Annotated in this window: 212 protein-coding genes and 4 tRNA genes (2 of these 216 only partly in view); 117 read left to right on the top strand and 99 right to left on the bottom strand. The window is 29.7% G+C overall.

Annotation, left to right across the window (positions count from 1 at the left end; all coding sequences use genetic code 11):
* The 3 genes from I1A51_RS03710 to I1A51_RS03700 form a co-directional block, all read left to right on the top strand.
* On the top strand, positions 1–1,046 hold the end of the coding sequence (locus I1A51_RS03710; protein WP_196891233.1) for a DUF5686 family protein. 1,447 nt of this gene lie to the left of the window's left edge; 1,046 of the gene's 2,493 nt are visible here — the last part of the coding sequence; the start codon falls outside the window, past its left edge; its stop codon occupies positions 1,044–1,046.
* A gap of 95 nt (positions 1,047–1,141) precedes the next feature.
* Positions 1,142–2,599 carry an RNA polymerase factor sigma-54 gene (gene rpoN / locus I1A51_RS03705; RefSeq protein WP_196891231.1) on the top strand — a complete coding sequence of 486 codons (1,458 nt, stop codon included), beginning with the start codon at positions 1,142–1,144 and terminating at the stop codon, positions 2,597–2,599.
* A 19-nt stretch (positions 2,600–2,618) separates the two neighbouring features.
* Positions 2,619–3,245: a hypothetical protein gene (locus I1A51_RS03700; RefSeq protein ID WP_196891229.1), complete on the top strand. Its 627-nt coding sequence runs from the start codon at positions 2,619–2,621 to the stop codon at positions 3,243–3,245.
* A 3-nt stretch (positions 3,246–3,248) separates the two neighbouring features.
* On the opposite strand, the gene I1A51_RS03695 is transcribed toward I1A51_RS03700, so the two are convergent.
* Positions 3,249–3,923, bottom strand: a complete 675-nt coding sequence (locus tag I1A51_RS03695; protein ID WP_196891227.1) for a porin family protein — start codon at positions 3,921–3,923, stop codon at positions 3,249–3,251.
* 53 nt (positions 3,924–3,976) lie between these two features.
* Positions 3,977–4,828, bottom strand: a complete 852-nt coding sequence (locus I1A51_RS03690) for a DUF3078 domain-containing protein (protein WP_196891225.1) — start codon at positions 4,826–4,828, stop codon at positions 3,977–3,979.
* Positions 4,829–5,030: 202 nt separating this feature from the next.
* Here I1A51_RS03690 and speD point away from each other — a divergent pair, with 202 nt between their 5' ends.
* The 8 genes from speD (at position 5,031) to nadB (ending at position 13,007) form a co-directional block, all read left to right on the top strand.
* The gene (gene speD, locus I1A51_RS03685; RefSeq protein WP_196891223.1) at positions 5,031–5,414 is read left to right on the top strand and encodes an adenosylmethionine decarboxylase; all 384 of its coding nucleotides are present in this window, start codon (positions 5,031–5,033) and stop codon (positions 5,412–5,414) included.
* A 125-nt stretch (positions 5,415–5,539) separates the two neighbouring features.
* A complete protein-coding gene (locus I1A51_RS03680; RefSeq protein WP_196891222.1) occupies positions 5,540–6,085 on the top strand; it encodes a DUF4178 domain-containing protein in 546 nt (181 codons plus the stop codon).
* A gap of 6 nt (positions 6,086–6,091) precedes the next feature.
* Positions 6,092–6,913: a hypothetical protein gene (locus I1A51_RS03675; RefSeq protein ID WP_231373959.1), complete on the top strand. Its 822-nt coding sequence runs from the start codon at positions 6,092–6,094 to the stop codon at positions 6,911–6,913.
* Positions 6,914–6,944: 31 nt separating this feature from the next.
* Positions 6,945–7,814 carry a DUF350 domain-containing protein gene (locus tag I1A51_RS03670; RefSeq protein ID WP_231373958.1) on the top strand — a complete coding sequence of 290 codons (870 nt, stop codon included), beginning with the start codon at positions 6,945–6,947 and terminating at the stop codon, positions 7,812–7,814.
* The gene (locus I1A51_RS03665) at positions 7,802–9,358 is read left to right on the top strand and encodes a polyamine aminopropyltransferase (RefSeq protein WP_196891218.1); all 1,557 of its coding nucleotides are present in this window, start codon (positions 7,802–7,804) and stop codon (positions 9,356–9,358) included. Before I1A51_RS03670 ends, I1A51_RS03665 begins: the two co-directional genes overlap by 13 nt.
* A gap of 21 nt (positions 9,359–9,379) precedes the next feature.
* Positions 9,380–10,402 carry a potassium channel family protein gene (locus I1A51_RS03660; RefSeq protein WP_196891216.1) on the top strand — a complete coding sequence of 341 codons (1,023 nt, stop codon included), beginning with the start codon at positions 9,380–9,382 and terminating at the stop codon, positions 10,400–10,402.
* 97 nt (positions 10,403–10,499) lie between these two features.
* Complete coding sequence (nadA, locus tag I1A51_RS03655) at positions 10,500–11,426, top strand: quinolinate synthase NadA (RefSeq protein ID WP_196891215.1); 927 nt, start codon at positions 10,500–10,502, stop codon at positions 11,424–11,426.
* Between the two features lie 6 nt (positions 11,427–11,432).
* Positions 11,433–13,007: an L-aspartate oxidase gene (gene nadB / locus I1A51_RS03650; protein ID WP_196891213.1), complete on the top strand. Its 1,575-nt coding sequence runs from the start codon at positions 11,433–11,435 to the stop codon at positions 13,005–13,007.
* Positions 13,008–13,164: 157 nt separating this feature from the next.
* Here nadB and I1A51_RS03645 read toward each other — a convergent pair whose 3' ends face one another.
* The 7 genes from I1A51_RS03645 to pdxA all read right to left on the bottom strand — a co-directional run bounded on the left by I1A51_RS03645 (position 13,165) and on the right by pdxA (position 18,712).
* Positions 13,165–13,629, bottom strand: a complete 465-nt coding sequence (locus tag I1A51_RS03645; protein WP_196891211.1) for an Lrp/AsnC ligand binding domain-containing protein — start codon at positions 13,627–13,629, stop codon at positions 13,165–13,167.
* Positions 13,630–13,765: 136 nt separating this feature from the next.
* Positions 13,766–15,103, bottom strand: coding sequence for an acetyl-CoA carboxylase biotin carboxylase subunit (accC, locus tag I1A51_RS03640; protein WP_196891209.1), 1,338 nt, complete (start codon positions 15,101–15,103; stop codon positions 13,766–13,768).
* Positions 15,104–15,140: 37 nt separating this feature from the next.
* Entirely contained in the window at positions 15,141–15,656 is a 516-nt protein-coding gene (accB, locus tag I1A51_RS03635; RefSeq protein WP_196891208.1) for an acetyl-CoA carboxylase biotin carboxyl carrier protein, read from the bottom strand.
* A gap of 21 nt (positions 15,657–15,677) precedes the next feature.
* Positions 15,678–16,676 carry a beta-ketoacyl-ACP synthase III gene (locus tag I1A51_RS03630; protein WP_196891206.1) on the bottom strand — a complete coding sequence of 333 codons (999 nt, stop codon included), beginning with the start codon at positions 16,674–16,676 and terminating at the stop codon, positions 15,678–15,680.
* A 161-nt stretch (positions 16,677–16,837) separates the two neighbouring features.
* Positions 16,838–17,035, bottom strand: coding sequence for a 50S ribosomal protein L32 (gene rpmF, locus I1A51_RS03625; protein ID WP_196891205.1), 198 nt, complete (start codon positions 17,033–17,035; stop codon positions 16,838–16,840).
* 20 nt (positions 17,036–17,055) lie between these two features.
* Complete coding sequence (locus I1A51_RS03620; RefSeq protein ID WP_196891203.1) at positions 17,056–17,592, bottom strand: YceD family protein; 537 nt, start codon at positions 17,590–17,592, stop codon at positions 17,056–17,058.
* A gap of 76 nt (positions 17,593–17,668) precedes the next feature.
* Positions 17,669–18,712: a 4-hydroxythreonine-4-phosphate dehydrogenase PdxA gene (gene pdxA / locus I1A51_RS03615; RefSeq protein WP_196891201.1), complete on the bottom strand. Its 1,044-nt coding sequence runs from the start codon at positions 18,710–18,712 to the stop codon at positions 17,669–17,671.
* 284 nt (positions 18,713–18,996) lie between these two features.
* Between pdxA and I1A51_RS03610 the strand changes: the two genes are divergently transcribed.
* A complete protein-coding gene (locus tag I1A51_RS03610; protein ID WP_196891199.1) occupies positions 18,997–19,581 on the top strand; it encodes a riboflavin synthase in 585 nt (194 codons plus the stop codon).
* Here the strand turns inward: I1A51_RS03610 and I1A51_RS03605 are convergent.
* Entirely contained in the window at positions 19,567–19,779 is a 213-nt protein-coding gene (locus I1A51_RS03605) for a hypothetical protein (protein ID WP_196891197.1), read from the bottom strand. The two genes, I1A51_RS03610 and I1A51_RS03605, sit on opposite strands and share 15 nt — an antisense overlap.
* 237 nt (positions 19,780–20,016) lie before the next feature.
* Here I1A51_RS03605 and I1A51_RS03600 point away from each other — a divergent pair, with 237 nt between their 5' ends.
* Positions 20,017–20,337 (top strand): DMT family transporter, encoded by a 321-nt coding sequence (locus I1A51_RS03600; protein ID WP_196891195.1) that lies wholly within the window; start codon positions 20,017–20,019, stop codon positions 20,335–20,337.
* Between the two features lie 67 nt (positions 20,338–20,404).
* Here I1A51_RS03600 and I1A51_RS03595 read toward each other — a convergent pair whose 3' ends face one another.
* The 4 genes from I1A51_RS03595 to I1A51_RS03580 all read right to left on the bottom strand — a co-directional run bounded on the left by I1A51_RS03595 (position 20,405) and on the right by I1A51_RS03580 (position 23,385).
* Complete coding sequence (locus I1A51_RS03595; RefSeq protein WP_196891193.1) at positions 20,405–21,763, bottom strand: DUF4153 domain-containing protein; 1,359 nt, start codon at positions 21,761–21,763, stop codon at positions 20,405–20,407.
* Positions 21,764–21,814: 51 nt separating this feature from the next.
* The gene (locus I1A51_RS03590; RefSeq protein ID WP_196891191.1) at positions 21,815–22,117 is read right to left on the bottom strand and encodes a winged helix-turn-helix domain-containing protein; all 303 of its coding nucleotides are present in this window, start codon (positions 22,115–22,117) and stop codon (positions 21,815–21,817) included.
* A 96-nt stretch (positions 22,118–22,213) separates the two neighbouring features.
* Positions 22,214–22,759: a hypothetical protein gene (locus I1A51_RS03585; RefSeq protein ID WP_196891189.1), complete on the bottom strand. Its 546-nt coding sequence runs from the start codon at positions 22,757–22,759 to the stop codon at positions 22,214–22,216.
* A 5-nt stretch (positions 22,760–22,764) separates the two neighbouring features.
* Positions 22,765–23,385: a hypothetical protein gene (locus tag I1A51_RS03580; RefSeq protein WP_196891187.1), complete on the bottom strand. Its 621-nt coding sequence runs from the start codon at positions 23,383–23,385 to the stop codon at positions 22,765–22,767.
* A gap of 170 nt (positions 23,386–23,555) precedes the next feature.
* On the opposite strand from I1A51_RS03580, the gene I1A51_RS03575 reads away from it, so the two are divergent.
* Together I1A51_RS03575 and I1A51_RS03570 are read left to right on the top strand one after the other, a co-directional pair.
* Positions 23,556–25,691 (top strand): prolyl oligopeptidase family serine peptidase, encoded by a 2,136-nt coding sequence (locus I1A51_RS03575; RefSeq protein WP_196891186.1) that lies wholly within the window; start codon positions 23,556–23,558, stop codon positions 25,689–25,691.
* 72 nt (positions 25,692–25,763) lie between these two features.
* Entirely contained in the window at positions 25,764–25,895 is a 132-nt protein-coding gene (locus I1A51_RS03570; protein WP_196891184.1) for a FeoB-associated Cys-rich membrane protein, read from the top strand.
* Positions 25,896–25,924: 29 nt separating this feature from the next.
* Here the strand turns inward: I1A51_RS03570 and I1A51_RS03565 are convergent, their stop codons facing one another.
* Together I1A51_RS03565 and glpK are read right to left on the bottom strand one after the other, a co-directional pair.
* The gene (locus I1A51_RS03565; protein ID WP_196891182.1) at positions 25,925–27,574 is read right to left on the bottom strand and encodes a glycerol-3-phosphate dehydrogenase/oxidase; all 1,650 of its coding nucleotides are present in this window, start codon (positions 27,572–27,574) and stop codon (positions 25,925–25,927) included.
* Between the two features lie 4 nt (positions 27,575–27,578).
* Positions 27,579–29,063: a glycerol kinase GlpK gene (gene glpK / locus I1A51_RS03560; protein ID WP_231373956.1), complete on the bottom strand. Its 1,485-nt coding sequence runs from the start codon at positions 29,061–29,063 to the stop codon at positions 27,579–27,581.
* Positions 29,064–29,231: 168 nt separating this feature from the next.
* Here glpK and I1A51_RS03555 point away from each other — a divergent pair, with 168 nt between their 5' ends.
* Positions 29,232–30,497 (top strand): DUF7482 domain-containing protein, encoded by a 1,266-nt coding sequence (locus I1A51_RS03555; RefSeq protein ID WP_196891181.1) that lies wholly within the window; start codon positions 29,232–29,234, stop codon positions 30,495–30,497.
* A gap of 60 nt (positions 30,498–30,557) precedes the next feature.
* On the opposite strand, the gene I1A51_RS03550 is transcribed toward I1A51_RS03555, so the two are convergent.
* Together I1A51_RS03550 and pheS are read right to left on the bottom strand one after the other, a co-directional pair.
* A complete protein-coding gene (locus I1A51_RS03550; protein ID WP_196891179.1) occupies positions 30,558–30,959 on the bottom strand; it encodes a hypothetical protein in 402 nt (133 codons plus the stop codon).
* A 68-nt stretch (positions 30,960–31,027) separates the two neighbouring features.
* A complete protein-coding gene (gene pheS, locus I1A51_RS03545; RefSeq protein ID WP_196891177.1) occupies positions 31,028–32,047 on the bottom strand; it encodes a phenylalanine--tRNA ligase subunit alpha in 1,020 nt (339 codons plus the stop codon).
* A gap of 298 nt (positions 32,048–32,345) precedes the next feature.
* Here pheS and polA point away from each other — a divergent pair, with 298 nt between their 5' ends.
* Positions 32,346–35,159 (top strand): DNA polymerase I, encoded by a 2,814-nt coding sequence (polA, locus tag I1A51_RS03540; RefSeq protein ID WP_231373955.1) that lies wholly within the window; start codon positions 32,346–32,348, stop codon positions 35,157–35,159.
* A gap of 35 nt (positions 35,160–35,194) precedes the next feature.
* Here polA and I1A51_RS03535 read toward each other — a convergent pair whose 3' ends face one another.
* On the bottom strand, positions 35,195–35,641 hold the full coding sequence (locus I1A51_RS03535) for a hypothetical protein (RefSeq protein WP_196891176.1): 447 nt from the start codon (positions 35,639–35,641) through the stop codon (positions 35,195–35,197).
* Positions 35,642–35,727: 86 nt separating this feature from the next.
* Complete coding sequence (locus I1A51_RS03530) at positions 35,728–36,300, bottom strand: DNA-3-methyladenine glycosylase I (RefSeq protein ID WP_196891174.1); 573 nt, start codon at positions 36,298–36,300, stop codon at positions 35,728–35,730.
* Between the two features lie 120 nt (positions 36,301–36,420).
* Between I1A51_RS03530 and I1A51_RS03525 the strand changes: the two genes are divergently transcribed.
* The gene (locus I1A51_RS03525) at positions 36,421–36,867 is read left to right on the top strand and encodes a DUF6146 family protein (protein WP_196891173.1); all 447 of its coding nucleotides are present in this window, start codon (positions 36,421–36,423) and stop codon (positions 36,865–36,867) included.
* 95 nt (positions 36,868–36,962) lie between these two features.
* Here the strand turns inward: I1A51_RS03525 and pckA are convergent, their stop codons facing one another.
* Positions 36,963–38,564, bottom strand: a complete 1,602-nt coding sequence (gene pckA / locus I1A51_RS03520) for a phosphoenolpyruvate carboxykinase (ATP) (RefSeq protein ID WP_196891171.1) — start codon at positions 38,562–38,564, stop codon at positions 36,963–36,965.
* A gap of 39 nt (positions 38,565–38,603) precedes the next feature.
* On the bottom strand, positions 38,604–38,975 hold the full coding sequence (locus tag I1A51_RS03515) for a DUF423 domain-containing protein (RefSeq protein WP_196891169.1): 372 nt from the start codon (positions 38,973–38,975) through the stop codon (positions 38,604–38,606).
* Between the two features lie 211 nt (positions 38,976–39,186).
* On the opposite strand from I1A51_RS03515, the gene I1A51_RS03510 reads away from it, so the two are divergent.
* The 10 genes from I1A51_RS03510 to I1A51_RS03465 all read left to right on the top strand — a co-directional run bounded on the left by I1A51_RS03510 (position 39,187) and on the right by I1A51_RS03465 (position 48,597).
* Entirely contained in the window at positions 39,187–40,551 is a 1,365-nt protein-coding gene (locus I1A51_RS03510; RefSeq protein WP_196891167.1) for a saccharopine dehydrogenase family protein, read from the top strand.
* Positions 40,552–40,638: 87 nt separating this feature from the next.
* Positions 40,639–41,418, top strand: a complete 780-nt coding sequence (locus tag I1A51_RS03505; protein WP_196891166.1) for a DUF3050 domain-containing protein — start codon at positions 40,639–40,641, stop codon at positions 41,416–41,418.
* A 270-nt stretch (positions 41,419–41,688) separates the two neighbouring features.
* A complete protein-coding gene (locus I1A51_RS03500) occupies positions 41,689–43,323 on the top strand; it encodes a glutamate synthase-related protein (protein ID WP_196891164.1) in 1,635 nt (544 codons plus the stop codon).
* Positions 43,320–43,685, top strand: a complete 366-nt coding sequence (locus I1A51_RS03495) for a DUF1622 domain-containing protein (RefSeq protein WP_196891163.1) — start codon at positions 43,320–43,322, stop codon at positions 43,683–43,685. The genes I1A51_RS03500 and I1A51_RS03495 overlap by 4 nt, the downstream gene beginning before the upstream one ends.
* A 31-nt stretch (positions 43,686–43,716) precedes the next feature.
* Positions 43,717–45,663 (top strand): thiamine pyrophosphate-binding protein, encoded by a 1,947-nt coding sequence (locus tag I1A51_RS03490; RefSeq protein WP_196891162.1) that lies wholly within the window; start codon positions 43,717–43,719, stop codon positions 45,661–45,663.
* Positions 45,664–45,870 carry a hypothetical protein gene (locus I1A51_RS03485; protein WP_196891159.1) on the top strand — a complete coding sequence of 69 codons (207 nt, stop codon included), beginning with the start codon at positions 45,664–45,666 and terminating at the stop codon, positions 45,868–45,870.
* Positions 45,871–45,875: 5 nt separating this feature from the next.
* Complete coding sequence (locus I1A51_RS03480; protein WP_196891157.1) at positions 45,876–46,313, top strand: hypothetical protein; 438 nt, start codon at positions 45,876–45,878, stop codon at positions 46,311–46,313.
* Positions 46,304–47,338: a Rieske 2Fe-2S domain-containing protein gene (locus I1A51_RS03475; RefSeq protein ID WP_196891155.1), complete on the top strand. Its 1,035-nt coding sequence runs from the start codon at positions 46,304–46,306 to the stop codon at positions 47,336–47,338. The genes I1A51_RS03480 and I1A51_RS03475 overlap by 10 nt, the downstream gene beginning before the upstream one ends.
* Positions 47,335–48,132, top strand: a complete 798-nt coding sequence (locus I1A51_RS03470) for a hypothetical protein (RefSeq protein WP_196891150.1) — start codon at positions 47,335–47,337, stop codon at positions 48,130–48,132. The genes I1A51_RS03475 and I1A51_RS03470 overlap by 4 nt, the downstream gene beginning before the upstream one ends.
* Positions 48,133–48,144: 12 nt before the next feature.
* Complete coding sequence (locus I1A51_RS03465) at positions 48,145–48,597, top strand: YHS domain-containing (seleno)protein (RefSeq protein WP_196891149.1); 453 nt, start codon at positions 48,145–48,147, stop codon at positions 48,595–48,597.
* Between the two features lie 425 nt (positions 48,598–49,022).
* Here I1A51_RS03465 and pth read toward each other — a convergent pair whose 3' ends face one another.
* The 6 genes from pth to I1A51_RS03435 are packed head-to-tail and all read right to left on the bottom strand — an operon-like array spanning position 49,023 to position 54,031.
* Positions 49,023–49,589, bottom strand: coding sequence for an aminoacyl-tRNA hydrolase (gene pth, locus I1A51_RS03460; protein WP_196891148.1), 567 nt, complete (start codon positions 49,587–49,589; stop codon positions 49,023–49,025).
* A 25-nt stretch (positions 49,590–49,614) separates the two neighbouring features.
* The gene (locus I1A51_RS03455) at positions 49,615–51,114 is read right to left on the bottom strand and encodes a GH3 auxin-responsive promoter family protein (protein WP_196891147.1); all 1,500 of its coding nucleotides are present in this window, start codon (positions 51,112–51,114) and stop codon (positions 49,615–49,617) included.
* Positions 51,114–51,986, bottom strand: coding sequence for a M23 family metallopeptidase (locus I1A51_RS03450; RefSeq protein WP_196891146.1), 873 nt, complete (start codon positions 51,984–51,986; stop codon positions 51,114–51,116). Before I1A51_RS03450 ends, I1A51_RS03455 begins: the two co-directional genes overlap by 1 nt.
* A 44-nt stretch (positions 51,987–52,030) precedes the next feature.
* Entirely contained in the window at positions 52,031–52,609 is a 579-nt protein-coding gene (nadD, locus tag I1A51_RS03445; RefSeq protein ID WP_196891144.1) for a nicotinate (nicotinamide) nucleotide adenylyltransferase, read from the bottom strand.
* A gap of 6 nt (positions 52,610–52,615) precedes the next feature.
* Complete coding sequence (gmk, locus tag I1A51_RS03440) at positions 52,616–53,185, bottom strand: guanylate kinase (protein WP_196891142.1); 570 nt, start codon at positions 53,183–53,185, stop codon at positions 52,616–52,618.
* Positions 53,186–54,031, bottom strand: a complete 846-nt coding sequence (locus I1A51_RS03435; protein ID WP_231373954.1) for a YicC family protein — start codon at positions 54,029–54,031, stop codon at positions 53,186–53,188.
* 165 nt (positions 54,032–54,196) lie between these two features.
* On the opposite strand from I1A51_RS03435, the gene I1A51_RS03430 reads away from it, so the two are divergent.
* A complete protein-coding gene (locus I1A51_RS03430) occupies positions 54,197–54,616 on the top strand; it encodes a hypothetical protein (RefSeq protein WP_196891138.1) in 420 nt (139 codons plus the stop codon).
* On the opposite strand, the gene murI is transcribed toward I1A51_RS03430, so the two are convergent.
* The 8 genes from murI to I1A51_RS03390 form a co-directional block, all read right to left on the bottom strand.
* Positions 54,603–55,397, bottom strand: coding sequence for a glutamate racemase (gene murI / locus I1A51_RS03425; RefSeq protein ID WP_196891136.1), 795 nt, complete (start codon positions 55,395–55,397; stop codon positions 54,603–54,605). The two genes, I1A51_RS03430 and murI, sit on opposite strands and share 14 nt — an antisense overlap.
* 66 nt (positions 55,398–55,463) lie before the next feature.
* Positions 55,464–55,967, bottom strand: a complete 504-nt coding sequence (locus I1A51_RS03420) for an OmpH family outer membrane protein (protein WP_196891134.1) — start codon at positions 55,965–55,967, stop codon at positions 55,464–55,466.
* Positions 55,968–55,998: 31 nt separating this feature from the next.
* Positions 55,999–56,838, bottom strand: a complete 840-nt coding sequence (locus I1A51_RS03415) for an OmpH family outer membrane protein (RefSeq protein WP_196891133.1) — start codon at positions 56,836–56,838, stop codon at positions 55,999–56,001.
* Positions 56,839–56,907: 69 nt separating this feature from the next.
* Entirely contained in the window at positions 56,908–59,424 is a 2,517-nt protein-coding gene (gene bamA, locus I1A51_RS03410; protein WP_196891131.1) for an outer membrane protein assembly factor BamA, read from the bottom strand.
* Entirely contained in the window at positions 59,417–60,172 is a 756-nt protein-coding gene (locus I1A51_RS03405) for an isoprenyl transferase (RefSeq protein WP_196891129.1), read from the bottom strand. Before I1A51_RS03405 ends, bamA begins: the two co-directional genes overlap by 8 nt.
* Before the next feature lie 8 nt (positions 60,173–60,180).
* Positions 60,181–60,861, bottom strand: coding sequence for a type IX secretion system protein PorG (gene porG, locus I1A51_RS03400; RefSeq protein WP_196891127.1), 681 nt, complete (start codon positions 60,859–60,861; stop codon positions 60,181–60,183).
* Positions 60,862–60,994: 133 nt separating this feature from the next.
* On the bottom strand, positions 60,995–61,879 hold the full coding sequence (locus tag I1A51_RS03395; RefSeq protein WP_196891125.1) for an NAD kinase: 885 nt from the start codon (positions 61,877–61,879) through the stop codon (positions 60,995–60,997).
* 4 nt (positions 61,880–61,883) lie between these two features.
* Positions 61,884–62,543: a CBS domain-containing protein gene (locus I1A51_RS03390; protein WP_196891123.1), complete on the bottom strand. Its 660-nt coding sequence runs from the start codon at positions 62,541–62,543 to the stop codon at positions 61,884–61,886.
* A 193-nt stretch (positions 62,544–62,736) separates the two neighbouring features.
* On the opposite strand from I1A51_RS03390, the gene I1A51_RS03385 reads away from it, so the two are divergent.
* From I1A51_RS03385 to tig, 4 genes are all read left to right on the top strand, one after another.
* Positions 62,737–63,456, top strand: a complete 720-nt coding sequence (locus I1A51_RS03385; protein WP_196891116.1) for a pyridoxine 5'-phosphate synthase — start codon at positions 62,737–62,739, stop codon at positions 63,454–63,456.
* Positions 63,457–63,459: 3 nt separating this feature from the next.
* On the top strand, positions 63,460–64,233 hold the full coding sequence (locus tag I1A51_RS03380; protein WP_196891114.1) for an alpha/beta fold hydrolase: 774 nt from the start codon (positions 63,460–63,462) through the stop codon (positions 64,231–64,233).
* Between the two features lie 64 nt (positions 64,234–64,297).
* On the top strand, positions 64,298–64,642 hold the full coding sequence (locus I1A51_RS03375; RefSeq protein WP_196891112.1) for a phage holin family protein: 345 nt from the start codon (positions 64,298–64,300) through the stop codon (positions 64,640–64,642).
* A gap of 99 nt (positions 64,643–64,741) precedes the next feature.
* Complete coding sequence (gene tig / locus I1A51_RS03370; RefSeq protein ID WP_196891111.1) at positions 64,742–66,067, top strand: trigger factor; 1,326 nt, start codon at positions 64,742–64,744, stop codon at positions 66,065–66,067.
* Positions 66,068–66,141: 74 nt separating this feature from the next.
* On the opposite strand, the gene I1A51_RS03365 is transcribed toward tig, so the two are convergent.
* Positions 66,142–67,536, bottom strand: a complete 1,395-nt coding sequence (locus I1A51_RS03365) for a dipeptidase (RefSeq protein WP_196891109.1) — start codon at positions 67,534–67,536, stop codon at positions 66,142–66,144.
* A gap of 179 nt (positions 67,537–67,715) precedes the next feature.
* Between I1A51_RS03365 and I1A51_RS03360 the strand changes: the two genes are divergently transcribed.
* Together I1A51_RS03360 and upp are read left to right on the top strand one after the other, a co-directional pair.
* Positions 67,716–67,797 (top strand) — tRNA-Leu (locus I1A51_RS03360).
* Positions 67,798–67,901: 104 nt separating this feature from the next.
* A complete protein-coding gene (upp, locus tag I1A51_RS03355; RefSeq protein ID WP_196891107.1) occupies positions 67,902–68,555 on the top strand; it encodes a uracil phosphoribosyltransferase in 654 nt (217 codons plus the stop codon).
* Here the strand turns inward: upp and I1A51_RS03350 are convergent.
* Positions 68,552–69,490: a DUF6427 family protein gene (locus I1A51_RS03350; protein ID WP_231373953.1), complete on the bottom strand. Its 939-nt coding sequence runs from the start codon at positions 69,488–69,490 to the stop codon at positions 68,552–68,554. The two genes, upp and I1A51_RS03350, sit on opposite strands and share 4 nt — an antisense overlap.
* A gap of 41 nt (positions 69,491–69,531) precedes the next feature.
* Between I1A51_RS03350 and I1A51_RS03345 the strand changes: the two genes are divergently transcribed.
* Both I1A51_RS03345 and trmB read left to right on the top strand, forming a co-directional pair.
* Positions 69,532–69,726 (top strand): DUF6341 family protein, encoded by a 195-nt coding sequence (locus I1A51_RS03345; RefSeq protein ID WP_196891104.1) that lies wholly within the window; start codon positions 69,532–69,534, stop codon positions 69,724–69,726.
* A gap of 157 nt (positions 69,727–69,883) precedes the next feature.
* Complete coding sequence (gene trmB / locus I1A51_RS03340) at positions 69,884–70,555, top strand: tRNA (guanosine(46)-N7)-methyltransferase TrmB (RefSeq protein WP_196891103.1); 672 nt, start codon at positions 69,884–69,886, stop codon at positions 70,553–70,555.
* A gap of 23 nt (positions 70,556–70,578) precedes the next feature.
* On the opposite strand, the gene I1A51_RS03335 is transcribed toward trmB, so the two are convergent.
* Together I1A51_RS03335 and I1A51_RS03330 are read right to left on the bottom strand one after the other, a co-directional pair.
* A complete protein-coding gene (locus I1A51_RS03335; RefSeq protein WP_196891101.1) occupies positions 70,579–71,532 on the bottom strand; it encodes a geranylgeranylglycerol-phosphate geranylgeranyltransferase in 954 nt (317 codons plus the stop codon).
* 13 nt (positions 71,533–71,545) lie between these two features.
* The gene (locus tag I1A51_RS03330) at positions 71,546–72,484 is read right to left on the bottom strand and encodes a mevalonate kinase family protein (protein ID WP_196891099.1); all 939 of its coding nucleotides are present in this window, start codon (positions 72,482–72,484) and stop codon (positions 71,546–71,548) included.
* A 236-nt stretch (positions 72,485–72,720) separates the two neighbouring features.
* On the opposite strand from I1A51_RS03330, the gene I1A51_RS03325 reads away from it, so the two are divergent.
* Positions 72,721–73,881: a beta-ketoacyl synthase N-terminal-like domain-containing protein gene (locus I1A51_RS03325; RefSeq protein ID WP_196891098.1), complete on the top strand. Its 1,161-nt coding sequence runs from the start codon at positions 72,721–72,723 to the stop codon at positions 73,879–73,881.
* 47 nt (positions 73,882–73,928) lie between these two features.
* The gene (gene bioB / locus I1A51_RS03320) at positions 73,929–75,047 is read left to right on the top strand and encodes a biotin synthase BioB (protein WP_196891096.1); all 1,119 of its coding nucleotides are present in this window, start codon (positions 73,929–73,931) and stop codon (positions 75,045–75,047) included.
* 83 nt (positions 75,048–75,130) lie between these two features.
* On the opposite strand, the gene I1A51_RS03315 is transcribed toward bioB, so the two are convergent.
* Complete coding sequence (locus tag I1A51_RS03315; RefSeq protein ID WP_196891095.1) at positions 75,131–75,961, bottom strand: universal stress protein; 831 nt, start codon at positions 75,959–75,961, stop codon at positions 75,131–75,133.
* 169 nt (positions 75,962–76,130) lie between these two features.
* On the opposite strand from I1A51_RS03315, the gene rimP reads away from it, so the two are divergent.
* From rimP to infB, 3 genes are read left to right on the top strand one after another with little or no spacing between them, the layout of a single operon-like run.
* Complete coding sequence (gene rimP / locus I1A51_RS03310) at positions 76,131–76,601, top strand: ribosome assembly cofactor RimP (RefSeq protein WP_196891093.1); 471 nt, start codon at positions 76,131–76,133, stop codon at positions 76,599–76,601.
* Positions 76,602–76,610: 9 nt separating this feature from the next.
* Entirely contained in the window at positions 76,611–77,861 is a 1,251-nt protein-coding gene (gene nusA / locus I1A51_RS03305; protein WP_196891091.1) for a transcription termination factor NusA, read from the top strand.
* Positions 77,862–77,909: 48 nt separating this feature from the next.
* The gene (gene infB, locus I1A51_RS03300; RefSeq protein ID WP_231373952.1) at positions 77,910–80,981 is read left to right on the top strand and encodes a translation initiation factor IF-2; all 3,072 of its coding nucleotides are present in this window, start codon (positions 77,910–77,912) and stop codon (positions 80,979–80,981) included.
* A gap of 69 nt (positions 80,982–81,050) precedes the next feature.
* Here the strand turns inward: infB and I1A51_RS03295 are convergent, their stop codons facing one another.
* Positions 81,051–81,368 (bottom strand): SPOR domain-containing protein, encoded by a 318-nt coding sequence (locus tag I1A51_RS03295; protein ID WP_196891090.1) that lies wholly within the window; start codon positions 81,366–81,368, stop codon positions 81,051–81,053.
* Positions 81,369–82,178: 810 nt separating this feature from the next.
* On the opposite strand from I1A51_RS03295, the gene I1A51_RS03290 reads away from it, so the two are divergent.
* The 9 genes from I1A51_RS03290 to I1A51_RS03250 all read left to right on the top strand — a co-directional run bounded on the left by I1A51_RS03290 (position 82,179) and on the right by I1A51_RS03250 (position 94,075).
* Positions 82,179–83,699, top strand: coding sequence for a c-type cytochrome (locus I1A51_RS03290; RefSeq protein WP_231373951.1), 1,521 nt, complete (start codon positions 82,179–82,181; stop codon positions 83,697–83,699).
* Between the two features lie 30 nt (positions 83,700–83,729).
* The gene (locus I1A51_RS03285; protein WP_196891088.1) at positions 83,730–86,852 is read left to right on the top strand and encodes a TAT-variant-translocated molybdopterin oxidoreductase; all 3,123 of its coding nucleotides are present in this window, start codon (positions 83,730–83,732) and stop codon (positions 86,850–86,852) included.
* 34 nt (positions 86,853–86,886) lie between these two features.
* Positions 86,887–88,278 carry an NrfD/PsrC family molybdoenzyme membrane anchor subunit gene (nrfD, locus tag I1A51_RS03280; RefSeq protein ID WP_196891083.1) on the top strand — a complete coding sequence of 464 codons (1,392 nt, stop codon included), beginning with the start codon at positions 86,887–86,889 and terminating at the stop codon, positions 88,276–88,278.
* Complete coding sequence (locus tag I1A51_RS03275) at positions 88,271–88,795, top strand: DUF3341 domain-containing protein (RefSeq protein WP_196891081.1); 525 nt, start codon at positions 88,271–88,273, stop codon at positions 88,793–88,795. Before nrfD ends, I1A51_RS03275 begins: the two co-directional genes overlap by 8 nt.
* A gap of 5 nt (positions 88,796–88,800) precedes the next feature.
* Positions 88,801–89,358: a c-type cytochrome gene (locus I1A51_RS03270; protein ID WP_196891079.1), complete on the top strand. Its 558-nt coding sequence runs from the start codon at positions 88,801–88,803 to the stop codon at positions 89,356–89,358.
* Positions 89,359–89,385: 27 nt separating this feature from the next.
* Complete coding sequence (locus I1A51_RS03265; protein WP_196891078.1) at positions 89,386–90,744, top strand: quinol:cytochrome C oxidoreductase; 1,359 nt, start codon at positions 89,386–89,388, stop codon at positions 90,742–90,744.
* A 28-nt stretch (positions 90,745–90,772) separates the two neighbouring features.
* Complete coding sequence (locus I1A51_RS03260) at positions 90,773–91,780, top strand: cytochrome c oxidase subunit II (protein ID WP_196891077.1); 1,008 nt, start codon at positions 90,773–90,775, stop codon at positions 91,778–91,780.
* Positions 91,781–91,808: 28 nt separating this feature from the next.
* Complete coding sequence (locus I1A51_RS03255) at positions 91,809–93,557, top strand: cytochrome c oxidase subunit I (RefSeq protein ID WP_196891076.1); 1,749 nt, start codon at positions 91,809–91,811, stop codon at positions 93,555–93,557.
* 218 nt (positions 93,558–93,775) lie between these two features.
* Positions 93,776–94,075, top strand: a complete 300-nt coding sequence (locus tag I1A51_RS03250; RefSeq protein ID WP_196891073.1) for a hypothetical protein — start codon at positions 93,776–93,778, stop codon at positions 94,073–94,075.
* A 177-nt stretch (positions 94,076–94,252) separates the two neighbouring features.
* Here I1A51_RS03250 and I1A51_RS03245 read toward each other — a convergent pair whose 3' ends face one another.
* The 4 genes from I1A51_RS03245 to I1A51_RS03230 form a co-directional block, all read right to left on the bottom strand.
* A complete protein-coding gene (locus tag I1A51_RS03245; protein WP_196891072.1) occupies positions 94,253–95,281 on the bottom strand; it encodes a glycosyltransferase family protein in 1,029 nt (342 codons plus the stop codon).
* The gene (locus I1A51_RS03240; RefSeq protein ID WP_196891070.1) at positions 95,278–96,156 is read right to left on the bottom strand and encodes a UDP-2,3-diacylglucosamine diphosphatase; all 879 of its coding nucleotides are present in this window, start codon (positions 96,154–96,156) and stop codon (positions 95,278–95,280) included. Before I1A51_RS03240 ends, I1A51_RS03245 begins: the two co-directional genes overlap by 4 nt.
* 145 nt (positions 96,157–96,301) lie before the next feature.
* Complete coding sequence (locus I1A51_RS03235; RefSeq protein ID WP_196891068.1) at positions 96,302–96,772, bottom strand: ABC transporter ATPase; 471 nt, start codon at positions 96,770–96,772, stop codon at positions 96,302–96,304.
* A gap of 214 nt (positions 96,773–96,986) precedes the next feature.
* Positions 96,987–97,595 (bottom strand): thioredoxin family protein, encoded by a 609-nt coding sequence (locus tag I1A51_RS03230; protein WP_196891067.1) that lies wholly within the window; start codon positions 97,593–97,595, stop codon positions 96,987–96,989.
* A 219-nt stretch (positions 97,596–97,814) separates the two neighbouring features.
* Between I1A51_RS03230 and I1A51_RS03225 the strand changes: the two genes are divergently transcribed.
* The 5 genes from I1A51_RS03225 to fdhF all read left to right on the top strand — a co-directional run bounded on the left by I1A51_RS03225 (position 97,815) and on the right by fdhF (position 105,910).
* Complete coding sequence (locus I1A51_RS03225; protein ID WP_196891065.1) at positions 97,815–98,363, top strand: MOSC domain-containing protein; 549 nt, start codon at positions 97,815–97,817, stop codon at positions 98,361–98,363.
* A gap of 361 nt (positions 98,364–98,724) precedes the next feature.
* Positions 98,725–99,627, top strand: coding sequence for a PorP/SprF family type IX secretion system membrane protein (locus I1A51_RS03220; RefSeq protein WP_196891063.1), 903 nt, complete (start codon positions 98,725–98,727; stop codon positions 99,625–99,627).
* A 59-nt stretch (positions 99,628–99,686) separates the two neighbouring features.
* Positions 99,687–101,237, top strand: coding sequence for an OmpA family protein (locus I1A51_RS03215; protein ID WP_196891062.1), 1,551 nt, complete (start codon positions 99,687–99,689; stop codon positions 101,235–101,237).
* Positions 101,238–101,506: 269 nt separating this feature from the next.
* On the top strand, positions 101,507–103,153 hold the full coding sequence (locus I1A51_RS03210; RefSeq protein ID WP_196891060.1) for an NADH-ubiquinone oxidoreductase-F iron-sulfur binding region domain-containing protein: 1,647 nt from the start codon (positions 101,507–101,509) through the stop codon (positions 103,151–103,153).
* Between the two features lie 21 nt (positions 103,154–103,174).
* Positions 103,175–105,910 (top strand): formate dehydrogenase subunit alpha, encoded by a 2,736-nt coding sequence (gene fdhF, locus I1A51_RS03205; protein ID WP_196891058.1) that lies wholly within the window; start codon positions 103,175–103,177, stop codon positions 105,908–105,910.
* A gap of 60 nt (positions 105,911–105,970) precedes the next feature.
* Here the strand turns inward: fdhF and I1A51_RS03200 are convergent, their stop codons facing one another.
* Entirely contained in the window at positions 105,971–106,630 is a 660-nt protein-coding gene (locus tag I1A51_RS03200; protein ID WP_196891056.1) for an HD domain-containing protein, read from the bottom strand.
* A gap of 241 nt (positions 106,631–106,871) precedes the next feature.
* Here I1A51_RS03200 and trxA point away from each other — a divergent pair, with 241 nt between their 5' ends.
* Positions 106,872–107,189, top strand: a complete 318-nt coding sequence (gene trxA, locus I1A51_RS03195) for a thioredoxin (RefSeq protein ID WP_196891055.1) — start codon at positions 106,872–106,874, stop codon at positions 107,187–107,189.
* Between the two features lie 227 nt (positions 107,190–107,416).
* Positions 107,417–107,490: transfer RNA gene (locus tag I1A51_RS03190), tRNA-Asn, on the top strand.
* Positions 107,491–107,590: 100 nt separating this feature from the next.
* Here I1A51_RS03190 and I1A51_RS03185 read toward each other — a convergent pair.
* On the bottom strand, positions 107,591–109,315 hold the full coding sequence (locus I1A51_RS03185; RefSeq protein ID WP_196891053.1) for a DUF6029 family protein: 1,725 nt from the start codon (positions 109,313–109,315) through the stop codon (positions 107,591–107,593).
* A 5-nt stretch (positions 109,316–109,320) separates the two neighbouring features.
* Entirely contained in the window at positions 109,321–109,806 is a 486-nt protein-coding gene (locus I1A51_RS03180) for a TlpA family protein disulfide reductase (RefSeq protein WP_231373950.1), read from the bottom strand.
* A gap of 175 nt (positions 109,807–109,981) precedes the next feature.
* Between I1A51_RS03180 and I1A51_RS03175 the strand changes: the two genes are divergently transcribed.
* The gene (locus tag I1A51_RS03175) at positions 109,982–111,007 is read left to right on the top strand and encodes an Omp28-related outer membrane protein (RefSeq protein WP_196891051.1); all 1,026 of its coding nucleotides are present in this window, start codon (positions 109,982–109,984) and stop codon (positions 111,005–111,007) included.
* An 83-nt stretch (positions 111,008–111,090) separates the two neighbouring features.
* Here the strand turns inward: I1A51_RS03175 and pruA are convergent, their stop codons facing one another.
* Positions 111,091–112,716: an L-glutamate gamma-semialdehyde dehydrogenase gene (pruA, locus tag I1A51_RS03170; RefSeq protein ID WP_196891049.1), complete on the bottom strand. Its 1,626-nt coding sequence runs from the start codon at positions 112,714–112,716 to the stop codon at positions 111,091–111,093.
* A gap of 86 nt (positions 112,717–112,802) precedes the next feature.
* Between pruA and I1A51_RS03165 the strand changes: the two genes are divergently transcribed.
* From I1A51_RS03165 to I1A51_RS03155, 3 genes are all read left to right on the top strand, one after another.
* On the top strand, positions 112,803–113,507 hold the full coding sequence (locus tag I1A51_RS03165; protein WP_196891048.1) for an NRDE family protein: 705 nt from the start codon (positions 112,803–112,805) through the stop codon (positions 113,505–113,507).
* 203 nt (positions 113,508–113,710) lie between these two features.
* The gene (locus I1A51_RS03160; protein WP_196891043.1) at positions 113,711–116,791 is read left to right on the top strand and encodes a glycosyltransferase family 117 protein; all 3,081 of its coding nucleotides are present in this window, start codon (positions 113,711–113,713) and stop codon (positions 116,789–116,791) included.
* Positions 116,791–117,423, top strand: coding sequence for a polysaccharide deacetylase family protein (locus I1A51_RS03155; protein ID WP_196891041.1), 633 nt, complete (start codon positions 116,791–116,793; stop codon positions 117,421–117,423). Before I1A51_RS03160 ends, I1A51_RS03155 begins: the two co-directional genes overlap by 1 nt.
* On the opposite strand, the gene I1A51_RS03150 is transcribed toward I1A51_RS03155, so the two are convergent.
* From I1A51_RS03150 to I1A51_RS03090, 13 genes are all read right to left on the bottom strand, one after another.
* On the bottom strand, positions 117,420–118,814 hold the full coding sequence (locus I1A51_RS03150) for a cytochrome b N-terminal domain-containing protein (RefSeq protein ID WP_196891039.1): 1,395 nt from the start codon (positions 118,812–118,814) through the stop codon (positions 117,420–117,422). The two genes, I1A51_RS03155 and I1A51_RS03150, sit on opposite strands and share 4 nt — an antisense overlap.
* 10 nt (positions 118,815–118,824) lie before the next feature.
* On the bottom strand, positions 118,825–119,355 hold the full coding sequence (locus I1A51_RS03145) for a QcrA and Rieske domain-containing protein (protein WP_196891038.1): 531 nt from the start codon (positions 119,353–119,355) through the stop codon (positions 118,825–118,827).
* Positions 119,336–119,563, bottom strand: a complete 228-nt coding sequence (locus I1A51_RS03140; RefSeq protein WP_196891036.1) for a hypothetical protein — start codon at positions 119,561–119,563, stop codon at positions 119,336–119,338. Before I1A51_RS03140 ends, I1A51_RS03145 begins: the two co-directional genes overlap by 20 nt.
* Entirely contained in the window at positions 119,560–120,354 is a 795-nt protein-coding gene (locus tag I1A51_RS03135; RefSeq protein ID WP_196891035.1) for a cytochrome c oxidase assembly protein, read from the bottom strand. The genes I1A51_RS03140 and I1A51_RS03135 overlap by 4 nt, the downstream gene beginning before the upstream one ends.
* The gene (locus I1A51_RS03130) at positions 120,351–120,917 is read right to left on the bottom strand and encodes a cytochrome c oxidase subunit 3 (protein WP_196891033.1); all 567 of its coding nucleotides are present in this window, start codon (positions 120,915–120,917) and stop codon (positions 120,351–120,353) included. The genes I1A51_RS03135 and I1A51_RS03130 overlap by 4 nt, the downstream gene beginning before the upstream one ends.
* The gene (gene ctaD, locus I1A51_RS03125) at positions 120,914–122,566 is read right to left on the bottom strand and encodes a cytochrome c oxidase subunit I (protein WP_196891031.1); all 1,653 of its coding nucleotides are present in this window, start codon (positions 122,564–122,566) and stop codon (positions 120,914–120,916) included. Before ctaD ends, I1A51_RS03130 begins: the two co-directional genes overlap by 4 nt.
* Before the next feature lie 6 nt (positions 122,567–122,572).
* The gene (coxB, locus tag I1A51_RS03120) at positions 122,573–123,514 is read right to left on the bottom strand and encodes a cytochrome c oxidase subunit II (RefSeq protein WP_196891030.1); all 942 of its coding nucleotides are present in this window, start codon (positions 123,512–123,514) and stop codon (positions 122,573–122,575) included.
* Between the two features lie 177 nt (positions 123,515–123,691).
* On the bottom strand, positions 123,692–124,963 hold the full coding sequence (locus I1A51_RS03115) for a M56 family metallopeptidase (protein ID WP_196891028.1): 1,272 nt from the start codon (positions 124,961–124,963) through the stop codon (positions 123,692–123,694).
* 101 nt (positions 124,964–125,064) lie between these two features.
* The gene (locus I1A51_RS03110; protein ID WP_196891026.1) at positions 125,065–125,433 is read right to left on the bottom strand and encodes a BlaI/MecI/CopY family transcriptional regulator; all 369 of its coding nucleotides are present in this window, start codon (positions 125,431–125,433) and stop codon (positions 125,065–125,067) included.
* Positions 125,434–125,643: 210 nt separating this feature from the next.
* On the bottom strand, positions 125,644–126,252 hold the full coding sequence (locus I1A51_RS03105; RefSeq protein WP_196891396.1) for an FAD-dependent oxidoreductase: 609 nt from the start codon (positions 126,250–126,252) through the stop codon (positions 125,644–125,646).
* Between the two features lie 210 nt (positions 126,253–126,462).
* Positions 126,463–127,167: a tRNA1(Val) (adenine(37)-N6)-methyltransferase gene (locus I1A51_RS03100; RefSeq protein ID WP_196891025.1), complete on the bottom strand. Its 705-nt coding sequence runs from the start codon at positions 127,165–127,167 to the stop codon at positions 126,463–126,465.
* A 62-nt stretch (positions 127,168–127,229) separates the two neighbouring features.
* Positions 127,230–127,781 carry a ribosome maturation factor RimM gene (gene rimM, locus I1A51_RS03095; protein WP_196891394.1) on the bottom strand — a complete coding sequence of 184 codons (552 nt, stop codon included), beginning with the start codon at positions 127,779–127,781 and terminating at the stop codon, positions 127,230–127,232.
* A 25-nt stretch (positions 127,782–127,806) separates the two neighbouring features.
* On the bottom strand, positions 127,807–128,337 hold the full coding sequence (locus tag I1A51_RS03090) for a 30S ribosomal protein S16 (protein WP_196891023.1): 531 nt from the start codon (positions 128,335–128,337) through the stop codon (positions 127,807–127,809).
* A gap of 136 nt (positions 128,338–128,473) precedes the next feature.
* Between I1A51_RS03090 and I1A51_RS03085 the strand changes: the two genes are divergently transcribed.
* The gene (locus tag I1A51_RS03085; RefSeq protein ID WP_196891021.1) at positions 128,474–128,995 is read left to right on the top strand and encodes a DUF6252 family protein; all 522 of its coding nucleotides are present in this window, start codon (positions 128,474–128,476) and stop codon (positions 128,993–128,995) included.
* A gap of 173 nt (positions 128,996–129,168) precedes the next feature.
* On the top strand, positions 129,169–133,527 hold the full coding sequence (gene dnaE / locus I1A51_RS03080; protein WP_196891020.1) for a DNA polymerase III subunit alpha: 4,359 nt from the start codon (positions 129,169–129,171) through the stop codon (positions 133,525–133,527).
* Between the two features lie 67 nt (positions 133,528–133,594).
* Here the strand turns inward: dnaE and I1A51_RS03075 are convergent, their stop codons facing one another.
* Complete coding sequence (locus I1A51_RS03075; RefSeq protein ID WP_196891018.1) at positions 133,595–134,548, bottom strand: NAD-dependent epimerase/dehydratase family protein; 954 nt, start codon at positions 134,546–134,548, stop codon at positions 133,595–133,597.
* A gap of 124 nt (positions 134,549–134,672) precedes the next feature.
* On the opposite strand from I1A51_RS03075, the gene I1A51_RS03070 reads away from it, so the two are divergent.
* From I1A51_RS03070 to I1A51_RS03060, 3 genes are all read left to right on the top strand, one after another.
* The gene (locus tag I1A51_RS03070) at positions 134,673–135,695 is read left to right on the top strand and encodes a 2-oxoacid:ferredoxin oxidoreductase subunit beta (protein WP_196891017.1); all 1,023 of its coding nucleotides are present in this window, start codon (positions 134,673–134,675) and stop codon (positions 135,693–135,695) included.
* 132 nt (positions 135,696–135,827) lie between these two features.
* The gene (locus I1A51_RS03065; RefSeq protein WP_231373948.1) at positions 135,828–137,297 is read left to right on the top strand and encodes a sensor histidine kinase; all 1,470 of its coding nucleotides are present in this window, start codon (positions 135,828–135,830) and stop codon (positions 137,295–137,297) included.
* Positions 137,298–137,299: 2 nt separating this feature from the next.
* Positions 137,300–138,076: an enoyl-CoA hydratase/isomerase family protein gene (locus I1A51_RS03060; protein ID WP_196891015.1), complete on the top strand. Its 777-nt coding sequence runs from the start codon at positions 137,300–137,302 to the stop codon at positions 138,074–138,076.
* A 46-nt stretch (positions 138,077–138,122) separates the two neighbouring features.
* Here I1A51_RS03060 and I1A51_RS03055 read toward each other — a convergent pair whose 3' ends face one another.
* From I1A51_RS03055 to I1A51_RS03045, 3 genes are all read right to left on the bottom strand, one after another.
* Positions 138,123–138,653, bottom strand: coding sequence for a hypothetical protein (locus I1A51_RS03055; protein ID WP_196891013.1), 531 nt, complete (start codon positions 138,651–138,653; stop codon positions 138,123–138,125).
* 165 nt (positions 138,654–138,818) lie between these two features.
* Positions 138,819–139,301, bottom strand: coding sequence for a TIGR03792 family protein (locus I1A51_RS03050; protein ID WP_196891012.1), 483 nt, complete (start codon positions 139,299–139,301; stop codon positions 138,819–138,821).
* Positions 139,302–139,366: 65 nt separating this feature from the next.
* Entirely contained in the window at positions 139,367–139,756 is a 390-nt protein-coding gene (locus I1A51_RS03045; protein ID WP_196891010.1) for a cation transporter, read from the bottom strand.
* An 82-nt stretch (positions 139,757–139,838) separates the two neighbouring features.
* On the opposite strand from I1A51_RS03045, the gene I1A51_RS03040 reads away from it, so the two are divergent.
* Positions 139,839–140,723, top strand: coding sequence for a DMT family transporter (locus tag I1A51_RS03040; RefSeq protein WP_196891009.1), 885 nt, complete (start codon positions 139,839–139,841; stop codon positions 140,721–140,723).
* A 38-nt stretch (positions 140,724–140,761) separates the two neighbouring features.
* On the opposite strand, the gene I1A51_RS03035 is transcribed toward I1A51_RS03040, so the two are convergent.
* Both I1A51_RS03035 and I1A51_RS03030 read right to left on the bottom strand, forming a co-directional pair.
* Complete coding sequence (locus tag I1A51_RS03035) at positions 140,762–142,843, bottom strand: M16 family metallopeptidase (RefSeq protein WP_196891007.1); 2,082 nt, start codon at positions 142,841–142,843, stop codon at positions 140,762–140,764.
* A 21-nt stretch (positions 142,844–142,864) separates the two neighbouring features.
* Complete coding sequence (locus tag I1A51_RS03030; RefSeq protein ID WP_196891006.1) at positions 142,865–144,181, bottom strand: M16 family metallopeptidase; 1,317 nt, start codon at positions 144,179–144,181, stop codon at positions 142,865–142,867.
* Positions 144,182–144,742: 561 nt separating this feature from the next.
* On the opposite strand from I1A51_RS03030, the gene rplU reads away from it, so the two are divergent.
* The 3 genes from rplU to I1A51_RS03015 all read left to right on the top strand — a co-directional run bounded on the left by rplU (position 144,743) and on the right by I1A51_RS03015 (position 146,272).
* Positions 144,743–145,057, top strand: coding sequence for a 50S ribosomal protein L21 (gene rplU, locus I1A51_RS03025; protein ID WP_196891004.1), 315 nt, complete (start codon positions 144,743–144,745; stop codon positions 145,055–145,057).
* A gap of 45 nt (positions 145,058–145,102) precedes the next feature.
* On the top strand, positions 145,103–145,363 hold the full coding sequence (gene rpmA / locus I1A51_RS03020; protein ID WP_196891002.1) for a 50S ribosomal protein L27: 261 nt from the start codon (positions 145,103–145,105) through the stop codon (positions 145,361–145,363).
* 336 nt (positions 145,364–145,699) lie between these two features.
* Positions 145,700–146,272 (top strand): DUF6252 family protein, encoded by a 573-nt coding sequence (locus I1A51_RS03015; RefSeq protein ID WP_196891001.1) that lies wholly within the window; start codon positions 145,700–145,702, stop codon positions 146,270–146,272.
* 149 nt (positions 146,273–146,421) lie between these two features.
* Here I1A51_RS03015 and I1A51_RS03010 read toward each other — a convergent pair whose 3' ends face one another.
* Positions 146,422–147,669: a pyridoxal phosphate-dependent decarboxylase family protein gene (locus I1A51_RS03010; RefSeq protein ID WP_196890999.1), complete on the bottom strand. Its 1,248-nt coding sequence runs from the start codon at positions 147,667–147,669 to the stop codon at positions 146,422–146,424.
* Between the two features lie 99 nt (positions 147,670–147,768).
* Between I1A51_RS03010 and uvrC the strand changes: the two genes are divergently transcribed.
* From uvrC to I1A51_RS02985, 5 genes are all read left to right on the top strand, one after another.
* Entirely contained in the window at positions 147,769–149,568 is a 1,800-nt protein-coding gene (gene uvrC / locus I1A51_RS03005) for an excinuclease ABC subunit UvrC (protein WP_196890997.1), read from the top strand.
* 262 nt (positions 149,569–149,830) lie between these two features.
* Positions 149,831–150,979 (top strand): Kelch repeat-containing protein, encoded by a 1,149-nt coding sequence (locus I1A51_RS03000; RefSeq protein ID WP_196890996.1) that lies wholly within the window; start codon positions 149,831–149,833, stop codon positions 150,977–150,979.
* Between the two features lie 146 nt (positions 150,980–151,125).
* Entirely contained in the window at positions 151,126–153,333 is a 2,208-nt protein-coding gene (locus I1A51_RS02995; RefSeq protein ID WP_196890994.1) for a patatin-like phospholipase family protein, read from the top strand.
* Positions 153,334–153,524: 191 nt separating this feature from the next.
* The gene (locus I1A51_RS02990; protein ID WP_196890992.1) at positions 153,525–153,926 is read left to right on the top strand and encodes a hypothetical protein; all 402 of its coding nucleotides are present in this window, start codon (positions 153,525–153,527) and stop codon (positions 153,924–153,926) included.
* 54 nt (positions 153,927–153,980) lie between these two features.
* Entirely contained in the window at positions 153,981–154,421 is a 441-nt protein-coding gene (locus tag I1A51_RS02985; RefSeq protein WP_196890990.1) for a hypothetical protein, read from the top strand.
* 43 nt (positions 154,422–154,464) lie between these two features.
* On the opposite strand, the gene I1A51_RS02980 is transcribed toward I1A51_RS02985, so the two are convergent.
* Genes I1A51_RS02980 through ruvC form a run of 3 tightly spaced genes read right to left on the bottom strand, consistent with a single transcriptional unit; the run spans position 154,465 to position 156,805 of the window.
* On the bottom strand, positions 154,465–155,067 hold the full coding sequence (locus tag I1A51_RS02980; RefSeq protein WP_196890989.1) for a ribonuclease HII: 603 nt from the start codon (positions 155,065–155,067) through the stop codon (positions 154,465–154,467).
* An 11-nt stretch (positions 155,068–155,078) separates the two neighbouring features.
* On the bottom strand, positions 155,079–156,206 hold the full coding sequence (gene hemW / locus I1A51_RS02975; protein ID WP_196890987.1) for a radical SAM family heme chaperone HemW: 1,128 nt from the start codon (positions 156,204–156,206) through the stop codon (positions 155,079–155,081).
* 44 nt (positions 156,207–156,250) lie between these two features.
* Entirely contained in the window at positions 156,251–156,805 is a 555-nt protein-coding gene (gene ruvC / locus I1A51_RS02970) for a crossover junction endodeoxyribonuclease RuvC (RefSeq protein ID WP_196890981.1), read from the bottom strand.
* 123 nt (positions 156,806–156,928) lie between these two features.
* On the opposite strand from ruvC, the gene I1A51_RS02965 reads away from it, so the two are divergent.
* The 3 genes from I1A51_RS02965 (at position 156,929) to I1A51_RS02955 (ending at position 159,678) form a co-directional block, all read left to right on the top strand.
* On the top strand, positions 156,929–157,873 hold the full coding sequence (locus I1A51_RS02965; protein WP_196890979.1) for a lysylphosphatidylglycerol synthase transmembrane domain-containing protein: 945 nt from the start codon (positions 156,929–156,931) through the stop codon (positions 157,871–157,873).
* Positions 157,870–158,991 (top strand): glycosyltransferase family 2 protein, encoded by a 1,122-nt coding sequence (locus tag I1A51_RS02960; protein ID WP_231373947.1) that lies wholly within the window; start codon positions 157,870–157,872, stop codon positions 158,989–158,991. The genes I1A51_RS02965 and I1A51_RS02960 overlap by 4 nt, the downstream gene beginning before the upstream one ends.
* A gap of 75 nt (positions 158,992–159,066) precedes the next feature.
* Positions 159,067–159,678, top strand: a complete 612-nt coding sequence (locus I1A51_RS02955; RefSeq protein ID WP_231373946.1) for a DUF1684 domain-containing protein — start codon at positions 159,067–159,069, stop codon at positions 159,676–159,678.
* Between the two features lie 55 nt (positions 159,679–159,733).
* Here I1A51_RS02955 and I1A51_RS02950 read toward each other — a convergent pair whose 3' ends face one another.
* From I1A51_RS02950 to clpP, 4 genes are all read right to left on the bottom strand, one after another.
* Entirely contained in the window at positions 159,734–161,956 is a 2,223-nt protein-coding gene (locus I1A51_RS02950) for a M4 family metallopeptidase (protein WP_196890974.1), read from the bottom strand.
* Positions 161,957–162,240: 284 nt separating this feature from the next.
* A complete protein-coding gene (gene dnaG / locus I1A51_RS02945) occupies positions 162,241–164,211 on the bottom strand; it encodes a DNA primase (RefSeq protein WP_196890972.1) in 1,971 nt (656 codons plus the stop codon).
* A gap of 74 nt (positions 164,212–164,285) precedes the next feature.
* The gene (gene clpX / locus I1A51_RS02940) at positions 164,286–165,521 is read right to left on the bottom strand and encodes an ATP-dependent Clp protease ATP-binding subunit ClpX (protein ID WP_196890970.1); all 1,236 of its coding nucleotides are present in this window, start codon (positions 165,519–165,521) and stop codon (positions 164,286–164,288) included.
* A 24-nt stretch (positions 165,522–165,545) separates the two neighbouring features.
* Positions 165,546–166,205 (bottom strand): ATP-dependent Clp endopeptidase proteolytic subunit ClpP, encoded by a 660-nt coding sequence (gene clpP, locus I1A51_RS02935; RefSeq protein ID WP_196890969.1) that lies wholly within the window; start codon positions 166,203–166,205, stop codon positions 165,546–165,548.
* A gap of 294 nt (positions 166,206–166,499) precedes the next feature.
* Here clpP and I1A51_RS02930 point away from each other — a divergent pair, with 294 nt between their 5' ends.
* The gene (locus I1A51_RS02930; protein ID WP_196890967.1) at positions 166,500–167,942 is read left to right on the top strand and encodes an ATP-grasp domain-containing protein; all 1,443 of its coding nucleotides are present in this window, start codon (positions 166,500–166,502) and stop codon (positions 167,940–167,942) included.
* Between the two features lie 11 nt (positions 167,943–167,953).
* Positions 167,954–168,889 (top strand): DMT family transporter, encoded by a 936-nt coding sequence (locus I1A51_RS02925; RefSeq protein WP_196890965.1) that lies wholly within the window; start codon positions 167,954–167,956, stop codon positions 168,887–168,889.
* Between the two features lie 2 nt (positions 168,890–168,891).
* Here the strand turns inward: I1A51_RS02925 and I1A51_RS02920 are convergent, their stop codons facing one another.
* The 3 genes from I1A51_RS02920 to I1A51_RS02910 all read right to left on the bottom strand — a co-directional run bounded on the left by I1A51_RS02920 (position 168,892) and on the right by I1A51_RS02910 (position 172,096).
* A complete protein-coding gene (locus I1A51_RS02920) occupies positions 168,892–169,737 on the bottom strand; it encodes a hypothetical protein (RefSeq protein WP_196890964.1) in 846 nt (281 codons plus the stop codon).
* Between the two features lie 50 nt (positions 169,738–169,787).
* Positions 169,788–170,120: a hypothetical protein gene (locus I1A51_RS02915; protein WP_196890962.1), complete on the bottom strand. Its 333-nt coding sequence runs from the start codon at positions 170,118–170,120 to the stop codon at positions 169,788–169,790.
* An 83-nt stretch (positions 170,121–170,203) separates the two neighbouring features.
* Positions 170,204–172,096 (bottom strand): CocE/NonD family hydrolase, encoded by a 1,893-nt coding sequence (locus I1A51_RS02910; protein WP_196890961.1) that lies wholly within the window; start codon positions 172,094–172,096, stop codon positions 170,204–170,206.
* Positions 172,097–172,252: 156 nt separating this feature from the next.
* On the opposite strand from I1A51_RS02910, the gene I1A51_RS02905 reads away from it, so the two are divergent.
* Positions 172,253–173,254, top strand: coding sequence for an NADP-dependent oxidoreductase (locus tag I1A51_RS02905; RefSeq protein ID WP_196890959.1), 1,002 nt, complete (start codon positions 172,253–172,255; stop codon positions 173,252–173,254).
* A 55-nt stretch (positions 173,255–173,309) separates the two neighbouring features.
* On the opposite strand, the gene I1A51_RS02900 is transcribed toward I1A51_RS02905, so the two are convergent.
* Positions 173,310–173,382 (bottom strand) — tRNA-Phe (locus tag I1A51_RS02900).
* A gap of 105 nt (positions 173,383–173,487) precedes the next feature.
* On the opposite strand from I1A51_RS02900, the gene I1A51_RS02895 reads away from it, so the two are divergent.
* The 12 genes from I1A51_RS02895 (at position 173,488) to I1A51_RS02840 (ending at position 192,140) form a co-directional block, all read left to right on the top strand.
* A complete protein-coding gene (locus tag I1A51_RS02895; protein ID WP_196890957.1) occupies positions 173,488–174,210 on the top strand; it encodes a type III pantothenate kinase in 723 nt (240 codons plus the stop codon).
* A 2-nt stretch (positions 174,211–174,212) separates the two neighbouring features.
* Positions 174,213–175,496, top strand: a complete 1,284-nt coding sequence (locus I1A51_RS02890; protein ID WP_196890956.1) for a hypothetical protein — start codon at positions 174,213–174,215, stop codon at positions 175,494–175,496.
* Positions 175,497–175,523: 27 nt separating this feature from the next.
* Positions 175,524–176,882, top strand: coding sequence for a tetratricopeptide repeat protein (locus tag I1A51_RS02885; protein WP_196890954.1), 1,359 nt, complete (start codon positions 175,524–175,526; stop codon positions 176,880–176,882).
* Positions 176,883–176,884: 2 nt separating this feature from the next.
* Positions 176,885–177,454: an LPS export ABC transporter periplasmic protein LptC gene (gene lptC / locus I1A51_RS02880; protein ID WP_196890952.1), complete on the top strand. Its 570-nt coding sequence runs from the start codon at positions 176,885–176,887 to the stop codon at positions 177,452–177,454.
* A 221-nt stretch (positions 177,455–177,675) separates the two neighbouring features.
* Entirely contained in the window at positions 177,676–178,923 is a 1,248-nt protein-coding gene (locus I1A51_RS02875) for a hemolysin family protein (protein ID WP_196890950.1), read from the top strand.
* A gap of 113 nt (positions 178,924–179,036) precedes the next feature.
* Positions 179,037–181,130: a peptidylprolyl isomerase gene (locus I1A51_RS02870; RefSeq protein ID WP_196890948.1), complete on the top strand. Its 2,094-nt coding sequence runs from the start codon at positions 179,037–179,039 to the stop codon at positions 181,128–181,130.
* A 100-nt stretch (positions 181,131–181,230) separates the two neighbouring features.
* Entirely contained in the window at positions 181,231–182,532 is a 1,302-nt protein-coding gene (locus tag I1A51_RS02865) for a hydroxymethylglutaryl-CoA reductase, degradative (protein WP_262895805.1), read from the top strand.
* Positions 182,532–183,461 carry a GYDIA family GHMP kinase gene (locus I1A51_RS02860; protein WP_196890944.1) on the top strand — a complete coding sequence of 310 codons (930 nt, stop codon included), beginning with the start codon at positions 182,532–182,534 and terminating at the stop codon, positions 183,459–183,461. Before I1A51_RS02865 ends, I1A51_RS02860 begins: the two co-directional genes overlap by 1 nt.
* The gene (locus I1A51_RS02855; protein WP_196890942.1) at positions 183,458–184,666 is read left to right on the top strand and encodes a BaiN/RdsA family NAD(P)/FAD-dependent oxidoreductase; all 1,209 of its coding nucleotides are present in this window, start codon (positions 183,458–183,460) and stop codon (positions 184,664–184,666) included. The genes I1A51_RS02860 and I1A51_RS02855 overlap by 4 nt, the downstream gene beginning before the upstream one ends.
* A 579-nt stretch (positions 184,667–185,245) precedes the next feature.
* A complete protein-coding gene (locus I1A51_RS02850) occupies positions 185,246–187,090 on the top strand; it encodes an AraC family transcriptional regulator (RefSeq protein WP_196890940.1) in 1,845 nt (614 codons plus the stop codon).
* 585 nt (positions 187,091–187,675) lie between these two features.
* Positions 187,676–190,684 (top strand): SusC/RagA family TonB-linked outer membrane protein, encoded by a 3,009-nt coding sequence (locus I1A51_RS02845; protein WP_196890938.1) that lies wholly within the window; start codon positions 187,676–187,678, stop codon positions 190,682–190,684.
* Between the two features lie 19 nt (positions 190,685–190,703).
* Positions 190,704–192,140: a RagB/SusD family nutrient uptake outer membrane protein gene (locus I1A51_RS02840; protein ID WP_196890936.1), complete on the top strand. Its 1,437-nt coding sequence runs from the start codon at positions 190,704–190,706 to the stop codon at positions 192,138–192,140.
* A 70-nt stretch (positions 192,141–192,210) separates the two neighbouring features.
* Here I1A51_RS02840 and cdaA read toward each other — a convergent pair whose 3' ends face one another.
* Complete coding sequence (gene cdaA / locus I1A51_RS02835) at positions 192,211–192,984, bottom strand: diadenylate cyclase CdaA (protein WP_196891387.1); 774 nt, start codon at positions 192,982–192,984, stop codon at positions 192,211–192,213.
* Between the two features lie 153 nt (positions 192,985–193,137).
* Between cdaA and I1A51_RS02830 the strand changes: the two genes are divergently transcribed.
* Both I1A51_RS02830 and I1A51_RS02825 read left to right on the top strand, forming a co-directional pair.
* Entirely contained in the window at positions 193,138–193,380 is a 243-nt protein-coding gene (locus I1A51_RS02830) for a MoaD/ThiS family protein (protein ID WP_196890934.1), read from the top strand.
* A gap of 11 nt (positions 193,381–193,391) precedes the next feature.
* A complete protein-coding gene (locus tag I1A51_RS02825) occupies positions 193,392–193,817 on the top strand; it encodes a molybdenum cofactor biosynthesis protein MoaE (protein ID WP_196890932.1) in 426 nt (141 codons plus the stop codon).
* Positions 193,818–193,860: 43 nt separating this feature from the next.
* Here the strand turns inward: I1A51_RS02825 and I1A51_RS02820 are convergent, their stop codons facing one another.
* Positions 193,861–194,211 (bottom strand): CCC motif membrane protein, encoded by a 351-nt coding sequence (locus tag I1A51_RS02820; protein WP_231373944.1) that lies wholly within the window; start codon positions 194,209–194,211, stop codon positions 193,861–193,863.
* A gap of 180 nt (positions 194,212–194,391) precedes the next feature.
* On the opposite strand from I1A51_RS02820, the gene I1A51_RS02815 reads away from it, so the two are divergent.
* The 3 genes from I1A51_RS02815 to I1A51_RS02805 are packed head-to-tail and all read left to right on the top strand — an operon-like array spanning position 194,392 to position 195,604.
* Positions 194,392–194,730 carry a TM2 domain-containing protein gene (locus I1A51_RS02815; RefSeq protein ID WP_196890930.1) on the top strand — a complete coding sequence of 113 codons (339 nt, stop codon included), beginning with the start codon at positions 194,392–194,394 and terminating at the stop codon, positions 194,728–194,730.
* A gap of 5 nt (positions 194,731–194,735) precedes the next feature.
* Positions 194,736–195,146: a DUF2752 domain-containing protein gene (locus I1A51_RS02810; RefSeq protein ID WP_196890928.1), complete on the top strand. Its 411-nt coding sequence runs from the start codon at positions 194,736–194,738 to the stop codon at positions 195,144–195,146.
* Complete coding sequence (locus I1A51_RS02805; RefSeq protein WP_196890926.1) at positions 195,143–195,604, top strand: DUF4870 domain-containing protein; 462 nt, start codon at positions 195,143–195,145, stop codon at positions 195,602–195,604. The genes I1A51_RS02810 and I1A51_RS02805 overlap by 4 nt, the downstream gene beginning before the upstream one ends.
* Before the next feature lie 45 nt (positions 195,605–195,649).
* Here the strand turns inward: I1A51_RS02805 and I1A51_RS02800 are convergent, their stop codons facing one another.
* Positions 195,650–196,009 carry a CCC motif membrane protein gene (locus tag I1A51_RS02800; RefSeq protein WP_196890924.1) on the bottom strand — a complete coding sequence of 120 codons (360 nt, stop codon included), beginning with the start codon at positions 196,007–196,009 and terminating at the stop codon, positions 195,650–195,652.
* Between the two features lie 36 nt (positions 196,010–196,045).
* Complete coding sequence (locus I1A51_RS02795; RefSeq protein WP_196890923.1) at positions 196,046–196,342, bottom strand: DUF2752 domain-containing protein; 297 nt, start codon at positions 196,340–196,342, stop codon at positions 196,046–196,048.
* Between the two features lie 115 nt (positions 196,343–196,457).
* Here I1A51_RS02795 and I1A51_RS02790 point away from each other — a divergent pair, with 115 nt between their 5' ends.
* A complete protein-coding gene (locus I1A51_RS02790; RefSeq protein ID WP_196890921.1) occupies positions 196,458–196,772 on the top strand; it encodes a hypothetical protein in 315 nt (104 codons plus the stop codon).
* Between the two features lie 22 nt (positions 196,773–196,794).
* Here I1A51_RS02790 and I1A51_RS02785 read toward each other — a convergent pair whose 3' ends face one another.
* The 3 genes from I1A51_RS02785 to I1A51_RS02775 are packed head-to-tail and all read right to left on the bottom strand — an operon-like array spanning position 196,795 to position 200,889.
* Positions 196,795–198,570, bottom strand: coding sequence for a MutS-related protein (locus I1A51_RS02785; protein ID WP_196890919.1), 1,776 nt, complete (start codon positions 198,568–198,570; stop codon positions 196,795–196,797).
* A complete protein-coding gene (locus tag I1A51_RS02780; RefSeq protein WP_196890918.1) occupies positions 198,560–199,660 on the bottom strand; it encodes a HesA/MoeB/ThiF family protein in 1,101 nt (366 codons plus the stop codon). The genes I1A51_RS02785 and I1A51_RS02780 overlap by 11 nt, the downstream gene beginning before the upstream one ends.
* Positions 199,661–199,713: 53 nt before the next feature.
* A complete protein-coding gene (locus tag I1A51_RS02775) occupies positions 199,714–200,889 on the bottom strand; it encodes an NTP transferase domain-containing protein (protein WP_196890916.1) in 1,176 nt (391 codons plus the stop codon).
* 271 nt (positions 200,890–201,160) lie between these two features.
* Between I1A51_RS02775 and I1A51_RS02770 the strand changes: the two genes are divergently transcribed.
* The 7 genes from I1A51_RS02770 (at position 201,161) to I1A51_RS02740 (ending at position 207,809) form a co-directional block, all read left to right on the top strand.
* Positions 201,161–201,730: a thioredoxin family protein gene (locus tag I1A51_RS02770; RefSeq protein ID WP_196890914.1), complete on the top strand. Its 570-nt coding sequence runs from the start codon at positions 201,161–201,163 to the stop codon at positions 201,728–201,730.
* A 384-nt stretch (positions 201,731–202,114) separates the two neighbouring features.
* Positions 202,115–202,930, top strand: a complete 816-nt coding sequence (gene map / locus I1A51_RS02765; RefSeq protein ID WP_196890912.1) for a type I methionyl aminopeptidase — start codon at positions 202,115–202,117, stop codon at positions 202,928–202,930.
* A 2-nt stretch (positions 202,931–202,932) separates the two neighbouring features.
* Positions 202,933–203,496: an HNH endonuclease gene (locus I1A51_RS02760; RefSeq protein ID WP_196890910.1), complete on the top strand. Its 564-nt coding sequence runs from the start codon at positions 202,933–202,935 to the stop codon at positions 203,494–203,496.
* 99 nt (positions 203,497–203,595) lie between these two features.
* Positions 203,596–204,360 (top strand): class I SAM-dependent methyltransferase, encoded by a 765-nt coding sequence (locus I1A51_RS02755; protein ID WP_196890908.1) that lies wholly within the window; start codon positions 203,596–203,598, stop codon positions 204,358–204,360.
* 72 nt (positions 204,361–204,432) lie between these two features.
* Entirely contained in the window at positions 204,433–205,371 is a 939-nt protein-coding gene (gene rsgA, locus I1A51_RS02750; protein ID WP_196890906.1) for a ribosome small subunit-dependent GTPase A, read from the top strand.
* 3 nt (positions 205,372–205,374) lie between these two features.
* Positions 205,375–205,827, top strand: coding sequence for a D-aminoacyl-tRNA deacylase (gene dtd / locus I1A51_RS02745; RefSeq protein ID WP_196890904.1), 453 nt, complete (start codon positions 205,375–205,377; stop codon positions 205,825–205,827).
* A 56-nt stretch (positions 205,828–205,883) separates the two neighbouring features.
* The gene (locus I1A51_RS02740; protein ID WP_196890902.1) at positions 205,884–207,809 is read left to right on the top strand and encodes a hypothetical protein; all 1,926 of its coding nucleotides are present in this window, start codon (positions 205,884–205,886) and stop codon (positions 207,807–207,809) included.
* Positions 207,810–207,858: 49 nt separating this feature from the next.
* Here I1A51_RS02740 and I1A51_RS02735 read toward each other — a convergent pair whose 3' ends face one another.
* On the bottom strand, positions 207,859–208,938 hold the full coding sequence (locus tag I1A51_RS02735; protein WP_196890901.1) for a diphosphomevalonate/mevalonate 3,5-bisphosphate decarboxylase family protein: 1,080 nt from the start codon (positions 208,936–208,938) through the stop codon (positions 207,859–207,861).
* A gap of 72 nt (positions 208,939–209,010) precedes the next feature.
* Here I1A51_RS02735 and I1A51_RS17680 point away from each other — a divergent pair, with 72 nt between their 5' ends.
* Together I1A51_RS17680 and I1A51_RS17675 are read left to right on the top strand one after the other, a co-directional pair.
* Entirely contained in the window at positions 209,011–209,139 is a 129-nt protein-coding gene (locus tag I1A51_RS17680; protein ID WP_262895803.1) for a hypothetical protein, read from the top strand.
* A 381-nt stretch (positions 209,140–209,520) separates the two neighbouring features.
* Positions 209,521–209,655 carry a hypothetical protein gene (locus tag I1A51_RS17675; RefSeq protein WP_262895802.1) on the top strand — a complete coding sequence of 45 codons (135 nt, stop codon included), beginning with the start codon at positions 209,521–209,523 and terminating at the stop codon, positions 209,653–209,655.
* A gap of 6 nt (positions 209,656–209,661) precedes the next feature.
* On the opposite strand, the gene I1A51_RS02730 is transcribed toward I1A51_RS17675, so the two are convergent.
* Complete coding sequence (locus tag I1A51_RS02730; RefSeq protein ID WP_196890899.1) at positions 209,662–210,375, bottom strand: class I SAM-dependent methyltransferase; 714 nt, start codon at positions 210,373–210,375, stop codon at positions 209,662–209,664.
* A gap of 162 nt (positions 210,376–210,537) precedes the next feature.
* On the opposite strand from I1A51_RS02730, the gene prmA reads away from it, so the two are divergent.
* The 4 genes from prmA to I1A51_RS02710 all read left to right on the top strand — a co-directional run bounded on the left by prmA (position 210,538) and on the right by I1A51_RS02710 (position 212,772).
* Positions 210,538–211,371 carry a 50S ribosomal protein L11 methyltransferase gene (prmA, locus tag I1A51_RS02725; protein WP_196890897.1) on the top strand — a complete coding sequence of 278 codons (834 nt, stop codon included), beginning with the start codon at positions 210,538–210,540 and terminating at the stop codon, positions 211,369–211,371.
* A gap of 33 nt (positions 211,372–211,404) precedes the next feature.
* Positions 211,405–211,680 carry an ATP-dependent Clp protease adaptor ClpS gene (locus tag I1A51_RS02720; protein ID WP_196890895.1) on the top strand — a complete coding sequence of 92 codons (276 nt, stop codon included), beginning with the start codon at positions 211,405–211,407 and terminating at the stop codon, positions 211,678–211,680.
* Between the two features lie 80 nt (positions 211,681–211,760).
* Positions 211,761–212,036 carry a hypothetical protein gene (locus I1A51_RS02715; RefSeq protein WP_196890893.1) on the top strand — a complete coding sequence of 92 codons (276 nt, stop codon included), beginning with the start codon at positions 211,761–211,763 and terminating at the stop codon, positions 212,034–212,036.
* A gap of 154 nt (positions 212,037–212,190) precedes the next feature.
* Complete coding sequence (locus tag I1A51_RS02710; RefSeq protein WP_196890891.1) at positions 212,191–212,772, top strand: hypothetical protein; 582 nt, start codon at positions 212,191–212,193, stop codon at positions 212,770–212,772.
* Here I1A51_RS02710 and I1A51_RS02705 read toward each other — a convergent pair whose 3' ends face one another.
* The 5 genes from I1A51_RS02705 to I1A51_RS02685 form a co-directional block, all read right to left on the bottom strand.
* Complete coding sequence (locus I1A51_RS02705) at positions 212,773–213,879, bottom strand: nucleotidyltransferase family protein (RefSeq protein ID WP_196890889.1); 1,107 nt, start codon at positions 213,877–213,879, stop codon at positions 212,773–212,775.
* Complete coding sequence (locus tag I1A51_RS02700) at positions 213,869–214,996, bottom strand: phosphoenolpyruvate carboxykinase (ATP) (protein ID WP_196890887.1); 1,128 nt, start codon at positions 214,994–214,996, stop codon at positions 213,869–213,871. The genes I1A51_RS02705 and I1A51_RS02700 overlap by 11 nt, the downstream gene beginning before the upstream one ends.
* Before the next feature lie 81 nt (positions 214,997–215,077).
* On the bottom strand, positions 215,078–215,257 hold the full coding sequence (locus I1A51_RS02695; protein WP_196891407.1) for a hypothetical protein: 180 nt from the start codon (positions 215,255–215,257) through the stop codon (positions 215,078–215,080).
* Positions 215,258–215,264: 7 nt separating this feature from the next.
* On the bottom strand, positions 215,265–218,342 hold the full coding sequence (locus I1A51_RS02690; RefSeq protein ID WP_196890885.1) for a T9SS type A sorting domain-containing protein: 3,078 nt from the start codon (positions 218,340–218,342) through the stop codon (positions 215,265–215,267).
* Positions 218,343–218,665: 323 nt separating this feature from the next.
* Positions 218,666–219,097 carry a DUF4293 domain-containing protein gene (locus I1A51_RS02685; protein ID WP_196890883.1) on the bottom strand — a complete coding sequence of 144 codons (432 nt, stop codon included), beginning with the start codon at positions 219,095–219,097 and terminating at the stop codon, positions 218,666–218,668.
* Between the two features lie 218 nt (positions 219,098–219,315).
* On the opposite strand from I1A51_RS02685, the gene rho reads away from it, so the two are divergent.
* Positions 219,316–220,980, top strand: a complete 1,665-nt coding sequence (gene rho, locus I1A51_RS02680; protein WP_196890881.1) for a transcription termination factor Rho — start codon at positions 219,316–219,318, stop codon at positions 220,978–220,980.
* A 235-nt stretch (positions 220,981–221,215) separates the two neighbouring features.
* On the opposite strand, the gene gpmI is transcribed toward rho, so the two are convergent.
* The gene (gene gpmI / locus I1A51_RS02675) at positions 221,216–222,733 is read right to left on the bottom strand and encodes a 2,3-bisphosphoglycerate-independent phosphoglycerate mutase (protein ID WP_196890879.1); all 1,518 of its coding nucleotides are present in this window, start codon (positions 222,731–222,733) and stop codon (positions 221,216–221,218) included.
* 151 nt (positions 222,734–222,884) lie between these two features.
* On the opposite strand from gpmI, the gene I1A51_RS02670 reads away from it, so the two are divergent.
* The 3 genes from I1A51_RS02670 (at position 222,885) to I1A51_RS02660 (ending at position 225,179) form a co-directional block, all read left to right on the top strand.
* The gene (locus I1A51_RS02670; RefSeq protein ID WP_196890877.1) at positions 222,885–224,648 is read left to right on the top strand and encodes an aromatic amino acid hydroxylase; all 1,764 of its coding nucleotides are present in this window, start codon (positions 222,885–222,887) and stop codon (positions 224,646–224,648) included.
* A gap of 14 nt (positions 224,649–224,662) precedes the next feature.
* On the top strand, positions 224,663–224,980 hold the full coding sequence (locus I1A51_RS02665; RefSeq protein WP_196890876.1) for a rhodanese-like domain-containing protein: 318 nt from the start codon (positions 224,663–224,665) through the stop codon (positions 224,978–224,980).
* 125 nt (positions 224,981–225,105) lie between these two features.
* A tRNA-Asp gene (locus I1A51_RS02660) sits at positions 225,106–225,179 on the top strand.
* Positions 225,180–225,226: 47 nt separating this feature from the next.
* Here the strand turns inward: I1A51_RS02660 and I1A51_RS02655 are convergent.
* The 3 genes from I1A51_RS02655 to I1A51_RS02645 form a co-directional block, all read right to left on the bottom strand.
* Positions 225,227–227,614, bottom strand: coding sequence for a sodium-translocating pyrophosphatase (locus I1A51_RS02655; protein WP_196890874.1), 2,388 nt, complete (start codon positions 227,612–227,614; stop codon positions 225,227–225,229).
* Between the two features lie 316 nt (positions 227,615–227,930).
* On the bottom strand, positions 227,931–228,458 hold the full coding sequence (locus tag I1A51_RS02650) for an inorganic diphosphatase (protein WP_196890872.1): 528 nt from the start codon (positions 228,456–228,458) through the stop codon (positions 227,931–227,933).
* 65 nt (positions 228,459–228,523) lie between these two features.
* Positions 228,524–230,686, bottom strand: partial view of a DUF5686 family protein gene (locus I1A51_RS02645; RefSeq protein ID WP_196890871.1) — the 3' portion only. Its footprint extends 330 nt past the window's final position; only the last 2,163 of its 2,493 coding nucleotides appear in the window; its start codon lies beyond the right edge, outside the window; the stop codon is at positions 228,524–228,526.

The raw sequence follows: 230,686 nt of genomic DNA, 5'->3' as shown, positions 1-230,686 counted from the left end.
CAACAGAAGAAGTAAGTAAGAGTTTTCGATTGAATGCTTATTTTGCTTATGGAACAAAAGATAATAAGTTTAAATATCATTATGGAATTGAATTTCCAATCAAACGATTAACAAACACATGGATTGGCGTTGGATATACAAATGATTTGAAAGAAGCTGCTGCTTTGGATTTTATTCTTGAAAACAAATCGTTTTCACCTGTAAATCCGAGAAATTTAAATATTAGCAAGTTTTATAATTATAAAACAATTGAAGCGTATATTACACATGATATTCAGCCAAATTTAGAAGCGAAGATTAAAGTAAGCGGAGGAAGTTATGATCCGTTGTTTAATTATCATTTCATTTCTATTGATCGATTGTTTCATGAATATGATTTATCGCTTGGATCGATTGCAATAAATTATAATCCATTGGATGAATATATGTATACACCAATTGGAAAATTAAGAATTAAAAATGGTTATCCAAAAATGACATTCCAAGTGACAAAAAGTTTTCAAGATGTTGCAGGAAGTGATTTTGATTTTACACAGTTCAATTTCAGGGTTGTACAAGAATTAAAACAACTTCGCAAAGGAAAAACAACTATTTTAGTTCAAGGAGGTATAGTTTTTGGAGAAGCACCAATATCACATTTATATAATGCTACGCCGAACTATACTTTAAAAAATCCATGGTTTCGCAGAATAACATTTGCAGGAAAAAATGCTTTTGAAACGATGCGTTACAATGAATTTATTTCAGATAAATATGCTATGGTACAAATTTTTCATAAGTTCAAGCCGTTGGAAATTGTTGGAAAATTTCAACCACAAATTTCACTTATTACAAGAGCAGCAATTGGTGATATAGAATATCCATTAGTACAAAAAGGAATCAGTTTCAAATCCATGAACAGAGGATATTATGAGAGTGGATTTGAGTTAAATAATATTATAAAAGGATTAGGATTAAGTGCGTTTTATAGGTATGGTCCATATTCGAATCCAATTTGGAGCGATAATTTAGCTGTTAAAGCAACCTTACATATAAAAATCTTATAAAAATCGTAGAGAAATTTACCTTAAAATTGGTAATAATCATGAATCTTCTGCGTTTTTTAAAACACTAAATATTTATCTTTTCTTATCTTTGGGGTATGTTAAAACAAGGATTACATCAAAAATTATTACAAAAATTATCTCCTCAACAAATTCAGTTGATGAAGTTGATTCAATTGCCTACAATAGCATTTGAACAAAAATTGAAACAAGAGTTGGAGGAGAATCCTGCATTAGAAGTTGGGAAGGAACATGAAGAAGATGAATTTGATAGTTTTCAAGATGAATATGATGATTCTGGAAATGAAAAAATCGAAGCAGATGACATCGATATTGATGCTTATTTGAGCGATGATGAAATTCCTAGTTATAAATTAATGACAAATAATTACTCATCAGATGATGAGGAAAAATATACACCTTACGCTTCAGGAACAACTTTTCATCAGTTTTTAGAAGGACAATTAAGAACTTTATCTTTATCTGAGCAAGATCAGATTATTGCAGAGTTTTTAGTTGGAAGTATTGATGAAAGTGGTTATATCAGAAGAGAATTAATTGATATAATTGATGATTTAGCTTTTACACAAAACATTTTCACAACTGAAGAAGATATTGAGCGTTTGCTGAAAACGATTCAAAATTTCGATCCTGCAGGAGTTGGAGCAAGAGATTTAAGAGAATGTTTAATTCTTCAATTACAAAGAAAATCTATTACAGAAAGTAGAGAATTAGCGATCGAAATTTTAGATAAATCTTTTGATGCTTTTGTAAAAAAACATTATCAGAAATTATTGCAGAAATTTAGCATAAATGAAGAAGAACTAAAAGATGCAATCATCGAAATTGAAAAATTAAATCCAAAACCAGGAGGAGCTTATGCACAAGATAATAAAATTGCAGAGCAAATTATTCCTGATTTTACGATTCGAATTGTGGATGGTGAATTAGAATTAAGTTTAAATGGAAGAAATGCTCCAGAACTTAAAATTTCGAATGAATATACAAACCTTTTAAAAGGATATAAAGAATCAAAGGTGAAGACAAAATCACAAAAAGATGCAGTTTTGTTTATCAAACAAAAATTAGATGCAGCAAAGTGGTTTATCGATGCAATTCTTCAAAGACAACAAACTTTATTGTTGAATATGAATGCTATTATGGAATATCAAAAAGATTATTTCATGACAGGAGATGAGCGAAAATTAAAACCGATGATTTTAAAAGATATTGCAGATAAAATCAATATGGATATTTCTACAGTATCGAGAGTAGCAAATAGTAAATATGTTGCAACTCCTTATGGAACAAAATTGATTAAAGAGTTTTTCTCTGAATCGATGAAAAACACACAAGGAGAAGATGTTTCTACAACAGAAATTAAAACAATACTTTCAACAGTTATTGATGAAGAAGATAAAAATTCACCTTTAACAGATGAAAAATTAGCAGCAATTTTAAAAGAAAAAGGATATCCGATTGCAAGAAGAACTGTTGCGAAATATCGTGAACAATTAGATATTCCTGTAGCGAGATTGCGTAAGAAAATTGTTTAGTTTATAACATAAAAAATTAATGGAGAAAAAGTCAAAAAATCTAGATTGGATTATTGCGTATACATTGCATCCAATATTGTATCCTTTGGTTGCAACATTGTGCTATTTGATAATAACTCCATATTTTATCGAATTAAGACAGCAATATTTAATTATTTCAATTGTTTTTATTGCGACTTATATAATTCCGATTTTACTGCTTTTTATACTTAAAAAATTAAGATTAATCAGTTCTTATCATATTGAAAAACCAGAAGAGCGAAAATTTCCGCTGTTTTTGACATTTTTAATTTCTTTTTTCTTAGGTAGATTGATTTACCAAACAGGATTGACGTATTATTTATCGATGTTCTTTTTTGGATCGTCGATTACAGTAATAATTTGTTATTTATTTGTTTTAAGAGGAATAAAAATCAGTTTACATACAGCAGGAATTAGTAGTTTACTTGGGTTTTTAATTGGTATTAGTTATATTTTTTCTAAAAATTTATTAATTCCAATAGCAGTAACTTTTTTCTTAACAGGAGTTGTTGCTACAAATCGATTACGATTAAAAGCGCATTCTGAATTTGAAGTTTATATGGGAATATTTTTCGGTTTACTTTCCCAATTATTAGTCACAATTTACTTTTTCTATTTTTTATAAAATTTAGAAAATATAAAAACTCAATCCGATTCTTAAATCGTTCATATCAATTGATTTTCCTGCGATTTCAGTATTTTTAAAAAGAGGTTGTAAACCGTAATAAACATGTAAATTAAAGGAGCTATAACCAGCCGTGATATAAAATCCATATTGGAAATCCTCAAAATTGTCGATGTTTTTGATTTTAATACTTCCTCGATCAGAATCGTGAACATATTTTCTTGTAAATAAATAAGAAACTTTAAAACCAGTATAAATTCTCCAAAATTTCACTTTTTCAGCGGTAGAAGTTCGCCAACGATATTCGATTGGAAGTTCGATTCCATGTGTTGAATATCTATTTGTATTAAAAGAATTAATCGGCTCAAAATCTACTTCGTCATTTTGTTCGCTTTCTAAATATAAATTTTGAACATAAGTATTTAAAGTATATCCAATTCCAATTCCAATTGCTTTATTTCTTCTTTTATTAATCGGAATATCTCTGATGTAACCAAACCCAAACCCAAAAGATAAACCTCTCTGATAAGCACTAACAGGTTTATTTAAAAGTAAATTATAAGATACATTTAAATAGATTTGATCTTCGCGATATTTCGTGTCAATTGTGTCCAAATTTACTTGTGAAAAAGATAAAATCGGAATTAAAAAAAGGAGAATATAAAGTGTTTTTTTCATGAAAATAAAAGTACTTATTTAAACAGAATGCTTCAAAAATAATTGGAATAATTTTATAAACCAATATTTAAACCCAAACCAAAAATTTCTTTAGATTGAATTCGAGAAGAAGCGTTGCTATCTGAGACAATTTCAATATTCAAATTTGTAGAAAGATATTTATTTACTTTCATCGTGATATTCAATTGATAATCTAAAAGCATGTTGTTAAATTCTCGAAGATAATCTGCATATAAAGTGAAAATATTCTCAAAATATACATTTTGAATTAATTCAATTTTATAATAAAACATGGCATTAAAACCAAATTCATAATTAGTAGTTCTTCCTTCTTCCACACCAAAATTTCCTGATTGTTCTGGGTTTACAACTGTAACTCTTGAAGTAAGTGGAGATAAATTTAAATAAAGATTATCATTTTCTTTCCACAACATTCCTGGCCCGAAATAAAAATAACCTGGAGAGAGAAAATTAGAAATTTCTTCACGAGGATCTGCATTATAATCTTTATAACCTGGACTATATTGAGATTTAATATTTGCAAAAAAAGAATAACTCCATTTTCCACCTGCAACATATCCTAAAACCGAATTAATTTCAATTTTATCATCTGTTTTTTTAACAGCTTGCTCAGCAGTTTTTGATAAGCCATAAGCAGTCATTACTCTTGTATTCCAAGACCAAGAACCGTGCATATAGTTGAAATTATAATTTAAAGAAACATTTCCACCAATATTATTATCACCTCCAGCAACCCAATTTGAATAAGAAGATTGGTTAATTATAAACTTAAAACTTCCTGAATTTTGCCAAGCTTTTGTTGTCTTTAAAGTTGGAGAATTATCTTGTGCTTGAAAGTTGTAATAAATCAATAAAAATAAAATAAAACAGATAGTATTTTTCATCCAAATTTCATTCTAAGTTTATAAATAAAAGTAAGCACAAAAAATAGGATGAAAAGTTAATCGAACGTTAAAAACCTTATTAAAATATTTAGAATTTTCTAAAATTAATTTCTTCTTTCTTTAGAGGAAATTAATAATTGAAATTTGTTTAAAAATTTTGATTCTTAGAAGAATTAGTATATTTGAGCTTTATTAAAAAAAGATGCACAAAAATTTAGGATTTGAAACTGCAATTGAGTTTTATGGCTGTGATTCGGAGTTGATAGATAGTAAAGTATATATTACAGACGTTTTATTAGAAACTGCAAAAATATTAGATTTAACTGTTGTAAATACTACGATTCATAAGTTTGCGCCAATTGGAGTAAGTGGAGTTATTGTTATTGCAGAAAGTCATATTGCTGTTCATACTTGGCCAGAATATGGATATGTTGCAATTGATTTTTTCACATGTAATCAAAAGTATGATTTTGAAGAAGGAATTACATTTTTAAAGGAAGCTTTAAAAGCGCGTAATTTTGAGAAAAAAGAAATCACAAGAGGAAACATGGAAAAGATCAAAGAACACATGTCTGTCTTAAAATAATACTTCAAATTCGTTAAAAATTTCTAAATTAGGAATTCAGAAATCAAATGTAACAAAATCAGTATTTTGGTTACTTATTGTAAAAACTATTTATGAATAAAAATTATTTAAAAATAAGCTAAGAAATGGGATTATTTGATTTTTTTAAGAAGAAAGAAAAAGAACGTCATTACGATGCCTTAAATGTGAAAGTTGAAGATTTAGACAAAGGATTTATTTTCGATTTTAATATGAAATCATGGGAAGTTGTTGAAGTTTACGAATACGATTGGGGAAATAATTTTTTCACAAGAGAATTTAAAATTCAATCACATGATGAAGTTGCATATTTAGGAATTGAAATGGATGACGAATTATTAGTTACCGTATCTAAAAAAGTCCCTGTTCGTAAAATTCAAAATGATTTACCAGATTTTATTGAAAGACACGATACAGCGCCAAGACAATTATTCTTTGAAGGAAAAAGTTTTTTCCTAGACGAAATTAGTCCAGGATATTTTAGAAATGTTGAAAATGAGAATTGGTCTGAATTTAGAGAATGGTCTTATGAAGATGATTCAGAAGAATATGTTTTAAGCGTGGAACAATGGGGAGAACATGATTTTGAAGCTTCATACGGACATTATATTCATCCAAGAGAAATTAGTAATATTTTACCAAGCGAAGATTAAAAACGTATGAAACATATAAATAAATTTTTTGTGTTTGCTATTAGTTTAGTGATGCTTTCTTCACTGATTAGCTGTGGGGGCGATTCTAATAGAAATACAGCACAAACTACAAAATGGGAAAAAACACCCGTCGATAAGTTGATTGTAAAATACATGGATGTTCCAACATATTCTATCATTTTAGCTGATATGAATTCGGAAAAAGAAGAGTATTTTCACAAATATAAAATCATTTTAGAAAAAGCAACCGGGGTAAAAGATTCTCTTGATATTGAATCACAAACAACAGGTTGGGAAAAAGTTTCTCCTACTTTTTTTGAAAATAATATCAATAATTTAGGAATGGCTTTAGTAACTAAAACAGATGGAAAGTTAGATAAAATCGCTTCTCCTGCTGGATTTAATAATTATGTAGGAAATCCTAAATATGGAGAATGGAAAACAAATTCTTCTGGAGAATCTTTCTGGTCTTTCTATGGAAAATATGCTCTTTTAAGAGATATTTTAGGATTTAATTCTTATCCAGTTTATAGAACTTCATGGTATGATTATGACAGAAACTACCGTGGAAGAAGTTCTTATTATGGTTCAGGAAAATATTCTTATGGAACAAAATCTACAAGAAATACAAGTTCAACTTGGGCATCAAAACCTTCTTCATTTAAAAGCAAAGTTAGAAGTCAAGTAAAAAGAAGTGCAGCAGCATCTTCTTCAAGATCTTATAACGCAAATTCTAGATACTCAAAATCGAATAAAAGTACTAGAAGTAGTTCAAGATATAATTCTAGCAGCTCTTCAAGAAGTAGAGGTGGTGGATTTGGAAAATAAAATTTTAAAAAACTTAAACTAAAAAATGGAAATGTCAATAATAGAATCTTTAGAAAGTTATTACGCATCTTTCGCTTACATTGCAGTAGCGCTAATTTTATTTCTCTTAGGAAAAATTATTTATCAATTATCTCATAAATCTATTAGAGTAAATCATGAAATGGTAGAAGAAGATAATTTTGCTTTTAGTTTTTCTTATGTAGGGTATTTTATTGGATTGTTATTGATTATCGGTGCTTCTATTGTAGGAGAATCTAACGGATTGGTTCAAGATCTAACAGATATGATCGTATATAGCATTTTAGGAATGATTTTATTGAACATTTCCATTTGGTTAAATAATAAAATAATTCTAACAAAATTTGATATCAAAAAAGAAATCATCGAAGACAGAAATGAAGGAACTGGAATTATTGAAGCTGCAATTTCTATTGCAGTTGGATTGGTTCTTTTCGGAGCAATTTCTGGTGAAAGTGGTGGATATTTATTTGGATTTCAAACAGCAATCATTTATTGGTTAGTTGGAATTATTCTTCTTTTTATAACTTCAAAAGTTTATAATATGATGCTTTCCTATGATATCCATGAACACATCGAAAAAGATAATGTTGCTGTTGGAATCGGTTTTAGCGGTTCTCTTATCGCAATTGGAATTATTATTATGAACGCTCTTTTAGGTGATTTTTACGATTGGCCAACAATGGTTTTTGATGTAACTATTCAATTTGTAATTGGATTAATCTTGTTACCAATTTTACGATTTTTCGCTGATAAAATTCTTTTACCTGGAAGTAGTTTAACTTATGAAGTTGTTCATCAAGAGAAGGCAAATAATGGAGCCGCTTTAGTCGAAGCGTTCTCATATATAGGTGGTGCAATATTGATTTTATGGTGTATTTAAATTCTTTAAAAAAGAAATCAACTTTACTAAAAATGGCAATTTTTGCAACTGGTTTTGCAGGAATTGTTGCAGAATATACGTTATCAACTCTAGCTTCTTATTTCTTAGGAAATTCAGTTTTTCAATTTACAATGATTGTTTCTCTGATGCTTTTTTTCATGGGAATTGGAAGTCGGATTAGTAAAAAAATTAATGGAAATCTAATCAATAAGTTCCTTTATTTGGAACTTATTTTGTCTGTATTAGTTTCTATTTCTTCTGTTTTAGTTTATACAATTGCAGCTTTTACAGACTATTATGGAATTGTAATTTATCTTCTTTGTATTGCTGTCGGATTGCTTATCGGAATTGAAATTCCAATTGTTGTTCGTATCAATGAAGAATACGAAGAATTAAAATCTAATATTTCTTCAGTTTTAGAAAAAGATTATTATGGAAGTTTATTAGGTGGAGTATTTTTTGGATTTGTAGGTTTACCAATTTTAGGTCTAACTTATACACCGTATATTCTTGGTTTTGTAAATTTTGCTGTAGCACTTTTACTTTTCTTTTCGTTAAAAAACAACTTAGAAAAAAAGCGATTAATTCAAGTTTTATTTATTGGAGTTTTTGCTTTTATTGGTTTTGGAGCATATACAGCTTCACCGATTATTCAGTGGGGAGAACAGCAAAAATATGCAGATAAAATCATTTATTCTGAACAAACAAAATATCAAAAAATTGTCATGACGCAATGGCAAGATTATTATTGGCTTTATTTGAATAATAATCTTCAGTTTTCTTCACAAGATGAACCAATGTATCATGAACCTTTAGTGCATCCTGCAATGCAATTACACCCAAATCCAAAAAATATTTTAGTTCTTGGAGGAGGAGATGGTTGTGCTGCAAGAGAACTTTTAAAATATGATTCTGTAGAAACAATTGATTTGGTTGATTTAGATCCGAAAATGACGGAATTAGCAATGAATCATCCTGTTCTGACAAAGATTAATAATAATTCTTTTCATCATGAAAAGGTAAATGTTCAAAATACAGATGCATATCTTTATATAGAAAAGAATAAGGATAAATTTTATGATATCATAATCATCGATTTACCAGATCCACGTTCTGTTGATTTAGGTAGAATGTATTCTTATGAATTTTACTCAAATTGTTATCGAAAACTTCGTCCAAATGGTGTCATAATCACACAAGCAGGAAGTCCTTATTATGCGACGAAATCGTTTTTAAGTATCGAAAAAACCATGAAAGCTGCAAAATTTAAAGTTGCACCAATGCATAATCAAGTTTTAACAATGGGAGAATGGGGGTGGATTCTCGGAATAAAAACAAATGAAGACATTTCAGTTAAAAATACTTTACGTAATTTAACTTTTGAGAATGTGGAAACACGTTGGATTAATCATGATGCAATGCAATTAATGACATCTTTTGGGAAGAATTTCTTTATTTCAGAAAAAGATAGTATTGAAATAAATAAAGTGCACAATCCTGTTGTTCATCGCTATTACAACAAAGGAAATTGGGATATTTATTAATTTTAAAAAAAGAAAAAAGCAATGAAATATATATTTACTAAAAAGAATAATTGGATTTACTTAACAATTATAATTTACTATATTTTATTGCAACTTTTAGTATATTTTGAAAATGCTTCGGATAAATCAAATATTCATGATTTAAAAGATGCTTTTTGGTATTCTATCGTAACATTAACAACGGTCGGATACGGAGATTTCTATCCTGTAACTTTTGCAGGAAGAGCAGTAGGAATCTTATTTGTTGTTGGAAGTTTAGGAGTTTTGAGTTACATCATTAGTAAACTTACAGATAACATTAGAAGATATATGGATTATAAAAAACAAGGTTATTTCGGAACAAAAATGGAAGGACATTATATAATTATTGGTTGGAGTAGTTTTACAAATAAAATTGTAGAACAAATTATAAATGCAAATAAAAAAGTTGTTGTAATTACTAATAAACGTGAAGATGTTGATTTGATTAAATCTTCATATCCTACAAAAAATTGTTTTGTTCTTTATACAGAATTAAACGATTTTAAATCCTATGTAAAAGCAAATATCGATAAAGCAAAAAGAGTTTATTTGGAATTTGAAAGTGACACAGATACACTAGTTTTTGCCATTAATTTGAAGAAAAACTTTCCAAATGTAAAAGGTGTAATTGTTCTGAATAATGTAGAATTAAAAGAATCTTTTAAATACCTTGGTTTTGATTTTATTGTTTCTAAAGATGATTTGGTTTCAAAATTTGTTGCAAGTTATATTTTTGAACCTTTTGTAGCTCTTTATACAGAAGATTTAATTGCAACTTCTACAAATGAAGATCAAACTGACATTGTTCAATTACCTGTTGAAAAAGGAAATAAATGGATTGGAACTGACTATTATGATGCTTTTGTTTCGATGAAAAAAGAATCAAATTGTATTTTAATTGGTGTTACTAGAGACGGAACTATTTTTAAAAATCCAAAAGATTTTATCATTAAAGAAAATGACCTTTTACTGTTGATTGCAAATGTTTTAGAAAAGCAAAATTTAAAAACTTCGATGTATTAAATTTCTTTAAAAGATAATTTTATCTCTTATGATTAATATCATAAAAAATCAGCACTTTAAATGATAGATTTGTCCTCTAATTTAGATTGGACGAATAATGGATTTTAAAGAAGAGATATTAAGATTGAAGAAGGAAAAAAATGCAGTTATTTTAGCTCATTATTACCAATTTCCAGAAATTCAAGAAATAGCGGATTATGTTGGAGATAGTCTTGGACTTTCACAAAAAGCTGCCGAAACTGATGCAGATGTAATTGTTTTTGCTGGAGTTCATTTTATGGCAGAAACCGCTAAAATTTTAAACCCTTCCAAAAAAGTTGTTTTACCAGATTTAAATGCAGGTTGCTCTCTTGCAGATTCTTGTCCACCTGAAGCTTTTAGTGAATTTTTAAAACAACATCCAAATCACAAAGTTGTTACATACGTTAATTGCAGCGCTGAAGTAAAAGCAATGACAGATATTGTTTGTACTTCTTCAAATGCTTTGAAAATAATTGATTCTATTCCAGAAGATCAACCGATAATTTTTGCTCCTGATAGAAATTTAGGAAGTTATATCATGAAAGAAACGGGTAGGGATATGATTTTATGGGATGGAAGTTGTTTAGTTCATGAAGCTTTTTCAATTGACAAGCTAATTGAATTGCATAAAAAACATCCAGATGCGACTATCATTGCACACCCAGAATCAGAAGCACATATTTTAAAAACTGCTGCTTACATTGGTTCTACTGCTGGTATGATTAATTATGTAAAAGAAAATCCAGAGAAAAAATATATTGTTGCAACAGAAGTTGGAATTCTTCATGAAATGCAGAAAAGAATTCCTGAAGCAGTATTAATTCCTGCGCCAGCAAAAGAGGATAATACTTGTGCTTGTAGCGAATGTGGATATATGAAAATGAATACACTTGAAAAACTTTATAAGTGTATGTTAGAAGAAAGTCCAGAAGTAAATGTAGATGAAAAAATAGCTAAAAAAGCATTGTTACCAATTGAAAGAATGTTGGAACTTTCTAAATAAAATAAGATGAATTGTGATGTTTTAGTAATAGGTTCGGGAATTGCAGGATTAAGTTTTGCTATTAAAATGGCAGAAAATTGTCCTGAAAAAAAAGTAATAATTGTTACAAAATCAACAAAAGAAGAATCTAATACAAAATATGCGCAAGGAGGAATCGCTGTTGTTCACAATTTCGAAAAAGATTCTTTTCAAAAACATATTCAAGATACCATTATCGCTGGTGATTATGCTTGTGATGAAGATGTAGTGAAAATGGTTGTAGAGGAAGGAGTTTTACGTTTAAAAGATCTTTTAGAATGGAATGTTTCTTTTGATAAAGATAAAAATGGGGAAATAGATTTAGGAAAAGAGGGAGGACATTCAGAAAACAGAGTTTTACATCATAAGGACATAACAGGATTCGAGATAGGAAAAAAATTGCTATGGAAACTTAAAACACTCGAAAATGTTGAAATTTTAGCACATCATTTTGCGATTGATTTGATAACTGAACATCAATTATTAGGAACTGTTTATGAAAAAACAAGATGTTTTGGTGCTTATGTTTTGGATCAAGAAAAAGATGAAATTTTATCAATTCATGCAGAATCTACTATTTTAGCAACAGGTGGAATTGGAAAAGTTTTTGGACATACTACAAATCCTAATATTGCCACTGGAGATGGAATAGCAATGGCTTATCGAGCAAAAGCATTAATTTCTGATATGGAATTTATTCAGTTTCATCCAACTGCTTTATTTGAAGAGAAAAATGGTAAAGCTTTTTTAGTTTCAGAAGCTGTGAGAGGATTTGGTGCGTATTTAAGAAATGTTCATGGAGAACGTTTTATGAAAAAATATGATAACAGATTAGAATTAGCTTCTAGGGATATTGTTTCACAAAGTATCGAAAAAGAGATTAAAAATACAAATCATGAGTGTGTGTATTTAGATTGTACACATTTAAAAATTGATACTTTCAAAAATCATTTTCCAACTATTTATGAAAAATGTAAATCTTTAGGTATTTATATTGAAAAAGACTGGATTCCTGTAATTCCTGCTTCACATTATTCTTGTGGTGGAATTTTGGTTGATAAACATGGGAAAACTTCTATAACGAATTTGTTTGCTTGTGGTGAATGTTCTAAAACTGGTTTGCATGGAGCGAATCGATTAGCTTCAAATTCTTTATTGGAAGCTTTGGTTTACGCACATAATATTTTTGAATTTTTAAAAACAAAAAAAGTAATTAAACCAAAAATTGATTTACCAAAATGGAATTATTTACATAAAGATGAAATTGTAGATAAATTGGAAATTGATCAATTAACAAAAGAATTACAACAATTAATGCATCAAAATGTTGGAATTGAGAGAGCTAATAAAGATTTATTTATAGCAAAGAAAAAAATTGAAGATTTACACCAAGCAGTGGAGAGAAAATACAAAGCTACAAAGATTAATGTTCCGTTATGTGAATTAAGAAATATGCTAAATACGGCTTACCTAATTGTAGAGAATTCTATATCGCAAAACGATAATAAAGGATGTTTTTTTAAGAGAGATAATTGCTTGGATTTAAATAGATATGTACATTAAAAAGTGTACATGATAAATATTTTTTTCAGTTCTACTATTTAATAACTTATTAATTTCTTTTTGCTTTCAATTCTAAGAATAGTCTGGAATTTTCTGCCCCCTATTAATGCTATTTTCCAAAAGCCCCATTCAAATTTTTATCATGCACTTTTTCCAATTAAATGTCGATTTGTCTGTTAATTTGTTGGTCTAATGATAAGAAAGTTTCAGTTCTTGAAACTCCTTTAATTTTTTGAATTTCATTCGTGATTAATTCCATTAAATGTTCATTATCCCTACACATTACTTTTATAAAAATTGAATAACTTCCAGTTGTAAAGTGACTTTCTAATACTTCCTGAATTTTATTCAAACTTTTAAGAACAGAAGCATGATGATTCCCAGAATCTAAATAGATTCCAATGAAAGCCATTGTATTATATCCAAAATTTTTAGGGTCTATAATATATTTTGATCCCAAAATATATCCTGCAGATTCGATTTTCCTTAGTCTTTGATGTATAGCTGCTCCAGAAATTCCAATTTCTCTTGCAATTTTTAAGATTGGAATTCTTGCATCATCCATCAAATACTTTAGGATAGTTTTATCAATGCCATCTAAAGTATAGTTTTTTGTAGTCATTTATTAGTTGATTTACAGATTATTAATCCGAAATGTAAGGTATTTTTTTGAATTATTCAAGAAAATAAAAAAAAGGATGCAAAATTTTGCATCCTTTTCTTAATATTTTGAAAGATTTATATATTCTAAATCTTTATTATTTCATTTCGAAATCTTCCATGAACTTCGTAGTATAGTTTCCTGCTACATAGTCTGGGTGCTCCATTAATTGTCTATGGAATGGAATTGTTGTTTTAATTCCTTCAATTACGAACTCATCTAATGCTCTTTTCATTTTATTAATTGCTTCTTCTCTTGTTTGAGCAGTTACAATTAATTTAGCAATCATTGAATCGTAATTTGGTGGGATAACGTAATTAGCATACACATGTGTATCTAAACGTACTCCGTGTCCTCCTGGTGCGTGGAAAGTAGTAATTTTTCCTGGAGAAGGTCTGAAGTCATGGTGTGGATCTTCAGCATTGATACGACATTCGATTGAATGTAGTTTTGGAAGGTAATTTTTACCAGAAATTGGCACTCCAGCAGCAACTAAAATTTGCTCACGAATTAAATCAAAGTCAATTACTTGTTCTGTAATTGGGTGCTCAACCTGAATACGAGTATTCATCTCCATGAAGTAGAAATCTCCATGTTTATCTACTAAATACTCTACAGTTCCAGCTCCCTCATATTTGATATATTCAGCGGCTTTAATTGAAGCTTCTCCCATTTTATGACGTAATTCTTCTGTCATGAAAGGAGAAGGAGTTTCTTCTGTTAATTTTTGGTGACGTCTCTGAACAGAACAATCTCTTTCAGATAAATGACATGCTTTACCGTAAGAATCTCCAACAATTTGAATCTCAATGTGACGAGGCTCTTCGATTAATTTTTCCATGTACATTCCGTCATTACCAAAAGCAGCTCCTGCTTCTTGACGAGCAGAATCCCAAGCATCTCTTAGGCTTTCTTTTTCCCAAACAGCTCTCATTCCTTTTCCACCTCCTCCGGCAGTTGCTTTAAGCATTACAGGATAACCTACTTCTTCAGCTAATTTCTCAGCTTCTTCGTAACTATCTAATAATCCTTCAGAACCTGGAATTGTTGGTACTCCTGCAGCTTTCATTGTAGCTTTTGCAGAAGCTTTATCTCCCATTTTCTCAATCATTTCTGGAGAAGCTCCGATAAATTTAATATCGTGCTCTTCACAGATTTTAGAGAATTTTGCATTTTCAGATAAGAAACCATAACCTGGGTGAATTGCATCAGCATTTGTGATTTCAGCAGCTGCAATAATATTTGACATTTTTAGGTAAGACTCACTACTTGGTGCAGGTCCAATACATACAGCTTCGTCAGCAAATTTAACGTGTAAACTTTCTGCATCAGCAGTAGAATAAACTGCAACAGTTTTGATTCCCATCTCTTTACATGTTCTGATTACACGTAAAGCGATTTCACCTCTATTGGCAATTAATATTTTTTTAAACATAATTACTTCAGATTAGTTCAACAAATGTTGAAGTTTATTAAGATGGATCTACTAAGAACAATGGTTGTCCAAATTCAACTGGAGAAGAATCTTCAACTAAAACCTTTACGATTTTACCAGAAACTTCTGATTCGATTTCGTTGAATAATTTCATCGCCTCGATAATACAAACAATACTATCAGGTTTTACTTCATCACCTACTTCTGCGAATACAGGTTTGTCTGGAGATGGTTTTCTATAGAAAGTTCCAATGATTGGAGAAGTAATAGTCACATATTTAGACTCATCTTCTGAAGCAGCTGGCTTTGCTTCTTCGGCAGCTGGAGTTGCAGCAGGCGCTGCAGCTGGAGCAGCAGCTTGTTGTGGAGCGGCAGCAGGCATTGACATTTGTTGTGGCATTGCCATTGGCGTAGCTTGTTGTACGATTGTAGTCTCAGTTTTCTCTGGACCAGTTTTAATCGTAAGTTTTACGTCTTCCATTTCAAGTTTTACTTCACTTGCTCCTGATTTTGCTACAAATTTAATCAGATTTTGAATTTCTTTTAAATCCATATTCGTTTAGTTTTGATTTAATTATTTTGAATCATAAGCCCATTTTAAAAGGATTGATCCCCATGAGAATCCTCCTCCAAATGCAGCGAATATAATATTATCTCCTTTTTTTAATTGCTCTTCGTAATCTGCAATCAATAACGGTAAAGTTCCAGAAGTCGTATTTCCATACTTGTGAATATTTACCATAACTTTTGACATATCTAAGTCAATTCTGTTTGCAGTCGCTTCAATAATTCTCATATTAGCTTGATGTGGAGCTAACCAGTTGATATCTTCTTTAGTAAGATTATTTCTAGTTAACATTTTTTCACTAACATCCGCCATATTAGAAACAGCATGTTTAAATACTGTTCTTCCTTCTTGGTGTACAAAGTGCTTTTTATTTTTTACTGTTTCTTCTGAAGCAGGCATTACAGAACCTCCAGCTTCCACATGTAAAAATTCTCTTCCAGCACCATCAGTTCTTAAGAATTCATCTTGAACTCCATAACCATCTGTACTTGGTTCGAATAAAACAGCTCCAGCACCGTCTCCAAAAATAATACAAGTTGCTCTATCTGTATAATCGATGATTGAAGACATTTTATCTCCACCAATTAATAAAACTTTTTTGTATTTTCCTGATTCGATATAACTAGAAACTAAAGACATCCCATATAGAAAACTAGAACATGCAGATTCAATATCAAAAGCAAACGCATTTGATGCTCCGATTTTACTAGCTACATATGCCGCTGTAGATGCTGCAAACATATCAGGTGTCGCAGTTGCTACTACTACAAGATCAATTTCTTTAGGATCTAATTGCTTTTTTTCAATTAATTGTTCGGCGGCTTTGATAGCCATATAAGAAGTTCCTTCACCTTCTTTTTTAAGGATTCTTCTTTCTTTTATTCCGGTTCTAGTAACAATCCATTCGTCGTTTGTATCCACCATTGTTTCTAACTCTTTGTTAGTTAACACATATTCTGGCACATATTTTCCAACGGCAGTGATTGCTGCAGTTATTTTATTCATAATTTACAATCTTATTTCATCTAAAAATGAAAGCCAAAGTAATAAAATTTTATTCAAAAAATGACTTAAAAAATGTATTTTTTCGTTCTTTTTGGGCAAAAAAAAAGGAAAAACCCTCAAATCTGAGGGTTTTTCCAATGTTTTTCTTCTAATATGTTGTATTAAGCTTCAACACTTTCTTCAGTATCAATAACTACTTGTCCTCTGTAGTATAATTTTCCTTCATGCCAGTGAGCTCTGTGGTATAAGTGAGCTTCTCCAGTTGTTGGATCTACTGCGATTTGAGGAATAGAAGCTTTATAATGAGTTCTTCTCTTATTTCTTCTTTGTTTTGATATTTTTCTTTTAGGATGTGCCATTGCTAAATTTATTAATTATATTATTTTAACTTTCTTAATTTTTCCCATCTAGGATCAACATATTCTTCTTCTGTTGATTCTTCTTCTACTTCTTTTGGAGCATATGTTTCTAATCTATCAAAAACATCTGTCTCTAAAGTTCCATCTTCTATTCCTGGATGAATCCTTTTTTGTGGAATAGATAAAACGATCAATTCATAAATATACTGTGCAACATTTAATTGAAATTCTGCTCTTGGTAGAATTAAGATTTCTTCATTCTCATCATTAAATTCTTCCCCAAACTTTACAATTAATGGTAATTCTCCAGTAATTTCTTGATCAAATAATTCATTTGTTAAGTCACAATTCAGTCTAATAAATCCTGAAACCTTGAAAAAAAGCTCAAACATAGTGCTTTTTTTATTGAATTCTAAATCTACTTTTAAATTCACTAAATCAAAGTCTTCATCGAACTGAAAAAGCTTAAAGAACGTGTTATCAATTTGATATTCAAATTGGTGTTTTGTTTCCTTTAATCCAACAAATGGAATATTAAATGTTTTCAAATCTTTCATCTTAAACATCAATTTGAGCGTGCAAAGATATAAAATTATCATTAATTCCTATTATGGAATTAAAAAAATATCTATGCTACGAAGTTTTTTTAACTTTTAATACATTTTTTGTCAAGGTTTTATACTCTTCTCTAGTTCTATGAATATTAATTGCTTGAAATAATGCTTCTTTAAACGAACTTTCATCACCTAAACCTTTTCCTGCAATATTATAAGCAGTTCCATGGTCTGGAGATGTTCTGATTTCACTTAAACCAGCTGTATAATTTACACCATTTCCAAAAGCAATTGTTTTAAAAGGAGCTAAACCTTGATCATGATACATCGCTAAAACAGCATCAAATTCTTTATAAGTTCCCGAACCAAAAAAACTATCTGCTGCATATGGGCCGTAAACTAACTTCCCATCATTTAAGAATTCTTCCAAAGTTGGTCGAATAATTTCATCGTCTTCAGTTCCAATTACACCATGATCTCCACAATGTGGATTTAATCCTAAAACAGCGATTTTCGGTCTATCAATTCCAAAATCTTCTACTAAAGATTTATACATGATATTTACTTTTTTCTGAATTAATTCTGGAGTAATTGTCTCTGCAACCTTCGAAATAGGAATATGTCCCGTAATCAATCCTACTCGTAATTCATCTGTCATAAGGATCATTAATGATTCTCCTTCTAACTGTGATTCTAAATATTCTGTGTGTCCAGGAAAAGTAAATTCCTCCGATTGAATATTGTCCTTATTAATAGGAGCAGTTACTAAAACATCAATTTCTTTATTTTTTAAAGCCTCTGTTGCTTTTTCTAAAGATAAAAATGCATATTTTCCTGCTTCTTTTGAAGGTTTACCATAAGAAATAGTAACTTCTTCTTTCCAAATATTACAAACGTTGAACTTTCCATGTAATGCTTTACTTGGTTCATTAATTCCTTGTGTTTGAATATTTAATTTTAATGATTTTTTGTAAAAAGATATTACTTTGGATGAAGCAAATAGAATAGGTGTACAAATCTCTAACATTCGTTTGTCTAAAAATGTTTTTAGTACGATTTCAGAACCAATTCCATTCAAATCTCCAATAGATATACCTACTTTTATTTTTTCCTCTTTCTCCATTCACGAGATTATTTATGTACTAAACAATGTATTATAAAGATATTCATTTTCATCGGTAAATATTATTTTAATTTCTATTTATTTGGGCATTTCCTTTTCTAAGGAAAAGGTCGGGCTTTCCACTATATCTTTTGCTGCAAATATGCAGGCAGCAAAAGGATGCCGCTACAATCCCTAATGCATTTTAAACTTATTTCCGTTGATAATCGTTGAATAACTTTTATTTAGTACAATGATTATTATTACTTTTGAAGTACCAAAAATAAACAATAAAATTAATTATTATGTTTACGGGAATAATTGAAACTCTAGGTAGGGTTAAAAACATAGAAAAAGAAGGAACAAATGTTCACTATACAATCGAAAGTGAAATTACTTCTGAGTTAAAAATTGATCAAAGTGTTGCACATAATGGTGTTTGTCTTACTGTGGTTGCAATTAATAATAATGAATATACAGTTACAGCAATTCAAGAAACTTTAGAAAAGACAAATCTAGAAGATTTAGAAATCGGATCGATTGTGAATTTGGAAAGAGCGATGAAACTTGGTGATAGATTAGATGGTCATATCGTTCAAGGTCATGTGGATCAAACAGGTGTTTGTACAAATATTAAAAAGGAAGATGGAAGTTGGATTTTTACTTTTTCTTACAGTCCAAATAAAAACAATGTAACTATTGAAAAAGGTTCGATTACGATTAATGGAACTAGCTTAACAGTTGTAAATTCAAAAGAAAATGAATTTAGTGTTGCAATAATTCCTTATACTTACGAACATACAAACTTCCATACTTTTACGGTCAATACAAGAATAAATCTTGAGTTCGATGTGGTTGGGAAATATGTAGCTAGATTATTGAAGCTTTAATTTCTTTTTATAAATAGTATAAGCTCCTAATCCAACTGCTGCAATTACTAATATTAAAATATTAGAATCAATTGGAAGGTGAGGAGGCAAAACTATAGGTTCAGGGTAACCGTCCGGCGGTGTCGGAGGAGCCTGTTCTTGCGCTACGATGGTCGAAGAGGCGATTAATGCTATGATGAAATTAAAAATATTTTTCATGGGGCAACTACTAAATAAATTTTTACGCAATATTACATAAAAAACTTTAACAATTAAACTGTTAAAGTTTTTTTATATTATTTTTTTTAAAACACTAGGTCAATATAATAAAAACTTAGCAATGTTTAAAATAAACGATGAAAGCAAATAAAATATTTTAACATTTAAGCAATAATTATAATAATTAACGAATTGGAAAACTTATATTTAACTTGATGAAATTGTAATTTTTAGGTTATGAGTTGGATTTATCTGATTATCGCTGGATTATTTGAAATTGGTTGGCCTTTAGGATTGAAATTATCACAAACAAATTCACATTATAAAATTTCTGGAATTGTATTATCCGTTGCTGCGATGGCTTTCAGTGGTTATTTTCTATGGATGGCACAAAAACATATTCCAATTGGAACTGCTTATGCAGTGTGGACAGGAATTGGAGCTGTTGGAACTTTAATTATCGGAATTATTTTCTTTGGAGATTCCTCTAGTATTCTTCGCTTACTTTCAGCATCCCTTATTATTATTGGGATTGTCGGTCTGAAAATTGCAAATTAAAAAGGATGAACACAAATTTTGTATTCACCCTTTTTAAACTTTTCTTTTTCAATTTAATTTCTCCCAACTATTCTTCTACGAAATGATTAAAAGTGTATTCTTGCCATTTTTGATTTTCTCTTTCTGTTTGATTAAAACGATATTCAGAATCGATTTTAAGTTTTATTTGTTCTGATAAAGGATTTGTTTCACTATACTTTTTAAAAGTTTCTACATCATATTTAATACGCATTAAATATTCTAGATCTACAATTTTTGCTTGATATAAATTAAATTTTGTAAAAATAGCATTCCAATTAAAAAATGAAATAAGAAGTAGAAATGTTCCAATTATTTGCACATTTGTTTTTAATAAATACCAAAAAGTTTTTTTGTTTTGAATTTTAATAAAAGTCGTAAAAAGTCCAATTAAAGTGGATGTTAAAAATAAAATCACACCAAATCTTTTATACGTAAATCCGCTAAATTGAATGTATTGTGTATTTCTATAAATTGTAGTAAAAACCAGAATAATATTTAAAGTAATCCAGATATAACTTAAAATTTTTAAACTTTTATTCTTTTTGTAGAAATTGATATTTCCTCTAAAAAAATAAAGAATAATTCCAATTGCAAAAATGATGGAAATAATTAATGTGTTAACTCCTTGATGAACAGCTTCTGAAAGTGTAGTACTTTTTAACTCTGGACTTTCCATAAAAAAAGTAATGAAATAGAAAATCAAAATCGCATTTAACGTAATTAATAAACTATTTCCAATTTGAGTTTCTTGAATTTTTCTTTTCTGATTTTTTAAACTTTCTTTTTTCTTTAAAAGATGTAATGGAGACTTTAAATCTATTTTTGTCAGATTTTCAATTTTATTTGAAAACGAGATTTTATAAAGTATAATAAAAGCGGCTAATGTTGTAAAAATCCAATCAAATCGAATTGTAATATTGCTAAATATTTCTGCAAATTTTTCATTTGAACTGCTATAAAGAAGGATGAAAATAATCCCAATTATAAATGATATTCCGATTAAGATAAAATAGAAAATATATTTTTTGAGATTAAATTTATGACTAGTAGTTTCTTTTCGAATTTCTAAAAAAGCTACAGTATTGAAAATTCCATTAATGATTTTCGTGATATAACTATTTTGTGTGTTAATCAATGTTCCAACGAATAAAAAGAAGGAAAAAAATAAAGACCAAAAAACATAAGTTGATTGATGAAAAAATGGAACTATCGAAAGTCCTAAAAATAACATTCCAGAAAATAGAGCACTTTTATTTTTACTGTTTTCGGAATGTGTAATTAATAAATAAGGTGTGAAAAGAATACCGAAAATTGCCAGATTTAATCCGATATTTTGATTTAAAAATAATACTGTAAACAAGATTGCTAGTACAATATTATAACTAATAATGATTTTATTTTTCATATTTTTAATTTTAAAAGAACTTTGAAATTCAAAGTAAATGCATAAAAAAATTTAAAGTTGACTAGATTTAATAATTTGTTCTAAAGCTTCAATATGTTTTTTGAAAGCTTCTTTTCCTGTAGAAGTTGCAGAATATTTTGTGTTTGGTTTTCGTCCAATAAATTGTTTTTGAACTAAGATAAATTCCTCTTTTTCAAGTGCTTTTAAATGACTTGCCAAATTTCCATCTGTAACTCCTAATAATTCTTTTAAACTTTTAAAATCCACAGCATCATTCACAACTAAAGCACTCATTATGCCTAGTCGAATTCTGTGATCAAAAGTTTTATTTATATGTAAAAGAATATCTTTCATTTCAGATGTAATTTTAACAAGATGCAAATGTAATAGAACTATCTATTTTATTAGAAATATTTATCATGATTTTTATAATTATTTAATTTAAAGTTATTAATCTTTTTGATGTAAACCAACTCGATAAGAAAGCTGATGTCCCATATTTGGTCCAACTTTTTCCAAAATTTTTTCAGAATATGTTTTTCCTTCTAATTCATAATCGATGGAAATATTACAAATATTTTTTACTAAAATCCATTTCGTATTACTTTCACTTTCATTTAATTTTGAGATAAAAGCATCATCTTCACATCCGCTTATTTGTAAATTTGAAATTGTCGAATCCGTTGCATTTACCACTTCAATTCGAATAGTATCTTTTAATTTGGTTGAAAAAAATACATATAAAAGAACTACAGGAATATTGATAAATAATATAGCTGAACCTTTGTAATATTTATGTTTCATTTTCTGATTTGTCAATGATTTTAGCATCAACAAAACGAATATTGAAAAATTCACAATTCCTGCTATTAAAGTATAATAGTAACATGCAATTGCTATTCGAATTGTACTATTATAAAAAAAGATACACATAAAAAGTGTTCCTATCAAAAATGAAATAAATGCTGATAAATATGCTTTTCTATGAAGTTTCATTTTTGTCAATTTCTATCGTGTTGATAATAAAAAATGATTCCATATAAAATATGTAAGATTCCAAAACCAATTGCCCAGAATGTAATTCCATATCCGATAAAGAATAGAGAAATTAGACCTAAAATAATTTCAGAAATTCCTAAATATTTAATTGTTCCAAGTGTATATTTACTTGCACTAAAAAGAGCAACACCATAGAAAATCAAAGTTGCAGGAGCAATAATTCCATAGTATTTTTTAATCATTAAAATCACACAGAAAATCCCACCAGTAAAAAGCGGAACACAAAAATCAATCAATAATTTTTTAGTTAAAGAATTCCAAATCGCTTCCTTATTTTTTTTCGCTTTTTTATACGTTAAAATAAATCCAGTAGTAATACTTAAAACTAATACAGCCGCAGCAACCAGAATTAATTTAATCCTTAAAAGATATACATTTTCGTATCTATAAATAGAAAAATCACTTATATATTGTTTAATTAAAGCATTTCCAGCGAAAGCTCCAATTAGAGCATAAATTCCTGCTAGAATTCCTGACATTCCACTAAGCGATAAAAATTTAGTAGAACGATTCATAATTGATTTAATTTCAGTGATATCTTTTAAGTAATTTTCTGTATTCATGATTAAAGTACTTTGAAATACAAAGTAAAGTAATATTTGGCAATTATTCAAATAAAAAAATCAGGAAAATCAGAAACTTTTTATAAAAACAGAAGTTAACAGTTTTCTAAAAAATCATTCGTTTATTTTATTTACATTTGTTAAAATCAAATTATAAATTCAATAACAAAATGAGAAACATTGTTATAGCAACAATAATTGGAGCTATGGGAATATCATGTTCTTCACCAAATAAAGAGGATAAAAAAGATACTGCTCAAGGTCTTACATATCCAGTTACAAAACAAGTAAATCAAGTGGATAAATATTTCGGTACAGAAGTTAAAGATCCATATCGTTGGTTAGAAGATGATCGTTCCCCTGAAACGGAAGCATGGGTAAAGGAAGAGAATAAAGTAACTTTCGATTATCTAAATAAAATTCCATACAAAAATGAAATCAAAGAACGATTAGAAAAATTATGGAATTACGAAAAAGTAAGTGCTCCTTTTGTAGAAGGTGATTATACTTACTTTTATAAGAATGATGGATTACAAAATCAATCTGTTTTATATAGACAAAAAGGAGAGGGAGAACCAGAAATTTTCTTAGATCCAAATAAATTCGCTGCTGATGGAACAACTTCTTTAGGACAAGTTTCTTTTTCTGAAAGTGGAAAAATTGTTGCTTATTCTATTTCTGAAGGAGGTTCAGATTGGAGAAAAATTATCATTTTAAATGCAGAAGATAAAAAGGTAATTGGAGATACATTAGTTGATGTAAAATTCTCTGGAATTTCTTGGAAAGGAGACGAAGGTTTCTATTATTCAAGTTATGATAAGCCAAAAGGAAGTGAGCTTTCTGCTAAAACAGATCAACATAAATTATACTACCATAAACTTGGAACTCCACAAAGCGAAGATAAAGTTATCTTTGGTTTAGATCAAAAAAGAAGATATGTAGGAGGAAACGTTACTTCTGATAATAAATTCTTAGTAATTACTGCTGCAACTTCGACTTCTGGAAATGAATTATATCTTCAAGATATTTCAAAACCAAATTCTAAAATTGTTCCTGTTGTTACAAACTTTGATTCGGATAGTTATGTTATCGATAATAAAGGAGATAAACTTTATATCGTTACGAATTTAGACGCTCCAAACAAAAGAATTGTTACTGTAGATGCTAAAAACCCAACTCCAGAAAATTGGAAAGATTTTATCGCAGAAACTGAAAATGTTTTAGAGCCAACAAAAGGTGCTGGATATTTCTTCGCAGAATATATGGTGCACGCTGTTTCTCAAGTAAAACAATATAATTATGATGGAAAATTAGTTCGTGAAATCGAATTACCAGGAATTGGAACAATTAATGGTTTTGGTGGTAAAAAAGATGCAAAAGAATTATACTATACTTTTACAAATTATATCACACCAAGTTCTATTTTTAAATTTGATCCAGCATCTGGAAAATCTGATTTATTCAGAAAACCAAAAATCGATTTCAACAGTGATGATTACGAATCGAAACAAGTATTTTATACTTCTAAAGATGGAACAAAAGTTCCTATGATTATCACGCATAAAAAAGGATTGAAATTAGATGGTAAAAATCCAACTATCTTATATGGATATGGTGGATTCAACATTAGTTTAACACCTTCTTTTAGTATTGCAAATGCTGTTTGGTTAGAATACGGTGGAGTTTACGCTGTAGCTAACTTAAGAGGTGGTGGAGAATATGGTAAAAAATGGCACGATGAAGGAACACAAATGAAAAAACAAAATGTGTTTGATGATTTCATCGCTGCTGCTAATTATTTGAATGAACATCAATATGCTACTTCTGATTATTTAGCAATCAGAGGAGGATCAAATGGAGGTCTTTTAGTTGGAGCAACGATGACTCAGCGACCTGACTTAATGAAAGTTGCACTTCCTGCGGTTGGGGTTTTAGATATGTTACGTTACCACACATTTACTGCTGGAGCTGGTTGGGCTTACGATTATGGAACTTCTGAGCAATCTCAAGAAATGTTTAACTACTTAAAAGGTTATTCTCCTGTTCATAATGTGAAAAAAGGTGTGCAATATCCTGCAACTTTAATTACAACTGGTGATCATGATGATAGAGTAGTTCCTGCACATTCATTCAAATTTGCTGCTGAATTACAAGCAAAACAAACTGGACCAAATCCTGTTTTAATTCGAATTGAAACAAATGCTGGTCACGGAGCTGGAACTCCAGTTTCTAAAACTATCGAGCAATACGCAGATATTTTCTCGTTTACGCTTTACAACATGGGAATTAAGAAATTACATGAATAATAGTTTATAAATAGCAAGTATAAAAGCAACAATCTGAAAATGGTTGTTGCTTTTTTTTTGTAATTTTGTTTTATGCAAAAGATACTTGTTTATATCGCTTTAGCTTTGGCTATTTTTTATTTAGTCAAGAAATATATTTTAAAACCTAAGAAGAAAAATAAAGATTCTAATTGTTCTTCTGATTGTGGTTGTGGAAAAGGTTAATTGTTAATAACTTGTTGATAACTTGAATTTTATTTAAAATTTGTAGTATTGTAAATTATCTTTTCTAATTTCTTTTTTTCTTCATTAAATTGCTCTTCATTCCAAGAAAAATAAGAAGAAAATACTTCTAAAATAATCTCTTTTTCTTTTTTTAATTTTTTAATATTGAAAAGTAATAAACTTGTTCTTCGAATAATAAAATCTTCGGGAGTTAAGACCATTTCATGTTTTAAACAAAATTGAATTTCTGCTTTTGTAAGTATCTCTAAATCGAGTTTTTCATTTTTAGATTTTGCAATTTTTAAAATTTCTTCTGTTTGTTTTCCAAATGTATGTACTAATCTTTTTGCCTCTAAAAGACCATTTTCAAAATGTTTTAATACAAAGAAAACTTCATCAATATATTTTTTTACTTCTTTATAATTCTTAAACTTATTTTTAGTTAAAGGAATTTTATGTGTTTGAATAGATTTAAATTTTTGACGGTGTTGTTTTCTAAAATTTTCCGCCAATAAATCCACAACTCTTTCCGCCATTTTTCGATAACCTGTCAATTTTCCTCCTGCAATAGAAATTAAACCTGAATTAGAAATAAAGATTTCATCTTTTCTGGAAATCTCAGAAGCCGACTTTCCTTTTTGTAAAATCAATGGTCTTAAACCTGCCCAAGTTGACTCAATATCATTCAATCCTAAATGAATATTATGAAACATGTGATTTACAGAATGCAGTAAATACAAGACATCAGGCATCAAAACTTTGACTTTTTCTTTTGACTCATTGTATTTTGTATCTGTTGTTCCAATGTAAGTTTTGTTTTCTCTTGGAATTGCAAAAAGCATTCTTCCATCTGGAGCATCAAAATAAATTGCATGTTTAACAGGTAGTTTTTGATGTGCAACGACAATGTGAATTCCTTTCGTTAATTGTAAATGTTTTTCCACAGAAATATCATCCATTTCTCGTAAAGAATCCACCCAAGGTCCAGAAGCATTCACAATATATTTTGCTTTAATTTCAAATGTTTTTTTAGAAATAAAATCATATGCTTTAATTCCAGAAATTTTTTTATCTGTATATAAATATTCCAAAGCTTCTGTATAATTTAAAATTGAAGCACCATGATGAAATGCAGTTTTCATTACTTCCAGCGTTAATCTGGCATCATCTGTTCGATATTCTGCATAATATCCTGCACCTTTCAATAAACTATTTTGTAAAAGCGGTTCTAATTCCAAAGTCTCTTTTTTGGAAAGCATTTTACGTTTATCATCATTAGAAACATGTGCTAATAAATCATAAATTTTTAAACCAACAGAAGTTAACCAAGTTCCATAAGTTCCTCCTTCAATAATAGGTAAAATCATTTTTTCAGGAATAACCAAATGTGGCGCAAGTTTATGAACAATTGCTCTTTCTGAACCAACTTCATGAACTAACCAAAAATCAAATTGCTTTAAATAGCGTAAACCACCATGTACTAATTTTGTTGATTTACTACTCGTTCCCGAAGCAAAATCTCCTTTTTCAATCAATGCTGTTTTCATTCCTCTAGAAACTGCATCCAATGCAATTCCAGCTCCAGTAATTCCTCCACCAATGATTAAAACATCAAATTCTTCTTTTTGTAATTGTTTAAGAATTTCTTCTCTGTTTTTAAAAGAAAAAGGTTTTTGCATGTTGTTATTTTTTAAATTGAATCAAATTATTCACAGCTTTTGTCCATTTTTCTGTGAGTTTTTCTCTTTTTTGTGTAGAAATTTTTGGCGAGAAAACCGTTTTTTTATTCTTGATATTTTTTAAAGAGTTTATGGTCCAAATTCCTGAAGAAATTCCGGAAAGATAAGCTGTTCCTAAGATGGTTGATTCCACATTACTTCCTCGATTGATTAATTTATTCAGAATATTCGATTGAAACTGTAATAAATAATTACTCTTTGAAACTCCTCCATCTACATTTATTTCAGAAATTAGTTGCTTAGTATCAGCTTCCATCACTTCAATGATATCTTTTGTTCTATAAGCAATTGATTCTAAAGTTGCTTTTATAATATCTTCTTTTGTGGTATTAAAATTTAAATTAAACATCGCGCCATTTACTTTCATATTCCAAAAAGGAGCTCCCAAACCTGAAAAACTCGGAATAAAAACAGCTGAACTTTCTTTTGTAGAAGTTATTTCTTTTTCTAATTCCACAACATTTTCAACTAATTTTAAATTAGAAATCAACCATTCAATTGCGCTTCCTGCTACAAAAACATTTCCTTCTAAAGCGTAAGTAGTTTTTCCTTTAATTTTCCATGCAACAGTTGTTAAAAGTCCATTATTAGAATAAGTAATTTTCTCTCCAATATTCATTAAAAGAAAACAACCTGTTCCATATGTATTTTTCAAATTTCCTTTCTCAAAACACATTTGTCCAAACAAAGCAGCTTGCTGATCTCCTAGAATACTTGTAATTGGAATTTCAATATCATTTGCTTTAAAATAACCGAAATGTGCATCTGAAGCTTCAATTTTTGGTAGAATTTTTCTAGGAATTTTAAAAATTTCAAGTAAATCATCATCCCAATCTAAATGTTGAAAAGAATACAACATCGTTCGTGATGCATTGGAAATATCTGTTGCATGAACCTTATGTTCTGTCAAATTCCACAAAATCCAAGAATCAATAGTTCCAACTAAAAGCTTATTTTGTCTGATTTTTTCTTTTGCTTCTGGAACATTTTCTAAAATCCATTGAATTTTACTTGCAGAAAAATAAGCATCAATGATTAATCCAGTTTTTTTATGAATATAAGAATCTAATTTTTTTCGCTTTAATTTATTACAAATCGCAGTTCCTCTTTTATCCTGCCAACCTATTGCATTGTAAATCGGAATTCCTGTTTCTTTATCCCAAGCAACAACTGTTTCTCGTTGATTTGTTATTCCGATACTAATAATTTCTTGAGTTTGGATTTTTTTGTTTTCTAAGATTTCAGAAATACATTCCATTACAGAAGAAAGTAATTCAAAAGGATTCTGTTCTACCCAATTTTTTTTTGGATACATAGAAGTACATTTTTTTTGAACTATAGAAACAATTTTCCCTTTTTTATCTATAAGAGCAGCTCTAGAGCTGTTTGTTCCTTGGTCAATTGCAATAATGTATTTCTTTATAATCATTTGAAAATTAATAGGTTACTATTAAATTTAAGGATTTTTTATTTTATTTATAAATAATTGATTTAGAATTAATTAAATGTGAAAATTATAGTTTATAAGTTTTTTTGAGATTTTTTTAACTAAATGATTGATTAACTTCATGTTACCAATTATAAAAGTTTCAAAATCATGAAAAATAGATACATATTTGTAATTTTTCTTACAATTTCATCCTTATTTTTTAGTTGTTCGGATGATGATAACGGAAACCAAATTCCAGAAACACCAATTGCTGTCGATCCTGATTTAGATTTTGAATTAGCGACACAAGAAGTAGATATTTTATTAGCGACCTATAAAGAAGATTCTGGAAGAGATTTATTTAATCCAGATGCGCCAAGTAACTTTACTCCTGAGCAAAATGTTTATGTTCAAAATGCTTTGGCAATTAATTTAGATCATAGTGCGCCAACAGTAACTTTACCAATTTTTAAAGGAATTGGAAATTTAGGAGAAACAGTTTACTATATTATTACAGAAGCTTCAGATTTTCAAATTGCTCGAAGAATGGGAATTAATTATAGTCCAAAATTAAAATACGCAAGGAATTCTGGAGGAGAACAAAAAATTACAATTAATGATGAAGGTCGAGTTGTTTTTATAGGAAATGTCGATTTTTCTCCTGATAGATATATTGAGCCAGGAGAAGGTGATTTTGCTTTTCCTCCAAAAGTAGCACAACCAGGAGCTATTGGAGATGCTAATTATTCGCCAGTTGTTGTACTTCCAAGTAATTTAGTGTTAAACTTATCTCCTGTGAAAAATGCTACAGGAGTTCATGATAGGTTACCTGAAGGTGAAGCTTCTATTGATACAGATGAATTTAAAGTAACATTGCAAATTCTAGATGGATTCCAAGGAGGAAATCCTTATTTCTATCATTTAGTAACAGATGCAGTTGATGCTATTCCTGCTACAATTGAGTTAGGAATTTATGCACCGAGATTAGCAAATATTCCACAATTTGGTTTTTCTACTTTAGATGATGAATCTGCTTTATTAGGGTTTTCACCTGTAGGAAATGGAATTAATGATCCAAATGATCCACAACGACAAGGATTAAGTTCTGCAATTTTAAGTGATCAAAATGGTTCAGGACCTTTAGCTCCTTTAGATCCAATAAACGTTTTTCCTGTTGGACCAAAAAATACTTTAGAAAGAGGAAATAATTATAGTCCACTTTGGGATGCACATATCAGTAAATGGACAGACGAAGCCATTGATCAAGGAATGCGAAGAAGAATTACAAGTTTTGAAGATTTATCTGATTTAATAGAAGCAGGATGGGTGAAAAGTTTTACACCAGGTGTGGGACCAAATAATCCATATGTTCACGGATTAAGTGCAAGTAATGCAATTATAAATTGCCCAGTTATTGCACACCCAACAGAATAATGAAAAGACAATATTATAGTTGAAAAAGAAAAGCAGAAACAAACGTTTCTGCTTTTTTATTTATTTTCGGATAATTCCTTTTTTGTCTAATTGTTTAATGTATCGCAAAGTACTTTCTTTTACTGTGTTTTTTTCAAAAACATATTGTTTATCATACATGGTATCACCATCGAAGAAAGTTACATTGAAAACATTGTCAAGAGCTAAAACTTCTTCTTGAATAAATTCAATTTTCGCATACGAATGAGCTTCCATTTTTTGCACAGTTTTACGCATCATAGAAGTTATTTTTCCAGTTTCAGGATCCATTCCTTGCGAAACACAAATAACCATTTCAATTTGTGTATCTCTATCATTGATTAAATAAACATTCCAATCGTCTGTTTGATATGTTTCATTAAACTCTTTTACGATTGCCATATAAACATTTTCCACTTTAGGAATAAAAATATCTTTTTTCATAAATAATTGTTTTAAGAAAAAAAAGGAGTTTCATTTTTCAGAAACTCCTCTGTAAGCATATTTATAAATTAAAGTACAGTTTTGAATTGCTCTAAGAATCGAACATCGTTCTCATAGAACATACGAATATCAGGAATTTGATATAAAAGCATTGCAATTCGCTCGATTCCCATTCCGAATGCATAACCACTATATTTTGTTGGGTCAATATTTGCATTCTTTAATACATTAGGATCTACCATTCCACATCCCATTATTTCTAACCATCCCGTACCTTTTGTAATCTTATAGTCAGTTTCCGTTTCTAATCCCCAGTAAATATCTACTTCAGCACTTGGCTCTGTAAATGGGAAATAAGAAGGTCTTAAACGGATTTTAGATTTACCAAACATTTCTTTTGTAAAGTAAAGAAGTGTTTGTTTTAAGTCTGCAAACGAAACATCTGTATCAATATATAATCCTTCTACTTGGTGAAAAATACAGTGTGCTCTTGCAGAAATATCTTCATTTCTAAATACACGTCCTGGAGAAATTGTACGAATTGGTGGTTCGTTGTTTTCCATATAGCGAACTTGTACAGAAGAAGTATGTGTACGTAATAAGATATCAGGGTCTTTCTCGATGAAGAAAGTATCTTGCATATCTCTTGCAGGATGATATTCTGGTAAGTTTAATGCAGTAAAGTTGTGCCAATCATCTTCTATTTCTGGACCTTCAGAAACTGTAAATCCAATTCTTGAGAAAACATCAATAATTTGATTTTTAACAATAGAAATAGGATGACGAGAACCTAATTCGATTGGTTCAGATGGACGAGTTAAATCTCCATAAAAACCTTTTTGTTCATCGGCAGATTCTAGGTTATCTTTTAAAGTATTAACCTTGTCTTGTGCTGCATTTTTTAATGTGTTTAGTGCTTGTCCAAATTCTTTTCTTGAAGCAGGTTCTACATTTTTAAATTCAGCAAAAAGATCATTTAAAAGACCTTTTTTTCCTAGGTATTTGATACGAAAATCCTCAACAGCTTCTGGACTGTTTGCTTGGAATTCGTTTACTTCGCCTATAAGTTCTTTTACTTTATCTAACATTTCATTTGTAAATTAGAGTGCAAATTTACATTTTTTTATTAACTGAAGGAGGTGTTTTTGTTTAAAAATAACTGGAAAATGAATTGATTGTTTGAGAAATCTTTGGAAAAAATGAAAATTTAAAAATTTTATGATAAAAGAATTGGTTTTTAAATATAAAACTAAAATAATCTTCTTAAAACAAAACTTAACTTTCACTCAAACAAATAATCCAAACAAAATCTCTCTTAAATTTTCCAAGAATGAGTTAAAAACAATAAATTGTTTGTAGTTTTGAAAGTCTTGAACACTAAAAATTATGGAACAAAAACGTTTATTTTTATTAGATGCTTATGCTTTGATTTTCAGAGGGTATTATGCATTCATCAAAAATCCAAGAATTAACTCAAAAGGATTAGATACTTCAGCAATTTTAGGTTTTACAAATTCACTTTTTGAAATTATACGAAAAGAAAAACCAGATCATCTTGCTGTTGCTTTTGATAAAGGAGGTTCGGTTGCTAGAACGGAAGCTTTTGAAGCGTATAAAAGCAATAGACAAGAAACGCCTGAAGCGATAAAAATTGCAGTTCCATATATTCACAAGATTTTGGAAGCGATGCATATTCCAATTATTGAGAAAGAAGGATTTGAAGCAGATGATTTGATTGGAACTTTAGCAAAACAAGCCGAAAAACAAGGATATAAAACTTATATGGTTACGCCTGATAAGGATTTTGCACAATTGGTTTCAGAAAATATTTTTATGTATCGCCCAGCGAGAATGGGAAATGGAATCGAAATTTGGGGAATTCCAGAAGTACAAGCAAAATTTGAAGTAGAAAGTCCGTTGCAAGTAATCGATTATCTTGGAATGATGGGAGATGCAGTGGATAATATTCCTGGGCTTCCTGGAGTTGGTGATAAAACAGCTAAAAAGTTTATCAAGCAATATGGAAGTATGGAAAATCTTTTGGCAAATACACATGAGCTAAAAGGGAAGATGAAAGAGAAAGTAGAAGCGAATAAAGAGCTTGGAATTTTATCGAAAAAATTAGCGACAATCATGTTGGATTGTCCTGTGGAATTTCATGAAGAAAACTTTGAAATGTGTAAACCAGATTTGGAAAAATCGGTGGCAATTTTTGAAGATTTAGAATTCCGTAGAAATATTACCATGCTTCAAAATATTTATGGAGCGACAAATGTTCAAGCGAAAACAAATCAAGAAAACCCAAAAAAAGAAGCTCCGAAAAATACTTCTGGAACTTCAGATCAGTTGGATTTATTTTCGATGAACACAATGTCGGAAACAGAAACAGTTATTCCTTCGAAGTATAAGAATATTGAAGATACAGATAATTTATATCAATATATAAATACAGAAACAGCTTTACGATTTTTAATTTCAAAACTAGAAAAGCAAACAGAAGTTAGTATTGTTTTAGAAAAAAATACAAAAACTGGAAATCCAGCTGGAATTGCTTTTTCTTATGAGAAAGGAAAAAGTTATTATGTAGAATTACAAACGAAAAATTCCAATGAGATTTTAGAGCAATTAAAACCATTTTTTGAAGATGAAAAGATTTTAAAAATAGGTTTTGATTTAAAAGAAGTAATTAAAGTTTTACATGATTTTGATATTTCTGTAAAAGGAAATATTTTCGATATTACAGTTGCTCATTATTTATTACACCCAGATATGCGTCATAGTTTAGATATTTTATCAGAAGCATATTTAGAATATAAAACAATTGAGAAAGAAAGTCTTTTAGGAAAAGGAAAAAAGCAAATTACACTTCATGAAATTGCATTAGAAAAACAAACTTCTTTGGTTGCAGAACAAGCAGATGTGACTTTTCAATTAAAAGAGATTTTTAAAAAGAAATTAGAAGAAAATAAATTAACACAACTATTTGAAACTATTGAAATGCCTTTACTTTCTGTTTTAGCAAAAATGGAAATTGAAGGAATTCGATTAGATACAAATTCACTTAGTGAACTTTCAAAAACTTTAGAAAAAGACAGTAGTGAGCTAGCAGATAAAATTTATAAAGAAGCAGGAGAAGAGTTTAATATTGCTTCCCCAAAACAGCTTGGAGTTATTTTATTTGAGAAGATGAAATTATTGGCAAAACCAAAGAAAACGAAAACTGGTCAATATGCAACTTCCGAAGATATTTTATCAAAATTAGCAAAAGATTTTCCGATTGTACAAGATATTTTAGATTGGCGTTCTTTGGTAAAATTGAAAAATACTTATGTTGATTCTTTACCTAAAGAAATTAATCCAAAAACAGGAAAAATACATACTACGTACAGTCAAACCGTTGCTGCTACTGGGCGTTTGAGTTCTAATAACCCAAATTTACAGAATATTCCAATTCGAACAGAACAAGGAAGACAGATTCGAAAAGCATTTGTTCCGAGAAATGAAGACTATATTTTAGTTGCTGCCGATTATTCGCAAATTGAACTTCGTTTGATTGCAGATATGAGTAAAGATCCAACAATGATAGCTTCTTTTAATCACAACGAAGATATTCACCGTTCGACAGCTGCAAAAGTGTTTAAAATTCCTTTAGAAGAAGTTACAAGAGAACAGAGAAGTTATGCGAAAACAGTAAACTTTGGAATCATTTACGGAGTTTCAGCTTTTGGGTTGAGTAATCAGACAGATTTAACAAGAAGTGAAGCAAAGCAATTAATTGATACTTATTATGAAACATATCCGACATTGAAAGATTTTGTTGCAAAACAAATTGAATTTGCAAGAGAACATGGATATGTAGAAACTTTATTAGGTAGAAAACGATATTTAAAAAATATTCATTCACAAAATGCAATTGTTCGTTCGGCAGATGAGCGAAATGCTGTAAATACGCCAATTCAGGGAACTGCTGCGGATATTATCAAGATTGCAATGATTCGAATTCAAGAAAGGTTAGAAAAAGAAAATTACCAATCGAAAATGCTTTTACAAGTACATGATGAATTGGTTTTTGATGTTTTTAAACCAGAAAAAGAAAAAGTGGAGAAAATGATTCAAACAGAAATGCAAGAAGCTTTCAAAATTTCTGTTCCTTTAATTGTTGATATAGGAGAAGGACAAAATTGGCTTGAAGCACATTAAAATATCAAAAGAGAGGAAAATTTATCCTCTCTTTTTTATTTCGATTTACTCTTATTTAAATATTGATTTCTTGCTTTATCATAAAGTTCATCGTTGATATCATTATCGTAATTGAAATCATATAAAATCCATTGATCCTTTGCTTTATAAAATATAAATGTAAAAAGGATTGGCTGTCGATCATATTTCAAAACATAAGATTTAAGAACTAAAAAATCACTTAAGGTTGTAGTGATTAATTCTTCATAACCATTGTAATTTCCCATTTGAAGGATTTCATGGTTAATTCTTGATTGAATGCTAATCAACCCTTTTTTATTATTTGTTAACCATTCATTTGTATTAAAAATATCATTTAAAGCTTTTTCTCTATCCGTTTTATAAGTTGAAAAAAAGTTATCCAACATATTTGTGTAATTACTTTGAGAAAAAACAGGTTTTGATATAAAAACAATAATTAAAATTAGAAATATTTTTTTCATGATATTGAGAGTTAAATAGTTCTAATTAAAATTATTGCTTTTGTTTTTGAAGTGTTTAAAAGGGAAGTTAATGTTTTGTTATAGTATTATTTTTTTACTTCTTCATATTTAAAACAATCCGTTGTATGATCGTTTACCATTCCTGTTGCTTGCATGTGAGCATATACAATTGTAGAACCGACGAATTTGAATCCGCGTTTCTTCAAATCTTTAGAAATTTTATCTGAAAGTTCTGTTTTAGCAGGAACATCTTTTATGGATTTAAAACGATTTTGAATTGGTTTATTGTTTACAAAAGCCCAAATATATTTTGAAAAACTTCCAAATTCTTTTTGTACATCCATAAAAGCTTTTGCGTTTGTGATTGCTGCTTTTATTTTTAATTTATTACGAATAATTCCCTCGTTTTGTAAAAGCTCTTCATATTTTGATTCATCATATTCAGCAATTTTTTTATAATCAAAATTGTCAAAAGCTTTACGGAAATTTTCTCTTTTTTTCAAAATGGTAATCCAACTTAAACCAGCTTGAAAACCTTCTAATGTTAGAAATTCAAATAAAGTTTCATCATCATAAACAGGAACTCCCCATTCTTTGTCATGATATTCTTTATATAAGGCGTCATCCGAAACCCAATTACATCTTTTTTTAGTTTCCATCGTTTATTTATAATATTTTCTTAATTAATAATAAATTCACATTTTATAATTTTTTATTTCACTGTTTATTAGGAAATTAGATTATATTTTTTTAATTTCAATAATGTAAACACAAAAGTTATGCGAAAGGTATTGTTTATTTTTTTAATGCTATTGCTTTATTCTTGTGGATCAACCAAAAATAATAATTCTACTGTAGCGAATGCTGAAAATGCTGCTTCTACAAAAGTTTCTATTAATCAAACAGACGATCCTGACGATAAAGATGGAGATGGAGATGATATTGAATATCAGATAGATTTTTACGACCCTGGCTTTCAACCTTATTTAGAGACAATCGCAAAACCGAAAGGGTATTATAGTTTAAGTTATTTGGAAAATCACAACGTTCAATACGTTGCTGAATGGAACATTAGAGTAAACCAACCTTTCAAATACAATCCAAATATTTACCAAGACCAAATTCAATATGATCCATCAATTGATTATGGTTATGATGTAAATTGGGAATTATATAATTTCTTCCAATATATGATGAATAAATATAATTTCGATTTAGGATATTAAATAAGATATTTCATTTTCTTCGTGTATTTCTATAAAAAAACCTCTTCTATTACTGACGTAATAAAGAGGTTTTTAATTTTATATAAGTTTTAAAACTATCCTATTTTAGGAGCTCCAGCTAAGATTTCATCATTAGCATATTCTTTGAATTTCTCAAAGTTTTTATGGAATGATTCCGCTAAGTGTTTTGCTTTTTCAGTATAAGCTTCTTTATCTTCCCAAGTGTTAATTGGATTTAATACTTCCGTTGGAACACCTTCACATGAAGTTGGCATTGCTAATCCAAAGATTGGGTGCTCTTCAAATGGAACATTATCAAGTTTTCCTTCTAAAGCATCAGTAATCATTGCTCTAGTATATTTTAAACTCATTCTGTGACCAATTCCGTAAGGACCTCCAGTCCATCCAGTGTTTACTAACCAAACATTTACTCCAGCTTCAGTCATTTTTTTACTTAACATTTCAGCATATCTTGTTGGGTGTAATGGCATAAACGGCGCACCAAAACAAGCAGAGAAAGATGGTTGTGGCTCTGTAACTCCAGCTTCAGTTCCAGCAACTTTTGCAGTATATCCAGAGATAAAGTGGTAAGCAGCTTGACCAGGAGTTAATTTTGAGATTGGAGGCAGTACTCCAAACGCATCAGCAGTTAAGAAGAAAATATTTTTAGGATTCTTTCCAATAGATGGAACTTGAATATTTTTAATATGATCGATTGGATAACTTACACGAGTATTTTCAGTGATTGATGTATCAGTAAAGTCAACTTCATTTGTTCCTTCTTTAAAGATAACATTTTCTAATAAAGCTCCTTTTTTGATTGCATTGAAAATATCTGGTTCTTTTTCAGCAGATAAATCAATAACTTTTGCATAACATCCACCTTCAAAATTGAAAACTGTGTTATCATTTGTCCAACCGTGCTCATCATCTCCGATTAATTTACGGTTTGGATCTGCTGATAAAGTAGTTTTTCCTGTTCCAGAAAGTCCAAAGAAAATAGCTGTTTGACCATCTTCTCCAATGTTAGCAGAACAGTGCATTGGTAAAGTATCTTTGAAAACTGGTAAGATAAAGTTTAATGCAGAGAAAATTCCTTTTTTGATTTCTCCTGTATAACCAGTACCTCCAATTAAGATTACTTTTTTCTTGAAGTTTAAAATTGCAAAATTATGTTGTCTTGTTCCATCTTCTTCTGCATCTGCCATAAAGAAAGGTGCTTGAAGAATTGTCCATTCTGGAGTAAAGTTTTTAATTTCCTCTTCTGTTGGACGTAAGAACATATTATTAGCAAAAATACTTGCCCATGGTAATTCCGTTACAACACGGATATTTAATCTATATCTTTCGTCAGCACATGCATAAACATCTCTTGCATATAATTCTTTCCCTGAAAGATAAGCAACAACTTTGTCGTATAGTTTATCAAATTTCTCTGGATCAAATGGCTGGTTGATATTTCCCCACCAAACCTGATCTGTTGTAATGTCATCCTTTACAATAAATCTATCCATAGGAGATCTACCAGTGAATTCACCAGTATTTACTGCCAAAGCTCCTGATAACGCCTCACGACCTAATCCTTTTTCCAAGCAAATTTTTTGTAACTCTTCAGGTTTTAAGTTCCAATGTGTAGTTGCATTCTTGATTCCGTAATCTTCCACAGAAGCATTTACAGATTTTACTATATTTTCCATTAGTTGTGTATTAAAAAATAAAGAACCAAAATTATAAAATTATTTTTTCTTAAGGAAAGAAAATAACATATATAACCATCCAATTGTTAATAATACACCTCCCAAAGGAGTTATAAACCAGATACTTTTTGCTGGAATGTGTGCTAAGTAGATTAAATATATAGATCCTGAGAAAAATAAAATTCCTAAGAAAAATAAAATGTTTAAGATTTTTTTAGTCTGAAAATTAAATTCTTTATAAGTGTTTGTAAATAAAAGAACTAAAACATGGAACATTTGATATCGAACAGCTGTTTCAAAACTGTTTAAGGCTTCTGGAGAAAGTTTACTTTTCAATGCGTGAGCTCCAAAAGCTCCTAGAATTATTGCCAATGCTCCAACGAAAGCAGTAAGCGTTAAGGCTTTTTTCATAATTATGTCGAAAATCTAAAATTGAGGGTAAATTTAATGAATATTAGGTTTTTAATCGTTTTTTTTGCGAATAATTTAATGAAAGTGATTTCGTTCTAAAACGATTTATTTTCAAATAGTTATTAAGGTTTTCTAATATTTTCTTGTTTTTTATATAACAAATATTTATTTTTTGTAATTTCGTAAAGATATTAAATAACCCTTATAAAAAATGAAAAAAATACTGATTATTGGAGCAGGAAGGTCATCTTCGTCGCTAATTAATTATCTTTTAAATAAATCAGAAGAAGAAAATTTAGTAATAAAAGTTGCAGATGTTTCTAAAGAATTAGCAGAAGAAAAGATTCAAAATCACAAAAATGGAATTGCTGTTTCTCTAGATATTTTTAACATTGACGAAAGGAAGAAAATAGTGCAAGAAGCTGATATTGTTATTTCTATGCTTCCTGCAAGATTACACCTAGAAGTAGCAAAAGATTGTTTGGAGTTTGAGAAAAACTTGGTTACAGCATCTTATATTTCCGATGAGATGAAAGCCTTAAATGAAGAAGTTACTTCAAAAGATTTGATTTTTATGAACGAGATTGGATTGGATCCAGGAATTGATCATATGAGTGCGATGCAAGTCATTGATAAAATTCGTGATGAAGGTGGAAAAATGCTACTTTTTGAATCATTTACTGGTGGATTAGTTGCTCCTGAAAGTGATACTAATTTATGGAATTATAAATTTACTTGGAACCCAAGGAATGTTGTTCTTGCTGGACAAGGTGGAGCTGCAAAATTTATCCAAGAAGGAAAATATAAATACATCCCTTACCACAAATTATTTAGAAGAACTGAAATTCTAAATATTGATGGTCATGGAAAATTTGAAGGGTACGCAAATAGAGATTCTCTAAAATATCGTGAAGTTTATGGTTTAGAAGATATTTTAACGCTTTATCGAGGAACTATCCGTAAAGTAGGTTTTTCTAGAGCATGGAATTGTTTTGTGCAATTAGGAATGACAGATGATACTTATATTATGGAAGGTTCTGAAGATATGAGTTATCGTGATTTTACAAATTCTTTTTTAAGTTATAATCCTCATGATTCTGTAGAATTAAAGCTTCGTTCTTATCTTAAAATTTGGCAAGATGACAATATGTGGGATAAATTTGTTGAATTAGATTTATTTAACCCAAATAAAAAAGTTGGTTTAAAAGAAGCAACACCTGCACAAATTTTAGAGAAAATTCTTACAGATAGTTGGAAACTTGCTCCTGAAGACAAAGATATGATTGTGATGCTTCATAAATTCGGTTACGAATTAAATGGAGAAAATCACCAAATTGAATCTAGTATGGTTGTAAAAGGTGATGATCAAATCTATACTGCAATGGCGAAAACTGTTGGTTTACCTGTTGCTATTGCTGCATTAAAAATATTAAAAGGAGAAATTAAAACTCCAGGTGTACAACTTCCAATTACCAAAGAAGTATATACACCGATTTTGAAAGAACTTGAAGAATATGGAATTATTTTCAATGAAAAAGAAGTTCCTTATTTAAGTTATAATCCAGAAATAGAATAATTCTATTAAAACAGTTTAAATTTATTGGTTTGAATAAAAGTTTGTAATTAATTTTGCATTCGATTATTCAAACCATTTTTTTTACAAATGAATTATTTAGAAGAATTAGAAAAGGAATTAGCTCCATATAGAAAACAATTAATCGAACATAATTTATATCAAAACATCAAAACAATTGAAGATGTTCAAACTTTCATGGAATATCATGTATATGCTGTTTGGGATTTTATGTCTCTTTTAAAATCACTTCAAAATTTGTTGACATGTACAACAATTCCTTGGACTCCAAAAGGAAATCCGATTACAAGACGATTTATTAATGAAATTGTTCTTGGTGAAGAAACAGATGTAGATGCAGATAAAAATCCAGTTAGTCATTATGAAATGTATATTGACGCAATGCTGGAAATCAAAGCAAATGCTATTTCGATTGTTCAATTTGTAAACAAAATTCAAAATGGCGCTTCTTATCAAGAAGCTGCAATTTCTGTGAATTTAGAAAAAAGTATTTTAGAGTTTTTAGATTTTACTTTTGATACAATTAAATCTGGAAAATCTCATGTGATTGCTGCTGTTTTTACTTTTGGAAGAGAAGATTTAATTCCGGATATGTTTACTGAAATTGTAAAAAATATTGGTTCTGAAACAAATACTTCTATCGAAAAATTGACTTATTATTTGGAAAGACATATCGAATTAGATGGTGATGAACATGGACCAATGTCATTACAAATGATTTCTGAATTGTGTTTGAATGATGTTTCTAAATGGCAGGAAGTAAAGGAAGCAAGTATTTTAGCTCTTCAAAAAAGAATTCAACTTTGGAATGCAATTGAAAAAGCAATTTCTGAAAAAGTAACTTTATAATATAATTGGAATGTAGCTCCCTTTTCTTTCATAAATTACAGAAAAGGTCGGGCTTTCCATTTCAAGTTTTTCATTTCAAAAAAAGAATTTCTAAGCAATCCGTGGGCTTCTTCTAGTCGCCTCCTTTTGCCAAGAAATTCTAATTTTGAAAAAGAAAAAGCTTTCCATTTCAATCCCTAGCTTAATTAAATTTTATTTGTAAAATATTGATAATGAGATTGTTAATATTTTTTTGTATCTTTCTTAATAACAACTTCAAATGCAGTTATTATGAAAGAAAAATTACTAAAACTTGCAGTCATATCTGAATTACCACTAAAAGAGCCACAACACGCTTTAGTTTTAAATACAGATTTAGTAATTATAAAATATGAAGAAGGAATTTCTGTACTTTATGGAAGATGTTTACATCGAGGAGCTTTATTAGCAGATGGCTCTATTGAAGGAAAAAATTTAGTTTGTGGCGTTCATAATTGGGATTACAGATATGATAATGGAGTAAGTGATTATAATAACGCAGAAAGACTTCATAAGTTTAAAGAATATATAAAAGGAGATATTCTTTATATTGATGAAAATGAAGTTTTAGAATTTGAAAAAGAGAATCCTCAGCGATTTGATAGAGATGTTTATCATGGTGCCTATCGTGATACACATCCAGAAGATACAGAACCATATACTTTATATATTCAGGAATTAGCAAAACATGGACTTTCACGAGTTGGAAAACATGGATTTACGGTTTCTATGGGTGTTGATAGAAATACACTTCCGCAATGGACGGATTTACAATTTCTACCTGCACAATTAGCTCAAAGACCTTTATTAGATGATGAATTAGTAAAAACGGAAATTGTTATTGGTAAAAAAGCTAAAAAACCATTGCGACTTTCGATGCCGATTTTTGTTTCAGATATGAGTTTTGGAGCGCTATCTAGAGAAGCAAAAGTAGCTTTGTCTAAAGGTGCAGAAATGGCAGGAACAGGAATTTGTTCAGGAGAAGGAGGAATGCTGCCAGCAGAACAAGAAAATAACTCCAAATATTTTTATGAATTAGCTTCTGCAAAATTTGGTTTCTCTTGGGAAAAATTAGACAATGTACAAGCTTTCCATTTTAAAGGAGGACAAGGAGCGAAAACAGGAACAGGAGGTCATTTGCCAGGAAATAAAGTAAGTATGGAAATTGCAGAAGTTCGTGGATTAGCAGAAGGACAATCTGCAATTTCACCAGCAACATTTCCCGATTTTCATGGTGTAAAAGACTTTAAAGACTTTGCTAAAAAAGTTCGAGAAAGAACTGGAGGAATTCCAATCGGATTTAAAATTGCAGCAAGTCATTTAGAAAAAGATATAGATTTTGCTTTAGATGTAGGAGTGGATTATATCATCTTAGATGGTAGAGGAGGAGGAACTGGAGCAGCACCTTCAATATTAAGAGATAACATTAATGTTCCTACAATTCCAGCTTTAGCTAGAGCAAGGCATTATTTAGATGCAAAAGGAATTAAAGATGTTTCATTGATTATTACTGGAGGATTGAGAACTGCAGAAGATTTTGCTAAAGCTTTGATGCTTGGCGCAGATGCAATTGCAGTCTCAAATGCAGCCTTACAGGCAATTGGATGTTTAGGAATGAGAGCGTGTAGTACGAATAATTGCCCTGTAGGTGTTGCAACTCAAAAAGAATCTCTTCGTTCACGAATTATTATCGATGAATCAGCAAAACAACTGTATAATTATTTTATTGCAGTAAATGATTTAGTAAAAGTGATTGCTAGAGCATGTGGTTATGATGATGTAAATAAGTTTAATAAAAATGATTTATCTACTTATAATTATGACATGCATCGTTTGACAGGAGTAAAATATGCAGGAATGCTTAATAAAGGTTATTATTTATTATGAGTATTGCTGTTTTTGAATATTTGGATGAATTAAGTGATATCGTAGATATCATCGGAATTATCATTTTGATGTTTGGTTTTTTAAAAGGAATTATAGAATTGATTAAGACAGAATTTAAAACCATGACAAAAAAAGAGAGTTTCTATACTTCAATTCAAACACTTCGTTCAAAAGTTGGACTCTATATTTTACTTGCTTTAGATTTTTTAATTGCATCTGATATAATCGGATCTGTTGTGCATAAAACAAAAGATGAATTATTTAAGCTAGCAATTGTTATAGTAATCAGAATAATCATAGGATATTTTTTAAGTAAAGAAATCACAGAAATAAGAGAATACTCGAAGGAAAATTCAGAATAAATCATTTTAAAACACTTGTAAATTTCAGAAAATGGCTAAAAATATTACTTGGTATAAGGTTTTAAATCATACAAATGAACTACCAGAAGGAAGAGTTAAAACAGTAACGGCTGATAATCAAGGAATATGTTTGACGCATTTTGAAGGAAAGATTTCAGCATTGGATAATAAATGTCCACACCAAGGAGGACCATTGGGAGAAGGATCGATTGAAAATGGAATGTTGCGTTGTCCTTGGCATGGTTGGGATTTTCATCCTTGTACAGGTTTACCTCCTGGGGGATATGATGATGGGATAAAGACATTTCCAGTGAAAGAAGAAGATGGGGCTATTTATGTGGGAATTGAACCAAGAAAGCCAGCCAAGAAATCGATATCAGATGTCATGGTAGAAACGATGATTAATTGGGGAGTTACAAGTGTTTTTGGAATGGTTGGTCATTCTAATCTTGGATTAGCAGATGCTTTACGGAGAGAAGAAGAGTTAGGACATTTAAATTTCTATGGAATAAGACATGAAGGAGCTGCTGCTTTTGCAGCTTCAGCTTATGGAAAATTAACAGGAAGACCAGCAGCTTGTTTTACAATTGCAGGTCCTGGAGCAACGAATTTATACACAGGAATGTGGGATGCAAAAGTAGATAGAGCGCCACTTTTAGCTTTAACTGGTCAAGTTGCAACACAAGTTGTAGGAACAGGAAATTTTCAAGAAGTAGATTTAGTACAAGCTTTTAGTTCTGTTGCAGAATTTAATCATAGAGTTCAAAAAGATAGCCAACATGGCGAATTAATGTCATTAGCAGTAAAACATGCTATTTTAAACAGAGATGTTTCACATTTGACTTTTCCTGATGAAATTCAAGAAATACATAAAAAAGGAAGTGAGCCACAAACACCAAATGGTAGAATGGCAAATCCGAAAATTGCGCCTCCAGAAGAAGCTTTAAAAGATGCTCTACATGAAATTAATAAAGCTGAAAGACCATTGATTATTATGGGACATGGGGCGAGATTTCATAAAAAAGCAATAATTGAATTTGCTGAGGTTTTAAAATGTCCTGTAGTAACAACATTTAAAGGAAAAGGATTAATTCCAGATACACATCCTCTTGCCGGAGGAGTTTTAGGAAGAAGTGGAACTCCGATTGCATCGTGGTTTATGAATGAATGTGATTTGATAATTGTTTTCGGAGCCTCTTTTTCTAATCATACAGGAATTACACCGAAGAAAAAGACAATACAAGTTGATTTTGATCCATTAGCATTAAGTAAATTTCATAAAATTGATGTTCCAGTTTGGGGAGAAATTTCGACAACTGTTGCTTTATTTAAAAAAGGATTACACAAGAATTTTAAGTCAAAAAACCATATAAATGAAATAGCTGAAAGATGGAGAATTTGGCGAGAAGAAAAGAAAAAAAGACTATTGGAAACTTCAGATAAAGGTGTAAGCTCTATTAAAGTTTTCGACACAATGAATAAATATGCTCCCGAAAATGCTGTAATGTGTGTAGATGTGGGGAATAACGCATATTCTTTCGGGAGATATTTTGAACCCAAAAATCAAGATTTTTTAATGTCAGGTTATTTAGGTTCAATAGGTTTCGCTTTGCCTGCTTCTATAGGAACATTTGCAGCAGTTGGAACTTCAAGACCTATTGTTGCTGTTGCTGGAGATGGTGGACTTTGTCAGTATTTGGCAGAAATCACTACTTTGGTGAAATATAATATGCCAGTAAAACTGATTATTCTAAATAATTTTGAGCTTGGTAAAATATCAAAAGAACAAAGAGCAGGTATGTTTGATGTATGGAAAACAAGTTTGACAAATCCGAATTTTGCTGAATTTGCTGAAAATTGTGGTGCTTGGGGAAAACGAGTTACTCAAGAAGGTGAGGTAGAAAATGCAATGGAGGAATTGTTTGCTATAAATGGACCTGCTGTTTTAGAAATAGTAACAGATGTAAATTTAGTGTAGATGTTGATTAGTATTATTTCCATTTTTTTAAAAATTCTTGCAGTCTATTTTGGATTGGGGATTTTATTTGGAATATATTTTCTTATTAAAGGAGCAACACAAATTGATCCGTTAATGAAAAATAGTAAATGGATTGTTCGTTTGCTTTTATTTCCTGGAGTAGTTGCAACATGGATTTGTTTAGTTCCAAAACTTTTTAAAAAATAAAAATTATGAATGCTGGATTACGAAAAAGGCATCTGATATTTTGGATTTTGATTCTGATAATTTTGCCAATTATTATGATTCGAGCAAAAATTAATGTTCCAAAACAACCAATTGAAAATAAAACATATTTAGAGGTAAATAAACAAAAACCAGTGTTGATTAAAGAAATTAACGACATGAATGATGGTTTGAAATTTAATTTTAGAGGGGATAATGACAAGCAAATTTCACAATTAGAAGTGATTCTTGTAAAACCTTTAAAAGATGCTTCTTCAACGTTATTTGAATTAAATTATAACGATGAAAAAGGAACATATATTGGAGAGTTGAGTCAAACAGGAGTTTATCGTTTTCCTATTAAAAATCAGCGTTTGTATGGAGTTTTGATTTTTGATGAAATTAAGAATGATGTAGTGATTAAAAAAGTATTTCAATGGGATTAAATTATCAATTAGTTTTATGGAACAAGAATAAAAAAGTGTATGATAGATATATTCTGTTATTTGTGCTTTTGTATTTAGTTTTGTTTTGGGCGATTACTTTAATCACTAATCGAAATACAACTCTAGAAACCTTAACGATTCGCTCTTCGGGAACTTTAGCAATTTTATTATTGCATATTATTTTAAGTATTGGACCACTTGCGAGAATAAATACAAAATTTCTTCCACTTCTTTATAATAGAAGACATTTAGGAGTAACCATGTTTTTGATTGCTTTAATTCATGGTGGGTTTTCGATTTTTCAATTTCATATGTTAGGAGATGTTAATCCAATTTATTCTGTTTTTACTTCTAATTTAGATTATTCTTCTTTACATGATTTTCCTTTTCAAGTTCTAGGATTTATTGCATTATTAATTCTTTTTGCAATGGCTGCAACAAGTCATGATTTCTGGTTAGCAAATTTATCCGCGAAAACTTGGAAAGCACTTCATATGCTAGTTTATGTTGCTTATGCTTTAATTGTTTCACATGTTTTTTTAGGAGCTTTTCAACAAGAAACTTCTCCTTATATGCCTGCATTAATTGGTATTGGATTTGTGATTTTAGTGATTTTACATATAACAGCAGGAATTAAAGAAGTACGAAAAGATAGACAAACATATAAAGCTTCAGATACAGATTGGAAATATGTTTGTGAAATAGACGAAATTGAGGAAGATAGAGCAAAGATTTTTATTGTTGATAATGAGAGAATTGCCATTTTTAAATATGAAAATAAATTGTCTGCGATACACAATGTTTGTAAACATCAAGGTGGACCGTTAGGTGAAGGGAAAATTGTGGATGGTTGTATTACTTGTCCTTGGCACGGTTATCAATATTTACCACAAAATGGACAATCTCCGCCGCCTTTTACAGAAAAAGTTGCGACTTATCATGTGAAAATAGAAGATAATAAAGTGTATGTTTTACCAAAAGCATTGGAGGAAGGAACAGAAGTTACACCAGCAATTATTAAATGATGAAGAAAGATGAGTTTTACATAGGTTATATTGATAATGTACCACCAAAAACAAAGAAAAAACTGAAAATTACAGTATACATTTTACTGATTGTGGTGATTTTATTTGCTATTGTATTTAGTTTATTTCAGAATAAATTTAAAAATAGCACATTCGAATTGACAAATATTTCTGAGATTACAGGAACTTATCATAATAACCCTTATCCAAGTATTCGAATGGAATTACAACCAAATGAATATAAAAATGTATTGTTATTAGGTTTTGGGAAATTTGGAGCTGAAAAAGACATTAAAAACATTGAAAATAGATTAATGTCAATTGAAGGCCAAGAAGTTTCTATCAAAGGAAATTTAGTGTATTACAATGGAAAAACTTTATTACAAGTCGCAGATTCAGATGAATTTCCAGTAAGTAAAAAAGAAAGTCAATTGCCTGAAAGAACTATAAATTCTTTAGGAGAAATAGAAATTGAAGGAGAAATAATTGATCCGAAATGTTATTTTGGAGTAATGAAACCTGGATTTGGAAAAATCCATCGAAGTTGTGCAGTTCGTTGTATTTCTGGAGGAATTCCACCTGTTTTTACAACAGTTAATAAAGAAGGAATTTCAGAATATTTTATGATAACTGATGCGAAAGGAAATAAAATTAATCACGACATACTAGAATATGTTGGACAACCTGTGAAAGTAAAAGGGGAGTTGGAGCAGTTGGACAATTGGTTTATTTTAAAACTTAATATAGAAGATATTAAGCTTTTAAAGGGAAATTCAAAAATTTATTCAAATTAAAAAAGTAAAATCATGAAAAAAGGTTTATTTCTATTATTATTTTTAGGAAGTATTTTCACAACATTCGCACAAAAAATCGATTATAATACTTCAGGAGGTTACATAGCAGACGGATATGATGTTGTTTCGTATTTTAATAATAAAGCTGAAAAAGGTTCAAAAAAATATCAAACAACGCATGATGGAGTGAAGTATAAATTTACTTCTCAAGCACATTTAGATACTTTTAAAAGCAATCCAAATAAATATGTTCCGCAATATGGAGGATGGTGTGCATACGCTTTAGGAGCAAAAAATGAAAAAGTAAGTATTAATCCTAAAACTTTTGAAATTAGAGATGGGAAATTATATTTATTTTATAATTCTTGGGGAACAAATACATTAAAACTTTGGGAAAAAGAAGGACCAGAAAAATTGAAAGCACAAGCTGATAAAAACTGGGAAGCTAAAAAATATAAAAAGTAAAATTAGAAAGTAAAAGAAGAAAGAAATCCTATTAACGTGCCAGAATTAATAGGATTTTTTTAGGTTAAATTCAATCTATACTCGATAGTAATAATACTCTTTTTACGCCATAGCAATCCTTTTTAGCTTAAATCACAATAACGTTAGACGCTATCAAATTATATCAGTAATACTCTCTTTCTTAGAATTTGATACTAAGAAATACAATTTTTGCATATCAGGGTTACGGTTTTACCGTAATATTTAATTTTTAACTTTTTTAGTTTAAAATATTGATAATCAATTAATTAAATATTGTTATGCGTGCATACAATGATATAAATCAGGAAAAAAAACATAAAAAAAACGCTAAATTGATAAAATTTAACGTTTTAGCTTACCATTTTCAGGCAAAAATTAAGCTTTTTTCGACCTAAAAAAAGGTCCTATTTTCCATTAAAACTGTTCATTGTATTTGCTAATCCAGCAGTTCCAAAAGAACGAATTGCTTGTGCAGAAGTTTCTAATTTTTCAATTAAAATACTTTGCTCTTCTTTTGACCATTCTCCTAATACATAATCCACTTGTCTTCCTTTGCTATAATTATTACTAATTCCAAAACGGAAACGAGTATATTGCTGTGTATTTAGTTTGTCATTAATGTCTTTTAAACCATTATGACCTCCATGACTTCCTTTTCCTTTTATTCGAATTGTTCCGAATTCAATATTTAAATCATCTAAAATAATTAAAACATTTTCTAAAGGAATTTTTTCTTTATCCATCCAATATTTCACAGCCTTTCCACTTAAGTTCATATAAGTATTAGGCTTTAAAAGAATAAAAGTTCTTCCTTTAAAACGAAAAGAACAAACATCTCCAAGTTTATCCGTTTCAAAAGAAATATTTTCATCTTTTGCTAAATAATCAACTATTTTAAATCCAATATTATGTCTTGTTTCTTTGTATTTTTCTCCAATATTTCCAAGACCAACGATTAAATATTTTTTCATTTTATAATGAAATTTACTTTAGTTTTTAATCCTCAATAATATAATTTTCTAATACATCAGCTATTTTTCTGTTATCAGAAAGTTGAGGAATTTTGTTTTGTCCACCAAATTTTCCAATAGATTTCATGTATTCATGAAAACCACCTTTTTTAATTTTTCTAACAATAAGTGAACGTAATATATTTCCTTCTAACAAATCAAAATAATAAATATTCTGTTTTTGCATAGAAGCATCAATTTTTAATGCAAACTCTTCTAAGTTTTCTGGTTCCTTCTCAAACTCGATAAACCATTCATGATATGGTAAACCCTCTTTAGGATTTACTTGAGGAGCAACAGTGAATTCACTAATATTAATATCAGTTCCTTCAATAGCTTCTTTTAAAGCTTGTTCAACTTCTTTCCCAATTACATGTTCTCCAAAAGCTGAAATAAAGTGTTTAATTCTTCCAGTAACTTTTATTCGATATGGTTTTGTAGAAGTAAATTCAACAGTGTCTCCGATATTATATCCCCAAAGTCCAGCATTTGTATTTAAAATAATCACATAATTCACTCCAACTTTTACATCTTTTAATGAAATTCTGGTCGGATTTTCATCAAAGAATTCTGCTGCTGGAATAAATTCATAAAAAATTCCTCCATCTAATTGTAAAAGCATTCCTTTTTCTTTTTGAGAATCTTGATATGCGATAAAACCTTCCGAGGCAGGATATAATTCTATATAATCTACTTTTCTTCCGATTAAGCTTTCAAATTTATTTTTATAAGGTTCAAAATTAACACCTCCATAAATAAAGAAATTGAAATTAGGAAACAGTTCAGAAATTGATTTTCCTGTTTTTTCATGAAGTTTTTCAAAATACATTTGTACCCAAGATGGAATTCCACTGATTACAGACATATTTTCGTTTACAGTTTCTTCTACAATTGCATCAACCTTAGTTTCCCAATCTTCAATACAATTCGTTTCCCAACTTGGTAATCTATTTTTTTGAAGATATTTTGGAACGTAATGTGCAACAATTCCACTTAATCTTCCTAATTGAATTCCATTTAAATTATCTAAAACTGGACTCCCTTGAAGGAAAATCATTTTTCCATTTACAAAATCAGCATTACCAGTTTCGGCAATATACATTAAAAGTGCATTTCTTGCAGCTTTAATATGAGAAGGCATCGATTCTTTAGTAATAGGAATATATTTTGCTCCAGAAGTTGTTCCAGAAGTTTTTGCAAAATAAATAGGTTTACCTTTCCAAAGAATATCACTTTCTCCATTTTTTATTCTTTCAACATAAGGTCTTAAACCTTCATAAGTTTGTACAGGAACTTCTTTTTTGAAATCTTCATAAGTTTTGATTTCTCCAAAATGATGATCCTTTCCAAAAGCTGTATTTTTAGCTCCTTCTATTAATTCCTGAAAAACTTTTTCTTGTGTTTTAATAGGATTATTAGCCCATTTGTAAACTTTTTTAGAAACTATTCTAGCAAAAGGAATTGCAAAAATTGACTTTAAACTCATTATTCAAAATCTATAAAATTAATAGGATTTACTGGGAAACCTTCATTCCATAATTCAAAATGAAGATGTGGTCCTGTAGATAATTCACCTGTAGAACCAGCTGTAGCGATTACTTCTCCAGATTTTACTAAATCACCTTGTTCTTTTAATAAAGTAGCATTGTGTTTATAAACAGAAATAAAACCATTTGCATGTTCAATAATGATTACATTTCCTGTCTGAGAAGTCCAATCTGCAAAGATTACAGTACCTTCCGCAGCAGCTTTTACTGGTGTTCCTTCTGTTACTGCAATATCAATTGCATAATGTTTTTCTTCTGGATTATATTGATGAGAAATTGTCCCTGAAATAGGAGAAAAGAAGACAATTCCAACATCTTTTTTTGCTTCATCAAATAAATTGAAACGTTTTTCGCTTTCTACTTTTTCTCTAAAAACAGAATCTAATTTTGAAGCTTTTACTTTAAAAGGAGTATCTTTTAAATCAATTATTTCATTCGTTTTTTTATAATATTCTTCAATATCTTCCTCTCCTCTTAAAATTGGTAAAAGTTTGCTTATTTTCTGATTTGTTAAAGCAGATTCTCTTTCCAGAGAGTCTAATTTAATTAGAAGATTTGAAGTTTGACGTTTTAATTTTGTCGAAGTATAACCAGGAATATATTCTCTAATTGGAGTAAAAGCAATAAGAAAGATGGTACCAACAATTAAAAGAATTGAAAAAAGTCCACCAAAAATAAAAACATTTAGTCGAGTTAATTTAAGGGATAATTTTTCTTCAAAGTTATCATCATTTAAAATAACCATTCGGTATTTGCTGGTTAATTTACTTTTTAAAGATTTTTCTTTCTTTGGAGCTTGTTTTTCTTCCATGATTGCAAAGAATATTTAAGGTTTCAATCAGAGGTGATTTTTTATTATTTATAAAAATTCATCAAATCTATATATTCCCAAACTTTTTTAGGAACTAAAGGTAGAATATTTTTGTTTTCTTTAACAGAATTTCGCACAAATGTTGATGAAATCTGAACAATTGGCGCATCTATTTTATGAATTTTAGAATGGTTAACAAATTCTTCCTTTATTTCATTATGATCAATTCTTGGATACACATAAATATGGTGATTGTTTAAAATTTCATCATAATTTTTCCATTTATGAAAAGTGTTTAAATTGTCTTCTCCCATAATTATGCTAAAATCATGTGATGGAAATTTTTCTTGAATGTGTACAAGTGTATTAATCGTATAATTAGGTTGTGGTAATTTAAATTCGATATCAGAAACTTTCAAATGAGGATAATCTTCTAAAGCTTTATAAACCATTTCTAACCGATGATGATTGTCTAAAAGCGTACTTTTTTTCTTTAGTGGATTATGTGGTGTAACAACCATCCAAACTTCGTCCAAATCAGAATATTGTTGCATATGATTTGCAATGATAATATGTCCAATATGAATCGGATTGAATGTTCCGAAATATAAACCTATCTTCATGTATTTCTATTTTACAAAATCAGAAACTAATTTATATGCATCTACTTTTGCCACATCCAAATCATCATTGATTAAAATTGTGTCAAAATCAGTTTTATATTGCATTTCTTTTTCGGCTTTAGCCACACGTTCCTTTATTTTTTCTTCAGTTTCTGTTTGTCTTCCACGCAATCTTCGTTCCATTTCTTCAATTGAAGGTGGTTGTACGAAAATTGCAAGCGTTTGCTCAGGAAATTGTTTCTTAATATTTAATCCTCCAATCACATCAATATCAAAAATGACACTCTTCCCTTGTGCCCAAATACGTTCTAATTCTGACTTTAATGTTCCGTAAAAATTATTTGTATAAACTTCTTCCCATTCTACAAAATCATTATTTTCAATGTGACTTTTAAATTCATTTGCAGAGATAAAATAATAATCTTTTCCATGAACTTCATTTGGTCGTTTGTTTCTTGAAGCAGCAGAAATAGAGAAATCTAATTTTAATTCTTCTTGTTGTAATAAATGACGTACAATGGTTGTTTTACCAGAACCTGATGGCGCAGAAAATACGATTAATTTACCTTTTTCCATTTATAGAACGTTTAAGTTTTGTTCTTTGATTTTTTCTAATTCATCTTTCATTTGAACCACCAATTTTTGCATAGGAGCAAAGTTTGATTTCGATCCCATTGTATTAACTTCTCTTCCGATTTCTTGTGAAATAAATCCTAATTTTTTTCCATTCGATTCAGAAGTTTCTAATTCTTCAATGAAATATTTTAAATGATTTTCCAGACGAACTTTCTCTTCGTTTATGTCTAACTTTTCTAAATAATAGATTAATTCTTGTTCAAATCTATTTTCATCAACTTTTACTTCTAATTCCTCTAAAGCTTTACGTAATTTTTGTTTTACATGAACCATTCTTTCTTCATCTACTTCAATTACTTTTTCTAATAAAGATTGAATATTATGGATTCGTAAATTAAAATCTTTAATCAAAGCTTTTCCTTCATCTACACGATAAGTTACAATATTTGAAACCGCAATTTTGATATGATTTACAATTTCACTCCACTCTGTTTCATCCAACTCTTCTCTTTCCGTTTTTAAAGCTTCTGGAAGACGCATCGCCATTTGAAGCATTTCTAAATCCGAACCATGAGAGATTTGTTTTAACTTAGATATATATTGCTTCACAGCAACTTCATTAATTTGTGAAGTTAATTCTTCTCCTGTATTATCCACATAAATCGAAAAATCTACTTTTCCTCTTGTAAGTGAAGAAGCCAAAAGCTTACGAATTTCCAATTCTTTTTCTTTGTAATAAGAAGGAATTCGAACGTTAATATCTAAATTTTTACTATTTAAAGATTTTACCTCAATAGTAATTTTCTTTGTTGGTAATTGTAGTATGGATTTACCATACCCAGTCATTGATTGTATCATTCTAAATTGAAATAAAAGTACGCAAAGTTACACAAATTATAGAGAATGGAATAGTTAGTTAGCTATCTAATATGAACTGATGATTTCTCTATTTATATAAAAAGTTATTTAAAAATATTGTTATTTTCGTGATTTAAGCAAAAAAAATGTTTTATGATCAAAAAAGGAGAAACTTTAGGAGCGAAGAAAAAGATATTTAATTATCAAATAAGTCAAGATGGTTCCATTTGTATATGGAGAAAATTTAAAAGTGATGAGGAGCCAAGATCAGATATTTTTTCTAAAGAAGAATTAAAACATATTTTTAAAAAATTAGAAAAACTTGGAAATCCATTTTTTCTAGCAAATTCTGTTAGTAAATTAAAAGATGGAGAAGAGAAGGAGGGAATTGGTAAGATAGTTTATGATTATGAAATGAATCAGAATTCTACAACGAAAGCACAAGCAACTTCTCAGTTAGTCGCAATTTTTTATGAATTAGGAATTCTTTCTACAAATGGGAAAAAACGAAATATAGAATTTACATTACATTCTAATTTTGAAACTTATTTACAGAAAATTAAAAAGCTTTAAGCGCAATATTTTTATTTGAAATATCCTTTAAAAGATTTTCCAATGTATCTATATTTTGATTGGAATAAAAATGATGGTATTTTTTTTCTGTTGTATTTTGGTTTAATAATGATTCTTGATTTAAAATATTAAAAGTTTGCTTTGCAACGGCTTTTCCAGAATCAATAATCTTAATTGAATTACCAATAATTTCTTGAATTTTATTCTTTAAATAAGGATAATGTGTACAACCTAAAACAAGATAATCCACTGGGAATTCTGTGATTTTTCCTAAGTAATTTTCCAATAATAATTGCATTTCATCCGAGTCAATTTTTCCTTGTTCAATTAATTGAACTAAACCATTTCCAGCTTGTGCATGAATTTCAATATTTTGATTGTATTTAGAAGAAGTGTTTAAATACATTTCACTTTTTAAAGTACTTTCTGTTGCCAAAATACCAACATGTTTACTTTTTGTATTAATCAAAACAGGTTTAATTGCAGGTTCAATTCCAATAAAAGGGATCGAATATTTTTCTCGTAAAACTTGAATTACATTTGTTGTTGCAGTATTACAAGCAACGATGATTAATTTTACATTTTGTTGTAATAAAAATTCAGTATTAATAATACTACGCTCAATGATTTCATCAATAGATTTTCTACCATAAGGTGCATTCTTATTATCTGCTAAATATATCGTATTTTCTAACGGAAGTAAATTATTTACATCTCGCCAAATAGTTGTTCCACCAACACCAGAATCAAAAATACCAATCGGATTTATAGTCTTATTCATAAATTACAACAATAAAAAAACTCGCTTATAAAAAGCGAGTTTAAATATATAAAATAAATTGTTTTCTTATTTTATTTGGTTGTATTTTGCAACAACTGAACTAGAAATATCTTCACCTCCAGCATAGTGTAAAGCTGTTTGCTCTAATACGAACTCAATTCCTTTTTCTTTTGCAACGTCTTTGATTGCTTGGTTTACCTTCTCGATAATTGGTTTTAATAAAGCATTACGTCTTTCAGCAATATCTTTTTCAGCAGCTAAAACAGCTTCTTGTAATCCTCTTTGTTCGTTTTGAACTTCAATAGCTCTTGCTTGATTCTCAGAATCTGTTTTACTTACAGCTTCAGCTTCGTATTTTTTTACTTTAGCTTCTAAAGCTTTTCCTTTTTGTTCTAACTCATCTTGATAAGATTTACTTAATTGCTCTAACTGAGAAGTCATAGTTTTAGTCTCAGGTAATTCCGCTAAAATTTTATCATAATTGATGTAAGCTAGCTTCTGTGCTTGAGCCGTTAAACCAAAACCAAAAGTTAGTAAAGCAACTATTAAAAAAGATTTAAATTGTTTCATTGTATATTTAGTATTAATTTAATATTCAAATTTATTTATCGTCATTTGCTTGCTTCGCTTGTTCTTCACGAGCTTTTTGAGCTTCTTCGCGTTTCTTTCTTAATTCTTCTTGTTTCTTCAATCTAGCTTGCTTTTTAGCTTCGATTGCTTTTTTCATTTCTTCACGTTTTTTCTCACGTGCTTCTTTTTGCTTACGAATACGTTCTTGTAATTCTTCTTGTCTTTTCTTTTTAGCATCTTCTCTCGCTTGTGCTTTTGCAGCAGCTTCAGGAGAAAGTCCACCATTACTCTTAGCTTTTGCTTGTTTTGCTTTTATAGCATTTCTTTTATCTTCAACAGCTTTCTTCTTTTTATTTCTAGAAATACTTTGAATTACAAGCTCGCTAATATCATACTTTTTGTTTGTATAAAGCATGATTAAATCTTGAGAATTATCAAATACAATATCGTATTTTTTTCTTTTGGCAATTTCCTGTACAGAATTAAAAATTAAATCTTGAATAGGTTTTACCAACTGTCTTCTTAAAAGAAATAAATCTCCTTCAGGACCAAAATAGTCATTCTCCATCTTCTTGTATTCTTCAAGTAAGATTTGGATATCTTCTTCCCTTTCTTCAATTAAATCTTCTGTTAACAATGCTCTTTCATTATTCAATTCAGTTTTCATTACAGAAATTTCTTCATTTTTCTTTTCTAATTTCTGTCTCCAACTTTGAATTTTTTCATCTAGCTGACCTTGTGCTTTTGTATATTCAGGAACATTTTGCAAAATATATTCCATGTCAATGTAAGCTATTTTCTGAGGTTTTTGAGCAAAAACAACAGTACTAGATATAACGATTATAAAGGTTAAAAGAACTTTTTTGATCATAACAAATGAAATTTTAGAAAATATCGTGCCATATTTTGGAATTAAACTTAGAATTATAACTTAAAAAAATTAAAATTGTTGTCCGAAGATGAAATGAGTTTGCCATCCAGACTTCGTAGGATTGATTGTTGCATCAGCAGGATCAAATCCATAACCGAAGTCAATTCCTAATAATCCGAACTGAGGCATAAATACTCTTAATCCTAAACCAGCAGAACGTTTTAACTCAAATGGATCGTAATTATCGAATCCGTTATAAGAGTTACCTGCCTCCATAAATCCAAGTGCATAAATCGATGCAGCTTGTCCTAATGTAATAGGATATCTAGCTTCTAAAGAGAATTTATTATAAATAGTTCCTCCAGTAGCTGATGACAATGCATTATTTTCATAACCTCTTAATCCGATTGTTTCTCTACCATCTAATTGGAAGTTTGCTAAACCATCACCTCCAACATAATATCTTTCGAAAGGAGAGTCACCAATTTCTGAGTTATAATGACCAAGGAATCCAAATTCTGTATTTAAGAATAAAACAGATTTTCCGATTAATGGCGTATACCATTTTCCTTTGAAACTAATTTTATAATATTCTAACCATTTATATTTTTCCTCAGGAGCTTCATTTTCATAATCTCTTCCTTTAGAAAATAAAGAGTATGGTAATGTTGCTTTAGCAGTTACTGAGAATTCAGAACCAGTTTGTGGGAAAATAGGATTAGGTCCAGAAGAATTTCTTGATAAACTTATTTGGTAAGATAAGTTGTTTGAAATTCCATTATCAAATTGTAATGATGAAATGAAATAGTTTCTGAAATCATATCTCTGGTAACTTAAAGTTTGAGATAATGAGAAATAATCATCTGGCCATTTTAATCTTTGTGCAATTCCAACTGAAGTTCCTAAAATTTGTAATCTTTGACTTCTGTCTACACTATTAAATCCACTATATCCATATTGTCTAGATGAATAAACAGAGAATGAAAGTGATTTAGGTCTTTTTCCACCGATCCAAGGTTCTGTAAATGAGAAACTATATGTAGTATAGAATTTACTTCCTTGTAATCTTAAAGATAATTTTTGTCCGTCTCCCATTGGAAGAGGTTTATATTCTTTTAAGTTAAAGATATTTCTTAAAGAGAAGTTATTGAAAGATAATCCTAATGTTCCAATAAATGCATTTCCACCATATCCTCCTTGTAATTCAATTTGACTTGAACCTTTTTCAGCAACAGAATATTCGATATCTACTGTTTTTTCTTGGAAGTTTGGTTTTACATCAGGAACAATTGCTTCAGGATCGAAGAAACCTAGTTGACTAATTTCTCTAATCGAACGAATAATATTTGTTTTACTAAATAATTGTCCAGGTTTTGTTCTTAATTCTCTATAGATAACATGATCATTTGTTCTATCATTTCCAACTACAGAAACACCTGTAATTGTCGCTTGTTTATCTTCATAAATACGAATTTCAATATTGATAGAATCATTTTCTACACCAGTTTCAATAGGTGTAATTCTTGAAAATAAGAAACCAGAATCTAAGTATAATGTTGTTAAATCTTCTGAGTTTGGTGTTCCGTCACCTTTTACTCTTTCTTTTAAGATTTTTCCATTATAAATTTCTCCTTCTTCAATTCCTAAATAACGGTGTAAATAATCAGTTTTGTAGTGGCTATTTCCAACGAATCGGATGTCACCAAAATAATATTGTTTTCCTTCTTCAACAGTAATTTCAATATCTAAACGATTGTCTTTTACTTTATTTATTTTATAATCAAGAACTCGTGCATCACGATATCCAAGCTCACTATAAGCTTCTACAATACTATTTAAATCTTCTTTGAACTTTTCTTCGATAAATTTAGAAGTTTTCCAGAATCTACCGATTACAGCTCTTTTTGTATTTTTCATCGCTCCTCTAATTTTTCCATTAGAGAAAGCTTTATTTCCATGAATTTTAATACTTCTTACCTTAACTTTTTTTCCTTTGTCAAGGTGAATTAACATATCAACACTATTTGCGCTTGAAGAATCTTTTCTAGTGTCAATATTTACTTTTGTATTTAAGAAACCTTTATCAACATACTGTTTTTTAAAGTAGTTTTTTGTTGTAATTAAAAGGTTTTCAGTAACCATTTCACCTTTATCAAGATTTGCATCTTTTTTAAGGTCTTTGGCTTTTCCTTTACGAATTCCTTTGATAGTTACATCATTTAATTCAGGTAATTCTGTAACTTCAAATAAAAGATAAATAGAATTTCCATCTATCTTATCAATATAAACATCAACTGTACTAAACTTTTTTGTTTCATAAAGTCTTTTAATCGCACTTGTAAGTTTATCACCAGGAATTTTAATTTCTTGCCCGATTGTTAAACCTGTATAGATACGAATACTCTCTTCACTAAATTTTTGAAGACCAACAACTCTTATACCCCCTAATGTATAGATTTCTCCTTTTTTATAACTTGAAGACGTTTCAGTAGTGTCTGTTTTAGAATTATTTGTTTCTTGTGCAACAATATTGCTGCTTCCAAGGATAATTGATAACAGTAATAATGATAATCTTAATTTACTCATTGTCGATCTTTTCTATTTGTTCGCTGGTTTTCCCAAAGCGTCGTTCTCTATTTTGATAGTTTAAAATTGCTTTTAAAAAATCTTCTTTTCCAAAGTCAGGCCAAAGAACATCTGTAAAATATAACTCAGAATAAGCTATTTGCCATAGTAAAAAATTACTAATACGCTGTTCTCCACTGGTTCTAATCAGAAGATCTACATCTGGCAAAGTAAATGTATATAAATGATTATTTATAACTTTTTCTGTAATTTCTTCTGGCATTAACTCTTTATTAACAATTTTTTGAGATATTTTTTGAAATGCTTGTGTCAATTCTTCTCTTGCTCCGTAACTCAAAGCTAAAGTTAAAATAATTCCAGAATTATTACTAGTTAAATTAATAACTTCATTCAATTCTTTTCGTGCTTTTTCAGGAAGTAGATTTAAGTTTCCAATTGCTTGAAGCTTTACATTATTTTTCTGTAAATTTTTCACTTCATTTTTAAGTGAAGATACTAAAAGACTCATCAAAGTCTTTACTTCTAATTTTGGTCTATTCCAATTTTCTGTAGAAAAAGCATATAGTGTTAGAGCTTTTACACCAATTTCTCCTGCTGTCTCAATTGTACTCCTTACCGCTTTTACACCATTTTTATGTCCGAAAACTCTAGGCATACTTTTTTGTTTTGCCCATCTACCATTTCCGTCCATGATTACAGCTACGTGCTCAGGTACTCTGTCCTTATCAATTTGTTCTATCAAGCTCATAAATATTTTTATCTTCTAGATGAATAACAAGCTGGTCTTCCAAAAGTATAAACTACAGAAACTCCTGTAAAAATATACCAGTCATTCGTATCTGGATTTCCGAAATTTAAATCAGCTATATCTTCTCTATTATAATCTAAATCGTCAACTAAAGTATATCGTGCAGATAACTCAAAATTAACGGCTATTTTGTCATACAATCTAGTTTTATATCCAAAACCAAATGGTAAAGTAATCGATGTATTCGAACCATATTCAAAAGAACCATCCGCTCTTTGTGATTCTACATTTTTATAATTAAAGACTCCAAGAGCAACTACTAAGTATGGCGAATAATCATCATATCTTGAAGACATATCAAATTCAAAAAAGTTGAACTCTACACCGAAAGCAACTTCTTTAATAGAATTTGAAAAGGAATATCCTCGCTCTTCTCTAATTTTATTCGAAGAATTTTTATCACTATCTCCAATATTGAAATAGGTAAAAGTTCCTCGTAGAGCAATTCTCGGATTTAAATTATACTTATAAATACCTCCAAATGCTAATTTGTTAGGTTTTATATAGTTTTCACTTCCTATATCTCCGATATAGTTACTACCACCCAAAATGATACCTGCTTCATGGATTTGTCCGAATGAAACGGTTGTAATACAAAGTAATACGTAAAATAAAATTTTTCTCTTCATGTCTAAAAATAGCTTGCAAATATAATTATTTATATTTGCTTTAGGTACACTCTTGTTTCTTTTTTGATAAACTATATTTATTATAATTTATTGTGAAAGTTCGTAAAGATACAGTTAAATTCGAATATATCTACTAATTTCTAGTATCTTCTCCCCAAAGTAATTTGCTACGTAATGTTTTGAAAAATGATTGTCCTTCCATTTCAATTGTTTTGATGGTAAACGGCGCTTTTTCTATGTAAATCTCTGTTTGATTGTTAATTGTAGTCACTCTTGAATCCAAAGAAATTAAGAATAAATTCTCATGTCCATTTACTGTCAATTTTATTTTTGTATCATTTGGAATAATTAAAGGTCTTGTATTTAAATTGTGTGGTGCAATTGGTGTTAAAACAATATTTTTTGCTTGTGGCATTAAAATCGGTCCACCACAACTCATCGAATAACTTGTAGAACCTGTCGGAGTTGCAATAATTAATCCGTCTGCCCAATAAGAAGTTAAATATTCGTCATCTAAATAAGTATTTACAGTAATCATCGAAGTCGTATTTTTTCTACTTACCGTTATTTCATTAATTGCATATTGAAAATCTTCTGAATCTAAAACTTCAGGAATTAATTTTAAACTTAAAACAGAACGTTCGATGATTTTATATTCATTACTCAATAATTGATCAATAGCATTTTTTATTTCGTCTTTTTGAATTGTCGACAAAAAACCAAGTCGTCCCGTATTTATACCTATAATAGGTATGTCTGAATTTCGAACATAAGTGATTGCTCTTAAAATCGTCCCATCACCACCAATAGTTATAAAAAAATCAGTATCCGATGGTAAATCATCATAATTTAAAAAAGTATCAAAGCACTCTTCTTCTTGCAAATGTTTTTTTAATTCATAATAAAAATGGAATTCAAAAATAACTTTTACGCCTCTTTTCTTAAAATGTTTTAAAAGTTTACTTATATAAGGTTTTGTTTCGTCTTTATATTTTTGACCATAAATGGCTACTTTCATTTTCTTAAATGTTTAGGTATTTTTTTAAATAATTCGATCGGTCTCTCAAGCTTTCTAAAAGTAAATCATCATCATGTTTAGAAATTAAAAAATATTCATACCTTCTAAAAGTTTGAATAATTTCATTGATATCATGAGAAACAAGTCGAATCGAAACCTGAATTTTTTCAGCTTTAATTTTGGAAACAAGCATTCCTAAAATTTTACCTTTATTCGTTTCTACAATCTGAGAAATTTCACTAAAACTAAAATCTTTAATGTTTTTTTCTACAACTAAAATATCTCCTTCTTCTTGAAAATATGGCAATTCATTTAATAAGTGAATTATTTCCAAAATTTCAAAACTACCAATAAATTCTCGCTGCGAATTTACAACAGGAATCACATTTGTATCATATGTAGAATACATTTTTAGCAAATCGACAACTTTCGTGTTTTCTTCTGCAAAAAATGATACAATTAAATGGTCGAATTCTCTAATTTTCTTAGAAGTATTCTTTTCTAATAAAATATCATTAACAGGAATGCAACCATGGTATATTCCATGTCTCGTAATTGGATAATGTGTATAATTCGTTCCTTCTATTGCAAAAATCAAATCTTGAATTGTAGCTTCATCTGAAATTGCAGGAAAATCTGTAGTTATGTAATCTGAAATACTCATACCATTTTTATTTTATAAGAAAAAAATCTTTAATCCGTTGAAATATAAAATATTTTAAGAACCAATTCAAAGACTTTAATCATAAATTGAAATAAAGTCTACTCCTTAGCATTTCTTAAAACTATTTTAAAACGTTTCTCAGTAAAACACAATATCTGTACCTTTGTGCTTTCAAAAATCAAGTTACGAAATAATGACAAAATTAAGTGTTAACATAAACAAAATAGCGACACTTCGTAATTCAAGAGGTGGAAATATGCCAAATCTTGTACAAAGTGCTATCGATATTCAAGAATTTGGAGGAGAAGGAATCACAGTTCACCCTAGACCTGATGAAAGACATATTCGTTACCAAGATGTTTATGATTTAAAACCGATTATCACAACGGAATTTAATATTGAAGGAAATCCAATTCCTAAATTTATGGATTTGGTTTTAAAAAATAAACCAACACAAGTTACTTTAGTTCCAGATGCAATTGATAATTTAACTTCTGATGCAGGTTGGGATACAGTAAAAAATCAAGATTTCTTAAAAGAAGTAATTTCAGAATTTAAAAATAATGGAATTCGTACTTCTATTTTTATTGATACAAATGAAAAATTCATCGAAGCTGCTGCAACAACTGGAGCTGACAGAATTGAGCTTTATACAGAAGAATTTGCTCGTCAATATGCTTTAGGAAATGAAAAAGCAATTTTGCCTTATGTAGAATCTGCAAAATTGGCTTCAGAATTTGGTTTAGGTATTAATGCTGGACACGATTTAAATTTGGAAAATATTCACTTTTTCGCAAAAGAAATTCCAAATCTTTTAGAAGTTTCAATTGGGCATGCTTTGATTTCTGAGTCTTTATATTTAGGATTAGAAAATGTTGTAAAAATGTATTTACAACGTCTTAAAATTTCATAAGAAATGAGAGAAGTTTTACATTCAAGAATCCAAGGACAAGGGGAACCGTTATTAATTCTTCATGGATTTTTTGGAATGAGTGATAACTGGAAATCTTTAGGAAATAAATATGCCGAACAATTTGAAGTACATATGATTGATCAAAGAAATCATGGAAGAAGTTTTCACTCAGAAGAATTTACTTATGAATTGATGGCAGAGGATTTATTTCATTATATCCAACATCATAATTTGAAAAAAGTTTCACTTCTTGGACATTCTATGGGAGGGAAGACTGTGATGCTTTTTGCTACAATGTATCCAGAAATGGTTGCTAAATTAATTGTCGCAGATATTTCTCCAAGATTTTATCCAGTGCATCATGATTTAATTTTAGAAGCTTTAAATTCGATAGATTTTTCAATTCATAAAACAAGAAAAGAAGTCGAAGAAGTTTTAAAAGAAAGAATTGATGAAGTTGGTGTCAGACAATTTTTATTAAAAAATGTTTTTTGGAAGACAAAAGAAGAACTGGCTTTTCGTTTTAATTTAGAAAGTTTAACAGAAAATGTAGAAGAAGTTGGTGTTGCACTTCCTTCTTTTCATGAATTTGATAAAAAGACACTTTTTTTAAGAGGTGAAAACTCAGGATATATTTCAAAAGAAGATGAAAGTTTAATTTTTGCACATTTTCCAAAAGCGAAAATTCAGACTGTCAAAAATGCAGGTCATTGGTTACATGCTGAAAATCAGACAGATTTTTATACTTATTCTATTGAATTTCTGACAGAAAAATAGTTTTGTACGGATTTTGTTAGTAATTTTCACGAAAAAGAAAATTAATTATAATAGCATTAGAAGTATGAAACTAGTATTAAAAATATTATTAACAGCAATTGGCGTAATTATTTTGTCCAAAATATTGCCTGGAGTTGAAGTAAGTGATTTCCTCTCTGCTGTTTTTGTAGCAATCACCTTAGGATTTTTACGTTTGTTCGTAAAGCCTATTTTAATTTTTTTAACCTTGCCTGCGACCATTGTAACACTAGGATTATTCCTATTTGTAATCAATGCTGTGATTATCCTATTAGCCAGTAGTTTAGTTGGTGGATTCTTTGTTTCAGGTTTTTGGACAGCTTTACTATTTAGCTTGTTATTATCCCTCTTTCAGTCGTTATTCAATCCGATGTTAGAAGAAAAGAACTAAAAATAGTTGACTAAGAAGAATTTAAAGGTTTGCTAGATTGGTAAAAATGACTAATTTTGCAGCCTATTTTTAATTATTACAGAATAAATTACGTAAAAAATGAATATTACAAAAGAGAATGTTGATGCATTGAATGCAGTTGTAAAAGTTGATATTACAGCAGCAGATTATCAAGATAAAGTAACTAAAGTTTTACAAGATTACCGTAAAAAAGCTAACATTCCAGGATTTAGACCAGGACAAGTGCCGATGGGATTAGTGAAGAAGCAATATGGAAAATCTGTAATGATTGACGAAGTAAACAAATTATTACAAGAAGCTTTAAATAAATTTATCACGGAAGAAAAATTAGACATTTTAGGTAATCCTCTTCCAAAAGAAAACGAAAACTTTTCTTGGGATGCTGAAGATTTTTCTTTTGAATTTGAATTAGGTTTATCTCCTGAATTTGATGTAAACTTAGATACAGAAGATAAAGTAACTTATTATAACATTTCTGCTGACGAAGAATTAATCAATAAAGAAATTGAAAACATCCGTGGTAGATTTGCAAAAATGATTTCTCAAGAAGAAGTTGTTGAAGGAGTAACTATTACTGGAACTTTTGTTAGTGAAGATGGAGAAATCGAAAACAAAGCTACTTTTGTTTTAGAGGACATCAAAGGAAAAATGAACAACAAAAAGTTCATGGGTAAAAAAGTTGGAGCTGAATTAAAGTTAAAAACTAAGAACTTATTCTTAGAAGATGACAAATTAGCTGCTGCAATGGGGAAAGATGTAGAAGAAGCAAAAGCTTTAGAAGCAAACTTAACTTTCACTATTGAAGAAATTAACACTAAAGAATTAGCGGAAGTTAATCAAGAATTATTTGATAAATTATTCGGAGAAGGAAATGTAACTTCTGAAGACGAATTAAGAGCTAAGATTAAAGAAGATGCTGAAAAGCAATTCATTGGTCAAGCTGATCAAACTTTCTTAAACAAACTTACAGAGTATTTAATTGATACTACTTCATTTGAATTACCAGCTGAGTTTTTAAAGAAATGGATTTCTGTTGCTGGAGAAAAGCAATTATCAACTGAAGAAGCTGAAGAAGAATACAGTCGTTCTGAAAAAGGATTACGTTACCAATTAATCGAAGGAAAGATTATGAAAGATAACAATATCCAACTTTCTTACGAAGATTTAAAAGAGCACACAAAAGGATTCATCATTCAACAATTAGCACAATTTGGGAACACTAATCCTGAAGATAGCGAAGTGGATGAAATCGCAAACAGAGTATTATCTAACCAAGAAGAAGCTAAGCGTATTTCTGAGCAATTAGTAGCGCAAAAAGTATTAGAATTCTTCAAAGAGAATGCTAAGTATGCAACTAAAGAAGTAAACTTTGAAGAGTTCATCAAAGAAGTTTACAATAAATAAGAGATTTATTTAGTTTACGAAAAATAGTAAAGGCTGTCAAATGACAGCCTTTATTTTCTATATCTAGAATGATTTTAATTTTCTTTAAATAATTCTGTATAATATTTATAGAATAATGGAATCGTTTCAATACCTTTTAAATAATTGAAAACTCCATAATGCTCATTTGGTGAATGAATCGCATCAGAATCTAAACCGAATCCCATTAAGATTGATTTACTTTTTAATTCTTGCTCAAATAATGCTACAATTGGAATACTTCCTCCAGAACGTTGTGGAATTGCAGGAACACCGAAAGATTCTGTGTAAGCTTTGTTCGCAGCCATGTATCCAATATTATCAATTGGTGTAACATAAGCTTTTCCACCATGATGAGGAGTTACTTTTACAGTTACGGCTTCAGGAGCAATTTTTGTAAAATGATCCATAAATAATTGTGTAATTTCTTCTGGATCTTGATCTGGAACTAAACGCATCGAAATTTTTGCAAATGCTTTAGAAGGAATTACTGTTTTTGCACCTTCACCAATATATCCTCCCCAGATTCCATTTACATCTAAAGTAGGACGAATTGAGTTTCTTTCGTTTGTTGTATATCCTTTTTCTCCATAAACATCATTGATATCTAAAGCATTTTTATATGCTTCTAAAGAGAAAGGTGCTTTTGCCATTTCAGCTCTTTCATCTGCTGAAAGTTCGATTACTTTATCATAGAATCCTGGAATTGTAATGTGATTATTCTCATCATGAAGAGAAGCAATCATTTTATTTAAAACATTAATAGGATTTGCAACTGCTCCACCATATAATCCAGAATGTAAATCTCTGTTTGGTCCTGTTACTTCGACTTCCACATATGATAAACCTCTTAATCCAGTTGTAATAGATGGTTGCTCATTAGAAATCATTCCTGTATCTGAAATAAGAATTACGTCATTTGCTAACTTTTCTTGATTTCTTTTTACAAACCAATCTAAACTTGGAGAACCAATTTCTTCTTCTCCTTCAATCATGAATTTTACATTACATGGTAAATTATCATTTTGAATCATGTATTCAAAAGCTTTTACATGCATGTACATTTGTCCTTTATCATCACAAGCTCCACGCGCAAAAATTGCTCCTTCTGGGTGTAATTCTGTTTTTTTAATTACAGGTTCAAATGGTGGAGAATCCCATAATTCAATTGGATCTGCTGGTTGAACATCGTAATGTCCATAAACTAAAACAGTAGGTAAGTTTGCGTCTATGATTTTTTCAGCATAAACAATTGGATAACCTGGAGTTTCACAAATTTCTACTTTATCACATCCAGCTTTTTCTAAGCTTTCTTTTACTGCATCTGCTGTATTTAAAACGTCTTGATTGTATGCTGTGTCGGCACTGATAGAAGGTATTTTTAGTAATTCTATTAATTCATTGATGAATCTATCTTTATTTTCATCAACATATGATTTGATATTTTCCATTGATATGTATGTGGTTTTGAAGTAAGTTATTGTATAATAACCAATTAAAGTGTGAAATGTAAACTAAAAAAATCACTTTCTTTAAAAAAGTAAAGATATTTATAAAAAATCATAAAAAAAATGAAAAAAAATCTTGTGGAATAAATACTTATCTTTATATTTGCACTCACAATAACCAAGCGGGCGTGGTGGAATTGGTAGACACGCTAGACTTAGGATCTAGTGCTTCACGGCGTGAGAGTTCGAGTCTCTCCGCCCGCACAAAAGCTAACTGAAGAAGTTAGCTTTTTTTGTATCCAGACTTTTCGTAAATTCGGAACAAGTTTTACTTCAATAATGAACATAATTTTGTAAAAAATAAAATCATGATTATTCATAACCTAGAACTGAACAATTCTTTAGCAAATAAATATATTGCAGAATTAAGAGATGTAAATATTCAAAAAGATAGTATGCGTTTTCGCAAAAATATAGAGCGAATCGGTGAAATCTTGAGTTATGAATTTAGTAAAACATTAAATTATACAGAAAAAGATATTGTTACGCCTTTAGGAACAAAAAAGAGTTTTTTACCAGAAAATGATATTGTTATTTGTTCTATTTTAAGAGCAGGTTTACCAATTCATAATGGAATTTTAAATTATTTTGATGATGCTGAAAATGCATTTATTTCTGCATATCGTTTTCATCCAAATAACGATGCGGAGTTTGAAATTAAAGTAGAATATTTAGCAGCTCCATCTTTAGAAGGAAAAACTTTAATTATCGCTGATCCAATGTTAGCAACAGGAAATTCGATGGTTGCAGTTTATGAAACTTTATTAAAACATGGAAATCCGAAAGAAATTCATGTTTTTGCTGTAATTGGAGCAAATCAGGGAGTGGATTTAATAGCAGAAAGTTTACCAGAAAATACACATCTTTGGATTGCAACAATTGATGCTGAATTAAATGATCATGGTTATATAATTCCAGGTTTAGGAGATGCTGGAGATTTAGCTTTTGGTTCGAAACTTTAATGATTTAAGAAATAATATTGTAAGAATATAGCGCATCCTATGAAGATATATAGGATGCTTTCTTTTATCCATACTTTTTTAATTACTTGTATATAATTACTTAAAATAGTTGCACAAGGAAATAATAAAAATAAAAGTGTTTCTGTTGTTTTTTGCGAACTAAAAGCGATAATTACTAAAGCTAAAAAGAAGCTTAAAACCAAAATTCCCCATGAATATTTTATAACATTTCCTTGGTTTGAAATTCTAGGAGTTGTGAATAAAATAGAAACAAAAGTACTTATAGTTAATAATCCTAAAGCGAGAATATTCGGATAATTTTTTTGATAAACTTCGAATTCCATGTTATAATAAATTGTGAAAGAATTCATGAATAATTCCGAATTATCTGTCCATAAAGTATAAGTGTAAAATAAAATAAGAGGACAAATGAATCCAATAATTGGAATTAATAGATTTTTGATATTAATCTTTTCAAAAATAAATAAGCTTATATAAATAAGAACTCCAAAAAGAATACTCCAATTAAAAAATAGTGCGGAAACTGCTAACCAAAATCCAGCATCGAACAACTTTTGCTTACTATTTTTGGTAGAACTTAAGCTAAAAACTCTTCTAAAAAATAAAATTAAAAAGAAATTAGAGAGAAAAATAGGGTTCCAATGAAGTACTTTTGGAAGCATTGCCAAGATAATGATTGTAAATAATGCTCCGTACGAATTATTCTTCGTTAAATTGTTTTTCCTGATTACAAATGAGAAAATAATCAAGAATAATAAGGAAAACATAAAGATACCTACACTTTCTAAAATATTTATAAAACTGTAATTTTCAGCTATATTTTTTAAAAAAGGTATAATTGAAATTACAAATAGAAGGAAAATTATAGATAATAAATTTATTGGTTTTGTTTTATTAAAAAAATTGGCAATCATCACTATATTTTATACTTTTGCAAAGTAAATATAATTAAGATATGATTGCAAACAATATTTTTAAGGCGATAGGTGACTTCTTTACAAATGTAGCATTCGCACCTTTTGATACACTATATAACATGAACTGGTGGTCAGCAAACTTACCAAGTTGGATTTTTATCATTATTACATTCGTAGCATTCTTCTACTGGATGGGACAATTATTGAAATTTAAGAAAGAAGGTAGAGAGTAGGAAGAAATTCTTGAATAATATTGTTTAAGATTACAAAATACAAAAGTGGTAATATGTATGGTACATGTTACCATTTGTTGTAATAGATAATTATGGAACAAGAAAAATCATGTTTTAAAATGTGGTTTTAACTTGTAAAACTTAAAATTAGAATCTTTTGGGAAGTAAAAATAAATTAAAACGATTTAATGAAAACGATACATTTGATAATGTAATTCAACCAACAAGAGAAGAGGTTGTAAATGGTTTTCAGTGGAAAGGAAAATGGAATTCTTTTTTTAAAAATGACAATCCAATTATTTTAGAATTAGGTTGTGGAAAAGGAGAATATACAATTGCTTTAGCAAAGAAAAATCCGAACATCAACTATATTGGAGTTGATATTAAAGGAGCTCGCTTTTGGAGAGGTGCTAAAACAGCAATCGAAGATAACATGAATAATGTTGCTTTTGTTCGTACACAAATTGAATTGATTGATCTTATTTTTGCAGAAAATGAAGTTTCTGAAATTTGGATTACATTCCCAGATCCTCAAATTAAATATAAAAGAACAAAGCACAGACTTACAAATCATGATTTCTTAAAGAAATACAATCATATCTTAAATGAAGAAGGAGTTGTGAATTTAAAGACAGATAGTGAGTTTATGCATGGATACACATTAGGATTATTACATGGTGAAGGACATGAAGTAATTTATGCAAATCATGATGTTTATAAGAATCAAGGTGCGCCAGAGGAAGTAATCAACACACAAACTTTCTACGAACAACAGTATTTAGAAATAGGAAAAGCTATTACTTATATAAAATTTAAAATCCGTTTTTAAGAGCGGATTTTTTTGCTTTAAACTTAAAGTAAACAGGAAAGTAAATTATCTACTTTATTAATAATAATATCGTGATCAATAAACGCCATTGAGAAAATTCCAGCAATAATTAAAAGTTTAAGAATGTTATGAATTAAATTATATTGCTTTTGCGATTTACTTCTCCATAATAAGATTCCACAGAAAATTAATACCACAATACTTGTGTAAAAATAGTATCGCATTCCTCCAATTTCTGGATTTTTAAACAAAAAATATATTGGGTCAAATGCAAAAATGATTAGTAAACTTGTTAGAATTTTTGTAAAATGTTCTCCATAAACAATTGGAATAGTTTTATAATTTTGAACAACATCTCCTTTAATTTTTTCTAAATCTTTCACCAATTCTTTTATCAATAATACACAAAAAACAAAAGCTGCATGTGTGAATATGATGTAAGAGAAATTCTTGAAATAAACAAAAATGGCAAAAAATGGTAAAATTGTAAGTGTAGCCGCTGAAAATAAACTTACTAAAGGATATTTTTTAAGTTTATGAGAATAAAGCCATATCAAGAAAATATAAACTGCGAAGAAGATTGCAGCTCTAACAGATACGATAAAAGAAATTCCAACACCGATAAAATTTAAAACAAAATAAATGCTAAGTTTCGTTTTTTGACTAACAATAGCATCAAGTTTCGACTTTTCTGGTCGATTGATTCTATCTGTATCAGAATCGTAAAAATTATTGATAATATATCCGGAAGCAATTACACAAATTGTAGAAAGTACAATAATGTATAAGTGAAAATCAAGAAGTACATTTATTAGCGATCTGTTGTGGGAAAATATAAATATCGAAGCCATGTATTGTGCAAAAACTAATACAGCGATATTATATCCTCTCACAACAGAAAGTAAGCTAAATAACTTTATATAGAAAGGATATTTCTTAGGAGGTGTATTTTTTTTAGCTTCTTCTAATAAATCCATAGCAAAAAATTGCTTAAAAACGATACACCAATTCTAATCTATAATCTTTCAGTTGTTCCTTTGCTTTTTCAAAATCAGGTGCAAATCCAAGAATGTATCCACCACCACCAGAACCACAAAGCTTCAAGTAATAATTGTTAGATTCAATTCCAGATTGCCAAACTTGGTGAAATTTCTTAGGAATCATTGGTTGGAAATTATCTAAAACAACTTTTGAAAGTTTCTTTACATTTCCGAATAATGATTTTACATTTCCTTTTAAGAAGTCATCAATACAAGCGTCTGTGTGTGCAGAGAATTCTTTACTTAACATATTTCGGAAACCTTCATTTTTCATTTTATTCATGAAAATATTTACCATTGGTTCCGTCTCACCGATAATTTGAGAATCCAATAAGAAAACAGCTCCTTTTCCTTCTTCTTTTTGTGAAGGAATTCCAGCAGGCTCAATATGATCTTTTGAATTAATAAGTATAGGAATACTTAAATAACTATTTAATGGATCTAAACCTGAACTTTTTCCATGGAAAAAAGATTCCATAATAGAAAAAATCTGTTTTAATTGTAATAATTTATCTCGAGTTAAGTTTTCAAGAACAGTAATTTTATTGTTTGCATATTTGTCATACAAAGCAGCAACTAAAGCTCCAGAACTTCCCACACCATATCCTTGTGGAATGCTCGAATCAAAATACATTCCTTCATTAATATCCTTTTCTAATTCTTCTAAACGAAAAGAAAGTAATTCAGGAAATTCTACTGTTTTTTCCTTTAAATAAGTATAAAACAAGCACAAATTTTTATTTGAAAGTGCTGCACTCTCATTCAAATTTTCTTCTTTTTTCAAAGTTCCTTGATAAGAGTTATATGGAATTGCCAATCCTTTTGAGTCTTTGATAATTCCGTATTCTCCGAAAAGAAGAATTTTTGCATAAAATAAAGGTCCTCTCATAATTTAATTCCCATTTAAGTAGCAAAGATAGTAATCATTTCTGTATTAGGTCTTTTATTTAATGTATAATTGCTTGTTTTTAGGTGATTTTCATTGATTTCCGTGATTCATTATTTAAAAAACATATTTTTACACACAATTTAGAATCATTAATTACTAAAAGTTAAAACAGAAACTAATTAGTTTTTTTTAGTAAAATTCAAGACATTTGCACGCCTATTTAATTTTTCATTTTTATGAATGAACAAATATCAATTACTGGTTTAGCTTCTATTTCTGCTTTAGGAAGTGAATTTGAAGAAGTATTTCAGAATTATCAGAGTTCAAAACATTTTTTAAAAGAACAAAACTTTGGTAAATTTTCTGGAATTGTTAGCTCAATTTCACAAGAATTAGAAGAAAAATTAGAAGAAGTAAGAAATTCAGATACCAAATATAAATCGATAGATAAATCTGTATTATTTGCGATTTTTTGTGCAAGAAATGCAGTAAAACAAGCAAATTGGAATATTTCCGATTTTGGGATTAATGTTGGTTCTTCAAGAGGAGCAACAGAACTTTTTGAAAAATATCACGAAGAATTTACACAAAATCCTTTTGGAAAAACAAATACTTTGAGTTCACCAACTACAACTTTAGGAAATATTGCTTCGTGGGTGGCACATGATTTACAAACAGAAGGACCGACAATCAGTCATTCTATTGCTTGTTCTACAGCTTTGCATTCTATTTTAAATGGAATTGCATGGATACAATCAGGAATGTCTGAAGCATTTTTAGTTGGAGGAACTGAAGCTTCGAATACGCCTTTTACAGTTTCGCAAATGAAAGCATTAAAAATTTATGCAGAACCTACAAATTCTTATCCAGTTCGTACTTTAGATTTTTCCAAAGAAAAAAATGGAATGGTAATCGGGGAAGGAGCTGCGATGATGTGTTTGGAAAAAGGAAAAAAAGAAAACGCGCTTGCATTTATAGAAGATATAGGATATGCAACAGAAGTTTTAAAACACAATGTTTCGATTTCTACCAATGCAGATTGTTTTCAAAAATCGATGAAAATGGCTTTAAAAAATACCAAGATAGAAGAAGTAGATTGTGTGGTAATGCACGCTCCAGGTACGAAAAAAGGAGATAGTTCTGAATACAATGCAATTGAAAAAATATTTGGTGAAAAAAAACCTGCGCTTACGAGCAATAAATGGAAAATAGGTCATACATTAGGAGCCTCGGGAGCGTTAAGTATGGAATTGGCAATTTTAATGCTTCAGAAACAAGAATTTATTCCAATTCCTTTTTTAGAAAATCAGAAAAAACCTAATAAAATCAATAAAATATTAGTAAATGCAGTAGGATTTGGAGGAAACGCAGTAAGTATTTTACTTGCACGTAATTAATTCCTTTTTATTCTTTACATTTGGATAAAATTTCAGAAATAAAGCTTATGAGTGAAATTAGACATAATTGGACGAGAGAAGAGATACTTGAGATATATAATAAACCGTTAATGGAGCTTTTATATCAAGCTGCAACAGTACATAGAGAGCACCATGATCCGAATCAAGTACAAGTAAGTACTTTATTATCTATCAAAACAGGGGCATGTCCTGAAGATTGTGGATATTGTCCGCAAGCAGCTCGTTATCATACGGATATTGAAGGAAACGATTTAATGTCTGTTCAACAAGTAAAAGCACAAGCATTACAAGCAAAAGCTGGAGGATCTTCAAGAGTTTGTATGGGAGCATCTTGGCGTAATGTAAAAGATGGACCAGAGTTTGAAAATGTATTAGAAATGGTTCGTACAATTAACAAATTAGATATGGAAGTTTGTTGTACGTTAGGAATGTTGACAGAAAATCAAGCTAAAAGATTAGCAGAAGCTGGACTTTATGCTTATAATCATAATTTAGATACATCAGAAGAATATTATAAAGAAGTAATTTCTACAAGAGGATATGAAGATAGAATTAAAACTATTGAAAATGTTCGTAAAACAAATGTAACTGTTTGTTCAGGAGGAATTATTGGAATGGGAGAAAAATTAGAAGATAGAGCAGGAATGTTAGTTTCGCTTTCAACTTTTAATCCACATCCAGAATCTGTGCCAATTAATGCGTTAGTTCCAGTAGAAGGAACGCCAATGGAAGAGCAAAATGTTGTTGAAATTTGGGAAATGGTTCGTATGGTTGCTACAGCTAGAATCGTAATGCCAAAAACACAAGTTCGTCTTTCAGCTGGTAGAACAGAAATGTCACAAGAAGGACAGGCAATGTGTTTCTTCGCAGGAGCAAATTCAATTTTCGCAGGAAGTAAATTATTAACTACACCAAATCCTGATGTAAATGAAGATATGAAGATGTTTGATAAATTAGGATTAGTTCCAAGTAAACCATTTATCAATATCATGAAAAAACCTGAAACTGTAGAAGCAGAAGATTCTCAATATACAGCACAAGGTGAAAAACCAAAATGGTCAAGACCTGGTCATGAAATTGAAAGAAATGTTGCTGCAACTGAGAAAGCAAAAGAAATCAGAAAAGCAGAGAAAGTAAATTCTTAATTAAAGAGTTTAAAAAAATAAAAAAATCGCCTATTTCAGAAATGAGATAGGCGATTTGTTTTGTTGTTGAAAAATATTATTAATTATATCTTGAAAGTAATTACTGGTTTAAGAGAATGATTTGTTAAATCCTCTGTAATACTTCCATTAAATAAATGTGATAAACCACTTCTTCCGTGAGTATTTAAAGCAATGACATCAGCGTCAATCTCATTTGAGAAGTTTAATATTCCTCTTTCTATAGAGCTATCATTATAAATATTAATAGTATAATCTTTTAAATCATATTCTTTAATAAATGCCTCCATTGTGTAATTAGATTCTCTAGTAGTTTCGAAGTTGTATGGAGTATTTATTTTTACTAAATGAACTTTAGCTTCAAAAATAGAAACAAAATCTAATAACTTATCAAAAGTCTTTTTGTTTTCTTTTGTAAAGTCAGAAGCAAAAACAACATCTTTTACTTCAAAATCTTCGTTATTATCTTTGATAACTAAAACAGGAATTTCAGAGTTACGAACTACTTTTTCCGTATTAGAACCGATAAAGAATTCTTCAAGACCAGAAGCTCCATGAGATCCCATGATAATTAAATCAATTTCATGTTGTTTACTAGCATCGATAATTCCTTCAAAAGTTCTATGGAATTGTACAGATTCGATTACTGTTAATCCTTCAAAAAACTCTGATTGTTTAAATTTCTCAAATTTTTCATGTACTTTTTTCATGTACATTACTTTTAGAGGACCAGTTTCAGAGCTTGTAAAGTTAGTTGGGTCAATCACGTCTGAAGGTAATTCAAACATGTGTAATAAGTAAATCTCACTCCCAGTTTTTCTTGCAAATTTAGCGGCAACTTTTGCAGCATTAGCAGATTGCTCTGAGAAGTCAATTGGTACTAGTATTCTTTTCATAATTTAGTTAGTAATGTGTGGTTAATTAATATGTGATAAAGATAATTATTTCATTAGTAATTATGTATGATTTTTGTCATTAAAAAAAATCTTTCTATATTTGCACGGATAAACGGAAAAAAATAAATAAATTTGAGGGGACCTAAAGTCCCCTCTTTTTATACACAATATGGATAAAGCGAAGGTAAAACAGCTTGTAGAGGAGGCAATTAATGAGAATCCGTCTCTTTTTTTAATTGAATTGTCTTTTCTAGCAAATAACAAGATATATGTTGAAATTGATGGTGATAATGGTGTGCCTTTAAAAGAGTGCATCCGAGTGAGTAGAAATGTAGAACATAATCTTGACAGAGAAGAAGAAGATTTTGAGTTGGAAGTAACTACTCCAGATATCACAAAACCAATTCAAAATATAAGACAATACAAGAAAAATCTTGATCGTAATTTAGAAGTTAAATTTGGTGAAGATGAACAAAAAGTAGAAGGTAAATTGGTTTCTGTAGATGAAGATTCTATTACTTTAGAGTGGAAAGCTAGAGAACCAAAACCTATTGGCAAAGGAAAGGTAACTGTTGTCAAAAATGCAACTATATTATACAGTGATATTCATCAAGCAAAGGTGAAAATAAATTTTAACTAAAAGACTGAAATGGAAAATATAGATTTAATTGAATCATTTTCAGAATTTAAAGACGATAAAAGTATAGACAGAGTAACATTGATGTCTATCTTAGAAGAAGTTTTTAGAGCGACACTTAAAAGAAAATTTGGATCAGATGATAACTTTGATATTATTATTAATCCAGATAAAGGAGATTTAGAAATTTGGAGAAATAGAGTAGTAGTAGCGGATGGTGAAGTAGAAGATCCAAATGAGGAAATTGAATTATCGGAAGCAAGGAAAATTGAGCCAGATTTTGAAATTGGAGAGGACGTTTCTGAAGAAGTGAAATTAATTGATTTAGGAAGAAGAGCAATTTTAGCTCTACGCCAAAACTTAATTTCTAAGATTCATGAGCATGATAGTACAAACATGTACAAACATTTCAAAGATTTAGTTGGAGAAATTTATAGCGCAGAAGTACATCATATTCGACATAATGCTGTAATTTTGCTAGATGATGATGGTAATGAAATCGTGTTACCTAAAAATGAGCAAATCAAATCTGATTATTTCCGTAAAGGAGAAGCAGTTAGAGGAATCATTAAAGACGTTGAATTAAAAGGAAATAAACCGACAGTTATCATGTCGAGAACTGCTCCAGAATTCTTAGTAAAATTATTCGAGCAAGAAATTCCTGAAGTATTTGACGGATTAATTACAATCGAAAGAGTGGCAAGAATTCCAGGAGAAAAAGCGAAAATCGCTGTAGATTCTTATGATGATAGAATCGATCCAGTTGGAGCTTGTGTTGGAATGAAAGGTTCAAGAATTCATGGAATTGTTCGTGAATTAGGAAATGAAAATATTGATGTAGTAAACTTTACTAAGAATGATGAGATTTTCATCGCAAGAGCTTTAAGTCCTGCGAAAATCGTAAGAATGAAAATCGAAACTTCTGAAGAAGAAGGTAAGAAAAGTAAAGTGAATGTATATTTACAACCTGAAGAAGTATCAAAAGCAATTGGTAAAGGAGGAGTTAATATTAAATTAGCTTCACAATTAACTGGATACCAAATTGATGTTCAAAGAGAAGGTGTAGAAGATGAGGATGTTGAATTAATTGAGTTTTCTGACGAAATCGAAAGCTGGGTAATTGCAGAATTTAGAAACATTGGATTAGATACTGCAAAAAGTGTATTAGAATTAAATGTTGCCGAGCTTGTTAAAAGAACCGATTTAGAGGAAGAAACAGTAATTGAAGTTCAAAAAATATTAAAAGAAGAGTTTGAAAAATAAATATATTTGAACTCAACAAAATAAATTAGGCTAAACAATTAAAATTATATGGCTGATAACAAAACACTTAGGCTCAATAAAGTTTTAAGAGAGTTAAATATTTCGCTGAATACGGCAGTAGAATTTCTTGCATCGAAAGGAATTGAGGTAGAGGCACGTCCTACTACAAAAATTTCTCAAGATACATATGAAAAGCTTCATGGTGCGTTTCAGAGTGATAAAAGTAAAAAAGCTGCTTCAAAGGAAGTGAGTGCTGAGAAACGCAAAGAGAAAGAAGCAATGCGTTTAGAGCAAGAAGAGAAGCTTGAGAAAGTTAGAAAGCAAGAAGAGGAAGCTAGAAAACAACAAATTCTTAAAGCAAAAGCTGACAAACCTGTATTGAAGAAAGTCGGTAAAATTGACTTGCCGGGTGATAAAAAAGAAGCTGATAATCAAGTTGTAAAGTCTGAAGAACAAAATACTGCTCCTGTTGAAAAAACAGAACATGTTGAGGAAAAAGAATCTCAACCAAAGCAAGATATAACAACTGAAACTAATATCTCAGAGGTAAAAGAGACAAAAGAAGTTTCAAATTCTGAACAGCCAGCAGAAGACAATAAAAAAGATATTAAGTCAGAAGTTAAAAAAGAAGAAATTAAGCCAGAGCCAGCAAAAGAAGTGGAGTTGAAAAAAGAAGACACAAAACAGCCAGTACAAAAAAGTGCGAAACCGATCGAGGTAGCAAATGAATATAAATCTTCAAAGAAGAATATTCAGAAAGAAAAGCCACAACCAAAGGAGAAAAAAGAAGAAGTCTCTATGACGGATGCTCCTAAAATTGAAACTAAGTACAAAAAGTTAGATGGGCCAAAATTAACTGGTAAAGTTATTGACCTTAAACAGTTTGAAAAACCTAAAAAGAAGAAACCTGAAGATAATAAGAAGGGTTCAGGAAATAATAGGAATCAATCTGGAAACAAAGGAAGACGTAAAAGAATTACTAAACCTGGATCTCAAGATAACAAGGGAGGTAATAACAACAACAACAATAACAATAATAATAACAACAATAACAAAAATAATAATAACAGCCAAGGTGGTAATAACAGGAATAACAACAACCAAGGCGGAAACAATAACAACCGAAATAGAAACCAAAGACCTGGTCAAGGTGGAAATAGAGGATTCCGTGGAAAAGGTAGAGGACCACAAAAACCTGTTGTAAAAGAAGAACCATCTGAAGCTGAAGTGCAAAAGCAAATTAGAGAGACGCTTGAAAGATTACAAGGGAAATCTAATAAAAATAAAGGAGCTAAGCACAGAAGACAAAAACGTGACCAACACCGTCAACAAACTGAAAAGCAACAACAATTAGAACAAGAACAAAGTAAAATTTTAAAAGTAACTGAGTTCGTTACTGTTTCTGAAGTTGCAACAATGATGGATATTCCTGTAACACAAGTAATTTCTGCTTGTATGTCACTAGGAATGATGGTAACGATGAACCAAAGATTAGATGCTGAGACATTAAAAATTGTAGCAGCTGAATTTGGACATGATGTTGAGTTTATTAGTGCTGAAATTGAAGAATCAATTCAAGAAGAAGAAGATAAAGCTGAAGATCTAGAAACAAGAGCTCCAATTATTACGGTAATGGGACATGTTGATCATGGTAAAACTTCTTTATTAGATTATATCCGTAAAGAAAATGTAATTGCAGGTGAATCTGGAGGAATTACACAGCACATTGGAGCATATTCAGTTGAGTTACACGATGGACAAAAGTTAACTTTCTTAGATACACCTGGTCACGAAGCCTTTACAGCGATGCGTGCACGTGGAGCACAAGTAACAGATGTTGTAATTATTGTAGTTGCAGCGGATGATGATGTGATGCCACAAACAAAAGAGGCAATCTCTCACGCACAAGCAGCAGGTGTACCAATTATCTTTGCAATTAACAAAGTTGATAAGCCAACTGCAAACCCAGATAAGATTAAAGAACAATTAGCTAGTATGAATATGCTAGTTGAGGATTGGGGAGGTAAATACCAATCACAAGAAATTTCTGCAAAAACAGGATTAGGAGTTGATGAATTATTAGAAAAAGTAATTCTTGAGTCTGAAGTTCTTGAATTAAAAGCAAATCCTAATAAGAATGCATCAGGAACAATCGTTGAAGCATTATTAGATAAAGGTCGTGGATATGTAGCTACAATGTTAGTACAACAAGGTACTCTTAAGATTGGAGATTACGTATTAGCAGGAAAACACAGTGGTAAGGTAAGAGCAATGTTTAATGAGCGTGGAGCTGCATTAAGAGAAGCTGGACCTTCTACACCTGTATCTTTATTAGGATTAGATGGAGCACCTCAGGCAGGTGATAAATTTAATGTATTTGAGGATGAAAGAGAAGCGAAACAAATCGCTACAAAACGTTCTCAGTTACAAAGAGAGCAATCTGTAAGAACAAGAAAAGTACTTTCTTTAGCAGAAATTGGACGAAGAATCGCATTAGGAAACTTCAAAGAATTAAATATTATTCTTAAAGGTGATGTGGATGGTTCAGTAGAAGCATTAACAGATTCATTCCAAAAACTATCTACAGAAGAAATCCAAGTAAATATTATTCACAAAGGAGTTGGAGCAATTACTGAAAATGATGTTCTTTTAGCGTCAGCTTCTGATGCAATTATCATCGGATTTAATGTAAGACCACAAGGAAACGCTAGATTAGTAGCAGATAAAGAAGAGGTAGATATCCGTTCTTACTCTATTATTTATGATGCTATTAATGACTTAAAAGATGCAATGGAAGGAATGTTATCTCCTGAAATGCGTGAAGAAGTTTCTGGTAATGTTGAAATTAGAGAAGTTTATAAAATTTCTAAAATTGGTAACATTGCAGGATGTATGGTTGTTAGTGGTAAAATCTATAGAGATTCTAAGATTAGAATTATCCGTGAAGGTGTAGTAATTTACTCTGGTGAGTTAGCGTCATTAAAACGTTTCAAAGACGATGTGAAAGAAGTATCTAAAGGATACGATTGTGGACTTCAAATTAAGAACTACAATGACATCAAGATTGGCGATGTAATTGAAGCATTCAAAGAAGTAGAAGTAAAGAAAAAATTGAAATAATTTTCAATTGATATAAAATAAAAAAGGCTGTAATTATTACAGCCTTTTTTTATATCTAAAATTTTAGAATTAATAAATGATTTTTGTTTCTAAAATTCTTGCTCCTCTATATTTACTTTTGATTTTGTTTAAAACTTTGGTTGCTTCCAATCTGGTTTTAAAGTTTCCAATTCGAAGTCTCCAATCTGGATTGAAATAAAAAAGCGAAACTTCAATTTCTGGAAAATCTTTTTCAAATTCTTTTTTTCTTTTTCTTGTTTCAGCTTCTTTTCCGTTAAAAAGCTGAATTTGATAACCATCTATAAAGTTATCATGATTTTTGTTGAAGTCTCTTTTTTTCTCAATTAATTCACTTATATCTGAGCTTTGATCTACTTGTGCGTTCATACTTGAAATGTAAAAGCAACTAATTAAAAACGAGATTATAAATAGCTTTTGTTTAAGTGTTTTCATCATTAAATATAATTTTTTGTAAAAGTAACATATTTTGTGGTAAAAAATATTTTTGATTTATTATTTCAAAAATTGCTTATTGAGAATTTCAATTGAAAATTTTATACCAAATAAGAATTTCAGTTTAATTATTTAAGTTTAAAACTAGAAAATAAATGTATTCCGTTATAGAAGTATATTGAAACTCTTTTAAATTAAAAATTATAAGTTTTCTTTCTTTTCAACTACTAACTTTTACATTTAATTTACTAAAAATTCATCATAATTTAAATTTAGAAACAATTATGAAAAACTAGAAAATACATTTTATTTTACTTTTTTAAATTTCTTGTTTCTTCTTCTTTTTTGTTAAAAAAATAAATTTGCTAACTATCGATAAAATTTATAACTCAAAATTTGACACTATTTTTTTAGTCTGAAATTTCCTTCAAAATTGTATGAAATTCGATAGAATTTCCAAAAGTGAAAATCTAAAAGCAACTAACTAAAAATGAGATAATAAATAGCTTTTATTTAAGTGTTTTCAACAATATTTACAATTTTTTAAGAAAGTAATATCTTGTGTTTTAATTGCTTAAAATCTATAGTTATTTAGAATCAATATAAATTATCTGATAAGCTATAATTCGATTTCTATTTTTCCTTATAAATAGTACTTTTGTCAAATCAATTCAAAAACTAAGCAGTTTACTGTTTTGATTGAAAATTTTGTACCAAACAAGAAAGAAAACATATAATTTAAGTATGAAAAGTGTGAATCAACACAGTCCATTATCGAAGCTAATGAAACTTAGCTTTGCTTTCCTTTTGTTTTTTACCATTAATTTATCGGCGCAACAAGGTGATGCTACTAAAGGTAAACAACTTTTTAATGCAAATTGTGCGGCTTGTCACAAATTAGATAAGAAACTTATAGGTCCTCCATTAAAAGGAGTTACAGAAAGAAGATCTAATGAATGGCTTCAAGCTTGGATTAAAGATAACCAAGCCTTAATCAAGTCAGGTGATGCTGATGCAAAGGAAATTTTTGAGGAATATAACAAAATGCCAATGCAGGCTTTCCCTCAATTATCTGAGCAAGATATCAATGATATTTTAGCATATACAGATGATAAGCCAGCTGCCAAAGCTGAAACACCTGCTGCTGGAGGAGGAGAAGATATGTCTCAAAGCCCAGAAGTATTGGCTGGAAAAAAATTATTTAACACAAACTGTGCGGCTTGTCACAAATTAGACAAGAAATTAGTAGGTCCTGCTTTAGGAGGAATTACAGATAAAAGAGAAACAGATTGGTTAAAAGCTTGGATTAAAGATAATGCTGCTTTACGTGCTTCTGGAGATGCTTTAGCAAAAGAAGTATTTGAAGAAAATGGAGGAGCTCCAATGACAGCTTTCCCACAGTTATCTGATGAAGATTTAAATGCAATTTTAGCTTATACAAAATATGGAGGTAAAAAAGACGTAATAGTTGACGGAAAAGATGCGTTAGTTGAGACGGCTCCTAAAACTCCATTCCCATGGCAAGCTACTATAGCTGCTGTTGTATTATTAGTATTCTTAATTTGGGCATTTACAAAAAATAAAAACGGATTCGTTAAGTTCTTATCATTAATCGTTGTATTAATCGGTGGAGCTTGGTTTGCTTTTGGATACATGATGCAAGTTGGTGTTGATCAAGATTACCAACCAATTCAACCAATTGCATTCTCACATAAAATTCACGCAGGAGATAACAAAATTGATTGTCAATATTGTCACTCATCTGCAAAACATTCTAAAACTTCAGGGATTCCTTCAGTAAATGTTTGTATGAACTGTCATAAAAATATTACAGAATACGAAGGACCAGTAACTGCTGAGCATGATAAAGCTTTCTACGATGGAGAAATCCAAAAGATTTATGATGCAATCGGATTTGATCCAGAAACAAGACAATATATTGAAAACTACGAACAGAAGCCAATCGAATGGGTTCGTATTCACAACTTACCAGATTTTGCATATTATAACCACTCACAACATGTAAATGTTGCAGGAATTAAATGTCAAAAATGTCATGGTCCAGTTGAAACTATGGATGAAGTTTACCAATATTCTCCATTAACTATGGGATGGTGTGTTGACTGTCATAGAGAAACTGAAGTGGATATGACAAAGAATGGATACTACAAGAAAATCCATGAACAATTGGCGAAAAAATACGGTGTGGTTAAAGTTACCGAGGCTCAAATGGGTGGTCTAGAATGCGGTAAATGTCACTATTAATTAATTACGAAGCAAATAACTTTCTATAAAATGGCATCAAGCAAAAAATACTGGAAAAGTGTTGAAGAACTAAAAGAAAATAGTTCTATTGTTGATACGTTAAGACAAAACGAATTTGTAGAGAAATTACCTGAAGATGCGTTTTTAGGTGATAAAGAAACATTAGAATCATCTTCTACAACACGTCGTGACTTTTTAAAATATGTTGGATTTACTACAGCAGCTGCAACTTTAGCAGCTTGTGAAGGACCGGTAATCAAATCGATTCCTTACGTAGTTAAACCAGATGATATTATTCCTGGAGTACCAGATTATTATGCAACAACTATCGCAGATGGATTTGATTTTGCAAATGTTTTAGTAAAAGTTCGTGAAGGACGTCCTATTAAAATTGATCCAAATAAATTAGTACATGGAGAAACTAACGCTCGTGTACAAGCATCTGTTTTATCATTGTATGATAAATATCGTTTACAAAAACCTCAAATCAAAGGAGCTGAAGCTTCTTGGAATGAAGTTGATAAACAAATTACAGCTGAATTAGCAAAATTAAGCTCACAAGGAAAGTCAATTGTATTCTTAACTGGAACAATGGCGAGTCCTTCAACTAGCAAATTAATTGCTGAGTTTAAACAAAAATACGGTGACGTTCGTCACGTAGTTTATGATGCATATTCTGAGTCTGCAGCATTAGATGCTTTCGAAGAAATGCATGGTGAAAGAGCATTAGCTGATTACGATTTAGAAAAAGCTAATTTAATTGTTTCTATCGGAGCTGATTTCATCGGAGATTGGCAAGGTGGAGGATACGAAGCAGGATATGCAAAAGGACGTATTCCTAAAAATGGAAAGATGTCTCGTCATATTCAATTCGAATCAAACATGTCTTTATCAGGAGCAAATGCTGATAAGCGTATAATGTTAAAACCTTCAGAGCAAGCTTTTGCTTTAATTAATTTATATAATGCAGTAACGGGAAGTAATTTGCCTTCAAAGAATACTCCAGTAGATGCTCAAATCAAAGCTGCTGCACAAGAAATTAAGAAGCATGGTTCTAAAGCTGTTGTATTAACAGGAGTTCAAGATAAAAATGCACAAAGAATCGCTTTAGAATTAAATAAAGCAATTCGTTCTGAAGTTATGGATGTTGAAAAACCTAAGTACACACGTCAAGGTAATGATACAGCTGTAGCTCAGTTAATCAAAGATATGAATGCAGGAAATGTTGGAGCAATCTTTACTTACAACACAAATCCTGTATATACTTTAGCAGATTCAGATAAATTTGTTGCAGGATTAAAGAAAGTTGCTCTTTCTGTTGCAGTTTCAATGAATAATGATGAAACTGTAAATGCAATGGAATTTGCTTTACCAGCACCACATTATTTAGAAGCTTGGGGAGATGTTCAAATTAAGAAAGGAAGTTATAGCTTAACGCAACCAACAATCCGTCCTTTATTTGATACTCGTCAATTCCAAGAGAATTTATTAAAGTGGACTGGAAATAATGTTTCTTACTACGATTATATTAAGAATTTATGGACTGAAACTGTTCTAAATGGAAGTTCATGGAATCAAGCTTTACATGATGGAGCTATTACAGTTTCAGCAGTAGTTGAAGAAGAAACACCAATTACTTCAACAGAAGAGATTACAGAAAACACAGAAGAAACAGAAGAAGTATTAACAGATCTTTCTGCTATTGCTTCTGCATTAGTTGCAGCTACGAAGTCTAGTGATTTAGAGTTACAATTATATGTGAAAACTGGAATGGGAGATGGAAGAATGGCAAGTAACCCTTGGTTACAAGAATTCCCTGATCCAATTTCTAGAGCTTCTTGGGATAACTATTTAACAGTTTCTCAAGCAGATGCTGAAAAATTAGGTCTTGAAAACTATAATGTAGCAAATGGGGCATTAAACGGAAGTTATGCAACACTTACAGTAGGAGGAAAAGATTTAACAGTTCCTGTATATATCATGCCAGGTCAAGCTAAAGGATCAGTTGGTTTAGCAATTGGTTATGGTCGTACAAAAGGAATGAATGAAGAATTGATGACTGGAGTTAACGCATTTGCTTTTGCAGTTAACAACAAAGCAGTTCAACCAGCAACTTTAGCTAAAGGTGCAGGAGATCACGAATTTGCTTGTGTTCAGTTACAAAATACATTAATGGGTAGAGGAGATGTTGTTAAAGAAACTACATTAAATGTTTATAATGACAAATCTCTTGATCCAAAACACTCATGGAATCCAGTACCAGTTGTATCATTAGACCACCAAGAGGTTGAAGCAACTACGGTAGATTTATGGGATTCATTTGATAGAACAGTTGGACACCATTTCAACTTATCTATTGACTTAAATGCTTGTACAGGATGTGGAGCTTGTGTGATTGCTTGTCACGCTGAGAACAACGTACCAGTAGTTGGAAAAGAAGAAGTACGTAAATCAAGAGATATGCACTGGTTACGTATTGATAGATACTTCTCTTCAGAAGAAACATTTGCTGGTGACGATAAGAAGAAGAACGAATTCTCTGGATTATTTGGAGAGCAAGGTTCTTTAGATGGATTTGTACAAATGGAAGAATCTTCTGAGAATCCACAAGTTGTATTCCAACCTGTAATGTGTCAACACTGTAATCACGCACCATGTGAGACAGTTTGTCCTGTAGCAGCAACTTCACACGGACGTCAAGGTCAAAACCATATGGCATACAACCGTTGTGTAGGAACTCGTTACTGTGCAAACAACTGTCCTTATAAAGTACGTCGTTTCAACTGGTTCCAATATGCAGAAAACGAAGTGTTTGATTTCAATATGAATGATGACCTTGGTAGAATGGTATTAAACCCAGATGTAGTAGTACGTTCTAGAGGAGTTATGGAGAAATGTTCTATGTGTATCCAAATGACTCAAGCTCAAATCTTAAAGGCTAAAAATGAAGGACGTCCAGTTAAGGATGAAGAATTCCAAGTAGCTTGTTCTCAGGCTTGTGGAACAGGAGCAATGATCTTTGGAGATGTAAATGATAAAGAAAGTCAAGTTGCAGCAGCAAGAAAAGACGACAGAGCTTATCATTTACTAGAGCACGTAGGAACACAACCAAACGTGGTTTACCAAGTGAAAGTTAGAAATACAGAAGCATAAAATAATATTAATTAAAAGAAAATAGATAAAGGATATGGCGTCTCATTATGAAGCACCTATAAGAGAACCTTTAATTATTGGAGACAAATCTTACCACGATATCACTAAAGATGTGGCAGCTCCAGTTGAAGGTAAAGCAAATAAACAGTGGTGGATAGTATTTATTATTTCGATGGCTGCCTTTTTATGGGGAGCAGGTTGTATGCTATACACAATTGGAACAGGTATCGGAACTTGGGGTCTTAACAAGACTGTAGGTTGGGCCTGGGATATCACCAACTTCGTTTGGTGGGTAGGAATTGGTCATGCAGGAACACTTATTTCTGCAGTACTACTTTTATTCCGTCAAAAATGGAGAATGGCAATTAACCGTTCTGCAGAGGCGATGACTATTTTCGCCGTAGTTCAAGCAGGTTTATTCCCAATCATTCACATGGGACGTCCATGGATGGGATATTGGGTATTACCAATTCCAAACCAGTTTGGATCACTTTGGACTAACTTCAACTCTCCATTATTATGGGATGTATTCGCGATTTCAACATATTTATCTGTATCATTAGTATTCTGGTGGACAGGTTTATTACCAGATTTCGCAATGTTACGTGATAGAGCTGTTCGTCCATTCCAAAAGAAAATTTACGGATTATTAAGTTTTGGATGGTCAGGTAGAGCAAAAGATTGGCAACGTTTCGAGGAAGTTTCATTAGTATTAGCTGGTTTAGCAACTCCTCTTGTACTTTCTGTACACACGATTGTATCGATGGACTTCGCAACATCTGTGATTCCAGGGTGGCATACGACAATCTTCCCTCCTTACTTCGTTGCTGGAGCAGTATTCTCAGGATTCGCAATGGTACAAACACTATTGATTATCATGAGAAAAGTATCAAACTTAGAAGCATATATTACTTTACAACACATAGAATTAATGAATATCATTATCATGGTAACTGGTTCTATCGTAGGTTGTGCTTATATCACTGAGTTATTCGTAGCTTGGTATTCTGGAGTAGAGTATGAGCAATATGCATTCTTAAACAGAGCAACAGGACCTTACGCATGGGCATATTGGTTAATGATGACTTGTAACGTATTCTCTCCACAGTTCATGTGGTCTAAGAAATTAAGAACAAGTATCATTTTCTCTTTCGGTATTTCTATTGTTGTAAATATCGGGATGTGGTTCGAGCGTTTCGTAATTATTGTAACATCATTACATAGAGATTATTTACCATCATCTTGGACAATGTTCTCTCCATCTTTCGTAGATATCGGAATTTATGTTGGAACAATTGGATTCTTCTTCGTATTATTCTTATTATACGCTAGAACTTTCCCAGTAATTGCTCAAGCAGAGGTAAAATCAATTTTGAAATCATCAGGTGAGAATTATAAAAAATTAAGAGACGGAAATCATGAGTAGTAAAGTAGTACAAGCATTATATAATGATGATGATGTATTAATGCACGCTGTAAAAGAAGTTCGTGCTGCAGATCATCATATCGAGGAAGTTTTTACACCATTTCCTGTACACGGATTAGACAAGGCAATGGGATTACCACACACTAGAATTGCAATTGCTGCTTTCTGTTATGGTTTAGTTGGTTTAGCATTCGCTACATGGATGATGAACTACATGATGATTCAAAATTGGCCACAAGATATCGGAGGAAAACCAAGTATGTCTTTTTGGTATAATATGCCTTCATTCGTACCAATTATGTTTGAGTTAACAGTATTCTGTGCTGCTCACTTAATGGTTATCACTTTTTACATGAGAAGTAAATTATGGCCATTCAAAGAAGCTGAAAACCCAGATCCAAGAACTACAGATGATATGTTCTTAATGGAAGTTTCAGTTAAAGGTAACGAAGAAGAATTAACTGCATTTTTACAAAATACAGGTGCAGTTGAAATTAAAGTAACTGAAAAGCACTAATTACGATGAAAAGGATTTTAAAATTATCAACGATATTAGCTGTTGTTATTTCTTTCACTGCTTGTGGAGATAAGACAAAAAGAACACCAAACTTACAGTTTATGCCAAACATGTATGAGCCTGTAGGTTATGAAACATATGGAGAAAATGACTACTTCAAAAACGACATGGCAACGAGATTACCTGCAAAGGGATCTGTTGCTCGTGGAGAAGTTCCTTACGAGTATCCAGATACAAATGAAGGATATGAAGAGGCTAAGTTAAACTTAAAGTCACCATATCCTGCAACTAAAGAAAACTTAGAAAATGGTAAGAAAATGTACGATATCTATTGTGCAATTTGCCATGGTAAAAAAGGAGATGGTCAAGGACAATTAGTTAAAAACGAGAAGTTTTTAGGTATACCTAATTATAAAGATAGAGATATTACAGAAGGAAGTATTTACCAAGTAATTATGTACGGAAGAAACCTTATGGGATCTCATGCTTCTCAGTTAACGGAAAAAGAACGTTGGCAAGTGACTATGTATGTTGAACAATTAAGAAACGATTTAATCAAATAACTCTTAGATAGTTAGAACTTTAAAGATATGTATAAGTTTTCAAGTAAATTAAAAACATTTTCTATCGCATTGATGGTAATCGGTATCTTAGGTGTAGGATACGGTTTCTTTTCAGCTCCGAAGACGGTAGAAGACGTTAAAGAAATGTTACACGATTCTCATGATTCTCATCATGGGGGAGAGTCTAAAGCACACTTAGAAAAAGAAGCTTTAGCAAAAATAGAAAATCACGGGCATGAAGCTGATGCTTCTCATGGAGATACTGATGCACATGCTGAGCATGCTTTACACCAATTGCAAAATAGACCTTGGTCTGCATTATACGTTTCCGTATTATTCTTTGCATTAATTTCATTAGGTGTATTAGTATTTTATGCTTTACAACATGTATCACAAGCAGGATGGTCAATTGTACTATTAAGAGTAATGGAAGGTATTACTGCTTATTTACCTGTAGGAACTGTTTTATTATTTGTATTCTTAGTACTTTCTTCAATGCACGCAAATCATTTATTTGCATGGATGGATTCAAGTGCTTTAGATCCAAATAATCCTAATTATGATAAATTATTAGTTTCTAAAAGTGGTTATTTAAATATTCCTTTCTTTTTAGCAAGAGCGGTTGTTTATATCATTGGATGGAACTTATATAGACACTTATCTAGAAAGCGTTCAATTGCTATGGATTCTGCATCTAATTTAGATATTTATAAGAGAAACTTTAAGCGTTCAGCTGGATTCTTAGTTTTCTTCTTAGTTTCTGAATCTATGATGTCTTGGGATTGGATTATGTCAATCGATCACCACTGGTTTAGTACATTATTCGCATGGTATGTTTTTGCAAGTTTCTTAGTTTCTGCAGTAACTACTATCGCTTTAGTAACTGTTTACTTAAAATCTAAAGGATATTTAGAAAATGTAAACGATAGCCATATCCATGATTTAGCAAAATTCATGTTTGGATTTAGTGTATTCTGGACTTATTTATGGTTCTCTCAATTCTTATTAATCTGGTATTCTGATATTCCTGAAGAGGTAACTTACTATGTAACTAGATTTAATGAGTACAAACTACCTTTCTTAGGAATGGTTGGTATGAACTTCGTTTTCCCAATATTATTATTAATCAATAGTGATTATAAACGTATTCCTTGGTTAGTTGTAATGGGAGGAATTGTAATCTTAGCTGGACACTATGTAGATTTCTTCGTTATGATTATGCCTGGAACAGTTGGAGAGAATTGGTCAATTGGAATTCCTGAAATTAGTGCAGTATTACTAATGTTAGGTTTATTCATCTATGTTGCATTTACAGCATTAACAAAAGCTCCATTACTTGCTAAAGGAAATCCATTCCTTAAAGAAAGTGAGCAGTTTCACTATTAATTACTAAAACACCACTAACTAAAAAGATATGGTAGCGTTATTTTACATATTAATTGCAATAGCTATTGCCGCTGGGATTTGGCAATTAACTAGCATTTTTAAATTAAAAGATGTAGTAGCTTCTGATAGAGATAATAATATTCAAGGTACTTTATTCGCTGTATTTGGAGTATTCTTTTACATTGGAATGATTTACTGTTTAATTAAGTATAATGTATACTTATTACCAGAATCTGCATCTGTTGAAGGAGAGCACTATGATAATTTGTACATGATTACAATGGGATTAATCCTATTCGTACAGTTCGTAGTTCAATTCTTAATTTTCTTCTTTACTTATAAGTATAGAGGATCTAAAGATAGAAAAGCTTTATTCTATGCTGATAGTCATAAATTAGAGTTAATCTGGACAGTAACACCAGCTGTAGTTTTAACGGTGTTAATCATGTACGGATTATATACTTGGAACAATGTAATGGATGTGTCTGATGTTGAAGATCCATTAATCGTTGAAGTATACGCTAAACAATTTAGTTGGGAAGCTCGTTATGCAGGAAATAATAATACTTTAGGTAGAGCGAATGTTCGTAATATTAAAGGTATTAATACAATGGGAGTTGATATGACTGACCCTAATGCTGCTGATGATATCCCAGTAAGAGAGTTACACTTACCTAAAGGAAGAAAAGTAATTTTCAAATTCCGTTCTCAAGATGTAATTCACTCTGCGTATATGCCTCACTTTAGAGCACAAATGAACTGTGTTCCTGGAATGGTTACACAATTCGCTTTCACACCAAAGTTAACAACTGAAGAAATGAGAGCTGATGCGAAAACGATTGCTAAAGTAGAAGGAATCAACAAGATTAGAAAAGAAAATGGTGAAGACCCATATGAGTTTGACTATTTACTGTTATGTAATAAAATTTGTGGATCATCTCACTACAACATGCAAATGAAAATTGTTGTTGAAGAAGAGGCTGATTTCAACAAATGGTTAAGCACACAGAAAACAATGTCTGAGCTAATTAAATAATAATTTACGACTACAAAAATTATAGAATATGTCAGATCATCATAAAGAAACATTTATTACTAAATACGTATTTAGTTATGATCATAAAATGATTTCTAAGCAATTCCTTGTTACTGGAATCTTTATGGGAATCATTGGGGTTTTCATGTCTATGTTATTCCGTTTACAAATAGCATGGCCAGAACAATCTTTTGGATTAATTGAAGCTTTCTTAGGAAAGCATCAAGAAGGAGGAGTAATGTCACCAGACATGTACCTTGCATTAGTTACCATTCATGGTACAATCATGGTATTCTTCGTACTTACAGCTGGATTAAGTGGAACTTTTAGTAACCTTTTAATTCCATTACAAATTGGAGCTCGTGATATGGCTTCAGGATTTATGAATATGTTATCATATTGGTTATTCTTCTTATCAAGTATAATCATGGTAATTTCATTATTCGTAGAAGCTGGACCAGCAGCTGCTGGATGGACAATTTATCCACCATTATCTGCTTTACCACAAGCAATGGGAGGATCTGGAATGGGAATGACGCTTTGGTTAGTTTCTATGGCTATCTTCATTGCATCTTCATTAATCGGATCTCTTAACTATATAGTTACTGTATTAAACTTAAGAACAAAAGGAATGAAAATGACAAGATTGCCTTTAACAATTTGGGCTTTCTTTATCACTGCTATTATCGGTGTGGTTTCATTCCCAGTTTTATTATCAGCTGCATTATTATTAATCTTCGATAGAAGCTTCGGAACTTCTTTCTACTTATCAGATATCTTCATTCAAGGAGAAGTGTTACACTATGAAGGAGGATCTCCTGTATTATTCGAGCACTTATTCTGGTTCTTAGGACACCCTGAGGTATATATCGTATTATTACCTGCATTAGGTATTACATCTGAGATTATTGCAACAAATTCTCGTAAACCAATTTTCGGATATAGAGCGATGATTGGTTCTATCTTAGCGATTGCTTTCTTATCAACAATCGTATGGGGACACCACATGTTCGTATCAGGGATGAACCCATTCTTAGGTTCTGTGTTTACATTCACAACATTATTAATTGCAATTCCATCTGCGGTAAAAGCATTTAACTATATTACAACTCTTTGGAAAGGTAACCTACAAATGAATCCAGCAATGTTATTCTCTATCGGATTAGTTTCTACATTCGTATCAGGAGGTTTAACTGGATTAGTTTTAGGAGATAGTGCCTTAGATATTAACGTTCACGATACTTATTTCGTAATTGCTCACTTCCACTTAGTAATGGGTGTATCTGCAATTTTAGGAATGTTCGCTGGAGTTTACCACTGGTTCCCTAAAATGTACGGAAGAATGATGAACAAGTCTTTAGGTTATGTTCACTTCTGGGGTACTTTAATCGCTGCATACGGAGTATTCTTCCCAATGCACTTCTTAGGATTAGCTGGTTTACCAAGACGTTATTATACTAACACAGCTTTCCCTTTATTCGATGATTTAGCAGACGTAAACGTAATTATTACTTGTTTTGCAATCTTCGGAGGAATTGTACAAATTGTATTCTTAGCTAACTTCTTTATTAGTATTTATAGAGGTAAGAAAGCTGAGCAAAATCCATGGAAATCTAATACATTAGAATGGACTACTCCAGTAGAACATATTCATGGAAACTGGCCAGGAGAAATTCCAGAGGTTACTCGTTGGGCTTATGATTATAGTAAGCCAGGATACGATGAGGATTTCGTTCCACAAAACGTACCTTTAAAGCCAGGTGAAGAAGAATCTTAAGATTTTCTAAATATATATCATCTAAAAAGCTCGCTGTAATGGCGAGCTTTTTTATTTTACATGACACATAAGTATAAAGATGTTCTTAAACTTTTTGTTATTTGATTAGTAATTAATTTCAGATTAAAGTTAAAAAAATATACATAATAAAATAAAACTGTTAATATAATAGTTAATTTGAATAATTTATTTAAATTGCGCCAAATTTAAATAACATTATGAAAAAATTAATTGTATTATCATTAGTATCAGGTTTTTTATTAACTAGTTGTGGAACTATGGGAGTAGTTTCTACACCAACAAACTATACTAATGCTGGAAAAGAAGTAAGTGTTGTGAAAAAGAAAACAAACATCTTTGGTTTAACACCAATGGACACTCACTCAGAAACAACATCTGCTTTACAAGAATTAAACGGTAAGTGTACGGATGGAATTACTAACGTAACTTCAACTGTATCTTCTAAAATTTTCATCGTTGGATTTGAAAAATTAGAAGTAAAAGCAAATTGTAAATAATTACTTGTAGTTTATAAAAAATAAAAGGCTTTAATATATAATTAAAGCCTTTTTTATTTACTTATTTTGTATAATCCTTTCTTTTGGCTTAGGGATTGCAGCGGCATCCTTTTGTGGAGGAACGGAGCAAAAGATATAGCGAAAAGCTCGACCCGTTAGGGAAAGCCCCAAACAAAATTAAATACTATTTTGAAGTACTCTATTTGTCAATTCATTTGTTATAATATACTTTGAAAGAATATTATCAATAATCATCTGTGTGCAATCAGGATAGTAAACTTCTATATTTTGCTCTTTTTCAATCCATTTTTCAATTTTAGGAATGTTTTTTTGTTTTAATTTTTTCAAAACAGGAACACCAATCTTTTTTAAACTTGCTGCATTATAATGTTGTTCATATTGATTTTTCATTGGAATTACCATTAGTTTTTTTCCTAGGAAAAGTGTTTCTGCTGGAGTTTCAAATCCAGCTCCACAAAGAACTCCATTGCAATTTGCAAGACTATTTTCAAAAGTTTTTCCTTCGATTGGTTGAATTTTTATATTTTCAATTTCATAAGCTTCTGAACAATGTTTCGAAAAAACTTGCCAATTTGTATTTTTAATTTGACTTAAAACTTTGATTAATCTTTTATCTGAATATGCTGGAAGATAAACAGTATAATAATTATTTAATTTCGGTTGTAATTGGCGAATTCCTTTTCGAATAATTGGTAAAAAGATATTTTGATCATAGTTTTCAAAATGAAAACCGAAATGTTGAATTGCAGGAGCATAATATTTTAAAATTAAATTACTCACCCAATCTTTATGATTTGGAAGTGGAACATTTTTAGACAAAAGAGCAGATTGATGACTTAAAGAAATACAATTAATTCCACGAATTTTACACGCCCAAGCTGAAATCGGTTCGAAATCATTAATTACTAAATCGTAGTTTTTAACTGGACAATTCAGGATTTCTTTAATTACTCGAAATGTTTTATTCTTTTTGAATGTATCAAAGAAGTCAATTCCGCCTTTTTTACCAAAGATAAAACTCAAACCTTTATATTGATATTTCACTTCAAAAGGAAGCTCTATATCAGCTTGAATTCCGCTGATTAAAATATCTACTTCTGCTCTGTTTTCCAAAGCAGGAATAATCTCTTTTGCTCTACTTAAATGACCGTTTCCAGTTCCTTGAATAGCATACAATATTTTCATCTTTTTCCAATATTAAAATCGTTTAACAATTCCCCAAAAATTTCTTTGGACGTTTTATCCGTAATATCATTTGCTTCTTCGTGTTCAGAAAAGTAATATTCTTCTTTAAATTGAAAAATATTCCAACTTCCTTTATGGTATTCTAAAGCTGTAAGATTTTCGATCCAATCACCAGAATTTAAATATTGAATTCGCTTATTTCCATGTTTAAATTCTTTCATTTCTGGCTGATGAATGTGTCCGCAAATCACATAATCATATCCTTTTTCAACTCCAATTTCAGTGGCAGTATTTTCAAAATCATTAATAAATTTTACTGCGCTTTTGACTTTGTCTTTAATTTTTTTTGAAAGTGAAATTTTTCCTTTTCCAAAAAACTGGCTACAATTATTTACAAGCTTGTTTATTAAAATTAATAAATCATAACCAATTGCGCCAAGTTTTGTTAACCATTTTGAATATTGCATTGTAACATCGAAAACATCACCATGAAAAATCCATGCTTTTTTACCGTCAATTTCTAATTCAAGTTGGTTGACGATTTTAAGAGAACCAATTTCAAAATTGACAAATTTTCGGAAAATTTCATCATGATTTCCTGTGATATAGTACATTTCTACACCTTGTGACATCCAGCCAATAAGATGTTTTATGATTTTCATATGTGATTTTGGCCAATATCTTTTTTTAAACTGCCAAACATCGATGATATCACCGTTGAGTATTACTTTTTTGGGTTTGATACTTTTTAAGTAGAGAAGAAGTTCTTTGGCGTGGCAACCATAAGTGCCAAGATGTACATCGGAGATTATTACGAGATCAACCTTTCTTTTACGTCGATTTTGTCCTTCCTTCAACTTCTTACTCTTACTCATAAAATATCGTGTTTTGATGTAAGTAAAGAAAGAAAAACTCAATTAATTAGCCGTTTTGTAATATTTACTAAACAGTTAATAGTTAAAGTTTTAAAGTTATCTTGAAGTTAAAATATGTAATGAAATATTGAAAAAAGGTAAATTTTTATTTGAAAAAATGCGAAATCCAACTTTCTTCTGCTGGAACTTCCCAGAAGTTATCTAATTCATATTTTGAGTTTACAAAATTGTCTAAAAGAATAGTTTTCTTAGACACACTTTTCTTTTTAATTAATTCTTTAAACTCTTTAATTTCTTTAATTTGTAAATATTCTCCCTGTTTAAAGCAAATATTCATTTTGTCTAAGAGTGAAGTTTCAAACTCTTTTTCTAATTCTAGAATAAACGTAGAAAGTGTATCTAAATCTGTAACTGTTAGAGGTGTCTCATCATCAATTGCAATAAGTAGAATTCGATTGTATTTTACATCAAAAGAACATTCATTTGTAGAGAAATCAGCTAGAAATTCTTGAACACGTTGTTTTAGTTTTTCAATTTGTTCAGGATATAGTTTTGTTTTCGATGGATAAATATAAACTTTGGCTGTTTCTTCTAAATCTTTAAAATCTACAATCATAAATTATTTGAGTTTGCTGCAAAGATAAAATTTGTTTGTAAAAGTTTTGATGAATTTAAAAGTATTAACAATAAGACAATACGAAAATACCTCCGAGCTGAGAAATCTCGAAGGTATTTGAAACTAAATTAACCAAATTAAAATATTATTGAAGTAACTTAAACTTTATAAAAAAACTTAAATCTTAACTTTTTTAAAGTCATTTCCATCAATGTTATTCAACAACTACAGGTTTCATCAATTTTACGATGTCGTCCTGTAAGTTTTGTCCTTTATTTTTATTGTACCAAACTTGTAAATCTTTTTTAAACTCAGCGTCTAATGCACCATGTTTTTCTTTATAATCTTTTACCATTTGAGTTGCCTCCGATGGTCTAGGTCCCCAAGTTCCAATAACCTCTAATGTTTCTTTCTCAATTAAAACCATTTTAGGAATTGCTCTTGCTCCGTTGGTTAGAAATGCATCCATAAGTTCTGGATTTTCATCTCTCAATATTACTTTGAAATCAATCAAATCAGAAGCTTGGCTGATTTTGTGTAATATAGGTAAATTTTGCGCCGCATCACCACACCAAGCTTCTGAAATAACTAACCAAACTTGACCTTTATTTATGTTCTTTATTACTTGTTTTGTATCTTCTGAAATGCTAATCTTCTTATCTAAACGATCCATTCTTCGGTCATTTAGAATTGTATAGTTCACCAAATCTTCTGTATGATTTGGACCCGTTGTTTTGTTGTGTTCTAAAAGATTTTTGATTAAATCTTTGTAAGTCTCATAAGAGACTGCCCTGTCTATACTTTGCTGTAATAATTGCTTCATTTCAATCTTGTTTATTACTTGGACGTTAATACTTTGAATTCATTACACGGTTAATATGATTTAACATATTTTTAATTTTTTACACTTAAAATTGTAAAGACCGCATTATTTTGAAGTTACTAATTTCAGGTATTCTTTCGTCTTAATTTATGATTAAAGTCACACAATTTATTTTCGTCTATGTTTTTTAATTTATACATTCGAAAAAAATAAAATCGAATGAAAGTTTTAAGTGTAAACCTAGGAGAACGTAAAAAAGTAACTTGGAAAGGCAAAGAAGTTGAAACAGGAATTTTCAAGTTTCCAGTAGAAAAATCAATTTTTTTAAATACAGAAACTGTTGATAATGATGCTGTAGTCGATAGAAGATATCATGGAGGTGAAAGAAAAGCTGTCTATATGTATGGTCATAATCATTATGAGTTTTGGCAAAAACATTATCCAAATCTGGAATGGTCAAATGGAATGTTTGGTGAAAATATCACTGTTGAACATTTAGATGAACATGAAATCAAAAGTGGAGATATATATAAAATAGGAGAAGCAATTGTGGAAGCAACAATTCCTAGAGAACCATGTTTTAAACTTGGAATCCGATTTAACGATGCAAAAGTTGTTAAACAATTCTTTTTAGAAGATAAATCTGGTGTTTATTTTAAAATTATTCAACCAGGAAATGTGCAAGAAGGAGATGTTTTAGAATTAATTGAAAAAGCCGAAAACGGAAAAACGATTAATGAAATTTATGTAGAAAAAAGAAATAGATAATATTCTCTTGAGAAAAGAAGAGTTCAAAATGCTGAAAATCAATATAAAATTCTTACAAAACAACCTTAAAATTATTTTAGCAATTGTTGTTTTTGTTTTAATATTAATTAAATGGATTTTAAAACATTATGGTTGGTTAGAATCTGAATTTTTAAATTATTTATTTTTAATTCCAGTTGTATTTATTGCCATTTTTTTAAAGTTTTATAAAAAATGAAAAAACTTAAAAAAATATAATAAATAAGACAAATTTGAATTAAAAGAAAAAAATAAAACTATAGTTGCTTAAAGTTTCTATAGTTTTTTTATTGCATGAAATAAAACCTTATCTTCATCATTTCAAATGAATCATTCTCTGCTTATGAAAAAAATATTACTCATTTTTCTATTTTTCTCTTTCAAATTAGTTGCGCAGCAAGATCCGCAATACACCCAATATATGTATAATATGAATGTGATTAATCCTGCATATGCAGGTTCACAAAAAACATTAAGCATCGGTTTATTAGGAAGAACACAATGGGTAGGAATTGATGGAGCGCCAACAACTTTTACTGGAGCAATTCACGCTCCAATTGCAAATGCTTTGGGAGCAGGTTTTTCAGTAATTCATGATGAGGCTGGACCTTTAAAAGAAACTAATTTTTATGTAGATTTTTCTTATACAATTCGCTGGAATCAAAAATATAATTGGGCATTTGGAGTAAAAGGAGGAATTACTATGTTGAATTTTGATTTTGCTGCTTTAAATGAAATTCCACCTGGGTTGATGAATGCTGATTTACAGAAAAATCATGGAAATTTTGGTTTTGGAAGTTTTTTCTACACGGATAAATATTACATTGGAGCTTCCGTTCCAAATGTTTTAAAATCAACTTACTTCGAAACTTCAAATGGACAATATGAAGATGCTTCTGAAGAAGTTCACTTTTTTGTAACTGGAGGTTATGTTTTTGATTTGACAAAAAATATCAAATTTAAACCTGCAACTTTCTTTAAAATTGTGGAAAACTCTCCAATTTCGTTTGATGTAACTGCAAATTTCTTATTTTCGGAAAGATTTGGACTTGGAGTTGCTTATCGCTGGGAAGATGCTGTTTCTGGATTGGTAAGTTTTGTGGTTGTTCCGAATTTGACAATGGGTTATGCTTATGATTATACAATAAGTAAATTATACGATTATAGTCATGGTTCTCATGAAGTTTTCCTACAATATTCGGTTGATTTTTCCAAAGGAGATTTAAAATCGCCTCGTTTTTTCTAGTTTAATTCTAAAAAACCTTCAGATAATTTAAATAGCATTTCATTTAAAGCTGACAAATTATGAAACAAATTTCTACCTTAATTTTCCTTTTTTCTTCTATTTTTCTATTCGCACAAGAATCAAGATTTGAAATAAATAATAGTAAAGTAAACACAAAATTCTCTGATTTTGGAACTACTTTTTTTCAAGATTCTTTGGTTGTTTTTGCTTCTCCTGACACAAAACATCAAATTGTTAAAAGAGTTTGGAAAGGAAATAATCAACCATTTTTAGAATTGTATATTGGAAAAATTGATGAAGAAGGAGATATTTTAGATGTAAAGAAATTTTCTAAAAAAGTAAATACAAAATATCATGAAGCTGATGTAACTTTTACAAAAGATGGTAAAAAAGTGTTTTTTACAAGAAACAATTTTTACAATGATAAATACAGTGAAGATGAAGATGGAATGAATCATTTGAGTATTTATATTGCAGAAATTAATGAAGAAGGAGAATGGATTAATGAACAAGAATTTCCTTATAATAGTACAGATTATTCTGTTGGACATCCAACTTTAAGTAAAGATGAAAAAACGCTATATTTTGTGTCTGATATGCCAAATGGTTTTGGAAAAACAGATATTTATAAAATTTCAGTTAAGGAAGATGGAAGTTTTGGAAAAGCAGAAAATTTAGGCGAAAAAATCAACACAAAAGGAAAAGAAATGTTTCCGTTTTTAGATGTAGATAATGTACTTTATTTTGCTTCAAATGGTATGGAAGAAAAAAAAGGTGGATTAGATATTTATGCGGTAAAAATGTATTCTGATTTCATCACTGATCCGAAATTATTAGATAAAAAAATTAATACAAAATACGATGATTTTGCTTTTGTAATTCATCCAAAAACTAGAAAAGGATATCTTTCTTCCAATCGAAAATTAGGAAAAGGTGATGATGACATTTATTTTTTAGAAGAGAAAGAGCCAATTAAATTTGATTGTTTTGAAATTGTTGAAGGTGAAATCTCTTTACCAGAAAATATTTTAGGAGAAACAATTGTAAGTGTTTTAAATGAAAAAAAAGACACTGTTGTTAGTCAGAAATTAATTGATAAATCTTATAAATTTAAACTCCCTTGTGAAGAAAAATTTGAAATTATTTTGACAAATGAATTGTTTAAAGAAAAAAGAATTCCTGTAGAAACTTCCTATAAAAATGGACAAAATCATTCGTTTACTTCAGAATTAGAATACAAAAAACCACACTTAAATGATAAGATTGTTTTAGATAAAATTCATTTCGATTTAGACAAATGGAATATTCGTCCTGATGCAGCTGACCAATTGGATGAAATTGTAGCAATTTTAAAGAAATATACAGATATAAATGTGCATGCAACTTCGCACACAGATAGTAGAGCTTCTGATGCATATAACCAAAAACTTTCTCAAAATAGAGCAAAATCTACTGTAGAATATTTAATTAAAAATGGAATTGCAGCAGAAAGAATCACTTTTGAAGGAAAAGGAGAGACAGAACACGTAAATAAATGTAAAAATGACGTAAGGTGTTCAGAGGAAGAACATCAACAAAATAGAAGAACAGAATTTTTAATTGTTGAGTAATTTTTTTAGGAAAATCTAAATATTTGTTAATTTTTACTCTTAGAATCATTCTAAAATATATGTTTTAGTAATATTTTAATAATTGAAAGAAATGTTGAAATACGAATCTTTTATTATATAAAATATTGCTAAACAGTTAATTAATTAGTCGATGTTTGAAGTTGTGTAGAAAATAGCTTGATTTTAAATGTTTTAGTACTTTTTTCATGAATTTTAAGGTTTAAAACTAGAGTTTTTTTTAAGTATCTTAGGAGAAAAACCAAAAAAACATGTCGAAAAACCTAAGCGAATTATCAGGCAAAAAAGGCATTTCCGATAATTTATTTGAAAAATTGGGAATAGCTGCAAAAGAATCTGGAACTCCAACAAGTGAAAGATTAGAAGAACTTGCACAAGAATTTTTAATTGGAAAAGCAAATACCTATGGAGCAGCTTCATTTTATGATTTTATGAAGCCAGAAAATAAAGGTAAAAAAGCATATGTCTGTAATGGATCTGCGTGTGTTTGTGCTGGAACACAAGAAAAAGTGCAAGAAGAACTTGAAAAATATTTGCAGCCTGAAGAAATTGGTCATATTACGTGTTTAGGAAGATGTCATGAAAATGGAGCTTTTCAGTTTCAAGACAAAAATTATTCGGCAAAATCAAATGAAGAGATTAAGGAGATTTTTTCAGGAAAAAACTTTGAGGAAGATACATATAATGTAAAAGCAACAAAGGAAGTGTTAACAGCTTCTTATGAAGGTTTTGAAAAACATTATGAAGTAATTAAAAATATTTTAAAACAAGATTCTAAAGAAGTTTTAGAAGAGATAAAAAAATCAAATGTTCGTGGAAGAGGAGGAGCAGGTTTTCCGATGGGATTCAAATGGGAAGCTTGTCGAAATGAAGAAAGTAATGAAAAATTTATTATTTGTAATGCAGACGAAGGAGATCCAGGAGCATATTCCGATAGATATTTGTTAGAGAAAAGACCACATGCTGTTTTAGCAGGAATGATGATTGCTGGTTATTGTACACATGCAAATTGGGGAGTTTTATACATTCGAGCGGAATATCCAGAATCTGTTACTATTATTCAAAATGCGATTGATGAATTAAGAGAACATAATCTTTTAGGAAAAAACATTAATGAAAGTGGTTTTGATTTTGACTTTAAAATTATTGAAGCAAAAGGAGCCTATATCTGTGGAGAAGAAACAGCTTTGATTAATTCTATCGAAGGACAAAGACCAGAAGTTCGAACTCGTCCGCCATATCCAACACAACAAGGACTTTTTAATCGACCAACAATTGTAAATAATGTGGAAACATTGGCTGCTGCTTATTCGATTTTAAAAAATGGAGGAGAATCTTATAATAATTTAGGAACAGAAAAATCTTCAGGAACGAAATTGGTTTGTTTGGATAGTTTCTTTAACAATCCTGGTGTTTATGAAGTAGAAATGGGAACACCTTTAATGACGGTGATAAATGATTTAGGTGGTGGGTTTAAAAAAGAAATTAAAGCACTTCATATTGGAGGACCATTAGGAGGAATTGTTCCAAAAGAAAAGTTTGAAAACTTAGCAATCGATTTTGAATCTTTTGCAAAAGAAGGTTTTTTATTAGGTCATGCAGGAATTGTTTCGATTCCAGAAAATTTTCCGATGATTCAATATTTAGAACATCTATTTGATTTTGCTGCTTATGAAAGTTGTGGGAAATGTTTTCCATGCCGATTAGGAACAAAAAGAGCACATGAAATGCTGCAAAAAACGGTGCAGTCCGATTATAAGATTAGTAGGAAATTATTTAATGATTTATTGAACACTTTAGAACAAGGTTCGCTTTGCGCACATGGAGGAGGAATTCCGCTTCCAGCTAAAAATGCACTTCAATATTTTGGAGATGAATTAGAAGGTTTTTTCAATTAATCATTAGTAAAAAAAGAAATTATGGAACAAATAGCATATATAAATAATATTCCTTATCCATATAAAAATGGAGAAACTATCTTGAATTTTGTTAAAAGAATTGAAGGTGAAAAAATAATTCCTACACTTTGTGATGCTCCAAATCTGGAAGCTTTTGGTTCTTGTAGAGTTTGTAGTGTGGAAGTGGCTTTAGAGAAAGATGGAAAAACAAAAACAGTTGCTTCTTGTCACACACCTGTGATGGCAAATAGCTTTATTTATCCTAATTCAGAAAGTATTCAAGAATTAAGAAAAAATATCATTGAACTTGTATTGACAGATCATCCGATGGATTGTTTGACTTGTGAAGTAAATGGAAACTGCGAATTACAAGATGTTGCTGCAAGTGTCGGAATTACTGAGGTTCGTTATCCAGAAGGTGAAAATCATTTGGATAGGGAAAAAGATGTATCGCACCCTTATATGCGTTCAGATTTATCGAAATGTATCAATTGTTATCGTTGTGTTCGTGCTTGTGATGAAGTACAAGGTGAATTTGTTTTAAGCATGGCTGGAAGAGGTTTTGATGCGCATATTATCAAAGGAAATGATGAATCGTTTATGGATTCTCCTTGTGTGAGTTGTGGAGCTTGTTCGCAAGCTTGTCCTACAAGTGCAATTTCAGATATTTTCCAATCAAAATCTATACAAGCGACAGAAAAGACAAGAACTGTTTGTACGTATTGTGGTGTAGGATGTAATTTAGATGTTTCTACTAAAAATGGAAAAGTTTTATCTATTCAAGCACCTTATGATGCAGAAGTAAACCAAGGACATACTTGTATTAAAGGTCGTTATGCATTTAAATTTTATGATCATCCAGATCGTTTAAGATCTCCAATGATTAAGAGAAATGGAGAGTTTGAAGAAGTAAGTTGGGAAGAAGCTTATGATTATATCACAGATAAATTTAAATATTATAAAGAAGAATTTGGTCCAGATAGTTTAGCAGGAATTTCTTCTTCAAGATGTACGAATGAAGAGAATTATTTAATGCAAAAATTTTATCGAGCTGTAATTCAAACCAACAATATTGATGGATGTGCGAGAGTTTGTCATTCCCCAACTGCTTTAGGAATGCAACGAACTTTTGGAACAGGAGCTGCAACAAATTCGATTAAGGATTTGAAACATACAAATTGTATCATGGTAATTGGTGCAAATCCGACAAGCGGCCATCCTGTTACTGGAGCAAAAATGAAACAATTTGCGATGAAACAGGATAATATTTCGATTGTGATTGATCCTAGAAAAACAGAATTAGCAAGACATGCAACGTATCATTTGCCAGTTCGTCCAGGAACAAATGTAGCTGTACTGAATATAATGATGTATTATATTGTTTCAGAAGGATTGGTTGATGAAAGTTTTATTCAAAATAGAACAGAAGGATTTGAAGAATTTAAGAAAGAATTACTGCAAATTAATCTTCAAGAATTAGAAGAAATTATAGGAGTTTCTAAAGAAAAAGTGCGAGAAGCAGCAATTGCTTATGCAACAGCTCCAAATGCGATGAGTTTTCATGGATTAGGAGTAACAGAGCATTCACAAGGAACTTTTACAGTAATGCAAATTGCAGACTTAGCTTTAATGACTGGAAATATTGGTAGAAAAGGAGTTGGTGTAAATCCATTACGTGGACAAAATAATGTACAAGGAAGTGCAGATATGGGAGTGCAGCCACATCAAGGAGCAGGGTATTTAGATATTACAAAACCAGAAATTAATAAAAAATATAATGAGTTCTATGGAGTTCAAGTTCCAAGTCATATTGGTTATAAAATTCCAGAGATGTTTGATGCAGCTTTAGAAGGAAAATTAAAAGCAATTTGGATTATAGGAGAAGATGTAGTGCAAACAGATCCGAATACGCAAAAAGTAATAAAAGCATTAAACAATACAGATTTAGTGATTGTTCAAGAATTATTCATGACAGAAACGGCAAAGCAAGCAGATGTGATTTTGCCTGGAGCATCTTTCTTGGAAAAATCAGGAACTTTTACAAATGGAGAAAGACGTGTGCAGAGAGTAAATCAAGTTGTGGAACCAATTGCAGGAACCAAACCAGATAGACAAATCATCGTGGATATGATGAACAAAATGGGCTATACACAACCAGATTATACAGCAGAAGGAGCTTTAAAAGAAGTTTCGGAAATAGTTCCATTTTTTGCAGGAATTACTTGGGAGAATCTTGGTGAAAATGGAAAGCAATGGCCAGTTGCTCCAGATGGAACAGACACAAAAATTTTACACACAAAAGAATTCAAAAGAGGAAAAGGATATTTTGAATTTAATGACTTTAAAGAAAGTAATGAGATTGTTCAAAATGGAAAAGAATATCCTTATATTTTGACTACAAATCGTGATTTAGAACATTATAATTGTGGAGCGATGACTCGAAGAACTGGAAATGTTGAGGTACACACTACAGATAAACTTTGGTTAAATCCGAAAGATGCGCAAGAACATGGAATTTCTGATGGAGATTTTGTTTGTGTGGAATCACCAAGAGGAAAAGTGGATATTAAAGCTTGGATTACGGAAGGGGTAAAACCTGGAATTTTAAGTACAACATTCCATTTTCCAGAAATTATGGTGAATAATATTACTTCCGATGAGCATTGTTCAGAAGCAATGTGTCCAGAATATAAAGTTGTTTCTGTTCGAATTCGAAAAAGTAAAGGAAAACAAAAGATGATTGCAGAGTCAAAATAAAAATAGAAAAATTGATAAGAACTTCTTCAAGCAATAAAACTTGAAGAAGTTTTTTATTATTTATTTTTTTCCATCCCATTCATCCAAAAATTGTGAAAGAAATTGTTCCATATATAAATGACGTTGTTCAGCGATTTGCTTTGCAGAATCGGTATGCATTTTATCTTTTAATAAAAGAAGTTTTTCATAGAAATGATTAATTGTTGGCGCTTTACTCTTTTTATATTCTTCTTTTGTTTGGTTTATTTTTGGTTCAATTTCAGGATTGTGTAAAGCTCTATTTTTAAATCCACCATAATTAAAAGCTCTAGCAATTCCGATAGCTCCGATGGCATCTAAACGATCTGCATCACGAACGACTTGTAACTCTTTTGAATCAAAAATATGAGAAGTATCGCCATTTTTAAAAGAAATGTGTTTAATGATATTTTCTACATGAATGATTTTAGATTCTTCAACATTTTCTTTTTCAAGGAAATTTCTTGCGACTTTTGGTCCAACAGTTTCATCTCCATCATGAAATTTAGCATCTGCGATATCATGTAAAAGTGCACCTAATTCTACGATTTCAAAATTTACATTTTCATTTTTAGCGATAAGTTTTGCATTTTTCCAAACTCTTTCGATGTGAAACCAATCATGACCACCTTCTGCATTTTTTAATGTTTCTTTGACAAAAGAGACTGTTTTTTCAATTAAATTAGTTGTTACTTTTTGCATTATATTTAAGTTCTTTTTTGTGGTAAATATATAGAAATATTGAAGTGATTTTTTTAGATTTAACAATGAAAAAAAGTATTTTTAATTTTGAAATACTTAAAAATCAATTTCTGAAATACTTAAATAGAAAAAAATGATTTTAGGATAGGAAAATAAGTGAAAATTATATGTAATTTTGTTCATATATTTGAAATTAGTTTCTTTACAAGAATTTAAAATAAAACAATAAAAAAATAATATTATGGCATTAGAAATCACAGATGCAACGTTTGAAGAAGTAGTACTTAAATCAGATAAACCAGTTTTAGTAGATTTTTGGGCTGCATGGTGTGGACCATGTAAAATGGTTGGACCAATCATCGATGAGATTAGCAATGAATATGAAGGAAAAGCAGTAGTAGGTAAAGTTGATGTTGATGCAAACCAAGAGTATGCTGCAAAATTTGGAATTAGAAATATCCCAACAGTTTTATTATTCAAAAATGGAGAAGTTATTGATAAGCAAGTTGGAGTAGCACCAAAAGCAACTTATGCTGAAAAAATTGATAGTGCTTTATAATTAAAAGTATACATTATATAGAAAAAGCAGTAATTTATGAATTACTGCTTTTTTTATTTTAGAGAATTTTTCAAAGAGTTTTTAAGTTATTTTATTTAAAATGAAAAAAAGTGAAATGAATTATAATTGAATTTCAATGAATTAAAAAAAACTTAAATTATTTTTTGAAAAATTATTGTAGAATTAATTTTTTCATATATATTTGCAATCGCAAAAGAGAAATAAATTCCTCCTTAGCTCAGTTGGTTAGAGCATCTGACTGTTAATCAGAGGGTCCTTGGTTCGAGCCCAAGAGGGGGAGCAAAAATTGAAGCCTGATATTTTTATCAGGCTTTTTTTATGCAATAAAAAATCCCCAGAAAACTGAGGATTTTAAAAAAAATAGTAAATATCTAAATAATTTAGAAAGTAGTGTTCAATGTTAATGTAAGTCCAGTAGAAGCTGGTACAACTCTACAAACTCCTCCTACACATAATAATCCTGCTCTTTGTCTTCCATAACTAGCTGCAAAACGAGTAGAACCTTTCGTGTAGCTCATTCCAAAATTATAATAATGAACTTGGAATTGGTTATCTGGTTCATTTGAACCTTCTGGTTTTTTATTACCATAATTATACATATCGGCAGCATAAATAGACCATTTTGGAGCAAAAGTATATTCTACAGTTGCAGCAGCCCAATCTCCTGTACTATCATCAGCCCACATGTGTTGACCTTCTACTCTAAGAGCACTTCTTCTTGTGAAATTGTAAGTTACATCTGCAACAGCAATTTGTGTTTTTACAACACCACCAGATCCAGGACCACCTTTTAAAACAGTATTATTATAGTATCCATTTAAAAATGCAACAGTAGATTTCCATTTACGGTTCCATTTTTTATAAATTTCGATATTGATATCTTGGAAATATCTTTCTCCAAGCTTTAATAGTTCATTGTCAACATCAGCTTCCACTAATTTGTTGTCTTCAAATCTTAAGAAACCATTGTTAACTAAACCGTTCCATTGTGAAGCATTAATGGCAATTTTAGTACCATATTTTCCTCCAAGAAAAGTTCCTTTAGGAATTGTATAATAAATATCAATTTGTCCTCCTATTTCTCCTGTTACTGCATGTTTCTTTGATAAAATAAAATTTGATTGTGCAGCATAAACATAAATATTAGTTAGGCTATAATCATGTTGTTTTGTCAAAGCAGGAACATAGTTAACAATTAAAGAATTATTTTGAGCAATTCTTTCAGAGCGGAAATTCATAAATTGCATTCTTCTGAAAGTAGCGTTAATTCCAAATCCTTTTCTAGAATATCCAAGGTTTGCTAAAAAAGCATTTCCATCAAAAAAGAAATCAGTTACTTCAATTTGTGGTTCTAAAGTTACATAAGCATCTTTACTTTTTCCTACATATTCAGCATCAAAATAAATAGAACCATTTGTTGCATTAAATCTTAAAGAATAAGCAGTAACATTTGATGGAAAATCTTCAATAGGTCCAGAATATCCTCCTTCATAACGATCAACAACACTAGCTCCAACGTTGAATTTCCATTTTCCGTTAAGCTTTGTCAAATTGTTTAAATTTACTTCTGCATCTACACCACGTACAACTCCAGTACCAGTTTCTTTTAAATTTTTTCTTTGTCTACCGTAGACAGTTTTTACATTTAAAATATCATCAAAATTGATATATGCTCGAACACCTTTTACAGCGTTGTTAATACCAATTTGTCTATCTTCCCAAGAACGAAATATCAGACCACTACCAAATTGGTCATAGATAAATCCTCCTCGTACACCAAATTTTTCTTTTTCATAAGCTAAATAATAACTTGCTACAGCTTCACCTTCGAAGCTTCCATCTGGATCAAATCCATATAAAGCAGGTACATAAGCTTCATACTGAAGTCCAGCATAAATATTATCGTAATTATAATCTAGTTTCAAATAATTATTTGACCCCCATTTGTCAACATTATCGAAGTTAGCACCAATAGCATCATCATTATTATAATGTTGTGTAGTTGATTCAAAACTTCCTGAGATGTTACCTAATTCTTGGGCTGTTGTAAGAGTAGAGATTCCTAATATGCAAGCTGGGATTAATTGTTTTAATTTTAAATTCATCAATATTATGATTTAGAAAGTTCTTCTAATTTTTCGATTAATTCATATTCTGCACCTTCTGTATATCCAGAGTGGCTATAAACGATTTTTCCATTTTTGATGATAAAAACGTGAGGTACATTTCCAACATTCATCGCTCTTTTTAAATCACTATTTGAATCTAATAATACATCAAAAGGCCAACCTTTTCCATTTACGAAAGCATTTACTCTTGGAGCTGTTCTAGCGTCATCAATTGAAACTGCAACAATTTTCACTTTAGTATCTTCAACAATTTCATCGTATTCTTCGCTTAAAGCGTTAAGTTCTTTTACACAAGGCCCACACCAAGTCGCCCAGAAATTAATCATAACCAAACCATCTTTTTCTAGACTTTTAATATCTACAGTTTCACCTTTTAAATTTTTAAGAGAAATTTGTGGAAGAGAGTTCTGTGCACTCATATAACTTGTAAAGGCTATAAAGAATGCAAAAAGGATAATTTTTTTCATAAACTAGAGTTTTAAATTTAATTAGTATGCAATTATAAAAAATTAACATATAATTAAACGAATAATTTTGATAAAAATTAAGTGAATTTTAAAATTATTAGTATTATTTATTATTAAATAATATATATTTGAATCGTTTTTAATAAAAATATTACAACTTTAAATATTCGTCAATATGAAATTACCATCTACTTTTAACAAAATAATGGCGTGTTTCTTTATTTTGATTGCCTTTTCATGTGAGGAAGAAGAGCCTGTAGAATATACAGAGCTAATTTTGAACTCTAATGAAGAAACAATAAACCTAAATTCAGGTTCTTCTTTTGAATTTTCAGTAATGAGTGAAAAAGGAGAAAACTATACAGATAATTCTACATACTATATTAATGAAGAATTAATTCAAGGAAAAACTTTTACACCTACGGAAGTTGGAACTTTCAATGTTTATGCAAAACATGAAGGAATTAGAACGCAAACAATACAGTTAAACGTGATTGAAGAACTTCCAACAAGTTTTACACAAAAAATTACGATTGAAGAATTTACTGGAACATGGTGTGGATACTGTGTTGATATGGCATATAAATTACATGAAGTTGTAGAAGATAATTCAAATATTATCCCAATTGCAATTCATGGTAGAGGAGGTGATGTAATGGCTTATGAGCGTTTAACTGATCTTGAAGAATTCCATGGAATTAGTCCAGGAACAGGATATCCTAAAGCTTATGTAAATAGAGGGAATTCTTGGTCAAAAACTCCAGAAGAGTTAGAAGGACCATTAAATCAAACTCCAAAATTAGGTTTAGCAATTAATTCTTCTTTAGAAAACAATAATATTTCAATTGATGTTAAAGTTGCATTTGCTGAAAATGTAGCAGATACTAAAATTGTTGTTTATTTATTAGAGAATAAATTAATTTATTCGCAAACAAATTATTCTTCATACTATAACGGTGAAAGTCCAATTTTAGATTATGAGCATAATGATGTAATGAAAAAGTCATTAACTGATTTATTTGGTGATTCAATGGAAGCACAGTCTGTTGGAGATTTATATGTTAGACAATTTAACCAAGCTGTTCCAGGAAATATTGAAAAAGCAGAAAATATATCAATTGTTGCATTTGTAGTTGATTCAAACAATAAAGTAATCAATGCACAAAGTGCAAAAATTGGAGAAAATAAAGTGTTTGATTAATTGGAGAGACATTTTTTGACATCTCTTCATAGTAAAAAAGCTCGCATTTGCGAGCTTTTTTGTTTTTTATACTTTTCTAAGAATTATCCTAAGAATGGGTATCTGTAATCTGTTGGTGGTACAAATGTTTCTTTGATAGTTCTATTAGAAACCCATCTTAATAAGTTCCAAACAGATCCAGCTTTATCATTAGTTCCTGAACCTCTTGCTCCTCCAAATGGTTGTTGTCCTACAACAGCTCCAGTAGGTTTGTCATTAATATAGAAGTTTCCAGCAGCGTTTTCTAAAGCTTTACAAGCATATTCAATTGCATATCTGTCTTTAGAGAAAATAGCTCCAGTTAAAGCATAATCAGAAGTAGCATCTACAGTTTTTAAGATTTCTTTCCAATCAGCATCTTCATATACATAAATTGTAATTACAGGTCCAAATAACTCTGTACACATTGTAGTATATTGTGGATTAGAAGTAACAATAACTGTTGGCTCAACGAAATATCCTACAGATTTATCATATCCACCTCCAATAATAATTTCTGCATCATCAGCAGCTTTTGCTCCATCAATATAAGAAGCTAACTTGTCAAAAGATCCTTCATGGATTACAGCATTCATAAAGTTACTTGGATCTTCTGGGCTTCCCATTTTAATTGTAGCAATTTCTCTTTCCAAGAAAGCTTTCATTGAATCCCATTGGCTAGCAGGAACGTAAGCTCTTGAAGCAGCAGAACATTTTTGTCCTTGGTATTCGAAAGCTCCACGGATAATTGCAGTTCCAACTTCTTCCATGTTAGCAGAAGGATGTGACCAGATGAAATCTTTTCCTCCAGTTTCTCCTACGATTCTTGGGTAAGTTCTGTAAACATCCATGTTTTCTCCAGCTTTTTTCCATAAGCTTTTAAAGATACTAGTTGAACCAGTAAAGTGAATTCCAGAGAATTCTTTGTGTGTCATTACTGTATCTGTAATCATTACAGGATCTCCATAAACAACAGTTACAACTCCGTCAGGTAATCCAGCTTCTTTAAATAAGTCAACAATTACTTTTGCAGAATAAATTTGGTGATCAGACGGTTTCCAAACACAAACATTCCCCATCATTGCTGGTGAAGCAAATAAATTTGCAGCAATAGAAGTAAAGTTAAAAGGAGAAACAGCATATACAAAACCTTCTAATGGACGGTATTCCATTCTGTTCCACATTCCTGGAGCAGATTCTGGTTGGTTTTTGTAAATATCTGTCATGAATTGTGCATTGAATCTAAAGAAGTCAATCATTTCACATGCAGCATCGATTTCTGCTTGGAAAACATTCTTAGATTGTGCTAGCATCGTTGCAGCATTCATTTTAGCTCTGTATGGTCCAGCTAAAAGTTCTGCAGCTTTTATGAAGATAGAAGCTCTGTGCTCCCAAGAAGTATTAGCCCACTCTTCTTTTGCAGCTAACGCTTTTTCGATTGCTAATTCAACATGCTCTTTTGAAGCTTTGTGATAAGTTCCTAATACATGTTTATGATCGTGTGGAGGATGCATTGTAGCAGTATCTCCTGTTTTGATTTCTTCTTTTCCGATGTATAATGGAACTTCTACTTGTTCGTTGTACATTTTTTTGTACATAGCTAAAAGTTCTTCTCTTTCTGGAGTTCCAGGAGCGTATGATTTAACTGGCTCATTTACTGCCGTTGGAACATTAAAAAATGCGTTAGCCATAATTATATTTATTTAATAAATTATCAAAAATTAAAGTGGTGTAAATTTAATAATAAAAGCGTTATTTTTGCTTTAAAATAAAAAGAATGTGTACAGTAACTTTTTTGCCATTATCTGACTCGGATTTTATTTTAACTTCTAGTAGAGATGAGCAACCGAATAGAAAGACATTTTTTCCGAAAGAATATTCGGAAGAAGATGTGAAATTGGTTTTTCCAAAAGATGAATTTGCTGGTGGAACTTGGATTGGAATGAGTGAAAAACAAAGGCTTGCTTGTTTATTAAATGGTGCTTTTGAGAAACACTCAAGAAAAGATGCTTATAGAATGAGTAGAGGAATTGTGGTGAAAAATATTTTGAAAGCAGATGATTTAGAAACTTATGTGGAAAATTTTGACTTTCATGATATTGAACCTTTTACTTTAATCATTGTAGATTGGTCTTCAGAAAGAAAAGCATTCGAATTGGTTTGGGATGGTGAAACGAAATATTTTAGCAAACTAAAAGATACACCAAGAATTTGGTCTTCGGCAACTTTATATACAGAAGAAATGAAAGAAGATAGAAAAACTTGGTTTGAGAATTGGCTAAAAGAAAATCCTGAATTTACGCAAGAATCGATTTTAAATTTTCATCATAGAAAAGATTTAGGACAAAAAGGAACATCCATTTTTATGTATCGACCTTATGTTGAAACTGTGAGTATTACTTCGGTAGTCAAAAATGAAGATGAGGTTTCGATGCTTTATGAAGATGTCATTCATGAAGAGAAAGAAGAAATTAATTTATAGAGAGGTTATTAAAATCTCTCTTTTCTTTTTTAAATAAATTTAAATTTCTTAATAATTAGTTAATTCTTTAACTTTAAGATAAATTGAAATAAAAATCATTTATAATTGTTTTATTAAAAAATTGTTTCTTCAATAATTTTACTAATATTGAGGTCTTTTAATTAGCATAATATTTTTAAATTCGCATATATTTAAAATAAACTATGAATTCATTCACCTTTAAAAAGTTAAACAATCTTGTTGGTTGGTTAGTGTTTTTAGTTGCATTATTCACTTTTGTGTCAACATTAGAACCAACAGTAAGTTTTTGGGATAGTGGAGAGTATATTTCTACTTCAGTAAATTTATCAATCGGACATCCACCTGGTTCGCCAATGTATCAGATGTTGGGAGCATTTTTTGCGATGTTTGCTAGTGATTCTACACATGTTGCCTATATGGTAAATATGATGTCAGCAATTGCCAGTGCTTTTACTATTTTATTCTTGTTTTGGACAATTTCACTTCTTGCAAGAAAAATGGTAACAATTGATAAAGATAAAGTATTTGATAGTACAGGTTTGGCTGTTGTTGGAAGTGCAGCAATTGGTGCTTTGACTTTTACTTTTTCAGATAGTTTTTGGTTTAATGCAGTAGAAGCAGAGGTGTATGCAATGTCTTCATTTGTAACTGCTTCCCTGTTTTGGTTAGCGCTTAAATGGGAAGAAAATTTTGATAAACCAAGAGGAAATATGTGGATATTACTAATTAGTTTTGTAATTGGACTTTCGTTTGGAGTTCACTTACTTTCTTTATTGGTAATTCCTGCTGTTGTATTTGTTTTTTACTTCAAAAAATATAAAACAATTACAATTCCTCAATTTATTATCGGTAACATTTTAGCTGTTTTAGTTCTTGCTTTTGTATTTAAATTCTTATTCCCTTATACTTTAGTTTTCTTTAGTGCAAGCGAATTATTCTTTGTAAATACAGTTGGTTTACCATTTAATTCAGGAACTATTATCGCAGGATTAATTTTAATTGCTGCTTTTGTTTTTGGTTTAAAATATACAAGAAAGAAAAGTTTAGTAACTGCAAATACAGCGATTTTATGTGTATTATTTACCATGATCGGTTTCTCTTCTTGGATGATGATTCCAATTCGTGCAAATGCAAATACAACTATTAATGAAAATAATCCATCAAGTGCACGTGAGCTTTTAGCTTATTATAATCGTGAACAATATGGAGATGCAAATGTTTTCTACGGAAAATATTATAACTACGTTTATGGTCAAGAATTGGATAAAAGTGAACCATATATTGATGATAAACCAAAGTATGAAAAAAATGAAAAAACTGGAAAATATGTAATCGTAAATAATTACGAAAATGCAAAACCAAATTTCAGTTCAAAATATAAAGGATTTATGCCAAGGATGACAAATCCTGCTGCAATTGATAACTATAAAGCAATTGCTGGAATTCCTAAAAATGCTATTCGAAAGCCTACTTTTGGAGAGAATTTAAAATACATGATTTCTTACCAATTTAGTTACATGTATGTTCGTTATTTCATGTGGAATTTTGTTGGAAAACAAAATGATATTCAAGGAAGATTGGATATTCATAATGGAAATTGGTTGACAGGAATTAACGCAATTGATAGTTTCCGTTTAGGAACACAAAGTAATTTACCAGATGATGTTAAAAATAATAAAGGAAGAAATACGTATTACGGTTTACCTTTAATTCTTGGATTAATTGGTTTATTATTCCATTTAAAACGTAATCCGAAAGATTTCTATACATTGTTTATTTTCTTCATTTTTATGAGTTTGGCAATTGTATTCTACGTTAATCAAAAAGCATTTGAGCCAAGAGAACGTGATTATTCTTATGTTGGATCGTTCTATGTATTTGCAATTTGGGTCGGATTTGGTGTGCTTGCTATTTATGAACAATTCAAAAATAAAATGCCTAAAAAAGCTCTTGCTATTGGAACAACTTTGGTTTGTTTATTTTTAGTTCCTACTTTAATGGCTAAAGAAAATTGGAATGATCATAACAGAGCAAATCGTTATACAGCTTTATTAAATGCAAAAGCATATTTAGATTCTTGTCAAGAAAATGCAATTTTATTCTCTATTGGAGATAATGATACATTCCCACTTTGGTATATGCAAGAAGTGGAAGGATACAGAAGAGATGTAAAAGTGATTAATTCAAGCCTTTTTGCTACAGATTGGTATATTGATCAAATGAAACGTCAAACGTTTACTGCTCCTCCAATTCCTTCGAGTTTAACTCATGATCAATATAAATATGGTTCTCTTGAAATTGCATATCATGTTCCAGATCCAAGAGTGAAAGATTCTATTATGACTTTAAATACATTTATGAAATGGATTGAAAGTAAAAATAGAGGAACCTATATTGAGGAAGAAAATGGGCATATGGAAAAAGCTTATCCTGTGAATAGAATTCGTATTCCAGTTGACAAACAAGCTGTTTTAGAACATCATATTGTTCCAGAAAAAGATTCTGCTAAAATTGTTCCTTATATTGATATTACAATTGACGATAGAGGAATTTATAAGAATAGAATTTTAATGTTAGATATCATAAATAATAATAATTGGGAACGTCCGATTTATTTTACTGGTGGAGCTAGTGCTGCTGAAGAATATATTTGGATGAAAGATTATTTACAATTAGATGGTTTAGCATTTAAATTAGTTCCTATTTATACGCCAAATAAAGGAAGTATTTTAACAATGGGAAGAATTGATTCTGAATCACTTTATGAAAAAGTGAAAAAATGGGATTGGAGAAATATAACAGATGATAATATTTATTTAGATCCTGAATCAAGAAGAAATTCTATTAATTTCAGAACTGTAATGGTTCGACTTGCAGATCAATTTACAATTGAAAATAAAAAGAAAGAAGCAGAAGCTATTTTAGATTTATCTTTAGAAAAAATGCCTGTGGATAAATTTGGTCATTATTCTTTATTATTAGGATATGTAGAATCTTATTATATTTTAGGTAAGAAAGAAAAGGCGAGAGCTTTAGCGGATAAATTAATTGAAAAATGTCAACAAAATTTAGAATATTATTCAAGATTTGATGAATATTTCATAAATTCAGTATTCGATGAGATGGAAACTAATATTGTTTTATACAATACTTTAGTGGAAGCAATTGGAGAATATGATGATAAGGAATATGCTTCAGAGCAACAAGATGAATTTGTAAAATATATGCAAATCTTAGAAAGTAAACTAAATTCAGTCCAATAATGAAATTATATGTTGTAAAAACTCCAAATTTTCTTCAGAAACTCGGAAACAAATTAATTTGGAGTTTTTACACATCATCAAAAAAGATTTACCTCACTTTTGATGATGGACCAACACCAAAAATAACAGAGTGGGTTTTGCAAACGTTGAAAAAATACGATGCAAAAGCTACTTTTTTTTGTTTAGGGAAAAATGTAGAAGCAAATCCATCTATTTATAAACAAATTTTAGCTGAAGGTCATGCAGTAGGAAATCATACAAATAATCATTTTAATGGTTGGAAAACATTATCTAAAAATTACTATAAAAACATTAGAGAAGCTTCCAAGAAAATCGATTCAAATTTATTTCGACCACCTTATGGAAAATTGAAATATATCCAAAGTAGATATATCAGAAAAAAAATGCAATATCACATCATTATGTGGGATGTGATTAGTGCAGATTTTGATATTAAAATTTCAGGAGAAGAATGTTATCGAAATGTGATAAACAATACAGAAAATGGTAGTATTATTGTTTTCCATGATAGTTTAAAAGCAGAAAAACGAATGAAATATGCTTTGCCTAAAGTTCTTGCTTATTATGCAGAAAATGGATATTCTTTTGAGAAAATAGAATTTAAAAATTAATTTTTCTCACTATTTAAAAATGCTAAAATTGCATCCAATTCTTCATCGGATAAAGAACCTCCAAAAGCTGGCATGTATTCACCTCCGTTTACAATTCTGATTGTCATTTCTTGTGTGTTTAAGCGTTCTTGAACTTTAGTTAAATCAGGTCCTCTAAATCCTCCTTTATCTTGTATTTTATGACAGAATAAACATCCTTTTTCATAGAAAAGTTGCATTCCTTTTTCCGTTTCAGGAGTTGGTTTTTTAAATATTTCTTGATTTAAAGGAGTTACATCAAATCTTGGAGACCACGGCGCTTTATTTCCTTCCATTGTAAGAGAAATCATAATTGCCACAACAACCAAAACTCCTACAATTGCCCAAGGTCTTCGCATCGGATGTCTTTCTCCTTTATTGGATAAAAAAGGTAAAACTAAAAGAAGAAAAATCATTAATAAAGGACCAATTGCCATCACATAACTTTCAATTTCTGGAGGCATTAAAGCAAAAAGAGCAAAAATCCATACAAGATACCAATCTGGTGTTGGATTTGCATTTGTGCTTGCAGGTTCTGGTGGACCAACTAATTTTGGAGCTCCTACAAAGTATGCTAATAAAGAAACGGTAAGAATTACTAAAAAACCAAAAACAACATCTCTCCAAGCTGCATTTGGAAAAAAAGGAACACCAATTTTTTTCAACATTTTTTCATATTTTTCTCTATAAGTTTTAGGATCTACTAATTTCCCAACAACAGGAGGTTCAGAAATTCCATTTCGAAAAACTAAATACACATGCAATCCGACAAATAGAAAAAGAAAAACAGGAAATATAAAAACATGATAAGAATAAAAACGAGTTAATGTACTTCCACCAACAGTTTCTCCACCAAGAAGTAAATAAGCGACAGATTTTCCAATAACAGGAATTCTTCCCATTTGTTCTGCTGCAACAACTGCCGACCAAACTCCTGTATCATCCCAACGAAGAAGTTGTCCTGTAAATCCCATAGCAATTGTAAGAAATAAAAGAACAACACCTGTAATCCATTGCATTTCACGTGGGAATTTATAAACTGCCATTATATAAACTCGAATCATATGAATTCCCATAAAAAGAATCATTCCAGAAGCACCAAAATAATGTAATCCACGAAGCCATGAACCAAGAAAAGCTTTGTTTGTGATATATTCTAAAGAAGCATAAGCTGTATCAGAAGAAGGTTGGTATAAAAGAGATAAACCAATTCCTGTTACAATTTGTAAAAGTAAACAGAACAAAGTTGCACTTCCGAAAACATACCACCATTTAGCATTTGGCGGAACTAAATGCTTTGCTAAAGGAACAATCATTTCTGAAAGTCCTGTTCTGTCATCCAACCATTTCCAAGCTTTATTTCCTTTTTTCATAAATCTTGTTTTAGCTATTTTCTATTGTTGTAATTGGAATTTCTTCTGACCTAATTTCAACATATCCATTTGTAGTTCTAACAGGGTATTTTTGTAATGGTCGTGGAGGTGGTCCTGCTGCAACATCTCCATTTTTATAATAAACTCCACCATGACATGGGCATAAGAATAATTCAGATTCGGCAATCCAACGAACAGGACAACCTAAATGCGCACAATTGATAGTATAGGCTTCAAAATTTTCTTCATCGACTCTTCTAAGCCAAGATGCTGTATAAGAAATTTCTTTTCCCCATGGTAAAATATCACCATCTGGAAATTTTACTAAAACAGTGTCTCCAACTTTAAATTCAGTTATTTTACCAACTTTTCGCCATGGCTTTTTTTCTTTTTTAATCAAAGGTTCAAACAAAGCTCCAAGAACTGGAATTCCAATTAAAAGAGTTCCGATTCCACCCAAAACAAAAGTAAGTTTTGTTAAAAAACTTCTTCTATCTTCTGCCATTTCAGTAGGACAATTTTCACATTTCTTTTTCTCCATTTTCCATTCGTTTTTGTTCTTCTAATAAATTTGAAATCCATCCAATTAATCCTAGAAAGAGAAAAATTATTCCCATGATAGCAATGATTAATGTGGTAACAATTCCCCAAAAGAGAAGCGTTACACCAATAGAAAGAATAAATGGATACCAAGTGAATTTTGGTAATTCTTCTGGATATGCTTTATTTTGATTCTTTTCTTTTGTCATAATGCTTTCATGTTTTTATTTACAACTTCTTTCGATTTCAACCATTTTAAAACCAAATGCATTGAAATAGATAGATAAATAAGACATCCTGGAAGCCACATTATCAATCCTGAAATTTGTTGTTCTACAAATTTGTCAGAAGTTGAAAGTGAACTAGCAATTCCTCCACTTGCATAAAATGGATTATAAATCAATGTATCAGCGAATGTGATGAAAATTCCTAAAAGTGTACATCCTATACAAGCTGAAACCAGATAGCCGATACTTTTTAAAACAGGCATGGTAGGATTTGGTTTTGGTGCCAATACAGGGTAATAAAACCAAAGACCGACAGCCAAACTACTTATAACACCTAAAACATGTAAAATATTTACAGTAAATTCAGATGAATTGTGAATATGGTTTGCCATTTCTTTAATGAAAAAAGGAAGATGAACAAACCACATATATGCAATAAATACAATCCAAGAAATGATAGGATATTTAAAGATTTTACCAGAGATTTTAGTTCCTTTTGGTAAACTCAACCAAAGTAAAGCAGGAACAACCATTAATAGAATCACATGTTGTGTCATGTGTGCAATGAAAGAATGTCCATCTGCTAAAGTTGCTAAAGGAGAAATTAAAGAATAAGTAATTAAAATTACAGCAAACGTAAAACTCCAAATATTTGTTCGATTTGTTTTCTTGCTTTTGTACATCAAGACAAACCAAAAAATCAGAAAAAGAACAATTAAATTAAAATAAGCAGGCCATTGCCATCCTTTATAATGTAATAAGATTTCTTTCATAATAATGGCATTAAATAAACAATGAAAAATACAAATACCCAGACAACATCCACAAAGTGCCAATACCATTCAGCAGCTAAAAAAGCACTAGAAGGATCTCTCATTCTAAAAACATCAAGTAGTGTAAGAATTAAGTAAATCGTTAGAATAATTAAGCCTAAAAAAACATGAAAGCCATGAAATCCAGTCAATGTAAAAAATGCACTTCCGAAGATGTTCTGATCAATTGTAACTTCTTGCTGGTATAAATCCATATATTCTGTTACTTGCCCAAATACGAAAGTAGCCCCAAGTAAAATCGTTAGAATTAGACTGGAAATTAATAGCTTTCTTTTGTTGTTTTCTAAAGCATATTTTGCAACTGTAATTGTTCCACTACTTGAAAATAAAAAGATGGAAAAAATGGCAGTTCGTTTTACATTTAAATAGTTCGTAGATGCTTCCCAAGTATCACTAAAATTTCTGAAATATATATATGCAATAATTAATGCTACAAAGAATAAAGATTCTGAAGCGATGAATAGTTGCATTAATAATTTTGTCTGTCTAAAAACTATTTTCATGATTTTTGAATTGCTTTTTGTTTTTCCCAATCAATTATAGGTCGCAGACTTGTTACGTCTGGTAAAGTTTCAAAATTCTTAAGTTGAGGTGGTGAAGTTGTGTACCATTCTAGAGTCCATGCGTTCCACGGATTATTTCCAGCAAGTTCTCCTGTTCTCAAACTTTTAAAAATATTATAGATAAAAATGATTACTGCAATGAGCATAAATACAGCTCCGATTGAAGAAATCAGATTTAAAATTGCGTAATAAGGTAAATCTGGATAAGAGAAAACTCTTCGAGGCATTCCCATAAATCCTAAAATATGCTGAAAGAAAAAAGTCATGTTAAATCCAAGAAGAAATAACCAAAAATGCCATTTTCCAAGTCGTTCATTTAACATTCTTCCACTGATTTTAGGAAACCAGTAATAAATCCCAGAAAAAATGGTAAATAAAGTTCCTCCTAAGAAAACATAATGAATATGTGCAACTACAAAATAAGTATCTGTAACTCGCCAATCTAAAGGAACGATTGCAACAGCAATTCCACTTAATCCACCTAAAGTAAAGTCTAAAATAAAAGCAACAGCAAAAAGCATGGAAGTTGAAAAATAAAGATTTCCTCCCCACATTGTTGCCATCCAGTTTACAATCTTAATTCCTGTTGGAATACCAATTAGCATACTTCCTGCTGCAAAAAAAGTATTGATTGGATTCCCTAAACCTGCAACAAACATATGATGCGCCCAAACTCCGAAAGAAAGTAAAGCAATAAAAACTGTTGTTGCAGCAAGAGTAGTGTAACCAAATATATTTTTTCGGCTAAAAACTGGGATTACCTCTGAGATAATTCCAAAACCTGGAAGAGCTAAAATATATACTTCTGGATGCCCAAAAGCCCAAAAGAAATGTTGCCAAAGTAAAGCAGACCCACCAGTGTTTGGTAAAAAGAAATGTGAACCTAATTGTCGATCGATTAATAACATTACTAAACCAGCGTTTAATAATGGAAAAGCAGCAAGAATCAAGAAGCTATTAATAAAAACCATCCAAACAAAAAGTGGAACTTTTCTTAGTCGCATTCCTTTAATTCGCATAGTTAAAGTTGTTACTACAAAGTTTAAACCCGCACCAATACTACCAATTCCAGTTACAATTAAACCAATACTATAGTAATCTAGACCTGAACTGAAAGAATAATTTTTTTCACTTAAAGGGGCATAACTAAACCAACCTGCATCAGGAGCTCCACCAGCAAAGAAGCTGAAATTTAATAGAAGTCCTCCAAACAAAGTCATCCATAAACTCATAGCATTCAATCTTGGAAAAGCCATTTCATTTGCTCCAATCATCAATGGAAGAAAATAGGTTGCTAAACCGATTAAAGTTGGCATTAATACAAGGAAAACCATTGTTGTTCCATGCATTGTAAAAAGTTCATTAAAGGTTTGTGGAGAAACAATTTGAAGTCCAGGCCAAGCAAGTTGTAAACGCATTAACATAGCTTCAAATCCACCAACAAGAAAGAAAAATAGAGAAACCCATAAATACAAAATTCCTAGCTGTTTATGATCTGTACTAGAAATCCATTGCAAAATTCCATATCTACTTTTGATAGATGGTAATGCTTCTGTTGGTTCTGGAACTTCAAATGAAAATAGTTTCATATTTTTCTACTTTAAATTATATAAATAATGTGCTAAAGCATTTATTTCTTCTTCTGTCATTAAAAAATTTGGCATATATGCTCCGTGTTTCATTTTCTGTGGATCTTTAATCCAGTTTTGAATATTTTCATAATTCACTTCTGCCTTTCCACCAAGCATTTTATTTCTACTTGCAAAATGCGTTAAATCAGGACCAACTTTGGCTTTTGCTGTAGTTCCTCGAATGGTATGACAATTTGCACAAACTTTATCTTGAAATAATTGTTTTCCTTTTTGAAAAAGAGAATCTGGTTTTTCAACAGCATCTTCTTTTTGTGCTTGAAACCATTTGTCAAATTCTTTTGGTTCATGAGCAAAAACTTCTACACGCATCCAAGTATGTTGTGCACCACAAAATTCATTACACATTCCTTCATAAACTCCTGGATCTCTTGCTTGAATCCAAACAAAATTTGTAACTCCAGGAACCATATCTATTTTTCTACCTAAAGCAGGAACATACCAATCATGTACAACATCTGCACTTTCCATTAATGCAACAAATTTGTCTCCTGTTGGAATGTGTAATTCATTTGCTGTAAAAAGTGTATCACCTAAATATTCGATTTCCCACCACCATTGATGTCCAGTAATTTTCACGAAAGGTTTTTGATCCTCTGTTGGAGTTTTTTGGATTTTAAAAATCACTTTTACAGTTAAGAATAAGAAAACGATAACAAGAACTGAAGCAAGGAATAATGTCAATCTTTCCGTTAAGCGATTTTCTTGAATTGTAAAATGATCTTTTTCTAAAGTTTTGGTTTTATATTTTCGAACAATAAAAATCAGAAATGCTGCTACAAGTAAAAAAACAATGAATGCAGCAATGAAAAAATGAAAGAATAATTCATTCATGATATCGGTATCTTCTGAAGAAGAACGAAAAATATGGTAAATTGATTTTTCCATTTTAAAAATGTAATTATCTGATTTACAGTTAATTTACAATTTTTAAGAAAAATAACAAAGAGAATTTTTTGATTTATTTAACATCTATAAAAAACAAAAGTTGCTCTAGAAATAGAACAACTTTTAAATAATTATATAATAAAATGTTTTATAAAATAAATCCGTAGAATGAAGAAATTAACTCTTTAAAGCAAGGCTATAAGTTTCACCATCTGATTTTACTTCGTAAATCCCTTCAGATAATAATCTCTTTTTAAATTCATATCTAGAAATCACGTTTCCATTTTCATCTTTCCATATTAGCCTTTTTAAAGCTTCTTTCTTTGCTTCTTCTTTGTATCTTTTTTCATAAGAAGACATCAGTTTTTTCTTTTTTTCTTCATCTTTAATCCTAGCCTTTTCATCCATCATTTTTCTTTTTTCTTCTGCAATTACAGCTCTCTTCTCTTCTAAAACTCTTCTTTTTTCTTCTAAAAGTTCTTTTTTCATTGCAATTTTTTCTTTTTTAGCTTCTTTTAAAGCTTTCTTTTTTGCGATTTTCTTTTTCTTCTTAGAAACTTTAGCTTTTTTCTTTTCTTTTGCCTTTTTCTCTTTTTTTATTTGCTTAAGTCTTTTCGCTTCTTTATCTGCTTTTTCTTTTTTTAGTATAAGAATTTCTTTTTCTATAACTTCTGGTTTTTCTTCTTTCACTTCTTTAATAATTTCTTTTTTTTCTACTTGAGCAACCATCATAAAACTTGCTAAAAATGGAAGAATTACTAAAATTTTTAAAAGGTTTCTACTTGCTGATTTTTCTTTTTGTAACATAACGATTCGTCTTTTTAATGTACTTTGTTTTTTAAATGAATTTCCCATCATAGTTGTGTTTTTTATTTGTAATTGAACAATTAATTTCTGATAATCATAACTTGAAAAAGCATTTTTTTCTACTGTTTTTTGATCTGCTAAAAACTCATGATTTTCTTCCATAGCTTTTTTATAAAATCTTAAAATTGGATTGAACCAAAACAATGCTTCTACAGATTTTATGAATAAAATATCTAAAGTGTGTAATTCTTTTACATGAATATTTTCATGAATTAAAATCTTTTTTAAAGCCTCTTTTTCAACATTTTTAGAACTCACAACAATGTATTTGTAAAAAGAAAAAGCTTCATTTTCATTTTTACTTTCTACATAAGAAATTCCGAATTCTTCTTTTTTTCTTAATTTTTTAATCTTTTGTAAAAGCAATAAAACTTTTCCAAAAAGTAAACTTACCAAAGCAACAGAAATAATTGAAATTCCTAAGAAAATCCATTTTGTGTATTCTGTTTTTTCTGTAATTATAGTTTCATTTAATTGATTTTCTATAATCAAATTTTCTACTTCCAAATTGGAAAAAACTTCTATTTCGTTTTCAAAAAAAATAGTTGGTAACAAAAAACTACAGAAAATTCCTGCTAACAAGTAAAATCGATTTACTTGATAGAATGTTTCTTTTCTCAGAAAAACATAATATATGATTGAAAAAAGAACTAATAGAAAATTTACTTTTAGAATGTATAGCATTATTTTTTGTCTTTTTCTTTATCGATTAACGCAATAATTTCCTCTAACTCATCTGAACTAATTTTCTCTTCTTTTGCAAAAAAAGAAAGCATCTTTTTGACAGAATTATCAAAATAATTTTTAATTGTACTATCAATAAATGTATTTCGATATTCTTCTTTAGTGATTTTTGGAAAATATCTATGCGTATTTCCAAAAGCTTCATGTCCTACAAAACCTTTTGTTTCCATTTTTCTCACCGTCGTAGAAAGTGTGTTGTAATGTGGTTTTGGTTCTGGAATTTCTTCCATTATTTCTTTTACAAATGCTTTCTCTAATTTCCAAAGCACTTGCATAATTTCCTCTTCTTTGTTTGTTAGTTTTTTCATGATTAAACCTTTTGTACAAAGCTATAACTATTTTTTTAGTTTTACAACTATAAAAATAGTTAATTGATTGAAAAATAATATAATTATTTGTTGTAAAATACTGATAATGTTATACTTTTTGTTTGTTTTAAAATAAAAAAAGAGATGATTTTTCATCTCTTTTTAAATATGTTTTTATATTATTTTAAATAAAAATAGTTGTGAAAAAAATTATGAAACTGTTTTTTTATCGTGAATCATGGTTGTTTTTCCATCATTCCATTCCGTTAAAATATCAGTTGCAACAGCAGCTCCACTTCCGGCAGCAATTGCAAATTGACTTCTACAACCTGCTAAAGTTCCTGCAACATAAATTCCTTTATCTACAAGATGATCTACATTTTTTAATTGTGTTCTTTGTTTTGCAGCAGGAAGTTTTTGATGTAATTCTGTATATGCTTCTAAACCTTTAATCGCAAAGTTTTTTGGACCAATTGCAACAACAATATTTTTAGCTTCGTATGAATTTTTATTCGTTATTACTTTAAAAATAGCATCGTTTTTTTCAATTTCTAAAACTTTCTCTTTTTCAATTTGAGAGACATGAGGATATGTAGAAGCTAATTGTTTTCTACTTTCTTCCAATAAATCATCACCAGCTGTATTTGGTGCAATTCCCATTACATTATTTAAAATAGCATTTTGAAGGGAAGAAGTTCTTTGATGAATAATTATTCCAATGTTTTTATCGCTAGCAAATTCTCTTTCTTTTGCTGATCCAAGGACAAGAGCACAAGAAATTCCTGCGGCTCCTCCACCAATTATTAATACGTCGAATATCATTTTTTTTCATTTTATAATCGAAGGCTAAGATAGGGAATGAGAAGAAATTTTATAAAAAATGAAACTTAATAAAACAAAATAAAAAAAGCTGCGTTATTATTTCAATACCAAATCAAACAAAAAACATCTATTACTTTTAATTTAGAAATACGAGGGATGATGAACATCGAACAATTTATTAGAAATTCTAATTTTTGTTCGGTGTTTTCACATTTTTAGGTAGAAATCTTTTACAATATTAATGTAATCTTCTGTGTATTTATGTCTTTCAATTTCAATGATTAATTCTGAAATTTCTATTTTTAATTCTTGAAATGAAAATTCCAGTAAACTTCTTTTTAAAGGAGTTTTTTTATTTCCTTTAACCTGTGTAATTCTTTTAGGATATAATTTATAATTTTTAGCAATTTTAATAAAGTTAGTTTCTTCAGAATAGGGAATAATAAAAGAACAAATTCCATTTTCAGAAAGTAATTCCGCACAATTTTTTAATAAAACAGAATAAGGTAAACTTTCCGAATGTCTTGCTAAAGCTCTTTTTTCATCTTCATTTTTAAAAGTTGTTGTATAAAAAGGAGGATTTGAAATGATTAAATCAAATTTCTTTTTTGTTTTAAAATCTTGAAGTGCTGTATTCTTTATTTCTAAGCGTTTTTTCCAAATTGAATTTTCAAAATTTTCTAAAGCTTGATCAAAAGCATTTTTTTCAATTTCCAAACTTAAAATAGTTGCAGACGAATTTCTTTGTGCAATCATTAATGAAATTAATCCTGTTCCTGTTCCAATATCTAAAACAGATTTTACATTTTCATAGCATGTCCAAGCTCCAAGTAAAACGCCATCTGTTCCAACTTTCATTGCTGTTTTATCTTGTAAAATTTCAAATTGCTTAAATCGGAAAGGTTTTCTCATTTTTTTTAAAAAAAAGATTCCCCTCAAAATAGAGGGGAATTTATAAATAATATAGTTAAATGTTATTCGTCTTTTTGGTGATTATCTTCTAAGTAAAGATCAATCAATCCATCTGGAGTTTCTACAACAAATGTTTTGTTTTCTCTATCAATTTCTACAATAAAATCGTCTACAAGTGGAATTAATATTTGTTTCTGATTTGGTGTTTCAATTTCTAGAATTTCTTGTGCAGCATTATCATTAATTTTCTTGATTTTTCCTAAAACCCCATGTCTCGTATCCTTAACAGAGAAATCGATAATTTCATGAAAATAGAATTTATTTCCAGAAAGTTCAGGTAAAAGTTCAAGTGGTAAAAATAATTCCGCTTTCATAATCGCTTCAGCATCAGCTTCCGTATCAACTCCTTCAAATTTTACTCGAAGTTGATCTCCTTTATGTAAGGAAGATTTTTCAATAAAAAAAGGAACCAGATTGTTGCCTAAAGCAACAAAAACTGATTCCATATTTTCGTATAACTCAGGTTCGTCTGTATCTAATTTGATAACAACCTCACCTTTGTAACTGTGCTTTCTAACGATTATACCTAAATAAAAACAATTTTCTTTACGCATAATATCGTTATTAAATTGTAATAAATTACTCAGCAGCTTCTTCTGTAGCCTCTTCTGCATTTTCAGCAGCTTTTGCAGCTTCTTCTTCAGCTTTTGCAGCAGCTTCTGCCTCAGCAGCAGCAGCTTTACGCTTTTCGTTAATTTCTTTCTCAGCAGCTAATGCTTTAGCTTTTGCATCAGCTTCTGCTTTAGCTAAACCATCTTTCTTTCCAGAAACTTTCGCTTCTTTCTCCTCTAACCAAGCTTGGAATTTAGCCTCTGCTTGCTCTTCAGTTAAAGCTCCTTTACGAACTCCTCCAACTAAGTGGTTTTTTAATAAAGCACCTTTGTAAGATAAAATTGCTCTAGCAGTATCCGTTGGTTGTGCTCCGTTTTGTAACCATTTAACAGCGTCATTTACATCTAAATCAATGATTGCTGGGTTGTGGTTTGGATTGTAAGTTCCGATTTTTTCTAAGAATTTACCATCTCTTTTTGAGCGCGAATCTGCAGCTACGATCCAGTAAAAAGGCTTACCTTTCTTACCGTGTCTTTGTAATCTAATTTTTACAGGCATGTTTTAAAATTTTTAGGTTCTCGACCTAGATTATTAATTTAGTGCGCAAATGTACAATTTTTTTATTACATTAATCGTTAATAAGATTAAAAATATACGTACTTTTAGCCTCACTATAAATTTATTAAACCAGATTATGAAAAAACTATTACTAGCCATTTTTATTTTTTCTTCATTAGTAGCTTGTGAAGATCCAGTGGAAGGTGTTGGTGAAGATAGCACCTATTTAGATGATTACTTTAATAATAATGACCCAAATAAAGATACTCCTGAATTTCATGCGAATAAAGAAGATACAACTTGGAAGGCTACTTCATTTAACTATATGAAAGAGACAGGAAAAATTATTATTAATGCGACAAAAGATGGAGAAACTTTAAAGTTGGTTGTTGCCGGTGAAGGAGCTGGAAATTTCCCTCTTTTAATTACAAATCCTGATGATTTAAATGATACTTTCGGAGCAATTTATACAAATAATAACGGTAAAGTATATATTTCTACTGAAGGAACAAATTACTTAAACATTACTTTATTAGATGCTGATTCTAATAAAATGACTGGAGATTTTGAATTAAATCTTGTAAATACTTCCAACCCTGATGATGTGATTACTTGGACAAATGGAAAGTTTAAAAACGTTTCTCCAGCACAAGAATAATTTTTATAAAACATTAAATTTTAAAAGTCTTCCTTTTTTTGGAAGACTTTTTTGTTTATCACTATTTAGCCAAAAATAAAAAAATAAAATCTTTATTTTTATATTTTTAATAGAAGTAGAATATTGGCTTTAAAAATATTATTTTTGCCAGCCATTAAAAATAAATTTGATTTATGTACTTAATTTTCGATACAGAAACTACAGGTTTACCAAAAAAATGGAATGCTCCGATAACAGACACAGATAACTGGCCTCGTTGTATTCAGATTGCTTGGCAACTTCATGATGCGTATGGAGAATTAATTGAACATAAAGATTTTTTAGTAAAACCAGATGGATTTACAATTCCTTATGATGCGGAGCAAATCCACGGAATTTCTACACTTTTAGCTCAAGAAAAAGGACATTCTTTAGAAGAAGTTCTAGAAGAATTTAATATTGCACTTTCTAAAACAAAATTTATTGTTGGACAAAATGTTGGCTTTGATGTCAATATTATGGGATGTGAATTTTTTAGAAATAGCACAGAAAATATTTTAGAAGAGCTTCCAGTTTTAGATACTTGTACGGAAAGAACTGCTTTATTATGTAAAATTCCTGGAGGTCGTGGAGGAAAATTTAAACTTCCAACTCTGACAGAATTACACCATCATTTATTTAATCTTCCTTTTGCAGAGGCACACAATGCAACTGCCGATGTGGAAGCTACAACAAGATGTTTCTTAGAATTAATTCGTCAAAGACATTATTCTGCGGAAGAACTTGGTGTAACACATGATTATTTTAAGGAATACCAAGAAAAAAATCCAAAACCAATCCGTTTAATAGGATTACGTCACTTAAATCTGAAAAATCAGAGTGCCTTAATCAAAGAAAAATTAACGGAAGATGCGAAAGGAATTAGTTCAGAGCAAATTAACGAAAATGTTGAACTTTTAACGAAAGCTCCTTTTGCACATTTACACAATCATTCACAATTCTCAATTCTTCAATCTACTTCAAGTATTGATGATTTAATTTCTGCAACTATCCAAAATAATATGCCTGCTATTGCTTTGACTGATGTTGGAAATATGATGGGTGCTTTTAATTTTGTGGAAAAAATTATCAAACACAATAAGTCAGTTGTAAAAGATAATGAGGAATTAGAAGAAGGAGGAGAAAAGAAATCCGAAATTAAACCAATTGTTGGTTGTCAACTTTATGTTTGTGAAGATCACACGAACAAATCGAGAAAAGACAACGGATATTTGATTACTTTTTTAGCTAAAAACAAAAAAGGTTATCACAATTTAGCAAAAATGTCTTCAATTGGGTATTCGAAAGGATTCTATTATGTTCCGAGAATTGACAGAAATGTTGTAGAAAAATATAAAGAAGATATCATTGTTTTATCAGGAAATCTTTCAGGAGAAATTCCTCATAAAATATTAAATACAGGAGAAACACAAGCAGAAGAAGCTTTACTTTGGTGGAAAGAGCATTTTGGCGATGATTTTTATTTAGAATTAATGCGTCATAAGCAAGAAAATGAAGATCACGTAAATTCAATTTTATTACAATTTGCACAAAAACACCAAGTAAAAACGATTGCTACAAATAATACTTTTTATATAAGTAAAGAAAATGCAGAAGCACATGATGTTTTACTTTGTGTGAAAGATGCAGAGAAAAAAGCAACGCCAATCGGAAGAGGAAGAGGATATCGTTATGGACTTCCAAATTCTGAATATTACTTCAAGACGCAAGAAGAAATGAAAGAATTGTTTAAGGATACTCCTGAGGCAATTTTAAATATTCAAGAAATCATTGACAAAATTGAAGTTTTTGGTTTAGCCAGAGATGTTTTACTTCCAAAATTCGACATTCCAGATGAATTTAAATCTGAAAAAGACGAACAAGATGGAGGAAAACGGGGTGAAAATGCTTTTTTACGTCATTTAACTTATGAAGGAGCAAACCAACGATATGAAGAAATTACGGAGGAAATTCGTGAACGTTTAGATTTCGAGTTGATGATTATTGAAAAAACTGGTTATCCTGGTTATTTCTTAATTGTACAAGATTTCATTGCAGAAGCTCGAAAAATGGATGTTTCCGTTGGTCCTGGTCGTGGATCAGCAGCTGGTTCTGCTGTTGCTTATTGTTTGGGAATTACAAATATTGACCCAATTAAATACGACTTACTTTTTGAGCGTTTCTTAAATCCTGATCGTGTTTCACTTCCCGATATTGATATTGATTTTGATGATGAAGGAAGACAAAGAGTTATTGATTTCGTAATTCAAAAATACGGAGCAAATCAGGTAGCACAGATTATTACTTATGGAACAATGGCAGCAAAATCTTCAATTCGAGATACTGCCAGAGTTTTAGATATTCCACTTTTTGAAGCAGATAGAATTGCGAAATTAATTCCAGGTCTGAAACTGAAAAATATTTTCGGGACAGATAAAAAAAGTGTCCAAAAAGTAAATGATTTACGAGAAGAAGAAAAAGCAAATGTTCAACAATTAGTTGAAATTTCTGAAGGAACAGATTTAAATGCAAAGACCGTAAATCAAGCAAGAGAATTAGAAGGTTCGGTTCGTAACACAGGAATTCACGCTTGTGGAGTGATTATTACGCCAGAAGATATTACGAATTTAGTTCCGATTTCGATTGCAAAAGATTCAGACATGTATGTAACACAATTCGATAATGGAGTTGTAGAAGATGCTGGTCTGTTAAAAATGGATTTCTTAGGTTTAAAAACCTTGACTTTAATTAAGGATACTGTAAAATTAATTAAAGAAATTCATGGAAAAGAATTGATTCCAGATGATTTTCCTTTGGATGATGTTGCAACATATGAATTATTCCAAAGAGGAGAAACAGTTGGTATTTTCCAATATGAATCTCCTGGAATGCAAAAACATATGAAGGCATTAAAACCTACAGTTTTTGAGGATTTAATTGCAATGAATGCTTTGTATCGTCCAGGTCCTATGGAATATATTCCAAGTTTTATTAATCGTAAACATGGTTCTGAAGAAATCACTTATGATCTTCCTGCGATGGAAGAATACTTGAAAGAAACGTATGGAATTACGGTGTATCAAGAGCAGGTGATGTTACTTTCTCAGAAGTTGGCAGGATTTACGAAAGGTGAAGCGGATATGTTACGTAAAGCAATGGGTAAAAAGATTTTTGCTTTACTAGAAAAACTGAAACCAAAATTTATTGAAGGAGGAAAAAAGAACGATCATCCAGAAGAGGTTTTAGAAAAAGTTTGGAAAGATTGGGAGGCATTTGCTGCCTATGCTTTCAACAAATCGCATTCGACTTGTTATGCATATATTGCTTATCAAACAGCTTATTTGAAGGCACATTATCCAGCAGAATATATGGCTGCTGTACTTTCAAATAATATGAATGATATCAAGCAGGTTACTTTTTTTATGGAAGAATGTAAGCGAATGGGAATGGAAGTTCTTGGTCCAGATGTGAACGAATCATATTATAAATTTGCAGTGAACGAAGATGGAGCGATTCGTTTTGGAATGGGAGCGATTAAAGGAGTTGGGCAATCTGCTGTAGATGCTATTGTAAATGAAAGAAAAACTGGAGGAAGATATACTTCGATTTTTGATTTGGCGAAACGTGTAGATTTAAGAGCAGCAAATAAAAAAGCTTTTGACAATTTAGTTTTAGCTGGAGGATTTGATTCTTTTTCTGGAATTCATAGAGCGCAATATTATGTGAAAGATGAAAAAGGAGTTACTTTTATAGAAAAAGCGATTAAATACGGAGCAAAATTTCAAGAAAGTAAGAATTCATCACAAGTTTCTCTTTTTGGAGAAGCTTCAGAAGTACAGTTCCCAGAACCAGTTTTCCCAGAATGTGATACTTGGGGAACGATGGAGCTTTTAGCAAAAGAAAAAGAAGTTGTAGGAATTTATATTTCTGGTCATCCATTAGATGATTTTAAATATGAAATGAATAATTTTTGTAATACTCCTTTAAGTGCTTTTAATAATGAAATGGAATTGCTACATAAAGAAATTGCCATAGGAGGAATTATTACAGATGTACAGCACCGAGTTTCGAAGAATGGAAAAGGTTGGGCTGCATTTACTGTGGAAGATTATACAGATGCAAAAGAATTTAGACTTTTTGGAGAAGAATACTTGAAATTCCGTCATTTCTTAGTGCAAGGATCCTTTATTTATGCTAAAATAGCTGCGAAACCAGGTTGGAATAATGATGTTCGCTTTACATTTATTAATATTCAACTTTTACAAGATATATTAGAAGCATTTTCGAAAAAATTGACCTTACGTTTTAGCATTGATGAATTAACACAAGAAAATGTAGAATGGCTTCATGAATTTTTCTCTGAACATAGAGGAATGAAAGCAATAGATTTTATTGTGTATGACATGAAAGAGCAGATGAAAGTTCAGATGCTGAGTAGAACAATGAAGATTGATATCAATCATGATGTTCTTCGAGAATTAGAAATAGAACAAATTCATTTTAAATTGAATTAAAAAATAAAAAAATCGCCTTAAAGAATCTAATCTCTAAGGCGATTTTTGAATGAATAAAATAGAAAATTTATTTTGAATATTTTTTCCCTAAGTTTTCCAACATATCTTTTGTCATCGATTCTAAATCGAAAGAATGTTTCCAGTTCCAATCTTCTCTAGCAGCTGTATCATCAATACTTTGTGGCCAACTATTAGCAATTTCTTGACGGAAATCAGGTGCATAAGATATTTCAAATTCTGGAATATGTTTTTTGATTTCTTCAGCAATTTCTACTGGAGTAAAAGTCATTGCTGCTAAATTATAAGCAGAACGATCTTTCACTTCTTCAGCTGGAGCATTCATCAATTGAATAGTTGCATCAATTGCATCTGGCATATACATCATCGGTAGAGCAGATTCTTCATTTAAGAAAGAAGTATATTTTCCTTCTTTTAAAGCTTCATGATAAATCTCCACAGCATAATCTGTAGTTCCTCCACCTGGTTCTGCTTTCCAACTGATAATTCCTGGGTAACGGATGCTTCTAACATCTACGCCATATTTATCATGGTAATATTCACACCAACGTTCACCTGTTTGTTTACTAATTCCGTAAACTGTTGTTGGTTCCATTACTGTTTTTTGAGGTGTATTTTGCTTCGGTGTAGTAGGCCCAAAAACTGCAATAGAACTTGGCCAGAATACTTTTTTAATTTCTCCTTCTTTGGCTAAATCTAAGATGTTAAACAAAGTTGTCATGTTTAAATACCAAGCTTTGTCTGGATATTTTTCACCTGTAGCAGAAAGCATTGCTGCCATCAAATATACTTGAGATACTTTATGTCTTTTGATGATTTCTAGAATATCATCTTTACTTGTAGCATCTAAAATTTCAAAAGGTCCTGAACTCATTAATTCTTCAGATCCTTCACGGATATCAGAAGCGATTACTGCATCTTTTCCGTTCATTTCTCTAAGCTTTGCTGTAAGCTCAGTCCCAATTTGCCCACAGGCACCAATGATCAATATGGTTTCATTCATAGATTAAAAGGGGTATTTTATAAAAAGTTGAGCAAATTTAAGGAAATTAAAACATACTTGTCTGATATAAATCAATTTTTAATACGCGATTATTTGTACTTTTGTAACTTCAATACCATATGCAATGGAAAATACTGTATTAAAACCAAAAGATTTTGCAAGTGATCAGGATGTGAAATGGTGTCCAGGATGTGGAGATTATTCTGTTTTGAAGCAAGTACAATCTGTAATGCCAGATATTGGTGTTGCAAGAGAAAATATTGTTTTTGTTTCAGGAATTGGATGTTCCTCAAGGTTCCCATATTATATGAATACGTATGGAATGCACAGTATTCATGGTCGAGCTCCTGCTATTGTAAGTGGACTTAAAATTGCAAATCCAGATTTAAGTGTTTGGGTGATTACTGGTGATGGAGATAGTATGTCAATTGGAGGAAATCATCTGATTCATTTAATGCGTAGAAATATGGATGTGAATTTACTTTTATTCAATAATGAAATTTATGGATTGACAAAAGGACAATTTTCACCAACTTCTAAGCTTGGACAGAAAACAAAATCATCTCCTCTTGGAGTAATTGACGCACCTTTTAATCCTTTAGCTTTAGTGATGGGAGCAAATGCTACATTTGTTGCTAGAACTATTGATAGAGATCCGAAACACATGCGTGAAATTTTAAAAAGAGGACACAATCATAAAGGAACTTCAACAATAGAAATTTACCAAAATTGTAATGTATTCAATGATGGAGCTTTTGATGTTTATACAAATAAACAAGTGAAAGCAGAAAATGTTTTATACTTAGAGCATGGAAAACCATTAGTTTTTGGTGAAAATAATTCAAAAGGAATTCGAATTAATGGACTTTCTCCAGAGATTGTTGATTTGACAGAAGGAAAATATTCAGAAGAAGATTTATGGATTCATGATGAGAATGATAAAAATAAAGCTTCTCTTTTAGTTCGTTTCTTTGATGATCCTTCTGAAGAAAATGCGATGCCAAGACCATTTGGAATTTTTTATGTTGAAGATAGAATTACCTATGATGAAGCAGTAGGAATTCAAATAGAAGAAGCAAAAGAAATGAAGGGAGAAAAATCACTAGATGATTTACTTCGAGGAGATCATTTCTGGATTCACGATTAAAAAATACAACTTAATAAACAGAAAAACCTTATTCTAATAAAATGGAATAAGGTTTTTTTATGAAATTTGGTTTCTTTTTTGATTGGAAAAAGAAAATAACAAGTTGTATATTTACGCTTCATAGTTTTTAAGATGAAAATAGGTCATTTATCACTTCGTATTCGAATTTTTATATCCATGATTGTTTTGGTGCTTTTAGCTTCAATTTTGATTGCTACTGTCACTATTTATCAATACAAAGAACAAACTACTGATTATAATGCAGCGCGTCTTCAAAGAAAAGAAAGATCCATTCAAGCTGCGATTGATATTCGTTTAGAACAAGAAGAAAAATATCCAGTTGAAACTCGTTATTTATCAAGTATTTTTAGAAGAAAAGTGTATGAAATTTCTCAAACACATTCTGTTGATATAAGTATTTATGATTTAAAAGGAAAATTATTAATTACTTCGATTCCTGCAATTGGGATTAAAAAACAAAATCAACAACTGACAGATACAGTTCTTAATCAGATTTCAAAAAGTATTGACAAAAGATATACAATGAATGAAAATGTAGGAGATGATAGTTATCAATCGTCTTTTACTTATATCACAGATAATAAAAATTTTACACCAATTGGAATTTTAAATGTAGAATATCTCCAAGATAATTCGCATTTAGAAAGAGAATTACGTGAATTTCTCTATCGACTTTCTGTAGTTTATATTGTGATGTTGTTAATTGCAATTGTGATGGCTTATTTTATTTCAAGTTTTATTACACAGCCTTTAAAAACGATTACAAGTAAAATGAAGCAAACTTTCTTAGATAAAAAGAATGAGAAAATCTTCATGGAAAATACTAGTGCAGAAATTCATACTTTGATTAAAGCATATAATAATATGATTGATCAAATTGAGGATAGTGCTGTAAAATTAGCGAAAAGTGAGCGTGAACAAGCTTGGAGAGAAATGGCAAAACAAGTTGCTCATGAAATTAAGAATCCTTTGACTCCAATGCGATTAACAGTGCAAAGTTTTGAAAGAAAATTTGATCCTGAAAATCCTGAAATTAGACAAAAATTAAGCGAATTTTCGAATAGTTTAATTCAACAAATAGACACTTTAAGTTCTATTGCATCTGCTTTTTCAAGTTTTGCGAAAATGCCAGAACAGAAAATGGAAAAGTTGGAAATTGTAGAAACATTAAAACTTGCAATTGACATTTTTAATAAAACATATATTAAATATGTGTATCCTTCCAATGAAGTGATTACTTTTATGGATAGAACACAATTTATCCGAATTATTACAAACTTGTTGAAAAATGCAATTCAAGCGACAGAAACAAAGGAAGAGCCAAAGATTTTAATTGAACTTTTAGAAGAAAAAGAAAATATTATTATCAAAGTTTCTGATAATGGAATCGGAATTTCGGAGAGTGTGAAAGACAAAGTTTTTGAACCTAAATTCACAACCAAATCAAGTGGAATGGGATTAGGTTTACCGATGATAAAAAATATTATTGAGACGTATAATGGTTCTATTTCATTTGTTTCAGAAGAAAATATGGGAACTATTTTTACAATCATTTTACCAAAAAACAATAAATCAATTTAGAGATGAATTTTGAAAACATTTTAGTAGAGAAAAAAGAATCAATTGCTACAATTATAATTAATAGACCGACAAAATTAAACGCTTTAAATAAAGCAACAATTGCCGAATTACATGAAGCTTTTAAAGGTTTAGATGAAGATAAAGGAATAAAAGTGATTATCATTTCTGGAAGTGGAACTAAATCATTTGTAGCTGGAGCTGATATTTCAGAATTTGCACATTTTGGAGTAGAGGAGGGAACAGAATTAGCAAGAAATGGACAAGAAATTTTATTTGATTTTGTACAAAACTTAGGAACTCCAGTAATTGCAGCTGTAAATGGATTTGCATTAGGTGGAGGATTAGAATTAGCAATGTCTGCACATTTTAGAATTGCTTCTGACAATGCAAAAATGGGATTACCTGAAACTTCTTTAGGAGTAATTCCAGGATACGGTGGAACACAACGTTTAGCACAATTAATTGGAAAAGGTAAAGCAATGGAATTAGTGATGACTGCTGGAATGATGACAGCAGAGGAAGCATTAAATCTTGGATTGGTGAATTATGTGGTTACACAAGAAGAATTATTACCATTAGCAGAAAAAATTGCAGGAAAAATTTCAAGAAATTCTTCTGTAGCAATTAGAGCAGCGATTAAATCAATCAATGCAAACTATGAAGATGGTGTAAATGGATTTGATAGAGAAATTGAAGAATTCGGAGTTTGTTTCGGAACGAATGATTTTAAAGAAGGTACAACAGCATTCTTAGAGAAACGTAAACCAAATTTTGAGTAAAAATAAAAAAGGGATGAAAATTTTCATCCCTTCTTTTTTATATTGATTAAGCTTTGTGTTCAGCTTCTTTCTTAGCAGCACATTTCTTTTTGCATTCTGCTTTTTTAGCAGCACATTTTTCGCAATCAGCTTTTGTACATTCTTTGCTACATTTAGTTTCACATTTTGCAGCCATTTCTTTCTTAGCAGCACATTTCTTTTTGCACTCTGCTTTTTTAGCAGCACATTTTTCACAATCAGCTTTTGTACATTCTTTGCTACATTTAGTTTCACACTTTGCAGCCATTGCTTTTTCACCACATTTTCCTTGACATTTTTCTTTGTTTGCACAGTTTGTACATTTATTTTTTGAACAATCTGCTCCACATTCCGCAGTACAACAAGAAGATTTACTTTCCTCTTTTTTTGCATCATGATCATGTCCTTCATGAGCTTCTTTTTTCTCAGGAGTTTCAGGTGTTTTAGCTTCCTGCTCTGTTTCGTTTGTAGTTTTTACATCATTTTTTGGGGCCTGATCACAAGAAATCATAGCAATACTTAATGCTAACGTTAGGATAAATCCTTTGAATAATTTCATTTATTAGTTATTTATTTGGTTAATTAATACTGCAAATTAAGTATTTTTTAATTACATAAATGATGAAATTTTAAGAAATAATTATATAAAATGTTATATGTTAAGAAAAATTAAGACTTTTTTAGTTTATATTATAAAAAATTAGCTTCAATTGAGAAGTGAAAATTAATAATTATTAAATTCAAGAATCTCTAATTCTTTAATCCATTTAATTTTATAAGGATGTTTGAAATGTTGGCGAAAAACTTCTTCATTTTCTTCAATTTGTTCTTCTGAAATTTCTTTCCAAACTTTATAAGAATTCCATTCTAATAAAAAAGCAATTTGTTTATCACTATCGATTGGTTTTACAATTCTTTTTGAGAAAAATGCTTTATTTTTTTCTAAATAAGGTGTCCAAACAATACTATCAACTTTTAAAAATTCTTTAATATGTTCGGGTTTTTCTAATTCATAAATCAAAACTTCAATAGCTCTGAAGTCATTTTTATCATTTGAGTTTATCGTTGCTTTTCGATCAGACGAAAAAGAGTTATTTAAGTCTGTTTTTTTTACAGAACTCAAATAACTCTCTTTATTAATTTTTGTATAAGAATAAATTGCAAAACTGAGCAAAAATATTCCGAAAAGTATTTTAGAAGTTTTCATAAATAAATCAATTTAAATCTGTATTAAATTAATTATTTATGTGCTAAAATCCTAATAATTAAAGCTTAGTAAGTAACTTTTTCGATGTTATTTACACCAGTAACTTTATAGGTTGTACCTCCAGCAATACTATTGATTTTTTCTGTAATTTCTTTCTCAGAAATTTGTGAAGCATCATAAGAAATTTGTCCTTTTTTATCATCAAATTTTACTTTTGCAACTTCCACACCATTCATTTTTGAAAGTTTTGATTGGATAATTTTAGCACAACCAATTTGGCAAGTCATTCCTTCAATTGAAACTTCAATATTTTTAATGTCAGGAGTTGTACTTTTTGCTACTTCTTTTTTGACTTTTTCCGTAGAATTTTCCTTTGTTTCAGTAGTGTTTGAAGAACAAGAAACTTGGAAGAAAACTATTGATATTAAAACTGTTAGAATTTTTACTAATTTCATAATATATGTATTTGATGCAAAGTTAAACACTAATTTTTTAAAACCGAATAAAAAAACGATTTTTGCACTTTAATTTCAATTTATGAAAGAAAGAAAACAACGTTGGTTTTATTTAATAGTTTTAGCTTTAATCTGGGGAAGTTCATTTATTTTGATGAAAAAAGGGTTGCTAGGATGTACGCCGATGCAAATGGGAGCATTACGAATTTTGTTCTCTTCTGTTGTGATGATTGCTTTTGGTTATAAAAATATTCCAAGAATTACTAAAAAACAATGGATTTATGTGAGTCAAGCTGCTTTTTTAGGAACATTTTTTCCTGTGTTTCTTTTTGCACATTCTTTAGAAAAATTAGATGGAGGTTTGGCTTCTATTTTAAATTCTTTGGTTCCACTTTACACATTAATCATCGGAATTTTATTTTTCAAATTCGTATTTAATAAAAAACAAGTTTTAGGAGTAATTTTAGGATTTATTGGAACAGCAATTTTAATTTCAGAAGGAGCAAATTTAAATCCAAAACAAGATATTTTGTCCGTAAGCTTTATTCTTTTGGCTTCACTTGGTTATGCTTTAAATGTAAATATTTTAAAAAGAAAATTAGCCGATTTAGATGCTTTTGCAATTACAGTTGGAATTTTTACAGTTCTTTTATTTCCGGCTTTAGGAATGTTATTTTATTCTGATTTCTTTTCTATAGCAGAATTTAATACAGAAGTTCAAGTTTCGATAGTTTATATTGCTGTTTTATCTTTGGTGGGAACAGCTTTAGCAAAGATTTTCTTTAATAAATTAATCCAAATTTCCACACCAATTTTCTCTACTTCGGTTACTTATTTAATTCCGATTGTAGCAGTTTTATGGGGAATTTTTGATGGAGAAAAAATATCAATGCTTCAAGTACTTTCTTCTGGAATTGTTTTAGGAGGAGTGTATATGGTAAATAAAAACAAAGCTGAAGTAAATTAATACTTCAGCTTTTTATATTTAATAAATTAATGAAAAGATTATTCGAAATCTTTATCCGTTAATTCTTCATTTACTTTTGTTTCAGAGAACTCAAAGTTCATCTTTTGTGGTCCAGCTTCAATTCTTAATTTACTAGGAACTTTTACACCGTTTACTTCTACATAATCACTGAAAGTTACAGTTGAAGTCACTTTTTGTCCCATTGCTTCTTCTGTTGCTGTAGTTTGAACTAATAAACCAGAAGTTACATCAAAGAACATATCAGAAGTTTTTCCTTCAGAATCTGTTACAACCATTTTGTAAGCTTTACTTCCGTTTAATGGAATAATGCTTTCTAAAGCGATTTTATTTCCTTTCTCAATTAAATACATTGTTGGGAAAATTTTGTGTTCTTTTTTCGCTTTTTCAACTTGGTCAGCAGTCATATCTCTTCTCATTCCTTGTTGCTCAGCATATCCTTTTTCACCGTTGAAAGCAGATTTCATAACTGTTCCCATTCCAGCGATTGACATTTCCATGTATTCTTTATTAGGATAAGCATTTTTCTTTACAACATTGATATCATATGGCATTCCGTCCATTTTCATCACACCTGTTTGAGATAAAGTTTTAACAGCAGTTAATTTTTCTTTACCTCCAATTGCATTGATATAATTATCTAAAACAGATTCAGCAGTAACCCCAGCAGGAATTGGCATTGTCAATTCTGGCTTTTCTGATGGATTTGCATAAGTGTCATAATATTTGATTGGATAAGGAAGTTTTTCTAATCCAGCTAAAACATCAAGAGCTTTTCCTACAATTACGATTCTTGTGTTATCATAGTTAAAGTATTTTTGAGCAGCTTTTTGAATATCTTCTACTGTTACCGCATTGATTTTTTGTAAGTAAGTTTCATAAAAATCTTCTGGTAAATCATTTGTGATGATATTTAAAGCATATCTAGCAACTGTCGAAGGTCTTTCTAAAGCTAAAACAAAGTTTCCAGTGTAAGCAGCTTTTGCATTTTTTAATTCTTTAGCAGAAACTTTTTCAGTTCTGATTTTTTTGATTTCCTTCATGAATTCTACAACAGCACTATCCGTTACAGAATTACGTACACTTGCAGAAGCACTAAATAAAGATTCAGCATCTCTATCAGATCCAATTCTAGAATACGCTCCATAAGTAAATCCATGAGCTTCACGTAAGTTTAAGAAAAGACGAGCTTCTCCACCACCACCTAAGATTTTATTTGCTAAAAGAACAGCAAAATAATCAGGATCAGAAACTTTTAAGTTTACTGTGTTAATTACACTAACTTCTGATTGAGAAGCATTTGGTAAGTTGATAAAATCAATCTCTGTTTTAGCAACAGAAGGAACTTTAGGAAGTGTAGTTGTTGGAACTTCTCCTTTTTTCCAAGATTTGAAATTTTTCTTGATTAATTTTTTTACATCTTTATACTTTACATCTCCAATTACAACAATATATGCATTGTTTGGTTTGTAATAAGTAGTATATAATTTTTCAACATCAGCTAAAGTAACATTGTTTAAAGTTTCTTCAGTTGTGAATTCACCATATGCATGGTTTTTTCCGTAAGAAATCGCTCTTCTTACTTTTCCAGCGATAGCAGAAGCACTTTTTGCATCTGATTTTAATCCTTCGATTAATTGTTCTTTTTGCTTGTCAAATTCCTCTTGAGAGAATTTTGGGTATAAAGCTTGATCAGCCATTAAAGCTAATACTTCTGGAAAATATTTAGATAAACTACTCATAGAAGCTCCAGTACTAGAAAAGTTTACTCTAGCTCCTAAATAGTCAACTTCCTCGTTGAATTTATCTTTAGAAGTGTTCTCACTTCCTGAACCTAATAAGCTAGAAAGTAATGAACTTTCTCCTGCTTTATCTCCTTCAAAAAGAGGTCCGTTATCAATAGAAAGTGATACAGAAACTCTTGGTAATTTATGATTTTCTACAACTAATACTTTTAAACCATTTTTAAGTTTGAATTCTTTTGGTTCTTCAAGTTTAATTGTTGGAGCAGGACCAGGTTTCGGTTGGATATTTCTGTCCTGTGCGGTCATATTTATCGTTACTAAAAATAGTGTTATTATAGATAATAATCTTGTTTTCATCATTCTAATACTTTAGCAGTTTTACTTTTTTTCAGTTGGAAGATATTCCAAAGTTAGACGTTGGTTAGGGTTTAAATATTTTTTTGCAACCTCACGGATTTCTTCTCTTGTTATAGAGTTGTAAATATCAACTTCATTGTTGATTAAGTTGATATTTCCATATAACATGTAATATCTAGCTAAAGAATTAGCAATTCCTTCAATACTTGAATTTGAATTTACGAAACGATTTTCAATTTTGTTCTTTAATTTTGCAAATTCTCTCTCAGAAATTAAATTTGTTTGCAAATCTACGATTTCTTTATCGATTTCTTTCTTTAAGTCATCTAAAGTCACATCTCCTAAAGGTAAACCATAAATGATGTAAGCTCCATAATCTTCTTGACTAAAACTGAATGCTCCAATTTGTAAAGCTTTCTTTTGTTCATCAACAATTTTCTTGTATAAACGAGAACTTTTTCCATCAGATAAAATAGTAGAAATCATATCTAAAACATATGCATCTTTCTCTTTCATAGAAGGAGTTCTATACGCTTCTACTAAAGCTGGGATTTGGATATTTGGATCATGATATGTAGCGAAAATCTCTTCTGTGATTGGATCTTCTTTAATCACTTCTCTAGTAACCTCTTTTCCTTTTGGAATTGGTCCAAAATAAAACTCAATTAATTTTTTAGTTTCTGCGATATCAATATCTCCAGCTACAACTAAAACAGCATTATTTGGAACATAGAATTTGTCATTAAAAGCTAAAAACTCATCTAAAGTTGCAGCATCTAAGTGATCCATTGATCCGATAGTTGCCCAACGATATGGATGTTTTTTGAATAAGTTTTTCTTAACTTCTGCTAAGAAATTTCCATAAGGAGCATTATCAACTCTTAATCTTTTTTCTTCTTTTACAACCTCGTTTTGTGTATCTACACCAACTTGGTTAATTACTGGATGTAACATTCTTTCTGATTCCATCCATAATCCTAAAGCTAAATTATTTGAAGGGAAAACTTCATAATAATACGTTCTATCATCTGTAGTGTTTGCATTATTTTGACCTCCGTTTGAAGTTACCATTTCAAACCATTTTCCTCTTTCGATATTTTTTGTTCCTTCAAATAAAAGGTGTTCAAAAAAATGCGCAAATCCAGTTCTTTCTGGATCTTCGTCTTTTGCTCCAACGTGATACATTACTGAAGTTGTAACAACAGGAGCTGAATTGTCTTTATGTAATACAACATGCAATCCATTGTCTAAGTCGTATTCCTCAAAATCTACTTTTTGTGCCATAGTTACATTCGCTATTAAGGTTGCGACGGCAAGACCTATAAAACTTTTTTTCATAATTAATGATTAGATAAAACAGTCTTCAAAATTACTTATTTAATTCTGTTAAACATCACGTTTATACTATTTAATTAACAGTAAATTTGATAATTATTGGTGATAATGTTCATTTATTTTCAAATCTTGTTTATACAAACAAGATTTGATTTCTTCATCAGACTTCTATTTTACAAAATTGTTACACTTTAGACAGTTTTATTTTCGTTAATTAATCCATAAAACAAAAAAAAGAGATGTTTTTTGCTTGCCTTATCTTACTATTTGAACTAGAATTATTTTTTTCTTCTAGAATATTTGTAGAAGATAGTTTTTTTAAATTTAAATTATTCAATTAAAAAAATAAATAAAATAAGTATTTGAAAATGAATAAATAAAAGGGAGAAAATTCTTTTTTTATAGATTATTACTAGAAAAATTTTAAAAGAAATCATAAGTGAAATGTTAAATGTTGTTTTTCAGTGAACTAACTAAAGAGTTTACGGAAAATCTGTTTTGTAGTTTAGAGAAAAACACTTACATTTGCACTCATTTAATAAAAGTTAGTAAATTTTATAAACTATGTACGCAATTGTAGAGATAGCAGGGCAACAGTTTAAAGTATCTAAAGACCAAAAGATATTTGTTCACCGTTTACAAGATGAAGTTGGAGCTAATGTAGCTTTCGATAAAGTATACCTTGTAGATAATAATGGACAAGTTACTATTGGCGCCCCAGCTATAGACGGAGCTAAAGTAACAGCTACTGTTTTAGATCACTTAAAAGGTGATAAAGTAATCGTTTTCAAGAAGAAACGTAGAAAAGGATACAAAGTAAAGAATGGTCACAGACAATTATTTACGCAAATCCAAATTAACGGAATTGAAGGTATCTAATAAACGATTGTAAAATTAAAGTCTAACTAGAAAAAAATTTAAAACATGGCTCATAAGAAAGGTGTCGGTAGTTCTAAGAACGGTAGAGAATCAGAATCGAAACGTCTTGGAGTAAAGATTTTTGGTGGTCAAGCTGCAATCGCAGGAAACATCATCGTACGTCAAAGAGGAACTAAACACAACCCAGGAAACAATGTTTATATGGGGAAAGATCACACTTTACATGCTAAAGTTGATGGTGTTGTTAAATTCCAAAAGAGAAAAGACAACAAATCTTACGTTTCTGTAATTCCATTTGAAGCTTAAGAATTTGTAAGAAAAACATTATAAAAAAACTCCCTTATGAAAATAAGGGAGTTTTTTTGTTTTATAAAGTTTCTATAGAAAATACTCCTTTTCTGATTTTTTTGAAATGAAAGAAAAGATTAGATTAGACCTTTTGTTATGAGTTTTCTTTTTCAGAAAAGTATTTCTAAATAAATCTTTATCATTTTCAGATAGAGGTTTTGTATAAAATATTTTAAAGTATTTACAATTTAATTCATCTAGAAGAATGTTGAGTAAATATTTACATATCTCTAATCTTTCTTGAGAGGAAACCAAAAAATATAAAAAAGAGTAAAAAATTAAAACCAAATTACTATGAAATTATTAAGAATAGCTTGTATTTTGTTGCTTCTTTCATGTTGTAAAGATGATGATGATCAAACAAACAATACCATACAAAATCCAGTAGATGCACTTCCAGAACTTACCCATGAAGGGAAAAATACTATAGGTTGTTTAGTAAATGGAGAAGTTTTTTTACCAAAAGGACATATAATTCAGGGAAATAAAATAGCGAATTATACTAGCTTTAAATACTTTCAAATACAGATGGCAATTAAAGAAGCACCTATATTACGGTCTGTTTTTATACAATTTAGCACTGAAGTAAAAGGGTTGGAGGTTGGAAGAAAATATGAATTAAATGCAATTAGTCCTGATATAAATTCTGGTTGGGGTGAATATTCTTATTCTGATTCAACTCCTGAAAATAATTATTATAACAGTTATGATACTACAAATGAATTTACGGGAGAGTTAATTATAAATCATATAGATTATTCAAATTATACTGTAAGTGGTACTTTTTGGTTTGATGCTAAATTAGAAGGTAGTACAGAAGTTGTAGAAATCCGTGAAGGAAGGTTTGATATGGAATTTTTAAATTAAAAAAATCCCTATCATTTTCAGATAGGGATTTTTGTATAAAATATTTTAAGATTTATTACATTTTAATTAATTCAGAAGAATGTTGAATAAATATTTGTAAACTTCTAATTTTTCTTGAAAGAAGGGAACTAAAATGAAATAATATTTTTTTAAACTTCTTGTGCTGCAACTACAGTTGTAAGTTCATCGATAAATCTTTTTAAATCGTCGATTTCTACGTGATCCATTACAATTACTTTATACCAATCATTATTCCCGTCATGAGATTCAGGAACTAATCCGTGCTTGTGTGCAATATCCGCAGGAACATGATTAGAACGAAGTGTTACGATATTCATATATGGATCTCTATAATAAGAAACATTTAATTTATCTAATTGCTCACAGAACCAGTTTGTTCTTAGTAATAAAGTATTGATTTTTTCAAACCATCCATAATATCCATAGCTAAATAAGATTAACCAAACTGCAATTGCATTTGCTCCAGAACGAGAACCTGAAAGCGTTAAATCCATTCCGTCTACATATTGTGCTTCTTTTGTCAATACGTTTTCAATTAATCCTTTTCTACATAAAAACACACCTGTTCCATATGGAGCTTGTAGCATTTTATGCGCATCAATTGTAATAGAAGTAATATTCGGATTTTCAAAGTTAATTGTTGATTGACGATTGCTAATTGGGTAGATAAATCCTCCAAAAGCTCCATCTACATGAATTTTATATAAAACACCATGATTTTCTAAAACTTTGGCATATAAATCTGGATTATCAACAGAACCAAACATTGTTGTTGCCATGTTTGCAACAATCAAGAAATATTTTTTTCCTTTCGCAACTTGTTCTGCAACAATTTCATCTAAAACATCTTCTTCAATTTGTCTAGTATCAAAATTTACTGGAATACTAATAGCATCAACATTTAATAAATTCGAACCTTTTGGTACTGAATAATGTGTATCTACAGAAGAAAGAATTACCATTTCATCATGTTTTGCATTATGATGTTTCATAAAGTAATTTCTATAAACCCAAAGAGCTTGAATATTTGCTTCTGTTCCACCAGTTGCAATATATCCATCATATTCTTCTTCTTTACTCTTAAAAATGTCAACTGCTAAAACTCTAACAACTTCACGTTCTAATTCTTGTGAACCTTTAAAAGCACTTTCCGATTTTCCTGTTGTATGACAACCAATATTATTTGGATTGGCGATAAACGTACGAAGTAATGGAGCATCTTTTAAAAATGGTGCGTTGCTGTAAAATACATTTTCATCTAACTTAGAAACAGGATAACCTAAATATTTACTGTTTTCATAATCAATCGTATCTTTTAATGCTTGATCGATTCTTTTGTTAAGTTCTTGATGTGATTGCTTTATCCAATATTTCATTTTATTCTAGCTTAAAAATTCATTGCAAAGATACTTCAACAAAAAAGAAGATTGTCTGCTAATTGTCATTATTTGGAGATAATTAATTAATTTCGTTTCATGTTAGAAACAATTCAATTACAAGTAAAAACATTACCACAATCGCCAGGAGTTTATCAATATTTTGATAAAGATGAAAACATTATATACATAGGGAAAGCAAAAAATCTTCGAAAGAGAGTTGCTTCATATTTCAATAAAAATCATGAAAATGGAAAAACAAGAATTTTAGTTTCTAAAATTGCCAACATTAAACATATTGTTGTTGATACCGAAACAGATGCTTTATTGCTTGAAAATAACTTGATTAAGAAGTATAAACCTAAGTATAATATTCTTTTAAAAGATGATAAAACATATCCTTGGATTTGTATTAAAAAAGAACGTTTTCCGAGAGTTTTTTCTACAAGAAGAGTGGTGAAAGATGGTTCCGAATATTTTGGTCCTTATCCAAATGGAAGAACGATTCATGTTTTGTTGGAATTGATTAAAGATTTGTTTCCACTTCGAAGTTGTAATTACGATTTAAGTCTAAAAAATGTCAATGCTGGAAAATATAAAGTTTGTCTTGATTATCATTTAGGAAATTGTAAAGGACCGTGTGAAAATCTTCAATTAGAAGAAGATTACAATGAATCTATAAAAGCAATTCGAAATATTTTAAAGGGAAATTTCAAACAATCTGTGGATGCATTTACTAAAAAAATGATGGAATTTGCAGAAAATTTAGAGTTTGAAAAAGCACAAGAAATTAAAGAAAAACTTGAGTTATTACAGAATTATCAATCGAAATCTACAGTTGTAAATACTTCAATTACAAATGTAGATGTGTTTTCTATTATTTCGGATGAAAGTTTTGCTTATGTGAATTATTTAAAAATTGCTAATGGAGCGATTATTCAATCGCATACTACGGAAGTAAAAAAGAAATTAGAAGAAACAGATCAAGAAATTTTGGAATTAGTAATGGTGGAAATTCGCCAAAGATTTCATTCTCAATCCAAAGAAATTTTTGTTCCATTTAAGGTTAATTTAGGTGAAAATGTAAAAATAACAGTTCCGAAACTTGGTGATAAAAAGAAAATTGTAGAATTGTCTGAACGAAATGCAAAATATCATAGACAAGAACAATTAAAACAAATAAAAATTGTCGATCCAGATAGACATGTTAAGCGAATCATGTCGCAAATGAAACAAGATTTACGATTGACAGTGGAACCAACATATATCGAATGTTTTGATAATTCAAATATTCAAGGAACAAATCCTGTTGCCGCTTGTGTTGTTTTTAGAAATGGAAAACCAAGTAAAAAAGAATATCGTCATTTTAACATCAAAACAGTAGAAGGTCCAGATGATTTTGCTTCGATGGAAGAAGTTGTTTTTCGCAGATATAAGCGTTTGGTAGAAGAAAATTTAGAATTACCACAGTTAATTGTTATTGATGGAGGAAAAGGACAACTTTCTTCTGCTTTGAAAAGTTTGGATGTTTTAGGTTTAAGAGGAAAAATAGCAATTATTGGTATTGCGAAACGTTTAGAAGAAATTTATTATCCAGGAGATTCGATTCCGATGTATTTGGATAAAAAATCGGAAACCCTGAAAATAATTCAACAATTGCGAAATGAAGCACACCGTTTCGGAATAACTTTTCATAGAAAGAAAAGAAGTAATGCAGCGATTAATTCTGAGCTAGAAAAAATAGAAGGAATTGGGAAGAAAACAATAGAAGATTTGCTTAGAAAATTTAAGTCTACCAAACGAGTTTCCAAAAGTACTTTTGAAGAACTGGAAAAAGTTGTAGGAAAATCAAGAGCTACGAAGGTTTTTAATTATTTTGAAAATAAAAGGAAACTTTAAAATTATTCAAAGTTTCCTAGTTAGAAGATTTATTTTTAAGTATTTTTGTTTCGCTGTTATTTGATAAAATTCCCTTTTTAAAAAAGAGAAAGATGAAGATATTTTAAATTTTTAAGATGTTTTTATCAATATCTGTTTCCTAAATTCTCATGAATAATGATTATTTTAATAAAAGAGAAATTGAAACCATTTTTCATAAAAAAAAGTAGGGGAAAAATATATAAAGATGTTATATGCATGTAACATTTAAATTGAATAGCAGATGAAGGATTTACGAAGTTTTGGTTTATATATTTCAATTATTTTAACCATGTTTTCTTGCTCAAAAGAGGATGATTCTATTCATGTCAAGACAACTGAAAATCAAATCAGCGAAGACAATCAAAATAATACAGATGAAAATCAAGAAAATAAAGTTTTTGTTTTTGATACAAGTTTAAATACAAATCTTCCACCAAGAAAAGGTCATGAAATGATTTCATTTCAAGGGAAATATTGGTTTATGGGAGGTGAAGAACCGAAAACTTCAAGTCCACGAGATGGAAATGAAAAATATAATGATATTTGGAATAGTTCTGATGGAATTACTTGGAATAAAGTAAAAGAAAATGCAGAATGGTCAAAACGCTCTTATTTTAATTTATTTGAATTTGATAATAAATTATGGATTATTGCTGGTGAAAGTCCAGTTTTCCAAGATTGGTTAAATGATGTTTGGAATAGTTCTGATGGGATTACATGGGAACAAGTAACAGAAAGTGGACCTTGGCAAGAACGTCTTTCTCCAACAGTGAAAATTCATGATAATAAGATGTATTTAATTGGAGGACATTCTACAACAAATTGGCATTTATATCAAGATATCTGGGAATCAGAAAATGGAATTCAATGGAATAAAGTTGGAGAAATTTCGGATGATTTATTAGGGAATACAAATTCTAGACAAGGAATTTATCGCCATGATATTTTAGAATTTAATAATGCATATTATTTGATTTCTGGAAATGTGGCTTCTTCATTTATTTCTTTGACAAGAGTTTTAAAAAGTTCAAATTTGATTGATTGGGAAGTGATTACTGAGGATGTTCCTTGGAAAGATAACATTCAAAGTATCTTCGCAAATAATCGATCATTTGTTTATGATAATAAGATTTGTACTGTTATTTACAATGAAAATGAAGATGGTAAAAAAGTACAGAACGTTTACACTAGTATTGATGGTGTAAATTGGGAAGATACTTTGAGTTTGCCAATCATTGGAGATGCAACTACAAATCCAACAAGTTTTATGGATAAACCAAGAAGTTTAAAAGTGAGTGATAAAATTTATTTATTTGGCTCATTTAATGCAAGTGTTTTGTATCCAACATTAGATACTAAAATGCATTTGGTTCAAATCTATATGGATTAATTTAATTTTTATGATTAATTAAAAAGTGAAATCAAGGAGTTGATTTTAAATTGAGAGTTTCACGTTTGATTTTCATAAGAATTAAAGTAATAGATGTTTATTAAGTTTTTTTGAGTGATAAATTGAACGTGATTTTTTATATTAAAATGAACAAATTATTAATTGTATTGTTATTCTTCATAACAGCAATTTCTTTTTCTCAGCAAAAAGTAGATTCATTAAAAAAGAAAAAACCAAAAATAGGTTTAGTTTTAAGTGGAGGAGGAGCAAAAGGTTTTGCACATGTAGGAGCGTTAAAAGTGATTGAGGAAGCTGGTGTAGAGATTGATTATATCGGTGGAACAAGTATGGGAGCAATTGTAGGTTCTTTATACGCTTCTGGATATTCTGCAAAAGAAATTGATTCTTTGATTCGCACACTTGATTTCGACAAAATTCTTCAAGACAAACTTCCAAGAAAAGCTTATTCTTTATTCGATAAAGAAAATTCTGAGAAATATGCGTTTACATTTCCAATTACTAAAGGAAAAATTGGCTTACCAAAAGCAATTTCAAAAGGACAAAATGTATTAAATTTACTTACAAGATTAACACAACATGTGGATACAATTCGAGATTTTTCCAAACTTCCAATCCCATTTGTTTGTATAGCGACTAATTTAGAAACTGGAGAAGAAGTGGTTTTAAGAAAAGGATTTTTACCCGAAGCTGTTCGAGCAAGTAGTTCTTTTCCGACACTTTTAGAACCGATTGAATTGAATGGGAAACTTTTAATTGATGGAGGTGTTGTAAATAATTTTCCAGTAGATCGTGTTCGTGAAATGGGCGCAGATATCATTATTGGAATTGATGTGCAAAATGAATTAGCAAAAAAAGATGAACTAGATTCGGCCGTTAAAATTTTAAATCAAATCGTCAGTTTTCAGATTTATGCCGAAGATCAGAAAAAAGTAGATGATGTAGATTTATATATTCATCCTGATATTGCTGATTATTCTGTAGTTTCTTTTGATAAACTTTCTGAAATTATTGCAGAAGGTGAAAAAACAACCAAAAAATACATTCCTGAATTAGAGAAAATCGCAGACGAACAACTGAAAACAAAACGTAAAAAAATAGATATTTACCATCCTGAACAATTTTTGGTGAAAGAGATAAATATCAATTTTACACCACACTATACAAGAGATTATATTTTAGGTAAATTAAAAATAAAAGAACATCAAATTATTACAATGGATCATTTGATTGAAGGAATTAATAATTTGACAGCAACTAAAAACTTTGAATCAATTCAATATGAAATTTTAGATAAAGAAGGGGAAATTACAATCAATTTTAATTTGAAAGAAAGTCCTGTTGCAACGTATTTACAATTAGCTGGACATTATGATAATTTATACAAGACAGGAATTTTGGTAAATATCACCTCCAAACACCTTTTGATTGATAATGATGTTTTATCTGCTGATTTTATTGTTGGAGATTATTTAAGATATAATTTGTATTATTTTATTGATAATGGATATAACTGGAGTTATGGAATAAACTCTTTTTTCAAAGGATTTAAAGCAAATTTGCCTTATTCTGAAAATATTGAAAACAAATCTGAAGTAAATTATCAACGATTACAAACACAGTTATTTTTACAAAGAAGTTTTGATAAAATTGCTGGAATTGGAATTGGTTTGGAACATCAAAATAATTCTATTTTCTCAGAAGTTGTAAATCTTCAAGGAGAAAGTAAAAAGAGCTTTTATGATAATTCTGATTATTTAAATTTTATTTCTTACCTAAGAATTGATACTTATGATCATAGAAATTTTCCTAAATCTGGATTTTTTACAAATGTTGATTTTCGATGGTATATTCTTTCTTCTGATTTTGAGGAAAATTTTAATAGTTTTTCACAACTAAGAGGAACAATTGGAAATGCTTTTACTTTTTTTGATAAACTAACTTTTAAAACTACAATTGATGTCGGATTTAAAATTGGTTTTAGTGAAATTAAAGAATTAGATTTTCAACTTGGAGGTTATGGAAAAAATTACTTAGATAATTTCATTCCACTTTATGGTTTTGATATCGGTGAATTTAATGATAATAATTACTATAAAGGAGAATTAGAAATTCGATATGAATTATTTAAGAATAATTTTATTTCTTCTTATATGAATGTTGCCAAAACCGATAATGATTTAATTACGGATTCACAAGCTTTTAAAGATTTGCATTTGGGATATGCTTTAGGTTATGGAATGGAAACATTTTTAGGACCAATTCAAGTTCATTATGCTTGGTCTCCTCAATCAAAACAAAATACTTGGTATTTTAATGTTGGATTTTGGTTTTGATAATTATTTATAAGTATTATTTTAATGAATATGATTTTTTTGTAAAAAAATATGAAATATAAAAAAAATACATATAATTGTATGGGTTTAATAATATAGCTATGAAATTTTAACCTAAAATATTGTCTAATGAAAAAGAGTATTGAATAAAAAAGCGCTAATTAATTCAAATATTCTTTTATTTAAAAATTATGAAAAATGTAGTATTAACATCATTATGTGTTATGTTTTCTTTATTTTCATTTGCAAATGAAAAAGTGAATAATAATAATCCTAAAATTGAAATTGTAAATCCTATCAAAAAATATAATATTCCTGAAGATGTTTATTATGAATTTAAAAATAGTATCGTTTATAATGAAGAAGGGAAATTAATAGGTGCAATTTATGATGGTGTAGAAAAGTACTTGGATGACAAACAAAGTGATGAATTTTGGGCAGAATATGGATTTAGTTTACGAAGAAATTTAATTTTTGGAGGAACAGATCCTATTGCAGCTCAAATATTTCAAGGATATAAGCCAAAAGGTCACAATGGTTGTAGACAAAATAGACGTTGGGTTTGTGTATTAAGAGGAACTTTAGCAAATTAAAATAAACAAAAAGGATTATCAATTTTGATAATCCTTTTTAAGTATAAATAATCTATGAAAAAAACAATTTTATTATTATTAATTTTTTTGATTTTTATATCATGTTCACATAAAAATATTAATGTTTTAAACTCATGTTCATATATAAGTGAAAATGATAAATTCAATAGTCAAAAAGAATATACATTAATTTTAATCTCTGGTTATGGATGTGGTTATTGTAATTTAGCATTAAAGCAACTTGATGAAATTAATGAAGATAATCTACAAATAATTATTTATGAGTTTGGAAGTGAAGAAGATATATTAAAAGGTCATGGCGAATTCGTTGAGAAATATACTTTTATAAATACCGATGAATGTAATTTATTTAAAATTACAGATGCAAATTATTTTCCAGAATATAGGCTATATAAAGAAGGAGAAAGAATATGGAAACGAACAGGTTATTATAAAGATACACCAAAAGTAATATCTGAGGAAATTGAAAATTAATATAAAGCAAAAATTCCCTTATTTTAAAGGGAATTTCAATATATTATAGTTCTAATTTTAATTGCTCTGGTAAAAGTTTAAAAGACATTCTGTGATATTTACAAGAGCCATTTTCTTCAATTGCTTGACGATGTTCTTTTGTTGGATATCCTTTATTTTTTTTCCAATTATAAGAAGGGAATTCTTCATGAATTTTTTCCATATATTCGTCACGATACGTTTTTGCTAAAACAGAAGCTGCTGCAATACTTTTATATTTTGCATCTCCTTTTACGATTGTTTCATGTGGAATTTCTTTATACTTTCTAAATTTATTTCCATCTACAATGATAAAATTTGGTTCAATTTCCATTTTTTCAATCGCTCGATGCATTCCAGTAATAGAAGCTTGTAAAATATTTATTTTATCAATTTCTTTTGGTTCTATAAAGGAAACACCATAAGCCAAAGCTTCTTTTTCAATAATTGGACGAAGTTTTGCTCTTTGTTTTTCTGTTAATTTTTTCGAATCATTTAATAATTCATGCGAAAAATTATCTGGTAAAATTACAGCTGCTGCAACAACAGGTCCAGATAAACATCCTCTTCCTGCTTCATCGGTTCCTACTTCGTATTTATGTTCTGTATATTTCGATTTTAATGTCATTTCTTATTCTCTTAAATATAAAACAAATCACTAGCAATTCCATCTGCTAAAAACTTTCCTTTTTCTGTGATAAACACAAAATTTTCTTTCAATTCTAAAGTTCCTTGTTTTAAAAATGGTTTTATTTCTTTCTCCAAAAATTTTCGCATTCCTAATCCAAAATCTTTTTCAATTTTCTCTAAAGAAACTCCAAAAATTGTTCTTAAACCAGTCATTACATATTCATTATAACAATCAATTTTCGAAAGTTCTTCAATTTCTAAAGGAAGTTGCTTTTCTTCAATTCCCTTCATATAAAGCATATTATTAGCTACATTCCAAGCTCTATTTTTTCCATCAAAAGAATGCGCAGAAGGTCCAATTCCTAAATATTTTTTACCCTGCCAATAAGAAGTATTATGTTTTGAAAAGAAATCAGGTTTACCAAAATTCGAAATTTCATAATGTACAAATCCTTTCTTTTTTGTTTCTTCAACTAAAATCTGAAAATGTTTAAAAGCCAAATTTTCATCCAAAGGTTTTACTCTTCCTTTTTTGATAAAAGAATCTAAAGCGGTTTTTTCTTCCACAGTTAAAGCATAACTAGAAATATGTGGAATATTTAATTCAAAAGCAATTTCAAGATTTTTTCGCCATTTTGCTTCCTCCATATTCGGAACACCATAAATTAAATCAATTGTGATGTTTTCAAAACCAACTTTCTGTGCTTCTTCAATACATTTTCTTGCTTCCAAGGCTGAATGTGCACGATTCATAAATTGTAAATCTTCTTCAAAAAAAGATTGAATTCCGATACTTAATCGATTAATTGGAGTTTTAGATAAATCATCTAATTTCTCAAAAGACAAATCATCAGGATTTGCCTCTAAAGTAATTTCAGGATTTTTAACAACAGAAAAATTGGAATAAATAGTATTTAAAATTTGTTGAATTTCTTCAATAGAAAGCAATGAAGGTGTTCCTCCACCAAAATAAATGGTTTCAATCGTTTCATCACCTATCATTTCTTTTCGTAAAATAATTTCCTGACAAATCGCATTTACCATTCTTTCTTTATGTTTTAAAGAAGTCGAAAAATGGAAATCACAATAATAACAAGCTTGCTTACAAAAAGGGATATGTATATAAATTCCTACCAATGTTTTTGATTTTAAATTCTCTATTTTTAAAAGGGATTGGGGGATTATTTCTTTACACGTTTTTCGTTTTGCTTTACAAAAGAAGCCCAACCAGAATAACTTTTTTCAGAAATTGTTTTTCCTGTATTATAAAAATGACAAACAGCTGCTGCCAAACCATCCGTAGAATCTAAGTTTTTTGGAAGTTCTTTGATTCTTAAAAGACTTTGTAACATTTTTGCAACTTGCTCTTTACTGGCATTTCCATTTCCAGTAATTGCCATTTTTATTTTTTTTGGTGAATATTCTGTCACAGGAACTTCTCTTGATAATCCAGCTGCCATTGCAACTCCTTGCGCTCTTCCAAGCTTCAACATTGATTGTACATTTTTTCCAAAAAAAGGTGCTTCAATTGCGATTTCATCTGGATTATAAGTATCAATTAATTGAATTGTTCTTTCAAAAATCAATTTCAATTTGATATAAGGATCCGAATATTTCTGCAAAAGTAACTCGTTTAATTGTAAAAGTTCCATTTTTTTACCAACAACTTTTATCAATCCAAATCCCATAATCGTTGTTCCTGGATCAATTCCTAATATGATTCTTTCTTTTGTCAATGTTTATTTTATTTTTTTCAAATATTACATTTTAATTATTAATTAGAATGTTTAAAAATTCTCCTTTCAAGAAAGAAAATATTTTTTGCTTATCTAATTCTAAAATTTTTTCTTTGTGCAAACATGAAGAGTTCACTCGAAAAATATCGCAAAACTATCACTAATCTTTTAAAGTTAGTGTTTATTTTTGGTGCGATTCTTTTTATTGTTCAAAAAATAAAAGAAAATGAAAATTCTCTATATTTCTTAGAACAACTTTTTCAAAATTTAGATATAAAAGTTTTTCTTCCTTTTTTGTTACTTCAAGTTACAATGTCAGGTGGAAACTGGTTTTTTGAGTTTAAAAAGTGGAAATTTTTAGTAAAAGACATCAAAGAAATTTCTTTTTTTGAAAGTGTAAAACAAAGTTTAGCTTCTCTTACTATTTCAATTATTACACCAAATAGAATAGGGGAATATGGAGCAAAAGCACTTTTTTATAAGAAAGAAAATCAGAAACAAATTTTGTTTTTAAATTTTCTTGGAAACTTTTCACAATTAATAATAACTATTATTTTTGGATGTATCGGATTGTTTTTTATTTGGAAAACTTTTCCTGATTTTTTTCAAGTTTTTGATTTTTCAATTCTAGGAATTTTGATTTTTGTTTTCCTTTTAATTATTGCAATTTTAATTTGGAAAAAAGATAAAATTCCAACTTTTTTAAATACAAAGAAATTTTATAGAACATCTAGTTTCGCTTTACTTCGATATTTGTTTTTTTCACATCAATTTTATTTTTTCTTGCAATTTTTTGCTGTTGAAATTACCTATTTTGAAGCGATGATTTCGATTTCTTCTATGTATTTAATTTCATCTATAATTCCTTCTATTGCCATTTTTGATTGGGTGTTGAAAGGTTCCATTGCAGTTCTGATTTTTACATTTTTTAAAGTAGAATCTTTAGCAATCATCACGGTTTCTTTCTTGATGTGGTTTTTAAATTTTGCAATTCCAACTATAATTGGTTGTATTTTTGTTTTTTCAATTCCAACAAAATTTCAATTTAAAACAAAGATAAAAGCATGATTTTTTTACTGATTTTTTTTTCGATTTTATATCTAGGAATTATTGGTTCTTTTATTTTTGGATTTATACAATTGAAAGTTTTTAAAGGAAAATCTAATGGGAAAAATCGATTTTCTATCATCATTCCTTTTCGAAATGAAGAAGAACATTTACCAAATTTGTTGGAAAGCCTTTCTAAAATAAAATATGATTTTTCCAAATTTGAAGTTTTTTTAGTGAATGATTTTTCAAATGATTTCTCTGAAAAAATAATTTTAAACTTTATAAAAAATCATCCAGAACTATATTTAAATCTCTTAGAAAATAAGCGAAAAACAAATTCTCCTAAAAAAGATGCAATTCAAACAGCAATTGAGAAAACTAATTTTGAATGGATTGTTACAACGGATGCAGATTGTGTTGTTTCAGAAAATTGGTTAAGCGTTTTTGATACTTTTATTCAAACTAAAAAAGTGAAAATGATAGCTGGACCAGTTACATATTTTTCAAGTAAATCAAAACACCAAAAATTTCAATTATTAGATTTTTTAAGTTTGATTGGAAGTACGATTGGAAGTTTTGGAATTGGAAAAGCATTTATGTGTAATGGCGCGAATTTATGTTATGAAAAAAAGAGTTTTGTTGCATTAAATGGATTCGATGGAAATTCGCATTTAGCAAGTGGTGATGATGTTTTTTTAATGGAGAAATTTTTACAAAAATATCCAAAAGAAGTCCAATTTTTAAAATCAAGAGAAGCAATTGTAAAAACATATCCACAAAAAACAATCAATAATTTAATTCAGCAGAGAATTCGTTGGGCTTCCAAAACAAGTTCTTATTCAAATTCTTTTGGAAAATTTGTAGGAATTGTTGTTTTTGGTTTAAACTTTTTAATTGTTATTGATTTTATTTTATGTGTTTTTCGATTGCAAGATTTTTCTTCATTAGGAATTGTTTTTAGTTTAAAATTTATACTAGATTTTATAATTCTTTGGCAAACAACATCTTTTTTCAAACAACAAAAAATAATGATGCATATCATTTGGATGAGCCTAATTTATCCGTTTTTTTGTACTTATGTTGCAATTCTTTCTTTTCAAAAAAAATATGCTTGGAAGGGGAGAGAGTTACGATAAATATTTTATCAAAAACTTAAAAGTTGTGTCAAAAATAAATTTGTAATTTTAGTTTAAACCAAAAATCTTGAAAGTATGAGAAAGTTATTTGCATTTGTTGCTACGTTATTTCTTTTATTTTCTTGTGATTCAGAACCACAAGGAAATAACTATTTAAAAAAAATGAAAAAGTATCGTTATCAAATGAATGTGACTTTTTCAGATAAAAACACGTCACCTTTAAAACCAGAAGATTTAAAAGATTTTAAGTCTTTAGATTTTTTTCCTGTGGATACGATTTATAAAGTGAAGGCAAAATTTAAACCTGCAAAAAACGCAAAATTTATGTCTATGAAAACCAATACGAGTGAAGTTGTTCCTTATAAATTATATGGAGTTGCAACATTTAAAATTGGAAATAAAGAACATAAATTAAATTTGTATCAATACCAGCAAATGGATTTTACAGGTGAATTTGAGGAGCGATTATTTTTGCCATTTCACGATACGACTAATGGAAAAGAGACTTATGAGGGAGGAAGATATATCGATGTGAAAATTCCGAGAGGAAAGAAAGTTGTGATTGATTTTAATAAAGCATATAATCCTTATTGTGTTTATAATGAAAAATATGTTTGTCCGGTTGTTCCAGCAGAAAATACGTTGGAAATTCCGATTTATGCAGGAGTGAAAAACTTTAAAAAATAAAGAAAAAGGTTGTCAAATTTGACAACCTTTTTTCATTTATCTTAAGAATTTAAACTTATTCAATTACTAATTTTTGTGTATGATTTCCAGATGCTGTTTTAAATTCTAAATTATAAATTCCACTATCAAGATTTGATAAATCAATTGTATTTTTTCCTGTTGAAATAGTATTTTTAGAAGAAACAGTTCTTCCTAACATATCTCTAATATTCAGTTCTGTTTTTTGATTTAATTGTGATTTGATAGTAATGATTCCTTCTGATGGATTCGGATATACTTTTAAATATTTAGCATAATCTACTTTTTCAACATCAAGACTTAAAACCGAATATGTTGCTTCCCAACCAGCTTCATTTACATATTGATCTGAAACAAATTTTACAAATAATTTTCCATCGCCAACCGAACTTGTAATTGTTTCAGGTAAATCATTTCCTGTATATGTTCCCATTAAAACTGCATTTTCACTTCCTCCATCATATACATAAACATAATCATAATCCAATTCTAAATCCATTAAAGAAAAAGTAAGTTGCGTTTGAGTTGCATTTTCAGGAGCGATAAGCCAAGTACATTCTGAATTATCTCTATAATTTGAATTTCCACTTCCATCTGAGAAAGTACCAGTAGGTTCTGTAAATGTTTTTAATCCAGTACAAGGAATTTCCATTCCTTCATAAATTCCAACAGCAAACCAAGCCTCTACAACAGATTCGTATTGTTGTGAGTTTTCACCAAATAAATCGATTGTAGCTTGTAAAGAACCTTGAAATGCTTCATAAAATATTGCATTTGGAGTTAAGTAATTCATTAAAGTTCGATAAGCAATACTTCTTGCATCCGCTAAACCTATATTTTTTACATCATAATCATCATCATTATCATTTGTTCCAATTCCTCCATTTACTAGAAGATAGAACCAATAATTTTGAACAGAACTATTGAAATGAACTCCACCATTATCGAAAGAATCATCAGGATTTATCCAATAATTTCCATTATAAGTATCTGGGTGAGATTTCGAATTAGGATTGATAAAAGAACGCATGTGTGATCCATTTAAAAATACTCCATCACCAATTAACCAATTACTTTCACCATTTGCAAAAAACTCGATACAGATTCCAAAAATATCTGCAAAAGATTCATTTAAAGCCCCAGGTTCTCCTTGATAATTTAATCCACCATTTCCATTATTTCCTACAACCAAATGAGAAAACTCATGACCTTCTACGTCTAATTTTGTAAAGTGATCATAATTTACACCATCTCCTAAACCGTAAATCATTAAATTATAAGGAGGATTCAAAGCAGCTGCATTATTAGGATTTCCTTGTAATTCTGGTGGATTGATATATTGTCTGATTTTACTTCCTTGATTATCGAAACTATTTCTATTAAAAATATCTAAATAAAAATCATAGGTCATTTCCATTCCCCAATGAACATCTAATCCAGCTTGTTCACTTCCTGTTAAATTCCAAGTTGTGCTCGTGCTTGTATAATTTTCAGCTCCAGAATATCCACCTGAAGTAAAAACAGCATTTGTTGCATTATAAGTTTCAATATTTCTAGCTTCTTCTTTTAAAACATAAACACCTTCTTCATTTTCAGAAAAGGTAATTGTTTTTTCTCCTTCATATTTTGTATTTGCAGTTCCTTCAATATCTTCATTTGCATATAAATTAATTTTGTTTAAAACTTCTCCTGAATTTGCATCGATATAAAGATTACATAATTCAAAAGGAGTTCTAGAATCGATTCTAACTTTATAGATTAAATGATGTTTATAACTATCATTTGTAGGAATTTTAGCAATTACTTTTTCAATTGGATATTCTTGAATTAATTCTGTTACTTCTACATATTTTTTACCAAGACTTAAAGCGTGATTTGGAGAAATTGAACTTGAAGTTTCAAAGTTTTTAAGATTAAAAATTTGCCCATTTATCATAGAAACTTTTCCATCTTTAGAATGAATCATTAGAATTGCATCATCGATTTTAATTCCTTGATAAAATTGTTGGTAATTCTTATGTGTAATGTTTAATTCATCCGTTTTTGTAGAAATTTCCTGGAAAGTATAATCATCTGGTAATTGAAACCAAGAATTGATGTTTTTCATTGCATTTTCACTTGAAATATTTTTTTCTCTTAAGTTGATAGAAAAACTTCCTTTATACGAATTTATTTGCGGAGTTTCTATTTGAGAATAAATAATAAAAGGAAAGAAAAAGAGGAGTTTTAAGAGTTTTTTTAAAGAATAATTTTTTTTCATGGAATTATTTTTAAAGGTTAAAGTGTTTGTTGTTAATAGTTGTAAATCTATAAAATATTTTACATTAAATAAATATTAACATAAAAATACTTATTAAACCTAATAATTATGTGAAAATAATATCAATATTTAAAAATGGCGTGAATTTTGCTATATAATTTTTGGAGAAAAAAATAGTTTTAAATTGAGTCTAGTTATTTTAAACTTTAATTTTAGAAAAGAGTAATTATAAAATAAAGTGGTAGAACTAGATATGGAAAAAGCCTTTAATTAGGCTTTTTTCTTTATCCAACCACACGATTCAAAAACACAAATAAACGTTGCTTTAAAGCTGTATAATCCATAATTTGTTTTAAAACTGCTGAAGAATCTGTTTCTGGATTCGAAACTTCTGCGGTAAGATGTTGAATTTTTAAATCGATTAAAATTCTTCGAAGATTATAAATAGTATCATTTACTAATTTAGATAATCCCATTTCTTTTGATTTTACAAAAACTTCTTTACTATTCCAATCACTTAAAGCGTGTTTTTCATCATCCATTAAAAAATGTGTTACTTGCATGGCAATATTTGTATCTGGATGATTAATTAAATTTTCAATTGAAATACCATCACTTTGATTTGCTCTATTCATGATTTCATTATAAATAGATTGAAAAGTTGGATTTGTAAATTCTGTTTCGTCTTCTTGTAATTGTAAAAATATTTCTTGAAAAACTTTACTTTTGAAAATCTCTTTTTTGAAAATCTCTTTTTGTTTTGTTTCATCAAATTCTACATAATTAGAAACAAAATCAACTTCTGTATTTCCATATAGAATCAAAATTCGAATCACTTCTTGTTCTAATCTTAAAAGTTGTCTTTCAATAATAGAAGCTTTCTTTTCTTCTTGTTTTTGATTTACAATTTCTAAAGCTGGATTTCTCCTTTGAGTTCTCCCTTGCTGTCTTTCTCCTTTTTGACTTAATTGTTGTAATTCACTAAACAGAACATTTTCTGAAATTTCCATAATTCTTGCACATTCCTGTACAAAAACTTCTTGTTGAATTCTGTCTGGAATTTTAGAAATACTAACAACAATTTCACGAATCAGATTGGCTTTTTTAATCGGATCATTTTCTGCTTCTTTCATTAATAAAGAAACTTTAAATCCAATGAAATCCTGTGTATTATTCTGAATGTATTCTTTTAATTCTGCGTCAGAAACTTTTTTAGAAAAACTATCTGGATCATCACCATCAGGAAAATTCAGAACTTTTACGTTCATTCCTTGTTCTAAAATCAAATCAATTCCACGAAAAGAAGCTCGTATTCCCGCAGCATCACCATCAAAAAGAATGGTAATATTATTTGTTAATCGTTTAATCAAACGAATTTGATCTGGAGTTAAAGCAGTTCCAGAAGAAGCAACCACATTTTCAATTCCAGATTGGTGTAGAGAAATGACATCTGTATAACCTTCTACCAAATAACAATTGTCTTCTTTAGCAATTGTTTGTTTAGCGTAATAAATTCCATAAAGAATTTTACTTTTATGGTAAATATCACTTTCAGGAGAGTTGACATATTTGGCGATTTTTTTATTATTTCCAAGAATTCTTCCACCAAAACCAAGAATTCTTCCACTCATACTATGAATAGGAAAAAGTACACGACCTTTAAATCGATCAAATTTTTTAGTTTCACGAACAATTGTCAAACCAGTTTTTTCCAAATACTTTAAATCATAACCTTTCTTTAATGCAGCATCCGTAAAATCACTCCATTTATCTAAATTATAACCAAGTTGGAATTTTTGAATAATATCTTCTCGAAAACCTCTTTCTTTAAAATAAGACAAAGCGATTGCTTTTCCTTCTTCTGTTTTATGAAGTGTTTTTTGAAAATGTTCATTGGCAAATTCTGAAACAATAAACAAGCTTTCTCTTTCATCTGCTTGTTTTTTTTGTTCTTGTGTTTGCTCAGTTTCTTCTACTTCAATTTGATATTTTTTTGCTAAATATTTAATCGCTTCTGGATACGAATAATGCTCATGTTCCATTAAAAAAGTAACAGCAGAACCTCCTTTTCCAGAACTAAAATCTTTCCAGATTTGTTTTACAGGAGAAACCATAAAAGAAGGTGATTTTTCATCTGAAAATGGACTTAAACCTTTTAAATTGGAACCAGATTTTTTCAATTGCACAAAATCTCCAATTACTTCTTCAATTCGAGTTGCTTCAAATACTTTATCAATGGTATGTTTAGATATCATATTTTAGAAAGTAGATTTTTCAAAAAACCCCTCAAGTTGAGGGGATTTCGAAAGTGTTTTATTTACTATTTTAATTACGAAACCGCTTTTAATTTTTTTAAAGTAGTTTTCGTTAGTTTTTCTTCTGCGTAATCTCTTGTTACTGATAATTCTTTAATATCAGAACCTGGAAGTTCAAACATTGCATCTGTTAAGATTGCTTCACAAAGAGAACGTAACCCTCTTGCTCCAAGTTTGTATTCTAAAGCTTTGTCAACAATATATTGTAAAGCATCTTCTTCGATAGAGAATTTAATTTCATCCATTCCGAATAACTTTTCATATTGCTTGATAATTGCATTTTTAGGTTCTGTAAGAATTGCTCTTAAAGTTTCAGCATCTAATGGATTCATGTATGTTAAAACAGGAAGACGACCGATGATTTCAGGAATTAAACCAAAAGATTTAATATCTGAAGGAATAATGTATTGTAATAAATTTTCCTCATCAATGTGATCTGTGTTTTGCGAAGCTCCATATCCAACAGCTTGCTGATTTAAACGTTTTCCGATGATTTTTTCAATTCCAGAAAAAGCTCCTCCAGCAATGAATAAAATATCTTTAGTGTTTACTTCAATAAACTTCTGATCTGGGTGTTTACGACCACCTTTTGGTGGAACATTTACAACAGTTCCTTCTAATAATTTAAGTAAAGCTTGTTGTACTCCTTCTCCAGACACATCTCTTGTAATAGAAGGATTATCGCTCTTACGAGCAATTTTATCCACTTCATCAATAAATACGATTCCTTTTTCAGCTTTCTCTACATTGTAATCCGCAGCTTGTAAAAGACGTGTAAGAATTGTTTCTACATCTTCTCCTACATAACCAGCTTCTGTCAATACAGTAGCATCCACAATAGTAAAAGGAACATTAAGCATTTTTGCAATCGAACGAGCAATAAGTGTTTTTCCAGTACCTGTATTTCCTACAAGCATGATATTACTTTTCTCGATTTCTACATCATCTTCTGTTTTTTCTTGCAATAATCTTTTGTAATGATTGTAAACTGCAACAGACATTACTCTTTTTGCAGCAAATTGACCAATCATATATTGATTTAAAAATGCTTTTATTTCTTTAGGTTTTTTTAAATCGATATCTGCGGTTAAAGCATCAGATTTAGCTCCGATAACTTCTTCCAAAACAATGCTGTGTGCTTGCTCAATACATTTATCACATATATGAGCATTCATTCCAGCAATCAATAAATCTGTGTCAGATTTTGGACGCCCACAAAACGAACAACCTAATACTTCTTCTTTAGACATTATAAAAAAATTTAATAATATATATTAGCTACGAACTAATATCTCATCAATCATACCATACTCTTTAGCTTCTGCAGCTTTCATCCAATAATCTCTATCAGAGTCTAGGTTTACTTTCTCAACAGTTTGTCCAGAATGTTTTGCGATGATTTGATATAATTCGTCCTTTAATTTTAAAATTTCACGAGCAGTAATTTCGATATCACTTGCTTGTCCTTGTGCGCCACCAAGTGGTTGGTGAATCATAATTCTTGAATGTGGTAAAGCAGAACGTTTTCCTTTTGCTCCAGCACACATTAAAACAGCTGCCATTGAAGCCGCCATTCCTGTACAAATTGTTGCTACTTCAGGTTTGATGAATTGCATTGTATCATAAATTCCTAATCCAGCATACACTCCACCTCCTGGAGAATTGATGTAAATAGAAATATCTTTAGTTGAATCCATACTTTCTAGGAAAAGTAATTGCGCTTGTACGATATTTGCAACCTGATCGTCAATTCCTGTTCCTAAAAATAAAATTCTGTCCATCATTAGACGAGAAAAAACATCCAATTGAGTTACATTCAATTGACGTTCTTCCATGATATAAGGAGTCATGCTACTAACAATTTTATCATAATACAAGCTATTGATACCGTGATGTTTTGTAGCAAATTTTTTAAATTCTTTTCCGTAATCCATATTTGGTTGTTTTAAAGTTTTTTAAAAACGTGTAAAGATACACAAATTAAGTCTTCTTTGAAGATTTACATTTTTTTCTGCAATATATTACAAAATACTATCAAATCTTCAATTTTAAATCTTTTTCAATATAAATCATATTTACGCAATATTAAAATTTTCCTAATTAATATTACGCTAGTTTTTTAAGCTTAATTTATTTTATAATTTAAATTTTAAATAATTGATAATCAATTTATTGTGATTTAATATTAGTTATTTCAATTAGAGTTTAAATTGTAAAAAAATCTATTGATGAAACAACCAATTCAAATAATCAAACCAAATAGCTTTGAAGCTGAAAACCATTGGTATCCAAAAGCATTGAATGCAACAATTCATCCGATGGTTCATTTTTTTCTGAATTTAGATGTAGAGAGAATGATAAATAGATATTGTCATTTGAATCCGAGTGTAAATAGAGAAAAACTCAAAGATATTTTAAATTATAAAACAAAATATTATCATTGGTGTGGTGCCGATTTAATTAATGTAACTTCAAAAAATGGCACTAGAAAAATGGTTGTAATCGAAAATAATTCTTGTCCTTCTGGTCAAAAATCGATGCCATTACAATTTGAAAATCAAGAAGAAGGAGGGTATAAACATTTAATAGATAATGCATTTGCTCCTTTTATGAAATGTAAAAGAGGTTGTCAGAAAGTAGAAGGGAAGTTGGCTGTTTTTTATGATAAAAATCCGATGGAAGCTTCAGGTTATGCACATGCAATTGCAAATCGATTTAATGAAGAAGTTTTCTATATACCTTTTTATAATGATGAAAGACATGATAAAATCAGATATATAAATGATCAGTTTTTTGTATATCATCAAAAAGCTTGGCAGCCAATTCGTGGTGTTTTTAGATATTTAACAAAAAAACCATGGAATCGTTTGCCAATTCGTTCTAAGACAAAAATTTTCAATCCAATTATTACCTGTCTTTCTGGAGGAAGAAATAAAACAACTGCTGCAAAAGCTTACGATATGTATAATGCAGAAATTCATAGAACAGGTTTAAAAATAAATACACCAGAAACTATTTGGGATGTAAATAAAGAAGAAATTCCGCTTTGGGTAAAACGATTTGGAGGACAGGCAGTTGTGAAAGTTCCATATATGAATGCTGGACAAGGAGTTTTTCCTATTCTTTCTCAAGAGCAATTAGAAACTTTTATGGCGAAAGATTTTACTTATGATCGCTTTATTGTTCAAAGTTTAATTGGAAATTTTAATTGGGGAACAAGTAAAGAAGCAAATAAATTATTTCATGTTGGAACCATTCCGAATAGCCATGGAAACGCTTACGTGACAGATATTCGATTTATGACAAGTTCTACAGCAAATGGAATTCGTCCAATTGCAATTTATGCAAGAAGAGCACAAAAGCCTTTGAAAAATGAAATTCCATCAGAAAATGAATCTTGGGATGTTTTAGGTACAAATCTTTCCATAAAATTAGGAGAAAATCAATGGACTTCAGATACTTCTCGATTGTTACTTCCTGATAGAAGAGATTTTAATAAACTTGGCTTAGGGTTGGATGATTTGATTGAAGCCTATATTCAAACTACACTTTCGATGATTGCCATTGATAAAATGTGTAAGAATTTGATTTCTCCAAAAGGAGTTTTAAAGAAAAGATTATTCAAATCTTTGAATGATGATTCGAAATTGATAAATGAGATTTTTGAGTAAGAATTAAAACAATGAATAAACAATTTGTAGGATTTATATACGGAGTTTTTAGCGCGTTTATTTGGTCTATTAATTATTTAATCCCAAAAGCAATTGACGGAGATATAACGCCTATTGCTATAAATACAAGTCGTTGGCTTCTTGCTTTTTTAGTACTTCTTCCATTTTGTTTTAAATATTTTAATCGTCCACATTTAAGATTATTCAAAAAGAATTTTATTTATTTTTCTATTGTCGGAATTACAGGAATCTCACTTCAAAATTCGTTGATTTATGTTGCTGGAGAAACTTCTCCACCTTTGAATTTGTCTTTGATTTCTATTACTGCACCAATTTTTATTTTATTAATCGCAGTAATTTTTCTAAAAAGAAAAATTCATTTGAAAGAGTTTTTCGGAATTCTAATTACAGTTATCGGAGTTTTATTTTTAATTACGGATGCTTCGATTAAAAATCTGATGGATTTGAATTTTAAAAAAGGAGATTTATACATGTTGCTTTCTGCAATTAGTTTTGCTGTTTATTCTATTTTTATCAAAAGTAAACCAGAAAATATTTCAGGACACTTTTTGCTTTTTAGCTCTATTCTTTTTGGTTTGATTTATATGCTTCCTTTTTCTATTTACGATTATTCAAACTACAAAACAAGCTATGATTTTAATGAACAAGTAGTTTATGCGATTTTATATTCAGGAATTTTTTCATCACTAATTGGTTATTATTTATGGAATAAAGCAATTTGTTTAATTGGAGTTGTTAAAACTTCATCAATGTATTATTTAATTCCTGTTTTTAGCTCTTTATTAGCTGTAATTTTCTTTAATGAATCTCTTTATTATTATGATTTAATAAGTTTATTTTTAATTATGAGTGGTGTTTATATCACATCAAGTCACGAAACTGTTCGAAAGAAAACAAATCAATTAAAAATGAAATTGAAGAAATAAAATTACGCTTCTAAAGGTGAAAAAGGAACTTCATATTTCACGAACATTTTTTGAATTTTAGCAAATCTTTCATTGATATTATCTTCAATAATCCATTTATGATTTGTAACTGCTTTCAATTTTTGACCTTTTACTGAAGTTCCTCGCCAAATAAAATCAACATGTAATTCATAAAGATGTTCTTCTATTTTTTTTACTTTAAAATTTGTTGGAAAATGATTTGATTCAGTAATTTCAAAAGGAATGGATTTAACCCATTTTTCCAATTTTTCTAAATTATCGATGGTATTATTTTCAGAAAGATATAACATAAAATTAGAAGCTAATAATTCTTTTAAACTTTCAGAATTTCCGTCTATTATTTCAATATTAAATAACCAAAAATGCATCAAAGCTGCAATTCTATTTTTTGGATAAGAATCATGAAAAGCTTCCATTTTTTCTTGACTTATTGGTTTGATTTCAATTTTTTCAAATTTTGGAAGATTTTTATTAAAGTCAGAAAAAGTTAATTGATAATCAATTCCGATTTGCACAGAAGAATTGTCAGGTCGAACAGATTGAAAAGTAATTTGAGCATTGCAATTTATTTTTTTTGAAAAAGAGTTTATTTGAAAAGAAATTAAGTTATGCGAATTTTTTGTGCCATGATACATTGCTAAAATATTTTGATATTCAGAATGTCCATTCACAGAATTTCCCATTGAGTTAATCGAAACAAATTCATCTAATAATTCCAATTGAAAATTTGTTCTTTCCCTATTCATTTCTCTTTCATAAAAAGTAAACCATCTATAAAGTTGCGTTTTTACTGCATGAATTTGTATTGTTTTTTCTGAAAAGTCCATGATTTTTTTGTTTGAAATTTTATATAAATGTAATATTAAAAAGAAATCTATTAAAAAATTAATTCTTCTAATTTAAGTAACATTTGATGCCACTTTTTTGATTTTTCTTTTATATTTTCATCAGGAATTTTAAATTTTTCTACTAAAGAAAATGTAGCGCTTTTTTCATCATAATTTTTAATAAGAATTTTCACAAGACTATTTTCTTTTTCTAATTCAATAGAGAATTCTCCATTTGAATTTACTTCAAAAAATATATTAAGGATTGGATTTTCGTCTTTGAACCATTGGCGAAACAAAGTAGGTTTAACAATCCAATTGCATAATTCGTTTGCTTTACAATTGTATTTTCTTCCAATATAAATATTATTTTCAAGTTTCATTTTTTAATTTTAATAATGTAAATATGAAAAAAAACTCCCAACCAAATTTTGATTGAGAGTTTATAAATATATTTTATAAAGAATTATTTCTCTAAAACTGTAAATTCAATAGTTGAATTTGTAAATACAGAATGTGTTTGTTTTTTGAAATCTTCTTCTTTTGCTTTGTAAATATTCGGAACAAAAGTCTGTGGATTCAAATCAAATAAAGGAAACCAAGAACTTTGAATTTGAACTTGAATTTTATGACCTTTTTTGAATGTATGGAAAACATCTTGAAGCTTTATTGCAACTTCTGTTTCTTTGTTTGGTGTGAAAGCTTCAGGTTTTGAGAAATCATTTCTAAATTTCCCTCTCATAATTTCACTTCGAACCATTTGATGATAATTACTCATTTTTAAATGATCTTGCACATCTTTATGTTCTTCATGATTTGCTGGATAAACATCGATTACTTTAACAATCCAATCTGCATCTGTTCCAGTTGTTGCAACATTTAATTTAGCTAAAATATCTCCAGCTAGAGTTACTTCATTATCTAAAACTTCCGTTTCAAAAACCAAAACATCTGGTCTTCTTGCAGCAAAACGTTGATCATCCGTCATGTATTTTCTTGGAGTAAATACTGTTTTAATATCTTCCGAATAAGGAACAGGTTTTTTAGGATCACTTACGAAAGAAATTTTTTCTTTAGAAGCCTTAGTTGTTCCAAATTTTTGATCATTTTGTAAAAACCAAGTTTGTTTTTTAGCATTTTTTGGAGGCCAAACATCATATTGTTTCCATTCTTTTTTTCCAGTGTCAAAAACATATGCTTCAGGTAAGCCACTTTCTTTCGAACCATCTTCTTTTAAGAAATGATGGAAGAATTTACTTTCAATATTTTTTTGATAAAAAGTAGAAATTGAATCTCCGAAATAAACATTTCCAACTAAACTTTTACCTTTTTCTCTTGCCCAATCTCCATGGCTCCAAGGTCCGAAAACCATTGTGTTGTAATTGTCTTTATTGTATTTTTCTATGTTTTTATAAGTTTCAAGTGGACCATATAAATCTTCTGCATCAAACCATCCACCAACAACCATCGTTGCAACAGTTGGTTTCACATCTTTTAAATGTTGAATTAAACCTCTTTTTTGCCAAAACTCATCATAATTTGGATGTTCTGTAATTTGTTTCCAGAAAAAATCATTCTCATAATTTTTATCCAATTTTGATAAAGGTGTATTATCTAAGAAATATTGATATTGATCTTTTGTACCAAAATCTAAAAATTTATACCAAGCAGTATCTACAGGTTGATCTTTTGGTGTTCCAAAAAGACTATTTACTTTATAATAGCTTAAAGTATAAGCTCCATTATGATGAAAATCATCAAACCAGAAATCACCAATACAAGCTTGTGGAGAAGCAGCTTTTAATGCTGGATGCGCATCTACAACAGACATTGTAGCATAATGCCCAGGATAAGAAATTCCCCAAGTCCCAACATTTCCATTGTTGTTTTCTACATTTTTTACAAGCCAATCGATTGTATCGTATGTATCTGTTGTTTCATCAATTTGCTTCTCTGTTTTATTTGGAATTACACCACGCATATTATCATATACATCTTCGCTCATCCATCTTCCACGAACATCTTGATATACGACAATATAACCTTCTTTCATCATCGTTTCACTTGGACCAATAATTGACCTAAATTTATCTTCTCCATAAGGTTGACAACTATATGGAGTTCTTTGCATTATAATAGGATATTTTTGACTTTTGTCCTTTGGAGAATAGATTGTAGTAAAAAGCTTTTTTCCATCACGCATTTCGATTTTTACTTCTTTTTTATCGTAATGTTTTTTTACATAATTCTCTTCTTTTTTTTCTTTTTTAACTTCCGTAGTTGCTTCTTTTTTTTGTTCACAACTAGAGAAAATTAATCCTATAGAAAAAAGTACAGCAGTTATAGTGTTAAATTTCATTTTGATATAGTGGGATTAATTTAAGATTGTAAAGCTACAAAATATAAAATATTCTTAATTGGGTTAATATATTGTTATAAACTCAAAAAAATTTTTCATAAAAATAATTATTATTGTAACTTATAACATATTTATTATTAAATAGTTATACTGGTTATGGAGAATAAGCAATATATATTGAAAGAGCGTCCATATGGTGATGTGACAAGTGATACTTTTCATATGAGAAGGGTTAGTATGCCAAGCTTAAGAGAAGGAGAAATTATGGTGAAAGCTAAATATATTTCTGTCGATCCATATATGCGAGGAAAAATGAACGAGCAGAAAACATACACAGAACCTTATGTAGTAGGAAAAGCAATATATGGAGCTGTTGTTGGCGAAGTTGTAAAATCGAAAGACAAATCATATCAGCCTGGTGATTTTGTTCAGGGAATTATGCCTTGGCAAGAGTATTGTTCTATTCATACAGAAGATGTAACAAGAGTAAATGTGCCAGAAGCAGATTTGCCAACTGCTTTAAGTGTTTTTGGGATGACTGGATTGACAGCCTATTTTGGAATGATGAAAATCGGAAGACCAAAAGAAGGGGAAACAGTTGTGATTTCTGGAGCAGCAGGAGCAGTGGGAACAATTGCTGGACAAATTGCTAAAATATTTGGTTGTCGTGTTGTTGGAATTTCAAGTTCAGAAATTAAAAATCATTATTTAGAACATGATTTAGGATTTGATGAAACTATAAATTATCTAACAACAGATGATTTAGACTATGAATTGAGTAGAAAATGTCCTGATGGAATTGATATTTATTTTGATAATGTTGGTGGAAAAATTTCGGATACAATTTTAGAACAGATGAATTTCTTTAGTAGAGTTATTGTATGTGGGCAAATTTCACTTTATAATAGTAAAGAAAAAAATATTGGTCCAAGAATTCAATCAATGGTTTTAACGCGAAGTATGCTTGTTCAAGGATATATTATTTCTAATTATTATGATGAATATCCGCAAGCTTTAAGTGATTTGACGAAATGGGTTCAAGAAGGAAAAATTAAGAGTCGAGAAACCATCATTAATGGATTTGAAAATTTACCAAGAGCTTTTATGGGATTATTTAGAGGAGCAAATATTGGTAAACAATTAGTGAAAGTTTTTTAATGAAAAGATATATATAAAATAAAAAAGCCTTAATCATTTGATTAAGGCTTTTTTGTGGTACCTCCAGGAATCGAACCAGGGACACACGGATTTTCAGTCCGTTGCTCTACCAACTGAGCTAAGGTACCATTGCTTGTTCTTAGCGGATGCAAATATATAATTATTTTTTTTATTATTCAAAGCAAAATCTAAAAAAACTCTTTGTATTTTTGCTTTTCATTTAAAATTAGTTCATGAATTTAATCATCGATGTAGGGAATACGAGAGTTAAAGTTGCTGTATTTGAGAAGGATGCAATTTTAAGTGTATTGCGAATTTCACCAGAAATGATTTTTGAAGTTTTAGAAAAAAAAATCAAAAAATATGGAATCACCAATGCGATTGTATCATCCGTAGGAGAAAAATCATTAGAAATTTATACTTTTTTGAATAAAAGAGTCCCTACTATTTTATTAAATCAAGAAACGAAAATTCCATTTATAAATAAGTATGCAACGCCTAAAACATTAGGTGTAGATAGAATTGCGTTAGTTGTTTCGGCATTAAATTCTTTTCCAAATAAAAATGTTTTAGTAATTGATGCGGGAACTTGTATTACTTTTGATTTTATCAATGCAAAAAAAGAATATTTAGGTGGTGCAATTTCGCTTGGTTTGATGATGCGATATAAAGCTTTACATAATTTTACGGCAAAATTACCGTTATTAACTCCGGAAATTCCAGATAATTATATTGGAGATTCGAGTGAAAAATCGATGCATTCGGGTATTGTAAACGGAATTATTGCTGAAATTGAAGGTGTAATCGAAAAATATGAGCGTGATTTTAATAACTTAACAATAGTTTTAACAGGTGGAGATGCTAAATTCTTGGCTAAACAATTAAAAAAAGGCATATTTGCAAATCCAAATTTTTTATTGGAAGGTTTAAATAGTATTTTGAAATATAATTTATAGTAATGATAAAACGAATTTTTGTAATATGTACTATCCTTTTTTCATTAAAAGGTATAGCACAAAAAAATAGCGATTCCCCTTATTCATATTTTGGTATTGGAGAAGGACAGCGTTCGTCAACTGCCGAACAAATGAGTATGGGAGGAGTAGGTGTTGCATATGGAGATGCATATCATATAAATTTAATAAACCCTGCTTTAGCTTCGAAATTGCGTTTAACTACTTACACTGTAGGGTTAAATACAAGGTCAATTTCTGTAGAATCAAATGAAGGTGGAAAACAAAATGCAAGAAATACATCATTTTCTTATTTAGCATTAGGATTTCCAGTTGGTGAAAAAGGTGGATTTATTGTTGGTTTAGATCCAAAAACAACAGTTGGATATCAATTGACAAGCAGAATTTATGATGGAGAAGACCTTACAGAAACAAATTATTTCAATGGAGAAGGAGGAACGAATAGATTTTTTGTAAACTTTGGTTATAATGTTTATAAAGGTTTAAGTTTAGGAGTTGAAGGTTCTTATATTTTTGGAAAAATTGACAATGAAATTGTAAAGCAAGTTGAAGGAGTTCAATATGCAACAAAATATGGAACAAATTTAAATGTAAAAGGAGCTGTATTAAAATTAGGAGCTTTTTATCAAGCGAATTTAAGTGAAAAATTACAATTAAATTTAGGAGCAACAACTACATTTGAGTCTACTTTAAATTCTGAAGGAAATGAAAGATTCTATACATTATTATTCGTAGATGGTGTAGAAGCACCAAATGATGTATTATTTGATAGAGGAATTGAAGGAGAATATAAAACACCAATGCGATCAGAATTAGGTTTTGGAATTGGTTTAGAAAATAAATGGTATGTAGGATTAGATTATAGCTTCAGAAGTGCCTTAGAAATTCAAGGAAGCGCTTTTAATGTACAAAATGTTGAATATAAAGATTATTCAAGAGTAGCATTAGGAGGATTCTATTTACCAAAACAAAACTCTTTAACTAGCTATTGGCAGAGGGTAATTTACAGATTTGGAGTGAAATATGAAAAGCCAGGAATGGCGGTTCGTCCATCAGGTTCATTACAAGATTTTAAAGAAATTGACGACTTTGGCATATCTTTTGGTCTGGGTCTACCACTAGGAAAGAAATTATCAAATCTGAATTTAGGATTTGAATTTGGAAGAAGAGGTGATAAAGGAGAAGGTTTAATTCAAGAGAACTATTTTAATTTTAAAGTTGGATTATCTTTAAATGATAAATGGTTTAACAAATACAAAATCGATTAATACAAATAAAATAGAAAATTTACAATGATGAAAAGAATCACTTACATAGCACTTTGTTTATTTTTGATGGTAGGTGCTGGATATAAAGCCCAAGCACAGGATGCTTCTGAATGTAACGTAAAGTATAATTTGTTTAGAGGAGATTATAAAGCAAAAAAATACGATTTAGCTTATGATAACTGGTTGTATTGCTTAGATAATTGTCCAAAACTTTCAAAGAACATATATATAAACGGTTTAGTTATCGCTAAAGACAGATACAAAAAAGCTTCTGAAGCGGATAAACCTGCAGCTTTAGCTCTTGTAAAAAGAGTTTATGAGCAAAGAATTGAAAACTTCCCAACGGATTTAGGAAAATTATATGGTTCTTATGCGGCTTTTATGAATAGTGTTGGAGCTCCTAAAGCAGAAGTTGAAGCGTTATTACAAAAAGCGTATGATGCTGATAAATCAAGAATGGGAGGAAAAAATATCTATATGTATTTTGACATGGTATTAAATAAATATAAAGATACTGATGTTCAGAAAGTATTTGATACATATGATGATGTAAGTGAAGGAATCGAGCAACAAAAAGAAGATTATACAAAGAAATTAGCAGCTTTAAAAGCTAAAGAAGAATCTGGTCAAACTTTAAGTGCAAGAGATAAGAAAAATATTAAAACTTATGAGCAAAACTTAGAGAACAACGCTTTAATTGAAGCTGGATTAGATGCTAAAATTTCTGAAATCTCTACTTGTGAAAGATTAATTCCTCTTTATTCTAAAGATTTTGAAGCAAATAAATCAAATGCAAAATGGTTAAAGAGAGCTGTTTCAAGAATGTATGCTAAAGAATGTACTGATGATCCGTTATATGTTCAATTAGTAGAAGCATATGTAACTGCTGAACCATCTGCGGAATCTTCAATTTTCTTTGCAAACATTTTATTAGGAAAAGGAGAGACAAATAAGGCTTTAGAATATTATAACAAAGCGATTGATCAAGAAACTGATAAGTTCAAAAAAGCAAAATACTTAATGAGAGTTGCTGTTGAGATGAACAAAAAAGGTAGAAAATCAGAAGCTAGAAAATATGCAAGAAGAGCTATTCAAAATAACCCAAGAATGGGAGATGCTTACTTATTAATCGCTGCAATGTACGGATCAAGTGCAAACTCTTGTGGAGATGATGAGTTCTCAAAAAGAATGGTTTATGTAGCTGCATTAAATATGGCTAAGAAAGCACAAAGTGTAGATCCAAGTATCGCACCAAAAGCTAGAAAATATATCAAGAGTTACCAAGCGAATATTCCTTCTAAGAAATTAATTTTCCAAAAAGGTTTAGCTTCTGGAACTCCATTTAAAATTAACTGTTGGATTGGAGAAACTGTTAGTATTCCATAACAATGAAACAAAATATAACAGAGAAAATTATAAAAGGCATTGGTATCACGTTTGTGATATCAATGCTTTTTTCATGTGGGAACACAAATAAAGAATTGAATGATTTCTTAGCTAACAAAAATTTACCGATTCGTGTTGGAGAGGATATTCATGATATTCATCAAGATTCTGGAGTTGTCGATTATAAAATGGAAACACCATTATTATATGATTACCAGAATAGAAAAGAACATCCTTACTATGAATTCCCTAAAGGAATAACTATTACAAGTTATGGAGAAGGAGCAGATTCGACTAAAATTACAGGAGATTATGCTATTTCTTTTCAAAAAACAGGAATTTCAGAAATAAAGGGAAATGTTGTTGTTACAAATTATAAAGAGAATTCAATTTTAAAAACTTCACAATTATTTTGGGATCAAAAGGAAGATTATTTCTTCACTGATAAAGATTTTGTTTTATATAAAGGTAGAGATACCATTAATGCAACAGGATTTGAATCAAAAGGAGATTTATCAAAATTGGAAACTCGAAATAATAAAGGAAGTATTAGTTTAAAAGATAAAGAATAGAATAAAAATGGAAAGATTTCAAAAAATAATGCAATATGCATATTTAGTGATAGCATTAGTTTTATTTGTAGAAGGAATTATAAAACTTGTGGGTAATGAAACACCAAAAGGTGTTATAATGCTTATCTTTGCTTTTTTAGCAGTATTTATGTATTTTTTCAAAAAAAGATTTCGAAATAGGTCGAGATTTAAATAACAAATAAAATTTATTAAAATAAAATATGGAAGTAGAAATAATTGTTATTCTTATAACAATTTTATTATCAGCTTTTTTTTCAGGAATGGAAATTGCTTTCGTTTCTGCAAACAGGTTACAAATTGAGCTTGAAAAGAAAAACAAAGGGATATTAGCAACGGTTTTAACAAGGTTAACTAAAAAATCTTCGAAATTTATTACCACAATGTTAGTTGGAAATAATATTTCACTTGTTGTATATAGTTACTATATGGGAGAAGTTTTGGTGAATCTTTTAGGAATAAGCGATATTCTTTTTCAAACAATTATTTCTACACTAGTAATTCTTATTACTGCCGAATTCTTACCAAAGGCGATTTTTAGAATTTATGCTAATGAAGTTCTAAAATTCTTTGCAGTTCCAGCTTATTTATTTTTCATTGTTTTCCATTATATTTCAGAATTTATGACATGGATTTCTGATTTCTTCTTAAGAGTATTTTTTAATGCTAAAGAAGATGTGCAGAAAACCGAATTTAGTAAAGAAGAATTAGGAAATTATATTTCTCAACAATTGGAAAAAGCTTCAGACAAAGATGAAGTGGATTCTGAAATTCAAATTTTTCAAAATGCTTTAGATTTTCACAATGTAAAAGCTAGAGAAATTATGATTCCTAGAACTGAAATTGTTGCTTTAGATGTGACAGATGATGTGGAAGAATTAAAAAAATTATTTGTAGATACTGGTTATTCTAAAATTATTATTTACAAAGAAACATTGGATAGTATCCATGGATATGTACATGCTTTCGAAATGTTCAAAAATCCTAAAACAATTAAATCTGTTCTTTTACCAGTAGAAATGGTTCCTGAAACAATGATGATTAATGATATCTTAAATGTTCTTACTAAAAAGAAGAAAAGTGTCGCTGTTGTATTAGATGAATATGGTGGAACTTCTGGAATAATCACAGTTGAAGATATTGTTGAAGAATTATTTGGTGAAATTGAAGATGAGCATGATACTGTAGAATTGCTTGAAAAACAGTTAAATGAAGAGGAATTTGATTTTTCTGCAAGACTTGAAGTAGATTATATCAATGAAAATTATGGATTGAATATTCCTAAAGAAGAAGCTTATGAAACTTTAGGAGGATTTGTGGTTTATAATACAGAAAATATTCCTGAAAAAAATGAAGTAGTAATCATAGATAACTATGAATTTACTGTTTTAGAAGTTTCAGCGACAAAAATCGAAGAACTTCATTTAAAGATTATTAAAAATTCAAAATAAAAAATTCATTTACCGTAAAGTATAAAAGAAATTAAGAGAATTATAATAAAATCACTTTTATTTTTAAATACTAAATTGTACTTTCGCACTTCGAATATAAAAGAAAATAACTAATGGCAATTTTATCAAAAATTAGAGAGCGTTCAGGTTTCTTAATCGTTATCATTGGTTTAGCATTGTTCGCATTTGTTGCTAGCCCAAAGGATATTATTAATTTTTTCAGTTCTAACAAAGTAAATTCTATTGGTGAGATCGACGGAGAAACTATTTCTCGTAACGAATTAGGTCAAGCAGTTGAAGCTTATAAAGCAGGAAGACAAGGAGTTTCACAAACACAAGCTGTTGATGCAGTTTGGAATAGTTTAGTTAGTGAAAAAATTTATGCTAAACAATTAAAAGAAGCAGGTATTGTTATTGGAGAGAACGATGTATGGGAAGCTATCGTAAATATGCCAGCAGTACAACAAAGTCCATTATTCAAAGATGAATCTGGATTATTTAATGAAGAAAAATTAAAAGAATATATCGCTAATTTACAATCAGAAGCTGAAAGTGGAAACACAGCTGGATGGTACAATTGGTTAAACACGGAAAGAAGTGTAAAGCAAAATTTAGAAAGAACGGAATATAATAACTTAGTAAAATCTGTAATCGGAGCTACTGTTGAAGAAGGTAAAAGAAAATACTACTTCGATAATACAAAGATGAACGCAGATTACGTTTATGTTCCTTATACTTCAATTCCAAATGAAAATGTAACAGTAACGGATGCTGATATTCAAGCTTATATCAATGAAAATGCTGCTAAGTATCAAGTTCAAAATGGAAGAAATATTGAATATGTAAAGTTTGATATTCAAGCTTCTGAAGCTGATATTAAAAATATTAACGAAGAAGTTAAAGGATTAATCGCAGAATTAGAAAAGACAAATGATGAAAACATTTCTTTATTTGTAAATGAAAGTTCTGATATTAAGTATAATGATAACTTATTATACAAAAATCAATTACCAAGTGCTGTTGCAGATACTTTATTTAATACAGCATTAAATGGAGTTTATGGTCCTTATGATGATGCAGGATATGCTAAGATTAGTAAAGTTGTTGCAATCGAAGAAGTACCAGAAATTAAAGCTAGTCACATTTTAGTTGCATATGAAGGAGCTGATAGAGCAAATCCAGAAGTGACAAGAACTAAAGAAGAAGCTAAAAAAGAAGCTGAGAAATTATTAGCTGAAGCTAAGAGAAGAGGAACTGATTTTGCTGATTTAGCTGAGAAAAATTCAGATGGACCTAGTGCTTCAAAAGGTGGAGATTTAGGATGGTTTAAAGAAGGTGCAATGGTTCCTACTTTTAATGACTATGTTTTTGATGCTAAAAATAAAGTTGGTTCTGTAGGTTTAGTAGAAACTGGATTTGGATTCCACGTAATCAAAATTGATGATAAAAAAGCTGAAAAAGCAATTAAATTAGCTACAATCGCTAGAAAAATTGAGCCTTCTGAAGATACAGAAAATGATATTTTCGAAAAAGCTGAATCTTTTGCTGCTGCTGTTTCTGGAAATGGAAATTTTGATGAAATCGCTAAAGAAAAAGGTTATAAAGTTTCTCCAGCAGATGGATTAGATGTTATTAATGATAATGTTCCTGGATTAGGATCTCAAAGATTAATCGTAAACTGGGCTTTTGATGAAGATACTGAAATTGGAGATACAAATCGTTTTGATGTTGAAAATGGATATGTTGTAGTAAGATTATCTAACATCACTAAAAAAGGATTAGCGAAAGTTGCTGATGTTGCTGCTGAAGTTAGACCAATTATTATTAAAGAGAAAAAAGCTGACTTAATTAAAGAAAAAATGAACGGAGCTACTTTAGAAGAAATCGCATCTGCAAATGGTGCTTCTGTAAAGAAAGTTGCTGCTGTTACTTGTGCTAGTCCAGCTTTATCTGGTGTAGGAACTGAACCAGCTGTTGTTGGAGCAATGTCAACTGCAAAAGAAAATGAAGTTTTCTCTAAAATTGTAGGAGAAAAAGGAGTTTTTGCTTTCAAAGTGACTAATAGAGAAGAGCCAGTTGATATCAAAAACTACGCTTCTTATACTGCACAAGAAACTCAAAAATTACAAGGTAGAACAGGACAAATTTATAATGCTCTTAAAGAGTCTTCAAACATCGAAGATTACAGAGAGAAACTATATAAATAAAAATATTAAAAGTTATTTCTTGGAAAAGCGAGTCAATTTGACTCGCTTTTTTTATGTCTAAAAGTGTAAATACTTTCTTATTAGATAGAAAGAAGTATCTTTGCATTTTAAAATAAATAGAAAAATGACGAAGACAATTTCTGGATTTTCGAAACTTTCGAAAGAGGAAAAAATAGAATGGTTATCAAGTACTTTTTTTCTTGATAAAGAACAAGGAATTACTACTTTGAAACAATATTGGAATCCGAATACGAAGTTGCAAGAATTACACGACGATTTTATTGAGAATACAATTTCTAATTATTATTTACCTTTTGGAATTGCTCCAAATTTTGTAATAAATGATAGAGAATATGTTGTTCCAATGGCTGTCGAAGAAAGTTCTGTTGTAGCAGCAGCTTCTTTGGTAGCTAAGTTTTGGTCTAAAAGAGGTGGATTTAAAGCAGAAGTAATTTCAACAACAAAAGTAGGTCAAGTTCATTTTCTATTTAAAGGTGAAAAATCTGAAATTGAAACTTATTTTAATTCTAAAAAAGAAGAATTATTAGAAGCTACAGATTCGATCACTAAAAATATGAGAAAAAGAGGTGGTGGAATATTAGATATTAAACTTGTAGACAAAACTGCGAAATTAGAAAATTACTATCAAATTCATGTGACTTTTGAAACAAAAGATAGTATGGGAGCAAACTTTATCAATTCTTGTTTAGAGACAATTGCTGGTGAATTTGAACGTGAAGATATTCAAATTGTAATGAGTATTCTTTCGAATTATGTTCCTGAATGTGTTGTTAGAGCTGAAGTAAGTTGTCATGTAACAGAGTTAGATAAAAAAACAGGTTTAGAATTTGCTGAAAAATTCTATCAAGCTGTGCAAATTGCCAAAGTGGAACCTTATAGAGCTGTAACTCATAATAAGGGAATTATGAACGGAATTGATGCAGTTGTTTTAGCGACAGGAAATGATTTCCGCGCAATTGAAGCTGGAGCGCATGCTTATGCAGCTAGAAATGGTTCTTATAGTAGTTTAACTGATTGTGAAGTAAAAGATGGAATTTTCCGTTTTTGGATTGAAATTCCTTTAGCTGTTGGAACTGTAGGTGGTTTAACTTCTTTACATCCTTTAGCTAAACTGTCTTTAGAAATGCTTGAAAATCCTTCTTCTGAAGAATTAATGAAGATTATTGCAGTAACTGGTCTTGCACAAAATTTTGCTGCTTTAAGAGCTTTGACAACAACTGGAATTCAACACGGACATATGAAAATGCACTTGACAAATATTTTGAAACAATTAGGTGCAACTGAAGATCAAAAACAAGAAATTGAAACTTATTTTAAAGATAAAACGGTTTCTCATAGTGCTGTAGTAGAAAAATTTAATTCAATGCAAAAATTGGTTTAATGAATCGTTTTTATAGCAACGGAAAATTATTAATTACAGGAGAATATTTAGTTTTAGATGGAGCTAAAGCTTTGGCTGTTCCTACAAAATTTGGACAAGATTTAATTGTTGAAACTTTACAGGAATCTGTTTTACTTTGGGAAAGTTATTCTCATGATGGAAGTGAATGGTTTTCTGCTGAATTTGAATTACCAAAAATTAGATTAAAATCTGCTACATTTCTTTCAGATAATGAAGGAAAAGGTGAAATGATTGCAGAAACACTTCAGAAGTTTTTACATACTTGTAAAGAATTAAATCCATCTTTTTTAACGGAAGCAAAAGGATTTTTAATAAAAACGAATTTGACTTTTCCAAGGGATTGGGGACTTGGTTCTTCTTCTACTTTACTAAATAATTTAGCAGATTGGGCTCAAGTAAATCCATTTGAATTATTGGAAAAATCTTTTTCTGGAAGCGGTTATGATTTAGCTTGTGCTAAAAATGATACACCAATTTTATTTCAAAAAAATGGAATAAATCCATTAATAGAAAAAGTAGATTTTACACCAAAATTTTCAGATCAATTGTTTTTTGTGCATTTAAATCAAAAACAAAATAGTAGAACTGGAATTAAAAGATATAAAGAATTTAAAGGAAATATATCTGCTTATGTTCAAGAAATAGATGTTTTAACACAAGAGATTCTAAAAGCTAAATCCTTAGATGATTTTGAAAAAATAATTCAAGAACATGAAACGATTATTTCACGAATTATAGATAATAAACCAATTCAAAATATTGTTTTTAAAGATTATTTTGGAAAAGTAAAAAGTTTAGGTGCTTGGGGAGGAGATTTTATTTTGGCTACAGGAAATGAAGATTCAAAAAAATATTTTGTGGAAAAAGGATTTCCTGTGATTTTACCATATAAAAAAATGGTTTTATGAAGAAAACAATAGTAATTGGAGGAGGAGCAGCTGGATTTTTTTCAGCAATAAATATAAAAGAGAATAATCCAGAAATGGAAGTAATTATTCTTGAAAAAGCAAAGAATGTATTACAAAAAGTCAGAATTTCAGGGGGAGGAAGATGTAATGTGACACATGCTTGCTTTATTCCGAAAGATTTGACGAAGTTTTATCCTAGAGGAAATAAAGAACTTTTAGGTCCATTTCATACTTTTATGACAGGAGATACAATGGAATGGTTTGAAACTCGAGGAGTTCCTTTAAAAATTGAAGAAGATAATCGTGTTTTTCCTGTTTCGAATGATTCTGAAAGTATTGCAAGTTGTTTGTTGCAAGAAGCAGATAAACTTAATGTAAAAGTTCTTACAGGAAAAGGAGTTCAGAAGATTAAAAAAACTGAAAATGGTTGGAATATATTTACTAAAGAAGATTCATTTGCTTGTGATTATTTAGTTGTGACACCCGGAAGTAGTAAACCAATTTGGCAACTTTTAGAGCAATTAGGACATACAATTATTCCAACTGTCCCTTCTTTATTCACTTTTAATATTAAGGATTCTAGAATTAAAAATTTACCAGGAATTTCTGTTCCAAAAGCAACAGTTTCTGTAGTTAGTGAAAAATTAACAGCAAAAGGACCTTTATTAATAACACATTGGGGAATGAGCGGGCCAGGAATTTTAAAACTTTCTTCATTTGGTGCTCGAATTTTAGCAGAAAAAAAATATACGTTTAAAATAAAAATAAATTGGCTTTCTAAATCATTTTCAGAAATTGAAGAGATTCTAATTGATTTTAAAACTCAAAATCCAAGAAAATTAGTTTGTCAACGATCACCATTTTCAGAAATATCAAAAAGATTATGGGAGCAATTAATTATTACTTCTAAAATAAATGATACAACAAATTGGGCAGATTTATCTAAAAAGCAAATTCAAAAATTATTGGAAGAAGTTGGGGTAGGAATTTATGAGGTACAAGGAAAAAGTACTTTTAAAGAAGAATTTGTAACGGCTGGAGGTGTCGATTTAAAAGAAATTAATTTTAAGAAATTTGAAAGTAGAATTCATTCGAATTTATTTTTGGCAGGAGAAATTTTAAACATTGATGCAGTAACAGGAGGATTTAATTTTCAGAATGCTTGGACAGGAGGATTTATCATTGGACAAAACTTAGGAAAATAAAAAAAGAGAACTCGCCAGAATTCTCTTTTTCCCATAGAAGTATAATCTTAAAAGATAAAAATTAAATAGCCTTATACATGTAATGTTATAGATGTTTTTAAAAAGATAAATTATAAAAGGCTTCTGTTACAATTTATCATAAATAAAAGGTTTTACATTTTGTTTGTTTATCAAAAGAAACCTTTTAATTATATAATAGATGTTTAATAGAGTTTTTTTCTTGATAACACTTCAAATGTAAGTCAAGTTACCTTCAAAAAAAAAACATATAAGTTGTATTTTATAAAATTCATCTAATATTTTATAAAAAACAGGACTGAATATGCTTGTGAAAACCCTTTAAAATAAGGCTTTTATGTTTTTTTATATTTTTGAAGAGATACAAAAACTCATATTTGTTTAAGATTAATTAAAATTGATTTTATCTTTAAGAAGTTGAAAAGAAAAAGGTATTTACTTAAAATACGTGTAAATATTTCGCGTTCTTTTATAGAAAAAAATGAAGAAATTTATAGATAATTTATAAATTCGAAAACTGTAAAAAATCTTCGATAAATTACAACTCTACTTAGGTTATTAATGAATAAAAATTTTGTTTACATAGCTAATAAATCAATCTATAAAGGTGAAAGGAATCTTTATAAAAGAACTCTTTTTGGATGTTTTTTACTTTTATATATTATTGGTTATGGACAAAAAATTGATGAAAAAATATTAGTAAATCAAAGTTTTCAATCCATTCAAAAATACATTGATGCACAACAAATTTACCAAGATGGAATTCCAGTTGAGCGAAATGATTCTTTATACAATTATTACCTAAATGTTTATTTAAAGAAGGCAAAAATCACGCAGAATTATGAAGAAATGATTTTAACGTATTTAAAGTTAAGTACGATTTCTAAAAATGATTCTATCTTAAATAAATACTCTGATAGTATTCAGACGATTTATGAAAAAGTTCGTCCATCTTTTCGAATTATGCATGCTTATTCTTTTAGAGCACAGGATTTATATAGTCGAAATCGTTATAAATTAGCGATAAAAGATTATGATAAAACTGTAGAAATTGCGCAAAAACTTAAAGATGAAGATCAGATTTATTTAACCAAAATGTTCATTGCAAATTTGCATGGAGAAATTGGTGAATATGGAAAAGAATTAGACATTATTGAAGAAGTTTTAAAAGCACATCAACGTAAAAAATTCTCTTGGATGGAGATTTATTATCAAGATATTGCTGCTTCATACATACATAATAATAGGTTAGATTCTGCAAAAGTTTACATTGAGAAAGGAATTAAAGAGGGGGGAACGCAGAAAATTCAATATTTTAATTTGGTAATGTATGCAGGAATGTATCATTATATGAATAAAGATTATCAGAAAAGTATTGATAGCTTACAGAAAGTAAAAACGAATTATTCTGATAAAATTTACCATGAAAGAGAGAAATTATTAGCTGTTGATCTTTATCCAGATTATTATTTAGGGAAAGCAATTTTTGAACAATCTGGGAAAAAAGAAGACGCACTTCCTTATTTTTTGAAAGTGGATAGTGTGATGCAGAAATACAATGATGCAGATTATAATGTGATGGATACGTATGATTTTTTAGTAGACTTTTATAAAGAGAAAGGAGATGCAAAGAATCAATTAAAATACCTAGAAAATCAAATTAGACTTGATAATTATTTAGATGATAAATATCGAACAGTTGTCAATAACATCAATAAAACCTATAGAATTGATGATGTAAAAAAGGCGAAAGATGAGTTGATTACTGAATTACAAGCAGATAATTCTAATTTTATGAATTGGATTATTGGACTTGTTTTATTAGCATTTTCTCTTGGAATTATGATTTTCTTTCAACGTAAAAGAAATAGAGATCGCTTAGAATTATTAAAAACTAGAAATAAAAAATTAAAAGAATATAAAGATATTTCTGAGATTCAGAAAGCTGCTCAAAAAGAAGAAAAAATAGAAGAAGATGTACCAAAAGTTGAAGAGAAAAAAGAAGAAAAGAAAGACTTTGAAATCTCTGAAAAACTTGTGGAAGAAATTTTAGAAAAACTGGAGAAATTTGAGAAATCGACTAAATTTACCAATAAAAAATATACACTTAGCTCATTAGCAAAAGAATTAAATACGAATAGTTCTTACCTTTCTAAAATAATAAATGCAGAGAAAAAACTTAATTTTTCTACTTATCTAAATACACTTCGAATTGAGTTTGCCATTCAAAAATTAAAGGAAGATAAAAAGTTTCGTTCATTTACTGTAAAGGCCATTGCAGAAGAAGTAGGATTTAAAACTGCGCAATCATTTTCAGCTACTTTTTTCAAATATAAAGGACTTTATCCTTCCGCTTTTATTAAGCAATTACAAGAAGATATTAAGGAAGAAAAATCAATTTCTTAGTATTTTAAAACTTCCATTATATTCATTAACATTTCATCCGTTTTAGTCAATTTTTTTACTAAAAAAAGAGAAAATAATGTGTTATAATTCTTCTTTTTTATGGTTAAAATTATCCCAAAAAATATAAGACTTCGCTATTTTACTTAAAAATACTATCATTTTCTGTAGCAATAAAAGCTTTAAAAAGGCAATTTTCTCTCAATTTTTAATAAAATTTAGTGAAAAATCTTAAACTTATTTTTGATACTATATTAATCAATAAATTCTAATAAATATTGTAATTAAGTTAATATTGTATAAAAAAATAGAATTCAAAATAAAGTTAAAATACAGGTGTTATGATGCATTAAATGGATATATTTAACATAATAATATATTACTTTACATTAAATTAACATAAATTAATATATATGATTGTGAATAAAACACTTGTAAAAATCGTAATTTATTAATGTAAAAGCTAAAAAAAGACGGAAAAACTAAAAGAGGTTACTTTAACATTTAAATAACATTTATGTTAAAAAATTTGCTTATAAAAATAACAAATCTCATTTTTGGGCAGATTAATTTATAAAACATGATAGAATGAAAAAAAGAACTAATCTTTTATTAACGTTTCTTTTTGCGTTAATAGCTCAAATTGGTTTTGCTCAGCAGATAACAGTATCTGGTACTGTTTCTGATGACGCTGGTCCACTTCCTGGAGTAAGTGTCGTTGTTGAAGGGACAACTACAGGAACAGAGACTGACTTTGATGGTCTTTATACTATCCAAGTTGAAAAAGGGCAATACTTAGAATTTAGTTTCGTAGGTATGGCTACAGTTAAAAAACTTGTTGGTGACAATACTACAATTGATGTTGTAATGTCAGCAGACAATGTTTTAGAAGAAGTAGTGGTATTAGGATACTCTGATAAGAGTAGAGAAACACTTGCCTCTGCCGTAACAAGCGTTACTTCTAAAGAATTAGAAGAAACTGCTTCAACTACTAACGTTGCAAATGCTTTACAAGGAAAAGCATCAGGTGTAACGGTGACTGCTCAAAATGGTAAGCCAGGACAAACTGCTTTCGTACGTGTACGTGGAGTTGGGTCTATTGGTAGTGGATTAGAACCATTGTACATTGTTGATGGTGTTGCAATCAGTGAAGCTGATTTGAACTTAATTAACAATGCTGATATCGAAAGTATTTCTGTTTTAAAAGATGCTGCAACTGCTGCTATTTATGGTGCGAGAGGATCTAATGGAGTTGTTGTTATTACTACAAAAGGTGGTAAGAAAGATAGAGATGCTAAATTTACTTTAAGTTCTCAAATTGGATTTTCTGAAAGAATTGATGATGGATGGGATTTAATGAATGCTGAAGAAAAATTAAGATACGAGAAAGAATTGAACATTGGAGTTGGTGCAAGTGCTACTGATGAAGAAGCTGCTGCATTAATCAGAAATGATCATGACTGGAGAGAAACTTTATTAAGAAAAGGATTCACTCGTTCTAACTCTTTATCTGTTTCTGGAGGTACTGATAAAACTACTTACTTCGTTTCTTTAAAGAATGAAGAAGATACAGGTATTATCGAAGGATTAGATGGATATAAGAGAACTACAGGACGTGTTAACTTAACTTTTGATGCTAGAGATTGGTTAACAATTGGAGCTAAAACTGGAGCTTCTTATACTATTTCTCAAGAACCAAGAGATAGAAATAACGTACAGAACCCATTTAGAGCAATGTATACTTACAACCCATACGAAACTGTTTTTGAATTAGACGGTGACGGAAATGTTGTTTTAGATGATAACGGAAATCCTGTATATAACTTTACGCATGCTGGATTCTCAATTTCTGAGGCTATTAAAAATAACCCAGAGAGTGATAAATTCTTAAGAATTTTCTCAACTTTAAATGCAGATGTGAAATTTACTGAAAATCTTGTTTATACTACTAAAGTTGGTTTAAACTACAGAAGATTTAAAGGAGAATACTTTGTAAAACCAGGATCAATCTTAGATGGATACGTTGGAGATGCTGACGCACCAGGTTCTAAGAGAGATAGTGGTTCTGATAGATTTGGATTTAACTTCCAAAATGTATTAAAATACAAGACTACTATTAATGAAAAGCATAACATTAGTGGATTAATCTTATCTGAGTACATCACTAATGTATTTGAAAGCTACGATTTAAGAAGTAAAGGATTCCCAACTGATAAGTTTGATGAGCAAGTAAATGCTTCTGATCCTACAAGTGCTAGTACTAATAAATCTGAAGATGCAACTTTCTCTTTAGCTGCTTCTGTTGATTATGATTACGATCAAAAATATATCGCTTCTGCTTCTTTCAGACGTGATGGATCTTCAAGATTTGGTAAAAATAATCGTTATGGTAACTTCTGGTCAGCTTCTGCTGCTTGGAATATCGGAAACGAAGATTTCTTAAAAGATGTTGAGTTCTTAAGTGCATTAAAATTAAGAGCATCTTACGGTACTTTAGGAAATGATAGAATTGGAAACTATAGATATTTAAGTTTATATTCTTTCGGATCGTATAACGGAAGTTCTGCTTCTTTCCCTAATAGAACAGAGAATCCTGACTTAAAATGGGAGAGTAAAGCTATTACTGATATCGGATTAGAATATGGATTCTTAAATGGAAGAATTCGTGGGGTAATCGATTACTATAAATCAGTAACTTCAGACTTATTATTTGATAAAATTTTAGCATTTGAGCAAGGAGCACCTTTCTTAGTTGTAGCTCAAAATACTGGAGAAATTCAAACAGAAGGTTTAGAATTTGAATTAAGTGGAGATGTTATTAGAAATAAAGATTTCAAATTAACTTTAGGAGGTAACATTGCATTCGCTAAAACAAGAGTAAACCAATTAGTTGATGGTGAAGATATCATCACTGGAGGATTAATCTTAAGAGAAGGTGAAGAGGTTTATACACACCACTTAGTAAGATATGCTGGAGTTAACCCAGAAACTGGATTAGCTCAATACTATGACAAAGAAGGAAATATTACTGATCAGTATAGCGCTGATGACGCTGTTGCTTTAAGTGGTAAATCTGTAAACCCTGATTTTGATGGAAGTTTCTTTACTAGAGCTCAATACAAAGGATTCGAGCTTTCTGCTAACTTCTACTTCAAATTCGGAAACTACATTTACAACAATATTAAAGCTGATTTAGAAAGTGATGGATCAAATGCATTTGATAACCAAAGTGTTTCTGCATTTAACTACTGGAAGAACCCAGGTGATACAGGAGTATTACCAATTCCACAACAAATTAGTGGAATTCGTTCAGATTTCGCTTCAGATCGTTTCTTACAAGATGGTTCATATATCCGTTTAAGAACTTTAAAGTTAGGATATACTGTACCTAGAGATTTAGTTGAGAAATTAAAACTTTCTGATGTGAAATTATATGTTCAAGGTCAAAACTTATGGACTTGGACTAAAGAATACGAAGGTGATCCAGAGGTTGGAATTGGATCTGGAGAAGGAGCTGATGTAACTCCTGGAGCAAGATCATTATACTCTTACCCAACAACTAAAACTTATTTAGTAGGGTTAGATATTTCTTTCTAATAACTTAAAAGCGAAAAAAATGAAATTAAATAAAATATTAATTGGAGCATTAGTTGCAGCGATGACATTATCGTCTTGTGATGATGCTTTAGAAAAAGGACCTTTCGATTCAATTGACGCAGGAACTGCATTCGAAACTGTTGCTGATTTTGAAAATGCAACAAGAGGTCTTTACAACGGATTTACAGGTAATGATGGTCCTTCTGGAACTGAGTATTTCGGAGGAGGAATTTACATCGCACCAGATGTAGCTTCTGACAACTTAATCGTTAACCAATCTGGTAGACAAACAAGAAAAGTTTTATTCGACTGGAATCATGATGCTTCTTCAAGTGGATTTACTTTATATGCTGATGCTTATAATGTAATCAACAGAGCAAACAAAATTCTTGAGAATATTGATAACTTAAATGATGGAGATTTTAAGAATAAAACAAAAGCACAAGCTTTAGCTGCAAGAGCAATTGCTCATTTTGATTTAGCTAGAACTTATGCAAAAATTCCTTCTCAAGGTGCAGATGCAAATGCATCAATGGGAGTTGTTTATGCAAATTCTTCTGATCCTTTCTTATTACCTGCTAGAGAAACTGTAGCTGAAAACTATACGCATATTATTGCTGATTTAGAAGAAGCTAAATCTCTTGCAACTGCTGATGTTAGTACATTAAATGTATTCTCATTAAACACAATTAACGGATTCTTATCAAGAGTTTACTTATATAACGGTGAAAACCAAAAAGCTGTTGATGCTGCAAATGCTGTAACAACTGGTGTTGCACCAAGAGCTGAGTTTGCTAACATCTGGAAAGATGCTTCTGATGCTGGAGTAATTGCTAAGTTCTTAATTACTGATATTGATAATGTTGATATCGGAACTGAGTACTCACAAACTTCTTCACAAGGAACTCGTTCAGAGTATGTTGTAGATTTAGATTTCTATAACTTATTTGAAGATGAAGATATCAGAAAAGCTGCTTATATCTTTACTGGTTCTTTCGCAGGAAATAACTATAACCACGTTGGTAAATATTTAGGAAAAACAGGACAGGTTAACGGAATTGTTGATTCTAAGATTTTAAGAGCTGGTGAGGTTGTTTTAAATAAAGCTGAGGCTTTATATAACTTAGGAAACGAAGCGGAAGCTTTAAATGCATTAAATTCATTAAGACAAAATCGTTATGATGGATTTACTCCTGGAACTGAAACAGGAACTGCTTTATTAGATGCAATCCGTTTAGAAAGACGTTTAGAATTAGCTTTCGAAGGACACAGATTCTATGATTTAAAACGTTGGGGATTATCTATTAATAGATCTGATAATGGAGATCAAGCTGATGGTTCTGGAATTCCTGCTGTAAACAAAGTTTTAGATGCTGGAAGTTTCAAATTCCAATTAGCTATTCCTCAGGGAGCTATTAATGCAAACTCAAACATGGTTCAAAACCCTGGATACTAATTTTCATTATATCTCATTATAAATTTTAGATATAGAAGACCCTAAAATCATTGCGATTTTAGGGTTTTTTTTATTCTAAATCGAAATAAATTTGCTCAATTAATTCTTTTTCAGATTTATATAGAACAAACTCTCCATCTTTAATATAAGATATTTTCCCTGTTTCTTCAGAAACGACAATACATAATGCATCAGTTCTCTCAGTGATTCCTACAGCTGCTCTGTGCCTTAAACCAAATCTAGCAGGTAAATGTCTTGCTGAAAGTGGTAAAACGACTCTCGTGGCTTTTATAACGTTTTCTTGAATAACAATTGCACCATCATGAAGTGGACTATTTTTATAGAAAATACTTTCTAAAATAGGTGCGTTTAATTCAATATGCATTTTATCTCCTGTGTGTGTTACAAAATCTAAACTTTGATTTCTTTCAATAACAATTAAAGCTCCAGTTCTTTTTTCAGACATTTGAAGACATGTTTGTACAATTGTTTCAATATCTGTATCTGTTCCAATTTCAGATTTTAAAAACATTAATTGTTTCAAGAAATTTCTTTTGGAAGTAAAATTTGTAGAACCAATCATCAATAAAAATTTTCGGATTTCTTGTTGGAAAACGACAATTAAAGCAATTGCCCCTCCACTAATTAATGTTCCTAAAATTCCACTTAACATTTCCATGTGTAATGCTTGTGTGACTTTCCAAATCAAAAACACAATGGTAATTCCAATAAAAATATTTATTGCAACAGTTCCTTTTAATAATTTATAAATGTAGTATAAAAGTATAGCAACGAGTAAAATATCTAAGACATCAAGTAAGCGAAATTCTAAAAAATCCAAAATGTTGTATGGTTTTGATACGGTTTCTATCAAAATTACTATTTTTTATCAAAGAAAAAACTTCCAATCTTGTATTTCTTCCGATTCTGTGTCTAAGCATGATAGAAATCACTTAAATTAAAGGATAAATACGTATTTTTACAGAAATTTATAAACATGGAAATTACAATTCTTACTTTTGGAATTCTCTCTGATTTATTAGAAAAAGAAGAATTTCAAGTTCAGTTAACTCCAGAGATGAATGTCTTAAATTTTAAACAATATTTACTTGAAAATTTCTCAAAATTAAATGGATATTCTAACTTTAGTGTAGCAATCAATGAAACATACGCTTCAGATGATACCATAATTAAAGAAAAAGATATAATTGCACTAATTCCACCTGTAAGTGGAGGTTAAAAATTTAAAGTATGAACGAAAGAATTTCTATTAAAGTAACTTCTTGTCCACTGAAATTAGAAGATGCTTACAATTTTGTAGAAGATCCTTCTTGTGGAGGAATTTCTGTTTTTGTTGGAACAGTAAGAAATGAAACACAAGGTAAAAAAGTACTTCGACTTGATTTTTCTGCTTATGAGCCAATGGCGATTAAAGAAATGGAAAAAATTGCAGAAGAAGCATTGGCGAAATTTTCTATTACAAAAATTGCTATTCACCATGCAATTGGAATTTTATCTGTGACAGAAATTCCTGTGATTATTGCTGTTGCTTCCCCTCATAGAAAAGATGCTTTTAAAGCATGTGAATTTGCAATTGATACCTTAAAAGAAACAGTTCCAATTTGGAAAAAAGAACATTTTGAGTGTGGCGAAGTTTGGGTAAATGCTCATCCATAAAAATATAGAAACCATTTATAATGTATATAAATGGTTTTATTTTTTATAAAAATGCACTTAAGAAAATACCTCCCATTGCTAAGAAATAAATAATAAAAATTAAGAAAGATATTCCTGCTAAACTAACTCCGATAATTGCACAAATTCTTCCAGTTTTTACATTGTTAAAAGAAGATTGTGTATAATTTTTTGGATTATTTTTATACAAAGCCATTGCTTTATTTGCTAAAACTAAGCTGATAATTCCCAAAATTAATCCTGGTATTGCATAAAAAAAACAACCGATAATTGATAAAATTCCCATCACTAAAACTGCTGTTGCATTTGGTAAATCAGGTGTAGGAAAGAAATTCTCTTGAAAGGTTTGTTTTTGTATTAAATCTTTTTCTTCCATATTTTGTTAAATTTTGTCAAAAGTAGAAAAATATCTCAAATATTTTATTAATAAATAATTTCTTATAAAAATTTTGGAAATAATAATATTCTAGAGATGAATTAGATATAATTATTGAATGAATCCATAAAAATTGTATATTCGGCTTAAATTTAATTAACCTAAACTATTTAAGAAGCTATGGATGCACAAAAAGTGGATTTATTTTTAACAACAAACGCAAAATGTTTTGAACCTCACCATATTAATTTCATCAGAGAAAAACTTCTTACAATGGATGAAGCTAAATGGGTACAATTACAAGCTTTGGCTTTAAAAGATCCAACAACTATTTTAATTATCTCTATTTTCGCTGGAAACTTAGGAATAGATAGATTTATCATTGGAGATACTGGAATGGGATTAGGAAAACTTTTAACTTGTGGTGGTTTTGGAATTTGGGCAATCGTTGATTGGTTCATGATTCAAGGAGCAACAAGAGAAGCTAACTTGAGAAAATTACAAGCAATTTTAGTATAATTTAAATGCAAAATAGATTTAGATTTTATCTTATTACAATTGTAGTAATTCTGATTGGCTATTTCTATTTAATATATTCTTATAGAAGTAACAATTCTTCTACGATGGCTTTTTGCTTCTATAAGAATATTCTTTCTTTTCCTTGTCCAACTTGTGGAACAACTCGAAGTGTTTTAGCTTCTTTTAAAGCCGATTTTTACAATGCAATTTTTACTTTCAATCCTTTAGGAATTTTATATGCATTTTTATTAATTGTAATTCCTGTCTTTGTTTGTATCGATTTAATTTTTAAAAAATCATTTGTTTATCAATCATATCATTCTATTTTAGAACAATTAAAAAATAAAAAAATTAGTATTCCTCTTATTTTATTACTTATTTTAAATTGGATTTGGAATATTTATAAAGAATTATGAGAACAGAAAATTTCGCATACCAGCCTGAAGAATATGAATTTGAAAAAGCTTCAAATGCTTATTTAATTTCATTATTTATGTTAATCTTAGTTTTACCATTACCAATTATTAATTTAATCGGAGCTTTAATTTTTTATCTAGGAAATAAAAAAAGTACACCTTTCGTACGTTGGCATTGTATGCAAGTTATTTTATCTCAAATCTTTTTGTTAATCATAAATAACATAACACTTTTTTGGACTTTATTTGTTTTATCAAATGACTTAGCATTTACAAGCATTCATAAATTAATTTTAAGTCTAGTTATTTTTGGAAATATTCTAGAATTAATAGCAACAGTTTATACTACTTATGAAGTTAAAAAAGGAAAACATATAAAATGGTTGGTTTTCTCTAATATTACAGACCATTTTTTTAGTGATGATATGGATAAAAAAGAATCAAATATATTTTTATAATAAAAACTGAAATAACAAATAGCCATTTCAGTTTTTAAATATTTTCTAGAAATTGTGATCAAACATTTCTGGATTTGGATTTAATATCGCTTCAAATCCAAATAAAATGATTACAATAATTGCTGAAATTACATAAATAACACTTAAAGCAATTCCAATAATTGCACAAACTCTTCCAGCTTTTAAGTTTGCCAAACCTGCTGGGTTAAATCTTTCAGGATTTTCGTTGTAAGCTTTTAATCCACTACTTGCCATAACAACTGCTATAATTCCAAGGATTAATCCTACGAATCCATAACAAAAACATCCTAGAATAGATAAAATTCCTAAGACTAAAACGGTAGTAGAATTTTTAATAGGTTCTTTTAATCCGAACTCTTGATTTGAAAAGTTGTCGTTTTCCATATAATTAATTTATTTTAAAGATTAAATTTAATTTCCTTATAAAAATTGTTTTATAATTAAGTTTAAAACCATAATAATAACAGAAAAAATAAAAGAGAATTTTATTATGGAAGCACCTTTTTTAAACTTAAAAATCAGATGAAAAAATGTAAAAGAAAAAGTAAATAAAACAGGTAATAAAGCTGGGAATAATTTTAGACTTTCCAACAAATTTCCTCTCATCAAAGCAATCAACGAACGTTGAAATCCACAACCATAACATTCAATTCCAAAATACTTTACATAGAAGCAAGAAAGCATATTACTTTCCATCCAATTTATAATTTCAGACATTTATTTTTTGTAAATTTTTAACTGTTAAATCTTTTAAAATCAATCATTTTAAATCGAAATATTAAGTAATTTAAAGGTAATCGAATAAAATACTAACCTTAAATACTTAACAATTATGAGATTAACTTTATTAATTTTCTTCTTATTTTTTGCTACCCATTTGCAAGCACAAAGTACTAAATATGAAGATAAAATTATGCATTATGGAGCAGGAAATTTTGCTGCTGCATCCACATCTGTTTTTTATAATTTAGTTACACCAAAAGAAAAAAGAAGTAAACTTTGGAAAAGTGTTTTCTGTTTTGCTTCTGCAACTTTAATTGGTTTAGGTAAAGAATTATATGATCAACGTTCACAAGGTGAATTTGATGTGAAAGACCTTGGAGCAACAATGCTCGGAGGCTTAACAATTGTAATTGTAATCAATTAAAAAAATATAAAATAAATCTACCCTAAACGATTTCCATTTTTCTCAGTAAAAAAGAAGCATTCATATTTTTACAAACCCCATTTTTAAAATGGTAATCAAAATGTAATTCATCATTTATAATTTCTGCATCGAAATAAAAATTCTTCACTTGAGAGAAATCTTCTTCCATTTTACATAAACTTAAATCATGTGTTGCAATAATTCCTGTAGAACCTGAATGCACTAACTTTGTAACAAATTTTTGCGAACCTTCAGCTTTATCTTTACTATTTGTTCCTTTTAAAATTTCATCTAAAATGATAAAATAGGTGTCATTTTTCATTTCTTCGACAATGAATTTTAATCGAGTTAACTCAGAAAAGAAATAAGAAGAATCATCCGCCAAAGAATCTGAAGTTCGCATAGAAGTAATCAATTTTATCGGAGAATATGCAAAACTTTTTGCACAAACAGGCAAACCGATATTTGACATTACAATACTTAAAGAAACGGTTCTTAAGAAAGTACTTTTTCCTGCCATATTCGCTCCTGTAATTATGAAAAATTCCTTTGAATGAATTGTATAATCATTGTCAATTCGAACTTTTTCATCCAATAAAGGATGTCCTAATTCTTTTGCTTGAATAACAGTTTCGTTGTTTACAATTTTTGGAAATGTATATGTTGGATGATTAAAAGTATAATTTGCCAAAGAATTTTCTGCATCAAAAAAAGCTAAAACAGAAAACCAATTTTCTACTAAATTTTTGTGTTCTGAAATCCACTTTTCAATTTTTAATATTTGTTGAATATCCCATAAAAACAAACCATTTCCAATGATTCCAAAAAAGATATTATTTCTTTGATCTAATGCATCAATTGCTTTTGAAAATTGTCTTAAAACTTCGGAAGCTTTTTTGTTTTTTGTTCGAATTAATTGATGTTGTCCTTTTAAAATTTCTGTATCAAATGAAGTATTTTCAATCATGTTTAACAACAAATGATATTGTTGAAAATTCGACTTCATTTTTGAAACTTCTTCATATAAAACACCTATTTTCTTTAAAAATCTGCCTGTAATTCCTAAACCGATAAAAAACCATAAAAATAAAATAGTAAATGGAATAAATTCAAAGAATATTGCTAAAATCAATAAAAAAGAAATAGATGAAAATGCAATTGAAATTCCTTTAAAAGAAGTAGGAATAAAAGAAACATGAGATTTTAAAAAGGAGATAATTTTTTCCTCTTTCGTTTCTGTTTTTACTTGTTGTGCTTTTGCAGTAAAATCTTGTCGCCAAATTGCTTTTTCAGCTAATTCTTGAATTGCTTTTTGTTTTTTTTGAATATTTTCGATGTGATTTTCTGTAAGAATTGAAGCAAGTTTTTTCTTTCCAGAAAGTGTAGCTGTTCGATTTAAAAACTGAAAAAAAGAACCTTTTCCAAATAAATCAATATCATAACTATAAAAATGTTTTGGATTGATAAATTCTTCTCCAGTTTCTAGTGTTACTTTTTCTTTATTTAAAATTTTTAATTCTAAATCATTAATCGCGATTTTCGAATTAATTTCATTTCTTTTTCTTTGTAAATCGGTATGTTTTGAAACTAAAAATAAGAAAAGTGAAATACCAATAATTAAACTTCCAATCATAAATTTTGCATCTCCAAAATAATAATAAAGCGCAAAAACTGTCAGTAAAAAAACCGTAAATCGGATAATACTAGAATAGATTAATTTCTTTTTTAGTTCTTGTTGTATTGTAGTTGCTTGTTGTTTTTGTTCTTCATAAAACAACGCAGGATTATCATATTTCATAAGCTTCAATTCCTCCTTCTAAACTTAAAACTTTTATTTCAGGAAATTTTTCTTTAAAAATCATTAATGCTCCATAACTTGTAATTCCAGTTCCACAAACCAAAATATAGGTTTTCTCTTTATCTAAATCTGTTTCCTCTAACCAATCAGGAAAATCGTATAATGGAATTCTTTCCTGAACTTCAAAAGGCAATTCAGCTTCTTCATCAGACATCACAGAAATTTTAAGGTAAGAAGGATTTGCTATTTGTTTTTTAAAATTTTCAGGTGAAATTTTAGTTTCTTCTTCAATTTCACAAGTTTCAATTTCATATTTTTCTTGTTCGAAAGCATTTCTAATTCTACCTTTTGTAAAAGAGTTTTTACATTTAATTTTTTGTTGATTATTAGAAAGAGAATTATAAATTAAAAGACAATTTTCCAAAGGTTTTCCAATTCCTAAAATGATTTTTAAAACTTCATTTGCTTGTAACATTCCAATAAATCCAACAATTGGATTTAAAGTTCCAGCTTCTTCACAATTTGGAATTGTATTTTCAGGAATTTCTGGGAAAATATCTCTTAAATTAGCTGTTCTTTCTTCATTTTCTGTTGGAAGATTAAAACTAGCAACATAACCATCATATTTGTAAAGCGAACCATAAACCAATATTTTATCATTCAAAACACAAATATCATTTAAAAGATATTTTATTGGAAGACTATCTGTACAATCGACAATAATATCAAAATCTTTAACCACATCAAAAGCATTTTGTTTGGAAATTGCTTTTTCACTTGTGCTAATATCAATTAATGGATTTAGAAGAGAAATGTGATTTGCAAGAACTTTGGCTTTATTTGTTCCAATATTTTTTTGTGTAAAATAAGTTTGTCTGTGCAAATTAGAAATAGAAACCGTGTCAAAGTCGATTAAATGTAATTTACCAATGCCGCTTGCTGCTAAATTAATTGCAACAAAATTACCTAATCCCCCACAACCAACAATCAATACTTTTGCCTTCTCAAGCTTTTCCTGTCCTGATTTTCCAACTTCTTTTAATGTAATTTGTCTTTGGTAAAAGTCTTTAAATAAACTTTTGTCTTCCATAAGCTTTCTATTTAAAAATTCCTCTCTTAAAGATATAAGAGAGGAATTTCATGTTATTTTTTCAAATTTTCTTTTGCTTGCTCAAATTCTGTTGGAGTGTTTACGTTGTGAATTAAATTTGTATCCACTTCCACTAATTCTACATCAGAATTGATTAAAACTTTTCTTGGACATGAATATCCTTGTGCTAAATAATTCATTAAAACAGGATATGCTTTTGGTTCCCAAATTGTAATTAATGGTTCAGGAAATTCATTATCTATTCCTTTAATTGCTGTTGCAATCTTTTTTGGATTACGTTTTTCAATTAAAAGTTGAATTAATTTTTCATCAACATAAGGTAAATCAGTAGCGATTACTAAATAAGCTTCATTCGGATTATTCATAAAAGCAGAACAAATTGCTCCGAAAGGACCTAAATCTAAAAACTTATCAGGAATGATTGCATAATTTAAATCGTCATTATTTTCTCTTAAAGAAAGATAAACTTTTCCGATTAATCGTTGCTCTTCCAATTCAGGATTTGCTAAAAGTTGTTGTTGCTCAGAGAATGCTAATCCTTGTTCTAAAAGTTCTACTAAAAACTCTCTTTGTGGCATTCCATGATATTCTAACATTCCTTTATCTCTTCCCATTCTTGTACTTTTTCCTCCGGCTAAAACTAAACCGTTTAAGATTGGACGATTTTCAACAAGAAGTTTTTCAATATGATTTGTGATACTTTCTAAATCTTTAATATGATATGTTGGAACATCTGCAACTGCTGGATATTTTTGTAGAATAAAATCGAAAACTGGCATTCCAACATCTGTTTTGATGATAAATTGGATATTGTCAATTTGTTTTAATCTTTTAAAAACAGAATTTTCTTTTTCTCTATCTAGAATTAAAATTTGTTTTTTTCCTGGAAAGTGATTTCCATTCACAAAAGTCAAATCGTGTTCAGAGAAACGAATTCTTTCAGAGTATTTATTCAAATTTGCAGCAGCTTTCATCGCTAAACTTCCTGAATGATGAAAAGTATATGTGTTGAAAACTGGAGCAACAGCAGTGTCACTATGATATGCGTCTAAATATCCGATGCTATATTTTTCATGTAATCTATTAGCTACTTCTTTAACTAAATTGGTAATTATGGAACATTTTACACCTAAGATAGATAATTCAAAAGGAGCATAAACGCCGTTCGTTCTTCTTTGTAATTTCGTGTGTTTTGTATGTTTCTTCATTTCAAAACTCTTTATCATGATATTTATAAGCAGTTTGCGCTTACAAAGTTACTTTATTTATTGAACTCAATTAAACATTTTTAGTCAAAATTCTTCAGAAAATTGCTTAAAAATCAGAATAAAAAAGAAATGAGTTCTTTTTAGAAACTAATTGGTTTTTAAAACCGTTTATCAAAAATAGGAAATGGAAAATGAAACAGGAAACAAATAGAGAATTTCTGCTTTTTTAGATGAAATATTTTTCAATACCTTTACGAAAATGCATAAAAAAATGAGAAAATTAACATTACTAATTTTGAGTACTTTTTTGTTTGTGAATTGTAGTGCTCCAAAAAAAAATATAGATACTTCGAATCTAGAAAAAAATGAAAAAGGACAATTTGTTGCGATAAAAAATAAACATGGAAGTTTAGTTGGAGTTGCTACAAAAGACAATTTGATGGAAATTCCATATTCGGTTTGGTTTAATAGAACTTTTGATCGCTATAAAATCAAGCAAGATATTATTGGAAATTTAAAACAGAATAATTCGGATATCAAGATGGAGATTTTTATGGGAACTTGGTGTAGTGATAGTAGAAGAGAAGTTCCGAGATATTATAAAATTCTAGATGAAATTGATTTTGATTTAAACAATACAGAATTGATTATGGTGGATTATGAAAAAGAAACTTATGATCAATTGCAAAAAGGAAAGAATATTATACGTGTTCCTACTTTTATTATTTATGAAAATGGAAAAGAAATCGGAAGAATCGTTGAAACACCCCAAGAATCCTTAGAAGAAGATCTAAATAAAATACTTCAAAAAGAATCTTATACACCTTCAGTTGTAGAGTAATTTAGCATAAACTTTACACTTTTGATAGTTTTTTTGCTAGAAAAAACCTCTATATTTGCCCTCTCAGTATACTTAATAAAGTAACTTTAATTTTTATCATTTATGGTAAAAATTAAAGTTGCCTTCAACTTTATTAAAATTAACCCCGCAAAAATTGAAGGAACAGTTTTAAAATTTGCAATAAAAATTCTAAATTAGATATAGAATAAAAATTTTAGAATTGGAGTGATAAAATGTGCTATTTTTTAAAATTGTCCTTAAAATAATTTTTTAGAAGTTTTTAAAAAGAGATTAAGATATTACTGAAATTTTAGTATATTTAATTTAAATGTAAAACTTTGTACAACAGGGTTGTATGAAGAAAAGAATAAATAGATTATATCAATGATTAAGATAAAAACACGCGAAGAAATTGAATTATTACGCGAGAGTGCACTTATTGTATCAAGAACTTTAGGAATTTTAGCAAAAGAAGTAAAACCAGGAGTAACACCTTTACAGTTAGACAAAATTGCAGAAGAATTTATAAGAGATAATGGAGCTACACCAGCATTTTTAGGATTGTATGGTTTTCCGAATAGTTTATGTATGAGTCCTAATGAACAAGTGGTACATGGAATTCCTACAGATACACCTTTAAAAGATGGAGATATTATTTCTATTGATTGTGGTGCATATAAAAATGGTTTTTATGGAGATCATGCTTATACATTTCCAGTAGGAAATGTTGATGAAAAAACTTTACAATTATTAAAAGTAACAAAAGAATCTCTTTACGAAGGAATTCGTGCTTTTAGAGCAGGAAATAGAGTAGGAGATGTCGGTAATGCAATTCAAACTTATGTTGAAAAATATGGGTATGGAATTGTAAGAGAATTAGTAGGTCATGGGATTGGACGTGAAATGCATGAAGATCCAGAAATGCCTAATTACGGAAAGAAAGGTAGAGGTAAAAAATTTGCTGATGGAATGGTGGTAGCAATTGAGCCAATGATTAATATGGGAACTCAAAAAATTAAACAACATAAAGATGGATGGACTATCACTACAAAAGATAATCTTCCAAGTGCCCATTTTGAGCATGATGTTGCTATTGTTGATGGAAAACCTGAACTCCTTTCTACATTCAAATATATCTACGATGCTTTAGGTATTGAAAGCAATGAAGAAGACGAATTTAGACAAATAACAACAATTTAAGTATGAACTATTACAATGAGGAGTGGAAACTTTATCATTGCGATGATTGGCTACCAAATCAAAAATTTTTGGTATCCAATCATGGCCGTGTGAAAAGCTTAGTCGCTGTTTCCGAAGGAAGACTCTTAAAAGGTGGAACCTCTCAAGGTTTTTTAATTATCAATCATATCAAAAAAAAGGATGGAAAGAGAACGGGGCGATATTTCCATAGAATGGTTGCAGAACTTTTCTTAAATAAAAAAGAAGACGATCAGTATATCATTCATAAAAATTATGATAAGAAAGATAATAGAGTAAGCAATTTAAAATGGGTAAATAAAGAAGAATGGGTTGCCCATCAAAAGAAAAATCCAAATGTTATCGAGGCAAAATTAATGCGAAAAACAAAAAGGCATTATAGCAAGCTTACAGAGACACAAGTAAAAATGATTAAGAGAAAAATTTTAGATCCAAATCGAAAAACTAGAATGAAAATAATTGCAAAACAATACGGAATATCGTTAATGCAATTATACAGAATCAAATCTGGAGAAAATTGGGGCAATGTAAGCCCAGATAATGTTTAAAATTTTCTTTTATTTTTTTAAAAACATTATCACACTTTTTTATTTTTGCTTTGAAAAATAGAATAAATTAACCCCCACACCTATTTTTACATTTTTAGAATGCGAATATTTAAGCTAGTATTGAATACAATACCTAGACCTTTGTTAATTAAAGCTAGTTATATTGTAAAACCATTTATTGCGTTAGCATTAAAAGGAAACCGTTATACAGATCCGATTGATGGAAAAAGTTTTAAAAAATTCCTTCCTTATGGATATGGAATACAACGACCTAATGTGTTGGCTCCTAGTTCCCTTTCATTAGAAAGACATCGCCTGATGTGGTTGTATTTACAGAATGAAACAGATTTTTTTACTGCTAACAAAAAAGTTTTACATATAGCGCCGGAACAATGTTTTCTGAAAAGATTTAAAAAACAAAAGAACTTAGATTATATCACAGCCGATTTATATTCGCCAATTGCTGATGTAAAAGCAGATATTTGCGACTTACCTTTTGAAGATAATTCTTTTGATATTGTCTTTTGTAATCATGTTTTAGAACATATAGAAGATGATAAAAAAGCAATGTCTGAATTATTTAGAGTAATGAAACCAAATGGTTTCGGGATTTTTCAAATTCCACAAGATTTATCTAGAGAAGAAACATTTGAAGATTTCTCTATAACTTCTCCCGAAGAAAGAGCAAAACACTTTGGACAATATGATCATGTTCGAGTTTATGGAAAAGATTATTTCAATAAACTTAGAAATGCTGGTTTTAATGTGGAAGAAGTGAATTATAATAAAAAACTTACAGAAGAATTAGTGGATAAATATCGTTTATGTAAAAACGAAATCTTACCTGTTTGTAGAAAAAAATAAGAATTTTCTTCATTATTAATGTAAAAAAGATACTGATGAATTGTTTTGATTTTTTGAAGTATCTTTGTCGCTATGAAAGGAATTGTAATTAAATCTACAGGAAGTTGGTATCAAGTTCGTCATGAAGATGGAACGATTTACCAATGTAGAATTAGAGGGAAATTTAGAATTAAAGGAATCAAAAGTACAAATCCAGTTGCGGTTGGAGATATAGTTGATTTCGAATTGGAGCCAAAAAAAGATACAGCAGTTATCACTGATATTCACGAACGTAAGAATTATATCGTTCGTAAATCTGTAAATCTTTCTAAAAGGACACATATTATTGCTTCAAATATTGATATAGCTTTTTTATTGGTAACTATTGATAATCCACCAACTTTTGAAGGATTTATCGATCGATTTTTAGTTACTGCTGAAGCTTATCAAATTCCTACCGTAATTCTTTTCAATAAAATTGATACAATCACTGAAGAAACTCAAGAACAAAAAGAATATTTAGAAGCTGTTTATGGCTCAATTGGATATTTATGTATTGATGTTTCTGCAACAGAAGGAATAAATATCGATGAGGTGAAAGAATTGATGAAAGGGAAAGTTAGTCTCTTTTCTGGGCATTCTGGAGTAGGGAAATCTACTTTAGTGAATACAATAGAACCTGATTTAGATTTGAAAACTTCCGAAATTTCTACCCAACATAAGCAAGGACAACACACTACAACATTTGCCGAAATGCATCCATTATCTTTTGGTGGATATATTATCGATACTCCTGGAATTAAAGGTTTTGGAATTGTTGATTTTGAGAAAAACGAATTAGGAAACTATTTTCCAGAGTTTTTTGAATTAAAATCGGAATGTAAATTCCATAATTGTTTACATGTGAACGAACCGAAATGTGCTGTTAAAGAAGCGTTAGATAGAGGAGAAATCGCACCTACAAGATATAATAGTTATTTACAAATGTTGGAAGGTGATGAAGAAAATTACCGTCAAGATATTTATGGTTAAAATATGAGAGTAGTTTTACAAAGAGCAAGTGAAGCTTCTGTGAAAGTTGATGGAGAGATTATTGGTGAAATAAAACAAGGAATTGTTGTTTTATTAGGAATTGAAGAAGCTGATAAAGAAGAAGATATTGATTGGTTAATCAAAAAAATTATAAATCTTCGAATTTTTAATGATGAAAATGGTGTGATGAATTTATCATTGCAGCAAATAAATGGGGAAGTTTTAGTTATTAGCCAATTTACACTTCATGCAAGTACAAAAAAAGGAAATCGTCCTTCTTATATCAAAGCAGCAAAGCCTGATATTTCGATTCCTTTATATGAGAAATTCGTTGAAAAATTAAGAATTCAAATACCTCAAAAAGTTGAAACTGGAAAGTTTGGTGCCGATATGAAAGTTAGTTTGATTAATGATGGTCCAGTAACAATTTGTATGGATACAAAAAACAAAGAATGATGATTGGAATAATCATCATTTTTTTTGACTAAAAATTAATCACTAACATTTAATATATGAAAAAAAGTATTTTTATAGCTTTCTTATTCGTTTTTCAAATCATTTCCGCACAAGATTATTCTTTTGGAAATGTTTCTAAAGAAGAAGTAAAAGAAAAGAAAAATTCCATTGAAGAAGATGCTTCAGCAGCAATTTTATATTTACATAGAGAATCGAATTCTGAAATTATTCCACAAAAAGGAATAACTACAACGCATGAATATCATTTTAGAATCAAATTTTATTCAGAAGAAGGATTAAAATATGGAGAGAGAGAAATAGAATTAAGTGAAGAAGCTAAAGATAAAATCACTGGATTAAAAGGATTTATTTTTAGATTAAAAGGAAATAAACTTGAAAAAATTTCAGCAGAATTAGTAGAAGCTATCGTAGAAACGAATGATGGAATTATTACTAAAAAAATTAGTTCTCCAAAACTACAAAAAGGAGATGTTTTAGAATTAAAATACACAGTTTCAACAGGGAACTTTTTTATTGTTCCTCCAGCGAATTTACAGTTTGAAATTCCTGTTTTAAAAGCAGAACATTTTGTAAATATTCCTGAAAGTTTCGGTTTTAGAACACAAATGAGAGGAAATGGTTTATTTAATTTAGAACAAGGAACAAAAGCGAAATCGATTTCATTTAATGGACAAACACTTCCTTATAATGATAATACTTATAAAATTTCTGATTTTAATATACCATCTTTAAAAGAAGAAGCTTTTGTAACGAATATGCAACATTATGCAAGAGGAGTTGATTTTGAATTAATTGAAATGAGACAACCAAATGCGCCTGTTCGTAAAATGGGAGATAGCTGGGAAACGATTGCAAAACTTTTAAATAAAAGAGTTTTGAAAAATATTAAAGACCATTCTTATATTAAAAAATCAGTATCTCATGTTGTAACTGCTGAAATGAATGAAGATCAAAAAATTGAAGCAATTTTCTCTTTTATAAAAAATAGAATTAAAGTTGTTAAAGAAACTAAAGAAATTACAACTGCTGAAAAAGCATTTGCAAAAGGAGAAGGAGATAAATCTTTAGTAAACTTAAATCTTGTAAATGCACTTCGTGCTTCTGGAATTAATGCAGAATTAATGTTTAGTAGTACAAGAGAAAATGGTGTTTTTGAAGCTAGACCTTATATGGGAGCTTTCAATCATTTTTCAGTGTATTTACCAAATCAAAAAAAGATTTTAGATGCTTCTGAGAAATTTGCAAAAGTAAATGAGCTTCCTTTTGAAGCATTAAACTGGAATGGTTTTGTTGTAAAAAGTGATGATACTTTTGAATGGGTTAGTTTATTGACTAATAATATTTCTCAAGAAGTTGCTACTATTCGTGCAGAAATCACTGCTGATGGTGTAATCAAAGGTTCTGGAAGAATCAAAAAAGATAACATGGCAGCTTTAATTTCTCGTAAAAAAGCAGAAAATAAAGATAATGATGTATTGAAGAAAGAGTTTGAAAATCGTTTTGAAAATGTAAATGTAGAAGCAATTCGTGTGAATAACATTGAGGATATCAATAAATCTTTAGTAGAAAGTGTAAAGTTTGTGTATAAAGCAGATAAAAAGAGTTCGAAAATAAAAATAAATCCAATGTTATTTTTTACTCCAAAAGAAAATGCTTTAACTTCTGAAAATAGATTTATTCCTATTGATTATGGAACTCCATGGTTGAAAAAATATACGATTACAATCAAATTACCTGCAAATGCTGAGGTTGTAAAAGTTCCAGAAAATAAAGTAATGGAATTACCAGAAGGAATAGGTTATTCTGCTTTATCCATCAAGCATGAAAATAACTTACTTGTAATCGGTGTGGAAACACAAATTTATGCAAGTTTAATTCCAGCTGCTTTTTATCCAACAATGAGAGATTTCTATAAAGAAATGTTCGAAAAACAGACAGAACAAATTGAAATTAAATTATAAATAAAAAATCGGAGTGTAAAAGCTCCGATTTTTTGATATTTATAATGAATTATTTTCTTTCTGATCCGTTTCCAATAAAATCATGAATATATTGTTCCTTTTCACAAAATGCTGCTAATTCATTTTGAATAAAAGATTTGATAGTTTCTTCTTCTGATTTTGGATATAAAACATGCACATTTGCTCCAGCATCTAAAGTGAAACAAATTGCTGAATCTGTTTCATTTCTATATTTCCAAATTCTATTAATAATCTCTAAAGTATTTGGTTTCATTAAAATAAAACTTGGTGTACTTGTCAACATCATCGCATGTAAAGCCAAAGCTTCTTCTTCTACCAATTTTATAAATGATTTTACATCTCCATTTTGTAAAATTTCAGAGATTTTAGCTAAGTTTTCATTTGCTTGTTGGAATCTTCTTTCTGCATAAGGATGATCAATCATTAAATTATGACCAACCGTACTACTTACTTGTTTTTGTCCTTTATCAACTAAAAGAATTGTGTCGCAATATTCTTTAAAATTATCATGAACTTCGAATGGGAAAGGAATTCCATATAGATTTGAACTTTCTGGAATTGCATCACTTTCTCCCCAAACTACTAATTTTCCTTTGATACTTCTAGAAGCACTTCCTGAACCTAATCTTGCTAAAAAAGATGCTTTTTTATAAAAATAATCTTCTGAAATTTTAGGATAAATTTCTTTTTCCAATTGCATAACACATAAAGCTAAAGCTCCCATTCCACTTGCAGAAGAAGCAATTCCACTACTATGAGGAAATGTGTTTTCACTTTTGATAATGAATTTATAAGCTTTTAAATAAGGACAAAATTCTTCTATTCTTTTGAAAAAACTTTCGATTTTTGGTTTAAAACTCTCTTTTATTTTTTCTTCAAAATAAAATTCAAACTCAAAATTATCTGAAAATGTGCCTTTTTTCTGAAATTCTAAAGTAGTAATCGTAGCACAATTATGAAGTGTAAAACTAATCGAAGGATTTTTTGGAATTTGCACACCTTCTTTTCCCCAATATTTCACTAAAGCAATATTACTAGGTGTTCTCCAAGTTACATTTCCTTTGTCAACTTCGACTTTATCAATAGAGTTTGGTTTAAATTCCGTCATATCTTAAGTTTTGTGCAAATATATTAAAGATAAACTTCACTACCTTTGTAAAGAATTTTAAAAATTTGAAAAATGTCAATCAAAAATTTAATTCAAAAACAAAAAGAGATAAATACACCAAAGAAAAAGCGTGTGAATATTGAAGCAAAAGTGAATGCAAATAGAGTAGAGAAGAAGGAAAATAAAAAACAAGAAAAATAATTTTTTCATTTTTAGGGCGAAACCATTTTTCTTCGTTTCCTAAAAACTCAGAAAAAGGTTGGGCTTTCCATTTCTAGTTTTCTTCTTTCAAAAAAGTTTTTCTAAAAAATACGTGGGCTTCTAAAGTCGCCTCCGTTTTCAAAGAAAAAACTAATTTTTGTAAAAAAGAAAAGCTATCCACTACAATCCCTTTCGCGAAATTAAGTTTGAAAGTGTTTATCGAAATTTAATCGACCTATTTTTTTATCAAAATTCGAAGATTTTCATTTTCTTTCATAATGAGTGTAGTGTTTTAATTACGTTAAGAAATTCTGAATCCTTGTAGGAATTTTAGTAATTAAAATACGGTTTTTTGACCCTGTTGTCAAAAAAACACCTTTTATGAAAGTGTCCTTTTTTGGTTCGTTTTTTGGACAAGCAAAAAATGAACAAGAACATGAATTGAATAAGATTACAAAATTCTCTGTATTATTGGAAATTGTATTAGAATTTGATAACTCTATTTTCAAGAAATAAACTTAATTAATCTTCCAAAACAGTTAATCTTGCCAAATAATCATAATGTTCTCCTTCTTCGATTAATTCACAAAGAAATCCGTTGTAGTTTGCACAGTTTTGAAAAGTATTAAAGTCAACATAAAGCCAATCAAAATCATTAGATTTTTCACCTTTATATTCCATAGAAAAAACAACTTCCCCATAATAATCTTGAGAAGCATCAATCCAATATTCACCATTTTCATCTTCAAACATGTAAATAATATCAGAAGAATCGATTAAAATTTGTCCGTTTGGTTTTAAAAGAGATTTTAAATGTTTTAGAAAAGCATCCAGTTTGTTTAGTTTTCCACAAATTCCAGTTCCATTCATCAAAATCAAAATTGTATCGAACTTTTCACCAGAATATTCCCAAATATTTTCAACAGAAGCATTTTGAATTCCACGAAGTTTACAAACTTCAATTGCTCCTTCTGAAATATCGATTGCAGTAACATTTTTTCCTTTATTTTGAAGATAAAGTGCATGACTTCCTGCGCCACAGCCAACATCTAAAATTTTTCCTTTACACAAATCCAATGCTTTTTGTTCGATAGAAGGCATTTCCTTATAATTTCTAAAAAGATAATTAACAGGAATTTCATCTTCGCCAGCAAGAGAAGAATGTGTAATGATATTTTGTGGTTCGTTATTGCTTTGAAAATCTAAAACTGCTTTTCCGAAAGGATCTTTTGACATAAAACTAGGATTAAAAATGCGAATTTACGAAATAGTAATTTCAATAAAAACACTAATATTGCAAAGTCTTTTATAACATATATTTAATAGAAAGAAATTTGTAAAAAGGCTAATTTAAACCGAACAAAATATCACATGTAAAGTGATATAAAACATAGACCGATGAACGAAATTTATATCGAATACGATTTTAAAGTAAATCCTGTAATTCCTGGAAATGAAATTTTAATTGCTGAACTTGGAATGGTAGGTTTTGAGAGTTTTGTAGAAAACGAAGAAGGATTCAAAGCATATATTCAGAAAAAAGAGTGGAATGAAAATATTATGGAAGAAATTTCCATTTTAAATTCAGAAATGTTTACGATTTCTTATGAAGTAAAAGAAATTGAGCAAGTAAATTGGAATGAAGAATGGGAAAAGAATTTTGAGCCAATTCAAGTTGCAGATTTAGTAAGTGTTCGTGCGCCTTTTCATGAAAATCCGAATTTGAAATATGATATTGTAATTGAACCAAAAATGAGTTTTGGAACAGGACATCATGAAACTACGAATTTGATGATTCAACAATTGATCGATTTAGAATTAGAGAACAAAAAAGTTTTAGACATGGGATGTGGAACTGGAATTTTAGCAATTTTTGCCGAAATGAAAGGAGCACAACCAATTGATGCAATTGATATTGATAATTGGTGTTATGAGAATTCTTTGGAAAATGTTGAGAGAAATAATTGTAAACATATTTCTGTTTATGAAGGAGAAGCTTCACTTTTAGAAGGAAAATCATATGATGTTATAATTGCAAATATCAATAGAAATATTCTTTTAAATGATATTAAAACTTATGAGAAATGTTTGAATGAAGGAGGAATTTTATTGTTAAGTGGATTCTATACAGAAGATATTCCAATGATGGATGAAAAAGCGTCAAATTTAGGTATGAAACTTGATAGAACTTTAGAGTTAAATAATTGGGTTTCTTTAAAGTATAAAAAATAATTTCGTAAATTTGCAACGTAAAAAACGAAAAGAATGAGTACTATAGAAAAGACACAAGAGGATGTTGCTGTTTTAGAACAAGTAGTAAAAGAACATGAGATTGTATTATTTAATGATGATGTCAATACTTTTGATCATGTGATAGAATCTCTTGTAAGTGTTTGTGAACATACTTGGGAACAAGCAGAACAATGTGCTATGTTAGTACATTATAAAGGTAAATGTACTGTGAAAACAGGAGAATATAAAGATTTAGAGCCGCGTTGTTCTAGATTATTAAGCTTAGGATTATCTGCTGAGCTTGTATAAAATTAAACGCAACTTCATAATTTATATAACCTTTGTGATTGAATTCGCAAAGGTTTTTTAATTTTGTCAAAATTTAAATCATGGAAACACTTTTATTATACTACGGATTTAGCGACTTTTTCAAAGATGCATCAAATACATTTTCTGGTGAGATTTCATATGTACGATTTGGAGAGAATCATTTTTTGATTTTTGAAAGAAATGAAGAGACGTATAAATTATATTATGCAAGTTATCCTCAATCTAAATTTGTTGGGAAAAAAGCTCCAGATGAAACAAAATTGTTAGTTTCTCCATTTATTAAAGCAGAAAAAGAGCATAGAGAATATTTACAAAATATTTTAGATGTAGCTTAAAAATAGTTTCTTTTTTTATAAAATTAAGCCAAATTTTAACATATAATCTCTTGATTTTTAACAAATTATTCGACTTTGTTAGTTGAAGTAATCAATTATATATAATATCTTTATGATTAGATAGTTATTAGTTAAATTTTAAAAGTCGGTGATTATGAAAAGAATGATGATGTTTGTGATTGGCTTTTGCTTAACGCTTGTTTCATGTGATAAAAAGGATGTTTTTAGACCACATGACTTTGTTGGAAAACCAACGGGAGAAGAAACGTTACGATTGCACAATAGTTCATTACCAACATATCCAACAAACTTGGAATTTGAATTGGTAGATTATACAATAAATAATCAAACAAAAGATACTTTAATTGCAACTTACAAAGTGAAAGGTCTTTTAGCGCAAACTCTTGACGCTTGGGGAGAAACGATGGAAAAAGGAGGGGAGATTTTAATTACTTTAGATAATACAGATTTTATTACACCAAAAGTTTTAATCGGAAATGCTTTAAAATATCCTTATGATGATAATCCATTACCAGATTATACTTTTTATGGAGAAACTTCTAATTCTTCAGGGAAAAATGTTTTTGATTTTTACAAAACAAATGAAGGAGCTGAGAATAGATTTTCAATAAAAGATAAAACAATCGTTATGCATTTAGATCATATTGATTGGATTAGAGAAACGGATTACTTTGGTGATAAAGGCGTTTTATATGTAAATTTAAAGTTTGAATAATTATAATTTCTTGCCGGCTTTTTTTATTGCAATTACTTTCTTTTTTCTCCAACTTTTACTTCTTAATTTTTGAAATAATTGTACTCTAAGTATAGGACGAGAAATATGTAAATAACTTTTTTTAATTATTCTTGCAGAAATTTCTATATTGTTTTTGAGAAGTGTCAATTTACGAGAATTTAAAAATAAGAAGCATCTATATTGGTAAAATTTAGATGCTATATTTTTTTGAAATATAATCGATTTATGATTTGAAAAAACCTTTTTAGAAATTGCTAAATAAGCATTTAAGTAATTGAAAATTTCAGGATATTTTTGAATTGCTTTTAGCGAATTTACTTTATTAGAAAGCAACAATAAATCATACATATTTCGTAAGATGATTTTTCCGCTATAATATCCATAATCATTTAATTGTAAAGAAACTGCATTTAAAACCAATTGATGTTCATCTGATGGAACATAAAGTTTTGTTCCTCTAAAATTTATTTCTTTTAAAGTGTTTTTTATAGAATTATAATTGAAAAAAGAAGCATGTTTTTCTTCTAACATTTCTTTGTGAATTTCTACCGCAGCAATTTCTACGTCATTTACTAACCTCGGTAAATGTCTATGATTTTCAGGTTGAAAATTGTCTTTTCCTTCAAAAAAATGCTGATAATCATTTTCAAATAATAGATTTTCAGCTTGTTGAATTTGCTCTTTAGGAATTAATAAATCGATATCTCCAACCATTCTTTCACCAATATCGAAATACAAATGATCTAAAAGATGAGAAGTTCCTTTTGTAAAAATTGGAGTTATATTTTCTTTGTTTAAAATTCTAGTGATGTTTTCAATTTGATTTAAAATTGCTTCGTTTCTTTCTTTATTTAATTCAAAAATATGTTCCATATATGCAACTAATTCAACTGGAATATATTCCAAAAAACCAGCTTTTTTCAATTGTATATACATGGCAGGGAAAACAAAATGTGCCGTACTAACTTTTACCACTGAATCCCAATCAATATTATGAATTAGCGTATGAATTTTAGAAACACTTTTCTCATCTGAAGAAAGTGTCAAACATAAAGCTACAAATTCAAGTGTTTCATTATATTTCATCTGAAAAAAGTTGTTTTACAGTTTGAATCATAGCGTTATTGTCAGAATATTTTAATTCGTAACAAGGAATTTTTGAAAACCAATTTAGAAACATATTTGCATTTTCTTTTGATGGAAAAAGCCAAGTTTCTGGAATTACTTTTTGAAAAGTTTCTAATTTAGAAATTTCCTTTAGAGAAACAGAAGTTTCTTCTTTTTGATATTTTACAAAAACAAAAGCTTTGCAAGGAAAATTTTGTTTTACTGTTTTTTTAGGTGTTAAATATCGAACTAATTTTTTTTGTGTAAGATTATAAGAAGTTGCAGTGTTTAATTCAGGATAAAAATCCTTTAGAATTTCCACACTTTTTTCTTTAATTGAAATTCCAACAGGAAAATTATATACATGTTGATTTTCTCTTAAAACAGGAACAAAATCATCTGAAATAGTTAAAAATCCATGATGCATTAATAATGCAGAAAGTGTGCTTTTTCCGCTTCCAGAATTACCCATAAATAAAATAGCTTTTTTAGCATCACTAATTGCAGAAGCATGAAAAATTCCCATCCAATCTTTTTCTTCTTTTTGATATGCTTTTGAAATTAATAACATGGATAACTTTCCTTGAAAAAAATGAAAATCTTCCAACTTCCAAGCATCCATAAAAATGTTATTTTCTAAAAGAATGATATAACTATTTTGAGAAAAGATGGTTAGTTTTTCATCTATTTTTTCTTGTTTTTCAACTTCTAAGTGCGCTAATTTTGGATGTACATAAAATGTTACTTTTTCTGATTGAAATTGAATGAGAAAGTAAATTCCGTTGATTTTATAATATTTTTCACTAAAAAAAGAAGTAGGAGTTTCAAATTTAAAATCAATATTTTCTTGTTTTTTTTTAGAAACTGAAATTAAATTTTGAACAGCATTTAGAATTTCTTTTGCATCAGAATTCGAAAGTTTCATGTTATTTGAAATCCATTCAATGACTTTTTTAGAGTTGTTGAATTTCTGAATTTTTGAAATTATTTCAAAGACAAACTTTTCTACAACCATATAATTATTTGATTTTTCTAGCCAAATAACTTTTTTATTTTCCAGATTAATGGAAACAATATTTTCAATCGAATTTTTCAATAAAAATAGAATTTAAACCTTTGTAAAATTAAAAATCCTCCAGAAAATTTCTAGAGGATTTATTGAATTTATTTTAAGAAATTATTCCCATCCTGGATCAATTTCACTTGTTGCTTGTGCTTTTTTTGGACTTAAAAGAATTGTTGTACCAATTGCAGTTAAGGCAGCATATTTTCCGAAATCACCAATTTTTTTAATTGCTTCTTTTCTTGAAATTTCGTCGTGTGCTGTTGTTTTTTTCTTTGCTTTAGACATGTTCATTCGGTGTTTAGTTTAAGAATAATTTTACTGTTTTCTTAGTATTTTCATTTTCTACTTTTACGATATAAATGTTTTTAGATAAAGTAGATGGTAAAGCGATAATCTCTCCTTGATTAATCGTTTTTTCAAATACTTTTTTACCTAAAATATCAAAAATAGCTACAGAAGTTTCTTTTGAAATAGCTCCATTAATATGTAAATTTTGATTAGCAGCAAAAACAGAAATTGAGTTTTTTACTAAATCATTTACATCTAAAGTAGAATTCATTACATGAATATAGAATCTTCCTAAAGAATCTTCTTCAGAATACATTGTCGTAGTGTATGAAGTTCCATTTAATTCATGAAAAGTTCCAGTAGTTTTATCTTCTAAATACACGATTTTTCCTTCTTCTAAATTAGAAATTGTAGCATTAATTGAAATAGAAGTATTAATATTTGCATAAATTCCAACAGGAATGATTACATTTTCATTAGAATTTTCTAAAGCTTGTAGCGCAAAATTATTTCCAGCATTTTCTTCTACTAATTGTGTGAAAATTGCTAAAGAAGGAGTTACATCATCAAAAGTTCTTGCATCATATCCAGCATCAAATCCGTTTGTAGTATTATTAAAGAATTTGATTAAAGTAGACTTCGTTTTATCTTCAGAATTTAAAAGTAATTTGATTGAAGAATTTGAGCTATTTCTTTGGAAAGTTGCATCATTATCATGAGTTTTTACAGCATTATTAAAGTTTGCCGTTCCATTTCCATTCACTTTTACGAAGAAAGCTTGTCCCATTGCAACTGTCGTTTGAGAAGAAGCATTATTTAAAATATCATATTCTCCATTTGTAGCATTCCAAACGTAAAGTGCTTCATAACCTCCTTCAAAAATTCCGTTATTAGCATTGATAAATGGTACAACAGAAATTGCAGAAGTAAAAGGGTTTCCAATTAAATTCCAGTTATTTAAAGAACCAGAATTAACTAAAATAGAAGCATTAGAAACAGGAGTTCCTTCATAAACGATTGAACCATTTGAATCTAATAAAATTTCATATCCTTTAGCGATTGTCATTGTTTCTGTTGAAGATAAACCAGTATCTGTATAATGATTCCATCTTTCATTGATTGCACCAGCATTATTATTATATGGCGCTAAACCAAATTTATTTCCATTTGTAGCAATTGGAGTAGACCCATAAACCATTGCTTCAATATTTAAATCTGTAATTGGAGCAGAAATTAAATGCCAGTTTCCACCAGATATATGTCTTTCATAAGAGATTTTTCCTTCTCCAGAAATAGTTCCATTAATAATTAATGAAGCACTATTTGTAGTATCAGAATTTAAGATAATTTTCTTTCCAGTTTGAATTTCAATATTATTACAAGTAAATGCATCTGTATTTGAAATTGTAGGATTATTTGTTGCTGAAGAAGAAATTACCACATCGTCAGTTGCTGTAGGAACAGCATTAGAATCCCAGTTAGAAGCTGTATTCCAATTGCTATCCGTAGTTCCATTCCAAGTAACAGTATTTCCATCTAATGTAGACACAGAAATAACATCTGATTTTTCTGAAGTATTTCCACCACCACAATTAGTTACAGCTTTTACATAATATTGATAATTTGTTCCAGGATTTAAAGAAGAAACATCATAAGAAGTTACATTTCCAACGTTTAATTCGTTATGAATCATTTCTACATTTTTTTGAGCAACTTTAATTTCATCAATATAGAATCTTCTACCACCAGATTGGTGACTTTTGAACTGAATTTTACTATTTGCAGTTCCTCCAGAAATAGTTACTTCATAAGTATCCCAAGAACTTGTAACATCAACAATTTCTGCTTGCGAAAAACTAGAACCGTCAGTAGCATGATAAACACCTAAATTTAATTCATCATTATCATAAGCTCGTGCATCAAAAATAACTGTGAAAATTCCACCATTTTCAGAACAATCTATTGTAGGTGTAGTAATATATCCTTGATCAGAACTAGAACCAACTCTAAGTCCTTTTCCACTACTTCCTCCATTTATAGTATAAACTTTAGTGTTTTTAGACCAATTTGATGGAAATGGAGAAACTCCATTAGGAAAACTTTCAGTTAGTAAAGTATTATCAGAATTAACTTTATTTACAGTTAAAGTATAATAATCAACATTTGCAACAGCATCCCAATTTGCTTTAAATCCAGTAGTTGTAATATTTGAAGCAGCGCTTGTATTTGGTTTTGTTAAGTCAACACAAGTTACAGAACCATTTAAAGTGATAAATTTTTCATCAATATCATTTGAGTTGATGGAAATAGTTTCTGCGTTATAAGTGTTTTGAGTTAATCCAGCTTTTAATCTAGTATAAACAGTTACAGTATTTCCATTAATATCTGCTAATGGAATTGTGATAGCATTTGTAAAACTTACACCAGAAGTTAAAGAAACTTCATAATTTGTTGGAGCAGTAACCATAACATCTTCTGTTAAGTTAGCACCATTTAATGTGAAAAATTGTTCAGAAGATGGACCATTACTTTCAAGATATGTAAATCCAGATAATTCAGTTGTACTTTCAATTACATTTGGAGCTGAAGCGCTATATGGAGTCCAAGTTAAATTGTCAATTAAGGCACGTTTTCCACTTGAAAGATTTTTTATTTCTATAGAAATTTCTCCTTCTACATTAACAATTTGTGTAAAAGTATTTGTGTTAGAAGCATCTGTAACAGAAATATCACTTCCAACTTGATTACCATTGATAAAAACTTGTAAAGTAGAATTTCCAGAATAAATTCTTTTATAATCAAAACTTAAAGTTCCGCAACCACCAGCAATTGTAGGATTATGAGATAAAACTCCTGTAGTTCCTCGAAGCATTAGTGCTTTTCCATCATCTATACTTTGGTCTACTCTTGAATTTACAGCATTCCAAGTAATAGTTGTTCCATTTACATTTCTATCCCATGATCTTGTAGCATAACCAGAGCTACCACCAACATCTTCAAACTCTTCTAAAACATGTTGAGAAAATCCTTGGAAACAGGATAAAAATAGAAAGGAGATTAATAGTAAATAATGTAATTTTTGTTTCATATTACTTTTGTTAATTATGTTTCTAAACTAAATATTGTCATTTTGCAAATATTATTTATATAACACGAAAAAATCCATATTCGTATGTTAATTTATCATTAAGAAATCGAATATAGTTTCCATAAATAATTTAATAATAGTATTTTATAAAAATGTGAAAGTTAAAATAGTATTACTTTTTAAATATTTTCAGTTTATGCAATTTGCTTTTTGAAGAAGCAACAATTTTTTAACAAAAAAAGGAAAAATAATAGAAATAAAAAAATCCATCCTTAAAAAGAATGGATTTATATTGCACTAAATATACACTAAGATGTCTGGTATTATCTTATTCTATCTACAGATTTTACAAGATCTTCGTCCTTTTTAATGGCCTTATTAGCCAAAACAAGCAGAATAATTGTCACTAAAGGAATCGCAGATCCAATACCCTTCTCAGAAATTTCAATTTCTCCGGATAAGTTTAGTAAATAGTAACTAAGAATACCTAATATAATAAGGTTTAAAATCATGTTAAGTCTTCCTAACATGAATTGTTTTAGTCTTTGTTTAAAATTTAAAATGCTAATGATTGATAATAAGCTGCTTAAAATAAAAAATACGCCTAAAATTAATTGAAGTGTATTTCCGCTCTTAAATCCATCATAAGCCATATAAGAAACATCAGCACTTTTCCAAAGAGGTAGAAAAATTACCAAAACTCCAGAAGCCAATGTAGCTAACAATAAGTATAAAGATTGTATTCTTTGTATCATATTATCTATATATCGCTCCGCAAATGTACATTTTTCTTTTTTAAGATTTTAATTTTATCCTAAAAAAAAATATTATATATTTGTACAATCTTCTTTTTGAAATATATTTATTTCAAAAATCATTCAAAACTGTTACAAAAACAATTCGCTTAATAAAACAAGAGATTCTTTGATAATAAAAAAAGAATTAACTATTAATTAATTTACCCAATTACACAATGTTTGAAATTTCACAGCTCAAGGCTAAAACCCTTGTAGAATTACAAGAGATTGCCAAAACACTTGGGGTAGCTAAATTCCGACAATTAAAAAAATTAGATTTAGTATACCAAATACTTGACTTTCAGGCTTCGAATCCTGGGTCTTCAAAAGACAAGCCTTCTGAAGAAAAAGAGAAAACTCCAAGAAAAAGAACAACAAGAAAAAAAGAAACTGAAGAAGTAACAGAAAAAAAAGCTTCTACTACAAAAGTTTCAAAGAAAAGCACAGAAACATCAGAATCAAATACAAAAGAAACAAAAGAAACAAAAGTTTCTTCAGAATCTGCTAGTGCTCCGAGAAAAAGAGTAAGAATCAATCGTTCGTCTGAAAGTTCTGAAGCAAATTCAGAAACAAAAAAATCAACAAATTCAAACAAAGACAATAATTCGGGTTCTGAATCAGGTGATTACCAAAAGAAAAAAATGACAAGACCGAGAATTCAAAAAGACTCTTCTTCACAATCAAACAACAAAAAGACAAGTAAATATAGAGATCCTGACTTTGAGTTTGATGGAATTATTGAAAGTGAAGGAGTACTTGAAATTATGCCAGATGGATATGGTTTCTTAAGATCTTCTGATTATAATTATTTATCTTCTCCAGATGATATTTACGTTTCTCAATCTCAAATTAAATTATTTGGAATTAAAACAGGAGATACAGTAAAAGGAATTGTGAGACCTCCAAAAGAAGGGGAAAAATATTTTCCTCTAATTCGTATCATGCAAATCAATGGATTAAATCCAAATGTAGTTCGTGATCGTGTTTCTTTTGAGCATTTAACTCCACTTTTCCCAGAAGAAAAATTTAGATTAGCAGAAAAAAGTAGTACAGCTTCTTCAAGAATTATCGATATGTTCTCTCCAATCGGAAAAGGACAAAGAGGTATGATTGTAGCACAACCAAAAACTGGTAAAACAATGCTACTTAAAGATGTTGCTAATTCAATCGCTGCAAACCACCCAGAAGTTTATCAAATTATTTTATTAATTGATGAACGTCCAGAGGAGGTTACAGATATGCAAAGAAGTGTACAAGGTGAAGTTGTTGCTTCTACTTTCGATGAGCCTGCTGAAAAGCACGTTCGTGTTGCAAATATCGTTTTAGAAAAGGCAAAACGTTTAGTAGAATGTGGACATGATGTTGTAATCTTATTAGATTCCATCACTCGTCTTGCAAGAGCTTATAATACTGTTGCACCTGCTTCTGGAAAAATCCTTTCTGGAGGTATTGATGCAAATGCACTTCACAAACCAAAACGTTTCTTCGGAGCTGCAAGAAATATCGAAAACGGTGGTTCTCTTACAATCATCGCTACTGCACTTACTGAAACTGGTTCTAAAATGGATGAAGTTATCTTCGAAGAATTCAAAGGAACTGGAAACATGGAGCTGCAATTAGAAAGAAATATTGCAAACAGAAGAATCTACCCAGCAATCGATTTAGTAAAATCAAGTACGCGTCGTGACGATTTATTATTGGATCCGAAAACAGTGCAAAGAATGTGGGTATTACGTCGTTATTTAGCAGATATGAACCCAATTGAAGCAATGGAATTCATGAGCGACAAGATAAAATATACAAATTCAAACGAAGAGTTTTTGATTTCAATGAATCGCTAATTTTTCTTGAAAATAAAATAAAAACCCAATTATCTTTTTTAGTTGGGTTTTTTGTTTTTTTATTTGGAGCTTCCCTTAAAAGGTCAGGCTTTCCACTACAAGTTTTATTTCCTAAAAAAAGAATTTCTAAACAATCCGTGGGCTTCCGTTGGTTGCCTCCGTTTGTCAAGAAATTCTAATTTTTTATGCAATAAAAGCTTTTCGTTTCAATCCTTAAGCTTAAAAATTCAATTAATTAAGAAACTAAAGATTCTTGATCCATAATTTCTGGTTTTTCAACACCCATTAAATCTAAAATTGTAGGAGCAATATTTGCTAAAATTCCATCTTTAATTGTCTTTAATTCTTTATCCACTAAAATAATCGGAACAGGATTCGTTGTATGTGCTGTATGTGGACTTCCATCTGATTTAAACATCGTATCTGAATTTCCATGATCTGCAATAATGATACTAGTATAATCATGATCTAATGCTGCCGTAACAACTTTTTCTAAACAAGAATCTACTGTTTCTGCTGCTTTAACTGCTGCTTCCATAACTCCTGTATGTCCAACCATGTCAGTGTTTGCATAATTTAAACAAACAAAATCTACTTCTTCTTTTTCAATTTCAGGAATAATTGCATCTGTAATATCAAAAGCACTCATTTCTGGTTGTAAATCATATGTTGCTACTTTTGGTGAAGGACAAAGAATTCTACTTTCTCCATCGAATTCCGTTTCTCTTCCTCCTGAGAAAAAGAAGGTAACATGTGGATATTTTTCTGTTTCAGCAATTCGAATTTGCTTTTTCTTATTTGCTTCTAAAACTTCTCCAATTGTTTGTGTTAAATTATCTTTTGGATAAATCACATGAATATTATTGAAAGCATCATTATAATTTGTCATGGTTGTAAAATGTAATTGTAATGGCTGCATCTCATATTCTGGATATGCTTTTTGTGTAAGAACTTCTGTTAATTCTCTTCCTCTATCTGTTCTGAAATTAAAGAAAATTACAGCATCTCCTTCTTCTATAGTTTTAATTGGAGTTCCATTTTCATCTGTAACAACAATAGGTTTGATAAATTCATCAGTTACATTATTATCATAACTTTTCTGAATTGTATCTAAAATATTTGTTGTTTTTTCACCAGTTCCATGAACTAATAAATCATAAGCTAATTTTACACGTTCCCAACGTTTGTCACGATCCATCGAATAATAACGACCAATTACAGAAGCTAATTTACTATTGTGTTTTTCTAAATGATTAGTTACTTCTTCAATAAATTTAATTCCAGAAGTAGGAGCAACATCTCGTCCATCTGTAAAAGCATGAACATAACTTGCTAAACCTTGTTCGTCAGCAGCTTCAACTAAAGCTTCTAAATGTTTGTAATGAGAATGCACTCCACCATCAGAAACTAAACCGATAAAATGAACATTTTTATTGTTTTCTTTAGCATAAGTAAAAGCGTTTTGAATTGCTTTTTCTTCGTGGAATTTTTTGTCTTGAATTGCTAAATTAATTTTTACTAAATCTTGATATACAATTCTTCCAGCTCCCAGATTCATATGTCCAACTTCCGAATTTCCCATTTGTCCTTCTGGAAGTCCAACTTTTAATCCATCAGTTCTTAAAGTTGCATGTGGATATTTTTGATATAAAGAATCCATAAAAGGTGTTTTTGCGTTGTCAATTGCAGAAACATTTGGATCTGGAGAAATTCCCCAACCATCTAAGATAAATAAGATAACTTTCTTGTTCATTTGTTGTACAGTTGTGTTGATAAAATTTTTGAAAGTACAAAGATACTGATTTAGCGACAATATAAATTTGTTAGATTTTTGTGAAAAATAACATCTATCATGACATATTGTTTAGAAATTGTTAATTTTAGCAACCAAAAATTTATCAATGATGAGTACGCCTTTTATACTTAATGAAGTCACAAAGAAACTTCCGAAACATTTGCATAAATTCATTATGCGTCAACCTTACGAAGATTATACAGCACAAAACCATGCTGTATGGAGATATGTAATGCGATTAAATGTGGATTATCTTAGTAAAGTGGCACATACATCATATGTAGAAGGTTTAGAGCAAACGGGAATTTCGATTGAAAAAATTCCAGAAATGGAAGGAATGAACCGTATTTTAAAAGAAATTGGTTGGGCAGCTGTTGCTGTTGATGGATTTATTCCTCCAAATTCTTTTATGGAGTTTCAAGCTTATAATGTTTTAGTAATCGCATCAGATATGCGAACTTTAGAACATATTGAATATACACCAGCTCCAGATATTATTCATGAAGCTGCTGGACATGCACCAATAATTGCAAATCCAGAATATGCAGAATATTTAAGAAGATTTGGAGAAATTGGAGCAAAAGCTATTTCATCAGGAAAAGATTATGAGATTTATGAGGCAATTCGTTTACTTTCTATTTTAAAAGAAAATCCAAATTCGACACAACAAGAAATTGATGCAGCACAAACTGTTGTAGAAAGATTACAAGAAGATATTGGAGAACTTTCAGAAATGGCTCAGATTCGTAATTTACACTGGTGGACTGTTGAATATGGGTTAATTGGAAGTATGGATAATCCGAAAATCTATGGTGCAGGATTGCTTTCTTCAATTGGTGAAAGTGAATGGTGTTTAAAAGAAGAAGTGAAAAAACTTCCATATACAATCGATGCTGCTGATGTAAGTTTTGATATTACAAAACCACAACCACAATTGTTTGTAACACCTGATTTCGCACATTTAAGTAAAGTTCTTGAAGAATTCGCAAATGGAATGGCTGTTCGAACTGGAGGATTGTCTGGAATTAAAAAACTTATTGATTCTAAAAATTTAGGAACAATTGAGTTAAGTACAGGAATTCAAGTTTCAGGAATTTTCACAAATGTAATTTCGGATGAAAATAAGAAACCAATTTATGTGCAAACTACAGGACCAACTGCTTTGGCAAATAGAGATAAAGAATTGATTGGTCATGGAATCGATTATCATGCGGAAGGATTTGGAAGTCCTATTGGAAGATTAAAAGGAATAAATCTTGCGATAGAAGATATGTCTCCTAGAGATTTAGAAGTTTACGGAATTTGTGAAGGTGAAACTACAACTTTAGAGTTTGAAGGAGGAGTAGTAGTTACAGGAGAAGTTATCACTGGAGTGAGGGATATCAGAGGGAAAATTCTATTAATTTCTTTTAAAAACTGTACAGTAACACATGGTGAAACTATATTATTTGATCCTTCTTGGGGAACTTTTGATATGGCAGTAGGGAAAAAAGTAGTTTCTGCTTTTGCTGGACCTGCAAGTGTAGAGTCTTTTGAAGATTATGCAAGTGTTTCTGAAACAAAAACACAAAAAATTGAATATTCTAAAGAAGATTTAAAACTTCATAAATTATATCAAGATGTAAGAGATATCAGAGAAAGTGGAAATATAGATATGCAGAAATTACATATTATTTTCGAAATTCTGATTAAAGAATATGCTACAGATTGGTTGTTGCCATTAGAAATAATGGAATTAGTTAATGATTCTGAAAATGAGTTAAGAGAAAGAGTTTTTGCGCATTTACAAGAATTACAAAAGAATGAAACGTATAATCATTTAATAAAAAAAGGTCTTCGTTTAATTTCAGAAGATCTAGTTTTAGTATCATAAACAGAAAGAAAAAAATGAGTTTTTTTAATTTATTTGGAAACAATAATAACAACGGAGAGGAAATTAAATCTTATTTAGAAAAAGGAGCTGTTGTTTTAGATGTAAGAACAGTTGCGGAATTTGATGAAGGACATGTTCCAAACTCTACAAATATTGTTTTAGACACAATTCCTGAAAGAGTAGAAGACATCAAGGCGATGAACAAACCAATTATCGCTGTTTGTAGAAGCGGAGGAAGAAGTGGTCAAGCTACAGAATTTTTAGCTGCACACGGATTAGACATTATAAATGGAGGTCCTTGGCAAAATGTAGATCAATTTGTTGAAAAATAATTTTTTTAATAAATAATTGTAAAACAGGAAGATAATTTTTGCATAAAATATTTTCCTGTTTTTTTGTTTAAAATCGCTTGCAAGTATCAAAAAAGCTTGTATATTTGCACCGCAATCAAGCAAACGGTCTGGTAGTTCAGCTGGTTAGAATACATGCCTGTCACGCATGGGGTCGCGGGTTCGAGTCCCGTCCAGACCGCAAAAAGCTTCTCAAATTTTGAGAAGCTTTTTTATTTTATAGAAGTTTTAATCATCAAAATTTTTATCTAAATATGCATCGACTTCTTTGCCAGTTAGAACTTCTTTAAAAGTTTTGACTTCTCCATTTTCAAGAATAACTTTTCGTTCAATGATGGCTCTTTTTTCTCCATTGACTATTTCTATTGAAATACTATGGCTTTCTTCAACTTCATTACCACTTGCGTTAATTGTAGTCGAATTTGGATTTTCAACATCAGAAACACTATGTCCACCCAATATTGGTGCAATTACTAATCCAACCAAACAAGTAAGTTTAATTAAAATATTCATAGATGGTCCAGAAGTATCTTTAAAAGGATCTCCAACAGTATCTCCGGTCACAGAAGCTTTATGTGCTTCCGAACCTTTATAAGTCATTTCTCCATTAACCATAACACCAGCTTCAAAAGATTTTTTAGCATTATCCCAAGCTCCACCTGCATTATTTTGGAAAATTGCCCAAACTACACCACTTACTGTAACTCCAGCCATATAACCTCCAAGCATTTCAGCAACTTCTTTATTCTCATAACCAATCAGCAGAGGAATAATTGTTATTAGAATTGGAATTATGAAAGTCATTACTCCAGGAAGAATCATTTCTCTTAGTGCTGCTTTTGTTGAAATTTCAACACATTTTGCATATTCAGGTTTTCCTTTTCCTTCTAAGATTCCTGGAATTTCTTTGAATTGTCTACGAACTTCATTAACCATTTCCATCGCAGCTTCACCAACAGAATTCATTGCTAAAGCAGAAAAAACTACAGGAACCATACCTCCGATAAATAAAGTTGCTAAAACAGGTGCACGGAAAATATTAATCCCATCAATTTCTGTAAAAGTGACGAATGCTGCAAAAAGCGCAAGTGCAGTTAAAGCAGCAGAAGCAATTGCAAACCCTTTTCCTGTTGCAGCAGTTGTATTTCCTACAGCATCTAATATATCAGTTCTTTCTCTTACTTCTTTTGGTAATTCACTCATTTCTGCAATTCCTCCAGCATTATCGGCAATTGGTCCAAAAGCATCAATTGCTAATTGCATTGCAGTTGTAGCCATCATTGCAGAAGCAGCGATTGCTACACCATAGAATCCTGCAAATGAATAAGAAACCCAAATTGCAATTGCAAATAAAAGAACAGAAGAAAAAGTTGAAACCATACCAGTTGCAAGTCCAGCAATAATATTTGTTGCAGCACCAGTTCCAGATTTATCGACGATTTTAAGAACAGGTTTTTTTCCTAAACCAGTATAATATTCTGTGAAATATGAAATTAATCCTCCTACAAGAAGACCAACAATAACAGCACCGAAAACACGAATAGATGGTACATTTTTTAAACCTTCACCAAAATATTGCATTTGCAGTTCAGAAGGAAGCATCCATTCAATCAGAAAATAACTACTGATTGCAACTAAAACAATAGCAAACCAATTTCCTGTATTTAAAGCACCTTGAACTTGTTTTTCTTTCGCATTATTATCTTTAATTTTAATAAAAAATGTTCCGATTATTGAAAAGATAATTCCTAGTCCAGCAATTAACATTGGAAGTAAAATAGTTCCGATTCCTCCAAATTTGTCTTCAATTGCACCTCCCATATCATGAATTACATAGTTACCAAGAACCATAGAGGCTAAAACTGTTGCAACATAAGAACCGAAAAGATCAGCTCCCATTCCAGCAACATCTCCAACATTATCTCCAACATTGTCTGCAATTGTAGCTGGATTTCTTGGATCATCTTCTGGGATTCCAGCTTCTACTTTTCCAACCAAATCAGCTCCAACATCAGCAGCTTTTGTATATATTCCACCTCCAACTCTCGCAAAAAGAGCAATAGATTCAGCTCCTACAGAAAATCCAGCAAGAGTTTCAAGAACGATAGTCATTTGAGCAGTATTTGTCCATTCACCACCCATGAAGAAATTATAAAAAATAATAAAGAAAATAGTAAGACCAAGAACGGCAAGACCAGCAACTCCGAGTCCCATTACTGTTCCTCCTCCAAAAGAGATTTTAAGTGCTTTTGGAAGACTTTCTCTTGCAGCTTGTGTAGTTCTTACGTTTGCTTGTGTAGCAATTCGCATTCCCATATTTCCAGCTAAAGCAGAAAAAACAGCACCAAAGATAAAAGCAACAACAATTAACCAATGTGTTGTGGGAACAACTGTAGAAATGATTGCTAAAATGATACTTGCGAGAATTACAAAAATTAAGAGAAGACGATATTCTGCATTTAAAAAGGCGAGAGCTCCTTCATAAATATGCTTAGAAATACTCTTCATGTTTTCTTCACCTTGACTTTGTTTCATTACCCAAACTCTTTTTGACCACATAAATAGTAATCCGAGAATTGCTAAAATCACAGGCAAATAAATTGCATTTGTTTCCATAATATGTATTTGATTATTTGATGATTAATTCAAAACAGAAATTAATGCTATATCATTTCTTAAGATTTTGCTCTTTTCATGATCTAGAAAACGTGTTGTTTTCTTAGATTTCCAATTTCATTAGATTCTTTTTGGTAAGAATCTGATATAGAATTAAAAAAATATATGGAAGATAGTTGGGGTAAAAAACAATAGGATTCTCCATATTTCAACTAAATGTAAGAAAAATAGAGGGATTTAAAAAGAAAGAACCCAACTTAATCAATTGAAAAAGTTGGGTTTATAAAAATATTATATGTTTTCAGAAATAGACTGATTAGATAGTGAAGCTTCCTTTTTCTTTGTGTTCACTTTCTTCGTATCTATCAATACATTTTTGAACGATATCGTATGCTTCTTCAACATCTCCCCATCCTCCAACGTCAACTTTCTTCTCTTCAAGATCTTTATATACTTGGAAGAAGTGCTCAATTTCTTTTACTTGGTGAGGGTTCATGTCGCTTAAATCATTTAATTTATTCCAAATTGGATCTGAAACAGGAACACAAATAATTTTTTCATCTGGACCTTTTTCGTCAGCCATATGGAAAACACCGATTGGTTTAACTTCCATCACACACATTGGAAAAGTAGGTTCAGCTCCTAATACTAAAACATCTAATGGATCTCCATCTAATGCTAAAGTTTCTGGAATAAATCCGTAATCCGCAGGGTACATCATTGAAGAAAATAACATTCTATCAAAGCGGATTTTCTTTAAATCAAAGTCATACTCGTATTTATTTCTACTCCCTTTTGGGATTTCAATTAATACGTCAAAAACTTGTTTATCTTTTGCAGTCATTCTTTAAGTTTTTTTCAAATTTTGGGCAAAAGTACTAAATAATATTATTTTGAGTAACTTTTACACTAGAAATAAAAACCGAAGCCTCCTTTTATTCCAAAATTTCCTTTTCCACTTGGGTCTCTGTATCTTACTTTCCAAATAAAATCCAGACGGAAAACTTTAAAAATATTTCCAACACCAGCGCTAGCTTCCATATAAACATCTGTTGGTGGTTTATATTCGATAGGGTGGGTTAGAGGTGCGGTATTATTAATATCAATATTTTCTTGAGATAATTCTCCCCAAACAGCTTTTACTCCAACAATTTCACGAAGGTTTAAATCTCTTAATAAAGGTAATCTAGAGAAAAGACGTCCGTTGAAATTATGTTCTAAATGTAGAGAAGCGTAAGTATCTGTTACAAATTCGTAATAATCTAATAAACCATAAGTATCATCAATAATGAAATAAGATTGGTTACCTGGAACGACATTTAAAATGCTTAAAGGAACAGTTCCGAAAGTTTTTCCAACTTCAATTGTTGAAAATAATCTACCAAAACCACCAATTTGGAAAGGTTGTTTGTAATAGAATTGTAATTTATCATATTCGAAATCGCTATCAATTACACCTTTTAATCCTTTAGAATAACGAAGGAAAATTGTAGGATAATTATCATTTACTTCATTTCTTTCAACACCATATCCGATTGTTTTTCTTCCAGGTGTTACTTTAATCATTCCATCTACTTCAAATTGTGTAAGGTTTGATTTAATATTTCCAGCTTTATCAAAATAATCCAAATTAAAGCCAGATGGATCCGCAGATTTTAAAGTTCTATAAGATCCGCCAAATTTGAATTCTAAATTTTTCTTTGGTTCAATTGATGCGAAAAGATTTGTAAGATTTACAGAAGTTAATTGGTTACTTGGCCCGCTTGCAAAGAAAGCAGAAGAAGCAAAACTCCTACCTAGCACATCATTTGTTGTTGTCAAACTAACACCAGTTTGTTCCACATCTCTACGAGTTCCAACACCAAAAGTTAAACGACTTTTTCGATCAACCATGTATTTAAAAGAAACACCATATTTGAATTGGTTATCTTTTGTTCCATAAGCAGTATAGAATTGCGCTCTCCAAGGCTCATTTCCGCCTAAATAAGTTCTTCCTCCAACACGAATACGGATTCCTTCCACATCGTTTTTTCCGAAAGTTGAGAAGATTGGTCCATAGTCAAATTTTCCAAATTCGATATAACCAGAACCTAAAATAGAAATTACATCCGTAATTCTTTTGAATTTTGGAGTTACACTTAAAGTATCTAACATTGAATAGATACCTTTTTCATCTTTACTTAATTTTTCAGGTCTGTTTTTAGACCAATATTCGCTAGATTTATTGTAAATATCAGGATTATAAACATCTGTTTCTTCCTTATAGAAGGAAGCATCTTTCTTTTGGTCAAATTCATAATTTGTATATAAAGTTGTTCTTTTTCCATAAAGACCTTTTGATTTTTCTTTTTTACTAAAACTAAAATCAGAAAACATATGATCTCTTTTAAGAAGGAAAACAGAATCACTTAATACTTCAAAAGCTTGTTCAATATATATATCTTTAACCCAGTTAATATTTGCACTTTTCGTTGCTTGCATATTGATTTCTTTCACAGCAAATGTGGTGTCATTTACCCAAAAATCACCTTTAAATGTAAGCTCTCCTTTTCTTCTAGGGTAATAAACAATATTATAACACCATTTATCTTCAATAAAAGCACTGTCTGCAAGAATATAATTGTAATTATTTACACCAGTTCTAGAAAGTGGACTCACAAAACTTTTGTCAAAAATTTTAATGTAGTTATTATAAATATTATAGTCTGCATATAAATCCTTAACAAAAGCGATAACACTTTGATTAGATTGAAAACCAGAATTAGTGTTTGCAACTAAATCATCACGAGTTTTTTTCAAGTCATTATCTCCATAAGTTTTATAAACAGATTCGTTGATAAAAATAGGAAGGTAAGGTTTTCCTGTAATACTTGATGTATCAACATAATCAAAAACGAATTCAATTCCATTGAATAATTTTCTTTCTTTATAAGCGCTATCAATATTGTTCAAATCGAATTCAATCTTTTCATACTTATCATATTGATATTGGTCATAAAGATAAATTCCATTAGAACGTTTTTTCGCCCATATTTTCTTTAAAATTTCAACAGCTGGATTTCCTTTTTTCTT

Origin of the sequence: Aureivirga marina, from assembly GCF_015767265.1 — a bacterium.
GTDB classification, from domain to species: domain Bacteria; phylum Bacteroidota; class Bacteroidia; order Flavobacteriales; family Flavobacteriaceae; genus Aureivirga; species Aureivirga marina.
The sequence above is the reverse complement of the archived record's forward strand: the minus strand, read 5'-3'. Positions and strand labels throughout refer to the sequence as shown.

Coding starts and splice junctions, on each gene's coding strand:
- rpoN (WP_196891231.1), top strand. CDS start 1,142: ATGTTAAAACAAGGATTACATCAAAAATTATTACAAAAATTATCTCCT.
- I1A51_RS03700 (WP_196891229.1), top strand. CDS start 2,619: ATGGAGAAAAAGTCAAAAAATCTAGATTGGATTATTGCGTATACATTG.
- I1A51_RS03695 (WP_196891227.1), bottom strand. CDS start 3,923: ATGAAAAAAACACTTTATATTCTCCTTTTTTTAATTCCGATTTTATCT.
- I1A51_RS03690 (WP_196891225.1), bottom strand. CDS start 4,828: ATGAAAAATACTATCTGTTTTATTTTATTTTTATTGATTTATTACAAC.
- speD (WP_196891223.1), top strand. CDS start 5,031: ATGCACAAAAATTTAGGATTTGAAACTGCAATTGAGTTTTATGGCTGT.
- I1A51_RS03680 (WP_196891222.1), top strand. CDS start 5,540: ATGGGATTATTTGATTTTTTTAAGAAGAAAGAAAAAGAACGTCATTAC.
- I1A51_RS03675 (WP_231373959.1), top strand. CDS start 6,092: ATGAAACATATAAATAAATTTTTTGTGTTTGCTATTAGTTTAGTGATG.
- I1A51_RS03670 (WP_231373958.1), top strand. CDS start 6,945: ATGTCAATAATAGAATCTTTAGAAAGTTATTACGCATCTTTCGCTTAC.
- I1A51_RS03665 (WP_196891218.1), top strand. CDS start 7,802: ATGGTGTATTTAAATTCTTTAAAAAAGAAATCAACTTTACTAAAAATG.
- I1A51_RS03660 (WP_196891216.1), top strand. CDS start 9,380: ATGAAATATATATTTACTAAAAAGAATAATTGGATTTACTTAACAATT.
- nadA (WP_196891215.1), top strand. CDS start 10,500: ATGGATTTTAAAGAAGAGATATTAAGATTGAAGAAGGAAAAAAATGCA.
- nadB (WP_196891213.1), top strand. CDS start 11,433: ATGAATTGTGATGTTTTAGTAATAGGTTCGGGAATTGCAGGATTAAGT.
- I1A51_RS03645 (WP_196891211.1), bottom strand. CDS start 13,629: ATGACTACAAAAAACTATACTTTAGATGGCATTGATAAAACTATCCTA.
- accC (WP_196891209.1), bottom strand. CDS start 15,103: ATGTTTAAAAAAATATTAATTGCCAATAGAGGTGAAATCGCTTTACGT.
- accB (WP_196891208.1), bottom strand. CDS start 15,656: ATGGATTTAAAAGAAATTCAAAATCTGATTAAATTTGTAGCAAAATCA.
- I1A51_RS03630 (WP_196891206.1), bottom strand. CDS start 16,676: ATGAATAAAATAACTGCAGCAATCACTGCCGTTGGAAAATATGTGCCA.
- rpmF (WP_196891205.1), bottom strand. CDS start 17,035: ATGGCACATCCTAAAAGAAAAATATCAAAACAAAGAAGAAATAAGAGA.
- I1A51_RS03620 (WP_196891203.1), bottom strand. CDS start 17,592: ATGAAAGATTTGAAAACATTTAATATTCCATTTGTTGGATTAAAGGAA.
- pdxA (WP_196891201.1), bottom strand. CDS start 18,712: ATGGAGAAAGAGGAAAAAATAAAAGTAGGTATATCTATTGGAGATTTG.
- I1A51_RS03610 (WP_196891199.1), top strand. CDS start 18,997: ATGTTTACGGGAATAATTGAAACTCTAGGTAGGGTTAAAAACATAGAA.
- I1A51_RS03605 (WP_196891197.1), bottom strand. CDS start 19,779: ATGAAAAATATTTTTAATTTCATCATAGCATTAATCGCCTCTTCGACC.
- I1A51_RS03600 (WP_196891195.1), top strand. CDS start 20,017: ATGAGTTGGATTTATCTGATTATCGCTGGATTATTTGAAATTGGTTGG.
- I1A51_RS03595 (WP_196891193.1), bottom strand. CDS start 21,763: ATGAAAAATAAAATCATTATTAGTTATAATATTGTACTAGCAATCTTG.
- I1A51_RS03590 (WP_196891191.1), bottom strand. CDS start 22,117: ATGAAAGATATTCTTTTACATATAAATAAAACTTTTGATCACAGAATT.
- I1A51_RS03585 (WP_196891189.1), bottom strand. CDS start 22,759: ATGAAACTTCATAGAAAAGCATATTTATCAGCATTTATTTCATTTTTG.
- I1A51_RS03580 (WP_196891187.1), bottom strand. CDS start 23,385: ATGAATACAGAAAATTACTTAAAAGATATCACTGAAATTAAATCAATT.
- I1A51_RS03575 (WP_196891186.1), top strand. CDS start 23,556: ATGAGAAACATTGTTATAGCAACAATAATTGGAGCTATGGGAATATCA.
- I1A51_RS03570 (WP_196891184.1), top strand. CDS start 25,764: ATGCAAAAGATACTTGTTTATATCGCTTTAGCTTTGGCTATTTTTTAT.
- I1A51_RS03565 (WP_196891182.1), bottom strand. CDS start 27,574: ATGCAAAAACCTTTTTCTTTTAAAAACAGAGAAGAAATTCTTAAACAA.
- glpK (WP_231373956.1), bottom strand. CDS start 29,063: ATGATTATAAAGAAATACATTATTGCAATTGACCAAGGAACAAACAGC.
- I1A51_RS03555 (WP_196891181.1), top strand. CDS start 29,232: ATGAAAAATAGATACATATTTGTAATTTTTCTTACAATTTCATCCTTA.
- I1A51_RS03550 (WP_196891179.1), bottom strand. CDS start 30,959: ATGAAAAAAGATATTTTTATTCCTAAAGTGGAAAATGTTTATATGGCA.
- pheS (WP_196891177.1), bottom strand. CDS start 32,047: ATGTTAGATAAAGTAAAAGAACTTATAGGCGAAGTAAACGAATTCCAA.
- polA (WP_231373955.1), top strand. CDS start 32,346: ATGGAACAAAAACGTTTATTTTTATTAGATGCTTATGCTTTGATTTTC.
- I1A51_RS03535 (WP_196891176.1), bottom strand. CDS start 35,641: ATGAAAAAAATATTTCTAATTTTAATTATTGTTTTTATATCAAAACCT.
- I1A51_RS03530 (WP_196891174.1), bottom strand. CDS start 36,300: ATGGAAACTAAAAAAAGATGTAATTGGGTTTCGGATGACGCCTTATAT.
- I1A51_RS03525 (WP_196891173.1), top strand. CDS start 36,421: ATGCGAAAGGTATTGTTTATTTTTTTAATGCTATTGCTTTATTCTTGT.
- pckA (WP_196891171.1), bottom strand. CDS start 38,564: ATGGAAAATATAGTAAAATCTGTAAATGCTTCTGTGGAAGATTACGGA.
- I1A51_RS03515 (WP_196891169.1), bottom strand. CDS start 38,975: ATGAAAAAAGCCTTAACGCTTACTGCTTTCGTTGGAGCATTGGCAATA.
- I1A51_RS03510 (WP_196891167.1), top strand. CDS start 39,187: ATGAAAAAAATACTGATTATTGGAGCAGGAAGGTCATCTTCGTCGCTA.
- I1A51_RS03505 (WP_196891166.1), top strand. CDS start 40,639: ATGAATTATTTAGAAGAATTAGAAAAGGAATTAGCTCCATATAGAAAA.
- I1A51_RS03500 (WP_196891164.1), top strand. CDS start 41,689: ATGAAAGAAAAATTACTAAAACTTGCAGTCATATCTGAATTACCACTA.
- I1A51_RS03495 (WP_196891163.1), top strand. CDS start 43,320: ATGAGTATTGCTGTTTTTGAATATTTGGATGAATTAAGTGATATCGTA.
- I1A51_RS03490 (WP_196891162.1), top strand. CDS start 43,717: ATGGCTAAAAATATTACTTGGTATAAGGTTTTAAATCATACAAATGAA.
- I1A51_RS03485 (WP_196891159.1), top strand. CDS start 45,664: ATGTTGATTAGTATTATTTCCATTTTTTTAAAAATTCTTGCAGTCTAT.
- I1A51_RS03480 (WP_196891157.1), top strand. CDS start 45,876: ATGAATGCTGGATTACGAAAAAGGCATCTGATATTTTGGATTTTGATT.
- I1A51_RS03475 (WP_196891155.1), top strand. CDS start 46,304: ATGGGATTAAATTATCAATTAGTTTTATGGAACAAGAATAAAAAAGTG.
- I1A51_RS03470 (WP_196891150.1), top strand. CDS start 47,335: ATGATGAAGAAAGATGAGTTTTACATAGGTTATATTGATAATGTACCA.
- I1A51_RS03465 (WP_196891149.1), top strand. CDS start 48,145: ATGAAAAAAGGTTTATTTCTATTATTATTTTTAGGAAGTATTTTCACA.
- pth (WP_196891148.1), bottom strand. CDS start 49,589: ATGAAAAAATATTTAATCGTTGGTCTTGGAAATATTGGAGAAAAATAC.
- I1A51_RS03455 (WP_196891147.1), bottom strand. CDS start 51,114: ATGAGTTTAAAGTCAATTTTTGCAATTCCTTTTGCTAGAATAGTTTCT.
- I1A51_RS03450 (WP_196891146.1), bottom strand. CDS start 51,986: ATGGAAGAAAAACAAGCTCCAAAGAAAGAAAAATCTTTAAAAAGTAAA.
- nadD (WP_196891144.1), bottom strand. CDS start 52,609: ATGAAGATAGGTTTATATTTCGGAACATTCAATCCGATTCATATTGGA.
- gmk (WP_196891142.1), bottom strand. CDS start 53,185: ATGGAAAAAGGTAAATTAATCGTATTTTCTGCGCCATCAGGTTCTGGT.
- I1A51_RS03435 (WP_231373954.1), bottom strand. CDS start 54,031: ATGACTGGGTATGGTAAATCCATACTACAATTACCAACAAAGAAAATT.
- I1A51_RS03430 (WP_196891138.1), top strand. CDS start 54,197: ATGATCAAAAAAGGAGAAACTTTAGGAGCGAAGAAAAAGATATTTAAT.
- murI (WP_196891136.1), bottom strand. CDS start 55,397: ATGAATAAGACTATAAATCCGATTGGTATTTTTGATTCTGGTGTTGGT.
- I1A51_RS03420 (WP_196891134.1), bottom strand. CDS start 55,967: ATGAAACAATTTAAATCTTTTTTAATAGTTGCTTTACTAACTTTTGGT.
- I1A51_RS03415 (WP_196891133.1), bottom strand. CDS start 56,838: ATGATCAAAAAAGTTCTTTTAACCTTTATAATCGTTATATCTAGTACT.
- bamA (WP_196891131.1), bottom strand. CDS start 59,424: ATGAGTAAATTAAGATTATCATTATTACTGTTATCAATTATCCTTGGA.
- I1A51_RS03405 (WP_196891129.1), bottom strand. CDS start 60,172: ATGAGCTTGATAGAACAAATTGATAAGGACAGAGTACCTGAGCACGTA.
- porG (WP_196891127.1), bottom strand. CDS start 60,861: ATGAAGAGAAAAATTTTATTTTACGTATTACTTTGTATTACAACCGTT.
- I1A51_RS03395 (WP_196891125.1), bottom strand. CDS start 61,879: ATGAAAGTAGCCATTTATGGTCAAAAATATAAAGACGAAACAAAACCT.
- I1A51_RS03390 (WP_196891123.1), bottom strand. CDS start 62,543: ATGAGTATTTCAGATTACATAACTACAGATTTTCCTGCAATTTCAGAT.
- I1A51_RS03385 (WP_196891116.1), top strand. CDS start 62,737: ATGACAAAATTAAGTGTTAACATAAACAAAATAGCGACACTTCGTAAT.
- I1A51_RS03380 (WP_196891114.1), top strand. CDS start 63,460: ATGAGAGAAGTTTTACATTCAAGAATCCAAGGACAAGGGGAACCGTTA.
- I1A51_RS03375 (WP_196891112.1), top strand. CDS start 64,298: ATGAAACTAGTATTAAAAATATTATTAACAGCAATTGGCGTAATTATT.
- tig (WP_196891111.1), top strand. CDS start 64,742: ATGAATATTACAAAAGAGAATGTTGATGCATTGAATGCAGTTGTAAAA.
- I1A51_RS03365 (WP_196891109.1), bottom strand. CDS start 67,536: ATGGAAAATATCAAATCATATGTTGATGAAAATAAAGATAGATTCATC.
- upp (WP_196891107.1), top strand. CDS start 67,902: ATGATTATTCATAACCTAGAACTGAACAATTCTTTAGCAAATAAATAT.
- I1A51_RS03350 (WP_231373953.1), bottom strand. CDS start 69,490: ATGATTGCCAATTTTTTTAATAAAACAAAACCAATAAATTTATTATCT.
- I1A51_RS03345 (WP_196891104.1), top strand. CDS start 69,532: ATGATTGCAAACAATATTTTTAAGGCGATAGGTGACTTCTTTACAAAT.
- I1A51_RS03335 (WP_196891101.1), bottom strand. CDS start 71,532: ATGGATTTATTAGAAGAAGCTAAAAAAAATACACCTCCTAAGAAATAT.
- I1A51_RS03330 (WP_196891099.1), bottom strand. CDS start 72,484: ATGAGAGGACCTTTATTTTATGCAAAAATTCTTCTTTTCGGAGAATAC.
- I1A51_RS03325 (WP_196891098.1), top strand. CDS start 72,721: ATGAATGAACAAATATCAATTACTGGTTTAGCTTCTATTTCTGCTTTA.
- bioB (WP_196891096.1), top strand. CDS start 73,929: ATGAGTGAAATTAGACATAATTGGACGAGAGAAGAGATACTTGAGATA.
- I1A51_RS03315 (WP_196891095.1), bottom strand. CDS start 75,961: ATGAAAAGAATACTAGTACCAATTGACTTCTCAGAGCAATCTGCTAAT.
- rimP (WP_196891093.1), top strand. CDS start 76,131: ATGGATAAAGCGAAGGTAAAACAGCTTGTAGAGGAGGCAATTAATGAG.
- nusA (WP_196891091.1), top strand. CDS start 76,611: ATGGAAAATATAGATTTAATTGAATCATTTTCAGAATTTAAAGACGAT.
- infB (WP_231373952.1), top strand. CDS start 77,910: ATGGCTGATAACAAAACACTTAGGCTCAATAAAGTTTTAAGAGAGTTA.
- I1A51_RS03295 (WP_196891090.1), bottom strand. CDS start 81,368: ATGAACGCACAAGTAGATCAAAGCTCAGATATAAGTGAATTAATTGAG.
- I1A51_RS03290 (WP_231373951.1), top strand. CDS start 82,179: ATGAAAAGTGTGAATCAACACAGTCCATTATCGAAGCTAATGAAACTT.
- I1A51_RS03285 (WP_196891088.1), top strand. CDS start 83,730: ATGGCATCAAGCAAAAAATACTGGAAAAGTGTTGAAGAACTAAAAGAA.
- nrfD (WP_196891083.1), top strand. CDS start 86,887: ATGGCGTCTCATTATGAAGCACCTATAAGAGAACCTTTAATTATTGGA.
- I1A51_RS03275 (WP_196891081.1), top strand. CDS start 88,271: ATGAGTAGTAAAGTAGTACAAGCATTATATAATGATGATGATGTATTA.
- I1A51_RS03270 (WP_196891079.1), top strand. CDS start 88,801: ATGAAAAGGATTTTAAAATTATCAACGATATTAGCTGTTGTTATTTCT.
- I1A51_RS03265 (WP_196891078.1), top strand. CDS start 89,386: ATGTATAAGTTTTCAAGTAAATTAAAAACATTTTCTATCGCATTGATG.
- I1A51_RS03260 (WP_196891077.1), top strand. CDS start 90,773: ATGGTAGCGTTATTTTACATATTAATTGCAATAGCTATTGCCGCTGGG.
- I1A51_RS03255 (WP_196891076.1), top strand. CDS start 91,809: ATGTCAGATCATCATAAAGAAACATTTATTACTAAATACGTATTTAGT.
- I1A51_RS03250 (WP_196891073.1), top strand. CDS start 93,776: ATGAAAAAATTAATTGTATTATCATTAGTATCAGGTTTTTTATTAACT.
- I1A51_RS03245 (WP_196891072.1), bottom strand. CDS start 95,281: ATGAAAATATTGTATGCTATTCAAGGAACTGGAAACGGTCATTTAAGT.
- I1A51_RS03240 (WP_196891070.1), bottom strand. CDS start 96,156: ATGAGTAAGAGTAAGAAGTTGAAGGAAGGACAAAATCGACGTAAAAGA.
- I1A51_RS03235 (WP_196891068.1), bottom strand. CDS start 96,772: ATGATTGTAGATTTTAAAGATTTAGAAGAAACAGCCAAAGTTTATATT.
- I1A51_RS03230 (WP_196891067.1), bottom strand. CDS start 97,595: ATGAAGCAATTATTACAGCAAAGTATAGACAGGGCAGTCTCTTATGAG.
- I1A51_RS03225 (WP_196891065.1), top strand. CDS start 97,815: ATGAAAGTTTTAAGTGTAAACCTAGGAGAACGTAAAAAAGTAACTTGG.
- I1A51_RS03220 (WP_196891063.1), top strand. CDS start 98,725: ATGAAAAAAATATTACTCATTTTTCTATTTTTCTCTTTCAAATTAGTT.
- I1A51_RS03215 (WP_196891062.1), top strand. CDS start 99,687: ATGAAACAAATTTCTACCTTAATTTTCCTTTTTTCTTCTATTTTTCTA.
- I1A51_RS03210 (WP_196891060.1), top strand. CDS start 101,507: ATGTCGAAAAACCTAAGCGAATTATCAGGCAAAAAAGGCATTTCCGAT.
- fdhF (WP_196891058.1), top strand. CDS start 103,175: ATGGAACAAATAGCATATATAAATAATATTCCTTATCCATATAAAAAT.
- I1A51_RS03200 (WP_196891056.1), bottom strand. CDS start 106,630: ATGCAAAAAGTAACAACTAATTTAATTGAAAAAACAGTCTCTTTTGTC.
- trxA (WP_196891055.1), top strand. CDS start 106,872: ATGGCATTAGAAATCACAGATGCAACGTTTGAAGAAGTAGTACTTAAA.
- I1A51_RS03185 (WP_196891053.1), bottom strand. CDS start 109,315: ATGAATTTAAAATTAAAACAATTAATCCCAGCTTGCATATTAGGAATC.
- I1A51_RS03180 (WP_231373950.1), bottom strand. CDS start 109,806: ATGAAAAAAATTATCCTTTTTGCATTCTTTATAGCCTTTACAAGTTAT.
- I1A51_RS03175 (WP_196891051.1), top strand. CDS start 109,982: ATGAAATTACCATCTACTTTTAACAAAATAATGGCGTGTTTCTTTATT.
- pruA (WP_196891049.1), bottom strand. CDS start 112,716: ATGGCTAACGCATTTTTTAATGTTCCAACGGCAGTAAATGAGCCAGTT.
- I1A51_RS03165 (WP_196891048.1), top strand. CDS start 112,803: ATGTGTACAGTAACTTTTTTGCCATTATCTGACTCGGATTTTATTTTA.
- I1A51_RS03160 (WP_196891043.1), top strand. CDS start 113,711: ATGAATTCATTCACCTTTAAAAAGTTAAACAATCTTGTTGGTTGGTTA.
- I1A51_RS03155 (WP_196891041.1), top strand. CDS start 116,791: ATGAAATTATATGTTGTAAAAACTCCAAATTTTCTTCAGAAACTCGGA.
- I1A51_RS03150 (WP_196891039.1), bottom strand. CDS start 118,814: ATGAAAAAAGGAAATAAAGCTTGGAAATGGTTGGATGACAGAACAGGA.
- I1A51_RS03145 (WP_196891038.1), bottom strand. CDS start 119,355: ATGGAGAAAAAGAAATGTGAAAATTGTCCTACTGAAATGGCAGAAGAT.
- I1A51_RS03140 (WP_196891036.1), bottom strand. CDS start 119,563: ATGACAAAAGAAAAGAATCAAAATAAAGCATATCCAGAAGAATTACCA.
- I1A51_RS03135 (WP_196891035.1), bottom strand. CDS start 120,354: ATGAAAGAAATCTTATTACATTATAAAGGATGGCAATGGCCTGCTTAT.
- I1A51_RS03130 (WP_196891033.1), bottom strand. CDS start 120,917: ATGAAAATAGTTTTTAGACAGACAAAATTATTAATGCAACTATTCATC.
- ctaD (WP_196891031.1), bottom strand. CDS start 122,566: ATGAAACTATTTTCATTTGAAGTTCCAGAACCAACAGAAGCATTACCA.
- coxB (WP_196891030.1), bottom strand. CDS start 123,514: ATGGAAAAATCAATTTACCATATTTTTCGTTCTTCTTCAGAAGATACC.
- I1A51_RS03110 (WP_196891026.1), bottom strand. CDS start 125,433: ATGAAAAAACTAACAAACAAAGAAGAGGAAATTATGCAAGTGCTTTGG.
- I1A51_RS03100 (WP_196891025.1), bottom strand. CDS start 127,167: ATGAGAAAACCTTTCCGATTTAAGCAATTTGAAATTTTACAAGATAAA.
- rimM (WP_196891394.1), bottom strand. CDS start 127,781: ATGCGTAAAGAAAATTGTTTTTATTTAGGTATAATCGTTAGAAAGCAC.
- I1A51_RS03090 (WP_196891023.1), bottom strand. CDS start 128,337: ATGCCTGTAAAAATTAGATTACAAAGACACGGTAAGAAAGGTAAGCCT.
- I1A51_RS03085 (WP_196891021.1), top strand. CDS start 128,474: ATGAAAAAACTATTACTAGCCATTTTTATTTTTTCTTCATTAGTAGCT.
- dnaE (WP_196891020.1), top strand. CDS start 129,169: ATGTACTTAATTTTCGATACAGAAACTACAGGTTTACCAAAAAAATGG.
- I1A51_RS03075 (WP_196891018.1), bottom strand. CDS start 134,548: ATGAATGAAACCATATTGATCATTGGTGCCTGTGGGCAAATTGGGACT.
- I1A51_RS03070 (WP_196891017.1), top strand. CDS start 134,673: ATGGAAAATACTGTATTAAAACCAAAAGATTTTGCAAGTGATCAGGAT.
- I1A51_RS03065 (WP_231373948.1), top strand. CDS start 135,828: ATGAAAATAGGTCATTTATCACTTCGTATTCGAATTTTTATATCCATG.
- I1A51_RS03060 (WP_196891015.1), top strand. CDS start 137,300: ATGAATTTTGAAAACATTTTAGTAGAGAAAAAAGAATCAATTGCTACA.
- I1A51_RS03055 (WP_196891013.1), bottom strand. CDS start 138,653: ATGAAATTATTCAAAGGATTTATCCTAACGTTAGCATTAAGTATTGCT.
- I1A51_RS03050 (WP_196891012.1), bottom strand. CDS start 139,301: ATGAAAACTTCTAAAATACTTTTCGGAATATTTTTGCTCAGTTTTGCA.
- I1A51_RS03045 (WP_196891010.1), bottom strand. CDS start 139,756: ATGAAATTAGTAAAAATTCTAACAGTTTTAATATCAATAGTTTTCTTC.
- I1A51_RS03040 (WP_196891009.1), top strand. CDS start 139,839: ATGAAAGAAAGAAAACAACGTTGGTTTTATTTAATAGTTTTAGCTTTA.
- I1A51_RS03035 (WP_196891007.1), bottom strand. CDS start 142,843: ATGAAAACAAGATTATTATCTATAATAACACTATTTTTAGTAACGATA.
- I1A51_RS03030 (WP_196891006.1), bottom strand. CDS start 144,181: ATGAAAAAAAGTTTTATAGGTCTTGCCGTCGCAACCTTAATAGCGAAT.
- rplU (WP_196891004.1), top strand. CDS start 144,743: ATGTACGCAATTGTAGAGATAGCAGGGCAACAGTTTAAAGTATCTAAA.
- rpmA (WP_196891002.1), top strand. CDS start 145,103: ATGGCTCATAAGAAAGGTGTCGGTAGTTCTAAGAACGGTAGAGAATCA.
- I1A51_RS03015 (WP_196891001.1), top strand. CDS start 145,700: ATGAAATTATTAAGAATAGCTTGTATTTTGTTGCTTCTTTCATGTTGT.
- I1A51_RS03010 (WP_196890999.1), bottom strand. CDS start 147,669: ATGAAATATTGGATAAAGCAATCACATCAAGAACTTAACAAAAGAATC.
- uvrC (WP_196890997.1), top strand. CDS start 147,769: ATGTTAGAAACAATTCAATTACAAGTAAAAACATTACCACAATCGCCA.
- I1A51_RS03000 (WP_196890996.1), top strand. CDS start 149,831: ATGAAGGATTTACGAAGTTTTGGTTTATATATTTCAATTATTTTAACC.
- I1A51_RS02995 (WP_196890994.1), top strand. CDS start 151,126: ATGAACAAATTATTAATTGTATTGTTATTCTTCATAACAGCAATTTCT.
- I1A51_RS02990 (WP_196890992.1), top strand. CDS start 153,525: ATGAAAAATGTAGTATTAACATCATTATGTGTTATGTTTTCTTTATTT.
- I1A51_RS02985 (WP_196890990.1), top strand. CDS start 153,981: ATGAAAAAAACAATTTTATTATTATTAATTTTTTTGATTTTTATATCA.
- I1A51_RS02980 (WP_196890989.1), bottom strand. CDS start 155,067: ATGACATTAAAATCGAAATATACAGAACATAAATACGAAGTAGGAACC.
- I1A51_RS02965 (WP_196890979.1), top strand. CDS start 156,929: ATGAAGAGTTCACTCGAAAAATATCGCAAAACTATCACTAATCTTTTA.
- I1A51_RS02960 (WP_231373947.1), top strand. CDS start 157,870: ATGATTTTTTTACTGATTTTTTTTTCGATTTTATATCTAGGAATTATT.
- I1A51_RS02955 (WP_231373946.1), top strand. CDS start 159,067: ATGAGAAAGTTATTTGCATTTGTTGCTACGTTATTTCTTTTATTTTCT.
- I1A51_RS02950 (WP_196890974.1), bottom strand. CDS start 161,956: ATGAAAAAAAATTATTCTTTAAAAAAACTCTTAAAACTCCTCTTTTTC.
- dnaG (WP_196890972.1), bottom strand. CDS start 164,211: ATGATATCTAAACATACCATTGATAAAGTATTTGAAGCAACTCGAATT.
- clpX (WP_196890970.1), bottom strand. CDS start 165,521: ATGTCTAAAGAAGAAGTATTAGGTTGTTCGTTTTGTGGGCGTCCAAAA.
- clpP (WP_196890969.1), bottom strand. CDS start 166,205: ATGGATTACGGAAAAGAATTTAAAAAATTTGCTACAAAACATCACGGT.
- I1A51_RS02930 (WP_196890967.1), top strand. CDS start 166,500: ATGAAACAACCAATTCAAATAATCAAACCAAATAGCTTTGAAGCTGAA.
- I1A51_RS02925 (WP_196890965.1), top strand. CDS start 167,954: ATGAATAAACAATTTGTAGGATTTATATACGGAGTTTTTAGCGCGTTT.
- I1A51_RS02920 (WP_196890964.1), bottom strand. CDS start 169,737: ATGGACTTTTCAGAAAAAACAATACAAATTCATGCAGTAAAAACGCAA.
- I1A51_RS02915 (WP_196890962.1), bottom strand. CDS start 170,120: ATGAAACTTGAAAATAATATTTATATTGGAAGAAAATACAATTGTAAA.
- I1A51_RS02910 (WP_196890961.1), bottom strand. CDS start 172,096: ATGAAATTTAACACTATAACTGCTGTACTTTTTTCTATAGGATTAATT.
- I1A51_RS02905 (WP_196890959.1), top strand. CDS start 172,253: ATGGAGAATAAGCAATATATATTGAAAGAGCGTCCATATGGTGATGTG.
- I1A51_RS02895 (WP_196890957.1), top strand. CDS start 173,488: ATGAATTTAATCATCGATGTAGGGAATACGAGAGTTAAAGTTGCTGTA.
- I1A51_RS02890 (WP_196890956.1), top strand. CDS start 174,213: ATGATAAAACGAATTTTTGTAATATGTACTATCCTTTTTTCATTAAAA.
- I1A51_RS02885 (WP_196890954.1), top strand. CDS start 175,524: ATGAAAAGAATCACTTACATAGCACTTTGTTTATTTTTGATGGTAGGT.
- lptC (WP_196890952.1), top strand. CDS start 176,885: ATGAAACAAAATATAACAGAGAAAATTATAAAAGGCATTGGTATCACG.
- I1A51_RS02875 (WP_196890950.1), top strand. CDS start 177,676: ATGGAAGTAGAAATAATTGTTATTCTTATAACAATTTTATTATCAGCT.
- I1A51_RS02870 (WP_196890948.1), top strand. CDS start 179,037: ATGGCAATTTTATCAAAAATTAGAGAGCGTTCAGGTTTCTTAATCGTT.
- I1A51_RS02860 (WP_196890944.1), top strand. CDS start 182,532: ATGAATCGTTTTTATAGCAACGGAAAATTATTAATTACAGGAGAATAT.
- I1A51_RS02855 (WP_196890942.1), top strand. CDS start 183,458: ATGAAGAAAACAATAGTAATTGGAGGAGGAGCAGCTGGATTTTTTTCA.
- I1A51_RS02850 (WP_196890940.1), top strand. CDS start 185,246: ATGAATAAAAATTTTGTTTACATAGCTAATAAATCAATCTATAAAGGT.
- I1A51_RS02845 (WP_196890938.1), top strand. CDS start 187,676: ATGAAAAAAAGAACTAATCTTTTATTAACGTTTCTTTTTGCGTTAATA.
- I1A51_RS02840 (WP_196890936.1), top strand. CDS start 190,704: ATGAAATTAAATAAAATATTAATTGGAGCATTAGTTGCAGCGATGACA.
- I1A51_RS02830 (WP_196890934.1), top strand. CDS start 193,138: ATGGAAATTACAATTCTTACTTTTGGAATTCTCTCTGATTTATTAGAA.
- I1A51_RS02825 (WP_196890932.1), top strand. CDS start 193,392: ATGAACGAAAGAATTTCTATTAAAGTAACTTCTTGTCCACTGAAATTA.
- I1A51_RS02820 (WP_231373944.1), bottom strand. CDS start 194,211: ATGGAAGAAAAAGATTTAATACAAAAACAAACCTTTCAAGAGAATTTC.
- I1A51_RS02815 (WP_196890930.1), top strand. CDS start 194,392: ATGGATGCACAAAAAGTGGATTTATTTTTAACAACAAACGCAAAATGT.
- I1A51_RS02810 (WP_196890928.1), top strand. CDS start 194,736: ATGCAAAATAGATTTAGATTTTATCTTATTACAATTGTAGTAATTCTG.
- I1A51_RS02805 (WP_196890926.1), top strand. CDS start 195,143: ATGAGAACAGAAAATTTCGCATACCAGCCTGAAGAATATGAATTTGAA.
- I1A51_RS02800 (WP_196890924.1), bottom strand. CDS start 196,009: ATGGAAAACGACAACTTTTCAAATCAAGAGTTCGGATTAAAAGAACCT.
- I1A51_RS02795 (WP_196890923.1), bottom strand. CDS start 196,342: ATGTCTGAAATTATAAATTGGATGGAAAGTAATATGCTTTCTTGCTTC.
- I1A51_RS02790 (WP_196890921.1), top strand. CDS start 196,458: ATGAGATTAACTTTATTAATTTTCTTCTTATTTTTTGCTACCCATTTG.
- I1A51_RS02785 (WP_196890919.1), bottom strand. CDS start 198,570: ATGAAATATGATAATCCTGCGTTGTTTTATGAAGAACAAAAACAACAA.
- I1A51_RS02780 (WP_196890918.1), bottom strand. CDS start 199,660: ATGGAAGACAAAAGTTTATTTAAAGACTTTTACCAAAGACAAATTACA.
- I1A51_RS02775 (WP_196890916.1), bottom strand. CDS start 200,889: ATGAAGAAACATACAAAACACACGAAATTACAAAGAAGAACGAACGGC.
- I1A51_RS02770 (WP_196890914.1), top strand. CDS start 201,161: ATGAGAAAATTAACATTACTAATTTTGAGTACTTTTTTGTTTGTGAAT.
- map (WP_196890912.1), top strand. CDS start 202,115: ATGATTAAGATAAAAACACGCGAAGAAATTGAATTATTACGCGAGAGT.
- I1A51_RS02760 (WP_196890910.1), top strand. CDS start 202,933: ATGAACTATTACAATGAGGAGTGGAAACTTTATCATTGCGATGATTGG.
- I1A51_RS02755 (WP_196890908.1), top strand. CDS start 203,596: ATGCGAATATTTAAGCTAGTATTGAATACAATACCTAGACCTTTGTTA.
- rsgA (WP_196890906.1), top strand. CDS start 204,433: ATGAAAGGAATTGTAATTAAATCTACAGGAAGTTGGTATCAAGTTCGT.
- dtd (WP_196890904.1), top strand. CDS start 205,375: ATGAGAGTAGTTTTACAAAGAGCAAGTGAAGCTTCTGTGAAAGTTGAT.
- I1A51_RS02740 (WP_196890902.1), top strand. CDS start 205,884: ATGAAAAAAAGTATTTTTATAGCTTTCTTATTCGTTTTTCAAATCATT.
- I1A51_RS02735 (WP_196890901.1), bottom strand. CDS start 208,938: ATGACGGAATTTAAACCAAACTCTATTGATAAAGTCGAAGTTGACAAA.
- I1A51_RS17680 (WP_262895803.1), top strand. CDS start 209,011: ATGTCAATCAAAAATTTAATTCAAAAACAAAAAGAGATAAATACACCA.
- I1A51_RS17675 (WP_262895802.1), top strand. CDS start 209,521: ATGAAAGTGTCCTTTTTTGGTTCGTTTTTTGGACAAGCAAAAAATGAA.
- I1A51_RS02730 (WP_196890899.1), bottom strand. CDS start 210,375: ATGTCAAAAGATCCTTTCGGAAAAGCAGTTTTAGATTTTCAAAGCAAT.
- prmA (WP_196890897.1), top strand. CDS start 210,538: ATGAACGAAATTTATATCGAATACGATTTTAAAGTAAATCCTGTAATT.
- I1A51_RS02720 (WP_196890895.1), top strand. CDS start 211,405: ATGAGTACTATAGAAAAGACACAAGAGGATGTTGCTGTTTTAGAACAA.
- I1A51_RS02715 (WP_196890893.1), top strand. CDS start 211,761: ATGGAAACACTTTTATTATACTACGGATTTAGCGACTTTTTCAAAGAT.
- I1A51_RS02710 (WP_196890891.1), top strand. CDS start 212,191: ATGAAAAGAATGATGATGTTTGTGATTGGCTTTTGCTTAACGCTTGTT.
- I1A51_RS02705 (WP_196890889.1), bottom strand. CDS start 213,879: ATGAAATATAATGAAACACTTGAATTTGTAGCTTTATGTTTGACACTT.
- I1A51_RS02695 (WP_196891407.1), bottom strand. CDS start 215,257: ATGAACATGTCTAAAGCAAAGAAAAAAACAACAGCACACGACGAAATT.
- I1A51_RS02690 (WP_196890885.1), bottom strand. CDS start 218,342: ATGAAACAAAAATTACATTATTTACTATTAATCTCCTTTCTATTTTTA.
- I1A51_RS02685 (WP_196890883.1), bottom strand. CDS start 219,097: ATGATACAAAGAATACAATCTTTATACTTATTGTTAGCTACATTGGCT.
- rho (WP_196890881.1), top strand. CDS start 219,316: ATGTTTGAAATTTCACAGCTCAAGGCTAAAACCCTTGTAGAATTACAA.
- gpmI (WP_196890879.1), bottom strand. CDS start 222,733: ATGAACAAGAAAGTTATCTTATTTATCTTAGATGGTTGGGGAATTTCT.
- I1A51_RS02670 (WP_196890877.1), top strand. CDS start 222,885: ATGAGTACGCCTTTTATACTTAATGAAGTCACAAAGAAACTTCCGAAA.
- I1A51_RS02665 (WP_196890876.1), top strand. CDS start 224,663: ATGAGTTTTTTTAATTTATTTGGAAACAATAATAACAACGGAGAGGAA.
- I1A51_RS02655 (WP_196890874.1), bottom strand. CDS start 227,614: ATGGAAACAAATGCAATTTATTTGCCTGTGATTTTAGCAATTCTCGGA.
- I1A51_RS02650 (WP_196890872.1), bottom strand. CDS start 228,458: ATGACTGCAAAAGATAAACAAGTTTTTGACGTATTAATTGAAATCCCA.